This window comes from Haladaptatus cibarius D43, assembly GCF_000710615.1.
Taxonomy (GTDB): Archaea; Halobacteriota; Halobacteria; order Halobacteriales; family Haladaptataceae; genus Haladaptatus; species Haladaptatus cibarius.
This window is the reverse complement of sequence record NZ_JDTH01000002.1, coordinates 223762-440902: the sequence shown is the minus strand read 5'-3', so window position 1 is coordinate 440902 and position 217141 is coordinate 223762. Positions and strand designations below refer to the sequence as shown.

At 58.6% G+C, this 217141-nt stretch carries 247 protein-coding genes, 3 tRNA genes and 2 pseudogenes (2 of these 252 running past the window's edge); 104 read left to right on the top strand and 148 right to left on the bottom strand.

Annotated features, from left to right (window positions below; all coding sequences use genetic code 11):
- Together HL45_RS07540 and HL45_RS07535 are read left to right on the top strand one after the other, a co-directional pair.
- Window positions 1-103 carry the 3' end of a prephenate dehydrogenase/arogenate dehydrogenase family protein gene (locus tag HL45_RS07540; RefSeq protein WP_049970511.1) on the top strand. Its footprint begins 662 nt before the window's first position, so the window shows 103 of its 765 coding nt (coding positions 663-765); the start codon falls outside the window, past its left edge; it ends in the stop codon at window positions 101-103.
- On the top strand, window positions 100-1527 hold the full coding sequence (locus tag HL45_RS07535; protein ID WP_049970510.1) for a small ribosomal subunit Rsm22 family protein: 1428 nt from the start codon (window positions 100-102) through the stop codon (window positions 1525-1527). The genes HL45_RS07540 and HL45_RS07535 overlap by 4 nt, the downstream gene beginning before the upstream one ends.
- Before the next feature lies 1 nt (window position 1528).
- On the opposite strand, the gene HL45_RS07530 is transcribed toward HL45_RS07535, so the two are convergent.
- Window positions 1529-1741, bottom strand: coding sequence for a hypothetical protein (locus tag HL45_RS07530; protein ID WP_049970509.1), 213 nt, complete (start codon window positions 1739-1741; stop codon window positions 1529-1531).
- Window positions 1742-1869: 128 nt separating this feature from the next.
- Here HL45_RS07530 and HL45_RS07525 point away from each other — a divergent pair, with 128 nt between their 5' ends.
- The 7 genes from HL45_RS07525 to HL45_RS21175 all read left to right on the top strand — a co-directional run bounded on the left by HL45_RS07525 (window position 1870) and on the right by HL45_RS21175 (window position 6365).
- A complete protein-coding gene (locus HL45_RS07525) occupies window positions 1870-2151 on the top strand; it encodes a hypothetical protein (protein WP_144240033.1) in 282 nt (93 codons plus the stop codon).
- Window positions 2152-2153: 2 nt separating this feature from the next.
- On the top strand, window positions 2154-2381 hold the full coding sequence (locus HL45_RS07520) for a hypothetical protein (RefSeq protein ID WP_049970507.1): 228 nt from the start codon (window positions 2154-2156) through the stop codon (window positions 2379-2381).
- A gap of 49 nt (window positions 2382-2430) precedes the next feature.
- Window positions 2431-3207, top strand: a complete 777-nt coding sequence (surE, locus tag HL45_RS07515; protein ID WP_049970506.1) for a 5'/3'-nucleotidase SurE — start codon at window positions 2431-2433, stop codon at window positions 3205-3207.
- 89 nt (window positions 3208-3296) lie between these two features.
- Window positions 3297-5672, top strand: coding sequence for a bacterio-opsin activator domain-containing protein (locus HL45_RS07510; RefSeq protein WP_049970505.1), 2376 nt, complete (start codon window positions 3297-3299; stop codon window positions 5670-5672).
- 77 nt (window positions 5673-5749) lie between these two features.
- A complete protein-coding gene (locus tag HL45_RS07505) occupies window positions 5750-6007 on the top strand; it encodes a HalOD1 output domain-containing protein (RefSeq protein WP_049970504.1) in 258 nt (85 codons plus the stop codon).
- Window positions 6008-6009: 2 nt separating this feature from the next.
- Complete coding sequence (locus HL45_RS07500) at window positions 6010-6219, top strand: DUF7576 family protein (RefSeq protein WP_049970503.1); 210 nt, start codon at window positions 6010-6012, stop codon at window positions 6217-6219.
- On the top strand, window positions 6216-6365 hold the full coding sequence (locus HL45_RS21175; RefSeq protein WP_162833861.1) for a DUF7331 family protein: 150 nt from the start codon (window positions 6216-6218) through the stop codon (window positions 6363-6365). Before HL45_RS07500 ends, HL45_RS21175 begins: the two co-directional genes overlap by 4 nt.
- 5 nt (window positions 6366-6370) lie before the next feature.
- On the opposite strand, the gene HL45_RS07495 is transcribed toward HL45_RS21175, so the two are convergent.
- The 3 genes and pseudogenes from HL45_RS07495 to HL45_RS07485 form a co-directional block, all read right to left on the bottom strand.
- Window positions 6371-7639 carry a cation:proton antiporter gene (locus HL45_RS07495; protein ID WP_049970502.1) on the bottom strand — a complete coding sequence of 423 codons (1269 nt, stop codon included), beginning with the start codon at window positions 7637-7639 and terminating at the stop codon, window positions 6371-6373.
- 118 nt (window positions 7640-7757) lie between these two features.
- Window positions 7758-7943 (bottom strand): hypothetical protein, encoded by a 186-nt coding sequence (locus HL45_RS07490; RefSeq protein WP_049970501.1) that lies wholly within the window; start codon window positions 7941-7943, stop codon window positions 7758-7760.
- A 79-nt stretch (window positions 7944-8022) separates the two neighbouring features.
- Window positions 8023-8656, bottom strand: a pseudogene (locus tag HL45_RS07485) (nucleoside phosphorylase).
- Between the two features lie 287 nt (window positions 8657-8943).
- Here HL45_RS07485 and HL45_RS07480 point away from each other — a divergent pair.
- The 3 genes from HL45_RS07480 to HL45_RS07470 all read left to right on the top strand — a co-directional run bounded on the left by HL45_RS07480 (window position 8944) and on the right by HL45_RS07470 (window position 10513).
- Window positions 8944-9624 (top strand): carbonic anhydrase, encoded by a 681-nt coding sequence (locus tag HL45_RS07480; protein WP_049970500.1) that lies wholly within the window; start codon window positions 8944-8946, stop codon window positions 9622-9624.
- 78 nt (window positions 9625-9702) lie between these two features.
- Entirely contained in the window at window positions 9703-10233 is a 531-nt protein-coding gene (locus HL45_RS07475) for a DUF2243 domain-containing protein (RefSeq protein WP_049970499.1), read from the top strand.
- Window positions 10234-10303: 70 nt separating this feature from the next.
- On the top strand, window positions 10304-10513 hold the full coding sequence (locus HL45_RS07470) for a hypothetical protein (RefSeq protein WP_049970498.1): 210 nt from the start codon (window positions 10304-10306) through the stop codon (window positions 10511-10513).
- A gap of 278 nt (window positions 10514-10791) precedes the next feature.
- Here HL45_RS07470 and HL45_RS07465 read toward each other — a convergent pair whose 3' ends face one another.
- The 3 genes from HL45_RS07465 to HL45_RS07455 are packed head-to-tail and all read right to left on the bottom strand — an operon-like array spanning window position 10792 to window position 13103.
- Window positions 10792-11058, bottom strand: a complete 267-nt coding sequence (locus tag HL45_RS07465; RefSeq protein ID WP_049970497.1) for a chorismate mutase — start codon at window positions 11056-11058, stop codon at window positions 10792-10794.
- Window positions 11055-11966 (bottom strand): shikimate kinase, encoded by a 912-nt coding sequence (locus tag HL45_RS07460; RefSeq protein WP_049970496.1) that lies wholly within the window; start codon window positions 11964-11966, stop codon window positions 11055-11057. Before HL45_RS07460 ends, HL45_RS07465 begins: the two co-directional genes overlap by 4 nt.
- 57 nt (window positions 11967-12023) lie before the next feature.
- Window positions 12024-13103, bottom strand: coding sequence for a CNNM domain-containing protein (locus tag HL45_RS07455; protein ID WP_049970495.1), 1080 nt, complete (start codon window positions 13101-13103; stop codon window positions 12024-12026).
- Between the two features lie 134 nt (window positions 13104-13237).
- Here HL45_RS07455 and HL45_RS07450 point away from each other — a divergent pair, with 134 nt between their 5' ends.
- Together HL45_RS07450 and HL45_RS07445 are read left to right on the top strand one after the other, a co-directional pair.
- The gene (locus tag HL45_RS07450) at window positions 13238-13666 is read left to right on the top strand and encodes a DUF5796 family protein (protein ID WP_049970494.1); all 429 of its coding nucleotides are present in this window, start codon (window positions 13238-13240) and stop codon (window positions 13664-13666) included.
- Window position 13667: 1 nt separating this feature from the next.
- Window positions 13668-13916 (top strand): DUF7508 domain-containing protein, encoded by a 249-nt coding sequence (locus HL45_RS07445; RefSeq protein WP_049970493.1) that lies wholly within the window; start codon window positions 13668-13670, stop codon window positions 13914-13916.
- On the opposite strand, the gene HL45_RS20785 is transcribed toward HL45_RS07445, so the two are convergent.
- On the bottom strand, window positions 13908-14084 hold the full coding sequence (locus HL45_RS20785) for a hypothetical protein (protein WP_158413676.1): 177 nt from the start codon (window positions 14082-14084) through the stop codon (window positions 13908-13910). The two genes, HL45_RS07445 and HL45_RS20785, sit on opposite strands and share 9 nt — an antisense overlap.
- Window positions 14085-14178: 94 nt before the next feature.
- Between HL45_RS20785 and HL45_RS07440 the strand changes: the two genes are divergently transcribed.
- Window positions 14179-14409: a hypothetical protein gene (locus HL45_RS07440; RefSeq protein WP_049970492.1), complete on the top strand. Its 231-nt coding sequence runs from the start codon at window positions 14179-14181 to the stop codon at window positions 14407-14409.
- Between the two features lie 80 nt (window positions 14410-14489).
- Window positions 14490-14831, top strand: a complete 342-nt coding sequence (locus HL45_RS07435) for a hypothetical protein (protein WP_049970491.1) — start codon at window positions 14490-14492, stop codon at window positions 14829-14831.
- Window positions 14832-14854: 23 nt separating this feature from the next.
- On the opposite strand, the gene HL45_RS07430 is transcribed toward HL45_RS07435, so the two are convergent.
- From HL45_RS07430 to HL45_RS21795, 3 genes are all read right to left on the bottom strand, one after another.
- Window positions 14855-15769, bottom strand: a complete 915-nt coding sequence (locus HL45_RS07430; RefSeq protein ID WP_049970490.1) for a cation diffusion facilitator family transporter — start codon at window positions 15767-15769, stop codon at window positions 14855-14857.
- Window positions 15770-15908: 139 nt separating this feature from the next.
- Window positions 15909-16055, bottom strand: a complete 147-nt coding sequence (locus HL45_RS21170) for a hypothetical protein (RefSeq protein ID WP_162833860.1) — start codon at window positions 16053-16055, stop codon at window positions 15909-15911.
- 73 nt (window positions 16056-16128) lie between these two features.
- The gene (locus HL45_RS21795) at window positions 16129-16263 is read right to left on the bottom strand and encodes a DUF7128 family protein (protein ID WP_049970489.1); all 135 of its coding nucleotides are present in this window, start codon (window positions 16261-16263) and stop codon (window positions 16129-16131) included.
- Window positions 16264-16340: 77 nt separating this feature from the next.
- Here HL45_RS21795 and HL45_RS07420 point away from each other — a divergent pair, with 77 nt between their 5' ends.
- Entirely contained in the window at window positions 16341-18497 is a 2157-nt protein-coding gene (locus HL45_RS07420; protein WP_049971946.1) for a CDC48 family AAA ATPase, read from the top strand.
- Between the two features lie 10 nt (window positions 18498-18507).
- On the opposite strand, the gene HL45_RS07415 is transcribed toward HL45_RS07420, so the two are convergent.
- Together HL45_RS07415 and HL45_RS07410 are read right to left on the bottom strand one after the other, a co-directional pair.
- Entirely contained in the window at window positions 18508-19995 is a 1488-nt protein-coding gene (locus HL45_RS07415) for an HTTM domain-containing protein (protein WP_084156824.1), read from the bottom strand.
- A gap of 74 nt (window positions 19996-20069) precedes the next feature.
- Complete coding sequence (locus HL45_RS07410; RefSeq protein ID WP_049970488.1) at window positions 20070-21098, bottom strand: hypothetical protein; 1029 nt, start codon at window positions 21096-21098, stop codon at window positions 20070-20072.
- Between the two features lie 108 nt (window positions 21099-21206).
- On the opposite strand from HL45_RS07410, the gene HL45_RS07405 reads away from it, so the two are divergent.
- The gene (locus HL45_RS07405) at window positions 21207-21443 is read left to right on the top strand and encodes an Lrp/AsnC family transcriptional regulator (RefSeq protein WP_049970487.1); all 237 of its coding nucleotides are present in this window, start codon (window positions 21207-21209) and stop codon (window positions 21441-21443) included.
- Here the strand turns inward: HL45_RS07405 and HL45_RS07400 are convergent, their stop codons facing one another.
- The 6 genes from HL45_RS07400 to HL45_RS07375 form a co-directional block, all read right to left on the bottom strand.
- Window positions 21444-22085 (bottom strand): pyroglutamyl-peptidase I family protein, encoded by a 642-nt coding sequence (locus HL45_RS07400; RefSeq protein WP_049970486.1) that lies wholly within the window; start codon window positions 22083-22085, stop codon window positions 21444-21446.
- A 57-nt stretch (window positions 22086-22142) separates the two neighbouring features.
- Window positions 22143-24980, bottom strand: coding sequence for a DEAD/DEAH box helicase (locus HL45_RS07395; protein ID WP_049970485.1), 2838 nt, complete (start codon window positions 24978-24980; stop codon window positions 22143-22145).
- Between the two features lie 373 nt (window positions 24981-25353).
- Window positions 25354-26088, bottom strand: coding sequence for a metallophosphoesterase (locus HL45_RS07390; protein ID WP_049970484.1), 735 nt, complete (start codon window positions 26086-26088; stop codon window positions 25354-25356).
- Entirely contained in the window at window positions 26088-27908 is a 1821-nt protein-coding gene (locus HL45_RS07385; protein ID WP_049970483.1) for a hypothetical protein, read from the bottom strand. The genes HL45_RS07390 and HL45_RS07385 overlap by 1 nt, the downstream gene beginning before the upstream one ends.
- On the bottom strand, window positions 27905-29176 hold the full coding sequence (locus tag HL45_RS07380) for a Single-stranded DNA binding protein (protein WP_049970482.1): 1272 nt from the start codon (window positions 29174-29176) through the stop codon (window positions 27905-27907). Before HL45_RS07380 ends, HL45_RS07385 begins: the two co-directional genes overlap by 4 nt.
- 24 nt (window positions 29177-29200) lie before the next feature.
- Window positions 29201-30589, bottom strand: a complete 1389-nt coding sequence (locus HL45_RS07375) for an arylsulfotransferase family protein (RefSeq protein ID WP_049970481.1) — start codon at window positions 30587-30589, stop codon at window positions 29201-29203.
- An 82-nt stretch (window positions 30590-30671) separates the two neighbouring features.
- On the opposite strand from HL45_RS07375, the gene HL45_RS07370 reads away from it, so the two are divergent.
- Window positions 30672-31319, top strand: a complete 648-nt coding sequence (locus tag HL45_RS07370) for a 2,5-diamino-6-(ribosylamino)-4(3H)-pyrimidinone 5'-phosphate reductase (RefSeq protein ID WP_049970480.1) — start codon at window positions 30672-30674, stop codon at window positions 31317-31319.
- Window positions 31320-31599: 280 nt separating this feature from the next.
- Here the strand turns inward: HL45_RS07370 and asd are convergent, their stop codons facing one another.
- The 6 genes from asd to HL45_RS07345 form a co-directional block, all read right to left on the bottom strand.
- Complete coding sequence (asd, locus tag HL45_RS07365; RefSeq protein WP_049970479.1) at window positions 31600-32634, bottom strand: aspartate-semialdehyde dehydrogenase; 1035 nt, start codon at window positions 32632-32634, stop codon at window positions 31600-31602.
- Between the two features lie 67 nt (window positions 32635-32701).
- A complete protein-coding gene (locus tag HL45_RS07360) occupies window positions 32702-32878 on the bottom strand; it encodes a 30S ribosomal protein S17e (protein WP_049970478.1) in 177 nt (58 codons plus the stop codon).
- Window positions 32879-32961: 83 nt separating this feature from the next.
- Entirely contained in the window at window positions 32962-33240 is a 279-nt protein-coding gene (locus HL45_RS07355; protein WP_049971944.1) for an acylphosphatase, read from the bottom strand.
- Window positions 33241-33304: 64 nt separating this feature from the next.
- Complete coding sequence (locus HL45_RS20780) at window positions 33305-33478, bottom strand: hypothetical protein (protein ID WP_158413675.1); 174 nt, start codon at window positions 33476-33478, stop codon at window positions 33305-33307.
- A 104-nt stretch (window positions 33479-33582) separates the two neighbouring features.
- Window positions 33583-34464, bottom strand: coding sequence for a DNA-3-methyladenine glycosylase family protein (locus HL45_RS07350; protein ID WP_049970477.1), 882 nt, complete (start codon window positions 34462-34464; stop codon window positions 33583-33585).
- A gap of 75 nt (window positions 34465-34539) precedes the next feature.
- A complete protein-coding gene (locus HL45_RS07345; protein ID WP_049971943.1) occupies window positions 34540-35574 on the bottom strand; it encodes a dipeptidase in 1035 nt (344 codons plus the stop codon).
- 105 nt (window positions 35575-35679) lie between these two features.
- On the opposite strand from HL45_RS07345, the gene HL45_RS07340 reads away from it, so the two are divergent.
- Together HL45_RS07340 and HL45_RS07335 are read left to right on the top strand one after the other, a co-directional pair.
- Window positions 35680-36132: a DUF555 domain-containing protein gene (locus tag HL45_RS07340; RefSeq protein WP_049970476.1), complete on the top strand. Its 453-nt coding sequence runs from the start codon at window positions 35680-35682 to the stop codon at window positions 36130-36132.
- A 227-nt stretch (window positions 36133-36359) separates the two neighbouring features.
- On the top strand, window positions 36360-36569 hold the full coding sequence (locus tag HL45_RS07335) for a ribbon-helix-helix domain-containing protein (protein ID WP_049970475.1): 210 nt from the start codon (window positions 36360-36362) through the stop codon (window positions 36567-36569).
- 1 nt (window position 36570) lies between these two features.
- Here HL45_RS07335 and HL45_RS07330 read toward each other — a convergent pair whose 3' ends face one another.
- Window positions 36571-36981 (bottom strand): hypothetical protein, encoded by a 411-nt coding sequence (locus tag HL45_RS07330; RefSeq protein WP_049970474.1) that lies wholly within the window; start codon window positions 36979-36981, stop codon window positions 36571-36573.
- Window positions 36982-37153: 172 nt separating this feature from the next.
- Between HL45_RS07330 and HL45_RS21790 the strand changes: the two genes are divergently transcribed.
- Window positions 37154-37288 carry a DUF7503 family protein gene (locus HL45_RS21790; protein ID WP_267879587.1) on the top strand — a complete coding sequence of 45 codons (135 nt, stop codon included), beginning with the start codon at window positions 37154-37156 and terminating at the stop codon, window positions 37286-37288.
- Between the two features lie 3 nt (window positions 37289-37291).
- On the opposite strand, the gene HL45_RS07325 is transcribed toward HL45_RS21790, so the two are convergent.
- Both HL45_RS07325 and HL45_RS07320 read right to left on the bottom strand, forming a co-directional pair.
- Window positions 37292-39349 carry a hypothetical protein gene (locus HL45_RS07325; RefSeq protein ID WP_049971942.1) on the bottom strand — a complete coding sequence of 686 codons (2058 nt, stop codon included), beginning with the start codon at window positions 39347-39349 and terminating at the stop codon, window positions 37292-37294.
- A 109-nt stretch (window positions 39350-39458) separates the two neighbouring features.
- Window positions 39459-40133, bottom strand: a complete 675-nt coding sequence (locus HL45_RS07320; RefSeq protein WP_049970473.1) for a hypothetical protein — start codon at window positions 40131-40133, stop codon at window positions 39459-39461.
- Window positions 40134-40240: 107 nt separating this feature from the next.
- Between HL45_RS07320 and HL45_RS07315 the strand changes: the two genes are divergently transcribed.
- Window positions 40241-40933 carry a VOC family protein gene (locus HL45_RS07315; protein WP_049970472.1) on the top strand — a complete coding sequence of 231 codons (693 nt, stop codon included), beginning with the start codon at window positions 40241-40243 and terminating at the stop codon, window positions 40931-40933.
- On the opposite strand, the gene HL45_RS07310 is transcribed toward HL45_RS07315, so the two are convergent.
- The 3 genes from HL45_RS07310 to HL45_RS07300 form a co-directional block, all read right to left on the bottom strand.
- A complete protein-coding gene (locus HL45_RS07310) occupies window positions 40900-41697 on the bottom strand; it encodes a helix-turn-helix transcriptional regulator (protein ID WP_049970471.1) in 798 nt (265 codons plus the stop codon). The two genes, HL45_RS07315 and HL45_RS07310, sit on opposite strands and share 34 nt — an antisense overlap.
- Before the next feature lie 265 nt (window positions 41698-41962).
- Entirely contained in the window at window positions 41963-42253 is a 291-nt protein-coding gene (locus HL45_RS07305) for a DUF5779 family protein (protein WP_049970470.1), read from the bottom strand.
- 38 nt (window positions 42254-42291) lie between these two features.
- Window positions 42292-42744: a ferritin-like domain-containing protein gene (locus tag HL45_RS07300; protein ID WP_049970469.1), complete on the bottom strand. Its 453-nt coding sequence runs from the start codon at window positions 42742-42744 to the stop codon at window positions 42292-42294.
- Window positions 42745-43072: 328 nt separating this feature from the next.
- Between HL45_RS07300 and HL45_RS21165 the strand changes: the two genes are divergently transcribed.
- Window positions 43073-43210 (top strand): hypothetical protein, encoded by a 138-nt coding sequence (locus tag HL45_RS21165; RefSeq protein WP_162833859.1) that lies wholly within the window; start codon window positions 43073-43075, stop codon window positions 43208-43210.
- A 69-nt stretch (window positions 43211-43279) separates the two neighbouring features.
- On the opposite strand, the gene HL45_RS21160 is transcribed toward HL45_RS21165, so the two are convergent.
- Complete coding sequence (locus HL45_RS21160) at window positions 43280-43513, bottom strand: DUF7563 family protein (RefSeq protein WP_049970468.1); 234 nt, start codon at window positions 43511-43513, stop codon at window positions 43280-43282.
- Window positions 43514-43736: 223 nt separating this feature from the next.
- On the opposite strand from HL45_RS21160, the gene HL45_RS21155 reads away from it, so the two are divergent.
- Window positions 43737-43892: a DUF7557 family protein gene (locus HL45_RS21155; RefSeq protein WP_162833857.1), complete on the top strand. Its 156-nt coding sequence runs from the start codon at window positions 43737-43739 to the stop codon at window positions 43890-43892.
- A gap of 24 nt (window positions 43893-43916) precedes the next feature.
- Here HL45_RS21155 and HL45_RS07290 read toward each other — a convergent pair whose 3' ends face one another.
- From HL45_RS07290 to HL45_RS07280, 3 genes are all read right to left on the bottom strand, one after another.
- Entirely contained in the window at window positions 43917-44531 is a 615-nt protein-coding gene (locus HL45_RS07290; protein ID WP_049970467.1) for a protein sorting system archaetidylserine decarboxylase, read from the bottom strand.
- Window positions 44531-44980 (bottom strand): DUF5799 family protein, encoded by a 450-nt coding sequence (locus tag HL45_RS07285; RefSeq protein ID WP_049970466.1) that lies wholly within the window; start codon window positions 44978-44980, stop codon window positions 44531-44533. Before HL45_RS07285 ends, HL45_RS07290 begins: the two co-directional genes overlap by 1 nt.
- 399 nt (window positions 44981-45379) lie before the next feature.
- Window positions 45380-45655 carry a ribonuclease P protein component 4 gene (locus HL45_RS07280; protein WP_049970465.1) on the bottom strand — a complete coding sequence of 92 codons (276 nt, stop codon included), beginning with the start codon at window positions 45653-45655 and terminating at the stop codon, window positions 45380-45382.
- Between the two features lie 163 nt (window positions 45656-45818).
- Between HL45_RS07280 and HL45_RS07275 the strand changes: the two genes are divergently transcribed.
- Window positions 45819-46865 carry a glycosyltransferase family 4 protein gene (locus HL45_RS07275; RefSeq protein WP_049971941.1) on the top strand — a complete coding sequence of 349 codons (1047 nt, stop codon included), beginning with the start codon at window positions 45819-45821 and terminating at the stop codon, window positions 46863-46865.
- A gap of 41 nt (window positions 46866-46906) precedes the next feature.
- Window positions 46907-48013, top strand: coding sequence for a glycosyltransferase (locus HL45_RS07270; RefSeq protein ID WP_049970464.1), 1107 nt, complete (start codon window positions 46907-46909; stop codon window positions 48011-48013).
- 6 nt (window positions 48014-48019) lie between these two features.
- On the opposite strand, the gene HL45_RS07265 is transcribed toward HL45_RS07270, so the two are convergent.
- Entirely contained in the window at window positions 48020-48841 is an 822-nt protein-coding gene (locus HL45_RS07265) for an HD domain-containing protein (protein WP_049970463.1), read from the bottom strand.
- A gap of 157 nt (window positions 48842-48998) precedes the next feature.
- On the opposite strand from HL45_RS07265, the gene HL45_RS07260 reads away from it, so the two are divergent.
- Window positions 48999-49298 carry a Sec-independent protein translocase subunit TatA/TatB gene (locus tag HL45_RS07260; RefSeq protein ID WP_394324785.1) on the top strand — a complete coding sequence of 100 codons (300 nt, stop codon included), beginning with the start codon at window positions 48999-49001 and terminating at the stop codon, window positions 49296-49298.
- Window positions 49299-49331: 33 nt separating this feature from the next.
- Window positions 49332-49404 (top strand) — tRNA-Arg (locus tag HL45_RS07255).
- A gap of 138 nt (window positions 49405-49542) precedes the next feature.
- Here HL45_RS07255 and HL45_RS07250 read toward each other — a convergent pair.
- From HL45_RS07250 to HL45_RS07230, 6 genes are all read right to left on the bottom strand, one after another.
- On the bottom strand, window positions 49543-49881 hold the full coding sequence (locus HL45_RS07250) for a DsrE family protein (protein WP_049970462.1): 339 nt from the start codon (window positions 49879-49881) through the stop codon (window positions 49543-49545).
- 67 nt (window positions 49882-49948) lie between these two features.
- Window positions 49949-50311 carry a hypothetical protein gene (locus HL45_RS07245; protein WP_049970461.1) on the bottom strand — a complete coding sequence of 121 codons (363 nt, stop codon included), beginning with the start codon at window positions 50309-50311 and terminating at the stop codon, window positions 49949-49951.
- Window positions 50312-50394: 83 nt separating this feature from the next.
- A complete protein-coding gene (locus HL45_RS07240) occupies window positions 50395-51204 on the bottom strand; it encodes an ion transporter (RefSeq protein ID WP_049970460.1) in 810 nt (269 codons plus the stop codon).
- A gap of 99 nt (window positions 51205-51303) precedes the next feature.
- Window positions 51304-51675, bottom strand: coding sequence for a hypothetical protein (locus HL45_RS07235; RefSeq protein WP_144240031.1), 372 nt, complete (start codon window positions 51673-51675; stop codon window positions 51304-51306).
- Window positions 51676-51782: 107 nt separating this feature from the next.
- Window positions 51783-51935: a hypothetical protein gene (locus tag HL45_RS20775; RefSeq protein WP_158413674.1), complete on the bottom strand. Its 153-nt coding sequence runs from the start codon at window positions 51933-51935 to the stop codon at window positions 51783-51785.
- A gap of 39 nt (window positions 51936-51974) precedes the next feature.
- The gene (locus HL45_RS07230) at window positions 51975-52106 is read right to left on the bottom strand and encodes a hypothetical protein (RefSeq protein WP_049970458.1); all 132 of its coding nucleotides are present in this window, start codon (window positions 52104-52106) and stop codon (window positions 51975-51977) included.
- Window positions 52107-52224: 118 nt separating this feature from the next.
- Here HL45_RS07230 and HL45_RS07225 point away from each other — a divergent pair, with 118 nt between their 5' ends.
- Entirely contained in the window at window positions 52225-53805 is a 1581-nt protein-coding gene (locus HL45_RS07225) for a DUF7289 family protein (protein ID WP_049970457.1), read from the top strand.
- Here the strand turns inward: HL45_RS07225 and HL45_RS07220 are convergent.
- From HL45_RS07220 to dcm, 8 genes are all read right to left on the bottom strand, one after another.
- Complete coding sequence (locus tag HL45_RS07220) at window positions 53802-54569, bottom strand: DUF7289 family protein (RefSeq protein ID WP_049970456.1); 768 nt, start codon at window positions 54567-54569, stop codon at window positions 53802-53804. The genes HL45_RS07225 and HL45_RS07220 overlap by 4 nt on opposite strands.
- The gene (locus tag HL45_RS07215; protein WP_049970455.1) at window positions 54566-55045 is read right to left on the bottom strand and encodes a DUF7266 family protein; all 480 of its coding nucleotides are present in this window, start codon (window positions 55043-55045) and stop codon (window positions 54566-54568) included. The genes HL45_RS07220 and HL45_RS07215 overlap by 4 nt, the downstream gene beginning before the upstream one ends.
- Window positions 55042-55983 carry a DUF7261 family protein gene (locus HL45_RS07210; protein ID WP_049970454.1) on the bottom strand — a complete coding sequence of 314 codons (942 nt, stop codon included), beginning with the start codon at window positions 55981-55983 and terminating at the stop codon, window positions 55042-55044. Before HL45_RS07210 ends, HL45_RS07215 begins: the two co-directional genes overlap by 4 nt.
- Entirely contained in the window at window positions 55977-56651 is a 675-nt protein-coding gene (locus HL45_RS07205) for a DUF7288 family protein (protein WP_233274716.1), read from the bottom strand. The genes HL45_RS07210 and HL45_RS07205 overlap by 7 nt, the downstream gene beginning before the upstream one ends.
- Window positions 56645-57103: a DUF7287 family protein gene (locus HL45_RS07200; protein WP_049970453.1), complete on the bottom strand. Its 459-nt coding sequence runs from the start codon at window positions 57101-57103 to the stop codon at window positions 56645-56647. The genes HL45_RS07205 and HL45_RS07200 overlap by 7 nt, the downstream gene beginning before the upstream one ends.
- A 1-nt stretch (window position 57104) precedes the next feature.
- Window positions 57105-59135, bottom strand: coding sequence for a type II secretion system F family protein (locus tag HL45_RS07195; protein WP_049970452.1), 2031 nt, complete (start codon window positions 59133-59135; stop codon window positions 57105-57107).
- The gene (locus tag HL45_RS21575; protein ID WP_233274715.1) at window positions 59132-62596 is read right to left on the bottom strand and encodes a type II/IV secretion system ATPase subunit; all 3465 of its coding nucleotides are present in this window, start codon (window positions 62594-62596) and stop codon (window positions 59132-59134) included. Before HL45_RS21575 ends, HL45_RS07195 begins: the two co-directional genes overlap by 4 nt.
- 760 nt (window positions 62597-63356) lie before the next feature.
- Window positions 63357-64727 (bottom strand): DNA cytosine methyltransferase, encoded by a 1371-nt coding sequence (gene dcm / locus HL45_RS07185; protein WP_049970451.1) that lies wholly within the window; start codon window positions 64725-64727, stop codon window positions 63357-63359.
- 443 nt (window positions 64728-65170) lie between these two features.
- Here dcm and HL45_RS07175 point away from each other — a divergent pair, with 443 nt between their 5' ends.
- Window positions 65171-66169 (top strand): tyrosine-type recombinase/integrase, encoded by a 999-nt coding sequence (locus tag HL45_RS07175; RefSeq protein WP_049971938.1) that lies wholly within the window; start codon window positions 65171-65173, stop codon window positions 66167-66169.
- Window positions 66170-66191: 22 nt separating this feature from the next.
- Here the strand turns inward: HL45_RS07175 and HL45_RS07170 are convergent, their stop codons facing one another.
- The 3 genes from HL45_RS07170 to HL45_RS07160 all read right to left on the bottom strand — a co-directional run bounded on the left by HL45_RS07170 (window position 66192) and on the right by HL45_RS07160 (window position 67976).
- A complete protein-coding gene (locus HL45_RS07170) occupies window positions 66192-66779 on the bottom strand; it encodes a hypothetical protein (protein WP_144240030.1) in 588 nt (195 codons plus the stop codon).
- Entirely contained in the window at window positions 66772-67635 is an 864-nt protein-coding gene (locus HL45_RS07165) for a DUF4747 family protein (protein WP_158413673.1), read from the bottom strand. Before HL45_RS07165 ends, HL45_RS07170 begins: the two co-directional genes overlap by 8 nt.
- Before the next feature lie 104 nt (window positions 67636-67739).
- Window positions 67740-67976 (bottom strand): HTH domain-containing protein, encoded by a 237-nt coding sequence (locus HL45_RS07160; RefSeq protein ID WP_049970448.1) that lies wholly within the window; start codon window positions 67974-67976, stop codon window positions 67740-67742.
- Between the two features lie 177 nt (window positions 67977-68153).
- Between HL45_RS07160 and HL45_RS20770 the strand changes: the two genes are divergently transcribed.
- Window positions 68154-68306, top strand: a complete 153-nt coding sequence (locus tag HL45_RS20770) for a hypothetical protein (protein ID WP_158413671.1) — start codon at window positions 68154-68156, stop codon at window positions 68304-68306.
- A 717-nt stretch (window positions 68307-69023) separates the two neighbouring features.
- Here HL45_RS20770 and HL45_RS20310 read toward each other — a convergent pair.
- The gene (locus HL45_RS20310) at window positions 69024-69560 is read right to left on the bottom strand and encodes a hypothetical protein (RefSeq protein WP_144240028.1); all 537 of its coding nucleotides are present in this window, start codon (window positions 69558-69560) and stop codon (window positions 69024-69026) included.
- Window positions 69561-69984: 424 nt separating this feature from the next.
- On the opposite strand from HL45_RS20310, the gene HL45_RS20305 reads away from it, so the two are divergent.
- Window positions 69985-70191 (top strand): hypothetical protein, encoded by a 207-nt coding sequence (locus HL45_RS20305; RefSeq protein ID WP_144240027.1) that lies wholly within the window; start codon window positions 69985-69987, stop codon window positions 70189-70191.
- A gap of 214 nt (window positions 70192-70405) precedes the next feature.
- Here HL45_RS20305 and HL45_RS07145 read toward each other — a convergent pair whose 3' ends face one another.
- A complete protein-coding gene (locus HL45_RS07145; RefSeq protein ID WP_049970445.1) occupies window positions 70406-70819 on the bottom strand; it encodes a hypothetical protein in 414 nt (137 codons plus the stop codon).
- Between the two features lie 262 nt (window positions 70820-71081).
- A tRNA-Ala gene (locus HL45_RS07140) sits at window positions 71082-71153 on the bottom strand.
- 311 nt (window positions 71154-71464) lie between these two features.
- On the opposite strand from HL45_RS07140, the gene HL45_RS07135 reads away from it, so the two are divergent.
- Genes HL45_RS07135 through HL45_RS07120 form a run of 4 tightly spaced genes read left to right on the top strand, consistent with a single transcriptional unit; the run spans window position 71465 to window position 73960 of the window.
- Window positions 71465-71926: a 30S ribosomal protein S15 gene (locus HL45_RS07135; protein WP_049970444.1), complete on the top strand. Its 462-nt coding sequence runs from the start codon at window positions 71465-71467 to the stop codon at window positions 71924-71926.
- Complete coding sequence (locus tag HL45_RS07130) at window positions 71927-73096, top strand: hypothetical protein (RefSeq protein ID WP_049970443.1); 1170 nt, start codon at window positions 71927-71929, stop codon at window positions 73094-73096.
- Window positions 73093-73332 carry a KEOPS complex subunit Pcc1 gene (locus HL45_RS07125; RefSeq protein WP_049970442.1) on the top strand — a complete coding sequence of 80 codons (240 nt, stop codon included), beginning with the start codon at window positions 73093-73095 and terminating at the stop codon, window positions 73330-73332. The genes HL45_RS07130 and HL45_RS07125 overlap by 4 nt, the downstream gene beginning before the upstream one ends.
- Window positions 73325-73960, top strand: coding sequence for a 30S ribosomal protein S3ae (locus HL45_RS07120; protein WP_049970441.1), 636 nt, complete (start codon window positions 73325-73327; stop codon window positions 73958-73960). Before HL45_RS07125 ends, HL45_RS07120 begins: the two co-directional genes overlap by 8 nt.
- Before the next feature lie 105 nt (window positions 73961-74065).
- Here HL45_RS07120 and HL45_RS07115 read toward each other — a convergent pair whose 3' ends face one another.
- The 3 genes from HL45_RS07115 to HL45_RS07105 all read right to left on the bottom strand — a co-directional run bounded on the left by HL45_RS07115 (window position 74066) and on the right by HL45_RS07105 (window position 77327).
- Window positions 74066-74488: a plastocyanin/azurin family copper-binding protein gene (locus HL45_RS07115; protein ID WP_049970440.1), complete on the bottom strand. Its 423-nt coding sequence runs from the start codon at window positions 74486-74488 to the stop codon at window positions 74066-74068.
- A 634-nt stretch (window positions 74489-75122) separates the two neighbouring features.
- Window positions 75123-76379 carry a Glu/Leu/Phe/Val family dehydrogenase gene (locus HL45_RS07110; protein WP_049970439.1) on the bottom strand — a complete coding sequence of 419 codons (1257 nt, stop codon included), beginning with the start codon at window positions 76377-76379 and terminating at the stop codon, window positions 75123-75125.
- Between the two features lie 93 nt (window positions 76380-76472).
- Window positions 76473-77327, bottom strand: coding sequence for an HpcH/HpaI aldolase/citrate lyase family protein (locus tag HL45_RS07105; RefSeq protein WP_049970438.1), 855 nt, complete (start codon window positions 77325-77327; stop codon window positions 76473-76475).
- Between the two features lie 72 nt (window positions 77328-77399).
- Here HL45_RS07105 and HL45_RS07100 point away from each other — a divergent pair, with 72 nt between their 5' ends.
- The 3 genes from HL45_RS07100 to HL45_RS07090 all read left to right on the top strand — a co-directional run bounded on the left by HL45_RS07100 (window position 77400) and on the right by HL45_RS07090 (window position 78228).
- Window positions 77400-77597 carry a hypothetical protein gene (locus HL45_RS07100; RefSeq protein WP_049970437.1) on the top strand — a complete coding sequence of 66 codons (198 nt, stop codon included), beginning with the start codon at window positions 77400-77402 and terminating at the stop codon, window positions 77595-77597.
- 63 nt (window positions 77598-77660) lie between these two features.
- On the top strand, window positions 77661-77861 hold the full coding sequence (locus HL45_RS07095; protein WP_049970436.1) for a hypothetical protein: 201 nt from the start codon (window positions 77661-77663) through the stop codon (window positions 77859-77861).
- A gap of 127 nt (window positions 77862-77988) precedes the next feature.
- Window positions 77989-78228 (top strand): hypothetical protein, encoded by a 240-nt coding sequence (locus HL45_RS07090; RefSeq protein WP_049970435.1) that lies wholly within the window; start codon window positions 77989-77991, stop codon window positions 78226-78228.
- A 60-nt stretch (window positions 78229-78288) separates the two neighbouring features.
- Here HL45_RS07090 and gdhB read toward each other — a convergent pair whose 3' ends face one another.
- Entirely contained in the window at window positions 78289-79563 is a 1275-nt protein-coding gene (gene gdhB / locus HL45_RS07085) for a glutamate dehydrogenase GdhB (RefSeq protein WP_049970434.1), read from the bottom strand.
- Window positions 79564-79785: 222 nt separating this feature from the next.
- Complete coding sequence (locus tag HL45_RS07080; protein ID WP_049970433.1) at window positions 79786-81267, bottom strand: outer membrane protein assembly factor BamB family protein; 1482 nt, start codon at window positions 81265-81267, stop codon at window positions 79786-79788.
- A 166-nt stretch (window positions 81268-81433) separates the two neighbouring features.
- On the opposite strand from HL45_RS07080, the gene HL45_RS07075 reads away from it, so the two are divergent.
- Window positions 81434-81898: a MaoC family dehydratase gene (locus HL45_RS07075; RefSeq protein WP_049970432.1), complete on the top strand. Its 465-nt coding sequence runs from the start codon at window positions 81434-81436 to the stop codon at window positions 81896-81898.
- A gap of 7 nt (window positions 81899-81905) precedes the next feature.
- On the opposite strand, the gene HL45_RS07070 is transcribed toward HL45_RS07075, so the two are convergent.
- From HL45_RS07070 to HL45_RS07060, 3 genes are all read right to left on the bottom strand, one after another.
- The gene (locus HL45_RS07070; RefSeq protein WP_233274714.1) at window positions 81906-82280 is read right to left on the bottom strand and encodes a DUF5658 family protein; all 375 of its coding nucleotides are present in this window, start codon (window positions 82278-82280) and stop codon (window positions 81906-81908) included.
- 145 nt (window positions 82281-82425) lie between these two features.
- Window positions 82426-84129, bottom strand: coding sequence for an acyl-CoA carboxylase subunit beta (locus HL45_RS07065; RefSeq protein WP_049970431.1), 1704 nt, complete (start codon window positions 84127-84129; stop codon window positions 82426-82428).
- A gap of 159 nt (window positions 84130-84288) precedes the next feature.
- Window positions 84289-84711, bottom strand: coding sequence for a DUF7344 domain-containing protein (locus tag HL45_RS07060; protein ID WP_233274713.1), 423 nt, complete (start codon window positions 84709-84711; stop codon window positions 84289-84291).
- A gap of 315 nt (window positions 84712-85026) precedes the next feature.
- Between HL45_RS07060 and HL45_RS07055 the strand changes: the two genes are divergently transcribed.
- Window positions 85027-87495, top strand: coding sequence for a coiled-coil domain-containing protein (locus tag HL45_RS07055; protein WP_049970429.1), 2469 nt, complete (start codon window positions 85027-85029; stop codon window positions 87493-87495).
- Window positions 87496-87536: 41 nt separating this feature from the next.
- On the opposite strand, the gene HL45_RS07050 is transcribed toward HL45_RS07055, so the two are convergent.
- From HL45_RS07050 to HL45_RS07040, 3 genes are all read right to left on the bottom strand, one after another.
- A complete protein-coding gene (locus HL45_RS07050) occupies window positions 87537-88373 on the bottom strand; it encodes a class 1 fructose-bisphosphatase (protein WP_049970428.1) in 837 nt (278 codons plus the stop codon).
- On the bottom strand, window positions 88373-89164 hold the full coding sequence (locus HL45_RS07045; RefSeq protein ID WP_049971936.1) for a class I fructose-bisphosphate aldolase: 792 nt from the start codon (window positions 89162-89164) through the stop codon (window positions 88373-88375). Before HL45_RS07045 ends, HL45_RS07050 begins: the two co-directional genes overlap by 1 nt.
- Before the next feature lie 140 nt (window positions 89165-89304).
- Window positions 89305-89889 carry a DUF7409 domain-containing protein gene (locus tag HL45_RS07040; protein WP_233274712.1) on the bottom strand — a complete coding sequence of 195 codons (585 nt, stop codon included), beginning with the start codon at window positions 89887-89889 and terminating at the stop codon, window positions 89305-89307.
- Window positions 89890-90048: 159 nt separating this feature from the next.
- Between HL45_RS07040 and HL45_RS07035 the strand changes: the two genes are divergently transcribed.
- From HL45_RS07035 to HL45_RS07025, 3 genes are all read left to right on the top strand, one after another.
- Complete coding sequence (locus HL45_RS07035) at window positions 90049-90906, top strand: 3-hydroxyacyl-CoA dehydrogenase family protein (protein WP_049970427.1); 858 nt, start codon at window positions 90049-90051, stop codon at window positions 90904-90906.
- Between the two features lie 107 nt (window positions 90907-91013).
- On the top strand, window positions 91014-91622 hold the full coding sequence (locus tag HL45_RS07030; protein WP_049970426.1) for a hypothetical protein: 609 nt from the start codon (window positions 91014-91016) through the stop codon (window positions 91620-91622).
- A gap of 48 nt (window positions 91623-91670) precedes the next feature.
- Complete coding sequence (locus tag HL45_RS07025) at window positions 91671-92255, top strand: hypothetical protein (protein ID WP_049970425.1); 585 nt, start codon at window positions 91671-91673, stop codon at window positions 92253-92255.
- Window positions 92256-92266: 11 nt separating this feature from the next.
- Here HL45_RS07025 and HL45_RS07020 read toward each other — a convergent pair whose 3' ends face one another.
- On the bottom strand, window positions 92267-93331 hold the full coding sequence (locus tag HL45_RS07020; protein WP_049970424.1) for a phytoene/squalene synthase family protein: 1065 nt from the start codon (window positions 93329-93331) through the stop codon (window positions 92267-92269).
- A gap of 171 nt (window positions 93332-93502) precedes the next feature.
- On the opposite strand from HL45_RS07020, the gene HL45_RS07015 reads away from it, so the two are divergent.
- From HL45_RS07015 to HL45_RS06995, 5 genes are all read left to right on the top strand, one after another.
- Window positions 93503-94207: an RNase P subunit p30 family protein gene (locus HL45_RS07015; RefSeq protein WP_049970423.1), complete on the top strand. Its 705-nt coding sequence runs from the start codon at window positions 93503-93505 to the stop codon at window positions 94205-94207.
- Window positions 94191-94805, top strand: a complete 615-nt coding sequence (locus HL45_RS07010; protein WP_049970422.1) for a class I SAM-dependent methyltransferase — start codon at window positions 94191-94193, stop codon at window positions 94803-94805. Before HL45_RS07015 ends, HL45_RS07010 begins: the two co-directional genes overlap by 17 nt.
- 667 nt (window positions 94806-95472) lie before the next feature.
- Window positions 95473-95952, top strand: coding sequence for an Rpp14/Pop5 family protein (locus HL45_RS07005; RefSeq protein ID WP_049970421.1), 480 nt, complete (start codon window positions 95473-95475; stop codon window positions 95950-95952).
- A 4-nt stretch (window positions 95953-95956) separates the two neighbouring features.
- Window positions 95957-96715, top strand: coding sequence for an archaeal proteasome endopeptidase complex subunit alpha (psmA, locus tag HL45_RS07000; RefSeq protein ID WP_049970420.1), 759 nt, complete (start codon window positions 95957-95959; stop codon window positions 96713-96715).
- Between the two features lie 54 nt (window positions 96716-96769).
- Entirely contained in the window at window positions 96770-97495 is a 726-nt protein-coding gene (locus tag HL45_RS06995; RefSeq protein WP_049970419.1) for a ribosome assembly factor SBDS, read from the top strand.
- Between the two features lie 29 nt (window positions 97496-97524).
- Here HL45_RS06995 and HL45_RS06990 read toward each other — a convergent pair whose 3' ends face one another.
- Window positions 97525-98487 carry a hypothetical protein gene (locus HL45_RS06990; protein ID WP_049970418.1) on the bottom strand — a complete coding sequence of 321 codons (963 nt, stop codon included), beginning with the start codon at window positions 98485-98487 and terminating at the stop codon, window positions 97525-97527.
- A 110-nt stretch (window positions 98488-98597) separates the two neighbouring features.
- On the opposite strand from HL45_RS06990, the gene HL45_RS06985 reads away from it, so the two are divergent.
- Window positions 98598-99695, top strand: a complete 1098-nt coding sequence (locus HL45_RS06985; protein ID WP_049970417.1) for an AI-2E family transporter — start codon at window positions 98598-98600, stop codon at window positions 99693-99695.
- A gap of 77 nt (window positions 99696-99772) precedes the next feature.
- Here the strand turns inward: HL45_RS06985 and HL45_RS06980 are convergent, their stop codons facing one another.
- From HL45_RS06980 to HL45_RS06940, 9 genes are read right to left on the bottom strand one after another with little or no spacing between them, the layout of a single operon-like run.
- Complete coding sequence (locus HL45_RS06980) at window positions 99773-100051, bottom strand: PRC-barrel domain containing protein (protein ID WP_233274711.1); 279 nt, start codon at window positions 100049-100051, stop codon at window positions 99773-99775.
- Between the two features lie 52 nt (window positions 100052-100103).
- A complete protein-coding gene (gene gvpM / locus HL45_RS06975) occupies window positions 100104-100352 on the bottom strand; it encodes a gas vesicle protein GvpM (RefSeq protein WP_049970416.1) in 249 nt (82 codons plus the stop codon).
- On the bottom strand, window positions 100349-101149 hold the full coding sequence (gene gvpL, locus HL45_RS06970) for a gas vesicle protein GvpL (protein WP_233274710.1): 801 nt from the start codon (window positions 101147-101149) through the stop codon (window positions 100349-100351). The genes gvpM and gvpL overlap by 4 nt, the downstream gene beginning before the upstream one ends.
- Window positions 101142-101459, bottom strand: a complete 318-nt coding sequence (locus tag HL45_RS06965) for a gas vesicle protein K (protein WP_049970414.1) — start codon at window positions 101457-101459, stop codon at window positions 101142-101144. The genes gvpL and HL45_RS06965 overlap by 8 nt, the downstream gene beginning before the upstream one ends.
- Window positions 101446-101826 (bottom strand): gas vesicle protein GvpJ, encoded by a 381-nt coding sequence (gvpJ, locus tag HL45_RS06960; RefSeq protein ID WP_049970413.1) that lies wholly within the window; start codon window positions 101824-101826, stop codon window positions 101446-101448. The genes HL45_RS06965 and gvpJ overlap by 14 nt, the downstream gene beginning before the upstream one ends.
- A complete protein-coding gene (locus HL45_RS06955; protein ID WP_049970412.1) occupies window positions 101819-102607 on the bottom strand; it encodes a hypothetical protein in 789 nt (262 codons plus the stop codon). The genes gvpJ and HL45_RS06955 overlap by 8 nt, the downstream gene beginning before the upstream one ends.
- Complete coding sequence (gvpH, locus tag HL45_RS06950; protein ID WP_049970411.1) at window positions 102600-103007, bottom strand: gas vesicle protein GvpH; 408 nt, start codon at window positions 103005-103007, stop codon at window positions 102600-102602. The genes HL45_RS06955 and gvpH overlap by 8 nt, the downstream gene beginning before the upstream one ends.
- Window positions 103007-103261, bottom strand: coding sequence for a gas vesicle protein GvpG (gene gvpG, locus HL45_RS06945; protein ID WP_049970410.1), 255 nt, complete (start codon window positions 103259-103261; stop codon window positions 103007-103009). The genes gvpH and gvpG overlap by 1 nt, the downstream gene beginning before the upstream one ends.
- On the bottom strand, window positions 103258-103884 hold the full coding sequence (locus HL45_RS06940) for a GvpL/GvpF family gas vesicle protein (protein WP_049970409.1): 627 nt from the start codon (window positions 103882-103884) through the stop codon (window positions 103258-103260). The genes gvpG and HL45_RS06940 overlap by 4 nt, the downstream gene beginning before the upstream one ends.
- A gap of 195 nt (window positions 103885-104079) precedes the next feature.
- Between HL45_RS06940 and gvpA (HL45_RS06935) the strand changes: the two genes are divergently transcribed.
- Window positions 104080-104337, top strand: a complete 258-nt coding sequence (gvpA, locus tag HL45_RS06935) for a gas vesicle protein GvpA (protein WP_049970408.1) — start codon at window positions 104080-104082, stop codon at window positions 104335-104337.
- A gap of 12 nt (window positions 104338-104349) precedes the next feature.
- Here the strand turns inward: gvpA (HL45_RS06935) and HL45_RS06930 are convergent, their stop codons facing one another.
- Both HL45_RS06930 and gvpO (HL45_RS06925) read right to left on the bottom strand, forming a co-directional pair.
- Complete coding sequence (locus HL45_RS06930; RefSeq protein WP_144240026.1) at window positions 104350-104847, bottom strand: hypothetical protein; 498 nt, start codon at window positions 104845-104847, stop codon at window positions 104350-104352.
- Window positions 104848-104859: 12 nt separating this feature from the next.
- Window positions 104860-105291, bottom strand: coding sequence for a gas vesicle protein GvpO (gene gvpO / locus HL45_RS06925; RefSeq protein ID WP_049970406.1), 432 nt, complete (start codon window positions 105289-105291; stop codon window positions 104860-104862).
- Between the two features lie 236 nt (window positions 105292-105527).
- On the opposite strand from gvpO (HL45_RS06925), the gene gvpA (HL45_RS06920) reads away from it, so the two are divergent.
- Entirely contained in the window at window positions 105528-105776 is a 249-nt protein-coding gene (gvpA, locus tag HL45_RS06920) for a gas vesicle protein GvpA (protein ID WP_049970405.1), read from the top strand.
- 13 nt (window positions 105777-105789) lie between these two features.
- Window positions 105790-106317: a gas vesicle protein GvpO, halophile-type gene (gene gvpO, locus HL45_RS06915; RefSeq protein WP_049970404.1), complete on the top strand. Its 528-nt coding sequence runs from the start codon at window positions 105790-105792 to the stop codon at window positions 106315-106317.
- Window positions 106318-106319: 2 nt separating this feature from the next.
- Here the strand turns inward: gvpO (HL45_RS06915) and HL45_RS06910 are convergent, their stop codons facing one another.
- Window positions 106320-106640: an FUN14 domain-containing protein gene (locus HL45_RS06910; protein WP_049970403.1), complete on the bottom strand. Its 321-nt coding sequence runs from the start codon at window positions 106638-106640 to the stop codon at window positions 106320-106322.
- 280 nt (window positions 106641-106920) lie between these two features.
- Here HL45_RS06910 and HL45_RS06905 point away from each other — a divergent pair, with 280 nt between their 5' ends.
- Both HL45_RS06905 and hflX read left to right on the top strand, forming a co-directional pair.
- Window positions 106921-107277, top strand: a complete 357-nt coding sequence (locus HL45_RS06905) for a DUF2209 family protein (RefSeq protein WP_084156975.1) — start codon at window positions 106921-106923, stop codon at window positions 107275-107277.
- Window positions 107274-108569, top strand: a complete 1296-nt coding sequence (hflX, locus tag HL45_RS06900; RefSeq protein WP_049970402.1) for a GTPase HflX — start codon at window positions 107274-107276, stop codon at window positions 108567-108569. The genes HL45_RS06905 and hflX overlap by 4 nt, the downstream gene beginning before the upstream one ends.
- Here hflX and HL45_RS21150 read toward each other — a convergent pair.
- Window positions 108566-108730, bottom strand: coding sequence for a DUF7331 family protein (locus tag HL45_RS21150; protein WP_162833856.1), 165 nt, complete (start codon window positions 108728-108730; stop codon window positions 108566-108568). The genes hflX and HL45_RS21150 overlap by 4 nt on opposite strands.
- A 248-nt stretch (window positions 108731-108978) precedes the next feature.
- Here HL45_RS21150 and HL45_RS06895 point away from each other — a divergent pair, with 248 nt between their 5' ends.
- The gene (locus HL45_RS06895) at window positions 108979-109353 is read left to right on the top strand and encodes a winged helix-turn-helix transcriptional regulator (protein WP_049970401.1); all 375 of its coding nucleotides are present in this window, start codon (window positions 108979-108981) and stop codon (window positions 109351-109353) included.
- Window positions 109354-109378: 25 nt separating this feature from the next.
- On the opposite strand, the gene moaC is transcribed toward HL45_RS06895, so the two are convergent.
- On the bottom strand, window positions 109379-109891 hold the full coding sequence (moaC, locus tag HL45_RS06890; protein ID WP_049971932.1) for a cyclic pyranopterin monophosphate synthase MoaC: 513 nt from the start codon (window positions 109889-109891) through the stop codon (window positions 109379-109381).
- Complete coding sequence (locus tag HL45_RS06885) at window positions 109884-111308, bottom strand: bifunctional ADP-dependent NAD(P)H-hydrate dehydratase/NAD(P)H-hydrate epimerase (RefSeq protein WP_049970400.1); 1425 nt, start codon at window positions 111306-111308, stop codon at window positions 109884-109886. Before HL45_RS06885 ends, moaC begins: the two co-directional genes overlap by 8 nt.
- A 138-nt stretch (window positions 111309-111446) precedes the next feature.
- On the opposite strand from HL45_RS06885, the gene HL45_RS06880 reads away from it, so the two are divergent.
- The 6 genes from HL45_RS06880 to HL45_RS06855 all read left to right on the top strand — a co-directional run bounded on the left by HL45_RS06880 (window position 111447) and on the right by HL45_RS06855 (window position 116628).
- Complete coding sequence (locus HL45_RS06880) at window positions 111447-112376, top strand: complex I NDUFA9 subunit family protein (RefSeq protein ID WP_049970399.1); 930 nt, start codon at window positions 111447-111449, stop codon at window positions 112374-112376.
- A gap of 259 nt (window positions 112377-112635) precedes the next feature.
- A complete protein-coding gene (locus tag HL45_RS06875; protein WP_144240025.1) occupies window positions 112636-113055 on the top strand; it encodes a hypothetical protein in 420 nt (139 codons plus the stop codon).
- A 40-nt stretch (window positions 113056-113095) separates the two neighbouring features.
- Window positions 113096-113641, top strand: coding sequence for a class IV adenylate cyclase (cyaB, locus tag HL45_RS06870; RefSeq protein ID WP_049970397.1), 546 nt, complete (start codon window positions 113096-113098; stop codon window positions 113639-113641).
- Window positions 113642-113700: 59 nt separating this feature from the next.
- On the top strand, window positions 113701-114900 hold the full coding sequence (locus tag HL45_RS06865; RefSeq protein WP_049970396.1) for a methionine adenosyltransferase: 1200 nt from the start codon (window positions 113701-113703) through the stop codon (window positions 114898-114900).
- A gap of 99 nt (window positions 114901-114999) precedes the next feature.
- Window positions 115000-116169, top strand: a complete 1170-nt coding sequence (gene thiI / locus HL45_RS06860; protein ID WP_049970395.1) for a tRNA uracil 4-sulfurtransferase ThiI — start codon at window positions 115000-115002, stop codon at window positions 116167-116169.
- 84 nt (window positions 116170-116253) lie between these two features.
- On the top strand, window positions 116254-116628 hold the full coding sequence (locus HL45_RS06855) for a CBS domain-containing protein (protein ID WP_233274709.1): 375 nt from the start codon (window positions 116254-116256) through the stop codon (window positions 116626-116628).
- A gap of 331 nt (window positions 116629-116959) precedes the next feature.
- Here the strand turns inward: HL45_RS06855 and HL45_RS06850 are convergent, their stop codons facing one another.
- Window positions 116960-117466, bottom strand: a complete 507-nt coding sequence (locus HL45_RS06850; protein WP_049970394.1) for a protein-tyrosine phosphatase family protein — start codon at window positions 117464-117466, stop codon at window positions 116960-116962.
- 123 nt (window positions 117467-117589) lie between these two features.
- Here HL45_RS06850 and HL45_RS06845 point away from each other — a divergent pair, with 123 nt between their 5' ends.
- Entirely contained in the window at window positions 117590-118054 is a 465-nt protein-coding gene (locus HL45_RS06845) for a DUF5804 family protein (protein ID WP_049970393.1), read from the top strand.
- 609 nt (window positions 118055-118663) lie between these two features.
- Here HL45_RS06845 and HL45_RS06840 read toward each other — a convergent pair.
- Complete coding sequence (locus HL45_RS06840) at window positions 118664-119671, bottom strand: PLP-dependent cysteine synthase family protein (RefSeq protein WP_049970392.1); 1008 nt, start codon at window positions 119669-119671, stop codon at window positions 118664-118666.
- Window positions 119672-119723: 52 nt separating this feature from the next.
- On the opposite strand from HL45_RS06840, the gene HL45_RS06835 reads away from it, so the two are divergent.
- Window positions 119724-120143: a thioredoxin family protein gene (locus HL45_RS06835; protein ID WP_233274708.1), complete on the top strand. Its 420-nt coding sequence runs from the start codon at window positions 119724-119726 to the stop codon at window positions 120141-120143.
- A 9-nt stretch (window positions 120144-120152) separates the two neighbouring features.
- Here HL45_RS06835 and HL45_RS06830 read toward each other — a convergent pair whose 3' ends face one another.
- Complete coding sequence (locus tag HL45_RS06830; protein WP_049970391.1) at window positions 120153-122276, bottom strand: thioredoxin domain-containing protein; 2124 nt, start codon at window positions 122274-122276, stop codon at window positions 120153-120155.
- An 80-nt stretch (window positions 122277-122356) separates the two neighbouring features.
- On the opposite strand from HL45_RS06830, the gene HL45_RS06825 reads away from it, so the two are divergent.
- From HL45_RS06825 to HL45_RS06810, 4 genes are all read left to right on the top strand, one after another.
- Window positions 122357-122791, top strand: a complete 435-nt coding sequence (locus HL45_RS06825; RefSeq protein WP_049970390.1) for a DUF7522 family protein — start codon at window positions 122357-122359, stop codon at window positions 122789-122791.
- A gap of 69 nt (window positions 122792-122860) precedes the next feature.
- Window positions 122861-124150 (top strand): phosphoribosylamine--glycine ligase, encoded by a 1290-nt coding sequence (gene purD, locus HL45_RS06820; protein ID WP_049970389.1) that lies wholly within the window; start codon window positions 122861-122863, stop codon window positions 124148-124150.
- Between the two features lie 68 nt (window positions 124151-124218).
- Complete coding sequence (locus HL45_RS06815; protein ID WP_049970388.1) at window positions 124219-124515, top strand: DUF7344 domain-containing protein; 297 nt, start codon at window positions 124219-124221, stop codon at window positions 124513-124515.
- Window positions 124516-124546: 31 nt separating this feature from the next.
- Window positions 124547-125068: an acyltransferase gene (locus HL45_RS06810; RefSeq protein WP_049970387.1), complete on the top strand. Its 522-nt coding sequence runs from the start codon at window positions 124547-124549 to the stop codon at window positions 125066-125068.
- A 152-nt stretch (window positions 125069-125220) separates the two neighbouring features.
- Here HL45_RS06810 and HL45_RS06805 read toward each other — a convergent pair whose 3' ends face one another.
- The 4 genes from HL45_RS06805 to HL45_RS06790 form a co-directional block, all read right to left on the bottom strand.
- Entirely contained in the window at window positions 125221-125976 is a 756-nt protein-coding gene (locus HL45_RS06805) for a class I SAM-dependent methyltransferase (RefSeq protein ID WP_049970386.1), read from the bottom strand.
- Window positions 125977-126063: 87 nt separating this feature from the next.
- Entirely contained in the window at window positions 126064-126840 is a 777-nt protein-coding gene (locus tag HL45_RS06800; RefSeq protein ID WP_049970385.1) for a mechanosensitive ion channel domain-containing protein, read from the bottom strand.
- 1 nt (window position 126841) lies between these two features.
- Complete coding sequence (gene dacZ / locus HL45_RS06795; RefSeq protein ID WP_049970384.1) at window positions 126842-127654, bottom strand: diadenylate cyclase DacZ; 813 nt, start codon at window positions 127652-127654, stop codon at window positions 126842-126844.
- 134 nt (window positions 127655-127788) lie between these two features.
- Entirely contained in the window at window positions 127789-128058 is a 270-nt protein-coding gene (locus tag HL45_RS06790; RefSeq protein WP_049970383.1) for a DUF7111 family protein, read from the bottom strand.
- A gap of 86 nt (window positions 128059-128144) precedes the next feature.
- Between HL45_RS06790 and HL45_RS06785 the strand changes: the two genes are divergently transcribed.
- The 4 genes from HL45_RS06785 to HL45_RS21785 all read left to right on the top strand — a co-directional run bounded on the left by HL45_RS06785 (window position 128145) and on the right by HL45_RS21785 (window position 129988).
- The gene (locus HL45_RS06785) at window positions 128145-128435 is read left to right on the top strand and encodes a helix-turn-helix transcriptional regulator (RefSeq protein ID WP_049970382.1); all 291 of its coding nucleotides are present in this window, start codon (window positions 128145-128147) and stop codon (window positions 128433-128435) included.
- Between the two features lie 258 nt (window positions 128436-128693).
- Complete coding sequence (locus HL45_RS20765; RefSeq protein ID WP_158413670.1) at window positions 128694-128843, top strand: hypothetical protein; 150 nt, start codon at window positions 128694-128696, stop codon at window positions 128841-128843.
- Between the two features lie 312 nt (window positions 128844-129155).
- Window positions 129156-129863 carry a methyltransferase domain-containing protein gene (locus tag HL45_RS06780; protein ID WP_233274707.1) on the top strand — a complete coding sequence of 236 codons (708 nt, stop codon included), beginning with the start codon at window positions 129156-129158 and terminating at the stop codon, window positions 129861-129863.
- On the top strand, window positions 129860-129988 hold the full coding sequence (locus tag HL45_RS21785; protein WP_267879586.1) for a hypothetical protein: 129 nt from the start codon (window positions 129860-129862) through the stop codon (window positions 129986-129988). Before HL45_RS06780 ends, HL45_RS21785 begins: the two co-directional genes overlap by 4 nt.
- Window positions 129989-130010: 22 nt before the next feature.
- Here HL45_RS21785 and HL45_RS06775 read toward each other — a convergent pair whose 3' ends face one another.
- From HL45_RS06775 to HL45_RS06750, 6 genes are all read right to left on the bottom strand, one after another.
- A complete protein-coding gene (locus HL45_RS06775; RefSeq protein WP_049970381.1) occupies window positions 130011-130274 on the bottom strand; it encodes a hypothetical protein in 264 nt (87 codons plus the stop codon).
- A complete protein-coding gene (locus tag HL45_RS06770; protein ID WP_049970380.1) occupies window positions 130255-131799 on the bottom strand; it encodes an acyl-CoA carboxylase subunit beta in 1545 nt (514 codons plus the stop codon). The genes HL45_RS06775 and HL45_RS06770 overlap by 20 nt, the downstream gene beginning before the upstream one ends.
- A 133-nt stretch (window positions 131800-131932) precedes the next feature.
- Window positions 131933-133255: a sodium-dependent transporter gene (locus tag HL45_RS06765; RefSeq protein WP_049970379.1), complete on the bottom strand. Its 1323-nt coding sequence runs from the start codon at window positions 133253-133255 to the stop codon at window positions 131933-131935.
- A 305-nt stretch (window positions 133256-133560) separates the two neighbouring features.
- Window positions 133561-134871, bottom strand: coding sequence for a sodium-dependent transporter (locus HL45_RS06760; protein WP_049970378.1), 1311 nt, complete (start codon window positions 134869-134871; stop codon window positions 133561-133563).
- A 212-nt stretch (window positions 134872-135083) separates the two neighbouring features.
- Entirely contained in the window at window positions 135084-135788 is a 705-nt protein-coding gene (locus HL45_RS06755) for an SDR family oxidoreductase (RefSeq protein WP_049971929.1), read from the bottom strand.
- Window positions 135789-136465: 677 nt separating this feature from the next.
- Complete coding sequence (locus HL45_RS06750) at window positions 136466-137422, bottom strand: NADPH:quinone reductase (protein WP_049970377.1); 957 nt, start codon at window positions 137420-137422, stop codon at window positions 136466-136468.
- A 54-nt stretch (window positions 137423-137476) separates the two neighbouring features.
- On the opposite strand from HL45_RS06750, the gene HL45_RS20300 reads away from it, so the two are divergent.
- The gene (locus tag HL45_RS20300; RefSeq protein ID WP_144240024.1) at window positions 137477-137656 is read left to right on the top strand and encodes a hypothetical protein; all 180 of its coding nucleotides are present in this window, start codon (window positions 137477-137479) and stop codon (window positions 137654-137656) included.
- On the opposite strand, the gene HL45_RS06745 is transcribed toward HL45_RS20300, so the two are convergent.
- The 4 genes from HL45_RS06745 to HL45_RS06730 all read right to left on the bottom strand — a co-directional run bounded on the left by HL45_RS06745 (window position 137644) and on the right by HL45_RS06730 (window position 142655).
- Window positions 137644-138540: a sugar phosphate isomerase/epimerase family protein gene (locus HL45_RS06745; protein ID WP_084156820.1), complete on the bottom strand. Its 897-nt coding sequence runs from the start codon at window positions 138538-138540 to the stop codon at window positions 137644-137646. The genes HL45_RS20300 and HL45_RS06745 overlap by 13 nt on opposite strands.
- Window positions 138537-140096 carry an HAD-IIA family hydrolase gene (locus HL45_RS06740; protein ID WP_049970375.1) on the bottom strand — a complete coding sequence of 520 codons (1560 nt, stop codon included), beginning with the start codon at window positions 140094-140096 and terminating at the stop codon, window positions 138537-138539. Before HL45_RS06740 ends, HL45_RS06745 begins: the two co-directional genes overlap by 4 nt.
- A gap of 96 nt (window positions 140097-140192) precedes the next feature.
- Window positions 140193-141221, bottom strand: coding sequence for a glycerophosphodiester phosphodiesterase (locus tag HL45_RS06735; protein ID WP_084156819.1), 1029 nt, complete (start codon window positions 141219-141221; stop codon window positions 140193-140195).
- Between the two features lie 138 nt (window positions 141222-141359).
- On the bottom strand, window positions 141360-142655 hold the full coding sequence (locus HL45_RS06730) for a CDP-glycerol glycerophosphotransferase family protein (protein WP_049970374.1): 1296 nt from the start codon (window positions 142653-142655) through the stop codon (window positions 141360-141362).
- Between the two features lie 109 nt (window positions 142656-142764).
- Here HL45_RS06730 and sucC point away from each other — a divergent pair, with 109 nt between their 5' ends.
- Complete coding sequence (sucC, locus tag HL45_RS06725) at window positions 142765-143907, top strand: ADP-forming succinate--CoA ligase subunit beta (RefSeq protein ID WP_049970373.1); 1143 nt, start codon at window positions 142765-142767, stop codon at window positions 143905-143907.
- A complete protein-coding gene (gene sucD / locus HL45_RS06720) occupies window positions 143904-144773 on the top strand; it encodes a succinate--CoA ligase subunit alpha (protein WP_049970372.1) in 870 nt (289 codons plus the stop codon). Before sucC ends, sucD begins: the two co-directional genes overlap by 4 nt.
- Before the next feature lie 103 nt (window positions 144774-144876).
- Here sucD and HL45_RS21895 read toward each other — a convergent pair whose 3' ends face one another.
- Window positions 144877-145080 carry a winged helix-turn-helix transcriptional regulator gene (locus HL45_RS21895; protein WP_084156817.1) on the bottom strand — a complete coding sequence of 68 codons (204 nt, stop codon included), beginning with the start codon at window positions 145078-145080 and terminating at the stop codon, window positions 144877-144879.
- A 267-nt stretch (window positions 145081-145347) separates the two neighbouring features.
- Here HL45_RS21895 and HL45_RS06715 point away from each other — a divergent pair, with 267 nt between their 5' ends.
- On the top strand, window positions 145348-146304 hold the full coding sequence (locus HL45_RS06715; RefSeq protein WP_211250838.1) for a DNA-methyltransferase: 957 nt from the start codon (window positions 145348-145350) through the stop codon (window positions 146302-146304).
- On the opposite strand, the gene HL45_RS06710 is transcribed toward HL45_RS06715, so the two are convergent.
- Both HL45_RS06710 and HL45_RS06700 read right to left on the bottom strand, forming a co-directional pair.
- A complete protein-coding gene (locus HL45_RS06710) occupies window positions 146301-147128 on the bottom strand; it encodes a NotI family restriction endonuclease (RefSeq protein WP_049970370.1) in 828 nt (275 codons plus the stop codon). The two genes, HL45_RS06715 and HL45_RS06710, sit on opposite strands and share 4 nt — an antisense overlap.
- A gap of 555 nt (window positions 147129-147683) precedes the next feature.
- A tRNA-Val gene (locus HL45_RS06700) sits at window positions 147684-147758 on the bottom strand.
- Window positions 147759-147794: 36 nt separating this feature from the next.
- Here HL45_RS06700 and HL45_RS06695 point away from each other — a divergent pair.
- Complete coding sequence (locus HL45_RS06695; RefSeq protein WP_233274706.1) at window positions 147795-149156, top strand: hypothetical protein; 1362 nt, start codon at window positions 147795-147797, stop codon at window positions 149154-149156.
- Window positions 149157-149181: 25 nt separating this feature from the next.
- Here HL45_RS06695 and HL45_RS06690 read toward each other — a convergent pair whose 3' ends face one another.
- The gene (locus HL45_RS06690; protein ID WP_049970368.1) at window positions 149182-149496 is read right to left on the bottom strand and encodes a DUF7553 family protein; all 315 of its coding nucleotides are present in this window, start codon (window positions 149494-149496) and stop codon (window positions 149182-149184) included.
- A gap of 113 nt (window positions 149497-149609) precedes the next feature.
- Here HL45_RS06690 and HL45_RS06685 point away from each other — a divergent pair, with 113 nt between their 5' ends.
- Together HL45_RS06685 and HL45_RS06680 are read left to right on the top strand one after the other, a co-directional pair.
- Entirely contained in the window at window positions 149610-150563 is a 954-nt protein-coding gene (locus HL45_RS06685) for an MBL fold metallo-hydrolase (protein ID WP_049971927.1), read from the top strand.
- Window positions 150560-152269 (top strand): adenine deaminase C-terminal domain-containing protein, encoded by a 1710-nt coding sequence (locus HL45_RS06680; RefSeq protein WP_049970367.1) that lies wholly within the window; start codon window positions 150560-150562, stop codon window positions 152267-152269. The genes HL45_RS06685 and HL45_RS06680 overlap by 4 nt, the downstream gene beginning before the upstream one ends.
- On the opposite strand, the gene HL45_RS06675 is transcribed toward HL45_RS06680, so the two are convergent.
- The 3 genes from HL45_RS06675 to HL45_RS06665 all read right to left on the bottom strand — a co-directional run bounded on the left by HL45_RS06675 (window position 152270) and on the right by HL45_RS06665 (window position 153589).
- Entirely contained in the window at window positions 152270-152467 is a 198-nt protein-coding gene (locus HL45_RS06675) for a hypothetical protein (protein ID WP_049970366.1), read from the bottom strand.
- Window positions 152468-152508: 41 nt separating this feature from the next.
- Window positions 152509-152814 (bottom strand): HalOD1 output domain-containing protein, encoded by a 306-nt coding sequence (locus HL45_RS06670; RefSeq protein WP_049970365.1) that lies wholly within the window; start codon window positions 152812-152814, stop codon window positions 152509-152511.
- A 112-nt stretch (window positions 152815-152926) separates the two neighbouring features.
- Window positions 152927-153589, bottom strand: a complete 663-nt coding sequence (locus tag HL45_RS06665) for a helix-turn-helix domain-containing protein (protein WP_049970364.1) — start codon at window positions 153587-153589, stop codon at window positions 152927-152929.
- 311 nt (window positions 153590-153900) lie between these two features.
- On the opposite strand from HL45_RS06665, the gene HL45_RS06660 reads away from it, so the two are divergent.
- Window positions 153901-154080: a hypothetical protein gene (locus tag HL45_RS06660; protein ID WP_049970363.1), complete on the top strand. Its 180-nt coding sequence runs from the start codon at window positions 153901-153903 to the stop codon at window positions 154078-154080.
- Between the two features lie 90 nt (window positions 154081-154170).
- Window positions 154171-154905 (top strand): archaeal proteasome endopeptidase complex subunit beta, encoded by a 735-nt coding sequence (gene psmB, locus HL45_RS06655; protein WP_049970362.1) that lies wholly within the window; start codon window positions 154171-154173, stop codon window positions 154903-154905.
- A 103-nt stretch (window positions 154906-155008) separates the two neighbouring features.
- On the opposite strand, the gene HL45_RS06650 is transcribed toward psmB, so the two are convergent.
- Window positions 155009-156532, bottom strand: a complete 1524-nt coding sequence (locus HL45_RS06650) for a hypothetical protein (RefSeq protein WP_049970361.1) — start codon at window positions 156530-156532, stop codon at window positions 155009-155011.
- A 26-nt stretch (window positions 156533-156558) separates the two neighbouring features.
- Window positions 156559-157026: a hypothetical protein gene (locus HL45_RS06645; RefSeq protein WP_049970360.1), complete on the bottom strand. Its 468-nt coding sequence runs from the start codon at window positions 157024-157026 to the stop codon at window positions 156559-156561.
- Between the two features lie 120 nt (window positions 157027-157146).
- On the opposite strand from HL45_RS06645, the gene ligA reads away from it, so the two are divergent.
- The 3 genes from ligA to HL45_RS06630 all read left to right on the top strand — a co-directional run bounded on the left by ligA (window position 157147) and on the right by HL45_RS06630 (window position 160819).
- Complete coding sequence (ligA, locus tag HL45_RS06640; RefSeq protein WP_049970359.1) at window positions 157147-158793, top strand: ATP-dependent DNA ligase LigA; 1647 nt, start codon at window positions 157147-157149, stop codon at window positions 158791-158793.
- Between the two features lie 290 nt (window positions 158794-159083).
- Window positions 159084-159833: an MBL fold metallo-hydrolase gene (locus tag HL45_RS06635; RefSeq protein ID WP_049970358.1), complete on the top strand. Its 750-nt coding sequence runs from the start codon at window positions 159084-159086 to the stop codon at window positions 159831-159833.
- Window positions 159834-159943: 110 nt separating this feature from the next.
- Window positions 159944-160819 carry a zinc ribbon domain-containing protein gene (locus tag HL45_RS06630; RefSeq protein ID WP_084156816.1) on the top strand — a complete coding sequence of 292 codons (876 nt, stop codon included), beginning with the start codon at window positions 159944-159946 and terminating at the stop codon, window positions 160817-160819.
- A 32-nt stretch (window positions 160820-160851) separates the two neighbouring features.
- On the opposite strand, the gene HL45_RS06625 is transcribed toward HL45_RS06630, so the two are convergent.
- The 3 genes from HL45_RS06625 to HL45_RS06615 form a co-directional block, all read right to left on the bottom strand.
- Entirely contained in the window at window positions 160852-161064 is a 213-nt protein-coding gene (locus HL45_RS06625) for a hypothetical protein (protein ID WP_233274705.1), read from the bottom strand.
- Between the two features lie 66 nt (window positions 161065-161130).
- A complete protein-coding gene (locus HL45_RS06620; protein ID WP_049970357.1) occupies window positions 161131-162222 on the bottom strand; it encodes a DNA topoisomerase IV subunit A in 1092 nt (363 codons plus the stop codon).
- Window positions 162219-164630 carry a DNA topoisomerase VI subunit B gene (locus HL45_RS06615; RefSeq protein ID WP_049970356.1) on the bottom strand — a complete coding sequence of 804 codons (2412 nt, stop codon included), beginning with the start codon at window positions 164628-164630 and terminating at the stop codon, window positions 162219-162221. Before HL45_RS06615 ends, HL45_RS06620 begins: the two co-directional genes overlap by 4 nt.
- Before the next feature lie 379 nt (window positions 164631-165009).
- Here HL45_RS06615 and gyrB point away from each other — a divergent pair, with 379 nt between their 5' ends.
- Window positions 165010-166926 (top strand): DNA topoisomerase (ATP-hydrolyzing) subunit B, encoded by a 1917-nt coding sequence (gene gyrB / locus HL45_RS06610; protein WP_049970355.1) that lies wholly within the window; start codon window positions 165010-165012, stop codon window positions 166924-166926.
- The gene (gyrA, locus tag HL45_RS06605; RefSeq protein WP_049970354.1) at window positions 166923-169463 is read left to right on the top strand and encodes a DNA gyrase subunit A; all 2541 of its coding nucleotides are present in this window, start codon (window positions 166923-166925) and stop codon (window positions 169461-169463) included. The genes gyrB and gyrA overlap by 4 nt, the downstream gene beginning before the upstream one ends.
- A 345-nt stretch (window positions 169464-169808) precedes the next feature.
- Here the strand turns inward: gyrA and rocF are convergent, their stop codons facing one another.
- Window positions 169809-170729 carry an arginase gene (rocF, locus tag HL45_RS06600; RefSeq protein WP_049970353.1) on the bottom strand — a complete coding sequence of 307 codons (921 nt, stop codon included), beginning with the start codon at window positions 170727-170729 and terminating at the stop codon, window positions 169809-169811.
- Window positions 170730-170879: 150 nt separating this feature from the next.
- On the opposite strand from rocF, the gene HL45_RS06595 reads away from it, so the two are divergent.
- The 6 genes and pseudogenes from HL45_RS06595 (at window position 170880) to HL45_RS06565 (ending at window position 174357) form a co-directional block, all read left to right on the top strand.
- Entirely contained in the window at window positions 170880-171413 is a 534-nt protein-coding gene (locus HL45_RS06595; protein ID WP_049970352.1) for an Rrf2 family transcriptional regulator, read from the top strand.
- A 132-nt stretch (window positions 171414-171545) separates the two neighbouring features.
- On the top strand, window positions 171546-171806 hold the full coding sequence (locus HL45_RS06590; protein ID WP_049971924.1) for a hypothetical protein: 261 nt from the start codon (window positions 171546-171548) through the stop codon (window positions 171804-171806).
- Between the two features lie 135 nt (window positions 171807-171941).
- On the top strand, window positions 171942-172439 hold the full coding sequence (locus HL45_RS06585) for a GNAT family N-acetyltransferase (RefSeq protein ID WP_233274704.1): 498 nt from the start codon (window positions 171942-171944) through the stop codon (window positions 172437-172439).
- Between the two features lie 77 nt (window positions 172440-172516).
- Entirely contained in the window at window positions 172517-172894 is a 378-nt protein-coding gene (locus tag HL45_RS06580) for a DUF555 domain-containing protein (RefSeq protein ID WP_049970350.1), read from the top strand.
- A 38-nt stretch (window positions 172895-172932) separates the two neighbouring features.
- The gene (locus HL45_RS06575) at window positions 172933-173472 is read left to right on the top strand and encodes a CBS domain-containing protein (protein WP_049970349.1); all 540 of its coding nucleotides are present in this window, start codon (window positions 172933-172935) and stop codon (window positions 173470-173472) included.
- Between the two features lie 102 nt (window positions 173473-173574).
- Window positions 173575-174357, top strand: a pseudogene (locus tag HL45_RS06565) (low temperature requirement protein A).
- Here HL45_RS06565 and HL45_RS06560 read toward each other — a convergent pair.
- The 9 genes from HL45_RS06560 to HL45_RS06520 form a co-directional block, all read right to left on the bottom strand.
- Window positions 174354-174956, bottom strand: a complete 603-nt coding sequence (locus HL45_RS06560; protein ID WP_049970346.1) for a hypothetical protein — start codon at window positions 174954-174956, stop codon at window positions 174354-174356. The pseudogene HL45_RS06565 and the gene HL45_RS06560 sit on opposite strands and share 4 nt — an antisense overlap.
- A 41-nt stretch (window positions 174957-174997) precedes the next feature.
- On the bottom strand, window positions 174998-175198 hold the full coding sequence (locus HL45_RS06555) for a hypothetical protein (RefSeq protein ID WP_049970345.1): 201 nt from the start codon (window positions 175196-175198) through the stop codon (window positions 174998-175000).
- A 130-nt stretch (window positions 175199-175328) separates the two neighbouring features.
- Window positions 175329-176336 carry a phosphoribosylformylglycinamidine cyclo-ligase gene (gene purM / locus HL45_RS06550; protein WP_049970344.1) on the bottom strand — a complete coding sequence of 336 codons (1008 nt, stop codon included), beginning with the start codon at window positions 176334-176336 and terminating at the stop codon, window positions 175329-175331.
- Window positions 176337-176398: 62 nt separating this feature from the next.
- Complete coding sequence (locus tag HL45_RS06545) at window positions 176399-177040, bottom strand: zinc metalloprotease (protein ID WP_049970343.1); 642 nt, start codon at window positions 177038-177040, stop codon at window positions 176399-176401.
- Window positions 177037-178770, bottom strand: a complete 1734-nt coding sequence (locus HL45_RS06540) for a TraB/GumN family protein (protein ID WP_049970342.1) — start codon at window positions 178768-178770, stop codon at window positions 177037-177039. Before HL45_RS06540 ends, HL45_RS06545 begins: the two co-directional genes overlap by 4 nt.
- Window positions 178771-179555: 785 nt before the next feature.
- Window positions 179556-179843 (bottom strand): DUF6498-containing protein, encoded by a 288-nt coding sequence (locus HL45_RS21890; RefSeq protein WP_368085937.1) that lies wholly within the window; start codon window positions 179841-179843, stop codon window positions 179556-179558.
- 82 nt (window positions 179844-179925) lie between these two features.
- Window positions 179926-180231 carry a HalOD1 output domain-containing protein gene (locus tag HL45_RS06530; protein ID WP_049970340.1) on the bottom strand — a complete coding sequence of 102 codons (306 nt, stop codon included), beginning with the start codon at window positions 180229-180231 and terminating at the stop codon, window positions 179926-179928.
- Window positions 180232-180317: 86 nt separating this feature from the next.
- Window positions 180318-180671, bottom strand: coding sequence for a DUF7344 domain-containing protein (locus HL45_RS06525; protein ID WP_049970339.1), 354 nt, complete (start codon window positions 180669-180671; stop codon window positions 180318-180320).
- Window positions 180672-180705: 34 nt separating this feature from the next.
- Window positions 180706-182307, bottom strand: a complete 1602-nt coding sequence (locus HL45_RS06520; RefSeq protein ID WP_049970338.1) for a bacterio-opsin activator domain-containing protein — start codon at window positions 182305-182307, stop codon at window positions 180706-180708.
- Between the two features lie 86 nt (window positions 182308-182393).
- Between HL45_RS06520 and HL45_RS06515 the strand changes: the two genes are divergently transcribed.
- Window positions 182394-182873 (top strand): acyl-CoA thioesterase, encoded by a 480-nt coding sequence (locus HL45_RS06515; protein ID WP_049970337.1) that lies wholly within the window; start codon window positions 182394-182396, stop codon window positions 182871-182873.
- Window positions 182874-182888: 15 nt separating this feature from the next.
- On the opposite strand, the gene HL45_RS06510 is transcribed toward HL45_RS06515, so the two are convergent.
- Window positions 182889-183389, bottom strand: a complete 501-nt coding sequence (locus HL45_RS06510) for an NUDIX domain-containing protein (protein ID WP_049970336.1) — start codon at window positions 183387-183389, stop codon at window positions 182889-182891.
- A 38-nt stretch (window positions 183390-183427) separates the two neighbouring features.
- Window positions 183428-184969, bottom strand: a complete 1542-nt coding sequence (locus HL45_RS19840) for a DUF4397 domain-containing protein (RefSeq protein ID WP_233274703.1) — start codon at window positions 184967-184969, stop codon at window positions 183428-183430.
- Between the two features lie 231 nt (window positions 184970-185200).
- On the opposite strand from HL45_RS19840, the gene HL45_RS06500 reads away from it, so the two are divergent.
- The gene (locus HL45_RS06500; RefSeq protein ID WP_049970335.1) at window positions 185201-185665 is read left to right on the top strand and encodes a hypothetical protein; all 465 of its coding nucleotides are present in this window, start codon (window positions 185201-185203) and stop codon (window positions 185663-185665) included.
- On the opposite strand, the gene HL45_RS06495 is transcribed toward HL45_RS06500, so the two are convergent.
- Window positions 185666-186040, bottom strand: coding sequence for an FAS1-like dehydratase domain-containing protein (locus HL45_RS06495; protein ID WP_049970334.1), 375 nt, complete (start codon window positions 186038-186040; stop codon window positions 185666-185668).
- A gap of 140 nt (window positions 186041-186180) precedes the next feature.
- Here HL45_RS06495 and HL45_RS06490 point away from each other — a divergent pair, with 140 nt between their 5' ends.
- Window positions 186181-187815, top strand: coding sequence for a rhomboid family intramembrane serine protease (locus HL45_RS06490; RefSeq protein WP_049970333.1), 1635 nt, complete (start codon window positions 186181-186183; stop codon window positions 187813-187815).
- Between the two features lie 67 nt (window positions 187816-187882).
- Here HL45_RS06490 and HL45_RS06485 read toward each other — a convergent pair whose 3' ends face one another.
- Together HL45_RS06485 and HL45_RS06480 are read right to left on the bottom strand one after the other, a co-directional pair.
- Window positions 187883-188518: an METTL5 family protein gene (locus tag HL45_RS06485; RefSeq protein WP_049970332.1), complete on the bottom strand. Its 636-nt coding sequence runs from the start codon at window positions 188516-188518 to the stop codon at window positions 187883-187885.
- Window positions 188519-188562: 44 nt separating this feature from the next.
- Complete coding sequence (locus HL45_RS06480; protein ID WP_049970331.1) at window positions 188563-188961, bottom strand: apurinic/apyrimidinic endonuclease family protein; 399 nt, start codon at window positions 188959-188961, stop codon at window positions 188563-188565.
- 121 nt (window positions 188962-189082) lie between these two features.
- Between HL45_RS06480 and HL45_RS06475 the strand changes: the two genes are divergently transcribed.
- Together HL45_RS06475 and HL45_RS06470 are read left to right on the top strand one after the other, a co-directional pair.
- Window positions 189083-190045, top strand: a complete 963-nt coding sequence (locus tag HL45_RS06475; RefSeq protein ID WP_049970330.1) for a hypothetical protein — start codon at window positions 189083-189085, stop codon at window positions 190043-190045.
- Window positions 190046-190095: 50 nt separating this feature from the next.
- Window positions 190096-191004 carry an esterase/lipase family protein gene (locus tag HL45_RS06470; RefSeq protein ID WP_049970329.1) on the top strand — a complete coding sequence of 303 codons (909 nt, stop codon included), beginning with the start codon at window positions 190096-190098 and terminating at the stop codon, window positions 191002-191004.
- A 184-nt stretch (window positions 191005-191188) separates the two neighbouring features.
- Here the strand turns inward: HL45_RS06470 and dph2 are convergent, their stop codons facing one another.
- Together dph2 and HL45_RS06460 are read right to left on the bottom strand one after the other, a co-directional pair.
- Window positions 191189-192226 (bottom strand): diphthamide biosynthesis enzyme Dph2, encoded by a 1038-nt coding sequence (dph2, locus tag HL45_RS06465; RefSeq protein ID WP_049970328.1) that lies wholly within the window; start codon window positions 192224-192226, stop codon window positions 191189-191191.
- A gap of 155 nt (window positions 192227-192381) precedes the next feature.
- The gene (locus tag HL45_RS06460; RefSeq protein WP_049970327.1) at window positions 192382-192795 is read right to left on the bottom strand and encodes an HIT family protein; all 414 of its coding nucleotides are present in this window, start codon (window positions 192793-192795) and stop codon (window positions 192382-192384) included.
- A gap of 259 nt (window positions 192796-193054) precedes the next feature.
- Here HL45_RS06460 and HL45_RS06455 point away from each other — a divergent pair, with 259 nt between their 5' ends.
- Entirely contained in the window at window positions 193055-193432 is a 378-nt protein-coding gene (locus HL45_RS06455; protein ID WP_049971923.1) for a YlbF family regulator, read from the top strand.
- A gap of 10 nt (window positions 193433-193442) precedes the next feature.
- Here HL45_RS06455 and HL45_RS06450 read toward each other — a convergent pair whose 3' ends face one another.
- The 5 genes from HL45_RS06450 to HL45_RS06435 all read right to left on the bottom strand — a co-directional run bounded on the left by HL45_RS06450 (window position 193443) and on the right by HL45_RS06435 (window position 196341).
- Window positions 193443-194432 (bottom strand): Gfo/Idh/MocA family protein, encoded by a 990-nt coding sequence (locus tag HL45_RS06450; protein ID WP_049970326.1) that lies wholly within the window; start codon window positions 194430-194432, stop codon window positions 193443-193445.
- A 73-nt stretch (window positions 194433-194505) separates the two neighbouring features.
- A complete protein-coding gene (locus HL45_RS06445) occupies window positions 194506-194991 on the bottom strand; it encodes a TspO/MBR family protein (RefSeq protein WP_049970325.1) in 486 nt (161 codons plus the stop codon).
- 136 nt (window positions 194992-195127) lie between these two features.
- Window positions 195128-195451: an EthD family reductase gene (locus HL45_RS06440; protein WP_049970324.1), complete on the bottom strand. Its 324-nt coding sequence runs from the start codon at window positions 195449-195451 to the stop codon at window positions 195128-195130.
- 88 nt (window positions 195452-195539) lie between these two features.
- Window positions 195540-195707 (bottom strand): hypothetical protein, encoded by a 168-nt coding sequence (locus tag HL45_RS20760; protein WP_158413668.1) that lies wholly within the window; start codon window positions 195705-195707, stop codon window positions 195540-195542.
- Between the two features lie 55 nt (window positions 195708-195762).
- Window positions 195763-196341: a YbhB/YbcL family Raf kinase inhibitor-like protein gene (locus HL45_RS06435; protein ID WP_049970323.1), complete on the bottom strand. Its 579-nt coding sequence runs from the start codon at window positions 196339-196341 to the stop codon at window positions 195763-195765.
- A gap of 78 nt (window positions 196342-196419) precedes the next feature.
- Between HL45_RS06435 and HL45_RS21145 the strand changes: the two genes are divergently transcribed.
- Window positions 196420-196593 carry an HEWD family protein gene (locus tag HL45_RS21145; RefSeq protein WP_162833855.1) on the top strand — a complete coding sequence of 58 codons (174 nt, stop codon included), beginning with the start codon at window positions 196420-196422 and terminating at the stop codon, window positions 196591-196593.
- A gap of 521 nt (window positions 196594-197114) precedes the next feature.
- Here HL45_RS21145 and HL45_RS06430 read toward each other — a convergent pair.
- The 4 genes from HL45_RS06430 to glpK all read right to left on the bottom strand — a co-directional run bounded on the left by HL45_RS06430 (window position 197115) and on the right by glpK (window position 201021).
- On the bottom strand, window positions 197115-197795 hold the full coding sequence (locus HL45_RS06430; RefSeq protein WP_049970322.1) for an HAD-IIB family hydrolase: 681 nt from the start codon (window positions 197793-197795) through the stop codon (window positions 197115-197117).
- 24 nt (window positions 197796-197819) lie between these two features.
- Complete coding sequence (locus HL45_RS06425; protein ID WP_049970321.1) at window positions 197820-198260, bottom strand: arsenate-mycothiol transferase ArsC; 441 nt, start codon at window positions 198258-198260, stop codon at window positions 197820-197822.
- 63 nt (window positions 198261-198323) lie between these two features.
- Window positions 198324-199469: a hypothetical protein gene (locus tag HL45_RS06420; RefSeq protein ID WP_049970320.1), complete on the bottom strand. Its 1146-nt coding sequence runs from the start codon at window positions 199467-199469 to the stop codon at window positions 198324-198326.
- A 1-nt stretch (window position 199470) separates the two neighbouring features.
- Window positions 199471-201021 carry a glycerol kinase GlpK gene (glpK, locus tag HL45_RS06415; RefSeq protein WP_049970319.1) on the bottom strand — a complete coding sequence of 517 codons (1551 nt, stop codon included), beginning with the start codon at window positions 201019-201021 and terminating at the stop codon, window positions 199471-199473.
- A 690-nt stretch (window positions 201022-201711) separates the two neighbouring features.
- Between glpK and glpA the strand changes: the two genes are divergently transcribed.
- The 3 genes from glpA to HL45_RS06395 are packed head-to-tail and all read left to right on the top strand — an operon-like array spanning window position 201712 to window position 206055.
- Entirely contained in the window at window positions 201712-203442 is a 1731-nt protein-coding gene (gene glpA / locus HL45_RS06405) for an anaerobic glycerol-3-phosphate dehydrogenase subunit GlpA (protein WP_049970317.1), read from the top strand.
- The gene (gene glpB, locus HL45_RS06400; RefSeq protein ID WP_049970316.1) at window positions 203432-204718 is read left to right on the top strand and encodes a glycerol-3-phosphate dehydrogenase subunit GlpB; all 1287 of its coding nucleotides are present in this window, start codon (window positions 203432-203434) and stop codon (window positions 204716-204718) included. The genes glpA and glpB overlap by 11 nt, the downstream gene beginning before the upstream one ends.
- Window positions 204715-206055, top strand: a complete 1341-nt coding sequence (locus HL45_RS06395) for an anaerobic glycerol-3-phosphate dehydrogenase subunit C (RefSeq protein WP_049970315.1) — start codon at window positions 204715-204717, stop codon at window positions 206053-206055. Before glpB ends, HL45_RS06395 begins: the two co-directional genes overlap by 4 nt.
- Here the strand turns inward: HL45_RS06395 and HL45_RS06390 are convergent.
- Window positions 206052-206696, bottom strand: coding sequence for a hypothetical protein (locus HL45_RS06390; RefSeq protein WP_144240022.1), 645 nt, complete (start codon window positions 206694-206696; stop codon window positions 206052-206054). The two genes, HL45_RS06395 and HL45_RS06390, sit on opposite strands and share 4 nt — an antisense overlap.
- 170 nt (window positions 206697-206866) lie before the next feature.
- Here HL45_RS06390 and HL45_RS06385 point away from each other — a divergent pair, with 170 nt between their 5' ends.
- On the top strand, window positions 206867-207202 hold the full coding sequence (locus HL45_RS06385; RefSeq protein WP_049970313.1) for a hypothetical protein: 336 nt from the start codon (window positions 206867-206869) through the stop codon (window positions 207200-207202).
- On the opposite strand, the gene HL45_RS20295 is transcribed toward HL45_RS06385, so the two are convergent.
- From HL45_RS20295 to HL45_RS06350, 8 genes are all read right to left on the bottom strand, one after another.
- On the bottom strand, window positions 207183-207299 hold the full coding sequence (locus HL45_RS20295) for a rubrerythrin-like domain-containing protein (protein WP_139328840.1): 117 nt from the start codon (window positions 207297-207299) through the stop codon (window positions 207183-207185). The genes HL45_RS06385 and HL45_RS20295 overlap by 20 nt on opposite strands.
- Window positions 207300-207391: 92 nt before the next feature.
- Window positions 207392-208324, bottom strand: coding sequence for a DUF368 domain-containing protein (locus tag HL45_RS06380; protein ID WP_049970312.1), 933 nt, complete (start codon window positions 208322-208324; stop codon window positions 207392-207394).
- Between the two features lie 149 nt (window positions 208325-208473).
- Entirely contained in the window at window positions 208474-211539 is a 3066-nt protein-coding gene (locus HL45_RS06375; RefSeq protein ID WP_049970311.1) for an oligosaccharyl transferase, archaeosortase A system-associated, read from the bottom strand.
- Between the two features lie 53 nt (window positions 211540-211592).
- Complete coding sequence (locus tag HL45_RS06370) at window positions 211593-213068, bottom strand: oligosaccharide flippase family protein (RefSeq protein WP_084156814.1); 1476 nt, start codon at window positions 213066-213068, stop codon at window positions 211593-211595.
- A gap of 149 nt (window positions 213069-213217) precedes the next feature.
- Window positions 213218-214513 carry a sulfatase-like hydrolase/transferase gene (locus HL45_RS06365; protein ID WP_049970309.1) on the bottom strand — a complete coding sequence of 432 codons (1296 nt, stop codon included), beginning with the start codon at window positions 214511-214513 and terminating at the stop codon, window positions 213218-213220.
- Between the two features lie 155 nt (window positions 214514-214668).
- A complete protein-coding gene (locus HL45_RS06360) occupies window positions 214669-215985 on the bottom strand; it encodes a sulfatase-like hydrolase/transferase (protein WP_049970308.1) in 1317 nt (438 codons plus the stop codon).
- Complete coding sequence (locus HL45_RS06355; RefSeq protein ID WP_049970307.1) at window positions 215982-216665, bottom strand: glycosyltransferase family 2 protein; 684 nt, start codon at window positions 216663-216665, stop codon at window positions 215982-215984. The genes HL45_RS06360 and HL45_RS06355 overlap by 4 nt, the downstream gene beginning before the upstream one ends.
- Window position 216666: 1 nt before the next feature.
- Window positions 216667-217141, bottom strand: the 3' portion of a protein-coding gene (locus HL45_RS06350; RefSeq protein ID WP_049970306.1) for a glycosyltransferase. 680 nt of this gene lie beyond the right edge of the window; 475 of the gene's 1155 nt are visible here — the last part of the coding sequence; the start codon falls outside the window, past its right edge; it ends in the stop codon at window positions 216667-216669.

Here is a 217141-nt window from a genome sequence, read left to right as displayed (position 1 = left end):
CCACGACCTCGCGGATGCAGACCCGACGGAGTTCGAGAGACTGTATCGAACGGCGAAAATGAAGACAAATCGAGCGGAAGACGAATCGGAGGACGAACTATGAAACCCGAACAGCGCGAGCAGGTGCGCTCGAACGCGCTCTACCTCCGCGACGTGCGCCCAATCGACCCGGAGGAAATTTCGGAGTACATCGAAGGACAACCGCATCCGGCGGTTGTCCGGCAGGTGCTCCGCGAACAGTCGCTCGACCTCGGACTCGTGGAACGCGACGATGGAACCTTCGAACCGGCCTCCGAAGAGCCGATTTCACCGACCTTCCGCGGCGTCGAATCGTTCCCCGAAACATACGGAAGAAAACTCGAAGACCTGCTCGTCGGGGAGTTTGGCGTCGGATGGCCGGACGGCGAATCGGGAGTGAAACTGCGCGAGACGATTCGCCGACTCAAGGAGGATTACTTCGCCCAGAATCCCGTGGAGTACGACTATCGAGTCGCGCTCGCCTACGCCATCTACCACCTGCCGGACTACTACGCCGTGGTTCAGTACGTCCTCTCGGAACTCGCGGAGCGCGGTCTACTTTCCCGAAAAATTCGGGTGTTAGATGTGGGTGCTGGTGTCGGCGGCCCGGCACTGGGTTTCCACGATTTCTATCCCGACGATAGCTTGGTCGAATATCACGCCGTCGAACCGAGCGACGCCGTGGACGTGTTTGCCGCGATGATGGAGGAAACGCGGGAGAACTTCCACGCGACGACGCACCGGGAAACCGCGGAGGCGTTCGAACCGGAAGGCGAGTACGACATCGTTCTGTTCGCCAACGTGTTGAGCGAGGTGGACGACCCCGAGGCTGTCACGGAAAAATATCTTGACTATCTCGCCGACGATGGTTCGATGGTCGCCATCGCCCCGGCGGACAAAAACGCCAGCATCGGTCTTCGAGAGGTCGAACGAAACGTTTCCGACCGAACCACGGTGTACTCGCCGACGCTCCGCCTCTGGCCGGGCGAGGAACCGAGCGACCGAGGGTGGTCGTTCGACGTGAAATCGGAGTTAGACATTCCGGCGTTCCAGCGTCGATTGGACGAGAGTGAGGGGAGGGACGAAACCGAAAATGGCGGCGAGGACGCCCGAGGCGACGGCGAGTTCGTCAACGTGGACGTGCAGTATTCTCACGTCGTCCTTCGAACTGACGGAATCCGTCGGTTCGAATTTACCGCCGACAAATCTCGGTCGGCGAAGATGACCGAGATGGAGCGACACGTTACGGAGCGCGTGAATCTCATCGCGGTAAAACTCAGTCATTCGCTGTCGGAGGAGGGAAGAAACGACCTGTTCAAAACCGGTGACGGGAGCGAGAACGTCAGTCACTTCGCAGTGCTGACGAAGGAGACGGCGCTCAATCGTGCGCTTCAAGAGGCAGAGTACGGAAATCTGCTTTCCTTCGAGGAGGTGCTGGTACTGTGGAACGAGGACGAAGGCGCGTACAATCTCGTGGTCGATGAACAGACGGTCGTTGACCGTCTGTAACTCAATTCGCTTCGACGACCTCTCTGACGTAGTTGTAGTAGGAACCGAACTTCCCCTCGTCGTTCGGTGATAGCGGGATGTTGTTCTCTGCGAGCAGTTCAACCGTCTTTCGCGGTTTACACTCGAACCAGATGGACAGTACGTCTACGTTCCGCTGGGCGTATTCGTAGTTGAGTTCCAGTGTCCGCGCGTCTGTGACCGTTCCCTCCGCCATAGCCACCTAGACAGAGCAAATCACACAGCATAAATCCATGTGGTTCATTAATTATCATTCTCGGATTATAACACTGATATGAAACTCTGCCACTAACCTGATATTCTAGTGGAATGAAAGCGGAAACGATGTCCACAGAGCCGCTCCTTGGCTTGGTGTTGCTTGTCCTCGCCACTATCGGCTTCACGATACTCGTCGCCGCGTTTCTGGGACTGCTTTTCCTCGTCGCAATCGTTCTCAACGTCATCATGACAGTATTGACGATTCCCGTACTACTGCTCACGCCCGCACCGCGAACGTTCTGGTTGGCGGTGACCGGCCGACTCTGGCGGTATTCGGCGGACGTCACGGAGTCGCGGTTCTGGTCCCGTACTCTGTACTCCTGTTCCTCATCGGTGTCGGGTCGTTAGTGATGATACCCATCAGCCGAGATATTTTCATCACGGTCGGTATCGATCGCTTTTGGACAATCGGATATCTTTCGTGCTGCGCCCTCGGCATCGTTGCAAGTGCCTTCTTCGTCTCGCGGACATCGTCGGTTCCGGGCGGGCCGACGACCCCTCGCGCGGTGCTGGACTGGATTGTGTTCGCCGTAGCGTACGTTTGCCTCCTTGCCGGGATTCCACTCCTGTTGTCGTAACTGTCGGCCGAACGGAGCACTTTTGCGTTCCCGTTTCGACCCCCTTCTCATGGGCGACTCTCCGGAAATTCTTCTGACGAACGACGACGGTATCGACAGTCCCGGCATCCACGCGCTGTACGAGGCGCTCCAAGAAGTCGGCAACGTGACGACCGTCGCACCCGCAACCGACCAGAGCGCAGTCGGCAGAGCGATGTCCTACGAGGTGGAGGTCGAAGAACACGACATCGGCTACGCCATCACTGGAACCCCAACCGACTGCGTCGTCGCGGGACTGACCGAACTCGGCCCGTACCCGGACATCGTCGTCTCGGGGTGTAACAACGGTGCGAACCTCGGGGCCTACGTTCTCGGGCGCTCGGGAACCGTCAGCGCCGCCGTCGAAGCCGCCTTCTTCGACGTTCCCGCTATCGCAGTTTCGCTCCACGTGCCGAACCACATGTGGCCACACGACACGACGAAGGAGGAGTACGAGGAAGCGGCACGGGCCGCGACGTATCTCACCGAACACTCGCTCGACGCGGGCGTGTTCGAGCAGGCCGAGTACCTGAACGTCAACGCGCCCATGCCGGGCGACGAACCCGCGGCGATGGAAGTGACGCGACCCTCTCACGTTTACGACATGAACGCGACGAACGACGGCGGCGTCGTCACGCTTCACGATTTGACGTGGGAACAGATGGACGACGAGACGCTTCCCGACCCGGACGGAACCGACCGCAGAGCCGTGTTCGAAGGTCGAGTGAGCGTCTCGCCGCTGACTGCGCCGCACACCACGGAACATCACGAATCGCTTGACGAACTGGTGACGGCGTACCACGGGTAGTCGCACCAAGTGGTGTCTGCGACAGCGGGCACCTGCGTACCTCGGCACTATCGTTTTATCCATTGGCGACTAACCGCTCTCCGACGACTATGGGGAAGGGGGAAGACACCGCGAGTCACACCGACATCGACCGTCTTGCACTCGATACGCTTCCGGTGAACGTCGCCGTTCTCGACGAACACGGCGTCATAGTGGCGACGAACCGAACGTGGGAGGTGTTCGGTCAGGAAAACGGTCTTTCGATGACGACGCTCGGCAGTAGCTACCTCGACGTGTGCGACGCCGCCGACGAACCGACGGCCGACGAAACCGCGAAGGGGATTCGTGGGATTATCGCTGGGGAACGAACGGAGTTTTCGCTCGAATATCCGTGCCATTCGCCGACGGAACAACGCTGGTTTTTGCTGTCCGCGGCAAGGACGAAAACCGGCGACAAACCCTACGTCGTGGTTGCACACTTGAACATCACGAACCGCAAGGAACGCGAGTTCCAAGTCGAACGCTACCAGACCATCATCCAGAACGCGCCACTCGTCCTCTTCGTTTTCGACAAGGACGGAACGGTGATACTTTCCGAAGGTCGCGGCTTGGACGCCCTCGGAATCTCTGACGGCGAAATAGTCGGCGAATCTATGTTCGACCGCCACGACGAACTATCCGACATCGGAAGCGACTTTACACGCGCTCTCTCCGGCGAGCGCGTCCACTCGACACGGGAGTACGAAGGGTTGGTCTTCGAAACTGCCTATCAACCAGTCATGGACGAATTCGAGAGTATAGAGCGCGTCGTCGGTGTGGCGATAGACGTAACGAAACGAGAACAACACGAGCAGGTTCTCGCCGCGCTGTCCGACCTCACCCGCGTCCTACTGGAGACGGAAACGACGGAAGAAGTGTGCGAAATCGCTGTTGATGGAGCAAAAGACGTTCTTGACCTCCCCGAGACGTCCATCGCGCTGTACGACGAAAACGAACAAACGCTTCGGATTCGTGCGGGTGAACTACGAGATGGAGCGATAGCTGACCTCCTCGACATCGAAAGCCACGACGGCCTCGCGTGGCTGTCGTTCATCGAAAACGAACCGAAGTCCGAGGACGGCGTCGCCGTCCTCCCGCTCGGAAATCACGGGGTTTTCGTCACGAAAACCGAAGACGAATCCGCCTTCGACGTCGCGGAACTCTGTTCCGCGGCGGTCGAATCCGCGCTCGGCAGGGCAGACCGAGAGCGAACGCTCCGGGAACACGAAGCGACGCTCCGCCGCCAGAACGCCGCACTCGAACGACTGAACGAGTTGAACGAAGGGATTCGACGTATCGACCGAGCGCTTGTGGAGGCGCGAAGTCGGGACGAAATCGAACAAGCGGTCTGTACCCGACTGGCCAGCGGCGGCCCGTATCGGTTTGCGTGGGTCGGCGAAAACGACCCCGGAACGAAAACGGTGGTTCCCCGCAAATCCGCGGGTATCGGTCGCGGTTTCCTGGACGCGGTCACTGTTTCGCCGGACGACGTGGCCGCTACCGACCCGACAGGAATCGCGGTACGGACTGGGCGAGCACAGGTCGTCCAAGACGTTCTCCGCGACCCGCCGTCGGAACCGTGGCGACGTGAGGCGCTCAAGCGCGGCTATCGCTCTGCCTGTGCGCTCCCGCTTCGCTACGAGGACGCCGTGTACGGCGTCCTCACCGTCTACTCCGACCGACAAGGAACGTTCGACGAACTCGAACGGGCGGTTCTCGACGACGTGAGTCAGACGGTCGCCTACGCAATCAACGCCGTCGAGAGCAAGAAGGCGCTCGTGGGGGGCGAAGTAGTCGAACTCAGGTTCGACGTGGTCGATTCTTCCATCGTGTTCGTCGCCATCGAACGCGAAACCGGCGGCCATGTCGAGTTCATGGGTGTCGTCTCCGAACCCGACGGAACGTTGAAAACCTTCTTTACGGTTCGTGATGCCACAGTCGAAGACGTGAAAGCGGTTGCCGCCCACTCGCTCGAAATCACCGATATACAACACGTTAGCGACCGGAACAGTGCTGCACTGTTTTCCGCGGCGCTCACGGATTCGAGTTTCATCGGAACGCTACTCGACCACGGCGCGGTTCCGGAAACGTTCGTCGTGGATGACCTCCCCGCGCAGGTCGTCGTCCGCCTTCCGGCGAACGCCGACATTCGAACCTTCGTCGAAGTGCTTCAACGACGGTTCCCCGACATCGAACTCCGAAGTCGCCGTCAGTGCGAAGGCGGGTTGACTACCGGTGATTTCGACGTTGCGCTCACCGAAACGCTAACCGACCGACAGCGGGAAACGCTGGAAACGGCCTACTACAGCGGCTTTTTCGACTCGCCGCGAAAAAGCACGGGAGAGGAGGTCGGACGGTCGCTCGGAATTTCACAGCCGACGTTTCAACACCACCTGCGTGCGGCAGAGCGCAAGTTGCTCTCTCGGCTGCTCGAAAGCGGCGTCTAGATAGATAGACCGCCGATTTTTCGACGGCGTTCAATCTAGCTGGAAGGGTCTTTGCCGAAGCGTCCATCGTGGTAACCATGAGAACAGACGTTCGACAACGGCCTGACGACCGAGGCGGTGAACGACCGAGTTTGGCCGTTCTCTCCGCCGTGATGGAGAGAGCAGGCTACAACGACGCGACCGAGTTCGAAACCTGTCTATACGACGTTATCGACCCGGACGCGCTCGATGGACTCTTTCATCACGGGACGAGAGACGGACGCGTCGAGTTCTCGCTCGACGGATACAACGTCCACGTCCATAGTGACGGAACGGTCGAACTCACTGACAAGTGACGATGAACGACCAGCGTATAGCGGGAAACGGCCCGGAAATCCCCGGCGACGAATCCGTCTGTACGAACTGCGGTGACACCATCGAAATCGAATCGTGGCATCCGGTGCTCGCCGAGACGGACGCCACAGGTTCGTTCCACCTGTATCCGTTTTGTAGTCCTCACTGTCGAGATCTGTGGAATCGTACCCGACCAACAGACACCCGAGAATGAGCGACCGACAACCAAACACCATCGAACCGAACACCATCGAGTATAGCGAATACGAAGACGAGTACGGAATCGTCGCGATGTTCTACGACCCCGATAACCAACGGGCGTGGATTCGCGCCAGTACGACCGTGCCAGTAAAACGGTGAAACCTTCAGGCCCGTCCTCGGCGAGATAGCTCCTCCATCACCGGCGTTGCGAGCGTGCCGTGGACGATAACCGAAACGAGTACCACGAATCCGACGAGCGACCACGCCAGTCGAGCGCCGGGAAAGGTCGCCTCGTTGATAGCGTAGGCGAGATAGAAAAACGACCCGACGCCGCGGATGCCGAAAAAGGAAATGACGCTCCGGTCTGCGAACTCCATGTTCGAACCCGCCGTTCCGAGCAGTCCGGCGACGGGTCGTAGGACGAAGACGAACCCGAGTCCGAGGGCGATAGCGGGAAAGGAGAGATTTTCGAGAAGACCGGTCGCAACCGCCCCGCCGAACAGGGCCAACAGGACTGCCATCGTCAGTCGCTCGATTACTTCCGCGAAGTCGTGAAGCGCCTGATTGTACTCGTGAGTTCGCTCCCGGTGTCGGATGACCAGCGCGGCGGCGAACACCGCGATAAATCCGTACCCTTGAATCAGTTCCGTGATACCGTACACGAGGAGCGTTCCGGCCAACGCTTCCGTGCCTTCTACCGTGCTGGCGAGTTTCGTGGACGGTGAAAACCGAAACAGCAGTCCGGCCAGCAGCCGCCCGAGAATCAATCCCGCAACCGTTCCGACAACGATTTTGTAAGCTACGTCCACGACCAACCAGTCTACGAACCACCCGGACGGCGCGAGTCCGGCGGTTGCGATGGCGATAGCTACATACGTGAACGGAAATGCGAGTCCGTCGTTCAGTCCGGCCTCAGACGTGAGGGTGAATCGGACTTCGTGTTCGTGTTTTTGCTCGACCGGTTGGTCGCTCATCGCATTTTCGCCCTCTCCGGGTGGCCCAACCTGCACGTCCGACGCGAGAACCGGGTCAGTCGGAGCGATGACCGCACCGAGCAACATCGCTGTGGCGGGAACGAATCCGAGTGCCCACCACCCTGCTATCGCCGCACCAGCAATCGTCAGCGGCATCGTTATCACGAGCAAGCGCCACGTCGAACTCCACTTGCCGAGCGAAAACGGGCGATCAATTTTCAGTCCGGCGCTCATCAGCGAGACGATGACCACGAACTCGGCGAGACGCTCCGCGAGGTCGCTGTGAACCAACGGGTCGGGATTTGGCAGTCCGACCGGGAGCGAAAACGCGACCGCTCCGATGGTTAGATAGGCGATAGGAACGGAAACGGCGTACTCGCCGAGTAACTCCGGCAGTACGGTGGCCGCGAGAATGAGGAGTCCGAGAAACGTGAGCGCGACCACATAAGTTTCGACCATACGCCGGTTTCATCGTGCACAGTCAAAATTTGTCTGGCAGGTTCGTCGCTTGATGTCTTTTTCCAGCAGAACCAAAACGGTTCGAATCGCTCCGATTCGAATCCCTCGAACAGTCGATTTATCGGCTGTTCTGCAGTACCATCCAGAGCGAAACCGGAACGTTCGCCGCGATGAGTCCGTAAACGGCCCCCATTATCGGGTCGGTGCCCAGCGGTGAGTGCAGGAGATAGCCGGCAGTGAGTCCAACGATGTCGGCGAGGAGGAACGCAACGACGAGTTTTTTACCGGAAATAGCCGATGACATACTGTCAAAATACAGATGAAATTTCGTACATGTTGCAAAAATTCCATCATCATCTACAATCACGCAAGATATTGGTTCGTTACTTCCTGTTTACGGAGGCCAACAGCACGTTCTTGGCTGTGTCTCCGAGTCGATGCATATCTTCTCTCGTCATGTGAAACTTCGGTTCCCACTCCGATAGGCCGAGATAGTCGCTGATGACGAACATCGACGCCGCTTTCACGTCACGGTGGTTCGCAACCGCGAACACCGCGGCCGCTTCCATCTCCACGGTGAGAACCCCCCTCCTCGGCGTATCGTTCGACCTTCGTTTCTCGATACATCGCATCTGTGGTCCACGAGGAACCGACGTGAAACGATTCGCCGCGGTCACGCAGCAGTTCCGTGGTTTGCGCAGTGAGCGATTCGCTGGCGTGTGCGTACTTTTTCGATTCGACGTAGTGGTGTGACGTTCCTTCGTCGCGGATAGCTTTGTCGCAGACGACGAACTCGCCCATCTCGATTTCGGCGTCCAAACTGCCCGCGATGCCTATCGAGAGAAACGCTTCGACGCCGTCGGCGATCAGTTCGTCCATCAACATCGCAGTCGTCGGCGCGCCGATTCCGAACTGTCCGAGGACGCCAACGGAGCGCTCGGTGTCGTCGAAAACGTAGAGGGTTCCGTAGTAGTGGCCTATCTCCTCGCCTTCGTAGGTTTCCACGAAGTAATCCATCAGTCCGCGACTGTAACAGAGGATAACCGCTTCCGGCGGTGTTTCCACCTCCGAATCGGTTTTCGATTGTCTGTAATCAGAGTGCTCCTGCGGCGTCACGAGCGCTTTTGCGTCAAATTTTTCGGGGAGATTCGGAAACGCCATTTTCCGGTGACAACTGACAGTACAGCAAAATATCTTTCGTTGCTAACCCTTTCTGTCGTTACAAGTGGTTTTCCATTCCGCTGTCTCCCCGCGTCATCACGAAACACCAAGTAACATATTTGATGGCGCGATTCTATTCAACTATGCACGAGACGGTCATCGAACTGTTGAAGCACAATTCTGAACACGCAGACGAGTTTCAGTCCCGATTCGACGACGTACAGGACTCCCAACGACCGAGCGTGGTCACCGTCTGCTGTTCGGACTCCCGCGTCCTCCAAGATCATATGTGGGGGAACGACCAACCGGGGCACATCTTCACCTGCGGCAACATCGGAAACCGGGTCGTCCAACGAACCGATTCCGGCGAAGCCGTTTCCGGTGACGTTCTGTATCCAGTCGAGCACACGGGGACGGATACCATCGTCGTCGTGGGGCATACGGGCTGTGGAGCTGTGACGGCGACCTACGACGATTTGACCGAGGGTCTCTCCGAATCCGCTGGTATCGAGCACTGTCTGTCACTGCTGAAACCGCGTCTCGAATCGGGCGTCGAATCGCTTCCCTCTGATGTGAGCCGAACTGAAGCCATCAATCGACTCGTGGAGTACAACGTCGATAGACAAATCGAGTTCCTCATCGAGAGCGACGAAATCCCCTCGGGAGTCGATATTGTCGGCGTCGTCTACGACTTCCAAGACGTGTACGGGGAGCGCCGCGGGGAAGTCCACGTCGTCAACGTCAACGGCGAAATTGCCGTAGAGAAGCTTCGAGAAGAACATTCGGAAATCGACTCGCGGATTCGGCGGCTCTGGGAGTACTGACTGCCCCGACAGCTTTCCCGAACGTTTCGTGGCACTAGCAGGCACGACGCTTTTGCATTTTTCGCGTGGAATCCAACTATGAGTGACCACGACGGGACGTGGCTGGGTCTTCGAGAACGCGCAAAGCCTCTCGTTCAGGCTGGCGTTTTTCTCGGACTGGGACTGGGTGGCTTTTTCGACGGTATCGTCATCCACCAAATCCTCCAATGGCACCACATGCTTAGCTCCCATCACGACCCCGGCATTGCGAACGATTTGCGGTTGAACATGATGGCCGACGGCTTCTTTCACGTCGGAACGTACACCTTCACTGTTCTCGGTGTCGTCCTCCTTTGGCGTGCGTGGCGACGACCCGCAGTTCCGCGGTCTGGCCGGACACTGCTCGGGTCGGTGATTTCCGGGTGGGGACTGTTCAATCTCGGCGAAGGACTCGTCAACCACCATCTGCTCGGGATTCACCACGTGTGGCCAGCAGGCCCCGGTTCCGTCCTCCTGTGGGATGTCGCATTTTTGCTGTGGGGCATTCTGTTCGTTCTCGGCGGCTACGCCATCGTTCGGGGTGACGAAGCGGGGTCGGTCGAATCGCAGGTAGAGACGGAGACAGTGTGAGCAGTACGAAACTGGTAAACAATAGTCCTGCGACCGAACCGTTATTCTGGTAGAAATCCAACTGTTTCCTATGCCCATTCGACTGCTGTTGCTGGCGTTCGGCGTCTTCGAGTTCCTTTTTCCACGAAAAGTCGTGGATTGGGGAATGAAACATTCGATTCAAAACGGTTCGGACGTCGAAGTGAAACCGTGGGTGTACACGGTTGCAAGAATCGAAGGCCTCGTCATCACGCTGTGGGCGCTTCGTCGCGGCAAAAAGAAGCGCGATGCATCGAGGTAAATGCTGACCTCTCCATTCAATTACGCACTCAAGAAGGGGAGCGACACGTCGCGCGTTCGTAGCCAGTACTCACCTCCGGCGAGCAGTCCGTATCCGGCGATGTAGAACGGTGCAAAGACGAACACGAACAGGAATGCGGGTAAATCACTCTCTCCGTTTCCAATCGGGGGAACGTAGTAATGCAGTGGTAATTATCGGATGGAAATCCGAACGAGACTCCTACTATCGGTTTTTCAGGTAGTTGTGAGCACAGGACAGAGACGAATTGCTGAGAGTAGTTATCGACTTTCTCGCTGCTCTACCTTGTTCAACTCGATGAGAAGCCTGAAAACCGCTTTCACCAAATTCGAATCAACGTCGAACCGTTGGGCGTTTTCGCCCGCTCTGTCCATCACTTTCTGTTCTTGTCCTTCGTCCGTCGTTGGGATGTCCTCGATGGATTTCACTTGCGCCACCGTCTCCGCGACGTAGGTCCGTCTGGCGATGAGTTCCACGATTTCGCGGTCGATGGACTCTATCTCGTCGCGGAGTTCCGCGAGGCTCATATCGTTCGGGTCCCGTCTGTTTGCGTCGTCGTTAGCCACGTAGTGCCCTCCAGTGAGTCCCACCTTTCTTGTACTCCCTCTAAAACCTCCCGTCCCCCGACGGCGACGTAACTCGGGCCAGTACCGGACAGCGAAACGCCATCGACATCCGGCAGAGCAGAAAGCAGTGGGCCGGTCGAAAAACCGAGCGCGCCGCAGAACGCGAATCCGTTGACGGTCATCGCCCGTCCGTAGTCGCCGTCGAGCGCGAGGTCAGCCACCAGTTCGGCCATCGGTGCGATTCGCTGACAGCGTTCGACATCTGCATCCGCCGAAAACGCTTTTTCCGGCGGAGTGTAGACCAGCACGTCCCACGACACTTCCTCCCGAGAAAGCAGTTCGTCGCGGTTGTTGTCGGTGACCGTCACACCCCCGAGCATGCTCGCGCTGGCGTCGTCGAACGCCCCAGTGGCAGTCACACCGACATCGCGGGCGGCCTGCATACCGAGTCGGCAGGCGTCTTCGCGGGTCATTTCTGCGTCTTCCTGTCCTCCCTCCGCGCCCTCTCGCTCAATCTCCACATCCAGCGCGGACAGGGTCGCCATCACGGTGGCGTTCGCGGCGGCGCTCGAACTCTTCAGGCCGGAGGCCATCGGAACGTCGCTTTCGGTGCGAACCGTCGCGCCCAATGACGAATCTCCGTCCTTGGACGAATCCTTGTCGGCGGATTCGAGAACCAGTTCGACACAGCGTTCGATGAGTCGCGTATCGGCGTCCGGTGCGTCCGCGATTTCGCCGCGGATTTCTCCCGAGTCGTCCAGCGAAACCTCGGCGGTCGTGTCGGCGTCGATGGCGAACGCCGACCCGACGCCCGTGGCGAGTGCGTTGAGCACGGTTCCGGCGGCGGGTGCTGTGGCGCGTCCGTTCATGGCCGCGCTTCGCAGGGTGTCCGCTTCAGGGTGGCGGTAGGCGCAATTCGTGACGGCCTAGGTCGCCGTCGGTTCGGCCTGTTCGTCGGTTTGTTCGTCAATGGGGTCGCTCAACTCGCCGATGACTTCCTCCAGCGCGTCGGTTGCGGTCACGAGGCCGACGACTTCGCCGTCTTCCATCACCAGCGCGAGTTCCTGATTTTGCACCTGAAACAGGTCGAGTGCGTCGCTGATGGTCGTGTCGGCGGCAATCGTCATCTGCGGATGCGCGACTTCTTCGAGCGTGGTTTCGCCCGATTTGAGTTCCTCGTCGGCACGATACAGCGCTGGCATGTAGATGTTTCCGTGGTAGTCGGAGAGCGATTCCCCGACGAGCGGGAATCGCGTAAGTTTGCTGTCTTTCACGCGTTCGAGGTTTTCTTCGAGGGAGTCTTCCGTCGAGAGCGAAACGATGTTCTCGCTCGGAATCATGATGTCTCGAATCGGTATTTCACCGATCTTGAGGGTGTTCATCACTTCCTGGTATCGTTCGTCCGCGAGGTCGCCCTGTTCTAGCACGTCGCCGAGTTTGTTCCGAAGGTCAGCGCGTGATTCGATGGCGTCGGTTTCGGCGTCTTTCCACGCGCCGGTGATTTCGACGCCGAACAGTCGCAGAGTCCATTTCGCCACCCCGTCACCGAGCGTGATTATCGGTGCGATGGCGCGGTAGAACCAGTACAGCGGGGTCGCTCCGTACCGGCAGACGAACTTCGTGCGTTCCACGCCGAGATATGTCGGCGTCTGTTCTCCGTGTGTCAGGTGGAGGAGATTGATAATTAGAAACGCGATAAGTGCCCCTGCGCCGACTGACGCGAGAGCCGTATTTCCGAATAGTGGTTCGAATATGGCTGCCAGTGCCGGTTCGGCGACGATACCGACCGCGATACTGGACGCGGTGATTCCGACCTGACAACTGGTGAGATACAGTTCGAGGTTGTCTGTCATCTCCCACGCTCGCCGCAGTCCGGGAGTGTCGAACTCCGATTCCGGATACTGGCGAACACGGGTAAGGGCAAACTCGATGGCGACGAAAAATCCGTTCGCCAGAATCAACAACAGTCCGGCGACCAGTCGCATGGCTATTACGGCAGTTTCCATTAGTCGGCAGTACCCGTTCCAATTATTTGATTCCCGTGGCCGGTTTCGAACTGGATGATGGTGTCGAGGCGTATCGGTGACGAGATGTATCGCGGAACGCGGGTCTTTTCCCCGTCCCTACCCAAATGCGGAGTATGAGCGTCCGGAGCGACATTTCCCCCGACACACTCGGCGTCGAACTCACGAAGGACGGTATCGTCGTCGAATACACTGACGGCCGAGAAGCGTTCTACAACGGCGTTCCGAAGAAGGTGCAGGACACCCTTAGAACCCAACCCGGCAAACTCATCCAAGTGCTCGTCACCGACCCGACCGAGACGGAAGGCGTCATGACCTACGTCAACGACCGGGATACGCACGACGAAATCCTCGAATCGACCGGCGTCGGCCGAATCATCATCGAACCCGGCGAGGAAGAGGAACTGTTCCCCGGCGTGACGGTTCGCTCGGACGGCCACGCCGTCGAAATCGAGGCAGACCCGGAAATCGCTCGTGGGCGCGTCTTCGTCTTCGAAGAGGACGAACTGGGAGAACGCTCGTTCGAGTTCGTGAACGAGGAGTGAAATGCCCCTGAAAAAGCGCTGGCAGTCCCTCGACAGGGCGACGGTTGGACAAGCCCCGGAGCGCTGGGGGATGTACGAACTCGGTTCCGGCGGCGAGATAAAAACAATCGGCAGCGGCGTCCTCCGCGACGAACTGAAAACCGAGTTGACCTACAGCAGGGCCGAACAGGTTCGCTGGGAAGCCTGCCAGTCGCGCGAACACGCGGAGCGGTTGGCGGACGAACACCGCGAGCGGGCGGAGTTAGGCTGAATTTCGTTCTGCGTGAATCGTCATGAAGATGATTCCAAGCAGAACCAGCACTAAAGAGGAACTCACCATCGCGCCTGCACCGAGGCTGACGACGACACCGACTAACAGCGCGGCGATGAGCGTGAGGAGGACGACGATTGCAGTCAGATAGGTTTCGATTGGCGGCATTCGTGGGAAAATTGTGCCACCGCCGCCTAAATTTGTCGAACTGAACCAGTAACGATACGGAATCTATTTTTGGTATTTATCGAAACTGTTCCGAATGAAGAACACTCTGACTCAATTAGCACTCGGAAACGGAGCGATACTGCTCGGTTTGTTGGGTATCACGTCGGCGAATTTGAGCGTGCTTCGCTACATTTTCACGACGCCATTGAACTACCTGAATTGGGGCTTTTTACTCCTCGTCTTGCTGTTCCTCTCCGGCGTCGTCTCCGTTCTTCTCGGAATCGCGGTTATCGGCCGTGTTGCCTACCGAACGGTCGCACAATAATTCCCCCTGTGAAAAATAGGTGAATGTACTTATTTTCAGTTTTGGAGAAAACATTTAACGATTGATGCGCAATAGAATGTATGGATTGGAATTTCCTCGCTCGAAACGTCGGACGATACACGATTCTGCTCGGTGGCGGGACTGTCGCAGTCGGGTACGTGCTTCCGCCCTCCATCCGCGGCTACGTGCTTTTAGCTGCCGTCGCCACGGGTATGCTCCTCCTCGGTCGCGCGGCGAGTGGAGGAGACGGTGCAGGCGTCATACGCAGTGGTACTCCTGCCGGGGCGGCAACCGCCCTCGGTTCGGCGGGGTCAAACGACGTGTTCGACCCGCCGAACCGCGACCACGCCGGCGCGTGGTCGGTGTTCTACGGGATTGGACTCCTGCTGTTCGGGATGTCTACCCTGCTCGTAATCGCGTAAAATCCCCGTTGCCCCGTTAAAAGTCAGTTCGCGGACGACGACACTCTCTTTTCCTCGGCATCCTTCCACTCACCCATTCCTGCCGGGTCTAAGTGGATGTGAACGTCGCCGACGTCGTCCCGTGACAGGAGCGTGTTTCTCAAATCCGTCTCGATGTCGTGCGCTTCGACGAAACTGTGGTCTGCGGACACTTCGGCGTGAAACTCGACTTCGTAGACGGTTCCGGCGTGGTACACCGTAAAATCGTGCACCCCGTGAACGTCGTCGTGAGTTCGAATCTCGTCCCGTAGTTCCTCGCGGACGTGTTCCGGGGCGGCTGAGTCGATGAGGTAATCGACGTTCTCGCGCGCGACTTCGATACCTTGGTGGATGACAAGCAGGCTAACCAATCCGCCCGCAATCGGGTCGAGGATGGGAAACCCACCCGCCATTCCCGCCACGCCCACGACCGCCGCGCCGGTCGTGTAGAGGTCGTTTCTGCTGTCGGCGACCAGTGCCGACAGGCCGGGCGACTGAACTTCCCGATTGACGTGCTTCGTGTACCAGTAACAGAAGTAGCGGTCGGCGAAAGCGAACGCGAGCGCCGCCACGAGGTAGATGCTGTAGTGTGATTCGGGCGAAGATTGAATCGTTTGCCACGCGTCAGCGAGCAGTTGCAGACCGAGGAGCACGAGCATTCCGCCGACGAACAGGGCGGTGAGAGGTTCGACGCGCTCGTGTCCGTGTGGGTGATTTTCGTCCGGGCCTTCGAACGAGAGGCGGCCCCAAATCAGCACCACCGCACTGGCCAGCAGGTCGGCGACGGAATGGGCGGCGTCGGCCACGAGCGCGAGGCTTCCGAACGCCAGTCCGAGTCCGCCCTCTACCACGATTTTGAGGACGTTCGTGATGACGTTGACCCACGACGCCTTGAGAAATTGGGTGCGGTGGTCGGCCATTCGTGTTTTACTTTCCGAGCAGGAGTATGAATATGTTCATTAGATTTAACAAAATTAGATTTAGAGTGAATCTAAAAATACGATTTGTACCGGTGAAACGGCGTGAAACGAGTGTTCATCAGTTGCTCAATTCTCTTCGTTAGAAGAGTCGCCGTGTCATTATCAGGAATCCCACCAGGAGGAGGCCGATACCCCAGTAGAGCGAATCGTAGGGGAGCCATTTCAGGAGGAGCGTGACGACGCCTGACGTGAACAGCGACCAGCCGATAGTCGTGTCGTATCCCATAGAACGTAAACGACGGCAACCCCTTTCAATACTCTGCCTGCGCGAATCGAAAATAATCGGTTAGTCGAACCACCTACTGAATGTAGGATGGGTCTTCCGCGTCGCAGTTCGTTTCGTGCTGTTTGGCATCTCCTCGGTCGTCGAACAACAACCCGCACTCCTCACATCGGTACCATGTCAGGTCGTCGCGCTGGGTTTGGGACACCATAATTGAAGCCAGGTCACCATCGGACAAATGCGTTTCTGCGGGAAACCCTGAAGATGGTCGGGCGACGAGTAAGCGATATGACTGAAAAACCGACGGTTTCTCTCACCGTCAGGGGCGCGGAAAAGCGAGACGGCGGGCGGGGTATCGCCCGAATTACGGATGGCGCACGAAAACAACTCGGCGTCCTGAGCGGCGACACTATCGCCCTCGAAGGCGGTCAAACGACAGTTGTCAAGGTGTGGCCCGCCGCGAGTACGGTTCCCAAAAACACGGTGCAGATCGACGCCGAAACCCGCGCCAATGCGGGCGTCAAAATTGGCGACAAGGTATCAGTTCGGCCCATCACCATCTCCGACGCCGAGTCGATAACCGTCGTTCCGAAGGCGAACTTCTCGCTCGACGACGTGGACACCTTAGAATCCGCGACGAAACGCGAACTACTGGATAGACCGGTCAGCGCCGGGGAACGCGCACGAATCGAACGATTGGGCGATGCGGGCCTGTTCGTCGTCTCGAAAACCGACCCCGGCGGAACCGTCCGCGTGACGACCGACACCGAGGTAAACGTCTCCCTGTCGAAACTCGCGGACTCCGTGATTCCGACCACCTCCGACGAATCGAGCGAAGTGACTGACACGACGGAGGTCACAGGGGCGACCTACGAGGACATCGGCGGCATGGACGAGGAACTCCGCCGCGTTCGGGAGATGGTCGAGCTGCCGCTGTCGAACCCAGCGCTGTTCCGCCGACTGGGTATCGACCCGCCGAAAGGCGTCCTGCTCTACGGCCCGCCCGGAACCGGGAAAACCCTCATTGCAAAGGCGGTGGCGAACGAGGTCAACGCGCATTTCGTCTCCGTCTCCGGCCCGGAAGTGATGAGCAAGTACAAGGGCGAGAGCGAAGAACGCCTCCGCGAAATCTTCAACGAGGCGAGCGAAAACGCCCCAGCCATCATCTTCTTCGACGAAGTGGACAGCCTCGGCGGGAAGCGCGACGACGAAAGCGACATGGAGAATCGGTTGGTCGCACAGATGCTCTCGCTGATGGACGGCCTCGAATCGCGCGGCGAAATCGTCGTCATCGGCGCGACGAACCGCGTTGACGCAATCGACCCCGCGCTCCGTCGCGGTGGTCGATTCGACCGCGAAATCGAAATCGGTGCCCCGGACGAAGCGGGCCGCCGCGAAATCCTCGAAGTCCACACTCGCGGCATGCCGCTCACGGGCGACGTATCCGTCGAACGACTCGCGGCCACTACTCACGGTTTCGTCGGGGCCGACCTCCACGCGCTCGTCACGGAGGCGGCGATGGCCGCGCTCCGCCGAGCGAGAGACGAGGGTTCGGACGACGAAGAACTTCTTTCGGTCGAAGTCACCCGCGAGGATTTCAACACCGCGATGGCCAGCGTCGAACCGTCCGCCATGCGGGAGTTCGTCGCGGAAGCCCCGGAAATCTCGTTCGAGGACGTTGGCGGCCTTGACGAAGCAAAGCAGACGCTCATCGAAGCGGTGGAGTGGCCGCTCTCGTACGCCAATCTGTTCGAAGCGACAAAGACGGAACCACCGAGTGGCGTTCTCCTCTACGGCCCGCCCGGAACCGGGAAAACGCTCCTCGCGCGAGCTTTGGCGGGCGAAAGCGACGTGAACTTCGTGCAGGTTGCCGGGCCGGAACTCCTCGACAGGTACGTCGGCGAGAGTGAGAAATCCGTCCGGGAGGTGTTCGACAGAGCTAGACAGGCCTCCCCGGCAATCGTGTTCTTCGACGAAATCGACGCGCTCGCAAGCCAACGCGGCGAATCACACGAAGTCACGGAGCGCGTCGTCTCCCAACTGCTGACCGAAATCGACGGTCTGACCGAAAACCCGAATCTCGTCGTCCTCGCGGCGACCAACCGCCGGGACGCCATCGACCCGGCCCTGCTGCGTCCCGGTCGAATCGAATCCCACATCGAGGTACCAGCGCCGGACGAGAAAGGACGGCGCAAGATTCTCTCGGTTCACGCTGGCGACAAACCGCTTTCCGACGACGTGGATTTGGATGCCCTTGCGGAAGAACTGCAGGGCTACACGGGTGCGGATTTGGAGGCTCTCGTCAGAAACGCTTCAATGCGGGCGATTCGGGAGGCCGCCGACGAGTGGAGTCCGGAAGAAGCGAACGAGCGCGCGGACGAAATCGTCATCGAAGCACGTCACTTCGACGTGGCACGTGAGTTCGTGCAACCGACGATGACGTAAGTCGTGAGAATTACGGACACGGCCCGGTCGTCAGTTTTACTCGCTCCGTCGGTTCCGGCCCATCGAGGGTCGTCGGTTGGCGCACGTAGTAGACGGAGACGTTGGTGAGATCGTCCTCGTGGTTGCTGTTCCAGCGGTTACAGACGTAGTCGGTAAAGTGCGGTCGAAGCCGTTCGTTCTGTGGGCTTTGAACGTCGAGGAGATATTTGTACCATCGGTGGGTCGGATAGCCCAAACTCGCATCCGTGGGCCGACTCCAGCGAACGTCGGAGTCGTGAAACGCATCGACCTGTCGCCCCGATTCGAGCGTCCCGGGGACGACGTACCAGCTATCGACGCCCCACGGTTCGGGAGCGAACATGCTCCATCGGTGTTCCGCCGGGTCGGCAACGTCGTTCACCTGCTCCGGCGTTTGGACGTAGCCGAGCGTCGCGGCGTTCCAGACGAGAACAGTCACGAGGAGACACGCCGCAACGAGCGTGGCGATTCGCCTCGCCCCTCGGGAAACGGTTGCTGGAATCGTCGGCGAAATTCGAGCGGGCGACACTGCCCGCTCGAATTTCGCTCGCCAGCGATTGCCGTCGAGCGCTTCCGCGAACGGGTCGGTTACCCGCTCCGCGGCGTCCCAGACGACGCTCGGGAAGAACGGAATCAGGGCGACGATGGAAACCAACGGGAAGATGCTGAGGTGGAGGGTCAGCAACATCCCGAAATGCATCGCCACGAACAGTGATACGAACGCGGCCCGCGCCCACCCGGTCAGGAGGAGCAACAGCACCGACGAGATGATCAGTGCGAGCCAAAGCGCATCGAATAGCCGGAGGAGGGCAGGGAACTGAGCGAGGAAATCCCCGAACGAAGTGGTGTAACTGTGAAGGCTCAACACGTACTGCACCGCGACGCCATCCGTCCACATGTCGCCGCGGAGTTTGAACAGGGCGTTTGCAGTGTAGACGATCACCACTTGCACCAGCAACCCGGCGGACGCGAAGCTCACGACGCGCCGCTCGTGCCCGTCGTCGTGGCGGGAATCGAGCGACCAGCGTTCGCCCAGCGGTAAGAAGATACTCCACAAGAGCAGTCGCCAAAGGAGAGAGTCGCCCGAGTTCAGGAGGGTCGGATTTCGGAACTGGAGCGACACGAGAAGGACGAACGAAACGACCGTCGAAAGCCGCGTCCAGTAGCCGAAGAGCAGTGACACCGCGAACATGCCAGCAGCGACGAACAGGAGAACCTGAAACCACGTTGCTCCCGAGAAAGTGTGAATCGAAAGCTGTGACATACTGGGGTACTGCACTCCGAGAACCGACCGAGGATACACCCCGGCGTTGGTGTAGAACGCGACGAGATTACGCGACCGGAGCAGCAAGTCGATGAGTAAGAGGAGCCCGAGACTGATTCGAAAGGCGGCGAGCGCCCGCGCGTCGATTCCGATTCGACGCGCGAGCGCGGTGCGACCCCGAGCGCGGAGGCTCGCCACGGTCGCAGCTGTGTCCATGGACGCGAATTTGTTCCGGCTAATATAAGTCTTCTATTTTAGTATTATTTCGGGCCGAAACGCCGGTACAACGGTTAAGGTTGCCAGTAGATGTCGGTCGCGCGATGCCGTTTGTCGTATCCTTCCATTCCTTCGCCGAGCAACCATCTGAGTCGTAAATCGTCGTACAGCGTGCTGTGCGTGTAGTCCACGAACGTCATCGGGATGACCAACTCTCCAGCCTCTTCGAATGCACTGGCGACGCCCGTGTAGACGTGTTTGTGGCGTTCGTCGAACACTTTCGTGCCCGCAATTGGAACGTCCTGTTGGTGTGCGGGAACCGAGTGGAGTGCTTCGACTGACCGCCACGTAAATTCGTAGCAGAACATCCCTGCGGTTTCTCCGGCCTTCATCGCGTCGTACTCCGTCGGGGTTCGGAAATGTTTCCGCAGGTCAACCGACCCGAAGAGGATGTTATCTTCGACTGACCCCGCGAGATAGCGCGGAATGTCGTAGTACGTCTCGTCTCGGAATCCGTCGACGAGTCCCTCCAAGACCGCTTTTGGCTGTTCCGGCGACGCCCCGGAGAACGATACGATTACCGACGGCTCGACGTGCTGGTATCGGTCGCCACGGAGTGCTTCGACGGTGAACGGTCGAGTCTCCGTACCGCGAACTCGTCGGAAGAAATCCTCGTAACCGAGAAATTCGAACCGATACTCGTCGGCTTCGATTGCCGAGAGGTCGCTGACCAACTGCCGGAGTGGTTGCCCGGCGAGTTCAAATTCGATGTCCAACTGGTCGGCATCCGCCGCGGCGGATGCCGACAGCGGAATTTCCTGCCAACTATCTCCGTCTTGTACCCTGATTTTATTCTCTTTGAGCTGAATTTCGTGACCTGATACGGTCGTTTCGAATGGAGACGGTTCGAGTCGCTCGCCTGCAACCGCAGAAAGGTCTTGGTCGTGCAGATTCGTGCCGACGAGAACGCCGTAGCCAATCAACACGTTGTCCGCCGCTTTCGCCCCGCCGAGTACGACGCCACCCCCACCGAACGCGGAAAGTACCTGTCGTCGGGACAGGTCTTTCTCGGAAATTGCAGAGAGCGTACTCGCCCAGTCCATACCCCTGCGTCGGGACGAACCGGAATAAGTCTTCTATCTCTGATTAACTGCGGAGAAACATTCTGCCGCAAAAACTACCACTCTCGCCATTGTATGTCGCATGTTAGCATGACTGATGCATTCGTTCACATCAGCGCCGAATCGACATCCGTCCTGCACGCCGCGCGCGAAGTCGCCGAAATCGAGGAGGTGACCTCGGCGCACGTCGTCACGGGCGAATACGACGTTATCGCGCAAATCGAACTCAACGACCTTGACGACCTACCCCACGTCGTCGCCGAGAAGATTCAGAACGCACCGCCAGTCGAAGGAACGGTGACGAGCGTGGCCTACGAAGCAGAGTAGTCAGCCATTCACAGTTACTTTGAACGTCCGTCGAATCGCCTCGGCTTGCATCGAAAGCGACAAACTCGGTTGTACGGAAGCACCACTGGTTCCGTTCCCGTCGTGGACTTGCTGTGCGGCCATGCCGGGCGTGCAGGGGAGGTGGACGAATCCCATCGGAATATTCAATTTTTTGGCTTCCAGATACGCCCGCGTCGAGTAGAGAATATTGTTGCAGAGGTGGGTTCCGGCGGTGTTCGAGACGTGTGCTGGAATCCCGCGCTCGAGCAATTCCTCGACAACCGAAACGATGGGAAGCGTGGCGAAGTAGCCCGCCTGATTGTCCGGTCGAATGCGTTCATTTCGCGGTTCCGCGTCGGCGTTGTCGGGCGTGCTTCCGCAGTCGTTGACGTTGATACCGATGCGTTCGACGCTGATTCCCGCACGTCCTGCCGCGAGGCCGGTTGCGACGATTGCAGTCGGGTCGTGAGTTTTGATGAGGCTCTGCATCTCGCCTGCGGTTCTGTCGAACTCGACGGGGAGGACGTGACTCGAAATTTCGTGCCCCGCAACTTGCTCGCCGTCGAGTTCTCGGGCGACCATCGCGCTCGGGTTTTCGTCGTGGTCGCCGAACGGTTCGTAGCCGGTTAGGAGGTGTGTCATGGAAGAGATTTTTCGGGAAGTGGGCTTAGTTGGTTGGCTTCCGGCGAATCGGGAAAATCAGTCCCAAAACGCCTGCGTCCGGGCGTACTGGCGCTCCTTCGAGAGAATATCTCGATAGAAGTCGTCCTCGTTTTCGCGCAGTTTGGCGATGATTCGCGCGGCGTTCTGCGGGCCGACGCCGCGGGCCGCGAGCGCGATAATCGCCTGCTTTCCGTGGCTCTGGACGAGGTTGGCGGATTTGTAGGCACGTTTGGTCATCTTCTCCTGTTCGTCGTCTTTCTCCTCGGCCCGAACCGCTTTGAGCACCTCGTCGGCCCACGGATTGAGCGCGGCGATTCGCGTCGAACCGCAGTGGATGCATTTAGGTTGGTCGTCGATTTTCTTCACCGTCGTCTTCCGCCGCCAGTCCTGACAGTGCAAGCAAAAGAGGAGCATCTCGTCGTTGCGGATTCGCTCCCGAACGGTTTCGATGACGCTGGCGTCGGCGTTTTCCGGTGCGAGGAGTTCCCGCCCGGAGGAGCGTCCGCCGCTTCCGACAGGGGTTCTGCCGCCGACGGTGACGACTTCGATGTCGCCCGACCGAATCCGCTCCAGAATCTCCTCTGCTTTCCCGACTTCGAGGTCGTCGTGGAACACCTCTCTCACTGCTTCGTCGTACATGGGGGTAGCTTCCAGCGCGCCGAGCAGACGACCCATCGAGAACTGTCCCTGTCCCTCCCAGCGATTCAGGGAGCCGAATTTCGCGGCGACCTGCGCAAGGGTGAATTTGAGGGTGTCCGACCGCTTGAGCGAAAGTTCGATGAGCGGGCCGACGTGTTCCGGGTCTGTTTCTTCGAACACCGAAATAACCTCTCGACCGTCCACGTTCGCCGGAACGTCTAACTCGATTCGGTAGGGGTCAATTTCCATCCCGACCGACGACCCGGTTCGCTGGCCGACGAGGGACGAGAGGACGCGCCCGAGCGTTTCGTTCACTTTGTGGCCGAAGCAGGCATTGACGACGATTTTTCCGGCGGCGTACTCCACGACGAGTCGGTCGCCCGTCGGAATCGGTGTCTCGGCTTCTGCCTGTCGGTCGATTCCGTCCAGTGCGGATTCCGCAGTGTGTTGGTCGGTCGGATAGCGGTTCGTGAACTCCGCCGCTACCCCTTCTCGGGGCGCTCCGCGCTCGAACTGTGGCCCCGCCACCGCTCGCATTTCGCCAACTTCTTGGGCTACGTCGAAGGGAACCGGAATTTCCTCGCCGACCCACGACGGCACTTCCCCGCCGGGGTCTTCGATTGGCGAGACGTTGACGCGACTCTCTTCCTCGTCGATTTCCGCGATGCGCCACATCTCGCCGCGCTGGATGAACACCTCCCCCGGTTCCGCGAAGTTGAGGACGAATCGCTCGTCCAAAGTGCCGACCTGCGACCCGCTGGCCATGTCGTACACTTCGAAGGTTTCCTCGTCGGGAATCATCGAGAGGTTGGCGTAGAAGTACTGCCACGTTTTGCCGGACTTCTCGATTTGGTCTTTCTCTTCGTCCAGCCACACCAACCGATTCCCCTTCAGTTCCCGAACCACGTCCTTGAACTCGTTTTCAGACAGATTGCGGAACGGATACGCCCGGGTGACGATTTCGTAGGCTCGGCGGGCGTCGATTTCGCCGAAGTCCATCACCAATCCGACGATTTGGTTCGCAACCGTGTCGAGACTCGCATGATGGATGTGCGCCGGTTCCACATCGCCTTCGATTGCTCGCCGAGCGATTGCCATCGACTCCAGCGCGTCGTCGGGGTGTGACGTGATGATGGTTCCTTCCGACACCTCGTCCATTCGGTGTCCTGCCCGTCCGACGCGCTGAAGCAGGCGGGCGACCTCCCGCGGACTCTGGTACTGCACGACGTGGTCGATTCGCCCTACGTCGATGCCGAGTTCCATCGAGGACGTACAGAGCAATGCATCAATCTCGCCCGCTTTGAAACGGTCTTCCACGTCGATTCTGGCTTCCTTCGAAAGACTTCCGTGGTGGACTTCGATGTTCGCGCCGAGTTCCTTGAACCGCGACCCCAACGCTTCTGCCGTCTGGCGCGTGTTGACGAACACCAGCGTCGAATCGTGGTTTTCCACGATGTTCCGAATCGCCCGGACGTGGCTGGCGATGTCCGGGTTGGTCATCAACTCGCCAGCCAACTCTTCGTCCGCCTCCCGAATTTCGGGTTCGTGAACCCGAAATTCGACTTTGCTCCCAACGTCCACTTCGATTATCTCACACCCTCGATTTCCGGTGAGGAATTTGCCTACTTCCGCCGGGTCGCCGACTGTCGCAGAGAGGCCGATTCGCTGGAAATCCCCCGCCAGTTCGTGCAGGCGCTCCAACCCGGTGGTCAACTGCGCCCCCCGTTTCGCGCTGGCGAGTTCGTGAACCTCGTCCACGACGACGTGGTGAACGTCTTCGAGCGCGACTCGCAGTTTCGACCCGGTCAACATCGCCTGTAGGGTTTCCGGCGTCGTCACCAGCACGTCCGGCGGGTTGTTTGCCTGTTTCTGACGTTGATAATCCGTGGTGTCGCCGTGGCGCACGTCGATGTCGATGTCGAGCGTCTGGCCCCACCATTCCAGTCGCTCGCGCATGTCGCGGTTCAGCGCCCGAAGCGGCGTGATGTAGAGCGCCGAGATGCCGAATCGGGGCTTCGCCTGTGCGATGGAATCCAGCACGGGCAACATCGCCGTCTCGGTCTTCCCAGTCCCGGTGGGTGCGATAACCAATCCGTGATTTCCATCGGCGAGGGGCGGAATCGCGCGTTTTTGTGGTTCGGTCGGCGTCGAAAAACCGCGTTCCGAGAGCGCCGACCGAACCTCGTCCCCGAGTCGCGCGAAGGCCGCAGAACCCACGGCCTGCTGGTCGCTCATTCGTGATTACGGGGTAGGGACTCAGACGAATTAAGCACGTTGCCCGTTTCGTGTGGTTGCGAGTTTTTGTGAGTTGGCTGGTAGAAGATGGGATTTGGAGGATGCATATGACATGATTTCGTGACTATGTTGCTAGCTACTTCTGACTCCAATGAAATCGCAACCGCCCACAACCTCCCCACCCGACTCCCTCACTCGCTATCGCTCCCTCAGTCGTCCACCGTCAGAGCAAGCTCTGACGAGCCGTTCGCTCGCTCCTTCGTCGCTCACGAAGACCTCGCACGGGCGAACCTCCGGTGGAGGTTCGCCTTCGCGCGTCACAGCATCATGGGGCTTTCCGAGGTGCAGATTTCAACCGACTATCTCTGTCTCCTCAAATCGTGTCGTACCGCCCTAATCGCGCGCCATCCAGCAGATAGGCCTCACCATTTGCCAACCCCTCCGGAAGAAACGGCGCGAGAAATCCCTGTCCCTCGATGTTCACCCACGTTCCGCCGGTCAGGTCGTTGAACGCAGGGAAGACGATTAGCTCGCCATCGAACTCCCCACCGACTTTCTCTTCGAACGCTTCCGAATCTAATCCCCCTCGCAACCAAATGCGCTCTACTCGACTTCCTCCCACCGAATCCTCTAATCGAACGCAGGGATGTTCGTGCCCCACGCAAACCACATCCGCCGAAAGCACGTCCCGCGATGGCCACGTGTGCCCATGGGCGAATCCGACGTTCCCCAACCGCACACCATCGCCCGGCGTCACCTCACAATCTATCCACGATTCGATATCTCCGTCGTGGTTGCCCTTCACGAGCGTCACCGGCACGTCGATGGATTCGAGCAGAACCTCTATTTCGCCGCGTTCGGCACCCCCCGGCCCGGCAATGGACTGCATCAAATCGCCGAGAAAGACGACTCTATCTGGGTCGGTGCGGTCGATGAGGGCATACATCTGCTCGCGTCGCTTTCCCGCCCGACTGTCGAGGTTGATACCCTGCTCGTGCCGCAGATGGTCTTCGATTCCGGCGTGGAAGTCCGCCACGACGAGCGCCGTCTCGTCGCCGAGGTCGGCAATCGCGGCGGGGTCGTCCGGAATCGGTTCGACCAGCGCCATCAGATTGGCTTCAGGGTGTCGTCGCCGGATTCGTAACATCGCCCGGCCATCAGCGCGTCCTTCAGCGCATCTTCGACTTCTGCGGGCGTTACGTCGTAGGCGTTTACGACCGCGGCGAGCAGGTGTTCGCGTTCGACGCCGTCACCTTCGTTTAACTCCTTCATCTGCTCCATGACTGTGTTTTCGAGATTTCCGGGCACTTCCTTGCTGGAATCAGTCTCTCCCGCCGAATCCGACGCGTCGGATTCGGCCTCCGAGTCTGCCTCGGACGCACCCTCGGGTTCGGATTCTTCGATTTCGTCCGGCCCTGCTTCGGGTTCCGTCGCTTCGGTCTGTGCCGGTTGCCCTGCGCCAGCGTCCGGCCCGGTTGCCTCCGCGGGTTCGGCGGCGGTGTCGATTTCGGTGTCCGATTCGGACTCCGATTCAGCGTCCGGCGTTGGCGTCTCGATGTCCGCCTCTCCCGGCGAATCGATTTCTGACCCAGTAGAGAAGTCGGTACCGAACTCTTCCTCGATTCGTTCGCGTTCGCCCTCCTCGAACTCGTACATCTCGCCGCTCACGTCCTCACCCATGGGTTGCTCGTCGAAATCGTCGAGTTCGTCGGAGTCACTCGATTCGTCGGGGCTGTCCGAACTGTCTGCCGATTCGGACGCGCCCGAATCGAAATCCCCGAGTCCGTCATCCGATTCGGATTCCGACTCGTCCGTATCGATTTCGCCGTCCGTATCGAACGATTCGGGTTCCGGTTCGCTTTCGAGCGCATCCGGTTCCGGTTCTGGTTCTGATTCCGCCGTCTCGGAACTGGACGGTTCGAAACTGGTCGGCTCGGAATCGGTCGGTTCGCCACCCAGTTCCGGTTCGCGGGCCTCCGCCGGGGGCGTGGTCGTTTCCGGGCCGGAGTCCGGCCCTGCTTCTGTTTCTGAGTCGGCTGTCGAAGCATCCTGCGTCTCGGAGTCGCTGACGGTTCCCGAGTCGGACGTGACCGTAACGCTCGGTTCGGTGTCCGTTGATTTCGTTCCGGAGTCAATCTCTGAGTCCGACTCCGAATCCGAAACGGGCGCTTCTGCGCTCGTTTCGGGTTCCAATCCAGATACGTCGAGCGATGCGCCGAGGTCGATGACGGCCTCGCCCGGTTCGTCCGGTTCCGCGTCGAGCGCGCGCACCTCGTCTTTCTCGTCCGCGACGACTCTAGCCGCGTCGAGCGCCACGTCCTGCAATCCCGCGAGGTACGGCGTCGTCGTGTGGTAGTGGTCGAGCGCCAGCGGAACACCTGTTGCGAGTCCGTCATCCACGCCGTTCGCTTCGAGTGCCTGCTGGAGGGCATCTCCTCGCTCGCCCGAGTCCAACGCTTGCGCGAAGGTTCGAACACGAGCGAGGGTCTGCTCCGCGGTCTGTACCGACCAGCGGTCGCGGGTTTCCGCGTCAACCGTGTTGATGCTCTCCGGTCGGATGGAGGTGTACACCAAATCGGAGTCGTCCGGTTGGAACGTCCGCGCCTTGCCCGTCACGGCGACGAACATGGGCGGGGACGCGCGTTCGAGGAACGCCAGCGCGTCCGGTTGGTACTGTCCGGCGTAGACGACGAATCCGCCGGTCGGGTCAACGATTCGGGCGCGAAGGACTTCGTCGCCGACTTGCTCGATTTCGGTCAGCACGCCGACGACGAACAGTCGGTTGATTCGCGCGCCGGTCGGCGTGACGACGTAGTTCGGCGCGCGCTCTTCGTCGCTGTCGGAGTGTTCGAGCGACGAATCGTTGTACTCCGCCGCGAAAACGCGCCACGCGACTTCCCGTCGGCCCGCACCGCCTTGGGAACTCATGCGTCCACCTCCGAGAGGAGGGTTTTTGCACGGACTGCCGGGTCGTCGTCGGTTTCGGCGAACTCGCTGGCTTCGAGGTTCGCACCGTAATCGTCTACCGAGAGGTTGCCCCGAACGCGGTACTCGTGGCCGACGATTTTCTCGCGGATGGTGTCCGCGACGACCTCTTGGTCCATCGCGTCACGGGCCTGTTCGCGGGCCTGTTCGAGGCCGCCGCCGTACACCTCGGCGGTGAGTTCGTCATCCAAAATCGCGGTGACGGTTCCGGTTCCGTCGTCCACGATTGCTTTCACGCGCAGGTCGTCCTCGCCATCAACTTGGCCGTGGCTTCGGCATTGGCCCTTCTGCACGACGCGGCCGCATTCCGGACAGCGTTGGATGAGTCCCGACCCGTCACGAACCGCCACGATGTTGCCGATGACTTCCACGTCGAACGCGCCGCCGGTTTCGACCGCCTCGCGGACGGGCAGTTTCGTCGCGGAGTCGTTTACGTCCACGTCGCGGGCGAGCGGTTCGACCGTCGTGAACTCCGAGAAGTTGATGGACGGAACGCCCCGGAACTCGCGGACGTAGATGTTGTCGGCGCGAACCGTTGCACCCTCCGTGAGTTCCGCGCGCGCCTCCCAGTCGGTGAAGGGGAGGCGGGCCGTCTCGTCCGCCACGACGCCACTTTTGATTTCGGTTTCGCCGTCGCGTCCGTCGATGACTTTGTCCTCAACTTCGAGCACCGTCAGTCCGAGCGAGACGCCGCGGTCGCCGGGGCGCACGTCGGCGAGCGACGAGTCGCCGCCGACGTCGTAGGAAACGTCGATGTCTGTTTCCTCGCGCGCGACGTTCGTGCTTTCGCCAAGGTTGAGTTCGGGATTTCCTTCCCATTCGCGCACGCCAGCGTTGCCTGCGGTGATGACCTCGCCGGGCGAGAGGTCGAAATCCGTCCACGCGGTGTAGGAGATTTTCCCGCTCTCGTCGGCGAGTTCGCCCTCGAAAATGGCCTGTTCGTTGCCTTGGTACCGAATCGAGCGTTTACCGACGGTGAGCACCTTCGCGGTCACTGTAACACTGCCCATGTCGGTCGTCACCTCCGCGATGTCCGCAGAGGACGGTTCGGAACTTCCCGAACTCCCGTCGCCGTACTTCCGGCGAAGGCTCTGCTTCGCTTCGTCTACCGGCACGCTGTACTCGATGAGGTTCTGCAGGTCTGCTTTGACCTCCTCTTTATCGACGCCGAGGTCGGAGGCAAGCGCCTCGGCATGTTCGTCCACGTTCATCACCCGAAGTTCGGTCGGGATGGATTAAAAGTGTTCGTCGTCGTTCGTTTCCCGCGACACCCGAATCGGGATTTTCGTTTCGATTTTTAGGTTCAGTTGTCGGAGTTCGAAGACACCCCAGACGAGTAGTGCGAGTGCTGCAATAGCCACTGCGACCAGTTCTCCCAGTCCGGCCCACATCGGCAGGACGAACCACATGCCGCTCACGGTCTTTTTCGAGAAGAGTGTGTGGGCCAGTCGCTCGTAGATGCCGCGGTCGGAGACGGGGTCGGTTGCCGTGCGAAGTTCGGCCTGCGTCGCACTCGGCCCGCCCGCGCTCTCGTCCCCGGTTCCCAGTCGTTCAACGTCGTAGGGCGAGTAGAACGGCAGTTCCCAGATAATCTGGCCCTGCCGGTTCACTTCCACCACGCGGTTCGCGTTGGTGTCCGCGACGAGCGTGTGGCCGTTCGGCAGTCGGTCTGCGTCGCGCGTCCAGACGGTGTCCGAATCGTTCCACTCCCACGACTGTACCCATTCGCCGTCTTCGCGCTGGAACTCCACCACGCGGTCGTTCACCGAGTCGGCGACGATTACTGCCGGGCCGCCGCGCGATTCGGGGATGTAATCCGGATTGTGCTGTTCGTTGAGGATGTCGTAATTGTTCTCCTCACCGAGCGTCCACGACGCCATCAGGCCGCTCTCGTTCAGGAAGACGACTTGGTCTTGGTTCCGGAGGCTGGCCATGTAGCGCCCGTCCGGAAGTCGTTCTACGTCGTTCAGGTGCGCCCAATCGACCGGATACGGCCCGCCCTCAGTAATCGGGAAGTCGTCCTGCGCGTCCCAGCGCCACGACGTGATGTTCGTGGTCGTGTTCACGACGTACACCTGGTCTTGGTGGATATCGCCGATGAGGACGTTCTCATCGTCGATTCTATCCACGTCGTGCCAGTTTGCGCCCCTGTCCTGCGGGATGACCCGCGAGAAAACGTGCGTTCTCTCGCCCGTCGTGAGATTGACTCGTTCCACGAACGAGACGGTACATTTCGCATCGCAGGCCGTCGCCTGCGGGCCGGACAGCGGCTTTTCCGCGGTGTACTCCACGGTCATCGACTCGTTCGGAACCGGGTCAACGTCGAAGTATCCGGTGTAGCTATCGTCGTGGTACAACACGCTTCCGTTCCGCGCAAAGGCGACGAGGGCGGATTCATCGCCGTCCATGCCGTGTCCTGCGACCACAGTGATGCCCGACGTTTGCGGCGAATCCGAGGTTAGCGGTGCGACCTGTTCGCGTTGGTCTAACGGGACGTTCGATTGGTCGTGATACTCGCCGACCGAATCTCGAACCGGGGAGGTGGCGTAGGCGTAGCCCACCGTCGCCGAAGAGAGGAGAATAAGCGCGACGAAAAACGCTCGATACATTTTCGGGGAAGCCATCGTCCGATTCGTTCGGGGGGAAGCGCATAAAGTTCCTGATAGCATCGAAAGTCGTTTTCGCGCCGAACGCCAATTCGGGAGCATGCACGTGGTCGTCAACGCCGCGATGAGCGCCGACGGAAAACTCTCCTCGCGGCGACGCGAACAGGTCACAATCAGCGGCCCGGACGACTTCGACCGGATGGACGACCTGCGGGTCGAAAGCGACGCAATCGTCGTCGGCGTCGGAACCGTCCTCGCGGACGACCCATCACTTACTGCCGACGGCGGCGCGAATCCGCTCCGCGTCGTCGCGGATTCGCGCGCCCGGACGCCGACCGATGCCCGAGTGCTGGACGACCGCGCGGACACCCTCATCTTCGTTTCCGAACAGGCACCGAACGGGAAGATTCACAATCTCCGGACTGCGGGCGCAGACGTGGTCGTCGCAGGTGACGGCCGCGTTTCGCTCCCAGATGCCTTTTCGGAACTCGAAACCCGCGGAACCCAACAGGTGATGGTCGAAGGTGGTGGCGAACTTATCTTCTCCCTGTTCGCCGACGAACTGGTTGACGAACTGCGACTGTACGTCGGGTCGCTAATACTCGGCGGACGCGAGGCCCCCACGCTCGCGGATGGCGATGGATTCGCCATCCGCGAGCGATTCCCGAACCTCGAACTGCAATCCGTCGAGCGAATCGACGATGGGGTTTTGCTCCGCTACTCGGTGTCGTCGCGCGAAAAAAGGTGAAATCGCGGGAGGCGACTTCCAACCACGAATACAGAAATCCGGTATCGTGGCGGAAGTCGGTCGTTTTCGTCGTCGGTCGATGCCGAGTTGAAATACTGTTCAGTAGTCGGTATCGACCGGCGTTTTGTTGCCGCCGCGAACGCGATATGCGATTGCCAATACCGAAGCGAGGACGAGAACTGTAAGTATTCGTTTCATGGGTTTATCCGGTGAATCCCGGTACGAAACCCTATTCGCTGGTAATATATAAATCTTCTACTGTGTTGTCACTATCGCGTCTTCAGACCCATCCTTCACGTACCAGCAGTTCGCCGTTCAGGAGGCTCGCTCCGGCGGCCCCGCGAATCGTATTGTGCGCGAGGCAGTTGTACTGAAGCCCACCCGACGTTTCCTGAAGTCCGCCAACTGCGATTTGCATGCCGCCGCCGAGCGTTCGGTCGAGTCGCGGTTGCGGCCGGTCGGGGTTCTCGAACAGTTCGATGAGCGGGTCGGGCGCGCTCGGAAGGTCGAGCGTCGGTGCGTCCGCGAACGCATCGCGTGCGTCGTCCGTGTCGATGTCCTCCGCCGTTTCGGCCCAGACGTTCTCCAAGTGGCCGTCGAGCGTCGGGACACGGTTGCAAGAGGCCGAAACGTCCACGTCGTGCTGGTCGATTTCGGCACCGTCGAACGACCCGAGAAGTTTCTGCGACTCGGTTTCCATCTTCGACTCCTCGCCGCCGATGTGCGGAATGACGTTGTCGATGATTTCCATCGAGGTGACGCCGTCGTAGCCCGCGCCGGAGACGGCCTGCAAAGTCGAAACGTGAACCGTCTCCAGTCCGAATCGGTCGAGCGCCGCGAGGGTTGGCACCATCGTGATGGTCGAACAGTTCGGGTTCTTTACGAGCGCGCCGTCCCAGCCTCGCTCGTCCTGCTGGACTTCGAGGAGGTCTAAATGCTCGCCGTTGACCTCCGGAATGACGAGCGGAACGTCGTCCGCCATTCGGGAGTTAGAGGAGTTAGAGGAGATGACGTAGCCAGCCTCGGTGAACTGCGGTTCGACGACCTCCGCGACGCCCGAGGGGAGCGAGGAAAACAACAAATCCACGTCGTCCGGCACCGCTTGCGGGTCGGTTTCGCGCACTTCGATGTCGCCGACCCAGTCCGGAATCGGGGAATCGACGCGCCACTTCGCGGCCTCGCGGTAGGATTTCCCCGCGCTCTCGTCGCTCGCCGTAACCGCTACCAGTTCGAAATCGGGATGACCGTCCAAGAGTTGAATGAATCGCTGTCCGACCGCTCCGGTGCCGCCGAGGATTCCAACGTTGACACTCATTATGGAGTGGGTTACAAGAGGATTCGCAAGTAGCTTTCGACGGCGTCGGTGCTTGCCGCGGAACGGATTATTCTTTCTTTCGGGTGACGTAGCCAGCGATTCGGTTCCGGACGCCTTTCGAGTCGATGTTGGTCAGTTTTTCGACGCTGTCTTTGTTCTGGTCGAAATCCTTCGTGAATGCGGTCGGGTATCGCTCCAACAGGATGGTGCCCGTCTTCTTGACGTAGTCGGGTTTGATTGCCATGCCGAACTGTTGCCGACAGCGGGTCTTAAAAGCATTCGTTCGCGCTCGCCGAACGTGAATCTCTGCCGGGGGCGCAGTCCAGCCTATCGACGGATTCGGAAGCTGTCTTCACCCTCCGGGTCACCGTACTCGACTTCCACGTCGTCCACGTCCGCCGCAGGGCTTCCCGTATGACACCATTCAACCATCTCCTCAACCGCCGATTCCGGCCCTTCGAAGACGGCCTCGACGCGCCCGTCCGAGAGATTCTGCACCCAGCCATCGATGTCCTTTTCCTGTGCCGTGTCGCGGGTGTTCGCCCGATAGTAGACGCCCTGTACTTTGCCTGAAACGAAAACGTGTGCGCGAGTTCGGTCGGTCATGAGGATGTTTTGGGGTTCTTCCTCGCGCGACAAAAATCGGTTGGGCCGGTTTTCGGAAAATCAGTCAGTCCCCATCACTGCGTTCGTAGGTCAGATGCTTGACCGCGGTTCGAACCTCGTTTTTCGACAGGTCGAGCTCTCGGTAGACGAAGGTTCGAAGCGCCAAGGTCGTGCCAATACTGGATCCGAGGATGAGGACGAGGAATCCCAAACCAAGCGCGAAAAATCCCATTGCCATACGCTTCATCCAAACATCAGTGAGAAGTACATTTCGATGGGAACATGACTCGCAGGAGGAGGTAGTTTTGGGGGAAGTATAAATTAGATCCTCATACGCTGAACTTAGTTTCGCAGATAGTGAAACACGTAGGTCTGTGCATACCCCGCGTACTCGCCGCCGAACTGCTCCCGAATCGCCCGCGAGGTTTTCGCGTAGGTGCCTCGCTCGCAGTGGGGATACTGCTCTTCGATGGCGCGCTGAATCCACGTATCGAGCGGAACCGCCTCCAAATAGTCCAGCGAAAAGAGCAAGACGCAATCCGCTACCTTGTCGCCGACGCCGACGAACACCTGTACTGCATCGCGGGCGTCCTCGTACTCCTTGCCCCGAACGTCGTCAGCAGAAGCCTCTCCGGATGCGACGAGTTCCGCGGTTTTTCGGACGTAGGGTGCGCGATAGCCGAGATTCAACTCTCGCAGATCGTCCTCCGTCGCCCTCGCCAACTGTTCCGGCGTCGGGAACTGATGATAGGTTTTCCCGTCGAATCGGATTTCGTCACCGAAATCGCGGGCGAGCGCGGTCTGCATCCCGTAAATTCGACTGACCCGCATCTGCGCCGAGCAGATAAACGAGATGAGACAGGGGAAAAATGGGTCGCGGACGATTCGCATTCCGCGATACTTCTCGTACGCCGATTCGAGAAGCGAGTCGTCCGGGGTCGCATCCACGATGGCGTCCAAATCGTCGTTGAGTCGGAGCAGGTCGAACAGCAGTGGTTCGGCGTCGGTCGTCGCCTCCCACTCGATTGTCCCGTCCTGCTGGCGGGCACGGACGACTTCACCCCCGACGACGGTGTAGTACCACGCAGACCCGCCGTAGGCGTGCGTCGTCTCGTACATGTTCCCGTCTTCGCGCCGCCAGAGGTAGCTCTGGCCGCTTTCGACGGTCGATTGCAGGTCGAACCCACCCGGCAGGTCTGCGACGGGTATCGAACCGGTTTCCATTGGCGGGAGATTGGAGCGAGAAGGAGCAAGTCTTTCGATTCGCGGCGGTCGGTTTCGGGGTTCGATTCTGTCGCCTCACCACGTTTCGGCGAGGACGCGCCGCCAGTTCTCGCGCGCCACGTTTTCGACCTCCTCGTCGCTGAAGCCACGTTCCCGAAGTCGGGCCAAAATCTTTGGAAGACCGGTTACGTCGCCCACTTCGTCCGGAATCCGCGCACCGTCGAAATCCGACCCAAAGACGACGTGTTCTGCGCCGATGAACTCCGCGACGTATTCGATGTGATCGATGACGGTTTCCAACGGAATTTCGGCGTCCGGGTCGGGACTGTCCGCCAAACCGGGTTCGTGAAGCGAGATTCCGACGACGCCGCCGGAGTCGGCGATTGCTGTGAGTTGCTCGTCGGTGAGGTTGCGCGAGTGCGAACTGAGTTCGTGAACGCCCGAGTGGGAAACGACCAGCGGCGCGTCGGTTAGTTCCGCAACGTCCCAGAATCCCTGTTCAGTCATGTGCGCGCAATCGACTGCGATTCCGCGGTCTTCGCAGGCGCGGACGAGGTCGCGCCCCGCGTCCGTGAGTCCGGAACCGGTGTCCGGACTGCCGGGATAGCGAGACTGAACGCCTTCGCCGAACGCGTTCGGACGACTCCACACCGGGCCGATTGAGCGAACGCCCGCTTCGTAGAGAAAGTCCAGATTGGCGAGGTCGCGCGCGACTCCCGCAGCTCCTTCGAGGTGCGGAATCGCGCCGAGGGTTCCCGATTCGAGACAGGTTTCGAGGTCGGAGAGCGTGCGAACCAGGCGAAAATCGTCCACGTCGTGGGCGAGTCGTGAGAGCAGTTCGAGGGTTCGGTACGTGACTCCTCGTGCATCGTCGTGGGAAACGGCGTCCGGAAGGGGATGTTCGTAGCCCTCTTCCGTGGAAATCGAATCGTGTTCTTCGTTGCTCAGGACGAAGACGGCGAAAAATCCCGCGCCGAGTCCCGCTTCGATGGCGGACGGCAGGTCGATGTGCGTGTCCTCGATTCCGCTCTCGAACGTCGATATGGGGGTATCAGTTTCGAGCAGTCGGAGAAGCGTGTCGTTGTGGCCGTCGATAATCGGCACGGTCATTGCCGAAACTGTGTCCGAACGCGACATAAGTGGTAGTGTGTTATATCAATCTTTCTCAATAGGGCGAAAATTCATACTACTGGCTGTGTAACTGTCTTTGGGATCATGAATTGCAGAGTTGTCGTCGAAGCCGCGATCCCGGTGTACGACGTTTCGACGCCGGACGAGGCGGTGCGAATCGCCATCTCGAAAACTGGCGAGCTGTTGAATCCGGATTTGAACTACGTCGAAATAAACATGGGTGAGCGAACCTCGCCATCCGGGGAGGAACTCCCACCAGCCTTCATCGCCGCGGACGAGGCGCTCGTCGCGTTGGAACTCGAGATGACGGTCTTCAACGTCGAACGCGAAGAACACGCCTCGCGCATCGCGCGCAAGGAGATCGGTCAACGACTGGAGAACATTCCGCTGACCGTCCTCGACGTCAAAGTTCTGGAAGACGAAGACGACGAGGACGAAGCGGAGGCCGAAACCACCGATTCGGACGAGGAGGGCAAAAGCGACGACGAGACCGATGAGGACGATGTCCTGCCGGAGTTCGAAGACCTCATCGAATAGTCGCGTTGGTTCGCACAGATACACCGGGTTGAAGTCGGATTCAGGATGCCCGCGTTCCCCGAGAGATTTGTAGGTCGTTATTTTGTTCGCAGACGTGCTCGTTTCCGATCTGTACACAATAACAAGTCAAAAAACTGTTACAAAAGATCGGGACATTCCCCACATCTCTCATGTCCTCTGTTGCAGGGGTCACAAATGATAACCCGGCGGACGACAAACTACCGGGTATGACGGATTACACGACGGTTTCCATTCCGAAAGACCTCGCCGACCGAATCGAGGTGACCATCGAAGGAACGAGTTTTTCCAGCACGAGCGATCTCGTTCGATTCCTCTTGCGTAGCATCGTCATTCAGCACCAACAACAGGGGAAGCTAACGGAGTCGGAGTTTACGGAAATCACCGACCAACTGCGCGAATTGGGCTACTTAGAATAAATTACAGCAGTTCTGCGGGTGGTTCGGCATCGACGACGACTAACTCCTGTTTTCGACCGGCCCTGTCGAACGCGGCTATCGTGTCAGTCGTCCACGGCGGCACCGCGACCAGCATGATTTCGTGTAAGTCGTCCGTCCGAGCAACTTCGAGGCGACCCTGTGGGTGTGAAGTAAACCGGCCTTGTGTCTGTCTGGCGGGAATAGAGAGGTTCATTCCGAAGACGGCCGTCACCGACCCGCCCGTGTCGGGAGGATAAAAATGCGTAAAAACGGGTGTCTTCGGCCGAAGGTCGTCTCCACCGAGCAGTTCGTTCGCGGACGTTACCGATAACGGGACTGTTACCGTCTCCGGTTCGGCCTTCGCTGCCAGTTCGAGGAGTGCGTCTCTCAATCCGCGGGTAACGAACACCACGTTCGCCTTTTGTGTCGGGATGAAATAACGCCATCGCTAGATACTATCTCACAAATGAACTATATGTCATGATTTCTAAAAAAGAGATAATAAAACAATACCAACAAATGCGACATATATTTCTCAATTTGAAATAGAAAATTTAATATATTTGCAGATGAAATGGTTTTGTATGGCAGAACACGACATCACCTCGTACCTCGAAGAGAATCCCCAAATGATTGGCGTGCTGTTCACCATCATGGTCTTGCTCTCGCAGGCCGGAAGCGTGGCGGGCGCTTACGCAGTCGGAACCAGCGGCCCGTAAATTTCACAGTTCAGAAACAGTAATTTCCTCACTCCACAGCAGTTGACCATCGACGCTGACGGGAACGTTTTCCAAAGTGAGATGTTTCTCAAGTTCGTCTGCCGAGAGTGTTACCGTCGGGAGCGACCCGGACGTGAGAAACATGCTATCCGAGGTTTGTGGTTTGACTATCCCACCGAGTCCGTCCGCACCGCCGATATACGTTTTTCGTTCTAGTTCGAACAGCTCTCTTTTTTTCTTTATTTCGAATAGGAGTGCAACTGCGCTTTCCGTCTGAACCATATCCACGCTCCCGTCGCCGACGACGATGTACTGCCCGCCGATGATGCTTCGGTTGCGGGCGATGTCCAGTGCCGCCCAGAGTGGAAATCCGCGGTTCAGCAGTCGTACCATCGCTTTTCCGACTCGGACTGCACCGCTATTTACCACGTCGCTCAACGTGACGACGCCACCGATTGCCCCCCCGTCAATGAGCGCCATTCCCTGTTCGTATGACTGGCAGGCGTTGAGCAAGAAGGCTTCTACGCCGACCGTATCGAGCGTTCTAGCGTCTAGCATCTCGTCTGCGCATTCGAACCCTTTCTCGTCGATGTGACCGATGTAATGGAGAAACTGCGTCTCGGATTCGATGACGCCCCGGAGTTCCGAAACGGTGAGTTCGTGATGAACCGTCACGTCGAACGGCATATCCTCGCGTGAACCGTACACCGAATCCGCGAGATTTCGCTCTTCGTGCATCTGCTCGTCGTTACAGACGACCGTGATGTCGATTTCCCCTGTCGGCCTCCGTTCCAAACGGTTGCGAAACGCTGTCGTCGTCGCTTTGCTTGCACCGACCGGGGCGTCCTCTCCGACCCACACCTGCTCCAGCGAATCCGTCGTTTCCGGTTCGACCAGCGACCGGGGGCTCGACGGCAACTCAGCCGTGCTTCGCGTGGAATCCGTGCTTCGGACGAACTCCTCGACTGCTGGAACTTGTATCGCGGATGCGGACACCTCTCTCGCCTCCGGCGTTCGAATCACTGCAAGGTCGTCCACGAGGAAGGGCACCATCTCGATGTTTTCGGCGGTTGGCGCGACGTGGGTGGTCAACTGCCAATCCGGAAGGTGTTCTTCGATACATTCGTATGGTATCGAAAGATACGCTTTCAACTGCTCCGCCAGCGAAGCGTTGTAGAGGCGTTCGAAGTCGAAACTCACCACCGATTCGACCTGTTGGCGCTCGTGTAACTCGATAGGATACAGCCCTTCCGTGCGAGTCACGCAGTCGAGGAAAAACGTCTGTTTCAGGACGCGCTCTACTTCTTCTTCGAATCCGCGCGTCGTCTGAAGCGGCTGTTCGAACCCGTCTGCGATGATTCGCGGAACGTTCCCCGGAACCAACTCTGCACCGAAATAATAGACCAGTGGCGCAACCGGGAAGATGTACTCGTACTCGGGCGGTACTTCGATTTGAATGCCGGTTCTTGCCGGGCGCAAATCGTCCGGCACGTGGAGTTCGTCGCCGAGTTCGACCGTGGGAGGGTGTCCTCGCAGGGTTGGAAACGAGCGCTCCGGACTCGTCGTTTTCAGCGCCGAACCGAACGCCGAAATCGCAGCCATCATATCGACCGGGTCGGTCGTCGTCGTCACGGTTCCCGCCGGGTTGCGATGGGGCGACCGGCCGCCGACGAACACCTCGGTTTCCGACCCGAACTCCAAGACGACGTGGTCGAACGATGCGGTAACGCTCAGTTCCGCCTCGGCGATGACGTACAGCTTAATGGAGGCACAAAGTTCGATGCTGTACGCCCCCTCCGGCAGTTCCTCGTAGTCGATTCCCTCCACACTGGACAGCATTTCCCCGTTTTCGTCGCGAACGTACACCGCTGCGGGTGTCGGAAGCGTTAGACGAGTGGTCGAGACGACGACCGCGTCATCGACCGGAAAACAGCACGAACGAGTGTCGGTAGAAACCGGTCGGACGACATCGGGCGTCCGAAGCGTACACGTCCGACGCTCTATCGGGTCGCGTATCACGATTCCCGTGTCGTCCTCACAAGAATCGAACGAGATAGTCACCGGGTCACCTCCGTATTTCGAGAGGTCAGACTCCGGCATTCAGCAAACATATGTGGGGAATATCAAGCAAATAGTAAAAAGCTATCGGCAATTCGGAATACTCAGGCAGCTATATTGGCGCAAATCGGCGAACGGTCGAAGCCAATAGCGATGGATAACGACGACGGGAGCCGTCGAGGGCGTCCGCGAGCGTTACCGCAGTGCTGTCGAACACACCTTCGCCGTGGCCGACGAGGATTCGTTCGGGAGTTAGTCCCCGCAGTTCGTCCGGCGGAAACAGCCGAATCATCGGATGAACGCCGAGACGCTCGCGGTCGGTTCGGAAGTAATCGACAGTGCCGACCGTCTCCGGGACGACGAGGGTGCCAGTGGTTTCGTCGTACAGTGCCGCCTCCTGCCACGCGGGATTGGCGAACAGTTTCAGGACGCGGAATCCCGTATCGGCCAACGACGTTTCGAATCGCCGAACCGGAATCCCGGTGACGCTCCGCCGAATCCACGTCGGGAGATAGAGCGGTACGTCGTGTCGGCGGGCGATTTCTTCCGCATCGCGCATGTGTCTGTCGAGAAGCACGACAACGCCCGCAACCTCGCCATATTCGGCGAGCAGGTCGTCGAGTTCGGGCGCATCGACCGGGTCGATGACCCACACGTCGCCATCGACCGAGATGGCGTGACTCGCTCGCTGCATTTCCTCGTCGGGATGTGCAATCCACCCGACGCCACCGTCCCATCTGTCGATTTCTCGAAATCCGTTCGAGGACTGGGTTTCTTTGAGCGGCATACACCGAAATAGTCCTGCGTGCAGCATAAATCGACGGGGCGGTAGGTTTGGGTGGGGAAATCGAGTCGGTGCGACGTTTTAAGCGCCGTCGCTGTGTATTCCGGTGTATGCTCTCGGGTCTTCGCTGGCTTGCGCTGGAAGTAAAACATCTCGACCGTGCGCGGGAGTTCTACGAAACGTCGCTCGACCTCTCGGTTCGGGCGGCGAACGAACGTGAAGTCGTCTTCGACGCCGGAGAACACGCGCTCGTCCTCCGCAGACCGGACGGCGTTCCTCGGGGCGGCGTGCACACCCACTACGCGTTCTCGACGCCGAAACCTCGATACGACGACTGGTACGACCGACTCTCCCGGGATTTCGACCTCGTGGAACACGATTTCGGGTCGGCACGCTCGCTTTACTTTTACGACCCGGACGGGAACTGCGTCGAAATCGGGAGCACGGACGAGGATGGCGACCCGATAACCGGCATCTTCGAAATCGTTCTCGAAGTCGAAGATCTCCCGGCGGCAGAGCAGTTCTACACCGACCTCGGATTCGAAACGTACAATCGCGGCACCGACCGAAAACGGGTTCGGATGGGCGGCCCCTTCGACCTCGAACTGTGGGAACCGCATCTCGGTATCGCGGACGCGAGGGGCGGCGTCCACGTCGATATTGGATTCGAGGTTGACGACCCGGTGGCGGTAACGACCGAAGTCGAAGACCGTTCCTGCGGGGTCGAAACGGTCGAATCCGGCGTTCGACTCCGTGACCCCGACGGCCACTACCTGACGTTCGTCTCCAGCGATTCCGCGTAGGCGTCGGCCGATTCGGCGTCCTCCCACACGTACTCGAACAGTTCCGTCCCCCAGCGACGCGCACGCTCCGATTCCGCGATAAATTCCGTTCGCGCGTCATACGCCCCGTCCAGCAGTGGCAGAGAAAACAGGAGACAGTCGTCCGTCACAGTTAGCGCGAACGCTGTGTCTGCAACGCGGGTTTGGAGATTCTCTTCGTCGTTTTCGTCAACGTTTGTATCCGAGAGCAGATCTGCGAGAACGTCCTTCCCCAACACGAGTCGAGGGTTGTCACAGTCGTTGAGAAACGCCGTCGAGTATCGTTCGTTGAAAATTGGGGCGATAACCGACGCGTCAGTCGCCGATTCGAGTCGTTTTTCGACTTCCCGTATCGCCCGCGAGGGCTGTGTGTCGGTCGCACGGACGATTTCACCGTCAGCGAGGTCGGCGAGACAGGAGCGAAACGGGCGAGGGAGGACTGAGACATCGTGGTTCCGCCAGTATTCGACATCGGCATGGAGAATGCGCTCGGTTTCCCGTTGTTGGTCGATGAGGTCGGCGACGACCGACCCGGTGCCGGTCACCGACCAGCGTTTTCGTTTCGGAACGTAAATCAAACCGCGATTTTCCAACTCGGTCAGGGCATTGTACACTGCTGACTCGCTGGCCAGATTTCGATTCAACAGTGATTGCGTCGAATCACTGCCGTCGGCGATGGCCAGCAGTACGTCGGTACGCGCTCCTGAACGAAGCACATACTCGATGAAGGGCTGTGGTTTTTCCATACCTGCACGGATCGATTGTATCGTCTGATTCTTTTCAGTATCGTTCCTCGCCAGTTTTTAATCACATTCCAAACTAATCGGACAGTTCCCCGACCTACATAACTTTCTAGACAGTAAAATGGAATTTTTATATACGACGATGCCGCTCACAATAGTTGGGTCACTCCGTGACCCCGCTGACGCCGTTCGGGTGCAGTTGACTCACCGTGGTATTTTGGATGCTGTACCCGCCCTCCAACGCGTCCGTACCCACTCAACGCGTTTTTCAGAGTTCGCTCGTATCTATCTCGACGTCCGATGGCGAAATAATGAGGAACTTTCTGAAGTGCATCAAATTCCCGTTGCATTGTTTCACTGCCGGTGCGAGATCTGCGGCGAGTTCGTTCAAGTCGCCGTCAATTGCGAGAACCAGCACGTTCCCGTGTTCGATGGCCGCTATTCGCTCCGCAACGGGAGTGGTTCCGTCGAGGACGCCCAGCATAACCCGTTCCCCCTCGGCGAAATCGATCTCCTTCTCGGCCGTTCTCAGGTCGAGGTCGAAACCCGAATTGCTCATGCAAGCCACCTCTCACCCCCCCGAGAAAAATCCTTGCCTTATTTGTCGTACTCGCGTTTGAATCCACGGAACTCCGTCCTGTGGGCTTCCTCGTCGGCGAGAATGGTCACACCGAGGTCTTCGGTCACTGGGTCATCTTCATCCTCTGCAGCTGATATGATGGACCGATACGTGTCGATAGCGTCCTCTTCGGCCTCCAGTACACCTTCGATAACCGACAGTACGTCCGTGCTGTCTTCGGGCGGTTGCAGGCTCTCCTGACGCGCCTCGAAGTCGTAAGATGCGGGTGGCCGTTCGTCCAACTGTTTGAGTCGCTGGCCAATCATCTCTGCGTGGCCGAGTTCCTCCTGAATGTCTTCTTCGAGGCTCTCTCTGACCTCTTCCGCGCTGACTCCCTCGAGAACGACCGAGTTGGTCAGATAGTTCATCACGGTTTCGATTTCGTCGCTGTACGCTTTCCGCAGAAGTTCGGTAACGTCGTCGCTTGTCATGCTTTCTGCAGTACGATGCCGAACTACCTTACCGTTGTGGCGAACTCGTGCGGCGGTCGATCGATGCAGGTTGCCATACCATTTCGTGCGGCAAACGTTGCGTTCCTCGTAAGCATTATAACGGCCGAGTCACAGAGTAACACAGTACGATGAGACAGTTAGACACTGACTCGCATACGGCCCCAGCGAGCGGTGGTGCTGTCGGCGCACGTCTTATTGTAGGGGTCTGACACCCCTACCCACTCACATCCCCGACTTGCTGAAACACACATCAACCGACAGTCGATAGCGTACCACTCAAACCGACATCACCGACGATAGAACATCTATGACAGAGAACCGACGAACCACGAACGACAACCGAGACGACGACCAGCAGACGATGGCGGACGTTGACCATACGCCGCCGCACGAAGCGCCCGGCGCGAATCGCGTGTTCGAGCGAGGCAACGAAGGCCGACGCTAGCGAGCGTCGAAACAGGAAAAGGAGTCCACTGCGTTTTTGTTTTTTCACCCGTCCCCACACCCTCCGGAGTTAGCGGAGCGGTTCTCGGCCACCGATAAGCTTGGTCGTGTCCACGTGTTCCGCCCGTGCCCCACCTTTTTTCACCTCCGTGGCAGTCATGCATTCGAGGCATCCGAACACGTCGTTCTCGTTGTTCCCGAACACGCGTGCGAAATCTCGGGTCACGAACGAACCACAACTTCGGCACCGATTTTCGGTGACGGTGTCATTTCGACTGGTAAGCCTGCTGTCTGTCGTTGTCATAGTGAACCTCAGCGATACGTGTAACACGAGTGCGGGTACTTTGTTATCCGGTCACTGCCGGGGCGAAAGCAACCCCTTCCGTCCGGAACGACAGCTCTTCGAAAGTAGTAACGAGCGGTTACTCGACCGAATGCTCGAAATCCATGGATAGTCGGGAATCGAAACGAAACTGAATCTCGTTCCGGCCAACCCTTTAATGCCTTCGCGGGCGTCGTGATAACCGATGCCCAAAATAGAACTCGACGAGGAAACCGTCTCGCGCCTCGACAACCTTCGCGTTGAAGACGAATCCTACGACGAACTCGTCACCGAACTCATCAACATCTACGAAGCCGAAGAGTTGACGCTGTTCCACGGCGGCGACTATTCGAGCGACTGAATGACAAAGCGATCTAAAATCCGGCTACTCGGAGGTTTCAGCACTGTGGGCGGCAGATGCGGCTAAAACGGTTTCTCCCGCGCGGACGCGTTCTCCCTCGGCTACGCCAACGTCCTTCACGTCGAACGATTCGGGAAGGAGCACGTCCGCGCGACTGCCGAACGCGATGTGGCCGAGTCGTTGTCCTCGTTCCAGCGTCTCGCCACCCTCGACGTAGGGATGAATCCGGCGCGCGAAGGCACCCGCGATGAGCGTCAAATCGTACTCCGAAAACCGGATGTGAACCTTCTCGTTGTTGTCTGACTCCTTGCTGAACGCGGGGCGATGTTTTCCGGGTTCGTGTTCGACCGACTCGACCTGCCCGGACAGCGGCGCGCGATTGATGTGAACGTCGGTGACGTTCATGAACACGCCGACGCGGACGCGGTTTCCTTCCTCTCGAATCACGGAGACGCGGCCATCCGCTGGCGAGAGGACGCCGTACTTCGGCGATTCGCGCGCCGGGTCGCGGAAGAACAGGAGCGTTGCGCCGCCGAAACCGAGTGCCAGCAGAGTGGCAATCGGTGACAGTAATCCGACCGGCCCGGCGAGCAAAAACGCCGGGAGCGCGTACCGCCACGCGCCGGGTGCGAGCTGCATCACTCCTGTACCGCCGTTCTGACGCGGTTCCACTTGTCGTTCGATTCGAGGTGGTCTTGGAGTTCGTCGGCGTACTCCTGTGCCAACTCTTCCGCGGCGGCGAGGCGTTCTTCGTCGATTCCGTTGCCACCGCCGCCACCCATTCCGAGGGCGTCTTTGACCGAACTAAAAATTCCCTTGCTCTCTTTTTTCTGCGGTTTGCCACCCATCGCGCTCATCTGCGATTGGATGTTCTCCATCTCGGGCATCACCTGTCGAACCTTGCTCGTGTCGGCGACGAGTTTGGCCCGGTCGTCGTCCTCCGGATTTTCGATGTCGAACTCGACGGCGGTCATAATCAGCCCCCACTCCTGCCGGGAGAAACGCGAGTCCGTGACTCGTTGGGAAAAGTCCCTATCCACGGCCATTCTGTCCCCCACAATCATATCCGTCCACTGTTGTCTGGCCATGGCAGAAAGTGATGGGGCGTGAGACTTGTCGTTTTCGTCTGCGATGGCGGGTTTGTGAGTTCCGTGGCAATGGTGCTGAAGTCGGAGGTTCGACTGCTCTGACTACAAATCGCGTCTACAATGGACGCCCTCGCTCGGTCACTCGCACCTTCCAGTCGCTCACTCCTCGCTTCGCCCGTTCCCGCCAGGACGGCAGAGACCGGGCGCGCCCAGCGCACCCGGCCAATCCAAACTCGTCTAGCTGTTTTCCCCAGAAATGTCAAAGGCCGTCAGAGCCGACGATACAGCCCCATGGACGTGCTGGTAGGCAGTGCCTACGGTGGTAACACCCGGTCGTAATCGCTGGTTTCTGAGGAACGTATTGCCGGAATCAAACGACCACGCCAGTAGTTTCTGACATTATTCGTAGGGATACCGCGCCTGCGTGCCGCAGTCGCAGGTAATGACGACGTGGTCGTCCTGTAATCTGACGCGTGCGTTTTTTCCGGGGCGGAGGTAAGAGTCACAGGAGTCGCAGGTAAATCGCTTGAACTGGTGGGGGAGCAAAAGACGATTTCGCTCGGCGATTCGTTTAGCAAGCCGGACGTACTCCCGTGCGCGCTCGTCGTTACAGTCGGCGGCGGCGTCGCTCGCAAGCCCTGCGAGTCGCTCTATTCTCTCTTGAGCTACAGTCATTCGGAATGGGGGGTGGGGGGGTTTCCGGGGCGAGACAGGACAAGGATAGAAGGTTCCTGTATTGCCCCATTGGGCTCATGTTCCCATAACAAGAAATACTTTGTGGTCGCTTAACGACCCCTTTCCGAAAGCGGTAATGGCCGGCTATTCCATCACTTCGCCAGTGCGCGCACTCAACTACCTCGAACTGGAATCCCAACTCGACCGGAGCGGTATCGGAACCGCCACGAAGCATCAGCGAAAGGCGCTCACGGGGACTGACGTGGATGTCGTCATCTCGCCGTGGCGAGGCGGAACGCCGGTTCATGGTCTCGCTTCCCGGGCGGTAGGACGCGATTTCTTCGCGGATTTCGACGTGGCCCACTGCAACGTTATCGGGCCGGGTTCGGTCGCAGTCGCGCGCCACGCAAAGCGCGAAGGGATTCCCCTCGTGCTTCACGCGCACGTCACCAGCGAGGACTTCGCAGAGAGTTTTCGCGGTTCGACGCTCGCCGCACGGCCACTCCGACGCTATCTGAAATGGTTTTACTCGCAGGCCGATATGGTGCTCTGTCCAAGTCAGTACACGAAGTCCGTCCTCGAAGCGTATCCAATCGACGCCCCGATTCGTCCGATTTCGAACGGCGTGGACGCGGAGTCGCTTTCGGGATTCGAATCCCTGCGTGATGAGTACCGCGACAGATACGACCTGTCCGGGATGGTCGCGTTCACCATGGGCAACGTCTTCGAGCGAAAAGGTCTGACGACGTTCTGCCAACTCGCACAGAAAACCAACTTCGACTTCGCGTGGTTCGGCCCGTACGACACCGGCCCGCAGGCCAGTTCGACGGTGAAAAAGTGGGTGCAGAATCCGCCGGAGAACGTGACGTTTTCGGGGTGGATCGACGACAAACGCGGCGCGTTCGCGGCGGGCGACGTACTCTGTTTCCCGGCGAAAGACGAAAACCAAGGCATCGCCGTCCTCGAAGCGATGGCCTGCGGTAAAGCTGTCGTCCTCCGTGACATCCCGGTGTTCAACGAATTTTACACCCACGGCGAGGACTGTCTCATGTGCGAGACGGAAGCGGAGTTCCAGCGCGCGCTGGAACTCCTCGACCGAAACCCGGAACTGCGCGAGCGACTGGGCGAAAACGCGCGAAAAACTGCACGGGAACATAGTTTGGAACGACTCGGTGACAGACTTACACGAACGTACCGCGAACTCGCGTAAAGTCACAAGTCCTTAAGACCCTGTCTACGAATGGCGAGTCAATGAGCCGATGGGTCGCCGCGTTCACGGATACGTATCTGCCGACGATAAACGGCGTCACCTACACGATTCGGTCGTGGCGCGACTGCTGGGAGAGAAACGGCGGCCGGATGGACGTGGCGTATCCACGATCCAACGAGTACGTTCCCGAGAAAGGCGAACACCCCATCGGCAGTCTTCCGTTTCCGTTCTACGACGGCTATCGACTCGGAACCCCCCGGATTCCGAAAGCCGTCACCGACGCCGAAATCGTCCACGCACACACCCCCTTTGCCATCGGACTCGGCGGCCTTCGACTCGCGTGGAAACAGGACACGCCGTTCGTCACTTCGTATCACACTCCGACAGGCGAATACGCGGACTACCTCGTTTCCAACGAGTCCGCGGCCGAATACGTCGAACGCGCGTCGGTCGCCTACGAACGCTGGTTTTTCGGTCGCTCCGACGCGGTTCTCACGCCGAGCGAAGCGACCCGCGAGCACGTCGTAGAAACGGTGGGCGTGGACGCTCCGGTTCATGTCGTTCCGAACGGTATCGACATCGGGCGATTCCATCCCGTCGAAATCGCCGACTTCGTGGACAAATACGACCTCGACGGTGATCGACCGCTCGTCGGCTACACCGGCAGGCACGGTTACGAAAAGCGACTCTCGGAACTCATTGCCGCCGCCGAGGGAACCGATTTCACCGTCCTTTTCGGTGGCGACGGCCCTGCACGGAAATCGCTCGAAAAACAGGCCAGCGAATCCGACATCGACGTTCGATTCCTCGGCTTTTTAGAACGGGACGAGATGCCAGCCTTCTACTCCGCGCTGGACGTGTTCGCCTTCCCGAGTCCGGTCGAAACCCAAGGGCTCGTTGCCCTCGAAGCGAACGCCTGCGGGACGCCCGTGGTCGGCGCAAATGCGGGCGCACTGGAAAATACGATCACCGAAGGAGAGACGGGCTATCACTTCGAAAGCGGCAACACCGAGGAATTTCAGGATGCGATTCGACGCACACTATCGGAGTACGACCGACTCAGGGAATCCTGTCTCGCCCGACGTTCGGAAATCAGCGTCGAGCGGGCGGTGGACAAACTCGAACGAGTGTACGAGAATCTGCTTTAGAGTCGCTTAGAGTTCCATTCGTTCGACGATGTTGTCGCTTCCTTCGCAGACGTTCAGGGCGACGATTCGGATGTCGTCCTCCAAGCCAGATTTGTGGAGTTTCGCCTTGAGCAGGTTGTCAACCTGATAGACGCCCGCCGCGTTCATCATCTCGATTTCCACGAGAACCGGGATGGTGTCGCCCTCTCTCAGACTGACTTTCTTGATGGCCTGACTGGAGACCGTGTTAATGCCGCGTCCACCTTTTTCGTATGGAATGCGCGACCGACCGTGTTCCATGTCGAGTGCGTCGGAAACACGAATGACTCCTGCTTCGGTCGTGAGCGGGTCTTCTTCCGTGTGGTGGCAGAGAATCGCGTGCAGAATCTCGCCTTTCATTCGAACTGTATCCGCCGTGTCGTAGAAATTCGGGAGAACGCGGTCGAGAACGCCCGCAGCCAGCGGAATCGAATAGTACGAGTGGTCGTCGCGGTGGACGATGTGGCCAATGTCGTGGAGCGTCGCGGCAAAGGCGACGATGACGCTTTCGTCTTCTTCGTCCAGTCCTTCGTCCGCGGCACCGTTGAACTCGACGCCGCCGCGCTTCAGCAGATCGTAGAGGAGGAGCGCACGATTGAGGACGATTTCGATGTGTTTCGAGCCGTGGTCGTTGTATCCTTTTCGCGCCACGGCGTTGATATTTTGGGCGTCCAGATACGTCTGAATCTCGACGTCGTTGTCGATGAACTCCAGTACCTCGTTCAGCTTTTCGTCCGGAAAGGCGTGGTCGGCGTCGGGGTCGTAGGAGCGTCGTCCGTTTTCGGTCGGCTCCATTTCGGGGTCGTCCATGGCCGTATCTCTTCGTCCGGCACAAAAAAGTTCTCGGGCGCACTGCTCGGGGGAGAACGAGTTAGATGGCTGACTCGAACTGCGGTTACTGTGAACCTGAGTAGAGCAAAAAGCCTATAATTGCCAATGGGTAAGCAACTGGTAGAGGATGTACGAAATGATACCACTATTCGGGCCGGTTCCCGGTGGGATGGAGCTTGCGGTGATTCTGCTCATCGCAGTGCTTCTGTTCGGTGCAAACAAGATTCCAAAACTCGCGCGCTCGACGGGTGAGGCGATGGGCGAGTTCAAGAAAGGCCGTCAAGAAGTCGAGGATGAACTCCGCGAGATGCAGGATTCCGGTTCGTCCAGCTCGCCGTCCGGCGACGCGAGCGAATTTGACGACGAACCACGCCGCACCGACACCAGTACTGAAACCAGCACCAACACCGAAACCGAAACCGAATCCGGACAGTAAGCGTTTTTCTGCGTCAGTTTGTGCGTTTATCTAGGGCGTGTGGCCTAGCGGATAGGGCGAGAGGTTCCTAACCTCTCGACCGCGGGTTCGAATCCCGCCACGCCCGTTTCCTTCGCTATGCTCAGTCAACGAGCGTGGCTTACCCCCACTCGCTTCACTTCGTTCGCTCGCGGGAGTCCCGCCACGCCCGCTACTTCGTTGTGAGCGAACGCGAACAAGAAGTAGCGGCGCGTAAGGGTTCGAACTACGGCCGCATGTACGCGTAGCCCTCGTTTTGCAGTCGCGTGACTTCGACGGCACCTTCCGGAACGGTTTCGATGCCGTCGATGAGGTCGGATTCGTCTAAGTCCATCACGTCGAGGGTGTTGCTACAGGCCTTGAACGGGACGCCGTCGTCCATCAGCGACCGTACCTGTTCTTGCCCGTTCCCCCCAGCAGTGACGGCTTCGATACCGCCCGCCTGCGCAACGATGGCAACGTCGTCAATCGTGCCACTTTCGTCGTCAAGGAGATTTTTGGCGATTGCGAGTGCAGTCTGCTGTTCGCTTTCGTCGCCGGAAACCAGGTGAATTACGGATTGCATGCGTGGACAGGAAAAGAGGGCAATTGGCTAATAACTGCTGGCCTTCGCGCAGGCGACTGACGGAAACCTACTCGTCGGATTCGTCCGTCGAGTTCGAATCGTCGTCTTGCAGTTCGTCCGTCTCGTTCTCGGTTTCGGACTGCACGTCCTCGATGTCGATTTCCGAATCCAACTGCTCTTCGTCGATTGCGGATTCGAGCGTATCTCTGTCGGTTACTGCGTCGATTCCGTCCTCTTCGACCGCAGACCGAATCGTCTTCACGTCGATGGCAGTTCCGGCGTCCTCGCTCTTTGCGACCGATTTGACGGCACGCTTCACCGCGAGATAGCCAACCGTTCCGGCACCGCCCGCCACCACTGCACCCGGAATCCCGTATCGTTTGTAGCCGAACTTTGCCGCCTTCTTCCCCACCGTGAATGGGCCAATCATCGTATTCAGTACAGGCTTCGAAGCGGCCTAAGCGTTGGGCCTGCATTCGAAAACGAACCTACTCCTGTCGTCCGAAAACGCGCTTACTCCAACTCGTGTAGGTCGTGTTCCGAAACGTGTTCTCCGCAGTGCGGGCAGGCGTATTTCGTCTCGTGCTGTGACTCCTCCACGAATCCCGAGGCTAAAATCGATGCGGGAAGCGCGAACAGTCCGATTCCAATGACCGCGACGACTGCACCCAGCAGCTTTCCGAGGGGCGTCACCGGATGCACGTCGCCGTAGCCCACAGTCGTCAGCGTCACCACGCCCCACCACATCGCGGCGAGAATCGAACTGAACACCTCCGGTTGCGCTTCGTGTTCGACGAAGTACATCAGCGACGAGGAAAACAGCAAAAGAATGCCACCGACCGAGGAAGCGACGAGGAAATCCTCCTTTTTGTCCGTAATGACGGTGACGAACAGCCGCATCGACCGGGAGTATCGCGCGAGTTTGAACAACCGAAGAAATCGAAGCAGGCGGAACATCCGCAGGAACCGCAGGTCGAAGAAAACCCCGAGGAAGAACGGCAGGATGGCTAGCAGGTCGATTATCATGAACGACGAGGTCGCATATCGCAGTCGTCCCCAGATTGGGTGCTGGTATTCGGGATGCTCCGTCGCGGCCCACAGTCGCCCGAAGTATTCGATGGAGAAGATGACCACGCTCGCCAGTTCGAACAGATAGAACTCGGTCTGATACGCCGCGTAGAGCGGTTCGACCGTTTCGAGGATGACGCTTGCGACGTTCGCAACGATGAGAGCGAGAATGAACGAGTCGATGTACTGCCCGATTCGCCCACCTGCTCCGACCTGAAAGAGTTGATTCACCCGACGACGAGTCCGCCGATACATTAGCGGGAGTTTAGAGGATGCTGTAATAAATCTACGCGACTTCGGAAGTTGGTGACCGAGTCGTGGTTCGCCGAGTCGAACCCGATGCAGGCGCAGGCCTCACGCCTGCGTCTGTATCCATTCGGTGCACACCTCGACGATGGGGAGAAGCGGCACGTCGTCGTTGTCGAACGCGACGAACAGTGCCCCGGACTCGCCGGGGAACTGCAAGACGACGGCCGTATCGAAGGTGTAGAGTGCGAAGTTGAGTGCCCCGGCGCGAAACACGTTTTCGGCGTCTTCCCGCGGTTCGTCCGCGAGCAGGGATTCTCCGTGAATCCGGTTGAAATCGGCGGGCGTGAAGCGCCCGGTCACGTCTTCTCGGGTGTACAGCATCTCGTACCCGCCGTCTTCTCTGCTGGCCACCGTCTGCAGTGCGGAGCCGAGGTGGGATTGCAGGGCGGCCACGAACGCCTCGTCAGAGTCGAACACGATTTTACGTTTGGCAAGCGGAACCATCAACGTTTGTGATGGTTCGAAACTGGTCGCCGTCGAAGCGGCCGATTTCTCCCGTTTTGACGCGATTCCTATTCGATTGCTCACTCGATTCGCTTGATGTCAGTGGAATCGCAGTATGGGCAGTTTAAATCCGGGAGTTCGACGGCGTACCGAAACGTCCGTCCGCAGTAGTGACACCGATATTCGTCCCCCTCTATCGTGAAAATCCGTCGCACCGAATCGAACAACCCCATTCGAGAATATTCTCCGCACAGTCACTTAACGTTCGTCGGCTACACGCTAGTCAGCAGTCGCATCGCCGCTCCGATGAGGAGGACGAGCAGACCGAGTCCGGACGTTATCGGTTCCGGAATGAAGAACATGACGACACCAGCCAACATTACGATTGTCGAGATTCGAGCCATACAGTGATTTCGTCGATGCAGGCTACTACCTGTTGTGGCTGTATTTGCATCCATTTTTAAACCATTTCAGTTGACTTTTCAACGTAGCTTTATGCAGGTTGGATTATGAGTGCATACTATGACTGGTCGGGAAATAAATACGATTTCGGAAAATCAACGGGGGCAGTCGCCACTTATCGGTGTCGTCCTAATGATGGGTTTGGTCGCCATCTCTCTGGCTGGCGTCCTCCTCATCGGTTCGGGGGCCGTCTCGGAAATTCGCGGTTCGGTAGAGGTACAGAACGCGGAACACACGATGCGCGAGGTGGATGCTCGCCTGAGCCAAGTCGCGTTCAGCGCGAACGACGCTCACACGCTCGATTTCAGCGGACAGAACGGCGACACGGAAGTGACCCGGGACGGGCGCATGACCATAACCGTCGTCAACGGGACGAACCAGCCGTGTCGGGAGGAAATCGAGTTCGGCGCAATCGAGTACCAAGGTGCGAACGACGAAGTTGTCGCCTATCAAGCGGGCGGCGTCTGGAAGCGCACCGACGGGGGAAGCGTGATGCTCTCGCCGCCGGACATGCAGTACCGAAACGGAACGTTCAGCTTCCAGATGGTGAACGTCACCGGTTCGGTCAGCGGGTCGATCACGCAACTCCACGCGAGCAAGAACGCGACTGCATCGCGGGCAGACAGCCAATCGTTCCGAGAGACGTTCAACAAAGCGCGGTGCAATCCGCCGGACAACGCGACGCTCACGGTTCACAGCGACTACTATCGGGCGTGGGGCGATTTCTTCGAAACCCACGTCGATGACGGCGTGGTGACCATCGACGACGGAAACGAAACGGCCTCGCTCACCGTCATCTTGAGCGGTTCGACGGCGGAGAGCGACGAAAACAGTCTCAGTGCTCGGCAGAACGCCTCGGTTACCGTGAAAGTTCTCGGAACGGAGATTTCGTCCGGAAGCGGCACGTCGTGGGAGCAAAACTATACGACAGGGGAACGGGAGCGACACGGCAGTAAATACAACGCGCCCATCAACATGCGAATCAACATCGGCGACGACACCTACGAACCGTGGGGCGACGGCGTCGGTTCGTCTTCGGTCATCAGACACGACATCAACGACCCGACGAACGGCGAATATTATCGATTCACCGAAAACGTCACCGCGGGCGACGCCATCAGTGTGGAAGGAACCGCATACGACATCGGCTCCGTCGATAGCTACTCGTCCGCCGAAAAGCGTTTCAACCAGTTCGAGTACAACGGCGACACCTACGACTACGTCTGGGATTCCTATCGCACCAATCGGGAAGGTTCGATGATGGCGAATATCGTCGTGGACACCGACGGACGGGGCGAGAGCGAAGGAAACGTCGTTCTCCTCGCGGACGGGATGGCGGTTCCGAACTACGGCTCGGCCAACGAAGAACAGAGAAGCATGTCCCAAATCCTCGGCAGTCGAATGACCGAAACCGGATTCCTCGACCTCGACCCGAACGAGTTCGTCCTCGTGTACGAACTTTCCTGTGCCGACGCGACCACGGACGACATCGACAACCCCGACAAATGCGGCAGCGGCGACCCGGACTACAACGACGCCGTCGTCCTCATCTCCATCCACGAGCACGGAAGCGTGGCCGCACCCGAAGACTTCAGAATCCACGTCACGATGAATCAGGTCGAAATCGAGAAAAGCGACTAGTTTCGCACGTCGAACCCGACCACAGTCTCACGGACGAATGCCCGACGCGTCGGGCATTCGTACCACGAGCCGTCTTTTTGCCAGCCGTTCGATTCGAAGTAGCGATTCCACGCCTCGCTGTTCGGCGACGATTCGGCTCGTATCCGAACCGTCGTCGCGGCAGTGTCGTCCTGTCGTGCCACACTACCCCCCAGCGGAAACAGCAGTTCAGTGTCCATGGTTCGCCCGACGACGAGCACCGACCCCTGTTTGCTCACGGAGGAAATGTCCCCGGTTTCGTTTATCGTCACTGCCGAGACGATGGCCCTGTCGGGCGTGCAGTCGAAGGCCGGACGACGAACTAACCAGCTTCCGGCCTCGCCGCCGCTGAACACGGCCCCGGATTCGTACCGAACCACTCGGTCGTTGACGGTGTAAACGAGCGCGCCTTGTCCGAGCGTTCGGTTGATTTCGACCGCCGTTGGACTCGTCTGCTCGACGCCGACTCTGAGTCGTGTCGTTTCGTTCACCGCAATCGTCCCGCCGACGAGTCTGACTTCTCCGGCGCGCGCCGGTGCGCGATTTCGCTGGAGGTCGTCGAACGTCGTTGCGAGCGCGGTGAACGCTCGCTCCGCGTTCTTCGACTGTTCCATATCACGGGCGTCTTCCAGCGACCCGACGCCGCTGACGTACAGCAGGCCGACGGACGCCACTATCATCGAGAAGATGAAGACGAAGCCGAGCAGTTCGGTCGCGGCGCGGTCGTCGAACAGTTTCCTCGTCATGGCTCCCCCAGAACGAGCGTTTCGTTGCTTCGGTCGTACTCGATGACGACATCACCGCCGACGACCCGGCCGGGGCTGACGGCCGTCGCGTTGTCGAACGGAACCGTGACGGTCACGTCGGCCGTGCTCAGTACGAGACACTGCGGATGAGAGCACGGGTCTGCCCCGCCGGTTTTCAGTTCGACGGCGTACGGCGCGCCGACGATTCTGCGAGGATGACTCGTCCGCAGGCGAACGTCCGGTTCCGTTCCGGCCTGCACGAGATGGTCAACGCTCGTGAGTTCCCCGGCGATTCGTTCGCCGACGACGCCGAGTTCGTTTCGAGTCGCCTGCTCCTGCTGACTGCCGACGAGTCCACCAGCGGCGGTGATGAGGCCGCTCAGCAGAATCGTGGTGATGGCTATCGTCAGAACGTAGGTGACCGTGGTCGAAACCGCGCGCTCGTCTCTCGTGAGGTGAGTGATAAAACGTCTCATGGCTGGTACAGCGTGGCGTTGAACGTCGTTCGGTAGGTCAGTTCTGGGGTCGTGTAGGTCAGTCTGGCATCGAGTTCGTAGACGGCGTGTGTCAGATACGGCGACTCCGACGACCCGGAGTTGACGGAAGAAGGCGGAATCTCGGCGTCGGTTCCGTTGAACAGCATCGAGTAGGTTCCGCTGGCGTTAGCCCCGTTCTCGTAGGTAATGTCGTAGTCGTCGCCAACACCGTCTGTGAACGGGAACGAACATCCCGCCGCACTGCCGTTTTTGATGTCGATACGAACCCGCTCGCTCGTCACGGTGCACGTCGAGGAAGCAGCGACAGTAGAACCGTCCGTTCGCAGGACGACATCGTCGTCCTGCCGGAGCACGGAGAGGTTCCAGTTTTCGGTTCCGTCCTCGATATCGATTCTAAAGGCGTCCGAATCGGTCGTCGCCAGCGACGACCGATTCACCGAAAGCAGGTATCGTCGCGCGTCGGCGCTCCGGGCGAGCGTCCAGTTGCTCTCGTTTTCTGCATCTACGAACGTGCCGGAATCGTGTTCGACGCCGGTTCCGACCGTCCGGTTGCTGACTTCGACGTGGAGCGAGGCCGGGGTTCGCCTCGTTACCGTTACGCCGAGAAGCGTTTCGTACTCCGCGATGCTCTCTGCGACGGCAGTTCGGCTTTCTGCAACGGAGTCGTGGCGCTCGGCGTAGTTCGTGCGATGAACCACTGGTTCGATGTCACCGCCCACGACGAGGGCGATATCTCGCGCGTCGCCCGTCGTCGCAATCGGTTCGCTGTTGGTGACGTTCTCGGTGTAGAGGACGGTGTTGAGAACCACGACGACGGCGACCAGCGAAATGGCGATGACGACCGCTCCGACGAGCAGGAGTTGCCCCCTGTCGTCGCGCGCGAATCGTCCGAAGAACTCCGTTTTTCCGCTCACCATGCGACGATGCGCACCTCCACGACGTTGTAGACGACGCCATCGCTCGCGTCGTTCGCGTAGAACTCCTCCGGCCCGAGTTCGGCGAGCGTTCGATTGTCCGCGTTCTCGGGCGCGGTGAGCGTCATGTCGTCGTACAGGACGACGGTGTGGGTCGCCACGACTGCGTTCGAGGAGGGAACGCCGCGGTAGACGACGCGCTCGGTGGCGGTTTCGGTCGGGTCGCTCGGCAGTCGGTAGGTGACGTAGAGGTTGTAGACGTATCCCTGTCGAGTCAGCGTTGATTCGAGCGTTTCCCCGAGCGAATCGCAGGTCGTGTCCGGCGATTTCGCTGGCGCACAGGGCGGTGCGTTGCCGTAACCGACTTCGGTTGTGTTCGCGTAGGCGAAGCCGCCGGTTTCGTTTCCATTGCTCGTGTTCCAGTAGCGGGTGAGGTTTTCGACCGCCCCGTCCGCCGCACCGATTCGCAGGGCGTCGTTCGTCTGAATCCACAGTTGGGATTTCACGTCTTGGTCAACCGTCCCCGCCGTCGTGGGCGTCAGGACGACCGACTGCAACGCGAACAGCAGTGCAGTCAACACGATGAGCGCGCCGACGAATCCTTCGAGGGTGTACGCCTGTGCTCTGTTGTCCATCTGCCGTCCAGTTCGATTCGTTTTTTCGCCTACCATACTCTCACCGTCAGTCTGTAGGCGTCGTCGCCGATGACCACGGTTCGGCTCGATGCCGCAGTCGGTTGCCCGTCGAGCGGGTCGCCCGCGGTCGTGACGACCGCGGGCGACCCGACCGCAACGACGCGGTTCGTGTCCGGGTCTACGATGCTAACGTTGGCTCGTGCGGTGGCGGGGAAGCCGAGATTGACACGGAGGTCGTCGCTTTCCGGATTGTTCTGGAAAAACGCCGCCGTTCGAGATTCGTTCAGCACGTTCGGCGTCTCCGGCGACGAAAGCGTTTCCACGAGGTGTCCGGCACCGCGGTCGGCGCGGGCCGTCGTCGCGTCGTCGATGGGCGCGGTGAACGGCGCGAAAACGGTCGGCAGAAACGCGACGACGAACGTCACGGTCAACAGGAAGATGCTGATGCCGACGACGTAATCGTTCAGAGTTTGGCCTCTGTCGTCCATCTTAGCCCACCAACATCCAGACGGCCAGCGCGATGGTTGCGAGCGTTACCGAGAACTTGACTCCGGAAAGGAGGTCTGCGTCCCGGATGTAGCCGCTGATGAACCCCGAGAGGATTGCTTGGATGGTCACGGCGTGGAAAAACAGCATCGAGAGGGCGTCGGTATCGACGCCCTCTCCGAGATTCATCCCGGACGAGGGAGCGTCCGAACCGCCGCTCGCTTGCTCCGACAGTCCTGCCATCACGTCCAAAAACTGCGTCTTCAGGATGGCCATCACCGCGAGCAGCGTGAGGTAAGTCATGATGATGATGACGACCTGCATTCGGGCGCGGGAACGTCGCTCTCTGGCGATGTCGTCCTGATTCTCGCTGGTTTGGGCCGCAGTGGTCAGCACCGCAGTAATCTGGCTCGACGCCTCCTGTGCCTTGCTGATGAGTTTGACCGTTCGTGCGAGACGGGGCAGGTGATAGCGATTGTTGAACTCGATGAACGCCGTCTTCATGCTCATCCCGTAGTTCACTTTCGCGTGGATTTGGTCGAACTCGTCCGCGAGTTTGCCAGTCGAGGTGTTGGCCACGGTTTTGACGGATTCGAGTAAAGTGAGTCCCGTGTCGTTCGCGCTCGACAGTTTTCGCAGGTCGTCCGAAAGCTTCCGCAGTATCGACCGCCGCGAATGGATGTTCCACTCGCGGAACACCGCCAGCGGCACCCCGTTCACGTACAGCGGAACGTAGACCAAGACGAACGTCGTCCAGACGGGATTCGCAATGAATCCGTCCGGAGAGGCCGGAACCGCGCCCGTCCACACCGCGCTGGCGACGAGCACCAACGAGGCCGGAAGCGTGATTCCGAGGACGAAGAGCGGATTGTCGCGGAAGAAATAATGCGGGCGCTTCAGTAGTTCGACGGTCGTGTGGGTTCCCTCCCGACTTTTGATTCGGTCGAAGACGGAGAAATTACCGGTGAACTCCTCGACCAGACCGAGATGGAGCAGACCTGCCCCGGAGACGGTTTCCAATCTGTCGTCGTCGCCTGGGTCGAGGTAGCCACTGCCGGGTTCGTCCTGTTTCACGGTCGAAACGAGAACGAGAAAGCCGACACCGATGAGCGGAATCAACCCGTACACAGTGGCGTAGAGCAGGGCTTCTTTCGCCTCTCCCATGATGCCCATGATGACGAGGATAATGATGAGCAGGAGTGGAAAGAGCGAGAGGGTCATGTACATCTCGCCGAACAGTTCGAGCGTTTCGAGGGTCAACTCCTGTTCCTGCTTCGCGGTTCGCATGTGTTTGTCCTTCTTGTCGTCCAGAAACCCGGTCATATCCCCGCCGCTGTTGACGATGGAGAGCATGTCCGTGAAGAACTGGCCCAACTCGTCGCTGGGCGTTTCGAGCGACCGTTTCCGGATGGCGGTTCGGTAGTCGGTATCGAAATAATCCGTCTCCTGCACGATGCTCTGAAACTCGCGGGAGACTTCGCCGTAGGTGTCGTCGGCTTTCGCCATCGCCTCCAGAATCTCCAGTTGGTTCAGTCCGCCAATCGAGAGGGCGTACATGAACGAAATCGCATCCGGCAGGAGCATGTTGATTTCACGCTTTCGCGCGCTTGCTCTGCTGTATGGAATTGCGATGATGGTTCCAAATCCGCCAGCGAATCCGAGCGTTCCGAGAACGACGCCGGTTCCGAGAATCAGTGCGGGAATTTTCAGCGCATTCAGCACGTCCGCAGTCGCACCCGTGACGGGCACGCCGAGCCAGACGCCGCCACCACCGATGAGTCCGAGCGAAACCAGCAGATAGCCGAGTAGAAGACCGACGAGCCACAGCACGAGTCCCGCGAGAGTGCCAACTGCAAGACCGCGGGAGAGATACAGCTCCGCGGTTTCCGACATTCGAGCCTCCGCGAGCTTGTCGTCCAAACTGCCGACGAAATCGTTGTTCTCCGAGAACAGTCGGTCGTACACCGGATAGAACGTGTCCGCAAGCCTGTCGGCACTCGTTCCATTTCGAGACGTGGCAGAGCCGTGACTCATTCCTCGCCCTCCCCGGTAGACTCGGGTTCTTCGTCGTCCGCGACAGTTGCTTCCTCGAACTCACCGAACGGATTGTCGTTCAGCACTGACGAGGGATGGTCGTCGTGGGAGTTATCATCGCGGTGGTCGCGGAGGTCGTCGTCGCGGCGACCGTCGCTGCGCAGGCGGTCGTCGTCTCCGGACAGACTATTTGAATCAGCGCGAACCGATTCGTTCTGAATCGGTTCGTCCGCGGATTTCGCAGCGTCGGCCAATGCGACGGCAAGGCTGTCGTCTCCGACCTGCATCTCTCGATACTGGTCGAACAGTTCGTCTTCCGCCTCCGCGAGGATGTCTTTCGACAGTTGCGCGACTTCCTCGGTTGGGTCGGGTCGCGGCACCATCTCCTCTTTTTTCGGCTCGATGTCGATGAGAACGCTCTCCATCTCGCGGAGGTCGGTGAGACTGCCTTCCAGTTCGTCGTTCGCCACCAGCGCGAGGATGGTGTCCGGGTCGTTGATAAACGCCTGAATCGTCGCTGCAACTTGCGTGTAGCCGTTCAGGCCGTTGTCGAGGAGGTAGGCGAGGATGGTTCGGCGCATGTGCAGTTCGGATTCGAGTCGCTCCTGCGTCCACCCGCGGTCGAATTTTATTTCCTCCAAGGTGTTCGAACCTGTGAGGCGTTCGTGTTCGTCCGTCTCGGCGCGCCACTGGAACACGTCCTTGACGTTGATTTCGTCGTTTTCGGTGTCGTAGTGGTTGATTTCGGTGAGCGATTTCGTCCGCCTGACTTTGCTTCCATTGACCCGGGTTTGAGTCTGCACCGAAACCAAATCGAGCGCCGTAAACAGCGTCTTCGAGACGTTGATTGGCTCCGTGGTGAACCGCTTCAACACCTCACCCACGGTGTCGGCGTGGAACGTCGTGTAGGTTGTGTGCCCCGTGGACATAACCTGAAAGAGGGTTCGCCCTTCCTCGCCCCGAATCTCGCCCATCACGATGTAGTCGGGTCGCTGGCGGAGTGCGGCCTCCAGCAGGTCGAACTCGTCCACGTCGCCCCTGTCGTCGTCGGAGAAGGAGGGGCGGGTGACGCTTGCAATCCAGTTTCGCTGTGGCAGTTCGACTTCACGGGTGTCCTCGATGGAGACGATTTTCGTGCTGCTCGGAATGAACAGCGACACCGCGTTCAGACTGGTCGTCTTTCCGGATGCGGTACCCCCGGCGAAGATGAGCGACCGGTGGTTTTCGATGGCCAACCAGAGGAAGGCCATCTCGTCCAGCGAAAACGTGTTCCAGTTGATGAGGTCGAGCGGCGTGAACGGCACGTCCTTGAACTGGCGAATCGTGTAGTTCGTCCCGTGGTCGGAGACTTCCCGCCCGAGGGTCAACTGCGCACGAGAGCCATCCGGAAGCGTGGCGTCCACCTGCGGTTGACGCTTGCTGATGCCCTTCCCCGACCGCTGTGCGAGTTTGACGACGAAGTCGTCCAACTCGCTCTCGCCGTGATGGACGTTGGTGATTATCTGTTCGTAGTCGGAGTGGTAGACGAACACCGGGGAGTTGTAGCCGTCACAGGAGATGTCTTCCACGTTGATGTCGTGTTTGACGCCGTCGATTCGCTCGTAGCCGATGAAATCCCGCTTCAGCAGGTAGAGCAGTTTTTCGACTTGGTATTCCGTGAGCGTATCGGCATCCTCGGCCAACAGCGCCGGTTCCGGCCGGGCCATGATGCCGCCGAGTTCGCCCTCCTCGTCGTCCACCTCGTGTTCCTCGATGAGTTCCTCGATTCGAGTTCTGACTCCTCGGCGCAGGTTTTCGTCGCCGACGTGTTCCGCGAGCAGGTCGTTCCAGCGGCCTTTGAGTCCGCCGAGACGCCCCGCGGAGTCGGCGTTTTCGAGCGATTCCTCGTCGGTTTTCGCCGGAAGTTCGGTTTCGGTGGTCGCGGGGAGCGTCGTTTCCGCGTCCGTCTGCGATACTTTCCCTTCACTCTCCTCGACGCTGTGTTCGTCAGACTCCGCGGAAATCGAATCCGATTCACCGGATTCGATTTCCGTTTCGGACGCTTCGTTTTCGTCGGAATCCGTCGCTTCCTTCGTCTGTTCTGTCTTCTCTTTTCGTTCCGTATGCTCTCCCTGTTCTCCCTGTTTTTCCTCTTCCTCCGGTTTCCGGAATCGTTCGAGATATGGTTCCGCCTCCTCGCGGAGACTGCGAATCGCCTCGCCGGTCTGTGCCCGCGTTTCAGCACTGTACCGATTCCACGTGTCGCGGGCGCTGTCGTACTGGGTGAGCAGTTCGGTCAGCAGTTCGGCGATTTCGTCGTCGTCGAGTTGGTACAGGTCGTAGCGCGAGAGCAGGCGGAGAGTTTCGCGCTCGATAACCGCCTCTCGGTCTTTCTCTTCTGCCTCCACGACGACGTCGTCGCTCGCGTATTTGATGGAACTGCGGAGTTTGCCGGTGAGGAACTCCCGCAGGTCGTCTTCGATTCGGGTTCGGTAGGGTTCGATGAGGTAGTATTTCGTCTCGTTTTCCTTCTCGGAGTGGAAGATGATGACGAAGGAGTTGGGTTTGTTCACCCAGTAGCGGTCTACCTCGCGGAAATGGGACTTTTTGGGGAGCGGAACCGCTTTCTCCAAATCGTACCGGTTGACCACCGTGGTGTAGCCCTCACGGGTCGAGAAGAAGGCATCCTCGTCCAACGCCTCGGGAACGTCCAGCGTTCGTTCGTCCTCGACGTCGAGGAGTTCGTTCGCCTTGGCCGCGCCCTCGGTGAGCAAATCCGTGAGGTCGTCCTCCTCGAAGCCGAGCCATTCCGATTTGTCGAACTCGATTACGTTACCGTCTTCGTCGCACGGTTTTTCGTGCGGTTTCTCCCGGTCGGGTTCGTAGTAGTATTCGTAGCGAAAATGCTCCCAGAGATATTCGCCGACCGTAACGGGCGTCGTTTCCGGGTCGAGAAACGCTTCGAAGCACTCACTTCCGCGGTTTCCGGCGAACGCGCCCCGAAAGAGTCGTTCTGGTAGTTCGGCTTCCTCGAAGCCGAGCCATTCCGATTTGTCGAACTCGATTACGTTGCCATCTTCGTCCCGCGGTTTTTCGTGCGGTTTCTCGCGGTCTGGGTCGTAGTAGTGTTCGTAGCGGAAATGCTCCCAGAGGTAGTTTCCGAGCGACACCTCTGTTTCCTCGGGGTCGAGGTACGCTTCGAAATGCGAAGCGAGCGCGTTCGCTCGCTTCGCGCCCTTCTCGATGCGCGATTCGGTTTCTTTGGGGTCAAAGCCCAGAAACTCCTCGGCGGGGAACGGACGCGCCTTTCCGCGCCAGTTCGTCGGAGGGCGGCCGTCTTCGTAGAAAAACTCCTCTTTGAAATCCTCCCACGTGTACGTACCAAGGGCGGCGCGGGGTGGTGAACCGTCAGTAAGACGGATTCCGTCAGGGCCAGCATCGGGTACCCCATTCCCGAGTGCTTCGGACTCGTCACTAGCCATTGAATATCGCCAATCACTAATCCATTAAAAACCCTTGTTAAAATTAATATACATGTGTTGAATGTCAGATTTGTAATTATCGGTTTGCAGTACAGTGGTTTTTACCCACTAGAACGGATATATATCCGATTATTGAACATTCTTTCGAGAGGGGGGAGAACCGGAATCCGACGCGGTAGTTTCTCGAAATGAGTCTTCCCGCGTGGATTCCGTGATGACTGATTTGGCTCTATGGCGATAGCTTCGAATCGAAGCCACCGCAGTTCTGGCTGTATCCCGATGAGTAATAAATCTTTCATTGGTGATCGTGATTCGAAATCGATGAAACAGCGTGGAGGAATTCGTTTCCGAAAGTTCACCTCGGGTGTTTGTGGTTCGTTTGGCGGGAGTATCGAATGCTCTCCGATTTCGATTTTTTCTCATCAACCAACAGAATGAACTCACCAGCGAAGCATCTGTCAGACGAAGTAAACGGGATTTCGCTGTAAAAGGCAGGTGGAACCAGCACCTACCTCGTTTGCTTTGGGCTTTCCCGAAGCATGTCGCCAAATAATTCCTCTCAAGAAAAGAGTATCGTTAGTGAAAACACCCGTTTCCTCTTCGAAGGAACTCCTCGAAGTGAGATTCACGACGAGTTCATTCTTGAGTTGACGGAGTCTGCAGATGAACACGGGATTGAAAGATTGGGAATTTCGGTGAGGAGGGCGTCGGATTTCGGCTCGGGATTTTTCTTTTGTCGGCAGTATTCCAGTGTTCCAATTCACTTCTGAACAGCGCGTTGATTGATTTCTTCATCGACTGTTTGTATATGCTCTGCCAGTGCTTTCGCCATCAGTGGCGGCACCGCATTTCCGATTTGATTTGCAATATCGCCGAACGAGCCGACGAACTCGAACTCATCGGGAAAACTTTGAATCCGGGCACCCTCCCGCAGTGATAGTCCACGGTTTTCGGTCGGATGCAGTTTGTCGCGTGGTTTGAAATCGGTCGTCAGTATCGTATTCGATTGGCCATCCGGGTTCAAGCGCATGTATCGCGGTCGGATTCCGGACTTCGTATTGAGGTCGTAGCCGAGGGTATCCCCATCTTCGTCCGTTCGCACCCATCCATCGGCCAACAGGTCTTGAAGCGCAGTGTACACCGTGTCGTCGTCGTGTTCCAATCCATGCGCGATTTTGGAGTCGGGAACTGCCCCAACGCCTTTATCACCCATTTTGAACGCAGAGCGGGTACGGTGTCGGGCGATGAAATGGAGACAGTCCTGTTCGGTTTCCGTGAATCTATCCGAAAGCAAATCCCAGACTTGCCGGTAGCGGTCGCCAAACCGACTCGAACGGTACATTTCGCCGGGACGAAGATTTTCGATGATTGCCCGAGTATCTGCATTATCCGCAGGTGTTTCGGCGATATGGTTGTACGTTCTTCGACCACCGTTTCTAATGTCTCGGAGGTAATCGTTATCCGGATACTCGGATAGGGGCGGCAGTTCGATGGTTCCCTCGTCGGTCGGTTCCGGTAGGTCTTCGAAGGCCTGTTCGACGGTTCTCCATCCGTTCATTTCCCTTCCGGAGAGAGAAAGTTGCCCGTCTCCGTTTTCGGTGTAGTCTCCATTCGGCAGTGTCGGCGTAATCGGCGAATCTTCTCTGACGCCAAAGTAGATGACCCGTTCTCGCGTCTGTGGCACGCCGAAGTTTGCGGCGTTCAATTTCGCCCATTCGACTTCGTACCCCACATCGCGGTATTCCCTCTCGACGGCGTCCAGAAACTCTTCCCCAATGGTCGTCATTCCAGCGACGTTCTCCATCATCACGTATTCTGGCTGGAGTTCCCCGACCCACTGAATGAACGAGAACACCAGTTGATTGCGCTCGTCGTCGAGTCGACGGCTCCCTCGGGCGTCACTGAATCCTTGGCACGGCGGACTCCCGAAGACGACATTGACATCTATCCCGCGGAGTTTCTCCGGAACTCCCTCGCTAATGTCGTGCTGTATCGATTCCCCCTCATGATTCCGGTCGAACGTTTCGAGCGCCATTTCGTTGACGTCGATACCATAGAGAACATCCATTCCGAATTGTTCGAATCCACTTCCGAAACCGCCAGCGCCACAGAACAAATCGATTCCTTTCATCTGATTACTGGCGATTAGTTCTCTCGATTAGTAATTATCCGGTTCGATTCTGTAGGCAGAAATGCCTACACAGAATATAAATTAATAATATAGAATGTACAGAAAACTGACGGGAATTCCCGCTTCCCCGGAAAAACACGTTCTTCTCTGTTCTCGTTTCTCCTACGTCAGTCACGAGAACTTTGCTCCGCGGGCGTGCGTCTTGTCTAATTAAAATCCCGCTCGTCCATTCCTCACTGCGTTCGCCATGGACTCGCCGGGACTGAGCAAACGGCGGCCTGTTTGCGAAGGTCGGCGAGTCCACTGACTGAGCGAGTGAAACGAGCGAAGGAAGTGGACTCGCCGGGATTTGAACCCGGGGCACCGCGCTCGCTCCGCTTCACGCGGTTTTAGGCCCGTGCCCAGAGGTGCCCGACCACAGGTGGTTCCTGCGTCAAGGAACCATGTTGGAACCACTCACCCCCCGACAAGCAGTACAGGACTATCTCAATGGACGAACCGACCTTACGCAGTCCTCGAAAGAGAATCACGATTACCGACTCCGTCGCTTCGTAGAATGGTGCGACGAGAACGGGATAGACAATCTGAATGAAATCAATGGTCGTCACCTACACCGATACAAGGTTTGGCGTGCCGAGGACGTGAACAACGTAACGCTGAAGAACCAGTTAGGGACAGTCAGAGTCTTTCTTCGGTTCTGCGAGAAGATGGACGCTGTCGAGGACGGAACCAGCGAAAAGCTGGAACTCCCCGAACTTGGGATGGACGAGGACGTTGACGACACGACAATCAGCTCAGAGGAAGCAGAGGCAATCCTGAGCTACTTGCAGACCTACGAATACGCTACCCTTCGACACGTCATTTTCCAGCTTTTGTGGCATACTGGAATCCGTACCAGCACGTTGTTCGCCTTCGATGTTGACGACTTCTATCCGAGAGAGGGCTACATCAAAGCGGTACACAGACCTCAGGCGGAAACTCCCCTGAAGAACAAAGAACGCGGCGAACGGGAAATCAATCTCTCCGAGGAGGTCGTCCAAGTCGTGCAGGACTACCTTGATAAACACCACCCGAAGGCAGAGGACGACCATGGACGAATCCCGCTTATCGGAACGTCAGCGGGCAGAGCGCACAAGACGACCATCAGAGAGAACATCTACAGGATTACCCGACCGTGTCACTACACCAATGAATGTCCTCACAACCGAACTCAGGACGACTGCAAGGCGGCGAGAAGCAAGCACGCCAGCAAATGCCCGTCCTCGGTCAGTCCTCACGCAATACGAAAAGGGTCAATCACGCACCACCGGAACAATGGGTGGCCTGCCAAGGCAGTCAGTGACCGGGCAAACGTGAGTCAAGAGGTGCTGGATAAGCACTACGATAAAGGAACGCCGGGGCAAAAGCGGAAACGGAGGAAAGAGTTTTTGAACAAATTATAATTTGACCTGATAAGAAACAATGCTATTGAGTATTATTTTCTGGCTCTGATTCCTTTTCTTTGTTTACTTGAGTTTCGTCTATTTGGTTGTCAAAGTCGGACTGTTGGAGTTTCTCTGTTTCCTTCCTCAGTTTGTTTATAAGTGCTACGTCTCCTTTTTTCTCCCCAAATGAAACTATTTTGGATACCAAGCTTGAAACAGCAAATATTAGGTATATAAAGGAAAATATGAAAAGATATACCTCGGCATACGAGTATTCGTACGCTTGTAGGACAATTCCAAATACAGATACAAATATGGAAAGTATAGTTGTGTACTCAAAAGTAGACATAAGATTGCTATAGATATCCTCTCTTTTTAGGAGTACTAAAAAATCAGAATCTGTAAGGGAGACTAAGATAGCAGTCCCAGTAATAATAACCGCAGTCAACGAACCTGAGAGAGACGTTGCATTTTTAATAAAAATGTCTAATTTATAAGTGGTTATACTTCTTCCAACAGTAGAAAAGAGGAGCACCGTCATTAATAGGGATACATACAAATCATATCCAGTTACCACTCGAAAAGTTCCACCATCACGAAGTCGGTGGAAAAAACCTTCATTAGCCATCTTGGTTCAGATATGAGGTAGCGTAAGTAATAAATTCTGAGGCATAAGTACGAAGACCACCAAGAGTATCTGGTTCTTCTTCTGTCCTACTCACAGGGTCTCTCTCTTTGTTGATTGTTTTAATCTGTTCGTCGCCATTTCCGTTGTCAACATAGACTATTTCATAATCGATGCCATATTCTGTTTGTGCCATCTCAACCGCTTGCTCCAGAAGGTCTTCGTCCATATTCAGACTCTTGCCTTCTTTACTCTCTGCAATAATATCTAACTCCTTTGCCAGCATTTTTTGAATGCTTTCATCTAAGTTCTCCCATTCTGGCTCTGAGGATGGGTTAGACGGCTTGAGTTCTAAATCTGCTTTCAAGACAGGTTTTTCATTCACTACATTCTCTACCGCTTCTTTGTTTCTCACATACTCTGTCTCTAATGAAACAACCCCGTTATTTTCCTTCTCAAAACCGTCTGCGAAATATTTCCGGAACTGTTGATGTCCAATTCGATTTTTTGTATTGTAAATCAGGAGATTGTTTGAGTAGTCAATAATAAACATCGAATAGTCAGCATCTTTGTTAGGTTGGACATCATCAATAAAATCGCCTTCTTCTTCGTCGTAAGTGGTCGGCTCTTCTGTGTAGACCTTCCCAAACTTTCCAAGTTCATAATCCCCGTCATCTTCTATACGACCAAAATACCACGTCCCCGATTCTCCCTCAATAATTGGCCCATCTTTCCGGATATAATCTTTCAACACTTCTCTTTCTCGCTCTTCACGGGTTTTTTGCGAGTCAAAATCAAACAAAGTAGTGAGTATTCCGTTTACTTCATATTCCGTAAAATAGAACTTGGTGTCTGACATGATTCTCTTACGTTGTGTAAGGATATCTGGTATAAAAAGCCAAGGATTGGGACTCGTTATCTCATACATTGACAATGGACTTTCTCCCCTCTTCAAAACCATAGCTACAAATTCGGAGAGATGTAAACCACTGCTCGTGCCCCCACCTTTTTCTTATGCAATTCTCCTTGCTCTCCGAGCGTTTCCAGCTTGTTGTACGCCGAAGGTCGGGAACAACCCAGCTCCTCGGCAATTTCCGTAGCAGTCAAAACCGGAATCTCTGCGTCCTCGAAGACGGATAGCACACTCTCAAGCGTCACTTGCTCAGTGTACTTCCCACCTTCGTCCCGTTCTCTTTCCATAGGATAACTGAGACAGACGACAGTATAATTCCTGTGACTACGAGGTTAGTGGCACAAGATTTAACACTAATAACTACGTAGTTACTGGTAAGAAGGTTGTCGTCCCTTGGGGCATTGTTCACTTAAAAGCCCGAGTGCTGGAACACTCGGACGGGGCCTTCTGTGGAGCAGAAAGCCATGTCAAGCAAGACCACTACGACGGAAAAACGTATCGCTGGACAACTGACGCTGTCGGTAAGCACCTCAGGTTGTGTGAACGGAGAGAAGTGGTGTCCCGGTACAGACACCGACAAACTCCCGTGCTTCGACTGCTACACGGAGGACGCCTAAATGCGAAGCACACATCTCCTTTTCGAGGGTATTCCGCAAGACGAAATTACAGGCGAGTTCTTGGGAGACCTCATGAACGTAGCTGATGACCACAACCTCTCGCTTGAAGGTATCTCTGTTCGAGGTGAGAAAGAATACTAAGGCAATACAAAGGGCTTTCCAGTAAAACGGCGGAAAGTGACACTCGGCAAATTTCCCTAATTGAAGCGAAAATAGTATATCGTTGCGAGGCGACTTACCTTATTATGACCCCCCCACTGGGGGTAGCCAATGTTCTAACCTCTGCTATCCGGGTTCTCAGCTCCTGTAAGTGGGTAACATGGCTTCTGGTTCTGGATAATATCTATAGTTATTGGGCAGGGTGCAAAGCAGGACAATAGCCAAATCCAAAGTTCACTCTATCTGGAATATGCTACTTTGAAGTCGAAAAGAGGCTTCGGTGGAGTATTACAGTGACAGCTACACGGAGTTTTCCTGCCTTGGAAAGTGTGGTGTCTCTGTACTGGCGGAAAGTGACTTCCTCCCCATGTGCTACAACTGGTTCCTGTTTTGTAGTGTCCTGGTTAATCGCTGGAAGGGGTACTCTTTTTCCTCCACCCACTTTCCGCCTTCCTTCTGGCTCTTCATTTGGCTTCCTCCCTTCTGACTCCCTCTACTAATAGTAGTATACAACGGTTTATATAGGGGGAGGGGGGTTTAAATAGGTGTATCGCCCCGTTACTGAAACAGTCGGTCGTCAAGGTCGTGTCGAAGTCGGGACATCATCGACTGAATATCGTCTTCTTCAAGTCCGATACTCTCCGCTACATTTACGAAGAGAGGGTCATTGTTCTCGTCATTCTGTTGGGGATGATAGCGTTTCCAGCCGTTACCGTGACGACGATACGGGTCGCTAAATATTCGGTCATCATTGTTGCAGACGTGTACGCAGACACAGAAGGCAACCAGTTCAACTCGTCGTCCCAATCCTCGGAAATCGAGTGAGGAATAATGTTTGCGGGCACGTTTTTTCTGAGACCTATCCATCTTTAGCTGGCCTGCAATTGCATCGAACCGGTGCAAATTCTCCATATGGCGTAGTAATTCTTGGTTGCTCCAATCTCCATGACCAATTCCGGTATTGTACCGTGCAAGTCTCCTGTATTTCTTGCGCTTCTGGTATTCATGGCGTGGAAGTTCATGATAGTGAAAATCCGTCCAATTATTCGTATCTGGCGATACTATCGGCTCTGAGTGGTTTTCATCGAACGGCATAGTAATCAGCGAGGAGCGTTACCACTAATGGGTGTTAACTCCTCGCTATAGAGAGTGGGTGGAATAAAATAAATGTTTGCATTTGATGGGTATTTGTCTGGTTCTCATAGGCTTGTCTGCTGGTTCTGAAAGTCCCGAGGTCGCTTTCCGCCAGCTTACTGGTTTCCCTTCTACTTGTCACTGTCACAGAGAGTAAGAAAATGATATGTAGTAGCTACATCAATTTTACTTTGATGATGGCAGTACCAGTGAAACAGAGGTGTCGGTGATGGGAGTTCTTGGGTTTGTCTTTCTTATCGTTGGTTTGTTCTGGATAGGGGCGACAATCGGTGTTACGTGGGACGCTCTCAACAATGACAAAGACCCCGTCCTCTGGTTCTTTGCCGTGGGATTATTCGGGATATTCGGAGTGATAGCATACAGTATGTCCTACTCGGAAGAGGCACAGCCGAGTAGCGACACCGTCATTCGAGTAAGTGCCGACGCAAAGAACACCGACACAGGCGAAGACACCAGACTGTCTATCGGAATCCGTACTGATAGCGTCGATGGGGCAATTAAGGAGTTTGAGAGTCAGTGCGACCGAGAGGGCTATCTGATTCAGGAAAAGCCGACTATCGAGCGGGAGTAGGTAATTTGTATCAGTCTCTTTCCGCCATCTTTCTGTCTTACTCTTTCTACTTGTGCATCTCTGTTAGAACAATCAGAGTCTGACAAGAAATACGAACTTGTCCAATGGTCGGGAGTTACGGTTTGTTTCGGACATTGCCGGGTGATTCATCTTTGCCTACTTTCTGATAGCTCGGAAAGGATTAGTTTCAAATTTAAAATACATTCACCCGGGTTCAGTAATTACCTTGGAAAACCTCGCGTAGAGTAACTTTCTTCCAGTAGTCTTCATCCCAAACTACTTCAGCAAACTTGTCGGCAAGATACTCCGCGTCACCCTTTGCAAGACCGTGGAGTTCTCCCCGAATATCAGAGCAGTTTGCAGTCCAAGAATCATGTTCTAAATGATTTTCAGAGCTACTTCGATGCTTCTCAACCATCTCAACGCCTTCGTCAGTAAGATAGTACCAATTCTCGCGCCCCTCGCCTGTAGTATCCATCACATAGATTGCTTGCCATCCGGGAAGGTCGTCATCATCAACGACGGCAAGGAACGGCCTTTGTTCATTTTGTGCCTCTTGGTATTCTTCGTTCTTCTCGTCGATGCTACTACACACTGGAACCGAAGACGGAATGTTCTTAGCAGACATGAATTACACGATGCATTACAATCCATAATACTATATTCTTTGTGCTATCTAAGATACAATAATTGACGACCAGTACAATTAACTCTGTAGAACCACTATCCAATATTAGGAACCACCGGACGGCTCGCACTGGTGTCACGGTCTCACTCGAAATCAAGAGTCACGGGGTTGCCGGAACCTCGCTCGAAATCTCGGCTATACGGTTGCGGATTACGGTAAAATGCGGTGCTGTATGCCGAATACCAGCCGAACGAAGTGAGGATGGACTCGCCGGGATTTGAACCCGGGGCCTCTCCCATGCCAAGGGAGTGATCTACCACTGATCTACGAGCCCGCGTCTGCACTCACTTCTTCCGGGTGGCCATTGATAAATCTCTCGAAAGTATCGTGGGCGAGGTGGACTGTAGCACGGCGGCCTGAATACCAATCTTTTAACTGCGTCCACGAATTGCTACTCACTAGGGAACGGCACAGCCGCAAATCCGACTCGTTGCGTGTGTTCGCGGGCACCTGCCCGCTCTCTTTCGGGGCATTTGCCCTCTTTGCGCAACTTGGGATTGCGGACGTGCACCGTGGCAATCGCCACGCAGGCGGAATTTCCGCCGACAACACTCTAGCGGCTCGTGCAGTTCCTATCCTCGAACAATGGCACGAATGCACACCCGACGCCGTGGGTCATCCGGTTCGGACCGACCCGTGGCAGACGAACCACCGGAGTGGAGCGACGTAGAAGCAGACGACGTGGAAGACCGCGTCGTGGAACTCGCGGAAGACGGCTACAGCCCGAGCGAAATCGGTCTGAAGCTCCGCGACGAGGGCGTGACCGGCACGCCTGTCCCGAACGTCAAGCTCGTCACTGGCAAGAAAGTGACCGAAATTCTGGAGGAAAACGACGCAGAACCCGACCTGCCCGAAGACCTCTACAACCTGATGGAGCGCGCCGTGCGCCTGCGCGAACACGTTGACGAGAATCCACAGGACAAGCACAACAAGCGCGCACTCCAGAACACCGAGTCCAAAGTTCGTCGCCTCGTGAACTACTACCGCGGCGACGAAGTAGACCAGGACTTCACCTACTCCTACGACGTGGCGAAAGAACTCCTATAAATGGCAACGTCCGGTCGAACCGCTTCCGAGGATGCCCCCACCGCGAGCGACATCGCAGCGACGCTCCGCGACGCCGACTTCGTTCGAATCGTCGCGTATCCGAGCGGCGATGCACTCGCGGCCAGTGGTATCCTCGCCCGCAGTTGCGCAACCACGGGAATCCCGTTCCAAGTGAGTGCGACGCGATTCCCCGCCCAACGCGCCGAATCCCATGACGACGAAGTCGTCATGACGGTTGGCGCGCCGGGTGGCGACGTGGCACTTCCGGAGCATCCGGAGCACCCCGCGAGTCTCTCGGCCTTCGAGGCCGGTGAGGAACTCGGCGGTGCTCCAGACCCCGTTCTCGCTCTCGCTGGCGTCGTCGCTGGCGGCACCACGCCGGGCGCGTCCGACGTGTCGGACGCGCCCGGCTGTGCCCGACTGTTGGAGGTCGCCTCCGACCGACTGACGCGCAGACCCGGCGCTTCGACGCCCACGGAAGACCTCGCGGACGGATTGGCACATTCGACGCTGATTCACGCGGGCTTCTCGGGCAATCCGGGTGCGGTGCAGGCCGAACTCGCGGAAATCGGTCTGCCCGTCGAACTCGACGATGACGCACATCGTCGAGTCGCCTCGCTCGTCGCGCTCTCGGTCACGGGGCCGGAGAGTGCGACGCCGCGAGCGGGCGAAACCGTGGAAAACGCGCTTCGACCTTACGAACTCGAAAACGGGCCGTTTGCGACCCTCGGCGGGTACGCCGACGTGCTCGACGCGGTCGCACGCGAGCAGTCCGGAATGGGCATCGCGCTGGCGCTCGGATACGACGCCCGAGCGCCCGCGCTGGATGCGTGGCGCGAGCACGCGAAGAAAGCGCACACGGTGCTCCACGAGGCGACGACGGGCCGATACGACGGTCTGTTCGTTGCGCGCACGGACGACGCACCCGTCGAAACGGCGGTTCGGTTGCTCGGCAATTTCCGCTCGCCGGAGCCGATTGCCTTGGTCGTCACGGACGACGAGGCCGCCGCAGTCGCCGTGTCCGACACCGAAGTAACCGGGTTGGATATGGCGATGGAAACCGCCGCGACCGAACTCGGTGGCGACGGGACGGGAAGCGCAAGACGCGGCTATGCACGGTTCGACGCGGACGCAAAGGAGTTCCTTTCGGCATTTCGGGAGGCACTATGAGACGAGCGACGATTCGCACGGAACTGGACGACGCCGACGTCGTCTCTGCGTCACTCAACCCAGACAACACGCCCGAAATGAAGACGAGCGTGGAAGACGGGACGATTGTAACGCATATTGAACGCAAGACGACCGGCGGACTCCAATCGACCGTGGACGATTACGTCGTCAACCTCTCGGTGGCAGTACAGGCAGTACAGATAGCGAACGATTACAACGACACGAACCATGAGTGAACGATCAGTCTCTAAGCAGTCACAGGAAAAGCGGTGGTACACCGTCCTCGCTCCCGAGCAGTTCGACCGAGAGGAGCTTGGAACGACCCCCGCAGATGAACCGGACAAGGTGCTCGGTCGCACCATCGAAACCACGCTGGGCGAACTGACGAACAACGCCAGCGAGAACAACACGAAGCTGACCTTCAAAATCAACGACGTCGGCAGCGATTCGGCGTACACCGAGTTCGTTCGACACGAACTCACCCGCGACTACCTCCGTAGTCTCGGCCGCCGCGGTGCCTCGAAAATCGAGGCCTACATCACGGTGCTGACCTCGGACGACTACCGAATCCAGATTCAGCCCGTCGCCTTCACGACGAAGAAGGCAGACCACAGCCAAGAGAAGGCTATCCGCCGAACGATGATCGACCTCGTGCAGGACGCCGCGAGCGACCGCACGTTTAAAGAGGTCATCGACAGCATCGTCGAGGGTCGCATCTCCAGTGCGATTTACGGCGAGGCGAAAACCATCTATCCACTCCGCCGGGTCGAAATCCAGAAGGCAACGCTGGAAGCCCACCCCGACGAGGTCGCCGAAGAAGAAGAAACCTCCGTGGACGTGGACGAAGAAGACGTCGAAGTCTAATCGACGTAGCTTTCGATCAATCAGCTTTCGGTCAATCAGTTCCGTTTTTTGTGCGGGCGAACGCAGCAATGCAGTGTTTCGATGAGTCGCTACTGCGCCAAAAGATTACTCCGTGACGACGATCGTGCCTGACATCCCGCCCGTTTCGTGCGGAATGCAGAAGTAGGCGTACTCGCCGGGCACTTCGAAGGTGTGTTCGAACGTCGTGTTCGGATTGATGGTTCCGTTTCCGTTCCGCCACGCATCGCGGGCCGCCTCTTCGGTGTCGAAGCCGCCGGAGGCGAAATACTCCGCGTCCTCCGGGATTCCGGCTTCGTATGCCGTCACGCTGTGGTTGCGCATGTCGGTGTTCACCCAGACGACGGTTTCCCCGACCTCGACTTCGTGTTCCTGCGGGTTGAACGAGACAGACCCCATCCCGATGTCGCCATCTGGAGTGTTCGACCCGGTGTTCAGGATGCCCGTACAGCCCGCCAGAGTGGCCGATGCAGACCCGACGACCCCGGCTAAAAACGCTCGGCGGTTCATAGTTCAGACTCAGGTCGCTCTCCGTATATGTCTCTCGAAGTTTCTACGATACTGGGAATAGGACGGAGAGGCGTTTCTTATTGGTTGTGTGGAATCAGCTGTCGGCGTAGTTGGTTCAAAAGTGTCTGCTGGAATGATTGATTCAGAGGTGGCTGCTGACGTGGTTGGATTTGAGGAGACTGCAAATCACGACTCCAATGAAACCGCCAGCGCACCGCGACAGCCACATGCCTCCCCAACCGATTCCTTCGCTCACTTCGTTCGCTCAGTCATCCCTCGCGCGGCTTTTCCTCGACGTCTCGGACGACCGTGCCCGAGACGTCTCGCCAGCGCGCGCCACATCGCTTGATTGACTAACTGCAAGGGTGCGCCAGCGCGATTCGCGCGAGGGGTACGAGGCGACACAGTCGCCTCGATTGCGAACGGCGAAGCCGTGAGCACGAACGAAGTGAGGCGCGAGCGCATTTCCGCGCTGGCGGGGAGGAGTGGGGACACTGGCGGTGGCGGTATGTGTTGTCGGGTCTATCTAGCGGCACGCTGGATGCAGTTCGAATCCCCGAAATAGCCTCTCGTCTGGTTTCTCGAAACTACACGAGCCAAAAGCAAAGAAAATCCACTTTACGCCAGTTCGTATCTAGGGCCAGTTTCCGCCTTCTTCGAACGCGTCGATGACGCGCTGGAGGGAGACGACGTAGGCCGCGGTGCGGAAGTTCGGCAGGTCGTGTTCCTCGTAGGCGTCCGTCAGGTCGTCGAACGAGGAGACGATGATGCTTTCCAGTTCGTCGTTGACGCGTTCTTCGTCCCAGTAGAATCGCTGGCGGTTCTGCACCCATTCGAAGTACGACACCGTCACGCCGCCCGCGTTGGCGAGGATGTCGGGGAAGACGTGGACATCGCGCTCGGTGAGCACGTCGTCGGCGTCCGGCGTCAGTGGGCCGTTCGCGGCCTCTACGACGATATCTGCCTGCACGTCCTGTGCGAGGTCGCCGTCGATTGCGTTCTCCAGCGCGGCGGGAACGAGCAGGTCAACGTCCAACGTGAGCAGATCTTCGTTGCTCATCTCTTCGCTCGCGCCAGCGTAGTCCGAAACACTGCCTGTCTCGTTCTTGTGGTCTTTCACGTCGATGGCGTGGAGACCGTCGTCGTTGTAGACCGCGCCGCTCGAATCCGAAACGGCGACGATTTTCGCACCGAGATTTTCGAGGAGTTTCGCAGCAATCCAGCCAGCGTTGCCGTAGCCCTGCACTGCCACAGTTGTGCCTTCCATCTCCTTGCCGAGGTAGTCGAAGGCCTCGCGGGCGGTGAGCATGGTCGAGCGACCGGTCGCTTCGACACGACCCTCACTGCCGCCGGAGTCGAGCGCCTTGCCGGTGATGACGCCCGGTGCCGTCGTGTTTTCGAGCGTCTCGTACGTGTCCTTTATCCAGTTCATCTCGCGCTGGCCGGTGTTCACGTCCGGTGCGGGGATGTCCCGGTCTTCGCCGATAATCGGTCGGAGTTCCTTCGCAAATGACCGCGTGACTCGCTCCAGTTCCGCCTCGCTGTACTCGGCGGGGTCGATGACAATGCCACCCTTGCCGCCACCGTAGGGGATGTCTACGACGGCGGTTTTGTACACCATCCACCCGGAGAGCGCTTTCACTTCGTCGCGGCTGACGTTGGGGTGGTAGCGGATACCACCTTTGTACGGGCCGCGGTCGCCGTTAAACTGCGAGCGGAACGCTTTGAACACCTCGATAGAACCGTCGTCCATCTCGACGGAGAGGTTCGTTTCGAGCACGCGCTCGGGGTGCTTGAGCCGTTCGAGAACGTCGGGAGACGCGTCGATGTATTCGGCCGCATCATCGATTTGCTCCTGCAGACTCTCGAATGGATTCGCTTGTTCGGACATGGTTTGTGACTCCCACCCACCCCCTGTTAAGCGTGGCGAAATTGGGATAAACTATTATTCTTAATATTATTTAAGGTGTTACCGAGGCAGATGCTACTCGGCAGATCCGTCAGCGTGCGCGTATTCCAGAATGCGCTCGGCCTGCGCGATGAGCGGCGCATCAATCATCTCCCCATCGACCTGAAAGACGCCGCGTCCTTCGGCGTCAGCCTCGGCCTTCGCCGACAGCACTGTTTCCGCCCACTCGACCTGTTTCGAATCGGGCGTGAACGCATCGTTGATAGGCGACACCTGCGCCGGATGAATCGCCATCTTCCCGTCGTAGCCGAGTTGGATGGCGAACTCGGTTTCCTCGGATAGGCCTTCGCTGTCCCCGAAATCGGTGTAAACTGTGTCGATGGCGTCCACACCGGTTGCGCTCGCGGCCAACACGACGTGTTCGCGGGCGTAGAGCACCTCGGTTCCCTCGTCGGTTCGGGTCGCGCCGATGTCAGCAGAAAGGTCTTCGGCACCGAACACGAGCGCGTCGGTTGCCGGTTCAGCGCCAATTTCGCCCGCGTTGAGCACACCGCGGGCGGTTTCGACCAGCGCGAGAACCGGAACGTCACAATCGTGTTCGGAGAGCAGACGGGAGAGCGTTTCCACGTCGTCCGCAGATCCCGTTTTCGGGAGCATGACCGAATCGAGCGCGTCGGCCCCTACCGCGATTCCTCGCAGGTCGTCGTCCGCGGTGACACCTGCCGGATTAACGCGGACACAGACCTCACAATCGGGATCGAAATCAGGGTCGGTAAGTACGTCACAAATCGCCTCTCGGGCCTCGTCCTTTCGCTCTGGTGCGACCGCATCTTCCAAATCGAATACGATTACGTCTGCCCCCGCGTCGGGCGCTTTGCGCATCATCTCGGGACGGTCACCCGGCGTGAACATGACGCTTCGTCGTAGCATATGCGAGGTGACGTGGAGGCGCGATTTCAACCCACCGGGAACAGTTATGTTCGGTTCCGTCAATGAGTGAGTATGGTTCGAACTGCTGATACTAACGGGAACGGCAACGACGACTCGGATAGCGAAGACGGACAAATGATGGGTGTCGGTATCGCGCTCGGTGCTGGCATCGGCACCGCACTCGGCGTTGCGATGGACAACCTTGCCCTTGGAATAGCAATTGGAATGGGAGTCGGTGTCGCAATCGGTGCCGGGTTGTCGAACCGATGACAAACGATGGACTATTCTAATTCATCGGAAACAGCTATCGTTGCCCATCGCAAGTAATGAAGTATGGTTCGAACTGCAAATACGAACAACCCCGGAACCGATGGCGAAGAGGGCGAGGACGGGACACAATCGGGTGCCGGTATGGGCCTCGGTATCGGTCTGGGCGTCGCAATCGGCGTGGCGATGGATAATCTCGCGGTCGGAGTGGCACTCGGAGTCGTGTTCGGCGTCGCATTCGAAAGCAACTTTTCGAAACGCGATTGAATCTGATTGCAAGAAGTAAACCACAATACCGTCGTTACTCTTCAGCTACACACGTTAGCCACGTGTTTTTATTCTAGACACTTCTAGAAAATTTTTATGCCATCGGTGTATAAATACGTCGGTGCATATGAACCGACGCAACCTACTCAAGAACGCGGCATCGGCGAGCGCACTGGCATTCGGAATGACAGCAACCGCCAGCGCGACTGAACGACCATCACTCGACGACGTGTCGAACGTCTCGGTACTGAACGAACAGGGCGAACGAGTCACGATGTCCGTCGAAGAAGCGGACGTGAATCCCGAAGACTGCTGTTTCGAACCGGACGGCTGTAACCGCTGTACCTGTCAGTGTTGTTACTGCTAACGCCGAGAAAATCAATTTTTTATTCGCCGACTCACCAAAAGTGATACTGCGAACGCCGCTCTATGGCCAGAGTCCGCGGACCTGATGCGCTTCCGCGATACGCGACAAGCCGACGATGTAGGCAGCGTCACGCCACGTCACGTCGCGCTCTTCGACTTCGGCACGAACGTCGTTCCACGCGTCTAGCATCTCGGATTCGAGTTCCTCGTTCACTCTTTCGAGCGACCACTGGCGTCGGTTGATGTCTTGCAACCATTCGAAGTACGACACCGTCACGCCGCCCGCGTTGGCGAGGATGTCCGGAATGACGTTGATGCCGCGCTTCTTCATGATTTCGTCTGCCGTCGTCGTCGTCGGGCCGTTCGCCCCTTCGACGACGATGTCGGCTTTGACCTCGTGGGCGTTCGACTCGGTGAGAACGTTGCCGATTGCGGCCGGAATGAGCACGTCAACGTCCAGTTCGAGGAGTTCGTCGTTCGAAACGTGTTGTGGCGCGTCGAACGTCGTGACTGCTTCCGGTTCTTCCTCGTGGGTCGGAATTTCGTCAATGTTCAATCCGTCGGGGTCGTAAATTGCGCCGTTCACGTCGGAGACGGCGACGACGTTTGCGCCCCATTCGTGGAGGGCGAGGGCGGCGTTTGCACCGACGCTCCCGAATCCTTGGATGGCGACCGACGTATCTTCGAGCGGGTAGTCGTAGTAGTCACACGCCTCGCGGGTGATGATGGCCACGGAGCGTCCGGGCGACTCTTCACGGCCGTAGGAACCGCCGACGACCGGTGGCTTGCCTGTGACGACGCCGGGTTGGGTTTCCCCCTCCTGCATCGAGTAGGCGTCCATGAACCACGCCATCGTCTGCGCGTCGGTTCCCATGTCCGGGGCAGGAATGTCGTGCATCGGGCCGATGAAGTCGCGAAGTTCCTCGGCGAACCGTCGCGTGAGGCGTTCTTTTTCTTCGCTGCTCAGTTCTTTCGGATTCACGACGATACCGCCTTTCGCGCCGCCGAACGGGAGATTCATGACGGCGCATTTCCACGTCATCCACATCGACAGACCGGTACACTCCTCCTCGGTCACGCCGGGATGGTAGCGCATGCCGCCTTTGAACGGGCCGCGCACGCTATCGTGCTGGGCGCGGTAGCCGGTGAAAACGTCCGTTTCGCCGTCGTCTCGCTCGAGCGGGACCGACACACGATGAACTTGGTCGGGGTGTTTCAATCGCTCGATGATTCCACGGTCCACATCGAGGTGTGCCGCGGCACGTTCAAGCTGTCGCCGTGCTGTCTCTGCCGCCGTCTCCGGTTCCTCTTCTTTCTGTTTCCCAGTTGATGACATGATGTTGGGACCTCTGCGGGTTCTGACCGGCAATTCTTACCCGACCGGGCAAAGACCTTGCCATCCGAGCCGGGAACGATATGCGATACCACGACATAGACCGCAGAAAAACAGAATCGGACGAACGTTCTTTTGGAATATTGACGACGCTTATTCCGGTGAATCAGAAGAAAACGAGGGTGAAATGTGGTCGGGAGTACCGATGAGAGAATCAGTCCGGGCTTACTGCGGCAGGGCGTACACCGTTCCCGCCACGTCGCCGACGTAGACGCCATCGCGTCCGATTGCTGGCGGGGCGACGAGGGCGTCCTGTGCGCTAAACTGCCAGCGAACGTGGCCGTCGGCGCGGTCGAGCGCGAACACCATCCCGTCGTCGTTTGCGACGTACACCAGTTCGTTGGTGAGAACGGGCGACCCCCAGACGCGCGCACCAGTCTGCACACGCCACCTGACGGTTCCCTCGCGGGCGTCCAGCGCGTAGACGTTTCCGTCGGCACAGCCGACGTAGACGATGCCGCTCACGGCGACTGGTGACGACCAGATTCCTGCGTTCGTTCGGAAGCGCCACTTCGTTTCGCCGGTTTCGGCGTCGAGAGCGTACACGCGGTCACCATCGACGGTTCCGACGTAGGCCGTGTCGTCCACGACTTCCGGCGCGCCAGCGACTGCGAGCGAGGGAGCAAAGCGGAACTGCTCGCTTCCGTCGGTCACGTCGTGGGCGAAGAGGCCGCCGTCGAGGCCGGTCGCGTACAGGGTATCGCGCGCGATTCGGAGCGACGTGAGCGCCCGCGCGGGGCTGCGGAACGAAAGTCGTTCTTCGCCGGTTCCGGCGTCGAGTTTGAACACCTGTCCGTCTCGGGCCGCGACGTAGAGGTCGTCGCCGAGGAGTTGCGGGGAGACTTCGAGCCCGGCGTCGGTTTCAAATCGCCATTCGCGCGCCCCGCTAGCGGAATCGAGCGCGAATAGGTTCCCACTGCGGTCGCCGACGTAGGTGAGGCCGTTTTCGACGCCGGGGGTTCCGACCGCGTTGGACGCTTGAAACAGCCAGTTGCTCACGCCGTCGCGGTGGTCGATATTGCAGACGAATCCGTTTTCGGTGCCGACGTACACCGACCCATCTCGGACGATGGGCGCGGTTTCGACCGGACCGCCGACCTGCGCGTACCAGCGGGCGCGGACGGTGTCCGCGTCGGCGTCCAATGCAGTTCGTCCCGAGAAGCTCGACGAATCTCTCGTCGGCGACTCGTTCGCGGACGAGTCGTCTGCGAGTTCCGCTCTCGTTTTCGGCTCTTCTCCGCTCTTCGGCGTCGCCGGCGCACGTCCAGTTTCGAACGAACTATCGCGGTCTTCCACACCGCCGTCGGGTGCCATCCGCCCCGCTTTCGAATTTGGTTTGGAATCCGGCCCCGAATCGAAGCCACCGTCGGAGACGAATCGCTTTACGTCCTCACGAGCGGCGGCGCGCTCGTCGTCCGTCGATTCGGATTCTGCGTCCGATTCGGAGACGTCGCCGCTCGTTTCGGAACATTCGAACGACCATTCGACGCTCCGCGAAACCGTGGTGTCCCCCCGCGTGACCACTTGGTCGAACTGGAACTCGCCGGTCGCACTCACGTCGATACCGTCCGATTCGCCCCCGTTGTTGGGGAGTGTCGCATCGAACTTGCGTCGATTCATCGGATGTCGCGTGTTTTCGTCTTTCATATATTTCTCCCGACCTGAATTTGGTCTGACTGTCTCACCATTCGGATACTATCTACTTTGTTATGGACTGCATACACTCCCTCCGCGCCGTTGCAACAGTTGAAACGGTTCGAACAATCACCGCCAGACCGATAGCATTTTTCCGGCACGCGATGCAGATTCACCCATGACTGGGCTTTACTACGAAGAGTTCGAGGTCGGAGAAACTATCACGCACGAGAAACGGCGCACCGTCAGCGAGAGTGACAACCAGCAGTTCTGTGATATGACGATGAACCAGCAACCGCTCCACTTGGACGAGGAGTTTGCGAGCGACACGCAGTTCGGCGAGCGGCTGGTCAACGGTCTGTACACGATGAGCCTCGCAGTCGGCGTCTCGATTCCGGACACCACGGAGGGAACCATCGTCGCCAACCTCTCCTACGACAACGTTTCGCACCCGAACCCGGTGTTTCACGGCGATACGATTCGCGCCCAATCCACTGTAACCGACAAACGCGAGACAAGCGACGGCGAGCGCGGCGTCGTCACCATGCACGTCGAAGTGTTTACAGTGAACGGCGAGGACGAGACGCTCGTCTGTGAATTCGACAGAACCGCGCTGTCGCTGAAGAAAGAAAACGTCGAGTAGGAGAAAATCACATCAACAACGAGAGGTTGATGAACACCGCAATCGTCCACGGGAGCGCGAGTCCCGCAGGGATGAGCGCGACGTACTCCTGCGGGACGAGGGGGCGACAGGCGAACCCGACCGCGAGCGAGAACGCCTTCAGTCCGAGAAGCGCCGCGAATCCGAACTGGGAGAGCGCGCTTCGTGCAATCGGGTTCGATTCGGTCATTCCCGCTCGTAACCCGACGTAGGTCGTCAGCAAGTCGCCGACGAGGGCGAGGAGGACGACGAACCAGAGGAGGCGCTCCGTGGTTCCGAAGTTGGGCCGTGCCACGCCGATTCGGGCGGATAACCGCTGGTGGTTCATGATGGTGTCGCGGAGTTCCCGCGTTGTACTGACCAACGACGGAAAACGGCTTTATTATACAGCGCCTTAACTGGCGAATTGACGATAATGAACCCCTTAAACGTGATTCTTCGTTGAAAAATTGGGTCGAAGATAGTCGAAAGACAGGGCCGATTCCAGTTTGCAGAATTGCTCCGTTTCCTTACAGAATCGTTCCGTGCTTTTTGTCCGGCAGACTCTTTTCCATGTCCGCGTAGAACTCGAAGCGATTGACCAGTTCCTTGCGCAGAGTGCTCGGCGGGACGATGTCGTCGATGACCATCTCGCTCGCCATCCGGTGTGCGTCGATGTCCTCTCGGTACTCCTCGCGGAGTTCCTGTTCGCGCTGGGCGCGCTCTTCTTCGTCCTCGATGGCGTTCAGCTTGTTCGCGTAGACCGCGTTGATTGCGGCTTCCGGCCCCATGATGCCGATTTCACCCGACGGGAGCGCGATGACGCTCTGTGGATCGTAGGCCGGGCCGGACATGGCGTAGATGCCCGCACCGTAGGCCTTCCGGACGACGACCGACTGCTTCGGAACCGTCGCGGAAGACGTGGCGTAAATCATCTTCTTCCCTTTCTCCAAAATCGCGTCCTTCTCGACCTGCGACCCGGCCATGAACCCCGGCGTGTCACAGAGGTAAAGCAGTGGCACCTCGAAGGCGTCACATTTCCAGATGAACTCCGCGGCCTTTTCGGCGGCGTCCGGGAAAATCGCGCCCGAGCGCTGTGCTGGTTGATTGGCCACGATGCCGACCGGCCGACCGTCGATTTTGGCGAAGGCAGTGATGATTTCCTTGCCGAAGTCGGGCCGGAGTTCGAAGTACGAATCCGCGTCCACGACGCGCTCTATCAGGTCGGTCATGTCGTAAGCCCGGTTCGGACTCTGCGGAATGACCTCGTCGATACCGTTCGGCGACAGTTTCGGGGCCTTCGGTTCGCTCCGTGGCGGTTTCTCGTGTGCCTTGTTCGGAAGGTACGTGATGAGGTCGGAGACGAGTTCGCGGGCGTGTTCCTCGTCGCGGGCGACGAGGTCGGCACTGCCCGAGTGTTCGGCGTGCATCTGCGCCCCACCGAGGTCTTGCATGCTGATGTCCTCGCCGGTTACCATCTTCACCATTCGCGGCGAGGCGATGGCCATCGCGGACATCTCTTCGACCATGATGGTGAAATCGGCGAACATCGGCGTGTACGCCGCGCCTGCGATACATGGCCCGTACAGGACACAAATCTGTGGGACGCGCCCCGAAAGCATCGAGTGGTTGTAGTAGTATTTTCCGATGCCTTCGCGGTTGGCGAAAAATCCGGTTTGTTGGTCGATTCGGCCGCCCGAAGAGTCCATCAGGTAGAGGACGGGATTGCCGCTCTGGAGTGCGCGCTGTTGCATCCGGAGGAACTTCTCGACGCCTTTCGCGGCCATGCTCCCGGCTTTGACCGTGAAGTCGTTCGCCATGAAGTGAACGTCTCGGCCTTCGAACTCCGCCGCGCCTGTGAGGAGTCCGTCCGCTGGAAGTTTGTCTTCCGCGTCGAACTCGGCAAATCGGCCGTCCTCGAACTTCAGGCCGTCGTCGCCGAACCAGAGGTCGAGTCGGTCGCGGACGAACAGTTTCCCTTTTTCGGCGAGGCGTTCTTTGTACTTCTCGGGGCCACCTGCCTCGATTTCCTCGATTTCCTTCCACAGTTCCTTCTCGCGCTCCGTCGGGCCCAAATCGTCTTCAATTGGTTCCTCGGTGTCGCTCCACGTAACGGTCGGTTCGTCTGCGTCCCCGACGTACACGTTCACCTCGCTCCCGACGTGCTGGGCGAGTGCGCTGGCGATAGCTGAGGCTTCCTCCTCGGTTGCCCCCGCGCCGATGCGGACTTTCATGGTTGCGTGTCCGTGGGGTGATTTCAAACCATTTTCCCTTTCGCACGCGGCAAAAATTTCGACGGGCGGAAAAACGGTCGCAAAGAGCGAGGGAAAGGCGGAAAGGGAGGTCTTGAGAAGCGTCTTTGGGGTCGATGCGGGACGGAACGCGATAAACGATTACCGCTCTGGTAGTTCCATTGCGGCGACGTGTTCCGCGTACTCTTCGAGGACGGGTTGTCCCCAGTAGCGGACGGATTCGCTCCGCGCATCGTAGTCGATGATGTTTGCGTCATCGAGTTTCGGCAGATGTGTGTGATGAAGCGATGCTTCGACGCGTTTTCGGTAATCGTCCGGAACGTCGCCGACCGACGTTTCGGTTTCCCACGCGGCGACCTGTTCGACGAGGTCGGAAAGCGTTGCCACGCCCTCCGGTGTCGTCGAAAGGTGGTGAATGGCGTATCGCCGTCGCTTCTCCGACAACAGTTTGAAGATGTCGTCGAACGACGGCCTGCTCACTGCCGGTTCAGCACGAAGTACGTGGGGTGGGTCTGTAGACGGTCGTTTCCCCGAGTCGTCCCGGTATGGTGACTCATTGCTCATGCGACGCTCATCTCCAGTTGATGACCCTGCATAAAGAATGGTGAATCTAGACACCTAGAAAGCTGGCAGTCGAACTGAAATCATCGTCGCGTCTACTTTTGTTTCTAATAACTGTATCACCGAATATATTTGGGTGGAGGAAATCTCGTCCGAACGTAACCATCGAAACGACGATTACCTCACGGTTCGGTTCGGTTGCCAATGATGTCCGAAGAAAACCGCCACGTGTACTGTCGGCAACGGGCCGATGGGTTCCGAGAACGGAATTAACGGTGTCGAAGATTAAAATTGGAATCTACCGTCAGTCACGTGATTATGAGGCGATTTACGCAAACGACACTCGTGTTCGTTTTCGTCCTGACGCTCTCGACTACTGGTTTCGTTTCCGTGGTTCCCTCGGCACAGTCGCCAACTGGAGCGACTGAATCGGTCAACGAGCGGCCGACGGTGAACGGGCCGACCGTGTTACCGCTGGAAACACGGACAACTAGCCGAGCGGACAGTTCCGTTCCCGAGAACGCCGTTCAGCGAGCAGACGTCCAGCAACGACAGCTCTCAGACCGCGAGCAGGCCGCCGCTCGCGGCGCGTTGCAGGGTGCCTCGGTAGCACAGAGACAAGGGGTTTCGGTTAATCAGCAACAGCGACAGGCAGTCGCACAGGGTGCCGTGCAAGCTGTTTCCCAGCGCCAGCAAGCAAGCGTTTCGCAGGTGCAGGCCGCCGCCCGCGGTGCGGCGCACGGAACCCTGCTTCAGAGCCAAACCACCTCTATTAGGCAAATTCAGGTTGCGACCACCGGAGCAACCGCTGGGACGATAACACAGGCACAGCAAGCGGACGCGACGCAAATACAAGCCGCCGCGTTCGGTGCCGGACACGGTGCGGTGGCGCAGAGTCAGCGAGCGACCGTCGAACAGCTACAAATCGCAGCGCGAGGGGCCGGAACAGGTGCCGTGAGGGGTGCAGTACAAAATCAGCAGGTGAGCATTTCACAGATTCAGGAGGCCGCACAGGGCGCGGCCTTCGGCGCGCTCGACCAGCGCCAGCGAATCGAAATCAGACAGATGCAGTTCGCCGCGCAAGGTGCCGCGACGGGCGCATTACAGACCCAACGCGCGAACGTGAAACAAGTGCAAGTCGCCGCGCTGGGTGCGGCCAAAGGCGGGGTGACGCAGATTCAGCGCGTCGATATTCGACAGATACAGGCCGCGACGCGCGGTGCCGCGGCGGGGGCGATTTCCCAATTCCAGCAAGCTAGCATTCTCCAGATTCAGACCGCAGCACATGGCGCGGCGAAAGGCGGAATCACGCAGATTCAGCAGGCAACCGTGAGACAGGTGCAGTCGGCCTGTCGAGGCGCGGCGGCGGGCGCGCTGAGTATCGTCCAGATTCAAACCGTAAACATCGTCCAAATTCAGGTCGTCGCGCAGGGGTCGGCACAGGGGGCCGTTCAGGGTGCCGTCCAGAAGCAGATTGTCGAGGGACGACAGATTCAGGCCGCCGCGAGGGGTGCCGCGAGCGGTGGTATCACGCAAGTTCAAACAGTGCGAATCCGTCAGATTCAGTTCGCGTGCGTCGGTGCGGCGGCGGGAGCGGTAACCCAGAGCCAACAGGCGAGCATTACGCAAGTCCAAGCTGCCGCACGAGGCTCCGCGACGGGCGGCGTTTCGGCGAGCCAGCGCCAGCAAGCCGACGTTCGGCAGGTACAAGCTGCAACGCGGGGCGGTGCGAACGGCGCGATTTCTCAAAGCCAGCGGGCGAATCTCGTGCAAATTCGATCCGCCGCGCTGGGTTCGGCAAGCGGCGGAATCACGCAAATTCAGGACGCAACCGTCGAACAGGTGCAGGCCGCTTCCGCGGGTGCCGCATCCGGGGCGGCACGGGCCGCCGCCCAGCAGAACGTGAACGACACGAGCCAGATTCGACAGGCCGCAATCGAGGGAACCGAACGGGCGAGCGAGCGAATCGCCACAGGAGAGAACGTGCAACCGCAGACGGTTCGCTCGCTCGCACAGAACAAAGCGAGTCGGATTTCGGCAGTTACGACGACACCGGAATCGGAAACGACAACACTGCCGCCAATTGCGACGACCACGCAGAACACCACGACCACGCAATCGCCGCAGACGACACCGAACGCGACGACGCCGGGGACGACTCCGGTGACTCCGCCGACTACCACTCCCGCGACACGGACACCTAACGCCACAGCGACTGACACCGTGACCACCACACCGAACGTTACAACTACCACGGATATCACGACGACACCCGCAGTCACGACGACTACGACACCAACCCCGCCCGCCGAACCGCTCGAAGCGAATTTGAACTGCACCGAAGTCACGGTAAACACGACGCAACCGCGGGACTTGCAACTGGTCGCGCTGTTAATCGATAGTTCGAATCCAGAAGTGGGTGCACAGGTCACACAAAACGTCTCGGCGAACGACTTCGAACAAACGCCGGACGGGAACTACACCTGGACGAACACGACCACAGATTTCGGCGCGGAGGGTTTCGTCTTCCTCAACGCGACACTGTTCGACGCGAACGGACAGGTTGTCGCGTCGGTCGAACAGGACGACGTGCAAGCGTGTATCGAACAGGAGCGTGGTGTGCAAACGACCGTTCCGAGAACGCCCGGTGCGACGACTGCGGGGACGACGCAACCGGGAACAGAACAGACGGCACAGACCATAACGGCGCAGCAAACAGCCAATCAGACGATTGTACGACAACCAGGTACGACAGTACAGCAACCGACGACGACCACGGCGGCATAGTCGAGTCGGAAAAAGAATCGTTCGGTCGAAGCCGAAGCTGGTTACAGCGTCGATTCGAGTCGCTCGATGAGTTCCTCGTTACCGAGGTGCACCGGCACTCGTTGGTGAAGTTCGTCCGGTTCGATGTCCAACAGCGACCGGTCGCCGTCGGACGACCGCCCGCCTGCGGATTCGATGATGTATCCGATTGGATTCCCTTCGAACTGCAGTCGGAGTTTCCCTTCGGGGCGCGATTGCAGGCCGGGATAAGCGAACACGCCGCCGTAGGTCATCACCTGATTCATATCGCCTATCATCGACCCGCCGTAGCGAAGTTTGAGTTCGCTCTCGATTTCGCGCGCGTAGTCGGCGAACTCATCGAACCAGTCCGGGACGCGCCCGCCGAAACCGTAGACGACCGGTTCTGCGGGAAGCGTCAGGTCTTCTTTGACCGATCTGCGGTCGCCGTCCTCGATGACGTACTCCGTCACGGTTCCCTCGCGGGCGACCATCATCGTCGTAATCGGCCCGAACAGGACGTAGGCCGCCATGACGAGGTTTCGGCCCGACGCTGGTAGGGGGGCGTCGTAAACGCCAACGATGGTTCCCATCGAGTTGTTCGATTTGATGTTCGACGAACCATCGAGCGGGTCGATTGCGACCGAGAGGCCGTCACCGCAGTCGATGACGCCCTCGCGCTCCTCGCTGGCGAATTCGCCGACGCCGTCGATAGCCGTCAGTTCGGCTTCGAGGTACTCGTCGGCCCACACGTCCGCCGCCATCTGAGTTTCGCCGCTGGGGTTTTCCTCGTCGGCTTTCCGGCGACGTCCAGCGAGTCCACCACGGATGACGGGCGCAGAGGTCGAAACGGCCTCGATGATTGTGTCGAGTGTCTCCATTAGTCGAGTGCTTCGTCAGCAGTCGCGTCCTCGAAGATGACCTTTTCGAGCGCGTCGAGAATGCCCTCTGGGTCGTCGCGCTGCCAGACGTTGCGACCGACTGCGAGTCCCGAACCGCCCGCGTCCATTACGGCTTCGACGCTGGAGAGGAAATCGTAGTCGCTGGTTTTCGAGCCACCGCTCATGACGACGGGCATGTCGGCGGCGGATTTAACGGCCCATTCCATGGCCTCGCGGGAACCGGGGTACTTGACCTTCGCCATGTCTGCACCGATTTCGAGCGCGATTCGAGTCGCGTAGGCGATAGTACTTTCCTTGGTGTCGTTTTTGAGTCCCTGTCCGCGCGGGTACGACCACATGACGACGGGCATGTCGTATTCGCGGTGTGCTCGCTCCTGCACGTCGCGGAAGTCCTCGTACATCTTCGTCTCGTGGTTCGAACCGGAGTAGACGGTGTAGCCGACCGCGTCCGCGCCGAGTTCGGCAGCGTAATCGACCGTCCAGTTTTTCGGCGAGTACGGTTCGCCCATCCAGAGGTTGCTCGTGCCGTTGAGTTTGGCGAGCAGATTCACGTCGTCGTCGTAGGAGGGGTAGTACGTCTCTGCAACACCTTTCTGCACTGCGAGGCAGGTAACAGCGTCGTGGGTCGCAGTTTCGAAGATTTTCTCGGGGTGGAGCGTGTCCGGAACGGAGCTAAAGTCGGCCGAAGGGCCGTGTTCCAGACCGTGATCCATCGCCAGAATAAGTGCTTTGCCGTCTCGCGTGACTTGCGAGTCAGTCAGCGGAATCATCGTTCCGAACTGCACCGACGAACCATATGAGTCTACTGGTCGCGCGCGCGCCGAAACCCGCGTTTTCATAGCGCTCGATATGTCTATAGTCCGTTCTGAGAACTACGATTGTAGTAAATTTATAGCGAATGTCGTGGAGGTCACAGCAAGGTGCGAGCAGCGTCGCGCCACCGATTCACTCGTTCGAAATCGAACGAAAGCGAGTCGGCAACCCGTTCCGGGTCGGCGATGGCCATACTTCGAACCGACGTAATGCCTGCTTCCGCGAGTTCGTTTGCGAGGCGATTGTCTATTTCCGGCACGTCGGTCACCGGGTCGGGACTGCTCCGGTCGCGCCACGCCGCTTCCTCCGCTTCGGCATTGCCACTCCCGTCGGTCGTGGCGGTTTCGGTCGATTGCTGTTCCCAATCGCCGGAACTGGCGGCAATCCACGCGCGTTCGTCGTCCTTCAGGCCGCGAATCTTGTTCGACCTGTCCGTGAGGTCGTTGCCGGATTCGAACGACCACGAGAGGGAATGTTCCTTGCGCAGACGGCCAGCAACTCCCGGATTGACGCCTGCCTCGCGTAACATCTCGTACGAGACGGTTCGGTTCTGAATCGCTCCAACTTCGAAGTCGGCATCCTCGATGACCGTCGCCGTCGCTGGCCCGACGAACGCTATGTCCGTCGGATGAACGGTTTCGGCCTCTCTCCCAGTAATGTCGTTTTCGGTCACAACCCTCACCGATTCGTTTTGCCCTCCCACTCACCCAACTTGAATGTTTCGCCACAAGACCTATTTATTCAATTACTATCCTCGAAAATCGGTAATTTATCAATATCTACAAATACTGCGGATGCGCATTTCGCTATCCTTACAACCGTTCCCAAAGCATTCTCGGTCATGCGTTCGCTTTCCGACATCGACAGTATCGGCGTCATCGGCGCAGGCACCATGGGTAGCGGCATCGCGCAAGTGGCCGCCACGAGCGGCTACGACGTGGTCATGCGCGACATCAAAGAGGAATTCGTAGAGAACGGCTTCGACACCATCGAAAACAGCCTCGACCGCTTCGTCAGCAAGGACAAAATAAGCGACGGCGAGGCCGACGAAGCAGTCAGCCGAATCACGGGTACGACCGACTTAGAAGACCTCGCGGACTGCGATTTGGTCGTCGAGGCCGCCGTCGAAAACATGGACATCAAGCAGGATATCTTCGCGGAACTGGACGAAGTTCTCCCCGAAGATGTCGTGCTCGCCACGAACACCAGCACGCTCTCGATTACGACCATCGCCAGCGTGACCGACCGCGAGGAACTCGTGGTCGGTCTGCACTTCATGAACCCGGTTCCAATCATGAAGGGCGTCGAACTCGTCGTCGGCGAGAAAACCGACGACGAAGTCGTGACGCTCGCTCACAACCTTGCGGAAGACCTCGACAAGGAGACGTGGGAGTCCGACGACAAACCCGGTTTCGTCACCAATCGCATCCTCATGCCGTGGATTAACGAGGGTATTCGGGCCTACGACGAAGGTGTCGCCAGCAAGGAAGACATTGACAAAGGCATGACCCTCGGAACGAACGTCCCGATGGGGCCGCTCACGCTCGCCGACCACATCGGACTGGACATCTGTCTCGACGCCAGCGAAACCCTGTTCACCGAATTGGGCGACCGATACAAACCGGCCTACCTGCTGAAGCGCAAGGTTGACGCGGGCGATTTGGGCAAGAAGACCGGCAAAGGCTTCTACGAGTACTGAAACCCGACTTCTGTCCGTTTACCGTTTTGCGACCATTTCGTCGATGCCGATAGCTCCGACACAAAATTGTATAAATATTGAAACCATACGAGAACGAATATTAACCAATGGCCCTCCCCAAACTCCGCGCACTTCGTCCCAGTCGAAGTCTCGCGTTCCCGTTCGCCGCGACCCTCTATCCACAGCTCTGGTTCGTGTTTCGGGATACCGGTTTCAGCGCCGTGAGCCATCCGACAACTGCCGAACTGCTGACGATGCTTCCGCGAATCCTCGCGCTAACTGCCGGAGCAATCGCGGTAAGCTATCTCGTCGCGTTCCTCGTGGTTCGTGTTTTAAATCCGGATTCTAGGGACGATTCCTTGTCGGGATGGAAGCGCCTCCTGTTTCGGCCGTCGAACACGGCGCTTGTCGCGTTCGCGCTCATCTCGATTGCGCTCGGAACGTACCTCGTGACTGCGTCAACACTCGTATTTCCGCAAGAAGTCGAAACGCTCGTTCGACTCCTCGGCGTCGTCATCGGGTGGCCGCTCCTCGTTGTCTATGGTGGAATGGTCATCCTCAGCAACGCATTCGTCGGCGAACCGACGTTCCTCGTCCAAGCAGTCGTCGTCGGAATCGGTGTCGCTCTCTCTACGACGTGGCTGTTCTTCCTGTCGGGGTGGTTTGCGAACTTTGTTGATTCTGCACCCGGGAGTTCAACACCGCCGACCCAATAACTACTGACAAATCGGGGTTCTTATCAGCTCTCCATCTAATCCCGACGTATGGTTTCCGACCCGAAACGAGTCCTCCTCCTCGTCGCCATCGTCGGCATCGTCATCGTCGGGGGCAGTCCGAACGGGGTCAACGCGCTCCCGCTGTTTTCAGACCACACCGGCCCGACGGAGATGACGGTCACGGAGTTCGAGCGATTGGACTCCGGTTGTGTTGACGAGATGCGCAAGTATGCGAGTTCCTCGACGGGTGGCGGCAAAATGTCTAAAACGACGACAATACGGACGAACAGCGCCGACGCCAACATCTCGATTTGGACGGAGCGAACGTCTCCCCCCGGGGCCGACATGAGCACGTTCCGGGTTCACCTCGATTCGGAGTCCGACGGGTCGTCGGACGACGCCTGCCAGACGGCCGTCCGGTACCGGCTAACGCTCGAACTTTCGGGAGGGTCACCGGAGGGAATCCTGCCTGATGCACACGGATATCGTGTTCTCTGGCTGGAAAACGGGAACTACTCCGGCTGTTCCGCTTCGGTTACGAGTCCACTCAGGTCGGAGTGTGACCGTTTTACACCGAATGCTCAGCCGGAACGAACGTGGGCGAACGCGACGGTGTCCAGTCCTTCGACGTAAAACCAGTTCAGTTAGGCCCGATGGAAGGGCCGCTCCGCAATCGTCCGGCGCAGTTCGCCGAGCATGTCGCGGTCAACGCCGCCCGAGAGCGAACCGATGAGCGCGTGCACTTCCTCCCGCGACACCTTGATTCCGGCGCGCCGAAGGGCGTCTTCGGGACGTTTTTTCACCTCGCGGAGGGTACCGACCGCGAGGAGGTACGGAATCGTCCACGCGACGAGGCGATTGCCCTGCGTCTGTGGCATGCTCTCCAAGTAGGTTTGGGCGTCGTCGGCGAAGCCATCTGCGTGCTCCGCGGTGCGGGCGACGACACCCGCGACGTCGTCGTGATGTTCCGGGTCGCAGAGGGCGTCCTGCGGGACGCCCTCGTCGTCCAGCCACGTCGCCGGGAGGTAGACGTTGTTCTCGTCGTGGTAATCCACGTACACGTCCTTCGAGACGTTCACCAGTTGGAGGAGGAGGGCGAACGACTCCGAATTTTCCCGCAGTCGGTCGGCTTGGTCGTCGTCCGCGCCGCGACAGACGAGGTTCGTGATGAGTTCGCCGACCGTTCCCGCGACGTAGTAACAGTACTCTTCGAGTTCCGGAAGCGTGCGGATGCGGAGGCCACCGGTGTCGTCGTAGCGCTCCACGAACATCGCCATCCCGCCGACGAGTTCCCGAACCGGCGGTCTGACTGCTTGCCGGACTGATTCCGGGCAGGTTGCGAACGTATCCACCACTCGGGGGGCGTGTTCGACGACAGCCCAGTCGTCGCCCCCGTCGTCCGGAATCCACTGCTCCGCGCTGGCGTGAAACTCGTCTACCGTTGTCGGTTCGTCGGGGTCGAGTACGTCGTTGTACTGCTGGAGGAGACGCGTCTGTTCGTCCGGTGGGATGTGTCCTGCGTCCTCAATCGTATCCGCGACGCGACAGAGTAGATAACCGACGCAGATGGCATCCGCCATCGGCTCTTCGAGTAAGTCGATTGTGATGGCGAACGTGCGGGAAACCCCTTGCACCGCCTCGTGACACCAATCGAGGTCGGCGCGGGTTGACTGGTCGGAACTCGCGGGAGTCGGTGGGTGGCTGTCCATTCTGTTACTGAACCTTTTCGGCCCTTAGTTTCGAAGCGGCAAAACCCCTTGGGCTTACGTGTCCTGTTCGGTCCGAAAGGCAAATCCCTTCCGAATCGAGCGAGCAGGCAGAGAAAAAATAATCGCGGAGAGTCGCAAGCACCAAGTCTCACGCTGTCCGACAGTCGAACGATGTACGAAAGCGTCCACGCCGTTCCGGACGGGGACAGCACCGTCGCGCGCTTTGCGGCCACGGCCGCAGAGTACGGATTCGACGGTATCGTCGTCCGGAACCACGGCGATTCGCGGGGGGAGTTCGACGCCGAGAAGGTAAGCGACGAATACGACGTGGACGTAGTTGACGGCCTCGAAATCCGCGCGGACAACCCCTCACAGGCCAGCGGGCACGTCGGAAACTTCCGACCGAAATCGACGATTCTCCTGTTTCACGGCGGCACGTCGAAACTCAACCGCTTCGCCGTTGAGGAAGAGCGAATCGACGTGCTCGCCCATCCCATGGAGAATCGCGGCGATTTCAATCACGTGCTGGCAAAAGCCGCGAAAGAACACGGCGTCAGGGTCGAGTTCAACTTCTCGCGCGTCCTCCGCGCCGACGGCGGAAGGCGGGTGCAGGCCATCAAAGACCTACGGAAACTACGCGAAATCGTCACGAAATACGACACGCCGTTCGTCGTCAGCGCGGACGCACACTCCCATCTGCAACTGCGCGCCCCCCGCGAACTGGTGGCCGTCGGCGAGACGATTGGATTTTCCGCCGAGCAGGTCGAGACGGGGCTTCGGGAGTGGAAGAAACTGGCCGAGCGAAACCGAACGATTCGCTCCGACGATTTCATAGCCCCCGGCGTGAAACGTGGGCGGTATGAAGAAGACGATTGAAGAACACGCAAACCGCTTTTCAAAAATCGCTGGCGACTACGACGACTCACAGGACAGCGACGAGTACCGCGCCTGCGTTAGCCTCGTGGTCGAACACGCCAACCCGAGCGGAGAAGACACCGTCCTCGATTTGGGAACCGGAACCGGTGCCATCGCACTCGCGCTGGCACCCGACGCGAAGCGAGTCGTCGCCCGCGACATCAGCGAGGGGATGATGGACGAAGGCCGGAAGAAGGCCGAGGTAAACGCACTCGAAAACGTCGAGTTCGGAGCGGGTCGATTTCGGGAGCCGAATGTCGAAGGGGAGGACATCGACGTCGTCGTCTCCAACTTCGCCATGCACCACCTCTCGGAGGAGGAAAAGCGCGAAGCAATCGAAGTGATTGCTGGACTCGCACCGGAGAAATTCGTGTTGGGCGACGTGATGTTCTTCGGCACGCCAGACCCCGAAGAGCCGTTTTACAGCCCCGAAGTCGATGACCCTTCGACGGTCGGCCATCTCGCAGACGTGCTGACGGACAACGGATTTTCGCTGACTGCCGTCGAGCGCGTTCACGAGCAAGTCGGCGTGCTGGTTGCAGAGCGATACGGGGAATAATCGCAGTTAGGGGGTATGGTGTCGATTGTTCCCGCTTTAGGGTTGTTCTGTATAGTTGGCGATTTGTGACTCCACTAAAACTCTCATGAGAACCAGTGGCGCGCGATGTGAACTCGGTTCCGTCTTTGGGAAGCAAGTCACGACAACACATGATCGCCACGACAACGAAATCTGCGAGATGACACCGAGAGTGGTGGAGTTTTATCGGCAACAAGTCCCGACTCCAAACGACCGCCTCCACGCCGCAAAGGCCACACGCCCCCCCAACCAATTCCCTCGTTTCACTCGGTCATCCCTCGCACGCTGGCAGCAAGACTTCTCGGAGGTAACTCCTCGAAGCCTCGCCAGCGCGCGCCACATCGCTTGCTTACTCAGCCACATGGTTGCGCCAGCGCGTTCGCATGAGTGACGAACGACAGTGAGGCACGAATGCACCTCTGCGCTGGCGGGGAGGAGTGGAGACACTGGCGGTGCGGTGGCAGTTTCATTGTTGCCTGCAATACCTAGCGACCCATCCGTCCCGTTTTCTTTTGTTGCTTACTTCGGTTCCACTTTGCATACTTCTCCAATTCCAATTGCCTAAAACTCGCCAAACTCACCACATCATCGCCGCGAGAACACACGATTGAAACCCACCGACGACCAACCCACAAACCAGAACCCCGAAATGAAACACTTGCCCAAACACCTTCGCCCGCACTGGCGCTACCTCGCGGTCGGCCTCGAAGGCTGGCCCGACGCGGACATCGACCGCAGAGCGTTCCAGCGAAACCTCTGGTTCGCCGCGCAGAACCTGCTCGGTGACGCCGGAAGCGCGGACGCAGACCTCACGGTGTACAACTTCGAGTTCGAAGACGGCGAAGGCGAGGCGCTCGTCCGAGTTCGCCGCGGGCACACTGACCAAGCACGGGCGGCGCTGGCCTGCATCGACGAGGTGCATGGCAACCCCGTCGGCGTTTTCGTCCGCGGTATAAGCGGGACGGTGCGGGGTTGTGAAGAAAAGTATTTAGGTTGCCGCAGGGAAGTTTCGGGGGAGAGAAGCGTCGTGTTTGCGGACGCGAAACGGCCGGCCGTCGTTCGGGGCGGAATGTTGGACGTACAGGTCGATAGCGCGTTCGTCGGCGCGACGGAACTCGATTTCGAGTGATACTATGCAAGGACAAGCCCAACAGCAGGCGTACGACCGCGGGATTACCATTTTCTCCCCGGACGGCCGCCTCTACCAAGTCGAATACGCACGCGAGGCCGTCAAACGAGGAAGCGCAAGCATCGGCGTTCGAACCGAGGGCGGCGTCGTCCTCGCCGTCGATAAACGCACGCGGTCGCCGCTCATGGAGCGCACGAGCGTCGAAAAACTTCACAAGTCCGACGACCACATCGGCATCGCCAGCGCGGGCCACGTCGCGGACGCTCGCCAACTCATCGACTTCGCGCGACGACAGACGCAAATCAACCGCCTCCGCTACGGCGAACCAATCGGCGTCGAGACGTTGACCAAGGAAGTCACCGACCACATCCAGCAGTACACGCAGGTCGGCGGCGCGCGCCCGTTCGGTGTCGCGCTCATTATCGGCGGCATCGAGAACGGCGAACCACGCCTGTACGAGACTGACCCCTCGGGCACGCCATACGAGTGGAAAGCGCTCGCAGTCGGCGCAGACCGCGGCGAGATTCAGGACTACCTCGAAACGAACTACAGTGAGGGCATGGACTTGGATGGCGGCATCGACCTCGCACTTTCGGCCCTCGGTACAGTCAACGACGACCAACTCTCGCCGACGAGCGTCGGCCTCGCCACGGTTGACGTGGAGAGCGAACAGTTCCGAATGCTGGACGACGACGAAGTCGAGGGCTACCTCGACGAACTCGACATCCTCGAAGACGAGGACGAAGACGAGTCGGAAGAGTAAATTCGACGTTTTCTTCGGGAAACATCTTTTAGGTACGCGCGTTTACCTCCGGGTATGATATCACTCGAAGAGGCAGTGACGGCGCGTCTGGAATCACACGGCGCGCGGTTCGAAGTGTTGGTAGACCCCGACGCGGCACTCGCCATCAAACGCGGCGAGTTCGACGGCGACATCGAGGACGTCATCGCCGCAGAAGACGTGTTCGAGAACGCGAGTCGGGGCGACCGACCCGCCGAGGAGGATTTAGAGGAAGTCTTCGAGACGACCGACCCGCTGGAAATCATTCCCGAGGTAATCGAACGCGGGGAAATTCAGATTACGGCGGAACAGCGCAAAGAGATGCAAGAACAGAAGCACAAGCAGTTGGTCAACCGCATCACGCGCAACGCGGTCAACCCGCAGATGGACAACGCGCCGCATCCGCCGGAACGCATCGAGAACGCGCTGGACGAAGCAGGATTTACCATCGACCCGATGGAACCGGTTGGCCAGCAGGTTGACGACGCGCTAGAGGCGCTTCGTCCGGTGATTCCGATTCGATTCGACGAGGTGACCATCGCGGTACAAGTGCCCGCGGACTACGCCGGAAGCGCGCAGGCACGGATTCGGCAGTTTGGCGATTTGGAACGCGAAGAGTGGCAAAACGACGGCTCGTGGGTCGGCGTCATGACGTTCCCGGCAGGAATGCAAAACGAGTTCTACGACCTCGTGAACGAGCACACGAGCGGCGAGGCCGAGACGCAAATCATCAAGGACGAAGACGACCTGAAAACCCGGTAGTCGAAATCGAACGAACCGATTCGCCCGACTTATTCGGCTTCTTCTTTCGGCGGGACGAACGGCCCGACCGAAACCGTGTAGCGCGCAATCGTCGCAACGCGGAGGATGTAGGAGATGAGCACCGCGAGCGGGCTAACGATAATTCCGAACCCGAGGATAACGACGATTGAGAGGTCGGGTTGACCGATGTACGCGCCCGAACTCGATTTGTACAGGAGGGTGAGACAGATGGTGGTGACGAACGCCGCAAGACCGGAGTATGCCACGAACCGCGAGAGTCGGGCGAGGTCTTGTTGAATGGCCAGCGTTTTGAAATACTGCCGGGCGATGGCGATGGATTTGAGCAGTTCGAAGATGTCTTCCAGTCCCGACTGTTCAGATTCCGAAAGTTCGTCGTCGAACTCGTTTCGAACGTACCGAGTCGCGGCCATGAACTCGGCGTACTCCGTGCCGACGATTTCCGAGAGGACGCCCACCATGTTGTCTTGGTTCTGCACTCGCTCGCCGATGGTCTCTGCGTAGGAGGCGAATGTAGACTGATACTCGCCCGCTTCGTCGTCTATCGAGGAGAGGTCGAGGTTCGCCGTTCGGTCGTGAATCGTCTCGAAGACGAGGGCGAGAAAATCCGTCGGGTCGGTCGGACTGGACGACCGCCCGGCGATTTTCTCGACGGTTCGACGAAATTCGAGCGTCCCATCGAGTCTGTCCGTGAGTTCGTTGGGCGACCCGAACACCCGCGAGAGGATGAGTTGGTTGATAGATAGCGCAACTGTGATGAGCGTGAGCAAGCCGGAGGCGATGCCGCTCGACAGGAGACTTCGAACGGAACTTTTGAACCCCACCGAGATGGCCCCGACTGCGGTCAACACTGAGAGAATTGCGACGACCGCGATACAAATTGCGGCAGTGAGAACGAACCGATTTCCCGAGAGCAACACCCACTCCCCGACTCCCCCATCGTCGTCCGGATTAGCGACGGATTCGTCTAACATCTTTCCCTACTACTGTTCACCCGGTAAAAAAGCGAATGGCCGGGGAAATGGTACTATCATCAGACCACGCAAGCAGAAATTTTTGTTGGAAGGTCGTTGGCACACCTACAATGCAACTTCCCGAAACTCGGTCACGAGTCGGTTGGTGGGTTCTCGCACTCGTTCTTCTAGCGAGTCTCCTTTTCGTCGCCTACTCGATTGTTGGCACGCTCGTCCTCGGCCTGTTCATCTACTACGGGTCACGCCCCGTGTATCGACGCGTGTCGGAGTACGCGCCATCTCGAAGCATTTCAGCGGGAGCGACGCTTCTGTTGGTGTCACTGCCTGCGCTGCTGTTAGTCGCGTACACCGTCGCAGTCGGAATACGGGAACTCAGCGCGTTCACCGGTACGGGCATCGAAACCTACTACGCACAACTCGTTCCGGGTTCCAACAACGTCCCCGACGTGCTCTCCAATCCTCGCCAACTGCTCGGGTCGAACCTCGGCCAGTTCCGCGGCGAACTCACGACCGCGATTCAGTCGCTCGGAGCGGTCGCTCGCGGCCTCCTCCATTTCTTCTTGGCCATCACGCTCGCGTTCTTCGCACTTCGAGACGACGACCGCCTTGCGGACTGGTTCCGCGACGAAGTAGGCGAAGATAGCGCACTCGTCGCGTACCTCTCTGCGGTCGATAGCGACCTCGCCACGGTGTATTTCGGTAACGTTCTCACCGTTCTACTCGTGGGCGTTGTAGCGACGGTCGTGTACAACGGATTCGCGTCGGTAGCCCCCTCGGGAATATCGTTCCCCATTCCGACCCTTCTGGCGCTGTTGACGGGGCTCGCAACCTTCGTCCCCATCGTCGTCGGCAAACTGGTCTACGTTCCCGTGACGGCGTATCTGGGCTGGCAGGTGTTCCAGACCACCCCGCGACTGTTCTGGTTTCCGCTGGCCTTCTTCCTCGTCTCGCTCGTCGTCCTCGATTTGCTCCCCCAGATGGTCGTCCGACCCTACATCTCGGGTCGGACGACGCACACCGGACTGGTGATGTTCGCCTACGTTCTCGGCGGTATCCTCTTCGGCTGGTACGGTATCTTCCTCGGGCCGTTGGTGCTCGTTCTCGTCACGCAGTTCGCCGGACTCGCGTTCGGAGATTTGGTTCGCGGGGAGCAAGTGACGGCACAGTCGTCACTTGCGATAGGTTCCGATCCGTCGAAAAAACAGTAGTGCAGTTGCGTCTTCCGCGTAATCGCGCCAGACGGTGTGACAACCGAGTTACGTGAATTGGAGCCTCGGGTGAGAGCCTACTGGCTCAAGCGAACTTCGTCGTCCGTAATGGAGTCCACCATCTCTTCTTGCAGTGGGTAGGTGTCTTCGCCCGTGTCTCCCCACCCGAGTTTCGATTTCACTTTGTCAGTGATGCCCGGACTTGGATTGATGTGTGCCGTTCCGTGCCGGACTTCCTCGACGATGCCAACGTCGTCGCCAGTTTGGTCTACTACCTTCTTCCCCTCGTCGTCGTCCGTGATTTGGGTTGTTGCCATCGCAGTCGTGATTGCGCTATCGCTATCAGTAGTCGCCATGGTTGCCAGTGCAGGTTGCTTATACGGCGAAAAATCGCAACCGGAATCCGTGTTAGTCCTTCCCGGGAAGTAGTGGATGGTCGTCGGGTGCCTCGGCGAGTTTGCGCTGTACCGCATCCCACTCCTCGAAGTAGCCGTAGTCGGTCATCGTGGACATCCCAGCGATTGCGGCGCGGAGGCTCAGGCCGACTAACGGAATATCCGCAACCGTGATGACCACGTCCGCTTGGATGATGGCCCCATCCCGAAGGAGCACATCAAGCAAATCCACGACGGCGTGGTCGTCTTTCGTCGGGTTCATGCCTCTAACTCCGGCGCGAACGAGTAGGGCGGCCACGGCCCGGTAAACCGCACTTCGACACCCGGGTCTGCCGCGATGTCGTCCAGCATCTCCCCGATGTCGGTTTCGCGTTCCTCGTGCGCGAGGAACGCGACCTGTACCACTTCGTCGGACGCGCCATCGCCGAGAACGCCACTGTTCGAATCCAACACGTCGAACTCCCGAACCAGCGGTTCGAGGCTCTCACGAAGGCGGTTCGTTAGCGACTCCTTGCGCGCCTGTCGAAGGTCACGGATTCGGGTGTCGTACTGCTTTTCGAGCAGGAAGGCGGTTCCTTCCTCCGAATCGTCGATTCGTTCGCGCAGGTCGGCCAGTTCCTCGTCCTCGGATTCGAGTTCGTCCCGAACCCGTTCTTCGTCCCACGCCACGCCGACGCGATACTCCCAGTGGCCTTCGAACTCGGCAAGATGACTTTCGAGCGTGTCCTGCTGGTCGGCTATCCACGTCCGAACGCGCTCGTCGTCGCCTTTGAGAATCGTGTCGAAACGGAACGGAAGCGGCGTTCCGAAAGTCTGTCCCGCGGTGTCCACGACCTCCTGATGGGTCAGCAACCAGTCGCGTACCGTCTCCAAGTCGTCCGTGTCGTAGGGCGACTCGCACTCCTGCACGACTGCCCCGACGCCGTTTTCGGTGAGGACGGTTACGGGTTCGCCGTCAATTCCCGACATGGAAAACGAATCGTCCGAGCCGTTTTCGCCTACCGCGACCACGCAGTAGAGGTAGCGCCCGACTTCGAACTCTTCAACTTGCTCAGTCACCGAATCCCTCCAGTCCGGGTTCGCGGTTGGCGACATCGACCAGCGCGTCCGTCAGCAGGTCGTCCAAATCGCCCCGAAGGTTTTCGACGTCGCGCTCGATTCCTTCGGACTCTTTGAGGCGTTCGAGTTCGTCCTCCAACGCCATCAACTGCGACCCGAGACGTTCGATTTCTTCCGGAGAAAGGTCGTCGTACTCCATTCGCCGAACCGCCTCACGCTCCAACGCATCGACCAGCAGTTCGACTACCGTGATGACGAGCGAGATGAGTCCTTTTCCCGCGTCGTCCTCGTCGATCTCAATCGCCGTCATTCTCCGCCTCCGCGGTCTGCGTGGCTTCTTCCTCGGCTTCTGTCTCGTCAGCGTCTTCCTCGCTGTCTGTCGATTCTTCCTCGGAGTCGTCACTGCTCGCTTCGACGGGGACGGTTTCCGTCTCGGCGAGTTCTTCCACGCCTGCGGCCTCGTTGACGCGTTCCATGTCGGTTCCCTCCGGGAATTCGAGTCCGTACTGCGCGGCCGTCTCGAACGACGCGATGGCGGCCCGGAGTTTCACGCCGAGCAGTTCGGTTTCCCCGACCGTCACGACGATGTCGGCGTTGATGACGACCCCCTTGTCCAGCAGTAGTTCGAGCATTTCCGCGAGGTCGGACTGACTACGCGTCGGCCCGGTTTCACGCATCGTCTTCCTCCTCGAATCGCCTGCCGTAGATTCGTTTCGAGTTCGGGGCCGAGGAGTATCGCGTCTCCGTCGGAACGGTCGAGAAGTGCGTCGATTTCCCCATGTCCGGGCGCGACCCTGCCATCGTGGAGTACGCAGTCGGGTTGCGCGAGTTTGGCTGGCCGATGTTCCCCTTCGACTCGTTTTCCTTCTTGATTTGCGCGAGTTTGTTGCGGGTTTCGAGCAGTTTTCCGCGGAAGGATTCGACGCTGTCGTGCAGTTCCGACTGTATCTTCGACTGGTACAGTTCCGAATCCATCTCGGTGTCGATGCCGGGGCCGTCCATCCCGACATCCATGTCGGTGCCCATCCCCGACAGCATTCCGTCACTGCCGTCGCTGTCTCCCTCCGAATCGCCTGTGAAATCGGTGACGGCGTCCTCGAACTCGCGGGCCTCCCGCCAGAGTTCCCGCATATCCGTCGAATTCCACAGTTCGCGGAGTTCGATTGCTCTCACGAGTCCTATCGTGTCGATGGCCTCTTTCGGGTCACCCTCCGAAATCGCATCTGGTAGGTCTTCTACGTCGATAGCCTCCGGCACGTCCCCCGCATCGACGATGTCCGGTAGGTCGGTCAGGTCGAGTTCGTCCAGTACGTCCTCGCCTTCGTCCAGTAGTTCCCATAGTTTCGTCGCTTCGGCCGACACGTCTTCGAACGAATCCGACGAATCGAAGGCCGCTTCGAGACGGCTGATTCCGGACTGGACGTTCTTCGTAAATGATTCGAGTCGGTCGCTATCCATCCTGCGTGTCCCCCCCGATTCGTAGTTCGAGTATCTGGTTGTTGTACGTCGCTTTCTCGATGACGACGTCCTCCCACCGAAGTCCGAGCCGTTTTATCGGCCGTTCTTCCTCCCGGATTTCTACTATGTTCGTCTCGTCGTCGAACGTGACCGAAAGGTCGTCCTCCGACACTCCCGGAAGGTCGATTGCAACGACGAGGTCGTCTTTTTCTTTCCGAACGTCGGTCAGATATTTCGGGCGGTACGTTCGCTGGCGGGGGCGCTCCGACTCGGCGGGGCCGAGCGACACAGCATAGCTGATTCGCCCGCCGGTACCACCGATTTCGCCGGTGTGTGTTCTGGTCGTGCTGTCTTCTGCCAGCGCGTTCGCCAATCGAGCCAGTCGGTTGATGAGTCCCATTATCGTTTTACCTCGACTTTCCCGCTCCGCAATCGTTCGTGAGCGTCTTCCGCGATTTCGAGCCGCTCTTCGAGCGTCGCCTTCTTCCGTTCGTACTCCTCGTGCGACAACTCGCCGATTTCGTACAACAGGTGCGTCTCCTTGAGTTCGTCCTGTACTCCTTCGACGTCGTACATTTCGTCCACTGCCAGCGAGTGGAGCACGTCCGCGATGGACACGAGCGGCCTGAACAGCAAATCGTCCACGAGAATCATCGCTGTGCCCCGATGTGGATGTCCACGAAGTTGTACGGTGCCCACGGGCCAGTGTACTGGACGGTGAGGTCGTCGTACTCCTCGCGCACGTCGGCGACTACGTCATCGAACGCTTCTCGGTCGTCCATCGCGACGAGATACGAGCGATTCAGGACGAGGCGATCGCTGAAGAGGTCGTCTTCCGTTTCGCTCTCTGCGAGCGCCGAGAGGCGTTCTCCTACGTCCTCACGGATGCTGTCCCGCGAGTAATCCGCGTCTTCGTCGGCGACGAGTTTGACGCCGAGTTCGACGTGGCCGTCCACTTCGCGGAGGGCTTTTCTGAACGCTCGCATCGCGCTTCGGAGGACACTTTTCAGCGTGCGGTTGTCCTTGAACGCCATGCCGAACTGCATCGGGACGACAGCGCCGACGTCGTCGTGTTCGAGCACTTGCCGAAGCACCTCGTCGTGGGCTTTGCTGTCCTCGTCGGTTCGTTCGGGGTCGGTGGTGTCGATGTCGGAGACGACCGCGGAAAGCGACCGGTAGTCCACGGTATACACTCGGTCTGCGCCAGCAACCGCATCGGCATCAAACTCGAAGTCGGCCTTTTCGACAACTCCGTAGACGTATCGGTTCGAACTCATCGTTAGTAGTAGGGCGTCCGCTTTCCCTTGCTGTGACGTGACGCCGCGTGCGTTAATAAGTCGTGTGGCGGAAACTGCAAGCACGCGCCTCATTCGACGTAAATCATTGGACTCCGGAAGGCGATACATCGCCCGCAGATAGGCCTCAAAGTACACGTCAACTCGTCTCGTAGGGCGTGTGCAGGGTGGTGAACAATGACACGAGAGGAACCGAACACTTCGAACTTCGCAGAGGTACTGGACAGAATCCTCGACAAGGGAATCGTCATTGACCTGTGGGCGCGCATCGCCATCGTCGGACTCGAACTGATTACCGTCGAAGCGCGCATCGTTGTCGCGTCGATAGATACGTTTCTGCACTACTGTGCGGAAATCGGTACAATCGAGAGCGGCGAAATCGCCGCCGAAGATGTGCCGAGCGATGTCCCACGGCGAGAGGCAGTTCCCGCCTAGCGTCCGACCGCATCACTGCGCCGCTTTTCTTCGTTCGAGTTCGTCGAACAAGTCATTCGCCAACGACCGGAGGTCGTCGTCGGAGAGGTCGTTCAAATCGGGTCGTCCGCCGGACTCGTCTTCCGGCTCAGTTTCGGAGTTCTCGTTCTCGGTTTCTGGTTCGGCGTCTTCGACCGCTTCGTCGCCGCGGATGTCCGCAGCGGCGATGATTTGCTTTGCCTCCCGCTTACTCACGTCCAACGCATTTTGGACGCGCTTTCGAAGTCGTTCCTCCTGCGACGCCTCCAATTTTATCCTCTCGGGGTGGCCTTCGACCCGCATTTCAAGCGACTCCCCGAGCTTTCGTCCGACGACCAGTCCGACTCCACATCCGACAATCCCTCCGAGATGTCGCCCGAGCGAACCCCTCTTCGTTCGGTCGTCCGACGACTGGTCGTCCGACTCGACCTGCATGGCCGCTTCGAGCAGTTCCGGTATCGACTGTGTGTTTTCACCTTCGTTTTCACTCATGGTCGCCCCCATTCAGCGTTCATCGGCGGCAATCGCGTCGCGCTGGTGGTCGAAGCTCGACCGCCGGTAGCGTCCGGCGCGCCCGTATCCTTCGACGTTCCCCGTCGCGTCGAGACTGATGACGTATCTCCCGAGAATGTCCTGCGTGTCCGGAATCGAATTTCGCTCGACGACTTCGGCGACGACGCGCCAGCCTTCTTCACCGAGGTGTTCGACTTCCACGACGCCGTCAAGCGGCGAATCAGTCAACGACCCCGCGACGGTTCGCCCTACGTCCCTCGCACCACGAATGTCTAATTCGCCGCTCGGTGTGAGCCGTTCCGACTTCTCATCTCTTTTCGCGCGTTTCGAGGACTCGTCCCCCCGGGACTCCTCGACAGCGTTTTCGAGGCGAGAAAGCACGTCGTCGAACTCGTCGTTTCCTTCGTTTGCTTGTTCGCTCATCGTTTGCCCCCGCAAACGAGTCGAGACGAAGAATGATAACTCGTGTGCCTCCCGAGGAGTTCACTCGATATTTCATTCGTGAACGCTCGATATTGGATGTTTTCAGCGTTCTCCATCCACTTTCCAATTTTTACCGTCTCGCTTTCTTTAAAAAGCCCTTGCAACGGCGGCCCCAACCGTGATATATGGTTCTGCACGACTACGTATCATCGGGAGTAGACTCCCGTCGATTACCAATGGTACAAGCAGGACCTGACACCTCCAGTCTCGCGGACGTTCTAGACCGAATCCTCGACAAAGGCGTCGTCATCGACGTGTGGGCACGCATCTCCGTCGTCGGCATCGAAGTGCTGACGGTCGAAGCGCGTGTCGTCGTCGCATCTGTGGACACGTTCCTCCACTATGCGAAGGAAATGTCGAGGATAGAGCAAGCAACGGCATCCGACGATGTCAGCCTCGAAGAAGTCGAGGTCGCACCGTCATAATCACGTCGTAGCCATGTCGGAAGTAGAGCAGTGCCGGGCACTCACCGAGGACGGCGAGCGGTGCTCTCGTCCGGCACAAGACGACGGTTTTTGTCACCAGCACGATTCAAGCGACGAGACGATAGACTCTGCTGATGAAAGCGCGGAGAGCGACGATGGCCAAAACGACGATACCCAAGACGATGGTGATGCACACGAGGAAAACGACGTGAGCCAAGAAACTGAACAGAGCGACGAAGAGACGGAGTCCGACAGCACGACGGAAAACGCGGAGCAGAATGGCGAGTTCGACGTGATGGCCGTCAGGGGAACGATAGAGGACGTTGCCAGCGACCTCGTCGGCCATCCACTTGACGGAATCATCGAAATAAGCGAGGACGACGACGGTTGGCAAGTTGTGGTCGAGATGGTCGAACGAAGTTCGATTCCGGACACGCAGGACATCCTCGGTCAGTATGCGGTGTCGCTGGACGAATCTGGAAACGTAACCGGCTATCGACTGCGAGAACGATATCGGCGAGGAGACGACCGAGAACAGTAAAACTACCCTTTTCTAAAACCGAGCATGAAACCGCCGACGAATCCGGCGCTCACGGAGAGCGTCGAGAGGAGGGTCGTAACCCACGACGGCGGCGCGCCGCTCTGTGCGGCCTCGGTCGATTTGAGCATTCCAGCCGAGAGCTTGTCCCAATCGACAGACATGATTCCGCGCGATTCGAGAAACTTGAACAGGGCGAGCTCGAGGCCGACGATGACGGCGATGAGTTTGGCGACCTTCTTCGCGGCGAAACCGATGATGCCGCCGATGAAGGCACCGCCCCCGAACTCCAGTCCGAGTTGTTGTGGCTCTATCCCGAGTTGCATGTCCGATTCAGGATAGCGACACATTAAGAATTTTGTGGTTTATATATCCAGACAAGTCGGTAGTCTGGTACAGCAGTTTCAAAGTGGTACGATGAGTCGGAGCAACAAAAACACAATGATATGAAATATGTATTTATCAACGGGTAGAACAGCAACAGTTCTATTCGACCCTCGTTCCGAGTCGGCGGGAGATTGAAGAACCAGCGTGGCTTACGGGCGACTGTGTACGGAAACGTGGCACGAATCGTGGTGAAGGCCCGGCACGGCTGACGTGGTCGGCATCGACATCAGCGGCCGTCACGAGGAAGACGGCGAGTACCTGATGGTAGCCGCCGCCGTCCACGCAACCGTCGGAACGACGCGCGTTCAGAGCATTCGGGGGGTGGGGTTTTCGGTCAGTCACGAGCGACCGACGCTTTCGGCCATTACGGAACTCGTTGCAGATGCAGTCAGTGACCTCCCGGAACCGGCAGACGGCCCGGTCGTCGCCGAGCGCGGCGAGTTTTACGAAGAACCCGACTGGATGGTCGAACAGCATTTCGAACCTGAATTTAAGTACGTAGAGAGCATAGCTGAACGTGAAACCGTGCAGGCCGCACACCACGCCGCGTACGCCGCCCGCAAACTACTCCTATGAAAGCGATACTGACAAAACGAGTAGACTCAGGAACTGCCCACACGGACGAACTACGGGACTTGACCCACGCCGCTGGCTACGAAGTCGCTGGTGAACTCACACAGTCGCGTGAGGAGGACGCCGCGTTCCAGTTCGGCGAGGGAAAAGTCGCGGAACTCGTCCAGACCGTGACTGCAACGGACGCCGAGTTGGTCGTCTTCGACAACCAACTCGGCCCGTATCAGACCTACAACCTCGGGCAACGGTTACCGGATGGAACCAAAGTAATCGACCGGTTCCGACTCATCCTCGAAATCTTCGGCCAGCGCGCGCAGACGCGCAAAGCCCAGTTGCAGGTCGAGTTGGCCGAACTGCGGTACGAACTCCCGCGCGTCGAGGCGAAAACGAGTCTCGCAAAGCGCGACGAGCGACCGGGTTTCATGGGCCTCGGTGAGTACGACGAGAGTCACGAACAGGACATCAAAGACCAGATTAGCCGAATCAAAAACGAACTCGACGCCATCGCGAACAAGGAAGCAGACCGCAGGCAGAAACGGCGGGAGTCCGGGTTCGACCTCGTGGCACTCGCGGGCTACACCAACGCTGGAAAATCCACCCTTCTTCGACAGCTCTCGGAGGAGTTGGAAATCGGCGCGAACGACGACCTGCACCCAGATTTAGACCCGACCGCGGAGTCCGAAGATCGCCTGTTCACCACCCTCGGGACGACCACGCGAAAGGCGGCAATCGACCCTCGGGACGTGCTCGTCACGGACACGGTCGGGTTCATCAGCGACTTACCCCACTGGCTGGTCGAATCGTTCAAATCCACGCTGGATGCGGTGTACTACGCCGACCTCGTCCTGCTCGTCGTGGACGTGAGCGAACCGATAGACGAAATCCGCGAGAAACTCGTCACCTGTCACGACACATTATACGAGCGAAATCAGGCACCCATCGTCACGGTGCTGAACAAAATCGACGCCGTGAGCGACGAGGAACTCGAAGAAAAGCGCAAGGCGCTGTCCGCACTCGCGCCGAGTCCGGTGGCCATCAGCGGACAGGCGGGAACGAACATCGACGAACTGAAACGCCGCATCGACATCGAACTTCCCGATTGGCAGTTCGAACGGTTGGTCATGCCGATGACCGACGAAACGATGAGCGTCGTTTCGTGGGTTCACGACCACGGGCGCGTCGAAGATGTCACGTACACCGACGACGAGGTGGTCGTCGAGTTCGAGGCTCGACCATCAATTGTCCAACAATCGCGGGCAAAAGCGAGCGATTTGACGGCAGTTCCGTCGGCTTAAATCATCGAAGAAAGCGCTACAGCCCCGTTCGAGCGAATCCACGCGGTGTTTTTCTTTCGGTCGTAGATCAAGACCGCGTCGTCTTGGACTTCCAGTTCGGCGTATCGGTCGTCGTCCCGGCCGTCTCGGGAATCGTCTGCTTCGTGCTTGCTCGGGGTCATACCAGTGAGTAGCGTGTCGTTATCGACTTACCCTACGGTAGTAGGTAGCAACCAGATAGTGATAAGTGTTACCTATTGTCAAACTACGGCGGTATTCGATAGGGGGCGGTCGGATTAGAAGGTTTCGGTGGGAATCACCTTCCACATCTCCCTGCTGTCCCATTTCCGATACCCTGACGAAGTAGATTACTAGTGGTAAGTCAATTTCGAAACGTAACTTTTTGTTGCTCGGATTCCTCGATCAGTTCATGAACGACGATTCCGGGCAGTTGGAGATGTGGTGTGCGGGCGAAGACTGGTGTCCGATCACCACGACGGCGAATCTCGTCGGAAAGAAGTGGCATCCCGTTATCGTCCACCGACTGCTCGAAAACGGCCCACTCGGATTCAACGCACTCAAAGAAGAGGTGGACGGCATTTCGAGCAAAGTTCTTTCCGACAGTTTGGGCGATTTAGAACAAAAACGGCTGGTCAACCGCGACATCGTGAGCGAGAAACCGGTTCGCGTCGAATACTCGCTGACACAGATTGGAAAATCTCTGCAACCCGTCATCTTCGCTATGCGCGACTGGGGAGCAGAGTACCTCGCACCCACGGAGGACAAAAATTCCTCCGTCGCGTAACTGCCGCTTCCCGCGCTCTCTCCCCCTATCCTGAGACGGCCTTCTTTACCTTCTCTACCACTCGAACGTTCCGAATCGCGGTGTCGGGATAGTTTCCATCCGCGTTCTTTTCCGCGGCTTTTACCATATCCCAGACGACGTTCAGTCCGGTCGTGACGCCCTCCAACGCTTCCATCTCACAGCCGGTTTTTCCGGTCGTCTCGACAGCAACGGTCAGCACGACGTGGTCGTCATGGACGGCGAAATCGGTGTCCACGTTCGTAATCGGTATCTGGTGACACATCGGAATCGTCTCCCACGTGTGTTTGACCGCCTGCACAGCGCCGATTCGCGCGGTCGCCAGCACGTCGCCCTTTTTCACGTCGTTGTCCCGAATGGCTTCGATGGTCGATGGCTGAAGGTGAATCTCTCCCTCCGCGACCGCTCGGCGCGAAGTGTCCGGTTTCTCGCCCACGTTCACCATCTGCACCTCGCCAGAATCGTCGGTGTGCGTCAGGGTTTCGTCGGTCGTTTCGTCGTCTGGTGAATCCTCATTCATCGTCGTCACCCCAGATTGCGCGGGGAACCGTCTCCAACATATCGGATGCGAGCAAGCCCTCGCCGTATTCGTCGTACAGCAAATCGCCCGCCCGTCCGTTGACATAGGAACCGACGCAGGCGGAATCGAAGGCGTCGGTGGTTCCGAACAGTCCCGCGACGACTCCGGCGAGTACGTCGCCCGTTCCGCCGACTTTCATTCCCGTATTTCCAGTTCGGACGACTCGCGTCCGCCCGCCGTCCGAAATCACGTCGGTCGCACCTTTCGCCAGCACGACGTGGCCGAGGTCGTCCGCGAGCGTTTCGATTTCGTCGGTAACATCGCGCAGATTTTCGGCCTCCGGGCCGCCCAACTCCGCGAGTTCCTTGCTGTTCGGCGTGCAGACCAGCGTGGCTTCCGTATCGAGATCGGGAATCGCGGGAAGCGCGTCGGCATCGACGACCGCTCGACCCGAAAACGATTCGAGGAACTGAACCGTGGCTTCGATGGTTTCCCCCGCGTTCCCCAGTCCCGGCCCGAGGACGACCGTGTCGTCGTAGGATTCCGCCGTTTCAACCAGTCCATCGACCTGCTCGGGCGTGAGTCGGTCGCCCTCGTAGGGTTGGACGATGAGGTCTTCTGCGTACCCCTGAATTTCGCCCGCCACGGTGTCGGGTGCGGCGACGAACGAGAGGTCTGCTCCCGCCCGCAATGCAGACTGCCCCGCGAGTGCTGGTGCGCCCGTGTACGGGCCCCCGCCGATGACGAACACGCGGCCACCCACGTTGCCCCGAACGCCGTGAAGGTCACCCGGGCCGACGAACGTCTCCGCGGCGGATGGGATTCCGATGTCGGCAACTGTCACGTCGCAGTCCAAACCCGAGAGTCCGGGTTTCGTTTCGTGGAAGGTGACGACGCGGTCTGCTTTGACCGCGGTTCCCTCCGCATCTCCGGTATCCGCGTTGATTCCGGACGGCACGTCAACCGCGAGAACGGCCGCGTCGGAGTCGTTGATTTGCTCGGCGGCGGTCGCTTCCGATTCGCGGAGCGCCCCGGTAACGCCGGTTCCGAGCATGGCATCCAGGACGAGATCACAGTCGGGCAAGTCGAGGTTTTTGGAGTCGGTCACCTCCGTCGTGTCGTACTCCGACCGTTGGAGGGCTTCCCAGTTTTCGCGGGCGATGTCCGTGCCGATGGTTTCGGCGCGCCCGAGCAGGCGGACTGTCACATCGTACTCCTGCAAAAATCGAACCGCGACGAAGGCGTCTCCGCCGTTGTTGCCCCGACCTGCGACGACGACGATTTTCTCGCCGCGGTCGGCGATTTCCCGCACTTCGCGGGCGATGGCGTTGCCGCTCGACTCCATCAACTGCTTGCGCGGCACACCGAGCGCCTCGGCGTTTCGGTCAACCGCGGTCATCCTGTCTGCGGTAATCATACGCGGTTGTTCGCCCGGATTCGGGGTTAACGTTGTGGGTGTGTGGCGGATTGAACAGTCCGTTTTCGACACCGATGACAGGCCATGGCCAACACGTCAGGGGGTGACGTAAAGCCCCCACGCGTCGAAGTGAGACGTATGCGAGTACTCATCGTCGGCGGCAGTGGTTTCGTCGGAACGGCTCTCACAAAGGAACTCGACGCGCGCGGCCACGACGTGACCGTACTCGCGCGGTCGCCCGAGGAAGCCGACCTCCCCGCTGGCGTCGAGACGGTTTCGGGCGACGTAACCGACTACGACTCAATCGACGGCGTGTTCGCCGAACAGGACGCCGTGGTCAATCTCGTCGCACTCTCCCCGCTGTTTCAGCCCTCCGGGCCGGGCCACGAGGAAATCCACCTCGGTGGGACGAAACACGTCGTCCGCGCCTGCGAGGAACACGGCGTTCCGAAACTCGTCCAGATGAGCGCCCTCGGCGCAGACCCGGACGGGCAAACCGCCTACATCCGGACGAAGGGGCAAGCCGAGGAAGTCGTTCGGGATTCGTCGCTCGACTGGGTTTTCGTCCGGCCCTCCGTCGTGTTCGGCGACGGCGGCGAGTTCGTTTCGTTCACGAAAGTCCTGACCACGCCCTACGTGACCGGACTTCCCGGCGGCGGAAAAACGCGCTTCCAACCCATCTGGGTCGGCGACCTCGCGCCCATATTGGCCGACTGCGTGGAGGATGATTCACACGTCGGGCAGACGGTCGAACTCGGTGGCCCCGAAGTTCTTACCCTCGCCGACGTGACGAAACTCGCCTATCGAGCAGAGGGGAAATCGGTTACCATCCTGCCGATTCCCATGCCACTCGCCGGAATCGGGTTGCGCCTCGCTGGCCCACTCTCGTTCATTCCGATGGGGCCTGACCAGTATCGCTCCCTGAAGTTCGACAATACGGTCGCGCAGAACGACGTTTCGTCGTTCGACCGCGACCCGAACGACCTGCGAACCCTCGCGGAGTATCTCGGCGTCGAAGACCGCTCCGGCGCGAGTGCGGCAGGCGGAACGACGCCGGGAACGGCGTAACTGCCGTCTCGATTCTCGTTTCGGTCGGTTTTACCTCCGAACCCGAACTTAACAGCTGAATAATAAGATACTGAAACGGTGTATCGGCCACTGAATGAATCGAAGGATGCAAATCGGTCTTCTCAGTGGAGCACTCCCGTCGATTGCTGGCCTTTTTCGATACTTCATCATCCCTGCTCTGTCCGGTAGCTATTATTGGCATGAGTTGGGGTATCTTCCCTTCCGGACGCTCACTTCGAAGCCCTACTCGTAGCACGTTGTGGTGTTGGTGGTTCCCTCGTTCATCGGGATGTTTAGCGGAAGCCTGCTGGTACGCAAAATCGGGGAAGGATCAAAAACGACCGACGCGATTCTGTTCACCGCACACCACTCCGCTCCGGTCGTAACCGTACTCGGACTGTTCGTCATCGACATTCTACTTCCGTGGTTAGGGCTATTTCAGAACCCATCGGAGGCAGGAGGGATGGCTTTATTTCTCGTATTCTACACGCTGATGGGTTTCGTCATCGGCCTCCTCCTCGCCGCAACCGCAGTCGCCTACGTGCTGGTCGCGGTGCTCATCGGGAGCGTAAGCGGCTACGTTCTCGCGTGGGCGTTCACCCGAGGATGGGAGACGATTGAACGACGTGGGGCTAATCTGACGAATCTCTCATCACCTCCTTCGAACTGTTTTCCGTGATTCCACACACCTTTTGCCTTTCCCGGCCATCCCCTCGCACATGTACGAGGTCGAAGTGAAGGTTCGCGCCGACCACGAGGCGGTTCGCAATCGACTGAACGAACTCGGTGCGAATCTGCTCGGCAAAGTCACGCAGGAGGATTTCTACTACAATGCGCCTCACCGGGATTTCGCGGAAACCGACGAAGCCCTCAGGGTTCGTCGGGAATCGGGAGACGAAGAACCCGTGGAGGTCGTGACCTACAAAGGCCCACTGGTCGAAGAGGAGTCGAAAACGCGCAAGGAACACGAAACCGTCGTCGGCGACGGCGACACTGTGGATGCACTGCTTTCCGCGCTGGGGTTCGACGCAACCGAAACCGTCCACAAAGAGCGCGAGCGATTCGAACTGGACGGCTACGTCGTCACGCTCGATTCAGTGACGGGTCTGGGCGAGTTCGTGGAAGTCGAAGCCAAGGCGGCGGAAACGGATGTCGAATCTGTGCGGGAGGGGGCGTACGATGTCCTCACTGATTTGAATCTCGACCCGAACGACCAAGTCCGAACGTCGTACCTCGGTTTGTTGCTTGCTGATACGGGAGAGTAATACTGGCACGGCAAACCGTTTCCGCAAGTTATAGAATCCGTGACTGAGAACCTGAGATAATGACAGAGCGGAACATTCAGGTGGAGCCGATTGACCGTCGGGCAGTCGAAGACCAGGACATCGAAATCGTCGAGCGAAAGGGAATCGGCCACCCCGACTCTATCTGTGACGGTATCGCGGAGGCAGTTTCTAGCGCACTCTCGCAGGCGTATCTCGACCGCGTCGGGAAGGTACTCCACTACAACACGGACGAAACGCAACTCGTCGCGGGCAGTTCGAACCCGCAGTTCGGCGGCGGCGAAATGGTCGAACCCATCTACATCCTCCTCACCGGTCGTGCGACCAAAGAGTACGAGGGAACCAAAATCCCAACCGACACAATCGCACTGGAAGCGGCCCGCAACTATCTGAACGAGAACATTCCGGAACTCGACGTCGGCACGGACGTCATCCTCGACGTGAAACTCGGCGAAGGCAGTGGCGACCTCCAGAGCGTCTTCTCGGAGGACGGCGCGACGGTTCCGATGGCCAACGATACGAGTTTCGGCGTCGGCCACGCCCCGCTTAGCGAAACCGAGCAAATCGTCCTGAACGCGGAAGACCGACTCAACAACGAGTTCGTCGCGGAGTACCCCGCGCTCGGCCCGGACGTGAAAATCATGGGTAAGCGCGAGCGCGACACGATTGACGTGACCGTCGCCGCCGCGATGGTGGATTCCTACATCGACAACCGCGACGGGTACGACGAGATGGTCGAAAACGTTCGGGACTACGTTCACGGCGTCGCCGAGGAGTACACCGACCGCGAGGTGAACATCCACGTCAACACCGCCGACGCGGAGGACAGCATCTACCTCACCACGACTGGCACGAGCGCCGAGATGGGTGACGACGGGTCTGTCGGCCGCGGCAACCGCGCAAACGGCCTCATCACGCCAAATCGTTCCATGAGCATGGAAGCGACGAGCGGGAAGAACCCGGTCAACCACATCGGAAAGATTTACAACCTGCTAAGCACCAGCATCGCCGAAACCGTCGTTTCCGAAGTCGATGGTATCCGCGACATGCGGGTTCGCCTGCTGTCCCAAATCGGCCGCCCAATCGACGAACCGCACGTCGCGGACGCGCAGGTCGTCACGGAAGACGGCGTCACCCTCGCCGACATCGAAGACGACATCGTCGCAATCGTGGACGAGGAATTGGCGAACGTGACGACCATCACGGAACGCGCCGTCAACGGCGACGTTCGAACGTTCTAACCGGCATCGAAATCGTAACTCTCCTTCGAACCGGTACCTTCCTTCGAACCGTTACCCGTCTTCGACACTCGTTTATTATGGCCTCTGCTATGCCCGTCTATGCACCCGTCGGGAGCCGACACCGTCCTCGTTCGGCACGGGGACGTGGGCGTGAAAAGCAGGAAAGTGCAGACCGAGATGGAGCGACGGCTCCGCGACAACATGGCCGCGATTCTCGAAGACAGGAACATCGATGCGGAAGTCGAACGCCGCTGGTCGCGCCTCCTCGTTCACACGGACGAGCAATCGGTCGAGGACGCGACGACTGCCGCCGCGGACACCTTCGGCGTTCAGTCCGCCAGTCCGACAGTCGTCGTCTCGCCCGAAAAAGAACTCATTGAAGAGACGCTGGCCGACGCCGCACGAGAGCATTACGACGAAGGAACGTTCGCCGTGCGTGCCCGGCGCGCCTCGAAAGACCATCCGTTCACCAGTTCGGAACTCGAACGTGAGGGCGGCACTGCCGTCTGGGAGGCGGTCGAAAATCCGGAAGTCGATTTGGACAATCCGGACATCACGTTCTCCGTCGAAGTCCGCGAGACGGAGGCGTTCGTCTTCATCGAGAAACGCGACGGGCCGGGCGGACTGCCGCTCGGAACCCAGACGAAACTCGTCTCGCTGGTCAGCGGCGGCATCGACTCGCCCGTCTCGACGTGGGAAGTGATGAAACGCGGCAGTCCCGTGATTCCTGTCTATCTCGAACTCGGCGATTACGGTGGCGCAGACCACGAAGCCCGCGCAATCGAGACGGTTCGAAAGCTCAAACGGTACGCCCCGAATCACGACATGCGAGTTCGAAAAGTCCCCGCGGGCGAGGCGATGAATCGCCTCGCGGACGAAGTCGGCCCGGCCCGAATGCTGTCGTTCCGGCGGTTCATGTACCGTGTCGCGGAACACATTGCCCACGAGGAATCCGCCCACGGCATCGTCACGGGGGAAGCCATCGGGCAGAAGTCAAGCCAGACTGCGCGCAATCTCGGCGTGGTGAGCGCCGCGACGACCATGCCGATTCACCGGCCCCTGCTCACGATGGACAAAAGCGACATCGTCGCCCGTGCCCGGAAAATCGACACGTACACCGATTCCACGATTCCGGCGGGTTGTAACCGCATCGCGCCGGATTATCCCGAAACCAATGCGACCCTCGAAATCGCTCAAAACGCCGACCCTGACGATATTTTTGAGTTGGCCAAAGAGGCGGCCAGGAACGTCGAAATCGTCGAGTTTTGAGAGTCTACTGTTCGATGAATCCGAATAACGAGGACTCGCCACTATAGGAAAACAACAATAGTCCTTGGTATCGTTCGTAGTCGTATGAGTACCGACGACCGAACCCGAGTCAAAGAGATGATGTCGACACCGTTGAAGACGATTTCGCCGGAGGCAACGGTCACGGAGGCCGCCGAAGTGATGCGTGAAAACGAGATTAGTGCGTTGGTCGTGACAACCTCTCCGCGGGCAATAATCAGCAGTTCCGATGTACTCGAAGCCGCTGCCAACGGTTTAGACCCCACCGAGTTACAGGTTTCGGACGTGATGACGACGGACGTCGAGACCGTTACTCCCGACCTCTACATGGAGGAAGTCGCAGCGATGATGACTACCTTCGGTATCAAACATCTTCCCGTCGTTGACGGCGATTACGTCGGGATGGTTTCTTCGACTGACGTTACCGCCCTCCTCTCCTAACAACTCAAAATCCTCGCGGGTTCGGCAGTGAGTCAGATTATTCCGGGATGAACGCGACAGAGGATTTGCGAAAATTCACGCGATACTCGACTAGTCCATATGGCGCGCGCTGGCACGAACCGGAGGGCACGTCGCCCGGAGGTTTGTGCTGAAGTCGCGCGAGGGATGAGTATCGCAGAGAGCGACGAAGGAGCGAGCGAGAAACGCAGTCGGTTGGGGAGGATGTGGTCTGTGCGGTGTGGAGGCGGTTTGATTGGAGTCGGAAGTTGCTACCGACATTTCTATCTGTGCTTAGTTAACTCATCAATGACTTCGAGGGGTTCTGTCAATACTAACCAACGACATAATCAGATCTAGCGGCGAGGTATACCACCGCTAATTTGTGAAGTGGCGGGTTCGGAATTGCGTGCGGTCGTGCATGTTGAACGGTGGCAAGCGCATCATGGAGTGCTCGATTCTCTTCGATAGCGAGCGCGGTCGCGATGAGTGTGCTACTCCGCGAAATTCCCGCCTTGCAGTGAACGAGCAGGGAACCATTTTTCCGATAAAGCGTTCGAACCGTATCGACAGCCGATTCGAAGGCTGACCACTCGTTGCCGGAACCATCAATGAGTGGATGGTGATGTGTGGTTAGTGGGTATTTCCCACTAGTAGCCGACACGACGTACTCAAACCGCTGATTGTGATACTTGGAATGTGCTGCAAACTTGTTTCCGAGATATAGATTTCGCTCACCGATACGCCGAATGACTGGTTCCGGTTCGACGTAACCGAACGGTCGAACGAAAATCCCCGAATCATTCACCTTACTGCTCTCTGCTAGCCCATCTGCATTCATCGTGATAGACTACCGCCAACAAGTGATAAAACCACTGAATTATAGCGTGGCATCACAGCTGATCCACCGCCCACGCATCTCGAAGACGAAATCGCTTTAGCCCGCCATGCTAACCCAAAAACAGTGACCCGCGTCCTGCTCGTCGGTTCGGAGGAAGTCGATCTGCGCGCCGAACTGTTCTCCCGGGAGACGGCGCGCGATGCCCTCGCCACTTACCAACTCCGCGAACCGTATCAAAACTGCCTCGAACTGGAAACCATCAGCGTCGGCTCCGCCACCTCGCTGTTGAACGACCTGAACTGGTATCTTGTTCGCTTCGTGGACGAGGCGTTGGTTCTCGAACCGAGTATCAGCGACGACGAATGGCTCTCCCGAAATCTCGCGGCACAAGTTCGGGACGGCGACCGTAATCCGGCCGAAACCGACCCACTGCTGAAGATGTACGGAGTTGAAAAAGACGAGTTCGGCAAGGAACTCGTAGAACCAATGTACGTCGCCCGAACAGTAGACGGAGTTCCGGAATACGACCTACGCGATGTGGACGAGACGCTGGTGGTGCGAGTGACAGACGAGGAGTTTCGGTCGTAGTAAAGCACGTTGTTTGTTAGCATTATTGCAAGGAACAGGAGCCGGTTCTGGCGGAATCGGTTGACGGCCAGTTCTGCGCCACTATCTCGAGTAACGCGGACTGCGAGCGGAAGAAGAAAAAGAAAATTTGCTGGTTCCGCGTCTACTGCCCGGAGGAAAACGGCGAATAGACCTGCAATGATGGCGACGGGTGCGAAGGCCAACACCGATCTCCCCTGTCGCCCCTGAAACGAACGACATGGAACGTATTTCGACGTGAAATTGGGACCATTCTTTTTCTTTCGTCGAAAATTTCTCTCCGGCGGGGGGTATCTGGTTTCGTTCGCCTTCTACAACGCTGACGCCACCGAAGAAATCGGTACAGTGGCCGGAATCGCTTCCTCGTCGGTCTGTTCGTCGATACCGCGCTACAGGCGTTCAAGGGTCTGACGGAACGAATCCTCGGCGAACCGAACGACAAGGAGATATTCACCGAGCGTGCGACCGGGTACAAAAAAGCAGAGCACGAACTACAAGAGAAATACGAAACAGCACAAACCGACGAAGCGTTGCGGAAACTCGACGAAATCCGCAGGAACATGCCCTCCTGAAAAATTGTGCAGTCGTTTTTTAGTCGAACATCCCAGTCGAGAGGTACCGTTCCCCGCTATCGGGGAAAACGGTGACAACGAGCGGGCAGTCGTCGTAGCCCTGTTCGACCCCGCCGTCGGATGTCACCGCCGACTGGTTCCCCTCTGCATCTGCCATCATCTCGCTCCACTCCTCGGGCATCTCCGGGCAGTTGAGTTCTGGTTGCGCCAGTCGCTCCGCAACGCGGTAGGCCGCGATACTCGCCGCACCGCTCGACTGCCCGACGAGGACTCCTTCGTCCTGAGCAAGCCTTCGGCACTCTTCTTCTGCATCTTCTAGCGAGACGGTTTCGACCGAATCGAGGAGGTCAGTGTCGAGCAGGTCGCTGATAAATCCCGGCCCCATTCCTTGATACTCGTCTTCGCCGGGTTCGCCGGTCGAAAGCACCGCGTTTCGCTCGGGTTCGACGGCGATAACGTCCATGTCCGGGTACTCCTCCAGCAGTCGCGTTGCAGTTCCGGTAATCGTCCCGCCCGTGCCGACGCTCGCGACGAGGGCGTCGATTTCCCGGCCTTCCACCTGTTCGATGATTTCCGCTGCGGTCGTTCGGTAATGTGCTTCCGCGTTGGCCCGGTTTTCGAACTGACCGAGTTGAATCGTCTGTTCGGATTCGGTCAGTTCGTCGGCGCGGGCGCGGGCGGATTCCATGTTACCCTCCACGAGTTCGAGATTCGCGCCATATGCTTTGAGAAGTCGCCTGCGCTCCGGCGACTTCGACGCGGGCATGACGATGGTCAAATCGTAGCCTCTGGCGGCACAGACGACAGCCAACCCGATACCCGTGTTTCCGCTGGTCGGTTCGACGATTCGGTCGCCCGGTCGCAGTTCGCCCGCGCGTTCCGCGGCCTCGACCATCGCCAGCGCCGGGCGGTCTTTGGCCGACCCACCGGGATTGAACGACTCTATTTTCGCGGCGACGGTCGCACCCTCGGGCGAACGGACGTGGACGAGCGGCGACCCCACGGTGTCGAGGATGGACGATTTCATACCCGACGTGTACGGTTTCCACACCTAAACCCCTACTGGACACCGGCAGGAGATGCCGGAAAAAACGGTTGTTTATCACGTTCCGGCCCAAGTCACGACTATGGAATCGACCGAACCAACCCCGACGTGGGACGCGAGCGCGCACAGCGAAACAGTCAGCGCAATCGAAGCGGGCGTCGGCGAAGTCACCTACCGAGTGTGGGGCGCGGACTGGTGTGGCGACTGCCGGAGCGCGCTTCCGGACTTCTTCGCCGCATTGGACGCCGCGGGCGTCCCCGACGGCGAGATGAAAGTATACGAAGTAGACCGCGACAAGAACGGCGAACTCACCGACGAGTACGACGTGACGCTCATCCCGACCATCGTCGCGGAGCGCGACGGCGAAGAAGTTGCACGATTCGAGGAGAGCGAGTCGCTCCCTGCCGCGGAGTTCGTCGCGCAAAAACTGCTCGAAAGCGACGTGTCGGCCTGATTTTCCGACCTATTCCGGTGCGAGGTCGTCGGCCCACTCCAACCCGGCGTCGATGTCCGTCACCGGTGGCGAGCAGGTGAACGACCGACAGACGTACAGGGTGGGTTTACCCTCCGCGTCCGCCTCTCGGTTGGCCCAAATTGGCGGCACCTCGTCCAAATTCAATTTCTCGCACCACGCCGCCAGACCCTCCTCAGTCGGCGGCCGATGTGCCAGAATCCGCGTTGGAAGGTAGGTTTCTGCAAGCCTATCGCGCCATTTTCCGGGAAGTTCGTCCGCCGAAACCGTCAGTTCCAGCGATCCCGTTGCGTGGCGGTCTGCGGCGAGCGCGAGCGTCGCGTACTGGAACGGATTCGATTCGATGGTTTTGGAGTGGGTTTCGAGCACCGATTCGGCGATGTCGCCGAATCGGTCGTGGGGTGCGAACTCGGAGAGGACGAGTAGCATGTCGGTGGCAACCCCGAGACTTGACGGCGTGGATTGGTCGGCCAACTCCTGCGGACGAGCGACCAGTCGCTCGCCGCTTTCGGGGGTAAAGTACAGCGTTCTGTGCTCGTCGTCCCAGAACTCACGTTCGATTGCCCGCGAGAGGTCAAGCGCGAACCCGAGGTGGTCAGGGTCGCCCGTCCCCTGAAACAGGTCGAACGCGCCGCGCGCGAGGAAGGCGTAATCTTCGAGGTAGCCGTCGATTGCGACATCTCTGTCTTTGAACCGCCGCGAAAGGGTCTGTTCGTCCTCGTCCCAGAAGTTTTCGCGGACGAAATCGAGCGCCGATTCCGCGAGATTGGTGTATTCCGACTCCAGCACCAGACCACCTTCTGCGAGCGTGGAAATCAGCAGACCGTTCCATCCGGCGAGAATCTTCTCGTCTCGCAGTGGGCGCTCGCGCTTCTCACGCGCTTCGAACACCTGCCTTCGAGCGTCGTCCAACAGTTCCCGGACTTCGCTTTCGTGGAGGTCGTACTCCGCCGCGAGATTCGGAACGCTTCCGTTCAGTGTGAGGACGTTCTCCCCCTCGAAATTCCCCGATTTCGTAACTCCGTAGCGGTCACAGAACAGGTTTGCGGCGGTTTCTCTTTTCACCACGTCGTGAATCTCCTCGGGCGTCCAGACGTAGAACGTCCCTTCCTCGCTTTCACCCTCTTCGTTCTCGCTTCGGGCGTCCAAGGTGCTGTAGAAGCCGCCCTCCGGATGGCGCATCTCCCGGTCGAGAAACGCGAACGTCTCGCGGACGAGATTCGCGTAGCGTTCGTTGCCGGTGAGTTGGTAGCCAGCGAGATACGCACGCGGCAGTTCCGCGTTGTCGTACAGCATCTTCTCGAAGTGCGGCACCGTCCATTTTCGGTCAGTTGCGTAGCGGTGGAAGCCGCCACCGAGGTGGTCGTACAAGCCGCCGTTCGCCATCGCGTCGAGCGTTTCGACGGCAACGTCTGCGAACTGGTTCGCGCCGGTTCTGTCGAACGCCCGAAAGAGAACGTCGATTCGTGCGGGTTGCGGGAATTTCGGTCCTTGCTGCCCGAATCCACCGAAATCGCGGTCTGCACTACGGACGATTTGCGAGGCCGCGTTTCGGAGCAGTTCCGCGTTCGGCGCGTCACCCGCTTCCGGCGTCGATTCCAGTTCTCCCTCGATGGCGCTCGTCCACTGTTCGGCCCGATTTTCCATCTCCTTGCGATCGGTCTGCCACGAGTTGCTGATGTTTTCGAGTAGGTCGGTAAAGCCGGGTCGTCCCTGTCTAGAGTGTTTCGGGAAGTAGGTGCCGACGTAGAACGGCTTTCCCTCGGGCGTCAGCCATGCCGAGAGGGGCCACCCGCCGCCACCCGTGACCTGCTGGCAGATGCTCATGTAGATGGAGTCGATGTCGGGGCGCTCCTCGCGGTCAACTTTTATCGGAACGAAGTTTTCGTTCAGCAGTTTCGCCACGTCTTCGTCCTCGAAGCTCTCCTCTTCCATGACGTGACACCAGTGGCAGGCAGAGTAGCCGATGGAGAGGAAAATTGGAACGTCGCGTTCGCGCGCCGCTTCGAGGGCGTCCTCGTCCCACGGTTGCCAGTGTACCGGATTGTCGGCGTGCTGGCGAAGATACGGACTCTCCTCTTCGTCCAGTCGGTTGTGCCGCGTCGGGTCGCTCATGGTTGTCGATTAACCGTCGAATCACGTAAAGACCCTGACTACCGCACGACTGATGGTACCGTGTGACGTACTACAGTATCATGTCTGAAACAGACATCACCGAGAGGTTTGCAGAGGAAATCGTCTCGACCTGTCGGACGGGGATTGGGGATACCCTTGGGAGCATCATTCACTTCACACCGAGCGATTCGGAGTTGCTCTACCTCAGAAACGACCTCTACGGGGGCGACAAGGAGCGGGCAATGGAGCTGGAAACGGTATTCGTCAACAACGAACGACTCGGGTTTGGAACGCACGAAACGTACAACAGGCTCAGAGAGGAGGGTGCAGAGCCGGACATCGGCGACTACGAACTCACCATTCGGGCGTTTTCGGATGGGTTCGTCAGCCGTGTCATCGTCGGCGAACAGGGGATTTTGCTGACAAGCGACAGCCTCCACATCGCTGACTTCGAAGAGGTCGCAGTGTCGCTCCGGAAACTGCTCGCCGAGCAGTCGGAAAATAGTGAGGTATAATCACGGACGTGAATACTTCCGGAATGGGTAACGACAACCTTTACACCACTGTGCCTATATTTTCCCACCATGAGCGAAACCGTACTGCTGGTCGGTGGCGGCGGTCGTGAACACGCTATCGCCCGGTCACTGGCCGACAGTGATGCTTCCCTGTACGCCTGCGCGGGCAACCGAAACCCCGGAATCGTGAGCATTTCGGATGGCTTCGAAACGCTCGACACGACGAACACGACGGCAGTGGTTTCCTACGCAGAGGATGTGGACGCAACCCTCGCCGTCGTCGGGCCGGAAGGGCCGCTTGCCGCAGGAGTCGCAGACGCACTGGATGACGCCGGGATCTACGCTTTCGGGCCGATGAAGGCAGAGGCCCGAATCGAGACGGACAAGGCGTTCCAGCGGCGGTTCATGCAGGAGCACGACATTCCGGGCTGTCCAGAGTTCGAGACGTTCGAGAACTTGGAGGAAGCCTGCGAATACATCGACGAGTACGACGGCGACCTCGCAGTGAAACCCGCCGGACTGACGGGCGGAAAGGGGGTCAAAGTCATCGGCGACCAAGTGACGCCCGAGGAAGCGAAAGAATACCTCCAAGACAGCGACTACGATCGAGTCGTTCTGGAGGAACGACTCGTCGGCGAGGAGTTCACGGTACAGGCGCTCGTCGCCAACGGACAACTTCGCGTCACGCCAGCCGTTCAAGACCACAAACGCGCCTACGAGGGCGACGAAGGGCCGAACACGGGCGGGATGGGCAGTTACAGCGATTCGGGTCTCGAACTGCCGTTCATGGCCGAGGACGACTACCACGAAGCGGTTGACGTGCTGAAAGCCACCGTCGGTGCCTTGGACGACTATCGCGGCGTCCTCTACGGACAGTTCATGCTCACCGCAAACGGCGTGAAAGTCATCGAGTTCAACGCTCGGTTTGGCGACCCGGAGGCGATGAACTCCCTGCCGATTCTCAGTACGGATTTCTTAGACGTGCTGGTCGCGGCGCGGGAAGGCGACGACCTGCCGAAACTCACCTTCGCGCCGAAAGCGACGGTCTGTAAGTACGGTGTGCCTGCGGGCTATCCGACCGACCCAGAATCCGGTGCGAAGATACAGGTTGACGAGGAAAGCGCGGGTGACGCGCTCTTCTTTTACGCCAGCGTGGACGAGCGCGACGACGGCATCTACACGACGACGTCACGTTCCTTCGCGGTCGTCGGGTTCGGCGACACTATCGCGGAGGCGGAGGAACTCGCGGAAGATGCACTGTCGGTTGCCGGTGAGGAAGGACTGCACATGCGCCACGACATCGGAACCGAGGCCCTCATTCAGCGTCGAATCGACCACGTCGAGGAACTGCGTAACTAATCGTAGCGACCGCCTACCGCAATCGACAATCGAACTATAACCAAGGTATTCCGCGTGATGGTTTCACCATGGACGACAAACTCACTACGGACGAAATATTCGACGTACTCGGACACAGTCATCGACGGCACGCACTCACTGCTTTGATGGACTGCGACGGAAAAGCGACGATGACGGAACTGGTCGAGAAAACGAGCAACCGAATCGAAACCGCTCCCAAACGAATCGAAGTCGGACTTCATCACTCGCATCTTCCCCGACTCGAAGGGATGGGCGTGGTCGAGTACGACACGGACACCAACGTCGTGCAACTGACCGACGCCGCGAGCGAATTGAAACCGTTCGTGGAACTAACAGACGAGTAAGTTCAAGCTATCCGGGCACAAACCCCGGCCCGTGAGCGACGATACGACCCGCCGCCATGAGCGAATTACCCATCACTCCACCCCCGGCGGCTTGAACTCCTTGCAGTACTGGACGACGGCGCGGAGTCCACTCCGGGTTGCGATTCAGTATCTCGTCATCTGGCTCGTGCGAATCAACCCGAGCCTGCGCCTCAAAAGCTGGCTTCTCCGCCGAATCGGGGTTTCGGTCGGCAAGGGTGTTTCGTGGGGCCTCGAATCGACGCCGGACGTGTTTTGGCCCGACCTCATTACCGTCGAAGACCACGCCATCATCGGCTACGACGCGACGATTCTCTGCCACGAATTTCTCCAAGACGAGTACCGAACCGGCGAAGTAAAAATCGGCGAGCGTGCGATGATTGGTGCGGGTGCAGTGATTTTGCCCGGCGTCGAAATCGGTGCGGGCGCGCAGGTGGCCGCGAACTCGCTGGTGACGCGGGACGTTCCGGCAGGAGAAACGGTTGCAGGTGTTCCGGCGAAAGCGATGTCGAACGAGGGGTTGGATTCGGAGTAGATTTGGGTTCATTTGTATCGCGGATCACACGTCTACCTCGTTCTGTTTTCGATTCAAAGACAAATCGTAATCGTCGTCGGATACGTAGTGCATGACCTCCTTGGACAACCAGCTTGCTAACCGCGATGTATGTTTTTCTAATATTTTCCAGTCTATTTCACCAATTCCCAGACCTGTACGCTGTCCCCATCCGTGAGTGGCTCTCGGTTGAATCCACCCCACACCGACCACTCATCGAACGGAGAGAGACGTGCCAGTAAATCGACTTGTTGTGGCGGGAGATGCGAAAGGACGAACTCATCTCGGGCTACAACGTCGCCATCTGTCTCTAATAGCTCTTGTTCCGCACGGTAGGTCTGTTCCACCTGATTCGCAATCGTCGCCTTGGAACGTCCTCTAAGCAGGTTCCCTTTGTATTCGACCTCTTGAATCTCCTGCCACTCCCCAAAGGCCTCGGCGATGACATCATACCGAGGTACGTACACGTCGAACAGCAGTCGGCCACCGGGCGCAAGAACGTCGTGAAAGGCCTTTAGTGTTGCAAGTTGGTCATCGACTTCCCGGAGGTTGCAAAACGAATTGTAGGGAACCAGCGCCAGCGAGTAGGTACGAGAAGCGCCGATAGACCGGAGATCTGCTTGCCAAACCGTGGGTGAAATACCCTCGATAGTTGCTTTCTCTCGGAGAATTTCTAGCATTCCGGGAGAAACATCGAATCCGTCAGCATCGACGCCTTGGCGTAGAAGTTCGAGGTAAAGTCGCCCAGTTCCACAGGCACCTTCCAGTACTGGCCCGTCCGCGCTGGTTGCCGCGTCGAGATAGAACGACTCGTCGCCGATGTCACCGTAACCGTGGGTTGCCTCATAATAAGCCGCTAACTCCTCCGAAAATTGATTTTTATTGCTCATAGTAACTATCGTATTTTTTGCATGAAAAGTTCACCGGCCCTATTCCGTTCCTCCCTCGAATCTGCTCGAATCAACGGCTGCTCCGCCTCAGTTCCGCAGACGAACCGCACCCTTCCGCATGACGAGGTGGTTCGGCAATATGAACTCCTCGCCGTCGTTTTCGATGTGGGTGACGAACATATCGACCTCTTGGACGATGCCCTGATTGCCAGCGACGCGAATCTCGTCGCCGATGCCGTAGGGTTGGTTGAGCAGGAGGTAGATGCCCGCCGCGGACGAGCGGAGCAGATCCCAGAACGCCACCGCCCCGAAGACGATGACGGCGAGGACGTAGGCCGCGAAGAGGACGATGAGGGTGAGCGTGGCGACGTTTACTTGACTGAGTGCGATGAGCGAGGAGACGTAGACGATGCTGTATTTGACGATTCGCGGGAGGACGTTTACCTCGGGGAGTTTGACGCTCCGCAGTCGCTCGCTGACCATCAACTCCGCCTTGTCGGCCACGACGAATCCGATGATGAACACTAGCGCCGCGACGAACAGTTGCGGGGTAAAGAGGATGATTTGCCAGAACAACTGCGTGCTCAGCGGTAGTTCGGCGGTGTTGAGCGCGAGCAAAATCGCAACGCCGTAGATGAACCACGAGGTGAGGCGGGCGATGAGCGACACCGTCGTCGTCCCGAGACTCCGAGCGGTGCGCTCGAACGGCGTTCCCTCGACGACTTCGTGGACGCCCGCGGCCCGGAGAATGCGCCGATTCAACCGACCGAGGAGATAGCCCGCGACACCGCCAGCAATGAGAATGAGAATGGCGAGAACGATTCGGTACTCCTCGTAGAGAAGTACCTGCCAGTCAGGTTGCATCCTAATACCCCTCCGGGTCGAGTTCGAGAATCAGTTCACCGCCTTTGAACGACCGGACGAGACCGTCGCTCTCGGAGAGGACGATTGCCGTAGCGTTGGTGTCGCGCGTAATCGCCCCCGCTGCCATGTGGCGAGCACCGAGTCCTTTCGGGATGTCTACTCCCTCGGCGGACGGTTCGAGGTAGCGATAGGCGGAGACGATTTTCCCCGAATCCGAGATGACGAACGCGCCGTCCAGTCGGGAGAACTCCTTCAGCATGACGTTCACGATGGGGTCGCCGACGTGGACGTGCGATTTCTCGAAGGGATTGTAGGAGAGCGGACGAGACTTGTTCATCACTTTGCCCGCGTCACCGACGACGAACAGCGCGCCGACGGGTTTTCCTTTCTGTCCTTTCTTCCCCAGTTCGATGGCGACTTCGAACACGTCGCGGATGACGCCGGGGTCGGCCCGCGAGTTGGCGAACAGGTCGTAGATGCCGGAGTGAGATTCCTCGTTCGCTCGGGTGCGGGTGACGGTGTCAATGCTGTCACCGAACATGCTGGCGATACAGGTGAGTTCGTCGCCGTCCTCCGCGAGTCCGTGGTCGATGGCTCCCTCGATACCGAATCGGATGCGGTCTTTTACGTTGTCGAACTCTAACGGCAGTTCGACGTAGTTGTTCGCGCCGACGTTGTTGTCGGGGGCGACGACCACCACGTCGGGACCGTTCAGGTCGGCGAACCGCTCGTAGTACGACCCGCTCGGAGAGAAGAGGAACACCGCGTCAACACCACTGACGAGGTTCTCCAGAAGTTCGCTCAGGTCAGTCATTACAGAAGGTCACTCAATCACCGGAGAAAAGGTTTGCGGGGGTATATGTCACCCATTATTTCCTTTTATGAATACGACCCTCCTCGTGGATTCGAGAGGTTTTCGTACTCTCCGAAGTTCACCACTCGAAAACCTTACATACCCATATCATCGGCGGGGTCGGGAATCGGCAGGTCGGACGGTTTCACGCCGAGCAGTTCCGCCGCGTGGTCGAGCGCCATGTCGAAGCCGTAGTATCGCTCGATTTCGGGACTATCTGGTGTGTCACGCACCTTGAGCATGCCGTACCCTTCGATATTCTGTGCAACTGCCGCGGTTCGCCCATCGCGGGAAAATTCGAGGACGCGCTCGTGGTCGGTTTCGAAATAGGACGCCGAGATTCCGTTTTCCGAAATAGTGGTCATAGAGTGGGATTCGAAGGCAAGGAAGTCGAAGGTATCGGTTCCAGCGAAACAAAAAGTAGGTGTCCGGGGACTGTGTCGATTGAGCCATGACGCGATGGCACCAGAGCGGTACTCGGCGCGACATGTGTATCCTGCTCGCCGAGGCCGGAGAACTCCGCGGCCAGCGACTCAAATCCCGTCTCGAATCGCACTACGACAAACAGCTCGATCCGAAGCGGTTTTACAGCACGTTGACCAGTCTCGTGGAGGCAGGCCACGTCGAAAAGCGAGTCGAAGGGCTGTACGACGTGTATTCGCTGACTGACGTGGGGGAACGGCGTTTGTACGAGCAATTTCAGTGGATGCGAGAGAAGGTCGAAAACGACGTTTCGGAGTGATATTCACAAGTTCTATGGCGCGTGCATCGGCAGGCCCGAGGACAACGAGATTTCGCAGAACTCTCGACAGCGAGCGGTGTAACCGCGAGCAACCGTCCGAGGGTCTGCCAATCATCACGCGAGGGGCGACTGAGCGACTGTAAAGAGCGACGGAGTCGGTTGGGGAGGTGGTGGTGCGGTGGCGGTTTGCGGTTTTCAGTGGAGTCGTGATTCGTCTCCCGTTTGCGGAGACTGTGTTGGAGCAAATCACGACAATACATGACCGCAACCGCCCCCGCATCAATCACACTCTCCGCAACCGACTGCGCGCTTCACTTCGTTCCAGTGCCTCGCGGGCCACGGTCGCAGGTCAGCAAGACGCTTTGCGTCTTGCAAGCGTCATTCCTCGTGCCAGCGTATGCCAGATGATTCGGTCAGTCGTGTAGTCACTGTGACGTTCCAACTGTCCGAAATTATACGTCCCCCCAAATAGTTATATGCTGTCACGAAAATAGTTGGATAGTGACGCATACCGTTCCACCCCGCGCTGGCACAAATACTGGGCCAGCAACTGCTTTTTGTCGGGTGGAGCCTCGAAACTAGGCCGGTCTTCCGGCGACGGACGGGGTGAAACTCGGCACACCGTGAATCGCCTCCGAGCAATTTCGACACGACACACATGTATCAATTCACATCCACGCGATGCACAGCGATTCGAACGAAACCAGAGGAAATCTAACCATGGCCGATATGAACCCCCAATCCTACTACGACGAGTTCGCGGAGGGCGAATGGGAGCGCTTAGACCGCGACCCAGTTACTCGACTGGAGTTCGAAAACACGACCGACTACCTCGAAACCCACCTCCCCGAAACGGGACACATCCTCGACGTTGGGGGTGCTGCGGGCAGATACGCCTGCTGGCTCGGAGAGCGCGGCCACGACGTGACCCTCGTTGACCTCAGCGAGCGGCAGGTCGAGCTCGCGCGCGAAAACGCGAAATCCGGCGGCTTCGAAGACCGAATCTCGGCAGAGCAGGGCGACGTGCGCGACTTGCGATTCGAAGCCGACAGTTTCGACGCTGTCTGTTGTCTCGGTGGCCCGATTTCGCACGTCGTGGACGACGACGAACGAGCAGTCGCGATGGCCGAACTCCGGCGGGTTGCCTGTCCCGACAGCCCCGTCTTCGTCTCGGTCATCGGCCGATTCGCCGCGATTCGGGACATTTTGAAGTTCAATCTCGATGCCTCCTACCCCCTGCTCGCGCCCATCACTGAGGACGGCAAGTACACCGCGGAGCGCGTGGAGAAGTTCAGCGACGGCGACAGTGACGGAGAGGGCTTTGCAGAATGTCACTTCTTCCGCGCCGACGAGTTCGAATCCGAGTTGGAGAAAGCAGCTTCGAAGTCGAGCAGTTGGTCGGACTGGAGGGTGTTGCAAACCGTATGAAAACCGAACTGGAAGACGCCGACGAGGAGGCAGTCGAGAGCGTTCGAGAAGTGGTGACGATGCTCCGCGAAGATAGAACCGTCGTGGATTTCTCGGAGCACATACTGGCGGTGTGTCGAGCCTAATCGAAAGTAAAAACGAATTGATTCAGAACCGCGTCGTCCGCCCCGCCGCAGACCACGCGTCGGTCGGCGCATCGCGTGGCACGCGAACGTTCCGATTCTGCAACTGCGACACTTTTCCGGCGAACTGCCACCGCTTGCCGTTCCAATCCGGTTCCTCGTCTGATTCCGCCGCGGCGCGCTGGTCTTGGAGGTGGGCGTTGATTGCCGCGGCTATCGCGGCGGCCTCCTCCTCGGAGGCGTTCGGGGGAATCGAGAGTTCTACGTCCTCAGAGCGGGATGTTGCCATGTTTCTTTTCGGGTTGGGCCGTTCGTTTGCTCATCAGCATTTCGAGGTCGGAGATGAGTCGCGGGCGGGTTTCTTTCGGTTCGATAACGTCGTCCACGAAACCGCGGTCGGCGGCGGTGTACGGGTTGGCGAACTGTTCGCGGTACTCGTCGATGAGTTCCTCGCGGCGCGCCTCTGGGTCGTCGGCCTCCGCGAGTTCCGAACTGTAGAGGACGTTGACCGCGCCCTGTGGCCCCATCACCGCGATTTCGGCGGTCGGCCACGCGTAGTTCACGTCCGCGCCGATGTGCTTCGAGGACATCACGTCGTAGGCCCCGCCGTAGGCTTTCCGCGTGATGACGGTCATGAGCGGAACCGACGCCTCCGAGAAGGCGTACAGCAGTTTCGCCCCGTGGCGGATGATGCCGCCGTGTTCTTGGTCAGTGCCGGGCATGAACCCGGGCACGTCCACGAACGTCAGAATCGGGATGTTAAACGAATCACAGAAGCGGACGAACCGCGACCCCTTTTCGGACGATTCGATGTCGAGGGTGCCCGCGTTGACGCGCGGCTGATTCGCCACGATTCCCACCGACCGCCCGTCAAGGCGGCCGAACCCGACGACGATGTTCTTCGCGTAGCCTTCCTGCACCTCGAAGAACGAATCCTCATCCACGACGCCGTCTACGACCTTCGTGATGTCGTACGGTTTCCGCGGTTGGTCGGGTACGACCGATTCGAGCGACTCGTCGCGCCGTTCGGGGTCGTCCCACGGTTCGACGCGCGGCGGGTCTTCGACGTTGTTCTGCGGGAGGTACGAAAGCAGTCGCCGGATGTCGTCCAGCGCCTCTTCCTCGCTGTTCTCGGCGAAGTGTGCGACTCCACTTTCCGCGGTGTGGGCCTTCGCGCCGCCGAGTTCTTCGAAGGTGACTTCCTCGCCCGTGACCGTCTCGATGACGTCCGGGCCGGTGATGAACATGTGGCTCGTGTCCTTCACCATGAAGATGAAGTCCGTGATGGCGGGGGAGTACACTGCACCACCAGCACACGGCCCCATGATTGCGGAAATCTGTGGAATGACGCCGCTTGCCTGTTGATTGCGGTGGAAGATGTCCGCGTAGCCTGCGAGCGAGGCGACACCTTCCTGAATCCGCGCTCCGGCGGAGTCGTTCAGGCCGATGACGGGCGCGCCGACTTCCATCGCCTTGTCCATCACCTTGGTCACCTTCTCGGCGAACACTTCGCCCAGACTCCCGCCGAAGACGGTGAAGTCGTGCGCGAAGACGAACACCTTTCTGCCGTTGACTTCGCCGTAGCCGGTCACGACGCCGTCGCCCGCGATTTGCTTTTCTTCCATCCCGAAGTTGTGGCTTCGGTGAGTTCGCAGTTGGTCGAACTCGTTGAAGGTGTCGTCGTCTAAGAAGTAGTCGATGCGCTCGCGCGCCGTCATCTTTCCCTTCTCGTGCTGTTTTTCGATTCGTTCCTCTCCGCCGCCTTTTTCGGCCTCACTACGCTTTTCGCGCAGTTCGTCGATTCGCTCGTCCATCGTCATTGCCGAACACCCGGACGCATTGTCATTGCGCGTTTGCAGTACGACTGGGCGCAAAAGGTTTCCGTACTACGACGGGAAACCGGAGCAATTTTCTCCGGTTTCGCTCGGCCAACGATGACGCGAAGACCTACAACATCGCGTAGAGATTCACTGCGAGCGTTGCGAGCAGAAACAGCGGGAGAATCGTCCGAACGCTCCACAGCCACGGCGTGCCGAGGGCGCGGGCGATACCGCCCGCGCCCGAATCGAACTCGGTGAGCGCGTCTTTTCCGAGAATCCACCCGGTAAACACGAGGAATCCAGCGAGTCCCGCGGTCAGCATCAGGTCAACGAGCGTGCTTGCGACGAAATCGAAGATACCGGGGTTGAACGCACAGATTGCACCCGTGACGAGCACCAGTCCGGTCAGGCCGGTTGTCGCGTTCCGCCGCGAAACGTCCTGTTCGTCCACGAGGTACGCGACGGGGATTTCGAGCATGCTGATGGAACTCGACAGCGCGGCGAACAAAATTGCGCCGAAGAAGCCGACTGCGACGACTTCGCCGTAGGGCATCTCGCGGAACGCGCCCGCAACGCCCATGAAAATCGCGCCCGATTCGCCGCCTTCCGTGACTTCCGTCAGACCGCCCTGAAACGCGAACAGGAGCGGGAAGACGACCAGTCCGGCCAGCACGCCGACGCCCGTGTTGAGGACGGAAATGACGCTTCCGTCGAATGCGAGGCTGTTGTCCTCGCCGAGGTACGAGGCGTAGGTTATCATCGTTCCCACGCCGAGCGAGAGGGTGAACAGGGCTTGTCCGGCGGCGGCCCGAAGCATTCCGACTGGGTCGTTCTGAATCAGCGTCGGGTCGAAATCGAGATAAAAGGATAGGCCCATACCTGCGCCGGGTTGCGTAACTGCCCACCCCGCCAGCACCCCGAGCAGGACGACGATAATCGGCATCATCACTTTTGTCGCCTTCTCGATACCGCCGCGAACGCCGCCGAGGACGATGAGTGCGGTCAGTGCGAGGAACGCGACTTGGAACGCCGCGGCTTCCGCGCCGAAGCTAATTCGGCCGAAGTACACGCTCGGTTCGGCGAAGTACGACCCGGTGAAACTCGCGGCGAAGTAGCGGAGAATCCACCCGCCGACGACGCTGTAGAACGAGAGGAGGATGAGAGCCGTGATAACTCCGAACAGGCCGACGTAGCCCCACGATTTGGTGCCGGGTGCGAGGCGGGCGAGCGCGCCCGCCGGATTTCGTTTCGAGCGGCGCCCGATAACGAACTCCGCGAGGAGGCCGGGAACGCCGACCAGCAGAACGATACACAGATAGACGACGAGAAAGGCGCTCCCGCCGTATTCGGCGGTCATCCACGGGAAGCGCCAGACGTTTCCGAGTCCGACGGCGCTTCCGACTGCCGCGAGGATGAAGCCCACTCGACTTGCCCACGATTCACGTGTCATTGCTATGCACTCGTTTTCTACGGACTTATGAGGGTTTCGAGATAAAGAACCGTCAAAATGCTGTAATCACAGTCAATGAGCCGTAAAGGGCGATTTTCTACAACGAATTCAGGACAAAATCGGCGAGATAGGTTACGAATCGTTATCGAACCGTGCCATCTCTTAAGTATCCTGGTGATGATTCGAAGACGGCGAGCGCCACGCTGTGACAGGTGAGAAAAACACAATGATTCGTGTCTATTTTCGACGTTCGATATTGCCGTCGTCGCGCATTCACGAGCGTGAAATTGCGCTCGTGAATGCCATCAGGCGCTCATGAACGTCATGATGCTCAGCCCGAGCGTGCCGAGGACGGCGACGAAAACGACGATTCGAATGTGCCAGAGCCACACCGGGCCGAAACTGCTGTTCTTGCCGAGGCCACGGCGGAGTTCGGCGACTGCGCCGCCACCGTATATCCATCCGACGAAGATGACGGTCAGCGCGACGCCGAGCGGAAGCAGGATGTTGTTCGCAATCCTGTCGAACATGGTGAACGTGTCGATGCTCAGCGCCGACGGAACGCCGAGGAGGAACACGACGATACCGATTCCGACCGTGAGAATCGGACGGCTCACGTCGAAGTTGTCCACGAAGTAGGACACGACGACTTCGAGGAGGCTGATAGCCGACGAGAGTGCGGCGATGAGCAGCACGAGGAAGAAGACGAAGCCGATGATGCCACCTGCTGGTAGTTCCGCGAACGCCTGCGCGAGGGTGACGAACACTGCACCCGCACCGGCGCTACCGGGGTCGATGTTCTGCGCGAACAGGAGCGGGAACACGACGAATCCGGCCAGCACGCCGATAAAGGTGTTCAGCACGGTGATGCTGATACCGTCGCTGAGGAGGTTGTCGTCGCCGTCGAGATAGGAGGCGTAGGTTACCATCGCACCCATACCGAGCGAGAGCGAGAACAACGCCTGCCCGACCGCGTCCGGAATTATCGACTGGTAGTTCTCCGCGATGACGCTGAAGTCGGGGGAAAGGAAGTATTCGTATCCGGCACCGGCACCGTCGAGCGTGAACGCCCACGCGGCCATTCCGATCATCAGGATGGCGATGGACGGCACCATGATTTTGGTGCCGACTTCGATGCCTTTCTCGACGCCAGCGGCCACGATACCGATTGTGACGGCCATAAAGATGGCGTGGTACAGAATCGTTCCGGTACCTTCCGAAATCTGCCCGAAGTACGTGCCAGGGTCGCCGAAGTACGCGCCACTCAGACTGCCGGTCATGTACTGAATGACCCAGCCGCCGACGACGCTGTAGTACGACAACAGCCAAAATCCGGTGAATAGGCCGACGACGCCGATAAGTGCGGCCGCAGGGCCGCCGAGATTGCGGAACGCGTCCACGACGTTTTTCTTCGTTTCACGGCCGACGACGAACTCTGCGAGGATTGCAGGCAGTCCGATGAGGGCCGCGGCAATCAGATAGACGACGAGGAACGCCGCCCCGCCGTTTTCGGCTGACATATACGGAAATCGCCAAATGTTACCCAGTCCAACTGCGCTACCGACAGCGGCCAGTATGAACCCTACTCGGGATGTCCACGTTTCTCTTTGTGACATGCTTGTACGTGGCATTCTTAATTATCAGTTATAAGCAGTCCGGTGTGTATTAATCAGAAATATTATTCAATATAGAATACTGCTACTAATCTGTAAAAAATAGTTTCAGGCAATCTCTGCCGGGAACCGTAATTCGTGGTATCCGATACCAAATCCCGAAACGGTGAATCTATCGACGGTTCTCCTTGGAAATTTGTCGTCTCTCCGCGAGATTATGCTTCTCCGTAGACCGGCACCGCGGCCCCGCTCGTCACGCTCGTGGCATCACTACAGAGGACGCAGATGACTTCGGCGATGTCCGCCGGGGCAACCCACTCGTCGTGATTTGCGTCGGGCATCATCTCCCGATTCGCGGGCGTGTCGATGACACTCGGCATGACGGCGTTGGCGCGGACGATACCCGTGTTTTCCTCGGCTATCGACTCCGTGAGCAGGCGAACGCCCGCCTTTGACGCGCGGTAGAGCGCGTCGCCTTCTCCGCCTTCGAGCGACGAGCGCGCGCTGACGCTGACGATTGCGCCCTCACGGTCTTGAAGATGCGGTAGGGCGTGTTTCGACGCGAGAAACGCCGTCTTCAGGTTCACGTCGAACATCAAATCGAACGTGTCGGCATCGGTTTCCTCGACCGGCGACCCACCCTTCCACGTCCCCGCGATGTTGGCCAAGTAGTCGATTCCGCCGTGGTCGTCTGTGATTTTCGAGATTGTGGATTCGACGTCCGATTCGTCCGTGAAATCAGCCTGATGGAAGTGGATTTTATCATTCTCCGGGAGTGTGTCCTCGTCCGGTTCGACCACGTCAGTTGCGCAGACCGTCGCACCCGCGTCGGCGAATGCTGTGCAAACTGCACTTCCGAGCGCGCCGCTTGCACCCGTGACGAGCGCTACGTCGTCCGCGAAATCGAATTTCACGTTCATGGAGTGGGTGACTATCCGAAGCGACATAAAGTTCGACTGCATGAGGAGTTCGTTTTCGAATCGGTTAGTTGGTGTTGCTGGCTTCGAAGTTCCCGCTAACACGGCGAACTCACTCTCCACAAGAAGGCTATTCTTGCATGAGTCGATTGTATTCTGAAGATTATTCTCGAATGAGTCGATTGTATTCTTGAATGAGCCGATTGCAAGTCACGACTCCAATGAGAACCGCACCCGCCCACGTACCTCCCCAACCGACTCCCTCAACTCGCTACCGCTCGTTTCGGTCATCCCTCGCGTGACAATCAACAGGCCTGCGGGCGATTTGCCCGCAGGCCTGCCGACGCACGCGCCACAGCGTTTGTCGAGATTCACGAAATTTGACTTCCCACATGGCGCGCGCTGGCAGGAGTCGGAGGGCACACCGCCCGGAGGCTCCTGCTGTAATCGTGCGAGGGATGACCGAACGAGCGACAGCGAGTGAGCGAATCGGCTGGGGAGGCACATGGGTGCGGTGCGGAGGCGGATTCACTGGAGTCGTGACTTGTAACCGACTTCTGCAAAATCAGATTCTTCATCACCAGCTTACTCAAAATCAGACTTTTGCCACCACCTCACTCGAAATCACCAAAAAGAGCACCATACCGCTCGTCAGCAACCGCAAACACTCACAATCCCTGCTACAACTCGACAACCAACTTTCCGAGAAAACTGTCGCCAACCACATCGCGTTGCGCGGAATCGACCTCGTCCAACCCATACACACCAGCAATCTCCGGAACGATTTCACCGTCTGCAACCAACCGGCCCAATCGTTCCAAAACGGCGGAAATATCCGGCGTGTTGAACATGCTCATCAACGTAATCGAAAGCTCCTTCGAGCGCGCACCGGAAATATCCTCGAACCCTGCCGCCGACCCTTCGTTGCCGATTCCGACTACGCGCGTTCCGACTTTTGCCACGTCGGCATCGAACTGAAGGTAGTCGTCCAATCGGTGGTCGAGAATCACGTCCGGTTCGCCCGCCTCGCGCACGGCATCCGCGAGGTCGTCCCGAGTGTAGTCGAGGACGGTGTCCGCGCCGAGGGCTTCGAGGCGGTTGTGGTACTCCTCGCTCGCGGTGGTCGTCACCCGCACACCGGTTGCGCTGGCCAACTGCACGGCGACGTGGCCGACGCCGCCACTTCCGCCGTGGATGAGACAGGTTTCGCCGGGTTCCAGTCCAGCGTGGTCGATGAGCGCGCGCCACGCCGTCACGCCGACGAGGGCAACCGCCGCGCCTTCGTCGAATCCGACGCCGTCTGGCAGGTGCGCCACGGTATCGGTCGCGGTCGTCAGGAACTCCGCACAGGTTCCCTGTCGGTTGTTGCCGAGGCCGGTGCCGAACACCCTGTCGCCCGCCGAAAAGTCATCGACTTCCGACCCAACTGCTTCGACCACGCCAGCGAAGTCAGACCCCGGAATCCACGGGAGGTCGCCCGGCGGGTACGATCCTTCGCGGAAGTAGGTGTCAACCGGATTGATTCCGGCGGCGCGAACGGCCACCAGCAGTTCGTCGTCGTCGGGTTCCGGTCGGTCGATGTCGTCCACTCGAAGTACCTCCGGCCCGCCGTGTTCGTGGTATCGGACTGTGCGCATGGGCGAATCGACGGAGGGCGGGAAAATAAGTCCGTGGGACGTGGAGTCGATAGTATGCCAACGTGTCCTGACTGTGACGTTTCGATGGAAGCCGTAGAACATCAGACGTTCGGCGAGGAGCGGATTCAAATCAAGCCGTCGGGCGGCGTTTTGAGTTCGCTCGGCCTCAGCGTCGCGTACCTGAACAGCTATCGCTGTCCCGAGTGCCGACTGGTTCGGTTTTACGACGACTGATTCGACTCGCTTCCATTCTCTCGGATGGCTTCGTCCAACTTTCGCTTGCTCAGTTCGAGGTAGTCGAAGTCGAAGGAGTACACCTCGACGGAGACGGTTCCCGACCAACCATCACGAACCGGTGCGAGCGCCGTCGCCAAATCCAGCGTCCCGGAACCTGTCGGGACGTGTTCGTCAGCAGGCCCCCGGGCGTCGTTGACGTGGATGTGGGAAATCCGGTCGCCGTGCGCCGTCAGAAACGATTCCATATCCTCCGCGTCCATCCCGTCCACGCGCGCGTGGCCCGTGTCGAACGTCATCGCGGCGTCCGTCTCCGCGAAAATCCGGTCGAAATCGTGTACCGTAAACAGGATTCCGGGCAGGTTCTCGACACAGATTTCCACGCCGTGTTCTTCGCCGAACGTATCCAGTTCGCGTATCGCGGACAGGAGGTACGGTTCCACGTCCTCCCGCGTCCACTCGGGCGGAGTTGCGTGGGAACTCGCGTGCAGAACCGCTTTTTCCGCGCCCATCGCTTCCGCGGTTTCGACACAGGCTTTCTGCTCTTCGCGCGAAGCTTCGCGGATACCTTCCCGGGGCGACCCGATTTCTACGTCCACGAACGGGAGGTGGACGAGCAGGTCGATACCCTGCTCGTCCGCCAGCGACCGGACTGCCGCTGGGTCGAGTTTCGTCCGCTCCGTCGCGCCGTCCAGATACAGTTCGGCGAAATCGAATCCAAGGTTCGCACCTTCTTCGATTGCTTTCTGCCACGTCACCTCGCCGGTGTGGGTCTGAGTTACGAACCCCGTCCGAACACCCCGACCACCGACATCACCGCCGCTACTATCACCGACATCACCGCCGCTACTATCACCGACATCACCACTACCAACACCGCTCACGACGCACCCTCGTCGAGGACTCGCTGTGCGCTCGCTTCGGACGAGACGGAGACGAACTGGTCGAGCACCTCGACGCTCGGCGCGACGAGCGTCGGATTGATGTCGCTTGCTTCGACATCTGCACGAGTGGCATCCCCGGTCAGCACGCAGACGGATTCACAGCCGACGTTTTCGGCCAACTGCACGTCGGTTTCCAGTCGGTCGCCGACGACGACAACGTCCTCGGGCGCGTAGCCGTTCGAATCGAGGACGTGCCGAATCATCTCGGCGTTAGGCTTGCCGAAGATTTGGTCGGGGTTTCTGTCCGTCGCGCGTTCGACCAACGCGCCGATGGAACCGCAGTCGGGAACCATTCCCTCCGCAGTCGGGCACACTGTATCGGGATGTGCGAGGAGGAACGTCGCCCCGTTTCGGATTCCGAGGGTCGCTTCGCGGGCTTTCTCGTAGGTGAGTTCCGTATCGAAGCCGACGACGACGTGGTTGGGGTCGTCGGAATCGACAGCGATTCCGTGGTCGGAAAGGGCGTCTCGCATCGCCGTCGTGCCCAGCACGAACACCTCGTCGTCCGTGTCTTGAAGGTGTTGAATGACCCCGTCAGTCGAAAGAAGCAAATTCTCCGTATCGCACTCTACGCCGAGCGAGTTCAGCTTTTGCACGTAGTCGTCTTTCCACCGTGAGGAGTTGTTGGTGAGAAAGTACACGTCAACGCCGGATTCGCGCAGCGTTTCGATTCGCGCCTTCGCGTCGTCCACGAGTTCGTCGTCCAGATAGACCGTTCCGTCGAGGTCGAAAAACACCGCCTCCTTCGATTCGAGCGAAGAGAGCGAACTAAAGAGCAAGTCCGCGGATTCCAAATCGGTGAAGTCGTCTATCTCGACCCACCGATACTGGCTCACGTCCGCGACCGACAAGTCGTGAGTTCGATTGCGGACGATTTCGTCGATTGCCAGCTCAGTCCACTCACAGTACTCGTTTTCGCGCTCGATTGTTCTCGTGATTTCCTCGAACAGCATCGCCGAGAAGTCGGCCGAAAATCGGTACACGTCGGTCGAACAGCCGTGTGCGGCCTCCTCGGGAATTCCTTTGTCGATGTGTGTGAGTCGATCGGTTTCGTCAATCGAGACTTTCATCGCCTCCTCGCTGAACTGTCCCGTATCGCAGGCCACCGCGCTGTCGGCGTCGGATTCGACCACCGTTTCGAGTAAGCCGGGGTCGAAAACGACATCGCCGTTGCTGAGAACGAACTCCTCTCCGGCAACGTCCTCCGCCGCGAGCGATAAGGAAAACATGTTGTCCGTGTTGGCAAACACCTCGCTCGTTCTGACGGTCACGTCGAGATTCGGTCGTTGACGAGCGACTCGCTCGCAGACCGTTTTTACGTCGTCCGCGAGATAACCCGCGATGACCGTAACGTTCGTTACCCCTGCATCGTCGTACGCTCGTAACTGTCGGGCGAGGATCGGTTCGCCATCCACGGTCACGCAACATTTCGGCTTGTGAAGCGTGAGCGGTCGAAGTCGAGACCCAATCCCCGCTGACAGAATTACCCCCCTCATGAAAGTCACCGACCCAATACCGCGACGTAGTTTGTGATAAGGTTACGGGCTAGCGGTCAGGATGTCGATGGTTCCGTCGTTGATTTTTCGGAGGTGTCAGCGGCCGGAAAAGCGCAGAACGTTCGGATAGTCCGCGATGATGCCGTCCACGCCCGCCTCGTGTAGTTGGCTCGCCTGATACCAACTCTCGACAGTCCAGACGTTCACGTCGTAGCCTTCCTCGTGTGCGAGGTCGACGATGTCGATTTCGTCGTAAGGGCCGAGCGAACCGTACTCGTCGTTGAACAGTTCGGTTCCGGCAATCATGTTCCATGGGGGATGAATCGCATCGCAGTCGTATCGGCGTGCGATTTCGAACCCGTCCACGATTGATCTGGCGAACACCGCGGCGATTGGGATGTTCGAATCGAGTTCACGAACCGCCGCGAGCGCACCTTCGCCGAACGAGGAGATGAGAAATTCGTGGTCGTAGTCGGCGAGCGTCGAAAGGACGCGCTCTGCGAACGGACGCCACAACTCCGTCTGTTTTTCTCGGTCTTCAGGCGGGAGGTTTTCGCGTGGCCGAATGTCGAGCGTCCCGGGATTTTTGAACTCGATGTTGACGCCGATTTCAGACGGAACTGCGTCGAGGAAGGCTTCCAGCCGCGGAATCGTTTCGTCAGTTCCGAGAATCGATACGTCGCGCAGGTCGCCGTATGGTAAATTCCAGACGCGCTGACTTGCGAGGGTTTCCGGCGCGTTCGTCAACCGGTCAAGACGAGTGTCGTGAAAGACGATGATTTCGCCGTCCGCGGTCGGGTGCACGTCTATTTCTATCATCTCCGGTGCGCCCGTCGGCGCGGCCGTGGCCTGTTTTACCGCTCCAATCGTGTTTTCAGGATACACGCCCGCGAAACCGCGGTGGGCGATAATCGAGAGGTCGTTCGTGGATGCAGACTGTCCGTCTGCATCCACGGTCTGTTCGAACTCCGTCGTCGCCAGTTCGGCGTTTACAGGCGATTCGAGAGTCGCAGATTGCTGTTCGATGTTCGATGGTTGTTGTTTGGGATTCGCAGGTTGTTGTCCGGCGTTCGAGTGCTGTTCGACGTCCGACTGTCGTTCCGTCGTTCCGCTCGTGCGTGCCATAGGCAAATTCGGGCAGACCCGCACATTTTGGGTGTTGTGCGTGTTCTGCCACCCTTGGATTCGAATACGGCTAGTCAGACTTGAAGGTTTCTCTTTTAATATATTGACTCGTCTTGAACTCTAGTGTGACAAACCATTTCACAGTATTCTATATAGTCCGTCGGTACGAACCCCGAACAGTTCCCGACGAATCGCACTGTATACGAGGGCAGACTGCTCGCCAGTTCGATTCACGTCGGTCAACAGCTTTCGGGAGAGTTCGCGTCGTGCAGCTTTCTCCAAGTCGGTTTCGAGCGTCCACGAAAGGGCAGTGAGCAGTTCGTCGAAGTTCGAAGCGACCGGCCCCGCCGTGATTTCGTCGTAGTCGAAGTAGAACCCTCGTGAGTTCTCGTACTCGGTGCGGTCGTATGGGAAGAAAACCACCGGTCGGTCAAGGGCGAGATAATCGAAATAGATGGACGAATAATCCGTCACGAGCGTATCGGCGTGTCGGAGCAGCGGGTACACGTCGCATTTTTCCGGCAATTTCACGATTCGTTCGCAGTTCGACGGCAGGTCGAACTGCTCTCTCGGATGCGTTTTGACGACGAAGTAGGTGTCCGTTCGTCCCAGAAAATCGTCGAGTTCGTTGAAATCGAACTGTTCCGAAAACCGTCGTTCCGGGCCGTTTCGGAACGTCGGCAGGTAGAAGAAAACGTGGTGGTTCCGCGAGAGATGCCGAATGCGTTTCTGCAATTTCTCGTCCCCTCCGATTTCGCTCCCCCGAACGTCCGAAAAGAGCGCATCGAGACGCGGATAATCCGCGAACATCATCCGGTTGCGGTCGATGTGCAGTCCGGATACGAACACGTCGGCGAGGTTCTCGCTCGGAACGAGGAGTCGGTCGAACTCGTCGGCCATGTATTCATGAACTGCCTGCATTGGTGCCGGGCGGGTCGGGAATTCGGCGTCCCACGAAATCGTTTTCAGCGGGATTCCGTGCCACAGCAGCACCGTCTTCGCGCCCGCACAGCAAGGCATGGCGACATCGCGGTGCCCCTGCGTGAGGAGGACGATACCTGCGCGAAGGTTCGCCAGCAGTCCACGGAACGAGTAGGTGTAGTACGCCTCGTAACCGGACTCTTGGAGTTCGCGCACAACGTTCCGGTTTTTCGAGAGCCAAACGGGTCGAATCTCGGGCTGCTCGTTTGCGACGTGTAGATACAGATACTTTGCGTTGTCCACGAACGCCCCACCGCCGCGCGCGCCAAACACCCAGCGGGTGTCGTCGCGCGTCCACAGTCCGGTTGCAGTTCCGAATCTCCACAACCGTTTCAGCAGAACGTACAGCACCCACTGAAAGAGGAGTGCGAGCGACCATTTTTCGATTCGTTCGGCGAATGGCCGAACCAGTGACCGCTTCAGCGAGACGGGAACCCATTGGCCGATTTTCACGAATGAACTGAACGACCGCCGATGGCAAAAATTACCTGCCCGCGAGGGGGCGTCCCGCCGGAAGTGAACCGGCGGGATTTAAGCGGCGCGACGACCCCCTTTCGAGTGCATGAGGCTACACGAGTACCAGGCGAAGGAGGTGTTCTCCGACGCGGGGATTCCGACGCCCGATTCGGCACTTGCAGAGAGTGTTGACGAGGTCGTCGAAGCGGCGGAGGGCATCGGCTACCCCGTCGCGGTGAAAGCGCAGGTACATGTCGGCGGCCGCGGAAAGGCCGGGGGCATTAAACTCGCAGAAGACCGCGACGAGGCGGAAGAGGCCGCAGAATCCATCATCGGGATGGATTTGAAAGGCTACACTGTCGAGAAGGTGTTGGTCGAAGGGGCCGTCGATTTTGTCAACGAACTGTACGTTGGCGTGACGATGGATCGCGGCGAGGGCAAACCCGTCGCCATGGTGTCCACGAAAGGTGGCGTTGACATCGAAGCAGTCGCCGAGGAAACGCCCGACGCAATCGCTCGGGAACACATCGACCCGGCGTTCGGAATGCACCCGTATCAGGCCCGAAAGGCCGTGTACGACGCGGGCGTTGACAGCGACATTGCAATGGACGTTGCGAGCGTCCTCACGACGCTGTATGACCTATGGGAGAACAAGGACGCGAGCGACGCGGAGATCAACCCGCTGATGGTCACGAGCGACGACGAAATCGTCGCCGCGGACGCAGTGCTCAACATCGACGGTGACGCGCTGTTCCGCCACCCCGACCTCGCCGAGATGGAAGAGGACTCCTACGAGGACGACCTCGAACAGATGGCAGGCGAATACGGCTTCGACTACGTCCGACTCGACGGCAACGTCGGCATCATCGGCAACGGTGCCGGACTGGTCATGACGACGCTCGACCTCGTGGATTACTACGGCGGCACACCCGCCAACTTCCTCGACATCGGTGGCGGCGCGAAAGCAGAGCGCGTGACGAACGCGCTGGACATGGTGTTCTCGGACGAGAACGTCGATTCGGTCGTCTTCAACATCTTCGGCGGCATCACCCGCGGTGACGAGGTTGCCAAAGGTATCAACGAGGCACTCGAATCGTTGGACGAGATTCCGAAACCGGTCGTCGTCCGACTCGCCGGAACGAACGCCGAAGAAGGGATGGAAATCCTGAACACCGACCTCGTTCAGGTCGAAGCAACGCTCGAAGACGCGGTTCAGCGTGCCGTCGAAAACGCGGAGGAAGAACAATGAGCATTCTCGTAGACGACGACACCCGAGTAGTCGTCCAAGGTATCACTGGCGGTGAGGGCAGTTTCCACACCGAACAGATGATGGAGTACGGAACGAACGTCGTGGCCGGTGCGGTGCCCGGCAAAGGCGGGCAGGAAGTCAAAGGCGTGCCCGTCTACGACACCGTTCACGAAGCAGTCGATGAAGAAGACGCCGACGCATCGGTCGTCTTCGTTCCACCGGCGTTCGCTGGTGACGCTGTCTTCGAAGCACTCGACACCGACCTCGACTTCGTGGTCGCCATCACCGAGGGCGTCCCGACGCAGGACATGTCGAAAGTGTACAAACGACTCTCGGAAACTGACACGCGACTCCTTGGCCCGAACTGCCCCGGCATCATCACGCCCGGCGAGGCCAAACTCGGTATCCTCCCCGGCAACATCTTCGAGGCCGGAAACGTCGGCCTCGTCTCCCGTTCGGGGACGCTGACCTACCAAGTGGTCGATAACCTCACCCAGCGCGGCATCGGCCAGACCACCGCCATCGGCATCGGCGGCGACCCGATTATCGGCACGGACTTCATCGACGCTCTCTCGCTGTTCGAGGACGACCCGGACACCGACGCAGTCGTCATGTGTGGCGAAATCGGCGGCGAGGACGAAGAAGACGCCGCGGCGTTCATCGCGGAGAACATGGACACCCCCGTGGCTGGCTTCATCGCGGGTCGAACCGCCCCGCCAGGAAAGCGCATGGGTCACGCCGGTGCGATCGTCTCTGGTAGCGGAACGGGAACTGCGGAGAGCAAAATCAACGCTCTGAACGACGCGGGCGTCCCGGTCGGCGACACGCCCGAGGAAGTCGCGGACAACATCGAAGACTTCCTGTAAGATTACGGTTTAATTTTTCGCTAGTTCGAACAGAATACGATTTTCGCCTTGTAGCAAGCATTTGGAAACTTTGATAGAAGAAACCCTGCCACCGCACTCTCCGTTATTTAATTGGATTCGTTTCAATTTCGTACAATCCCTTGTGAATGCGTGCGACATATCCCAGTTCCACTAGTCGGTGGAGTCTATTACGAACGTGTGCCCGACTATAATCATTTTTAGAAGCGATATAGGCAGGAGTACACCGCCCTTCTTGTAGCATTTCTACAATCGCGCGATCGGTTGGACTGAGATGGATTTCGGGCATGCTTGCAGTTTGATTTCCCGACCACAAATAGTTTTAAATGGATGGTAGCATACGTATGCATACGATCATAAGAAATAAGATGGTTGTGTCCTCATATCTGAACAAGAGCCATGATGAGACTTATTACTGAGAGGGAACCACTTTTCACCAATGATTGAGCCGGGCGAAGCACAGCACTGGATAGAATCCGATTCAGCAAATGGACTGATTCATGGCGATAGTTGCGATGTGTTGCAGAACTTTCCCGACTCATCAGTTGACTGTATCATGACCTCCCCACCGTACTGGGGCGTGCGAGAGTACAGCGGGGAGAGTACGCTTGGAAACGAGGTATCTCCGAAGCAGTTCGTTGAAAGGCTACTGGAAATTACTGATGAACTCAAGCGAGTGCTGAAGCCCAAAGGTTCGTTTTGGCTGAATATCGGAGACACATACGAAAATAAAAATTTGGTGGGCGTCCCGTGGCGAACCGCACTTGCCCTCCAAGACCAACAGGATTGGATTCTGCGTAACGACATCGTTTGGAACAAGGTGAAAGGAAATCCAAGTGCGGCCAACGACCGACTCCGGGTGATGCACGAGTACGTGTTCCATTTCGTTCAGCAGAAGGAGTATGTTTACGACGACGCCGCGATTCGAGGAACAGAGGATTTTGAACTTACTTACAAGGACAATGGTGATGTCGTCTCCCCGACTGGTGTCTCCGGCACGCGCTATCGTCGCCAGATTGCTGGCAACGATGCACTGACCGAGGAAGAAAAACAAGATGCCCACAATGCTCTCGAAGAGCATTTAGAGCGAATGAAAAACCGCGAAATCAAGGATTTCCGGATGGTCATCCGCGATGAACAGCGGACGACACACGGCAACTCTGAAAACCTCTCCGGACGCGCCCGAGAACTTGCTGAAAACGGATTTTACTTTCTTCGATACAACGCTGACGGCCCAATGCCGGAGAACATCTGGGACATCGTTCCAGAGGACGACCACCGCGATGATTCACACTGCGCTGTGTATCCAGTTGATTTGTGTGACCTGCCGATTAAAGCCACATGTCCCGAGGATGGAATCGTACTTGACCCGTTTGTCGGGACAGGAACGACGGTTGTCGCGGCCAACAAACACCAGCGACGTGGCATCGGAATCGACGCCAGCGAAGAATATCTCGAAACTGCCGAATCACGCATCGATAGCGGCGTCCAAATGACGTTCGAGACTATTTAAAATCGTTTTTCGACCGCTTCACAGAACTCCCCTCTGGTCGGCGGAGCCTCGTCATCCGGCGGAACCATCATATCCGTAACGCCGTCGATGTCGGCAGACAGTTTCTCGTCAATCGTCCACTCGTAGTCGTCAGTTTCAGTATTGTAATCCAGTCGGTACGAATAGAAATGAACAGGGTCGTCTTTTCGAATGCTTCGGAGTCCAGATGCGTCGTAGTTGTTCCGGATGTAGTCGATAGACACGTCTTGAACGAGGAAAATGAGGTTCTCACCCCACTCACCGAACGTTTGGCCCTTCTTGTACGCCTGTTGCATCATCGTTTTCGTGAGCGACATCGCCCAATTGATACCGTAGTTTTTGCTGACTGCTTCCATATCGAGGTCGTCATCGAAGTAGGCTTCGCGGTGGTTCCAAACCGAACCGGTGGTATCGAGTGCCTGTATTTCGACGCCTGCAAAGTCAATAACTGATCCGTCGTCCGCTCGTTTGCCCGCCACATAGTCGATTGAGGTTCCCTGTAGCGGAACCTCCGGCGTTACAAAATATTCACCGTCATCAACGAACAGCGATTCGATTTCGTTCAGCACTTCCGGCGTCTCGAATCGGTGGGGACAGATACAGTGGGGTTTAAACTCCGTTTGTCCTTGTCCTCGATAGCCAACCGAACACGTTCCGATACTCTCGCCCTCACTTTTTCGTCGTTTCTTGCATGTCGTCTCGATAAATGGACAGTGATCTGTTTCTTTCCCGTTCTCCACAGCAGATTTATTCTGATGAAAATGACCGTAGAACTCAACAGGATGCTTTCCGATTTCCGGTTGCATGACTCAAAGCAACTATCCTCAGCACATGAATGTGTCCTTTTAATTAACAATCCGAATCTACCCATCCGCACACACCCTCAAACCCTTCAAATCAATAGAATCAACTCCCTATAGTCTAAATTCCCAAGCGAAGCAAACCGGGGTTTCGCTGAAAGGCCAGTGTTAGAGCACTGACCCCGATTGCTTCAGGACCTACCTAAAGCATGTCACCAAACGATTCTTCGGAAGAAAAGAGTACCGTTCAGTAAACGCGCCTGATTCTCGAAAGAATATCCCGAAACGACGTAACTGAGGAGTTCCTCACCGCCATTCACAACCTCGCGGACGAGCAGGGCTTGCCGGTGCAGAGCATCTCCGTCGGCGAGCCATAGCGGTCGAAACTCGGCTTTTGACGGTGCTTTCGGAGAAAGATCGAGGTGGATTCGAACTTTGTGGAGACGTTCCGGGATGCTCACTGCGTTGCGCTTCCGGGCATGCGGCTTGTCTACTTCGAACTGCCCGCCATTTCGACGGTGTAGGCTCCTCGCTCCACTCGTCACGTAACACCGTCAGAAATGGGTCGGGGCAGATTCGAACTGCCGATCTGCTCCGTGTGAAGGAGCTGTCATAACCGGACTAGACTACCGACCCGCGCAGTTTGACGTTTTCCTGCCCAAGACTTAAGACTTGCTTTCGGCAACGGGCGGCCACCATGACCAAGACCTGTCGATGCCGACAGCGACCATGACCGGCTGGAACGTGGTGAACGTGGCAGAGGTTGCCCCCGAAGCTCAAACCGGCGAGAAATCCCTTCATCGTGTCCTCGAAGAACATGCCGAAACCCGAACCAAATTCGTCCTCGCCGAAGGTCGCTACCACCTCCACGGCCGCTTCGAACACAACAACTGCGAGGCGATTGCCGTCGTTGGCGACCCCCACGCCACGCTGGTCGTGACCGACCCAGAACAGCAGTACGGGTTGGATGTTGGCGGGGGATGGGGCGCAACGCCAGAAAATTCCGCCGAATCGGTCGAAATTCGAAATCTGACCTTCGACATGACTGCTGATGGCGTCGGGTCGCAAGCAGTTTCGGCGCGGGCGAGCCACGATCTGCAAATCCGAAGCGTCGAAATCGAGGGCGAATGCGCTTCTGCGGGCAAAGGTGCCCTCGGGGCGATTTACGCCGCGGTGACACACCCGGATGGGTCGGGAACTGTTTCCGTCTCGCTCCCCGACGGCTGTGACTTTCGCCCCGACACGTATCCCGACCAGTCCGCGGTCGAATCCCAAACCAGCCATCCAATCGGCATCAGCGTCACGGACGACCACCGCGGCGAGTTGACGTTTCGGGACTGCCACGTCGAGGGGTGGGTCAACAACGGCGGCTATCTCGCGGGCGGAGACGGCCCTTGTATCGTGGAGGGCGGCGTCTGGAAAAACAATGGCAACGCGAACTTGCGGTTGGGAACGGGCGACGTGGCCCACGATGTTCGAATCGAGGTGGACGAAATCGAGTACACCGGATGCGGCCTCTGGCTACAGGAAGGCGATGTGGCGGTTTCGGGTGGCGAGATATCCCTCCCGAACTGCGACAACGACGGTCTGCGCGTGTCGAGCGAGTCTGCCCAAATACGCGACCTGCAAATCGACTGCGAGTCGTCGGCGCGAGCCATCAAAGTTAACGACGAGGAGGGGCCGGTTCTGCTGGAGAGTGTCGAACTGGACGACTGGGGCGACGGTTCGAAACACGGCTACTGCGCTGAAATCTGGCGCGAGGAAACGACGCTTCGACACTGCAAACTCGCGTTTCACTCCGGCGAGAAGAATCGAAACGGAATCAACCTGATTGCACCCCGAATCGTCCTCGACGATGTGACCGCGACCCACGACGCGGACGACAGAACGACGGTGCTCGTCAAAGGCGACCACGTCGAATTGCTGAACTCCACGTTTCGCGGACGCGTAGATGTAGACCGGAAGAATGCAAAATCGCCGCAGTTCGAGAACGACGATTTCACTGACTGCGAGTGCGTCGGATTCGACTACTGATTCGGTTACGACCGATTGTCCGCGACTAACTCATTCCGATGCGTTTTCGCGCGTCTTTGACCGCATCGCGCGACCGCCGTTTTGCTTCTCGTGACCGGCGTTTGACTTTCCGCGACCGCTCTTTGACCGTCCGCGAGCGTCGTTTGACCGTTTGCTCCGCGTCTCGGAAATTCCTGCGCACCTTCTCCCGGCGCGTCGGTTCCGGTTCGGATTCCCACTCTCTCCCCGTCCACGTTCTGAGTTTTTGTTCCCCGGTGTCTAACTCCGCCCGGACACCGCGACGGAGGTGATTTCCCGACCGTCGGAGATAGTACCACGCATCTTTGAAATGTTTGTTCATCGTGCCACCTAATCATGTCCTTAGGTGAGCAACAGATAAAATCGTTCCGTCGAAGTTCAGACCGAACGGTCGTTCAAAAACGGTATTATGCCGGCCGAGAAAAACACGAGTGTATGTTTACGCGGCTTTCGATTCCGACGCCGTTTCAAATCGGTCCGGTGAACGCCTATCTTTCCGGACGGACGCTGGTTGACCCGGGGCCGGGAAGTGAGGAGGCATGGACCGCACTGCTTGAGGGGTTAGAAGGGAACGGGATGGGACCGACCGACATCGAACAGGTTCTCGTCACGCACCCACATCCCGACCATTTCGGGTTGGCCAAACGACTCCGAGAGGCCGGTGCGCGCGTCGTTGCAAGTCACGACACCGCGTCGATTATTCACGATTTTGCATCTCGACTGGAGTACGAACAGTCGTATTTCGCCGATTTCTTCGACAAAAACGGGATGGCGAGGACGACTGCTGAAACCGTCACCAATCTTCCGGAGGCGTATCTGTCGGTTTCTCCCGGCGTCGAGACCGACCTCGAACTCGCAGACGGCGAGTCCATCGCAGTGGACGGCGTCGATTTGACCGCGGAATCGGTGCAAGGCCACGCACCCGGCGAGACGATTTTCACGTTCGAAGAAAACGGCGAATCGAAAGCCGTCGTCGGTGACCACATCCTCGCCGACATCACGCCGAACCCGCTTCTCCAACCACCGATGGAAAACGGTGGCAATCGCCCCCGCGTCCTTCCGGCGTTCAACCGCTCGCTCTCGCGTCTTCGAGAGCGTGAACTGGATTACGTGTTCCCCGGTCACCGCGAGGAAATCGAGAACCCCACGGAGCGAATCGAAGAGATTCTAGAGGCACACGAAACGCGAACCGAAAACGTCCGCGAACTGGTCGATGGGCCGACGACGGCGCTCGACGTGATGGAAGGATTGTTCGACGACTTGCCCGCGACGGAGTATTTCCCAGGCATGAGCGAGGCAGTCGGTCACTTGGACGTGCTCGAAGAGCGTGGCGACGTAAGCCGACAAGAACAAGGTGGTGTCGTGGTGTACGAAGAGGTATCTGCATGAACGACTTGCAACCAGTCGCGCTCGGAGAGGAACCAGCAGACCTCGTGATTCGAAACGGGCGCGTACTGCTTCCCGAACCCGGCGAGTTCCAAGCCAGAGACGTGGTCGTGACGAACAATCGTGTCGCCGCGCTTCCGAAGGACGCAACGGACGCAATCGGCGACGACACGAAAGTCATCAACGCCAACGACCGCGTCGTTTCGCCGGGATTCATCGACGCCCACACGCATATCGACCTTCACCAAACGTTCGAGAATGCCTACCACTACGCCCTCGAAGGCGGAACGACGACAGTCGTGACCGAAGTGACGGGATTCGGCCCGGCATTCGGCCCGGAAGGCGTAGAGCAGATGCTCGCCGCAACGTCTTATCTCCCGATTCGCGTGTACGCGACAATTCCGCCACAACCGCTCCTCGACACGTTCGGCCCGGCGCGCGGAAACGCTGATGCGCTCGCAAATCTACTCGAAGACGCAAGAATCGTCGGCGTCGGCGAAACCGATTGGATTCACGCCGTGGGGCGCGACACGCCCGCAGAAGCCCTGTACGACCGCGCAGAACAGGTCGGGAAAACCGTCTCGGGCCACGCTGCGGGCTGTTCCGGAGAGAAATTACAGGCGTTTTCGACCATCATCGACGACGACCACGAGGCGATTACCGGCGAGGGAATCATAGAACGCGTCGAAAACGGGATTCATGCAGTCGGTCGGTGCGGGTCGATTCGGGACGACATGAAAGCAGTCGGCGAGGCCTACGAGGAAATCGGTGCCGACGAAATCTCGCTCTCGACGGACGGCATGTGGCCCCGCGAACTCATCCGTGAAGGCTACATGGACGTGGTCGTTCGGCGGGCAATCGAGGAAGGAGTTCCGCCTGCCGACGCCATTCGGATGGCGACGCTCAATCCGGCCCGACATTTCGGACTCCAGAATCTCGGGTCGCTCGCGCCCGGCAACATCGCCGACATCGTCCTCATCGACGACTTGGAAACCGTCAACGTCACGACCGTCATCAGCGGCGGCGAAGTCGTCTACAACAAGCACGAGACGACCGTCGCCCCGCGCTCCTACGAGTATCCGGAACATTTCTACGACAGCGTCAACGTCAGCACCGACCCCGACCAGTTCCGCGTTTCGGCGACGGACAAGCCGGTTCGCGCAATCGAGTACCGGGAAGGACTGCTGTCGGGTCAGACGACGGTTTCCCCGCCAGTCGAAGGCGACGAACTCGTCGCAGCACCGGACGACGACCTGCTGAAAGTCACCCTGCTCGACCGCCATCCGGAAGGCGACGGAACCGGGTTCACCGGTTTCCTGACCGGTTACGGGTCGTTCGAGGGTGCAGTCGCAACCAGCGTGGTCTGGGAGACGCCCGGTGTGATAGCGGTCGGGAGCGGCGACGACATGCGACGTGCCGTCACGCACGTCAACGAAATGGGCGGCGGCTGGGCCGTCGTCAGGGACGGCGAAGTCGTTACTGAACTCCCCATGCGAGTCGCAGGCGTCTGTTCCGACCTCGAAGTGGAGGAAACGGCGAAACTCTACGACGCCGTAGAGAGCGCCCTTCGAACGCTTGGTGCGAGCGTCGAACGGCCGATGCTCGCCATTCAGACGCTCACGTTCCCGGGCGTTCCGTCGCTGAAAATGGCTCCGTCGGGTTACGCCGACATCTTCTCCCGTGAAATCGTCGGCTTACAGGTCGAGTAGCTACGGTCGCTCGCCTTCGTGTTCCCGAATCGTTCGAATCTGTTCGTAGGGGAAGAAGTTGCGCCCGCCTTTTCGTCGTAGCCACACTCCCGTCTCGTAGAACTCCAGTTTGTCCCCTTCGACTGGCGAAACGATATTCTGCTCTCCCCCGCGCGTGCCGGACGGGACGAGGTACACGTCGTACAGTGTGTCTGGCATAAACGCGTGCTACGTCGGAAAAGCGCAAAAGCGTGCTGGCCTTACTCGGTATCACAGATGGTGACCTGACCGTCGTCCTCGATAACGACTGCGTATCCGTGATGACGGAACTCGACGCGCGCGGGAACATCTACATGAGACGGGCGGTCGAACAAATCCATCAATGCGTCAGGGCTAACGCTTTCGTAGAGCGGTTCCATCTCCGTCGGCGGGTCGTTCGACACTTCCGAAATAGCCTCGATGACTGTCTCTGTAATCGGGTCGTCGACGTCATATCTCGTTTCGTGGAGGACGGATTTATCTGTCCCGTGAGTAGTTCGGCGCTCGTCGTGTGACTCTCTACACATTCCAAACACCTCAGGGAACCTGAATTTGTTGAAGGGCAGTTCGTGATTTCATGCCTTCGGAAATGAGGGAACGAGATAGTGAATCCTTGGGGTTTACTGGTTCACGTCTTTATTACCCCTCGGATTGATTCGTCGATTTATTTGGAGGAAACAGGGCCGAGTCGAGCATTCGGTCTAATCCCCGTCGTAGCCGACCTGATGTGGCTTGCGGCGAAATGTCCAGCGTCTCCGCCAGTTCCGAGAGGGAAATGTCCCGAGGGACGCGAAAGTAGCCCGATTCGAACGCCGTAACGAGGGCTTCTCGCTGTTCTTCGGTGAGGTCGTATCGCTTCATCGGAAGTTCTGAAACCGGGTAGATTCGCCGCACTTCGTAGGAAATCGACGCCTCGTCACACGACTCTCTAAACTGGCTGGTCGCTTCGTGGTCGGGAAATCGGACGCGGAACAGCCATCCGTCACGGTTACCCTCGGCGTGGAGAACCGTCGCCTCCTGTGCGGTGAGTATTTCGTCAATTCCACCGTCGGCAGACCAGACTCCCCGACAGAGCGCGCCGTGTTCGGTTTCGCTTAACACGTCGATGGAATCGACCGACAATCCTTCGACAGACACGTCGGCAACGAACGTTGCGTCGCCGATGACCCAAAAGTACGGCATCGCTTTTTCTCCCGTCGGAACGATGCGTTCCAGCTCGATGCGCACGTCCGGCCGGTGGGAGAACAGTTCACCCAAGGCGAATCCGTCCGCCGGAAGCCGAAATTCGACGACGACGTTCATAGCTGTGGTTGGGGGCGACGCGCGTCAACCCTTGCGGCCACGTCGCTGGTTTCTTGGTTCGTTCGATTCTCCGGTGGCCCTTCGAATGCGCACGAGAGGCAGATAATCCTCATAACTTACGCATACCGGTAGCGTTGGAAACCCAGTTCTGACGCGAAATCCCCCGCAAATTCGCATTGATTTGTTTGAAAAACAACCGTAGTTGAATCGCAAGACTGCGTCGAGGTAGTTGCTAGAATCAAATCATTATGAATTAATCTCGGCATAAACGCTTTTATACTGATGTGGCTCAGCGTCGGTCGAGGTTTCAGATGTTCGCACCGCTACGACGCGTTACACTGTTCGCCCTGTACCAGATGAGCGTCCTGACCGGAATCCTGTTGCTCCCGGTTGCCATCATGGCCCGACGAGTCGGAGTACCGTTCCCGATGCACCGACTCATGGAGTCTATCGGAAACGCATACGAGGAGTCCGCAAAACCACGTCCGTAACCGCGTCCTGCGCTTTTGTCCGACCCTTTGGCACGGAATCGCACACCGAAAGGGTTGGTTTTATCAGTACTGGCGGACTACGTTCGCCTAATGCGTAGCCCAATGCACGACTCCGAATTTTCACGGAATATGGAGCGCTTCGGCAGCGGCCAGACGAATCCCTACGAGCCGGAAATCGGCTCGCTCCCCGAGAACAACTTCTCGAAGGAGGACATGAAAAACGTCAACAAAACCGGCACGACCACCATCGGTTTGACCACCGCTGACGGTGTCGTTATGGCGACCGACATGCGTGCCAGCCTCGGCGGTCGCTTCGTCTCCAACAAGAACGTCCAGAAGGTTGAACAGATTCACCCGACCGCCGCGCTCACCATGGCGGGTTCGGTCGGCGGTGCCCAGTCGTTCATTCGAACGATGCGCATCGAATCGAACCTTTACGAATCCCGACGCGGCGAGCAGATGAGCATGCAGGCGCTCTCCACGCTCGCGGGCAACATGCTCCGCGGCGGCCCGTTCTTCATGGTGTCGCCGATTCTTGGCGGCCTTGACGAAGAGGGCGCACACATCTACAGCCTCGACCCCGCAGGTGGCGTCATGTCCGACGATTACACCGTCACGGGAAGCGGCATGCAACTCGCCTACGGTGTCTTAGAACAGGATTACGAGGAAGGCCTCTCGAACGAAGAAGCGAAAACCATCGCGGCCCGCGGTATCAAAAGCGCCGTCGAGCGCGACACGGGCAGCGGAAACGGCGTCTTCCTCGCGGAAATCACCGACGAGGGCGTCACCATCAACGGGCACAAAAACTTCGACGACGTTCTGTAGCGTAGTCTCCTTTCTTCTTTCGTCGCTTCGCCGTCGAGACAGCGAAGCAACCGACTCTCACTTGCTCGGAAGAATCTCGCTCGTCTAGAATACTCTCGCTCGTTCAGAACTCCGTTTTCCCGCGACCGACCCAGTTCGCAAAGCTTCCGTCGATGAGTGTGTGGGTCTGCTTTTCGATGTATCTGCTCTGCATTTCGGTGATTGCTTTTTCCAGACTCACACCGTCTTCGATTCGTTCACGAACCTCGTTTTTCTTCCACTTGGCGGGCGTGATGTCGTGACGGGCGCGCTGGCGGAGCGGCCAGAGATATTTCGCGGCCTGCTCGTCCGACAGGCCGCGAGCTTGTAATCCATCCTTCGCGTGTGCAAACAGGTCGGAAAACAGTTCCTCCGTATCCGTCGTCTCCTTGCCGTCGTTCGTAATCCAGTAGAGGTCGGCGTCCAGTCCGTCGCGCATCGCGGCGTAGAAGTTGTCCTTGGCGACGACCCAGTCGAGATGAGTAACCGGGTGTTCCCTGCGGAACGTGCTTTCGAGCAGTCCCGCGAAGGCCGCCTGAAACGCGATGGAGTCCCGAACCGTCGGCTGTGCGGCAATCGGTCTGAACTCGATTCGGGCGTTCGCGGCGGAGCGCGTCGCCCCCCCGAACACCGGGCGAACCCACCGCCAGTAGGTGCCGTGTTTGAGTCTGAAATGGGCGAATCCGTCGTCGAATCTGTCCGAACGAGACACCGGCATCGGGACGATTGTGCGGTCGTTGACGATGTTGTCGATGGCTTCTTCCGCGGATTCGAAATCTTTTGGAAAACAAACTTTTCCGGGGTCTTCTGCGTTCAGTACGGATTCGAAGACGCCGATTCGGTTCTCCATCCACGCCTTATCCACGATGTCTTCCGGTGGCGCGTCGTCGTAGAGGTCGGGCGGGAAGAAAGGCGAGTTGACGCCGAGCGCGAGCAGTGGAGCCGCGATTCGAGCGGCGTAGCGGAAATACGCCGGGAGGTCGCGGGCGTGTGGCACCTGATAATGTGGTTGGATGGAGGTGATAAGACTCTCGGGCATCACCGTGTCCGCTTCGAGCGAAACGTGCGGTGCGTCGAGTTTCATTCCGACTTCCGCGTCGGTGTTCGCCATCGCGTGATAGCGAACGGAATCGCTCATGTTCGACGCGATACGGGTGCCATCGTCCTCGATGCTGTTGGTCAAATACTCCCGCGCCGTCTCGCCCTCTGGCGGAATCGTCCAGAGGCCGTCGCTCACGAGCAGCATTTTTTCGGCGGTCGTTCGGTCTTCCGCCGCGGAGAGACGGGCTTTCACTTCCGCCTCCTGTGCGGCCAGTCCGTGTGCGTTCAGCGGTTGCGGACTGGTGGACATCTCGGCGTTGTGCAGGCCGAGTTCTTTCTCGAAGCCGATGAGTTCCAGCAGTCGGCGTGGAACTCGGGAGAGCGCTTTCGTCCCCCTATCCACGGCGTAGAACTCGTATTCGAAGCCGACGATTGCCTGCGGGTTGTCGAACGTCCCGTTCGCGAGTTCTTCCTTGATGACCTCTGCGTCCTCTTCGACGCGAGTTTGGAACTCCTCGCGGTCAACCGTGAGCACGTCTGTTACCTGCGACGCAAGGTCGTCTGTCATGCGCGGGGATGAGCGTGCCAGTGGCTTCAATCCACGGGCTTCGTCCTTGTTGTCGTAGTCATCCGTGATTCGGAAACCGCATCGCGTTCTTCCGCGACGACGGTTTCCGGGACGAAATCGCGGAACGTGACGACGAGTTCGTATTCGTCCGCCGTCATGGCACCTGTACAGCCCAGTGGGGGGATGATTCCTCCTGCCTCTCCATACGTGACGACGGTATGAAGCGTCCCCTCCTCGAAGCGAATCGACTCGATTTTTGCCTCGTCACACGATTCGGAGCCGACCAAGAGCGCACCAGAGACGACGACCTGTTTCGATTCCGGTCGAAACGCGACACTCGGTGGTTCATTTACCGGCGACGAACCGCCTGCATCACGGACGCTGAGCGCCGTCGTTTTGATGTGTTCGCCAGCCCACTTACCACCGACGAGAGCCTCGACACAGCCAGCACTCACGACCGCTCCGGCAGTAACCAACAGTTCACGGCGGCGCATACACACTGTTTTGTCCTCTTTACTGATAAATTATCTGAAAATTGTGACGATACGTAGCTCCTTCATGCCCAAGAAACCGAAAGCCGTGGCTTTAACTCCGGCTACCGGCAAGCGTCGGTAATGGAGTTCGCGGAGTTCGCGGAACGGGCCGGAGACATCGAGGAGTTGAGCGCCGACACCGACATCATCGAGGCGGTCACCGCCCTCCTCGAATCGGCGAACGACGACCTCGAAGTCCTCGCCCGATTCGTACAAGGGCGGGTGTTTCCGGCGTGGGATTCCACGACGCTCGATATCGGCCCGAACCTCTGTTACACCGCGATTGCGCGCGCCGCCGGGCAGAACGTATCGGCGGACGACGTAGAGAACAAACTGGCCGAGATGGGCGACATCGGCGCAGTTGCAGGCAGTTACGAGTTCGGCGGTCAACAGGGATTGGCCGCCTTCGGAGCAGGTCAAGACGAACTGACCGTCGCGGAAGTCGCCGACGAACTTGAAACGCTGGCCAGCGTCGAGGGGTCGGGCAGTCAGGACACGAAAATAGATATCTTGTTCGGGCTGTTCAACCGCACGAATTCACAGGAAGCGCGGTATCTCGCCCGCCTCGTTCTCTCGGAGATGCGAATCGGCGTCGGCGAGGGGGCGGTTCGGGACGCCATCGCGGGAGCCTTCGACGTACCCGTCGAGGCGACCGAGCGCGCGCTTCAGGTGTCCAACGACTACGGCAGAGTCGGCCGAGTCGCCCGCGACGAGGGCGAATCCGGACTGGACGAACTACAACTCGAAGTCGGCAGGCCGGTACAGGCCATGCTTGCACAGGCGGGCATCGTCACCGACGCGCTGGAAGATTGGGAGAAGGCAGGAATCGAGTGGAAGTTCGACGGCGCGCGGGTGCAAATTCATTACGACGGCGAGGAGGTCGGCGTCTTCTCGCGGAACATGGAGGACGTGACGGACGCACTCCCCGAAATCGTGGAGTACATTCACGAAAACCTCGACGTTCCGGCCATCGTGGACGGCGAAGTCGTCGCCGTGGCGGACGGCGAACCGCTCCCGTTTCAGGAGATTCTGCGTCGGTTTCGCCGGAAACACGACGTGGCCCGCGCCCGCGAACAAGTCGCTGTCGAACTCCGGGCCTTCGACTGCCTGCACGCAGACGGCGAGGACTTGCTCACCGCACCACTTACTGAGCGCCACGATCGATTGCAGTCGATTCTTTCGGGTGGTGTCTCCGCACTCACCGTCACCGGCGACGCGGACGAGATTGTCGAAATCGAGGCAAATGCCCTCGATGCAGGTCACGAAGGTATCATGCTCAAAAATCCGACTTCGACCTACTCGCCGGGTCGTCGCGGGAAAAATTGGCTCAAACGAAAGCCCGACGTGGAAACTTTAGACCTCGTCGTAACCGGCGCGGAGTGGGGCGAAGGACGCCGGGCGAGTTTCCTCGGCACCTTCCTGCTGTCCGCCCGAACCGAGGGCAGCGGGTTCGAACCCCTCGGCAAGGTCGCCACCGGAATCACGGACGAGGAACTGGCCGACCTGACCGAACTGCTCGAACCCCACATCGCGGCGCAGGACGGGCAAATAGTGAATATCTCGCCACAGGTCGTTTTCGAGGTCGGCTACGAGGAGATTCAGGCGTCGCCGACTTATTCGGCGGGCTACGCCCTTCGATTCCCGCGATTTTTGGGAGTGAGGGACGATAAATCGCCAAGGGATGCTGATTCGCTAACGCGTGTAGAGCGACTCGCAGAATCGCAGTAAGAGGTATCGTGGATTGGGTCGCTTTCCGAAGCCACACAAACCCTACGGCGCGTGCGTCGGCAGGCCAGAGGGCGTTCCAAAGGCCTGCCGACTATCACGCGAAGGACGACCGAAGGGAGTCGGTTGGGGAGGTGTGTGGGCGGTTGCGGGTACGGTTTCATTGGAGTCGTGATTCGTAGTCAACTCGACGAAAGTGATTTGTTTAGAACCGATTCACACGAACCAACGAGAACCCTTCTCTCACCTTCGTGCCCGAACTCTTTTGTCGGAAAACGCCCCTATCGACTGGTATGACTGTCCAGCACGACGAGTTGACGGTGGAGTGGTTCGGCTACGCGACGGTACGATTGGAAACGGAAGACGGCTTCGTCGCCTACATCGACCCCGGACGATACGGCGTGCTGACGGGCGACTGGGAACCCGACACCCCGGGCGTGGGACACCCGAAACCGGTCGATTACCGGGCGGAAGACGGGGATGTCGTCTTCGTCACGCACAACCACCATTACGATTCTGACGGCGTAGAGCGAGTCGCCGGCGACGATACCACCGTGGTCGTGTACGACGGTGTGGACACCGAGGAAATCGACCGGGACGTGAAACCGGTGGACGACCTACCATACGAAACTCGGCGAATCGGTGAGGAAGACCACCTGACGGTCGGTGGCTGCGAAGCGTGGTCGCTTCCGGCCTACAACGAATCCGACGGCCCGCACACGCGAGCGAACGGGGAACCCTACCATCCGAAAGGGTTCGGCGTCGGATTCCTGCTTTCGCTGGGCGGAACGACCGTATTCTGGCCCGGCGACTCCGACGCGCTTTCGGGACACCGAGAACTCGAAGTCTCTCTGTTCCTCCCGCCAATCGGGGGCAGTTTCACGATGGACAGACGCGAATCGGCGGAACTGGCAGCGGCACTTTCCCCCGACCTCGTGGTGCCGATTCATTACAACACGCTTTCTGCGCTCGAAGCCGATTCCGAGGCGTTCAGAGAGGATGCCGAAAGCCGGGGCATTGCCGTCGTGCTGGACGAAGAGTGAGGTCAAACGAAGAGTGAAGCCACGAGCGACGAGGGTTCGGGATTGATTCAGTCGCTCGAATCGGTCATCCCAACGCAATTTATTTGGTAGCTGGTGAACACGTTTTTCGTATGAGTCCCCGACGTTCCTCCAACTTCTGTGCGCACTGCGGTGCGGCGCTCACCCCCGGGGCATCCTTCTGCTCGCAGTGCGGAACCGCAGTCGAAACGGGTTCCACTGGGTTCGATTTCCAATCCACGCTCGATGGCATCTCTCGACGCGACCGCGGGTCGGACGTGAAGAGTCGTCGCCCCGAATTTCGCCGCCGTATCCAAGACCTCACGGTCGAAGGATGGGAGGTGAAACACGATTACGGCGACCGCGTCGTGATGATACGCCGAAAGTTCGGTTCGATTCCCGTCCACATTCTCCTCCTCCTGTTTACCACGCCAGTCGGCAATCTCCTCTATGCGTGGTACAACTACTCACCGGGTGCCGACCGCATCGAACTCCGAGAAGATGGAGGAGAGCAGTTCATGGACGAATCCGGCTTTTCGACCGACTGGACGCTGCAAACGGCCGCCGCATTCGTCGTGAGTTCAGTGCTCGGCTTTTTCGCTACGGTTCTGGGACTTATTATCATGTTGACTAATTTCGGGGCGGGAGCCCTGCTCTTCGGGGCCGTCTTCTTCATCCTCGGGTTGATTTTGCTCTTGCTCGCGCCACAGCACGTTCCGGGGTTCAAATCGCTTACTACGTTCGGCACCGTCCGCTCCACGGACGAGAAAGTCGTCTCGAAACCGACCGCTCCGTGTACCGTCTGTTCCGGGCCGGTCGGAACCGGCGTCGAACGAACGTTCAGCGAGAAGGAATACTTCGCCGGAATGCCCGTTACAACGGTGAACAAAGGTGAAAACAAATACTGTCGGTCGTGTGCCAGCGGCGATGTCAAGCCCGCCGAAACCGAATTTGATTCCGAGTTCGATTTCGAATCCGAGTTCGCATAGCGAACTCGGTCGTCCGATGACTGTTCGACATCTCAGTCCGAAATACCGCCGTTCAGCGCGTCAGCAACCGCGAGTATCGCCAAACCGATTGCAGCGAACCCCGCGAGTTCGGACAACAGCGGATTCGAGACGTTTATCGAGTAGTTGGTGAGCACCCAAATCACCGCGAACACCATCGCCCCGATGCCGGTCAGCTTCAGGTTCAGCCATTTACTCATTGAGGAGAGTACGTTCGCTATGGACATGATAAATTCTGATAGTCCAGTGCAATAAAATATTGTGGTGTGAGTAGAAATCAACTAGTGGTACGCTTAGATGATTCCCATCTCGCTTAGTCGCTCGGGAAGATAGGTTTCGGTCACGAAATCGAGTCCGTGCGAGGCGAGCGCCTGCTGTTCGGACTTTTTCTCGATTTCGAGCTGAAGCTCTATCTGTTCTTTCCAGTAGTCGGTCTGGTAGCGTGGGTCGTCGAGTTCGCTTTCGAGCGCGTTTTTGTCCGAATCGCTCAGAGGGTCTGTTGGCAGGTCGTACTCCACGATGTCCGCCGGTTGGACGCCGATGAACTTCGCGTCGGGCGTGGCGAGATAGTCGCTTAAGTGCGCGCTTTTGATGGAACCGTAGGCGACGGAACCGTAAATGCGGTAACTCCACGGGTCACCGTCAGTGAAGACGGTGACCGGCAGGTCGAGTTCCTGATGCAATCGGCGCGTAATGCGACGAGTCGCCCGCGCTGGCTGTCCTTTCAGGTGGACGATAAGGGCGTTATGTTCGTCGTCGAAGCCGTTTTCCACCAACCGGTCGCGCATACCACCGGTTTCCACGCAGAGGATGAAATCCGCGTCGTGGTCGAGAAACTCGATAGTGTCCGGATTGTTCGGAATCTGGTAGCCACCTTCGCCCACGTCCTCCTGACAGTGGATGTCGCGCTCGCCCCTGCGAGTTTGCTCGCGGAGGAAAAGCGGCCCCATGAGGGTCGCACCCGACTCCTCCGGGCGCATGTGGAAATCCTCGCGGGTTACGTCCGAGACGATTTCTAAGTCCTCGATGAGTTGGTTCGACTCGTCTTGGTCTGAAAACTGCGCCTCTTTCGCGTCCCACGATTCGGAGAGGTAGTACAACTCACGAAGGGTCGAAGAACGGTCTTCTTCCAACTGGTTCGAGAGGAAGTCGATGGTGTAGACCGCCTTCAGCAGTTTCCGCGCCCCGCGGACGCTGTTCGCGCTCCGAGTACTTTTGCGGTCGCCATAGACCCACACGCGTTCGTCTTCGTCGTATTCGATGTTGCTTTTCGTCCGGGTCGGGATGGACATCTCCGGAATCTGTCCCCCCGCGAACTGGTCGTAAAACTCCGCGGCGAGGTCGATGAGTTTCCGTTGGGCTTCGGTGTTGTCGTCTGCGCTCATGTGTTGTTGGTCAGTCGTTCGTCTTCGATTCCCTCGACCGTCACTCGGTCGAACGATACGTCACCGTCGATTTGGTATTCCAAGACGGCTTCCTCACCGCTCTTAACGGTCGGCTCCCACGTCACGAACCACTCGTCGTCCATCGCGACGGCAGTTGCACCGTCCGAGAGGTTTTCGGGCTTTGTCGCCACGATTTCGGTCATCTTCGGCGACTCGTTCGTCCCGGAGTGGTTCTCCACAATGAGCGAGACAGTTCCGTCCTCGACTTCCCGCTCGACCAGCACGTTGTTCATGATACGCGCCAGCGAGTCACCGATGTCGAGTTCGTCGTTGCCAGTTACGTCCGAGAGCTTTTGGGCCATCTCGGGCAGGATGGTTGCGATGACGCTTTGTTTCTTCTGGCGCTTTTTGAGCGACTGGCGCTTGTTGAGGTAGGATTTGAGTTCGCGGGCGGCCTCCCGAATCGCCAACTCGATTTCGTCCTCGATTGCCGGAACGTTGGCAACCGCGTCCTTCGATTCGCTCGTGAACGGAACGTTCGTGGACGCGACGTGAACCATGATGACGACTGGCCCGTTCGGGACGCCGCGTCCGCCGGGTTGGTCGAGATTGTAGTTCCGCCAGCCGATGGATTTTACCACGTCGGTCGTCGCACACGCACCGCGCTGATAGACGAGCGGAACGCGGTTTGCGAAGCGAAGCAGTTCTGCGGAGCCTTCGGCTTTGAGTTCGCCGCCGTAGGCGATTCCGGCCTCCACGATGAACGGGTCGCCGCCGTGAACGTCGGCGTCACGGGTCGCCGCGGCGTAGAAGTCTGCGTCGTACTCCTTGCGCAATCCGGCTTCCACGAGGTTCGCCGTAATGGGCGACAGACAGTTGGTCGGCGGCGAGATGATGTCCGTCTGCTTCATCGCGTCTAAGAGTTCGCTCGCGGTGTCGCGACTATCGGCGATTGCTTTTATTTTCGGCGCTTCGTCGGGAACCGTCACCATCGAATCCCAAATCGCGTCGAAGACGTTTTCGCGGGCGGTTTCGCCGATTGTCACTTCCTCGCGCTCCTCGGTCATGTCCCCCGCGCGGGCGACGTATTCGCGGAGCTTCTTCGCGGTTGCGCGGTCGTAGCCGTCCTCGCTCTCGAACTTCGCGGCGATTCGCTCGGCGAGGGCGCGAACCGTCTCGTCGTCCTTCCGGGTGCTCGTCGCTCCGTCCACGAGTTCGTACAGGTCGGTCACGCGGTCGTTCGTGATGGCTTTCCACCCAGCATCGAGCGCGTTTTCCTGCACCGTTTTGCCGAACGACGTGCCGAACTCCGATTCGGTTTCATCGCTTGCAAGTTGGACGACTGCGCGGAGTTGGTGGTGCGAGATTCGGTCGGCGTCCGCGACTTTCTCCGCAATCGTCTCGGCAAACGCGGCGGTGGCATCGGCACCTTTGTTCGCCACCGCATCCTCGACGGCGGTTTTCACGTCGGCGTCCTCGTGTGTCTGCGGCGCTCGCCACGCGGCCTCGCGTCCGAAGTGGTTGTCGCGGAAGTTCTCGATGACGTTCTCCGCGGTTTTCTTCCCGACGCGGGTGAACTCGGTTTGGAGGAATCCAGAGACGCTGTGGGAGTCCGTCTGGGCCAGCATCTTCAGGAGCGTTCCGAGTTCGACGCCGTGTGGGTGCGGGCGGATTTCCTCGGTTTCGGCGGGGAGGTCTGCCTCCACGTCGCGTTCGAACTCCATCCATTCGTCGTCTCCCGGTTCCTTGAACCGGATTTCCGCGTGCGGATTGACGACGGCAGTGTGTTTGATGTAGCGAAGGAGTTGCGAGCGCGCCCGCATGTTCGCTTCCATCTCCAGTTCGATATGTGTGCCGTGCGTCGGTCGCAGGCTACTTCTGGCGAGGTTTTGTTCCTCCTCGTGCCTAATTTCCGGTTCGTTCTGGTCGGTGTCGATGACGAGTTCGAAGTACTGCGCGGAGTCGCTTCCCGGCGTACTGCTCGTGATTTTCGCGGGTTTTCCGCTGGTCAACTGCGAGTAGAGAACGGCGGCAGAAATCCCGATTCCCTGCTGTCCGCGGGACTGTTCGCGTTTGTGAAAACGCGACCCGTACAGCAGTTTCCCGAACACTTTTGGAATTTGTTCTCTCGTGATTCCGGGGCCGTTGTCCTCGATGACGAGGCGGTAGTAATCCCCGCTCTCTTTGATTTCGACCGAGATGCTGGGTTTGAACCCGGCCTCTTCGGTCGCGTCGAGTGCGTTGTCAACGGCCTCTTTGACAGCGGTGACTAACCCCCGGGCACCGCTGTCGAACCCGAGCATGTGCTTGTTCTTTTCGAAGAACTCGGCAATGGAGATCTGTCGCTGGCTTTCGGCCAACTCTTCGGCGATCCCCTCGTCGCCGAGCGTAGACTGCATCGAAGGCATTCTTCGCCAGTATTTATCGGCGGGAACGTTAAAACTGCCCCGATGGCTCAGTGAAAGTGAAAGTGGTCGGGAGAAGGCGCGAGAGTGGGTTATCGGCCAGTTAACTGTTGGATACGTCAATTGTAACCACAATTAAACCGCGCTACCGAGCGAACCGTTCGCCGGATTACCGGCGAACATACGGTAAAAACAGAACGAAAACGAAGGTACCGTGCAGGCAAAAACGGTTCATCTCTGTTTCTTCCTGATTTCGATGAAACGTAGTCGGTTCCGTTCATCAATCGCTTCGCACCGCTTAGCGGCGCATTATATTTAGTCGCTCACACGCGCGCGTGCGTGACCTTTATCAGTGGGGGGCGTCTACGATAAATCAGAATTTATGAGCGACGGAAATGAGTATAGTGCCGGGCAGATTCAGGTTCTCGAAGGGCTTCAGGCCGTTCGAAAACGCCCGGCGATGTATATCGGTTCTACCGACACTCGCGGGTTACACCACCTCGTCTTCGAAGTGGTAGACAACTCGATCGACGAGGCGTTGGCCGGGTACTGTGACACCATCGACGTGACGATTCACGAGGACAACTCCGTCAGCATCGCTGACGACGGACGCGGGATTCCTGTGGACCACCACGAGGAGTACGACATGCCCGCCCTCGAAGTCATTCTGACCGTCCTCCACGCTGGCGGGAAGTTCGACAACAAATCCTATCAGGTGTCGGGCGGCCTCCACGGCGTCGGTATCTCCGTGGTGAATGCTCTCTCCGGCAGACTCGAAGTCGAAGTGAAACGCGACGGCGGCGTCTGGCAACAGGAGTTCGAACGCGGCGAACCCGACGGCGAGATGGAACGCGTTCGTGACCTCGAAGGAGACGAGGAGACGGGCACCGAAATCCGATTCTGGCCCGACACGGACATCTTCGAGACGACCGATTTCAAATACTCGACGCTCGAAAACCGCCTTCGAGAACTCGCCTTCCTCAACTCCGGCGTCGAAATCAATCTCGGCGACGAACGCGACGAGGAAAAAGGCGACACGTTCCACTACGACGGCGGTATCCGAGAGTTCGTCGAGTACCTGAACGAGACGAAAACGTCGCTCCACAACGAAGTCATCTACTTCGAGGACGAGGCCGACAACATTCAGGTTGAGGTGGCGATGCAGGCCACGGACGAACTCCAAGGCTCGATTCACGCCTTCGCCAACAATATCAACACCCGCGAAGGTGGGTCGCACCTGACTGGGTTCAAAACCGCCCTCACGCGAGTAGTCAATGACTATGCTAATGAGAACGACTTGCTCTCCGATATCGACGAGAACCTTCGCGGTGAGGACATCCGCGAAGGGTTGACCGCGGTCATCTCCGTCAAGCACCCAGACCCGCAGTTCGAGGGGCAGACCAAGACGAAACTCGGCAACAGCGAAGTTCGCGGAATCGTAGAAAGCGCGGTTCACGAGGGACTGTCGGTGTACTTCGAGGAACATCCGGACACGGCACAGGCCATCATCCGGAAGGCCGTCGAGGCCGCAAAAGCCCGAAAAGCCGCGAAGAAGGCCGAAGAACTCACGCGCCGGAAGAGCGCGCTCGAATCAAGCGCGCTCCCCGGCAAACTCGCGGACTGTCAGTCGCGCGACCCGACCAAATCCGAGTTGTTCATCGTCGAGGGCGACTCCGCAGGTGGGTCGGCAAAACAGGCCCGCGACCGAAAATTCCAAGCGATCCTTCCGCTGTTCGGCAAAGTGCTGAACGTCGAGAAACACCGCCTCGACCGGGTGCTCGAAAACGAGAAGATTCGGGATTTCATCACCGCAATCGGTTCCGGCGTCGGCGAGGAGTTCGACTTAGAGGAGACGCGCTACCACAAAATCATCATCATGACAGACGCTGACGTGGACGGCGCGCACATTCGAACGCTGTACCTCACGCTCCTCTACCGGTATATGCGACCGCTGTTGGAAGCGGGCTACGTCTACGCCGCCCAACCGCCGCTTTACCGCGTTCGCTACCGCGGCGAAACCTACGACGCGATGACCGAAGAAGAACGCGACCGAATCGTGGCGGAAAAATGCGACGGCAATCCCTCGCAGGTTCAGCGATTCAAGGGCCTCGGCGAGATGAATCCCGAGCAGTTGTGGGAGACGACCATGAACCCCGAAAATCGTATCCTGAAACGGATTACCATCGAAGACGCCGCCGCCGCGGACAAGATGTTCTCGGTGCTGATGGGCGATGCCGTCGGACCGCGAAAACAGTTCATCCAAGACCACGCCAACGAGGCGGAGTGGGTTGACATATGAGTTCGGACATACCAGACGTACCTGACGACGTTGCAGAGCGCGTCCAGACCGTCCGCGTCGAGGACGAGATGGAACAGAGCTACATCGACTACGCGATGTCGGTCATCGCGGGTCGCGCCCTTCCAGACGTGCGTGACGGTCTGAAACCCGTCCATCGCCGCATCCTCTACGCGATGCACCGGTCGGGCGTAACGAGCGGTTCGGGTCACCGCAAATCCTCGAACATCGTTGGGGATACGATGGGCGACTTCCACCCGCACGGCGACCAGTCCATCTACGACGCCCTCGCACGCATGGCCCAAGAGTTCTCGATGCGCAATCCGCTCATCGATGGACAAGGGAACTTCGGGAGCGTGGACGGCGACCCACCGGCCGCGATGCGTTATACGGAGGCGCGGATGGCCTCCATCGCCGAGGAACTGTTGGACGACATCGAGATGGATACGGTGGAGTTCAAATCCAACTACGACGACCGCTTGCAGGAACCGGAAGTCCTGCCGTCGGCGATTCCGAATCTGCTCGTCAACGGGTCGTCCGGGATTGCGGTCGGGATGTCCACCAACATTCCGCCGCACAACCTCGGCGAGGTCATCGACGCCACCGTCGAACTCATCGACAACCCCGAGGCGACCGTCGAAGACCTGATGGAGTACGTCAAAGGGCCGGACTTCCCGACGGGCGCGAATATCGTCGGCCGGAACGACATCCATCAGGCGTACAAAACCGGCCGAGGCCGACTTCGGGTGCGGGCTGAATACGAGGTGCAGGACGACCGAATCGTCATCACGGAGCTCCCGTTCCAGACGAACAAGGCGCGACTCATCGAGCGAATCGCCAACCTCGTCAACGACGGTACTATCGAGGGTATCCGCGACCTGCGCGACGAATCCGACCGCGACGGGATTCGCGTCGTCGTGGAACTCAAACAGAACGCGATTCCGGAAGTGGTCGAGAATCAACTGCTCGACCACCGCCTCGAACGCACGTTCAGCATCATCTCGCTCGCGCTGGTCGATGGCCAGCCGAAGGTGCTGACGCTCAAAGAACTGCTCCAGCATTACGTTGACCACCGCAAAGACGTGGTTCGGCGTCGGAGCGAGTACGAGTTGGACGAAGCCGAAGAGCGCGCACACATCCTCGAAGGGCGACTGCGTGCGCTCGACCACATCGACGACGTGGTCGAACTCATCCGGGGGTCGGACGACCGAGACGGCGCACGGTCGGGACTTCAAGAGACGTTCGACTTCTCGGAAAAGCAGGCTGAACACATCGTTCGGATGCAACTCGGGAGTCTCACCTCGCTCGAATCCGAGGAAATCGAATCGGAGTACGAGGGCGTTACGGCACGAATCGAGCGCCTCGAAACCATCCTCGGCGACGAGTCGGAACTGCTCTCCGTCGTCAAAGAGGAACTGGTGGAGATGCGCGACGACTACGCCGACGACCGGCGCACGAAAATCGTGGAGGACACTTCGGAAGTCACCCGCGAAGACCTCATCGCCGAGGAGGACGTGTTCGTCGTCGTCACGGAACAGGATTACGTAAAGCGCATGCCCGTCGCCAACTTCGACGCGCAGGGTCGCGGCGGCAAAGGAATCATCGGCGCTGACGTGAAAGAGGGCGACCGGATTTCGAAGGTGTTCCGTGCGAACACCCACGACTATCTGCTCTGTTTCACGAATCACGGGCAGGTCTACCGCCTGAAAACCTACGAGATTCCGGAAATGTCGCGCACTGCGCGCGGGAAATCCGCCATCAACCTCATCGACTTGGACAAGGGCGAGGACATCACGGCAGTCGTCACCACCGACGAATTCGAGGAGGATGAATGTCTGAGCATGATTACCCGACAGGGCTACGTCAAGCGCACTGATGCAAGCGACTTCGAGAACATCCTCTCGACGGGAATCATCGCGGCCCGACTCGAAGACGGCGACGAACTCGTGGACGTGGCGGTCACGAACGGGTCGAAAGACCTCCTCGTCGGCACGAAACACGGCATGACCATCCGATTCGACGAAACTGAAGCGCGCGCGATGGGCCGCAACACCCGGGGTGTCCGCGGTATCAACCTCGAAGGTGACGACGAAGTCGTCGGCATGGTCGCCTCCGATGGCGAAGTCCACGATCTACTCACCGTCACCTGCCGAGGGTACGGCAAACAAACAAAACTCACGGAGTACCGTCGGCAATCCCGCAACGGAAAGGGACTCATCGATATCAAAACGGGCGACCGAAACGGCTCGGTAACCTCCGTAAAAAGCGTCGCCGAGGACGACGAACTCGTGCTGATGAGCGAGGCCGGACAAATCATGCGAATCCGCGCCGAGGACATCTCGGAAGTCGGCCGGAACACGATGGGCGTCACCGTGATGGACGTGGATGTAGACGACCGCGTGGCCAGTGTAGACGTGATTCCGAGTCGAGTTGCCGAGGAAGAAGCCGCAAAAGTGGAAAGTGTGGACGAAAGCGACGATGCAGTTGACGAAGACGAAGAGACTGCCGAAGCAGTAAAAGCGGAAGTTAGCGAAGAGTAGCGGCAACACGCACACCGATTTTTTGCGGAACGAGAAACTGAGTCGCCTGCCGATTCTCGGCAGGCGACTCATCTGTCGTTTTACGGAATCTACACAACTGCCGAACAACGCGAATAGTCACAACCACAAAAATCGGCAGTTTACACAACCGCCAGCGGTTAGCATACTCTCCGCGAGCGAGGAGCAACGCGACGAGCGAGCGGGCCGACGAATCCCTCGAAGGAGCGTCGAAGACGCGACTGAGGGGAAGAGGAGTGCTTTTGGTCGAGCTTTCACAGGGAACCGTCAGGCGGGCAGATGACGGTTATTTGCCCGCCCGACCGCGACCGTCGTAAAAGGTCGTGGCTAGAGAATACGCTTCCCCAACGCACTCGCCGCGAGTTCGGTCGCCAATTCGGCGGTTTCGTTGTGTTCGTCCAGAATCGGGTTCACTTCCACGAGTTCGAGCGAGCGCAGGACGCCCTCGTTTTCGTCGCGCTCGGCGACGATTTCGAGGGCCGAGTGGGCTTCACGGTAGCTTGCGCCGCCGCGAACCGGCGTTCCGACGCCGGGTGCTTCCTTGGGGTCGAGCCAGTCCAGATCGAAACTGACGTGGATGCCGTCAACGCCGTCCGTGGCGATGTCGAGGGCTTCGTCCACGATGTCGGTGATACCGCGCTCGTCGATGTCGGACATCGTGTAGGTGGTCACGTCGCTGTTGTGAATTGCCTTGGTTTCGGATTCATCGACGCTTCGGAGGCCGACGAGGACGACGTTTTCCTCGGAGAGGCCGGGTGCGTTGGCCCATTCGGTGTCGGCGAAATCCTCGACACCGAGTGCGCCAGCGAGCGGCATTCCGTGAACGTTTCCGCTCGGGGAGGTTTTCGGCGTGTTGAAGTCGCTGTGGGCGTCGAACCAGATGGCACCGATTTCGGCGTCGCGGGCCGACCCGCGGAGGGAACCCATGGCGATGGAGTGGTCGCCACCGAGGACGAGTGGGAACGAATCGTCGTCGATTGCGTCCGCGACTTCGTCCGCGAGGCGGGTACACACGTCGGCGGTTTCGCGGAGGAATTTCGCTTTGCCCTCCGCCGGTTCTTCGGTTTCCGGGTCGCGTTCTTCGGCACGGGGGACGGGCAAATCACCGGAGTCGATAGCGGTCACGTCAGCGCCTGCGAGTTGGTCTGCGAGTCCGGCGTAGCGAATCGCGGATGGACCCATGTCCACGCCACGTCGGTTCGCGCCATAGTCCACAGGTGCGCCGATAATCTGGACGGGGTTCGTCATAGAGGAGACGACGTTTCGAGGGGGTTTCAAAACCCGCCATTTCGTTCGACAGACGGTGCGTTTACAACTATCCAGACAGAGGTACCGTGTACCACGATTCTCCCAGCATATTCGTCGGGTTTAAGGAAATCTATTACCAAGATTCATCTAATGTCGAGTATAGAGTTGACGCCAAGTCAGGAGACGATACTGACGGCACTCGTAAACCTCCACAGAGAAGCCGAAGATGCGGTCAAAGGCGAGGACATCGCCGAAGAAGTAGACCGCAACCCTGGTACGATTCGAAATCAGATGCAGAGCCTCAAGGCCCTCCAACTTGTCGAAGGTGTCCCCGGGCCGAAAGGTGGCTACAAACCGACGGCAACCGCCTTCGAAGCGCTCGACATCCAGCAGTTGGACAGCGCCGCCGAGGTTCCGCTCCGGCAGAACGGCGAGGTAGTAGAAGAGGGTAACGTCGAAGAGATCGACTTAAACAGCGTTCACCACCCCGAACTCTGTCGCGCCGAGATTCACCTTCGTGGGTCGGTTCGTGATTTCCACGAGGGCGACGAAGTGACGGTCGGGCCGACGCCCCTCTCGAAACTCGTCGTGAAAGGCATCGTTGACGGAAAAGACGACACCCGAAACATCCTCATCCTGAAACTGTCGGGAATGGAAGCGCCCGCCGAACAGTCGGACCACTAACTCCCCGCACGGTTCGTCTTCGAATTTCGACGCTCGCGCGCTTGCCGCCCGATGTCAAAAGCTATTATCGGAAGACGGTCGTATGAACAGTACAGGCATAGCCTCGCAATCGAACGACAGCAGTTAGAACCGATGACAACTCAAACCTCCGTTCCACCGGGAGCATCGACCCACGAGTGTTCGTACTGTGGCCAACCGTTTAGCCACGAGGAGTACCTCATCCTCCACCGCGGACTGGAACACGGCAACGAACTGACCGACGACGAAGTGAGTGCCTTCCACGAGGCCTACGAGGAGGAAACCGAAGAGATGCGACTGTTCCGTCTCAAGGTGCTCGCAGTGCTCGTTCTGGTGTATTTCGGATTTCTGTTCACCTACTCCATCGTAGCGTAGTCGAATGCGGCGTGGCTGAATCGACGGTAGCCGAATCGACTGGCGAGCGACGGGCCGCGAGCAGTCGGTCGCAAACCGGTTGTCACCCGCCGAAAACCGATGGCCTCCAACTAGTTCCCCGATGGGGTTACGGTCATGGCCGCCGTTTCTGTTGCTATGCCGTCGATTCGTCCCGCCACCGAAGCCGACGCGAAATCGATTCTCGACCTTCACGTCGCCTCGATTCGAGAATTCGGCTCCGAACGCTATCGTAACGAACAGGTCGAAGCGTGGGCGACCAAACCGCTCGGGAGTGCGCCGTACCGGGAATCGGTACGGAACGAGTTCGAACACATCGTCGTCGCGGAGGTAGACGGCCAAATCGCCGGATTTGGCCGTCTCGACTACGGAAACGCCGTCGTCGATGCCGTGTACGTTCACCCCGACTTCGGCCGCGACGGGGTCGGCTCTGCACTGCTCTCCCACCTCGAATCGAAGGCGGTGGCGAAAAACATCGACTCGCTCTCGCTCCGCGCTTCGCTGAACGCCGTTCCCTTCTACGAACAGGCTGGATACGAGCGGGTCGAGACGATTTCTCACGAGACGACGGGTGGCGTCGAACTCGCCTGTGTCGAGATGACGAAAGATCTGTAACTTCGAAAACCAGCAGTGACGCCGATTTCGACCGGGAAACCAAAAGACACGAAACCCTCCGGCGTCTCGGATGACGTATGAGCAATTATCTCGTTGCGATGGAAGCGGCATGGTTGGTACGCGACGTCGGCGACATCGACGACGCAATCGGCGTTGCGGTCAGCGAAGCGGGCAAACGACTGAACCAGAAGAACATGGACTACGTCGAAGTCGAAGTCGGCGCGACGGGATGTCCGGCCTGTGGCGAACCGTTCGATTCGGCGTTCATCGCGGCCCACACCGCACTCGTCGGCCTCGTCCTCGAAATGAAAGTGTTCAACGCCGACAGCGAGGAACACGCCCAACGAATCGCCAAAAGCGAAATCGGCGGCGCGCTCCGCGACGTCCCGCTTTCGGTGGTCGAAACCATCGAGTTCGAGGACGAAGACGACATCGACTTCGGTGCCGCCGAATAGTCGAACGATTTATCGCATAACCGGTAGTAATTCGGCGTATGGAACTCCCGACACCCCAAGACCTCCGGGAACGCAGAACCGACCTCGGTCTGACTCAAAGCGAATTGGCGAACCGGGCAGGCGTCTCACAGCCGCTCATCGCCCGAATCGAAGGCGGCGATGTTGACCCTCGACTCTCGACGCTCCGGCGAATCGTCAACGCGTTGGAGGAGTCCGAGGGCGACATCGTCCGGGCGAGCGACCTGATGCACGAAGACGTGGTTCACGTTGCGCCGACCGACCCGGTCAGCGCGGCGGTAAAGAAGATGCAGGACGCGGGCTACTCCCAACTCGCGGTCATCAAAGACGGTGTCCCCGTCGGCTCCATCAGTGAAAGCGACCTCGTTCACGTCGATGAAGACGCGCGGGACGAAGATGTCCGCGAGTTCATGAGCGAGAGTTTCCCGACCGTTTCGAAGTCGGCAACGTTGAACGAACTCAGCAATCTGCTCGACCACTACAAGGCAGTGATGGTAACCCAAGAAGGCGAAACCGTCGGTATCGTCACCGAGGCCGACATTACGGCGCGACTGTCGTAATTCGAAGCACGGGTGTCGCGGTTTCGGTTACAGTTTCTTTTTTTTGATTGTGTTTTGATAGCATGACAGCAGCGACGCATCACGAGTGACCTATCCATTGATATGCTCTACGGTCTTATCACGCCACCGGAAACGCGAGACGCAGTGCTTCGACTTGCAGCCGGATTTTTGGGTGCGCCTCTGCTTCTCGTCCTGGCTGGATTCGTTGGAAATCCACTGGAAAGCGTTCTGTGGATTCTCGCCATCGTCGTGGATTACGGTGTCGCGCGCTTCCGCGGCGTCGAGGGGTTTTACGTCCGAGCCAGCCACTTCGTGGAGCGCCACTGACTCATCATCATCATCGCATTGGGCGAGTCAATCGTGGCGATTGGCGTCGGCGCGACCAATCTCACTCTCGACGCGGACGGCGTCCTCGCCGTCTTTTCTGGATTCGTCCTCATCGCAACGCTGTGGTGGCTGTATTTCGACTACATCACGCTCGCCGCCGAACGGCGACTCGCCTCGACGCACGGCCACGAGCGCGCGGTGTTGGCGCGGGATTCGTACAGCTACATCCACTTGCTGATGATTGGCGGCATCGTTTTCATCGCCCTCGGCATCGAGCAGACGCTCGCACACGTGAGCGACCCGCTTCGCCTTATCCCCGCCGTCGCGCTCTGTGGCGGCGGAACGCTCTATCTCACCGGACACAACGCCTATCGATACCGTGACCACGGCAGTATCAGCGTCCCGCGCACGATTGCGGCGGTCGCTTCGAGTCTGCTGATTCCGCTGGCTGTGGTTGTTCCTGCTCTCTACGCACTGGCCAGTTTGACGGTGCTGTTCGTCGCGCTCGCGGTATTCGAAACGGCGTATTCGGAGTATCGCCGCGAATTTCGAATTTAACAGATAGCGTAGGTCGCGTCGATGGAACCCTCCTCGGTGATAATGAGATCCACGTCGCCATAGCATTCGTTCGTACTAATCGAAACGCAACCCCGCGACTGTGATTCGGTCGCGTCCGAGTCGCTGGCTGTCGTCTGTTTCGTTTCCGACTGATTCCCGGTCGTCGTTCGCGTTCCTGCCGATTCGACGAACTCGGCACAGATACTGAAACCTTCGACACCCTCCGGATTCGCGTCTTTTAGATTGTACAGCGTCCGGCGAACGCCACCGCACCCGATGTCATAACGCTCGTCGAAAACCGTTTCGTCGGTCGCTCTCCTGACGACACGGACACGGACGGTCTGCTGTTCGTCACCGCGATTCCACAGAGAAATGGAGTGATCCGGATTCGGTTCCTTCGACGCTTTGACCCACCAGTCGCCCAGCGTCGTTTCTTCAGTTGTTGTTTCGCTCGTCGCTTTCGTGGTGGTTGCGGTTTGGGTCGGTTCAGTCTGGGGTGGTGTCGTAGTTGTCTTTCCACCGAGGTCACTCACACACCCGGCAGTCGAAACAACAGCGCCAACCACCGCGAGAATCGAACGACGATTCCAATCAGTCATACTGCCGAATGTCCTCTCACCGAGAATAAGTTTTCTGCGTCTCAGTCGTTCAGATACTCGACCGACTCCGTCTGCACGCGCCGAATGTCACACCAGCCACACTCGCATTTTGCCCAGATTATCTGCCGTGCTTCCTCCCCTTCGACTCGCACCGCAGAACCAGTCCGGAGCGTGTGGTTTTTCGCCGTTCCGTCGGCCTTCGGACACCGACCTCTCGAAATGTGCACTTCTTGGAGGGCCATGTGAGACGGAACAAGTTGGAATAGTATAATGTTATTGTAGATTTAAAACAATAATAAAATTTCTATATACTCGGCGACGATGGAGTCGGAATCGTTCGGCCACATCAAAGTCGGTAAAAACCGGTATCAGCTATTCCAGACTCAGGCCACGGATTTCGACGGTTTCGCCCTGCGAAACCGTCCCGATAATTTCCCCGTCAGTTTCTTCGGCCAACGATTCGGCTTCCGACTCGGGCAGGGCGACGACGAACCCGGTTCCCATGTTGAAGGTTCGGTGCATCTCCTCGTCCGAGACGTTGCCCTCCGATTGGATGAACTCGAAAACGGACTGTGCCGGGAAGGGGTCGGTGATTTCGTAGCGATAGTCGCCCATTCGAAGGAGGTTCGTCCATCCGCCGCCGGTAACGTGGGCCGCAGCGTGAACGTCACGTGCGCGGAGTTCGGGAAGGAGATAGGTGTAGAGGCGCGTCGGTTCGAGGAGCCGTTCGCCAACAGTCCCCTCGCCAAGCGGGAAGTCGTCCGTGTAGTCGTGATTTTTCGTCGCCGCCTTTCGGGCCAGCGTCAGGCCATTGGAGTGGACGCCGCTGGATTCGAAGCCGACCAGCACGTCGCCGACTTCCGCCTCCCCGGGGAAGATGGCGTCTTTCGGTGCGAGTCCGGCGCAGGCACCCGCGAGGTCGAGGCCGGAAATCACGTCGGGCATGACCGCGGTTTCTCCGCCGACGAGAGCCATGTTCGCTTCGTTTGCTCCTGCGGACAGTCCTTCGCCGACCTGTTTCGAGAACTCCTCGCTCGGTTCGTCTACTGCCAAATAGTCCACGAAGGCGACGGGTTCGACGCCGCTCGCCACGAGGTCGTTCGCGTTCATGGCGATGCAGTCGATGCCGACGGTCGAGTAGTCTCCCAACGCTTCCGCGACGAGCAGTTTCGTCCCGACGCCGTCGGTCGCCAGCGCGAGATACTGGTCGCCGATGTCGAGCAAGCCTGCGTAGTCGGTCGTGTTGTCGATGTCCGAGACTGCGCCGACGAGGGCCGCCGTCGCCGCTTCGCTGGCATCGATGTCGACACCCGCATCCGCGTAGGTCAGTTCCGCTTCCTCCTCGCGTTTCTCCTCATCGCGTTCCGCCTCCTCGCTCATGGTGGAATCCGCGCACTGGGTGAGTAAAGGTGTGCCGTTCTGAAATCCCGATCTGCGAAAAGTCAGAACCGCGGGAATCCCATGCCGAACAGCGCGAACACCGCGAGAACGGCAAACGGAACGAACGTTCCGACGAAGACGATTGTACTCCAACTCTGGACTTTCTTTCCGTCGAGCGGCCCCCACGGAAGCATGTTGAATCCCGCGAGCAGGAAGTTAATCTGCACGCCGAGGTGGCCGACGAGGGCGATGAACGTGCTACTATCCTGTGTCAAAAAGTAAATCGGGAAGAACACGGCACCGAGCACGACGTTCGTCACCGGGCCAGCCAGCGCGATGAGTCCGTTCTCCCGCTCCGTCGCCATCCCGCGGTGGTACACCGCGCCGGGCGCGGCGAACAGGAACCCAGCGAGCGCGCTGGCGATGGCGAGAAACAGCATGCCGTAATCGGCGCGGAACTCCGCGACTTGGCCGAACCGAATTGCTACCACCTTGTGCGCGAGTTCGTGCAGAAGGAATCCGACACCCGCCGTGAGAAGCGAAATACCGAGCGCCCTGACGAACGTTCCGGGCGAAGCGCCGCCGCCGGGTTGCAGCAACGATTGCACCAGACTCGGCTGGAGAAACAGGGCGAATGCGATACCAAGTGCGACCCACGCGATGAGCAGGTCACGAATTTCGTGTGTGCTAAATCGAACGTTCATGTTAGTGTCTCCCAGATGATGTCCGCGCTATTTTGTGCGCCCTGTACCATGAGTCGGGTGATTTCCTCCACGCCGCCGATTTCGGGACCGAGAATCGGGAGGACGACGAACGGAAAGAGGAAGGTCGCAATCATGCTCCCGATGTTCGTCATGGCGACGACGGCGATAAGCCGGAACAGGGGCACGTCCAGCATCCGGGACATGATGTCCGCGAGCGGGCTTTCCTCGTCGCTCATGATTTCGTTCAGTTGGGCGATGTCCGCGACGTTCACGGTGGTGTATTTGAGTTCCATGTAACCCGCGAACCACCCCGGTGCGAGAAGCGGGTTGATGCTCGTCAGCCACGCGATTGCCCCGCCGACGAGGGCGCTTACCCAGTGAGCGCCCGCGAGTTTCGCCAGCGAGAACGAGAAGATGCCGTTGAACAGGAACCACGCGGCGAACACCTTGATGAGGAACTCGTTACGAACGCCTGCCATCGCCAACAAGATGAAGAAGGCGAGGAAGACGACGGTGACGAGGTAGCCGAATATTTTGAAGAAAGAAAACCGGCGTCCCGATTCGGTGCCCACCAACGACTCCATCGGCGGCAGGCTGCTCGGATTTCGGAGATAGCCCTCGATTCCGGCTTGGTGGCCCGCGCCAACGACAGCGACGACGTGGTGGCCTGCCTCTCGAAGCGCAACGAGTCGGTGTGCGATGAAGGCGTCACGCTCGTCGATGAGGGCTTCCGCCCCGCCGGGCGAGAAACGACGGAACTCCTCCATCATCGCGGTTACGACGTCCCCATCGGTGAGGTCTTCGATGTCGAACTCCTCGTCCAACTCGTCTTCCGCGACCGTACCGCTACCGACGACGACACCGCCGGCGAGTCCGAGGATGAGTCCTGCTCCGACGCCGACGACGAGGGACGAGAACAGGCGAATCGAAACCGAACCGATGGTTTCGAGGATTCCCACGTCGAGGACGGGAACCGAGCTCGCTGCGATGAGTCCTGTCCCGAGCGCAATTCCGCCGGTAATCCCGAGCAGAAGTCCGCCGCCGAGGGCGATTTCGTACCGTCTCGTCAGGCCGAACGAGAGGACGAGGGAACCGAGGACGAGTCCCGCAACCGTTCCGCTCGCAAGCGAACCGACGAGTTGGAACGCGCCCGCTCCCGCGCCGAGTGTTAGCGCCTCACTGAGGCCGAGAATCGGCGCGACGAACAGACCGAAAATCATGGCGAAGAAGACGCCAGCCATCGCTCCGCCGACTATCCCGAGGGTAATCGGGTCTGTGACACCGAGGGCGAGACTGCCGACCATCCGCATCTTCTCGCGGAAGGTCATCCGCGCCCAGAACCGCTGGATGGTCATCTGAATGTCGCGGTCTACCAGCGCAACGTCGCTCCCGGTTCGTTCGGCCACCTCGATGGCGGCTTTCATGTCCGCGCCGGGTTGAATGTCGAACTCTTCCCCCATTCGGGCCTGCACATACGAGAGCATCCAGTACGCGAGAAACTGAAAGACGGTGTTGCCGTGGAGCAAATCAGACGGGTCTAAGTCGTCGGCCATCTCGCCCTGCATCTGCCGGTAGCGCCCCTCATCGAGTTCGACAGCGACCGTGTCCGGTTGTTCCTCTTCGACGGCCTCTTCGACTCGTTCGACGCTTTTCGCAGAAACGTGGGCAGTCCCGACGACTCGCACGCTCCCCTCGCCATCAAGCGACGGCGGTGGGTCCTGTTCGGTCATCAGTGACGCTACTCACCCTCCGTTTTTACCGTTATCGGTGACGCGGCAATTTTTTCACGAGAGCAATTGGACATGATATTTCATAGAAACGTGTGGATTTGGCTTTTGGGATACTCGTGTTGATTCGTGAATGCGGTTGTGACACAGGCGACAGTCGCCACGCTATTGAGAGTTGTGACAAAGGAGTGGAGAGAGGAGGTCACAACGAAGACTAATTTGCGCTGTTTCGATAGGGAGGGTCGAGTCACGATTAGGTCTGAGCATCATCGGGTTTTTGCGGGCCAGACCAAAAGAGTGTGAACCAGTAAACAATTTTGCTCGGGTTCTCTCCCCTTTGAATCGTAATGAGTTCCCATTCGAGCAGAACTTTCATCGTTAAAAATAACGCGACGACTCTGAATCCACTGTACATTGGTACGTCGAAAAAGGCGATAAAAGGGTGCTGTGAGAATGATCACGACGTGTGTGAAAATTATTGTAACAAACCAATACAATCCAATCCGAATTGGAATCTCTGTCAGTTCGGGTGCTGAAAAGCGTTCGTACTGTTCTTGTCCAAAGAAATCACGGCAAATAAGCGCACATAACAGTCCGAAAATCAACACTGCAATTATAATTGCCTCAAAAGAGGCAGCAGCAGTGACAACATCTACGTAGCTTTCGACGGGTGTATTGGGACCTCCCTCAATCAGAGGGTCAAGGTCGGACAAATCAGTAAATAGTGTTCCAACAACTTGCCAAAATGCCAGTCCGAACAAGAGAGGCCACGCTATAAACTGAATGTTTCAGTAATTGATTGGCGGGAGCCAGTTGACTATCTGTGTCCAGCCAGAACGCGTAGAAACGAATGGAATGAGCACTGCTCGTGGACTGTACTCATTTAGTCTGGGTTCTTTCGTTGCAAACGCGATAAATCCGCTGTAGAGCACAATAACCAGTATGTTTTGAATCAGGTAGACGAACAGTAACTCACCGTTCTCCCAGTCAAAGATAGTCGCAAAAGGAATTAGCAGTAGATTGACCAGAACGATACACAGGACAGACGGGAGATTGCCCGGATTTCTTCCATTCATCATAGACGACACTTCCAGATTCCGTATCCACAATCACGGCTAAACACGTACCCAACACTCCCCGACAATCAAAATTTCCAAGTTACTCAGCAGAGCGGACGAGGACGCGACCGTGGCTTTTCACGACGACTTCGTGTTCCTCGATGAGGAACGATATTTCGCCCGTAACGGCGCGATGCTGGCCGTTTCCGCGGGGGCCGAAAATCGATTCGAGGGCATCGACATCGACGGCGTTGTGGAGTGGCGGGAGGTCTTCGGGGGATTGTCCGGTCGCCGACGCGAGTGTTTCGACGATGGTATGGACGAGTGTCATTTCGCCGCCCCACGAATATTGGGCCGAGGCGACTGGTTCTGGTTCTTCTCGTAGCACGGTTTGGTTCACGCTCATCGGGAGTACCACAGGAGTTCCTATCCAACTATGCGTTCAATAGTTGAGTCTTTAAGTAGGAGTGGGGTTCTGTGTGAAAAATATCACTATCGCTCGCGTTCGATAGTAGCGAGCAGGCCACGAAACTCTCGCGGAACGGTAGCGAATTCCACGGATTCGCGTTCTCGATTCCAGTGAACAAGTCCGAGTGCATCCAACATCGGCAGATGAACGTGGACGAGCGACATGCGTGCCTGCTCGGTGTCTTCGTCTATCGTGCGTGCGAGTTCGGACAGCGAGATTGGGCCGTTTTTCGTCCGCAGGACGACCAGCGTTTCTCGGCGCATCTGGTCGGAACAAGCTCTAAAAAGCCCGTTCAGGGAGGACGAAGCGGTCGTTTTGAGCCGATTCGCGTCAGCGTCGGTTTCAGGGAGTGTGTCGGATGGCACGGTAGAAACCATCCACCGGACGGCATTGAGCGATAGGGCTAAACGATTAGCCCCGGTTGTCGGCGTCGAAAATCGTCGAGAGCAGTTTTTGCTCCGCGAGGCGGAGATGCTTGTGCAGAGTCGGCGGAGCGATGTCGAGCGATTCGGCCAGTTCCTCGCCGGTACTCTCGCGGGGCCAGTCGAAGTAGCCGCTGCGATAGGCCGCAACGAGAACCGTTCGTTGGCGGTCGGTCAATCCCTCGTCCAAGGTATCCCGAAACTCCGCGCGCGTTTCGACCGGTCGTTCGACGGTTCGTCGGGAAACGAGTTCCGCGGTGTCGAAAACCTCGCCGAGCAAATCGACGATTTGGCGAACGTCCCCCGTTTCCGGCAGGTCGATCTGAACGTGGGAAACGCCATCCTCCGCGACGGCGGATTTGATGACGCCGCCGTGGTGTGAGAGCGACCGAAGAACCATCGGTTCGCCGTACCGGATTTCGAGCGAGCATTCATCCTCTCGCGTGCTCAGCACGCGGAGATGCGACACGTCGTCGAACTCCCGACAGAACTCGACTACCTGTTTTGGGTCACTACCCTGTACCGAGACGTACAACAACAGCGAATCGTCCGGGCGCAGTACCGCATCTTCCAACTGGACGGTACACTCCTCTTTCGCCGAGAGGGTGGTAAAGACGTACTCCTCGTCCGCGAGCCGAAATTCCAGTTCGATGACTCGCTCTCCAACGAGTGCCTGCTGCGTTTTCACCGCGAACAGCGCGTAGCCGACCAGTTCTGCGAGTTCCGAGAGCAGTTCGCGCTCCGGTTCATCGAATGCGTACGGTCTGTCCGAGTAGACCGCGAGTACCCCGTAAACGGTTTGTTCGTGGGCAAGCGGAACCGCCGCAAGCGATTTGAAGCCACACTTCGACGCCGGGTCACTCCAATCGTATTCGCCCCCGTCGATGTCCTGTACCGCCTGTATGTTTCGGGTTTTGACTGCCTTCGCACCCGGCCCTTCGGAAACGTCGAGGTTCGCCTCTCGGAGATATCCGACGTACTCCTCGCGTTCTCCTGCCCACGTCTGCGGCGTTAGCTCCTCGAACTGCGGGTCGAAACGGACGATGAGGGCGAATAGATACGGTTCCGCATCGGCGAGTCGGTCACACACCGACTGCTCGATTTCGTCGGCGGTTTCGGCCCGAACGACCGCGCGGTCGATGCTTCGGATGACGGCATTGATACGGCGTAGTCGTTCCAATTCGACGTGTTGTGCTTTTAGCTCCGCGTTCTGCGACACGTCACGAGCGACGCCGACGATACCAGCGGTTTTGGCGACTGAACCATCCTCCGACTGCACGACCGAAAATCGGAGTTCACAGGGAACGGACTCTCCATCTGCGGTGTGAACGGAGACAGCTACGGTTCGAATTTCGTCGCCCTTCGACAGTGGGGCTTCGATTTCGGCGTCGAATCGCGCTGTATCCTCGTCGCCGAACAGCAGCGAAAACGGCGAACCGATGAGTTCGTCGCGGGCGTATCCCGTCAACCCAACCATGGCGTCGTTGGTTGACAAAAAATTGCCATCCACATCGAGTTGATACACTCCGTCTCCGACGACCGAGATGACGGCGTCGTCGGAGAGTAATCTGTTTCCCACCTCCCGACTCATGCTGATAAATCGGTAGCGAAGATGATAACGCTGACGCGCCGACCGAACCGTGACCAACTAAATAGGCCTGCCGACAATCACCGGACATGGCAGACACCGCGACGCTGATGGACTCGTACACCGAGATGACCGAACTGCTCCTGCCGAACGACACCAACAACCTCGGGCGGGCACTCGGTGGTGCAGTGCTCCACTGGATGGACATCTGCGGTGCGATTGCGGCGATGCGATTCTGCGGCAATCAGTGCGTGACGGCGTCGATGGACCACGTCGATTTCATCTCGCCAATCGACCTCGGCGAAGTCGCCGTCGTGGAGGCGTTCGTCTTCGACACGGGGCGAACTAGCATCGACGTGAAGGTGAACGTCCGCGCCGAAGACCCGAAAAAAGGCGAAGAGCGCGAAACGACCACCTCGTTTTTCACCTTCGTCGCGCTGGATGAGTCGGGCACGCCAACGCCAGTCCCCGAACTGAATTGCCCCGACGACACGCAGGAGGCGCTCCGCGATTCGGCCCGAACCGAGCGAATCGAGCAACTGCGCGCCGTCGCCGAGCGAATCGACTAATCGGAGTCGCCCTCGTCAATCCTCTCGAAACGACTCGATTTCCGCGCTGTAGTCGATTTTCATCGCCGGAACGTCGGTGAACCACCGCGCCTCGTAAATCGTTTCGTCTTCCACTCCGAGGTCGTCGCCGATTTCCGTGTCGCTCGCAGTCGCGCCGAACAGGACGAAGTTACCCGCGATTTCCTCGTCAGCATGGCTGAATCGCTGACGTTCGACTAAAAGCGGCCGGTCGAGTTCGACCGATACCCCGGTTTCCTCCTCGATTTCCCTGACGACCGCCTCGGCGGGCGTCTCGTTCGTTTCGACCGTCCCACCCGGAATTATCCAGCCGCCGCTCCATCCGTTTTCGACCAACAGCACGCGACCGTCGTCGTCGGTTACAACCGCGCCAACCCACTGGTCGTATCCCGATTCGATGGTTTCGACCACTGTGGCGAAGTTCTCCGCGGGAAGAGAAAACGAACGTTTTCCCTCCCGAACGTCGTCTCGGCGTCGAATGTCGGCGAGTCGGCTCACGCCCGCAGTTCGTGTCGGAAAGCAAAAATATGTGCGGTTTAGCTGTCGTTCGAAACGGTGCGCTCGTCGGAATCATCCTTCGGCACCGTCTCATCCGGAGTTGGTTCCGCCGGACTCGTCACGTCCGGTTTTTCCGGCTCTGCTGGGCTGGTAATTTCAGGTTTTTCCGGTTCTGCTGGACTCGTTATTTTCGGTTCCTCCGGCTCCTTCGGAGTGGTCTTTTTCGCCGTCGTTTCCTTCGGAGTCGTTTCCTTGGTTGTCGTCTTTTTTACGGTCGTTTCCTTGACCGTGGTTTTCTTCACCGTCGTCTCTTTGGGGGTCGTTTTCTTCACCGTCGTCTCTTTGGGGGTCGTTTTCTTCGGAGTCGTCTCCTTTGGAGTTGTTTTTGCCACCGTCGTCTCCTTGGCCGTGGTTTCTTTCGGTGTCGTTTGCTTCGCCGTCGTTTCAGCCGGAGTTGTCTCTTTGACTGTCGTCGGTTTCGGCGTGGTCGTTTTCGTCACTTTCGCCGTGGTTTCTTTGGCGGTCGTTTCCTGCGGCGTGGTCTGCTTTGCAGTGGTCTTCTTCGCAGTCGTCTGCTTTTCGGTTGGTGTTGCCTTGGTAGTCGTCGTTTCAGTCGCTTTCGCCGTGGTTTCTGTCTCCTTTGCAGTCGTCTTTTTGACTGTCGTTTCGGTTTCCTTGACTGTCGTTTCGGTTGCCTTCGCAGTCGTCTCCTTTGTCGTTTTCGTCGGTTTAGCTGTAGTCTGCGTCTCCGTGGCCGTCGGTTCCGCAGCGGCCGTCGTTTTGGCCGTGGTCGTCGCCGTTTCGGTTTCTGTTGCTGTCGCGGTTTCGGTCGCTGTCACGGTTTCCGTCGTCTCTCCCGCAAACTCGAAATCCGTGACGAGGATGAGTTCGAACGGGTTGTCCTGCCCGGCCTCGGGTGCCTCCGCGGGGTTGATGTAACCCGCCGCGAACGCGGAGTTGGCCGTGTTCTCGTCCAACGTCACGTTGAACGTAGCCACGACTTCGCCCGAATCGTCGGCGGTGGCTGGCCGAACTTCGAGCGCGTACTCACCCGCCGGAACTTCCGCGTATTCCGTGGCGTTACCGAACGAAACGTCGTCGAAGAGCGTCGTGTTTGTCTCCGCGACCGTCACGTCAACCGGCGGTGCATCGGGCGACGCGTGGACGAGTCGCACCGAGGCGTTACCCGGTTCGGGCGCGGTGAAGTCATCTTCGAGAACCGTAACGTCGAACGGATTTTCGGAATGTTCCGAAATTTCACCGAGTGCAACGGCGGTGTAGTTAGTGTCGGCGTCGAACGTCACGTTCTCCGAGAAGACGACCGTGCTCGGGTCGCCCGCGGCGGTCACCGTAACGTTGTGTTCGCCAGCAGGAAGGCTGGCGTAGTCGGTGACATTGCCATACGAAAGGTTCGAAATCGCCGTTTCACCGTCGATGAGTACGTCAACCGGTGGTGCATCCGGCGACATGTGGGCGACGCGAACCTGTGCGTCGCCGTCCGATTCATCGTCGGTCGTATCCTGTCCCGCCATCGCCCCCATTCCGGCGACGGCGACACTGACTGCGAGTATCAGCGTCATCAGTACAACTGTAACCGTTCGCGTTGTCTGTGTACCTCTCATTCCTCGCGTATCGTCGGCTACCGTCGCTATAAATGGCTCAGACGGTTCAGCGCGTAACGACCGCCGTCACCCCCGGTAACGCCCGTTTCGGTCGGATTGTCACCTCGCTTTCCCGTCGAAATCGGCGGGTAACGCGCCGACCTGTCGTCCGTGAGAACCCTTATCCGAACCCCTCCCGTAGCCCGGTTCATGGGACTCGACGTGCAAGCCCCGGACGCGCCGACATTGCGCTCCGAGGCGGACGTGCAGGAGTACGACGACGTGTCGGTGCAGGGTGAGACGAACTACCGACGGGAGGAACTGGAGACGTTTCTCCACGAAGGCGCGTGGGAGGAGTCGTTCAACCAGTGGGCAGAACACACCGAGTTAGAAGAGCGCGAGTTCGAAACCGCACTCGATTTGAATCTCTTCAACGAGTTCGATTTCTTCTGGGACGACTTCGCCGACCGTGTCGGCTATCACGCACCCGGGATTCCGGAGGATTGGAAAGAACGCGAAATCCACCCCGACATCGATTCGTGGAACGCAGTGTCGTCCATCAACGCTTCGCTGACCGAACTCGGACAGGTCATCTGTGACGTGCTGGAAGCGGACTACGTCGATTGGGAGGCCGAGTTCGAAGCGCCCGACGATTTGCCGGACTTCGGCGACTAACTACCGGAAAATAACGCCTTCCGTTTTCCCATCGAGAACGACTTCTCCATCCTCGTTTCGGCAGACAAACGAGGCGACCATCTCGTGACGATTTTCGCGCGATTCGAACGATTCCGCCGTCGATTCGCAGGTGATTTCCTCGCCGACGTACACCGGCCTGTGAAATTCGAACGACATTGACCGGGCGATGTAATCCATGTCGCCGCCGATTTTCGTCGGTAGCGTCGCGGTCAGCAGTCCGTGAACCATCGGATTGTCGCCCTCCTCGTGGTGGCTGCCGCGGTCACCCGAGAGGTCTGCAAACTGCGCAACGTCTTCGTTCGTGAACGTCCGAGAATACGACTTCGTCTCACCTTCCGTCGGTAGCTCTGCCATGTGCGGTGGTTCATGCCGATGGGATTAATCTGTTACCCGAATCGTCGTCATCCAACTCGTTTTCGTTCGCCTCGCGTCGCTCGTCTCACTCACGGAACAGGACGGATTGCTTTATATCGTATTGGTCACACACTTCGCGTATGGTGTCGCCGTTCGGCGGGTGGCCGATTCGGGTCGCAATCCCGCTCGGCCTCCTGCTTTCGATTCTCATCGTCTGGCGCTTAGACCGTCCTCGGGGGGCGTGGGGGAGCGCGCTTCGGAAACGGTTCCTCTTCGGCGTTCCGTGGGGGACGCTGATTTCGGTCGTCGGTGTAACTGCTGTCTATCTGTTCGTACAGGGCGGGTGGAACCACTGGCGAAATCCCGTAACCGTCGCGTTCGCGTCGTGGTCGTACCTCTACCCGAAAGGAATGTTCCTCGGCTCCTTTTCCCACGCTGGGCCGGGCCACCTCATCGGTAACATGACCAGCACGCTCGCCGTCGCACCGCTGGCGGAGTACTTTTTCAGCCACTATCCGACAAAGCAGGGAGAAGAATCCGGCTCGTCGTGGCGGACGAACCCGTGGATTCGGGCGTTCGTGCTGTTTCCGCTCGGCGTTATCATCATCGCGCTCGGAACGAGTATCTTCGCGTGGGGGCCGGTCATCGGCTTTTCCGGCGTCTTCTATGCGTTCATCGGGTTTGCGCTGGTTCGGTATCCACTGGGAACCATCGTGGCGCTGTCCGCGCAGGGACTCATCAACACGCTGTATCTGGCGCTTCGTGAACCGCAAGTAGTCGGCGAGGCGACGAGCACGTTTTCGCGCCCGTGGTGGTTCGGCATCGCCGTACAGGGACACACGCTCGGATTTTTCTTCGGTGCGGTCGCGGGCGTCTACTTGCTCCGACGACGAAACGTACAGTTGAGCGCCCTGCGCGTCTGGGCCGGGAGTTTCGTCCTCCTCATGTCGCTGTCGCTGTGGGCGCTCTGGTGGTATCGCGGCTTGGAAACCTACGTCCTCTTTCGCGGCCTCGGCGTGCTGTTCGTCCTCGCACTTTCGATACTCGTCGTTGTCGCGGTTCGCACGACCGACCGGGAGTCGTTCGGCCCGAACGTCAGACAGGCCGGAACCGTCCTCCTGCTGATTCCGCTCCTCGTCATGGCGGGAGTGGCAATCCCGGTCAACCTCACGTCCGTGGGTGCGGATGCCGTCAGCGACGATTCCGGCGTCGAAGTCGACGGCTACACCGTGATGTACGCGGAAAACGTGCCGAATCAGAAGGTGTCCGTCATCGACGTTTCGCTCGGTGGTGAGACGACGCAGGTGAACACGAGCGGTGTCATCGTCGTCAACGAACACCGGGAAATCTGGTCGCGTGAGGTGTCACAGGGGCAACTCGCGCATTCGGGACAGACGACGGTCAGGGTCGGCGGAATCGGGTGGCAAAAAGCGGTTCACGTGAACCGCGAGGGGTGGAGCGCGACTGGCGGCGAGACCGCCTATCAGGTTTGGTTGCGTCCCACAACTGGCCGCTGGCAACACGAGTTCGCTTCGGACTCCGTGACCGCAACGCCCGTCATCGACGGAAAAGAGGTGTCGATAGTTCCGCAGAACGGCCGGTTCAGTCTCGAACTGGCGGAGAACAATTCGACGGTGGCGAGTGGGTCGCTTCCAGTTCCGAACTCCTCCGTCACGCTTTCCGGTGTGACTTTCGAGCGAACAGACGACAAAATCGTCGCCGTCGCGGACGACACTCGCGTTCAAGTGGCGAAAAAAGAACAGTACGGCGGTTAGAACCGTTCGATTCGTCTCGCCGGTCGATTTCTCTCACCATTCGATTCATATCGTTTCTCGGTTCCTCTCACCACTCGATTCTGAACACTTCGGCGTCGAGAACTTTTTTCTGCTCACGCTGAAACTCGAACTGCCGCGAAAGCGGCAGTTCGGCCCGAAACGCGTGTGTCACCTCGCCACCGGAATCCTCGGCGAAGGCTTCCACGAACGCCATACTTCCCTCGTTGTGAATCGAGTAAGAGACGTCTGCGATGTCCGCCGTCGTCTCCAGAAACGCGCGGTCTGCGTGTTCGTTGCCCGTCTGCGCACCGAATGGTGGGTTCATCAGCACCGTCACGAACGGTGCTGATGAAATTCTTGTAGAGGTGCAGAATGGTGCACGCGTTACGTCCCCCTCAATCCACTCGACGGGCGTTTCCGGCCCGACGCGATGTTCGTTTTCTCGGGCTTGCGCGATTGCACTGGCGTCTCTGTCGATGCCGAGAACGCGCTCGGGGCCGCGGGTCGCAGCCCCGAGCGCGAGCATGCCGGTTCCGGTGCCGAGGTCGAACACCGTCTTCCCGGCGATGTCGTGGTGCACGTCCGCGAGATGAACGAGATGGGCCGCGAGGTCTGCGGGCGTCGGGTACTGTTCCAGTTCGACCTGCGGGTCGGCGAAGTCGGAGACTGCGGAAAGCCGACGTTCCAGCGCGCGTTTCCCCATGCGTGGGTAGACGAAATGGGATGACGTAAGAACGAGGGTTTCGCTTAGGAGTCGAGCGACAGCGGGCCGTCGAGTTCGAGCGTGACGCCTTCACGGCGCGCACGCTCTTTGAGGGCGGCGAGGGAGGGCTTAACTTTCGATTCGTCTTCGACAGCGTCGAACTCGACGGTGACGGTGCCCGCGCCGAGGAAGGCGGCGCTTCGGACGCATTCGCGAATTCTGTCCGCTTCGTCCTGCGTGGCAAACGAGCAGTCCGCGTCGAAGCAGGCGTCAACCGTCACGCCAGCGGGGACGAGATCGTTCGCGTCAAGTTCGCGCTGGAGTTCGCGCAGGTCGGTTCGGGCGCTCGGAAGTGCCGACGCATCGAGCGTCACGGGCGTTTTGTCGGTCGGTCGGCAGCATTCAATCGCGGTTTCGACGGTCGTGGGACGAGTCGCGCTCATACAAACACCATACCCATTAGGAATACAAAAAGGTTTGTGTATGCTTGGTAGTAATCTGGTTGGTGAAACAGGTGTTTCAGTCATCTGAAAGCATTTACCGGGCAGTTACGATGACCACGGTATGAACCGCCGCACAGTCCTCGCCTCGGTTAGTTCAGTTCTGTTTGCTGGCTGTCTCACTGAATCGTCGCCGGGAGGTTCCAGTACGAACGAACCGAACACCTTGACGGCAGGAACGACGCAAACGACGCAGATGGGGGAGACGACGACACACGGAACAACCACCACGCGGTCACCTAACCTCCAAATTCCGGACGAAAATCACTGTCCGCCGTTTGGCGACGACGAAAAACAGGTCATCTGCTACGAGAATGCCGATTCGGAAACGAACCTGCTGATGACGCCATCGAAAGCGCAGGCCGAACTGCCGGAAGATACCGTCTCGTTCACCCTCTCGAACGAGACGGGTACGACATTCACGACCAACAACTACGACTGGGATGTTTGGAAACAGGTCGATTCAGAGTGGTTCTACATCGCGCCGCGAGCGGTTCCGGAACCAGCTATGATGCTCAAATCCGGCGGTTCGCACACGTGGACTCTCACCATCGACAACACGAATCTCGAAGACGCAATCGGCACTACGGGAGGAACTGAAGAGGTTACCCTCGCCGGACTCGGCGGCGGCATCTACGCCTTCGGAATCTCCGGCTGGTTCCAGGGACAGAATTACGACGCGTCAGTCGGTGTCGCCACCCGGTTCGAACTGGTCGGCGATTCGCTGTCGCTCACGCCGACGAACGACCTTACGGAGGTCAATCGGGATGGCGACGAAAAACACGTTCGCGCTAGCGAGACGGATGTGACCTACCGCGCCACGCGCGTCGAAAATCCGGACGAGGAGCCGATGAGAAAGCTTCCCGAACAGGTGATTCGAATCACGCCGATTCGGAATCTGCTCGCGTCGTTCGAAGACGGCGTTTCGCGCGTTCGACTCGACGGGCGCAACACGTACCTCGGCGAGACGCCACAGCATATCGAGTACGAAGGAGTGACCTACAGAATCGAAACCGTCGAAGAGTGACCCTATTTTTCTCCGATACAATTATATCTGTATAATTGTTCATCATAACCATGGTAGACGATACCACCAGTGATGCAGCTTCGACCTATCGAGTAAACCGCCGAACCGTCCTGCGCGGCACGGCAACCGCCGCGGTCGGCCTCACTGGCGTGGCCGGAACCGCCGCCGGATTCGAGGGTGACGACGGGAATATCGTCGGCCCGGCGGACTTCCCCCGCGCGACGACGCGTGGCCACTTCGACATTCACTGGTGGCACGGCGACCAGTTGACCAACGGCCACACCGCGACGGATTACAGCACCGTCGGCGACATCCCCGGCTACGGGAGCGCGAGTCCGGAAGAAGTGATGATTTCCGTTCACGGCTGGCTGGTCGAGCAGGACGCCGCACCCGACCACTTTCAGACGGTGAAAACCTCGCTCCGGAACAACGGCTACGACCATCCCGTCATCGGATTCAGCTACGATTCAGACACGAGCGTCGATAACTGGTGGCCCGCAACCGACATCGCGGAGCGAAACGGCGCGAAACTCGCCAACTTCATCACCGACTACCGCGCCCGAACCGGCGCACGCGTGCGCCTCATCGGTCACTCGCTCGGTGGTCGAGTCGTCCCCGCGACAATCAAAGCACTCAACTCGTGGGACTACCGCGATTACATCGAATCCGCGACCCTCCTCGGCGCGGCGACGGACAACGACGACGTTGCAGTAGATGGCGAGTACGGCGACGATTTCGCAAACGTCGTCGGGTCGGTGGACAACTTCTGGAAGAGCGACGACAACGTGCTGAACTGGGCTTACTCGCTCGGCGAGTTCGATTCCGCCGTCGGCGAGGAAGGCTGTGAGGGTACTCCACCAGCGAACTACACCGACCGCAACGCGGACTACGTCCCTGACCACTTCTCCTACCACGAACCCGGCGATGGCTGTATGCCGGAAGTGGTCTCGCAGTTCTAAGCAGAGCCGACAAAACCAGGGATTCCGTTATCGAGTTATCGCCGAGCGAGTTTGTCGGTGGCGAACGCGGCTGCTCCGAGGCCAGAAACCCCGAGGAGCTGCCTGCGGGAGAGGAGACTGTCGCGTTGGCTGTTCGGAGGGCGATACATGATAGAAAGAAAATAAGACGACTACAAAAATTTTCCTACCACGTGCCGTGGAAGGTGTCGAACTGGAGCGAATCGAGCGGTTCGTTGCCGACCGCGATTTCGTACTCGCCGGGCGTGAGCATTGGTTTGTGGAACTGCGGGCCGTCGTCGGTCGTGATTCGCGGGCATCCCGTGTTGACGAAGGCGTCCATGTTGAAGTTCCGCAGACGGTCGGGTGTCACCTCGTCCATCGTGATGAGGTAGGCGTTGTCGTTCTCGTCGATGATGTCCTGTGCGATTTCCCAGCGACCCTGTCCGATTTTGGTGCAGAAGATGACGCCCCACTTCTCGGCGTCCATCGCGCGATGAACCGCGCCGTAGCGCTGTTTCAGGAACTTTTCGGTGTTCGCGACCGTGACGACGTTGTTTACGGGGTCGGCGATGACGACATTTTTATCGGGGTGTTCCATCGCCAGTCCGAGCGGGTGGAACTTTCCGCCGCCGACGTAGAGCACTTGGTCTGCGTCGATGTCGGCGGAGGCGTAGTTACAGCCGAGTACCTGCCCTTCGTGGGTCAGTCGGTCGTCGCCCTTGCGGGTGTGAACCGTGAAACCGCGGTCTTCCAGCCACTCTTTCATTTCCTCGAAGCGGTTCATGTGCTGGGCGGTCGTGACCAGCCCCACGTCGCCGACTTCGAGTTCGTCCAACGATTCCTCCATGATCGGGAAGACATCGACGTTGGAAAACAGCGGGACGTAGATGACCTTGTCCGTGTTCTTCATCGGCGAGTGGCCGAAGTGGACGAACACGTCGGTTCGCTTCATCAGATAGGTGTCCAAATCGCAGGCTCCGTAGCAGGGCTGCCCCGACAGCAGAATCGTCACGTCGTCGGGGAGCAGTTCTCGCAGGTCGTCGGCCACGCTCGGGCCTCTGCGTTTGAGTCCCTCGGGGAACTGCAAGCCGACTTTTTCGGCGTCGCGCTCTTCGACCGCTTCGATGATTCGGTCGAGTTCGTAATCCCACTCCCGGTCGTGTTTGAGGGACATTCCGGTCTTCCGCAAATCCCCCTCGCTGTACTCACTCTCTTGGCTCATTGGAGATGCTTTGTTGGTGAGTACGTTTAAGCACGGTGTTCCCGGTTTTCGGTGGATGGGGGTTGTTGAACTCTGCAGAATTTGCCAGGACGCGCTAAATGTAGAGGGAGAGTTCAGCAGGTTGCCAAACACAATGCGTGTAATTATTGAAGTGACTACTCTGAATCTTCGTCGCTGAGCTTTTTCCGGATATGTTCGTAAGTCAGGGTGAAATTTGATTCCTCATATCCACTCTCAGGCCAGAGGTCTAACCCATCATCGCTGCGGCGTGGGGCGATATGCAGGTGAAAGTGCGGAACCGATTGATGCTGACTGCTGTCGTGTAGAAGATTTGCACCATCAAAACCGTTCGCCTGGAGCCGTTCTGCGATGATTTTCGTGTGTTTCACTACCGTACAGAGGGTTGACTCTGGAATATCGAAAATAGTCTCGTAGTGGTCTTTGGGAATCACTAAAATGTGTCCCTCTGAAATGGGATTCAGTGGGGCGAACGCCAGTGTCTCATCAGTTTCATTAACAATCTCGGCCTCTTCCTCACCAGCACAGATTGAACAAAATGTACAGGTCATGGTGAGACAAACCCAATTTGTTACTGTAAATGCTATGGATGAGATGTTTCTGCAATTCTGTTGTAACGCTACGTTCGATGGTCACCTACGCCGATTTTTATAACAGATGGGTTGTAAGATACGCACCCTATTTATCACGGACATCAGAGTCGGTGGACACCTGTAGCGTTCAACAGAACCACCAACGGCTACCACATTCGGCAAGCCTAAACCGTTCCAGTTCGAATCAGTAGCCATGAGCGTAGACACGAAAGCCGACGTGAGCAACGAGGAAACCAGTGTCGAGGAGATGGCGACCGAACTCGGCGAGGCAATCGCGGACACGCCCGAATACCGGCAGTTCGAGGAGACGAAAGCCGAAGTCGAAGCGAACGAGGAGGCACAGGAGAAAATCAAGAAGTTCGAACGTCTCCGGCAGGAGTTCATGCTCGCGCGCCAGACCGGCGAGGCGACCCAAGAGGACGTGGAGAAGGTGCAGGACGCCCAAGAAGACCTCCACTCGCTTCCCGTGATGTCGGACTACCTCGCGGCACAGGACGAACTCTCGGCCCGACTCGAAGACCTGAACCGTGCCATTTCCGCCCCGATTGCGGTCGATTTCGGCCAGCAGGCTGGCGGTTGCTGTCAGGACGAGTAACCCGGAATCTCTATTCCGAACTCGCTACCCACCGCGGAATATCTACCCACTCGCCGATTTCCTCACTTTTTCGAAGGCTGTCCACTACGGCGAGCGTCCGCGCCGCCTCGCGGGCGTCGGTTCGCGGACGCTCGCCGGTTTCCACGTACTCCGCGAATCGCTCCAGTTCGAGGGCGTAGGGGTCTGCCGAGTCGAAGGACTCCAAAGCCTGTCGTCCCGGTAGATAGAGTTCGAACTCGCTCGGGTCGGTGCCGACCGAAAATGCCCGGTTTGCGTGCAGTCGTCCATCGGTTCCTTCGACCCGACAGTACTGGGCATCTTGCAGTCGGAACGAACAATCAATCTGTGCGGTTCGACCGCCGGGGAACGCGAGGATACCCGACACCTGCGTTTCGACGCCCGTTTCCTCGGGGTCTGCAACGCGGGCGACGACGCGATCTGGTTCGCCCAAAAACAGTCGCGCGACTTCGATGGCGTAGACGCCCACGTCGAGCAGGCATCCCCCGCCGAGGTCGGGGTCGAATCGCGTTCCGGCGGGCCAGCGACGGAGCGACGAGTGAAATCCGGCATCGACGGAGCGAACGACGCCGAGTTCGTTCGCGGCCTCCACCATTCGCTCGGTTCTGGGGTAGTACCGGAACATCATCGCCTCCATCAGCGTGACGCCTTGCTGGTCGCAGTAATCCCCCATCTCGCGCGCTTCCTCGGCGTTCACCGCCAGCGGTTTTTCACAGAGGACGTGCAGGCCGTGGTCTGTGGCCCGTTTCGTCCACTCGGCGTGGAGCGCGTTCGGAAGCGGAAGATAAACGGCGTCAACGTCGGATTCGAGCAGTTCCTCGTATGACCCGAACGCCTGCGCTATTCCATGGTCTGTGGCGAACTGTTCGGCGCGTTCATCGCTTCGGGACGCGATTGCCGTCACCTCGTGGTCGGTCTTTGTGACTGCGGGAACAAACGAATGATGTGCGATTCCTGCCGTTCCCAGCACCCCCAGATTCATGAATCAGGTAACACCGGGGTCGTGCAAAAGTGTGGGTGTGCGTGAGGTGGGCTCTACCGAATCTGTGCTCGGCTCAGTTCAATCGCCACAGTTCGTAGTTCAGCACCATTGCGAACCCGACCCAGAGCGCGTAGGGAACGAGCAGGAGGGAGGCTCGTCGGTCTACACGCCAAAAGATCACCATCGTCGCACCGATGGCGACCATCAGGGCGACGATAACCGCGAGTCCACCTGCAGGCCAACGCATGCCGAAAAAGACCAGCGTCCACGCCGCGTTGAGGGCGAGTTGGACGGCGAAGATAGCGAGTGCGATTTTGTTCCCCTGCCGCCAGACGAGATACAGCGCGATGCCCATCAGCAGGTAGAGCGTCGTCCAAACCGGCCCGAAAACCCAACTCGGCGGCGTGAAGGCGGGTTTCTGAAGCGTCGTGTACCACGTTGCGACGTCGTTTGCCGTGAGAATCGACGGGATGATCCCCGCGAGTTGGCACACGACGATACAGACGAGGAGGGCGGGGAGATTGCGCCACGAGAACGAAGACCGGCGAACTGTTTCCATAGACCAGTTACGGCGCGAAAACCCGTCTTCCTTTCGGCTGTTCTGTTGGGTGACTCGAATCGGCAACTGGAGTCCCCGATTCGAGCCAGCGGGTCAAATCAACGATTCGAGTTTGGAATCTAAATTGAGTAACTGATTATTCGAGGTCGTCAACCTGCACCGTCTCGTCGAGGATGAGTGTCGGCCCCGCATCCGTATCGATGAACTCCGCGGCGTCAGCCATCACTTTCTCGCCCTGCTCGGAACCGAAGGCGGCTTTCATGTCGTCGGTGGAGTCGAAGTACAGTTCGAGAACGCCGTCGTAGCCCGCTTTTTCCGGGTCTTTCGAGACGGAGGTAACGTATTTACGCAGGCCGGGGAGTTCCTTTGCGATTTCTGAGTGTTCGTTGAGCCAGTAGTCTTCGAACTCCTCGTGGGTCATACCCTCTTTGCGAACCAGCAAATCGACCATCTTTATCATAGCACCTGAATCCGCGTTCCGGGCCGACTTTGTTGTATCGACTGTGGGCGACAAGTTCAGTCGTCCACGGCATCACGGTTTTCCGGAGTTATCCCCGGAGTAGAGCGAGGAAACAAATCACCAAGCCGAAAAGAATCCCCCACGTACCGGCGGATTCGTACAGCCAGAGAAATCCGCCAATCGTCTCGGTGAGCAAAACAAAACCACCAGCGAGGATGAGCGCGATACCGAACAGTTGGACGTTCGTTTTGTCCATACTACTTTTGAGCAGGCAGTAAAACTGAACGTTCTGATTTCGGAACCGTTCCAAGCTATTCTCGCGCGAACTCCCCCGTGAACCGAGTTTGCCCCAGTCGAATCCCGCCCATGGCGTCCAACAGGGCTTCCTTCGTCGCGCCCGCCCCGAGTCGCGGTTCCCGTTCGAGTAGATACAGCGTAAATCGGTAGGTGTGCGGCCCGTCGCCAATCGGTGGACACGGCCCGAGGTAGCCGAGTTCTCCGGCGTCGTTTTCGCCCTGTTTCGCTCCGTCGAGGTCGGCGACGATTTCCATCCCCGGAACGGCCCGCGGAATCCGCGTCGTGTCCGGCGGAATGTCCCAGATGACCCAGTGAGTGAACGTCCCGCTCGGCGCGTCCGGGTCGTCCACGATAATCGCGAGCGAGTTCGCCCCGTCCGGCACCGAATCGATTTCGAGCGGCGGCGAGACGTTCTGCCCCTCGCAGGTGAACTCCCGTGGAATCCGATTCCCCGCTTCGAACGCTGGTGTGCTGAAATGTGTCATCGTGTCTTCTCTCCGTGTTTGCGCTCTTGCTCTCTGTAGTTCCCGAATTCCCAACACAACAGCACCAGCCCCACCCATCGCCCGGAGAAGCGCGCGTCTCCTGAGCATCCCGATACAGTTCGACGCGCGCGGTAAAATGCCCTGTTGCCGTTCGCTTAAGTCCCCTCGCGTCCTCATTTCGTTTCGATGGCGGAACTCAATCGACCCGACCGACGCCGATGCACGCGGTGCGGGCGCAAAGACGAGTGGAACGAGTCGAACCACAACTGGACGATTGCCGGGGACGAGGGGCGTCCCTTCTGTCTTCACGAGTGGAACATCAACGGAACGCACAACCCCATCGTGAAACCGGAAGGATGACTCTGAACCGTGTCGATTCAGTGAGTAGCCGACAGACCGGCCCGTGGGTGCTTGCGCTCGGTGTTTTGGCGATAGGTGGGGTTGCGCTGGCGCGGGAACTGCGCCGGAATCGGGATAAAACGTAATTGCCGGATGGACGGTTGAAAAGGTGTTCGTAGAAATTTTGCGTGATGGTGACGAGTTCGAACTCGTCCAGCAGAATCAGGTTAGAATACAGTTGACTGTTTGACACCGTTGTTAGCAAATCACGTCTCCATCAAACCGCCACAGTAGGAGAACCGTTAACGAGTTTTTGAAATTTGTTCCGGGAAGGTGTTTACAGTTCCCGACTCCAATCATACCGCTACCGCGCCGCAACCGACCACAGGCCTCCCCAACCGATTCTTTCGCTCACTTCGTTCACTCAGTCATCCCTCGCGCGCTATCAGCGAGACGGTGCGACCGACCACTGTTCGCACCGTCTCGCCAGCGCACGCCACACGGAAAATCTGGCTTCGTGAATCCGCATCTGTTTCCCCGACTCACTCATCAAACCCGCGCTGAAGCTCCTCCAGAACAGAAATCGTGCCGTCCGAATACGACTCATTGACCACGGTTCCGGCGGCCCGTTTCGCCTTTTCGTCGGCGTTCGCCACCGCATAGCTCTCGCGGACGACGCCGAAAGTGGATACGTCGTTTTCCGAATCGCCGATGGCGACGAACTCCTCCGGGTCGCGGTCGAGGAGTTGGGCGACTGCTTTCAACCCCTGTCCCTTGCTCACGCCGGAGGGTTTGACGTGGTAGGCGAACCCGGTGTCCACGACCTCCAAGCCGTGTTCGCTGGCGAGTTCGGACAATGGGCCGAGTGGTTGGTCGCGTTGTACCGCGATTTCTGTTTCACGCCACCGATTCGTCAGGTCGCTTTCGCCCCAACCGAGTTCGTAGCCGTCGGCGACGTACTCCTCGGCGACGTGGAAGGCGGCCTCGCCGTCACCGTTTCGTGTAATTTCGTCGTCCACGAGGACGATACCGCCGTTTTCGGCGATAACGTTCTGTGGAATCTGAAGGAAGTGACAGAGCGCGACGGGGTAAGGGAATGCTTTGCCGGTGGCGACCACGATGGGGGCCTCCCAGTCGGGAAGCAGGTCGAAAAATCGCGGGTCGATGGAGTCGTCTGGCCGGGTCATCGTGCCGTCGATGTCGAGAACGAGCGGCGGAACCATACCGGAACTTCGCTCGTCTCGCACTTAGACCCGCCGTTCTGATTCGATTTCGTCGAACAGGTCGCTGACGCGCTCATGGATTTCGTCCCGAATCTCGCGGACTCCCTCAATACTCTCTCCGTGCGGGTCGTCTAAATCCCAGTCGCGCACTTCTACCTTGCTCTCGGCTTCGCTCACGTCCAGCGTCGAACAGCCCATGGTTGCCACGTAATCGCACGAAATCAGTTCGTCTGTCGTGATTTTGCGCGGGTTTCGTCCTGAAATGTCGATGCCGAGTTCGGCCATCGCGGAGACGACGACATCGTGAACCTCGTCTTCGGGGTGGGTGCCGCCCGTCAGAATTTCCACGTCGAGCGTTCGTTCGTCGGTTTCTTCCTCGGCGAAGGCAGTTGCCATCTGGCTTCGCCCGGCGTTCTGCACGCAGACGAAGGCGATACGGGGTGTAGAGAGCGTGTCGTCGTCCATCGAGCGACGATTCTCTCCGAGCGTGATGTACGTTCCGAAAATTGGGAAAATAGAAGTCGGTCGTTACAAGCCGAACGTCGGCACCCAGACGGCTTGTGGGAAGACGCCGAGGATGGCGAGTATCGCGACGAGGAGGGTACCGACCACGATAGCCGCCGCGGGCGGGTCGAGGTGCGTGTCGGCGTGCGCGTAGAACACTCGCTGGATAACCTCTCCGGCGAGTGCACAGACGACGCCGAAGACTCCTCCGACGACTAACGCGGGGAGAAACGGCACCACCGACGCGACTTCGGAGGGTGCCATTTGCGTCACCGACGCGCTCGCGGGGGCGAGTGCGAGCGCCGCCGTACTCGCTGGCAGGCTCATGTGGTGCGTGACCGGAATTTTCTCGACACCGCAGTTCAGGAAGACGAGGCTCGCCGCGCTGATACCGAACGCGAGGAATGGACTGCCAGTCATGTAGGCGATGTAAGCCGCGAGGATACCGACCACGAGGCCGATAGTCGCCACGTTCGCCCACTTGTACTGGTGGGGAAGCCACGGCTCAACGACGAATCGCCCCTCCACGGTTGCCCCGCCGTCGGCAACTGGTTCGTCGGGCGTCGTCTCTTCGCCCTCAGTCGCGGCCTCGCCGATGATACGCCGGTTGCCGTCCTCGAACGGTTTCATGTTGAGGATTCCTTTGCCAGTGTCGCCGATGATGTCGTAGCCGAAGACGAGCCTGTGGATGATTGCTGAGAGCACGACGCCCATCGCAATCGGGTCGTAGGGCATGGCGAAGGCGGCTGATAACTCGACGAGCCAGTAGCCGATAATCCCGAACAAGCCACCGACCGCGAGCACGTCGGGTTTGGTACCCTGTGCGAAGGCGATGTCCTTCGCGTTGTGGTAGTCGAACCCGGACTCCATGTAGCCGCGTTTCGCGGCGTAGGCGGCCGCCGCTGCACCGCCCGCAAAACTGATGGCGGGCGAGAACGGCGCGCCGAACGCGATAGAGCCAGTGATGCCGACCGCTGCGAGTTCGGCCACAGGTCCCGACTGGGACGCTCCGGCAACGGCTTTTCCGATGATGTTCGCAGACTCTCCTGCGATGACCATGAAGCCAGTAAAGATGAACGCCGGGAGCGCACCGAGTGCCGCGCCGAAGGCGCCGCCTGCGAACGCCGCGATGAGCATCTCTACTGCCCAGAGTGCTGATAAATCCGCCATCTTAGTCACTTCCTTCCTGCGCCCAGTCGAGCGAGCGCGAAACCGCGTCCTGCCAGCGGCCGTACTTTTCGTCGGCTTCGGTGCCGTTCAGTTCCATTTCCGTCTCGAACTCGCGGTCAACCTGCCAGTTGTTCCGAAGTTCGTCTACGGTTTCCCAGTAGCCAACCGCGAGTCCGGCGGCGTAGGCCGACCCGAGTGCTGTCGTTTCGTCCACGACAGGACGAACGATGTCGGTTCCGAGGATGTCGGATTGGAGTTGACAGAGGAAGTTGTTCTTCACCGCGCCGCCGTCCACGCGCAGGGATTCGACTTCGATGCCGCTGTCGGCCTCCATCGCTTCGGCTACGTCGCGGGTTTGGAACGCGATGGATTCGAGGGTTGCCCGCACGACGTGTTCTTTTCTGGTGCCGCGGGTCATCCCCACGAGCGTCCCGCGAGCACGCTGGTTCCAGTGGGGTGCGCCCAGTCCGGTGAACGCTGGCACCATGAAAACGCCGTCAGTGGAATCGACGCTTCGCGCGAGGGTTTCCGTCTCGATTGCGTCCTCGATTAAATCCATATCGACCAGCCACTCGATTGCCGCGCCCGTGACGAAAATCGACCCTTCCAGCGCGTACTGCACCGGTTCGCCCGACCGCTGGAAGCCGACCGTCGTGAGCAGGCCGTGTTCGCTCGTCACTGCCTCTTCGCCCGTGTTGAGTAGGAAGAAACTTCCCGTCCCATAGGTGTTTTTCGCGTCTCCGGCGTCGAAGCAGGTCTGCCCGAACAGGGCGGCCTGCTGGTCGCCGAGCGCGCCGGCGACGGGCACTTCCGCACCGAGGAATCCTTCGGCGTCGGTCGAACCGTAGGTGTCGTCGTCGCTGGAGGGTCGAACCTCCGGAAGCATCTCTTTGGGAACGTCGAACTCGGTACACAATTCCTCGTCCCAATCCATCTCGTGGATGTCGAACAGCATCGTCCGCGAGGCGTTCGTTACGTCCGTGATGTGGTTGCCCGTCAAATTGTGAATGAGCCACGAGTCGATTGTACCGAACAGAATTTCGCCGGTTTCGGCTCGGTCGCGCAAGTCCGCGGGTCGCGCGCGCTGGGTTTTGATGGGGTCGGCGTTGTCGAGCAACCATTCGGCTTTCGTCGCCGAGAAATAGGCGTCCGGTTCGAGGCCCGTCTTGGCGCGAACGTCGTCCGTTTTGCCGTCCGCTTCCAACCGCTCGATTCGGTCGGTGGTTCGCCGGTCTTGCCAGACGATTGCGTTGTGAACCGGTTTGCCGGTGTCTGCATCCCAGAGAAGGGTCGTCTCGCGCTGATTGGTGACGCCGATGGCCGCGAGTTGCTCGGCCTCGATGCCCGCCTCCGCGAGCGCGGACTGGGTGACCGACTTCGTGTTCTCCCAGATTTCGAGCGGGTCGTGTTCGACCCACCCTGGTTCGGGATAAATCTGTTCGTGTTTTTCGTAGGCGTTGGCCACGACCGCCCCGCTGTGGTCGAACACCATGAATCGAGTCCCGGTTGTCCCTTGGTCGATTGAACCGACGTAGGTTTCACTCGGTGCCATGCTCACAATGTGACGTACTCCCAAATAAAATATGGTTATAAATAACTTATGTTAAAATTGTTTCGAATTTCTTGGTTTTTGTTTCTGTCTCTGTGTAATTCGAATCCGTTTGTCCGTTAGTGTTCGAAATAACGACGAATCGAGAAATTATTGGATATTTGTCTGCTGGAATGAAGGATGCAGTTTCGGTGGAGGGGACGACAGCGCAGTCCAGTGAACTGCGAACAGAAGGGAACGGACACCGAGTTTCAGAGTTTGTTTCCAAGAGTTGTTTCACCATGATGTTTCGCGGTGTCGTTTACAAGTCACGACTCCAATGAAACCGCCCGCACGTCTCTCCAACCGATTCGTTCGCTCGCTCCGGAAGAGACACGCTCTTCCGTGCTCTCGTTCGCTTCGCTCACGAGAACTCCGTCGTCGCTCACGAAGACCTCGCGCGGACGACTATCGTCGCCTTCGCGCGCCGTGTTGGAAATCGAATGTCGCGTGAATCTTCACAAACCTCGTGGCGCATGCGGTGGCGGTCGTGTAGTAGAGTCCGTAGCTGTAACCAACCTGTTTGAAGACAGTCCACCACTAACATCGCCGATTGGCTGTCCTTTCGAGCTGGCAATATTATCCGGAAGCCGTCTTCCGATTCCCACGGAAAACGGGCGGTATCGTAAAGTGGACTCCAACTAACTACCAAACATGGCAAACGACGCCGAAGTGCTCGTCGTGGGGGGTGGCTCGACGGGCACGGGCATCGCCCGCGACCTCGCATTGCGGGGAGTTGACGTGACGCTGGTGGAAAAAGGCAATCTAACCCACGGAACGACGGGCCGGATGCACGGCCTGCTCCACAGCGGCGGCCGGTACGCCGTCTCCGACCAAGCGAGCGCCACGGAATGTATCGAAGAAAATCGCGTCCTCCGGGACATCGCCAGCCACTGCGTCGAGATGACGGGCGGCCAGTTCGTCCAGTTGGAAGGTGACTCCGACGACTATTTCGAGGAAAAACTCCGAGGCTGTCGGGAGTGTGGCATCCCGGCGGAAGTCCTCACCGCGAAGGAAGCGCGCGATCAAGAACCCTACCTGACGAAGGACGTAAAACGCGCAATCTCGGTTCCCGACGGTGCAATCGACCCGTTCCGTCTCTGCGTCGCCAACGCCGCCGACGCGGAGATGCACGGCGCGCGAATCGAAACGCACGCGGAAGTGACTGACGTACTCGTGGACGAAAACGACGTGGTCGGCGTCGAAGTCCGCCACGAAAGCGGGCCGGGCAAGCGAAACCACGCGAGGCCCGGCACGAAAGAAGAAATCCGGGCCGACTACGTGGTCAACGCGACTGGGGCGTGGGCCGGGCAACTCGGCGAGATGGCGGGCGTGGATATCGAAGTTCGTCCCTCGAAAGGCGTGATGGTCGTGATGAACTGCCGACAAGTAGATACGGTCATCAACCACTGCCGACCGAAAGGCGACGCAGACATCATCGTCCCGCACGAGGTGACCGCGATTCTCGGAACGACCGACGAGGAAGTTTCTGACCCTGAAAACTACCCCGAAGAAGGCTGGGAAGTTGATATGATGATAGACCAGTTGTCGAAACTGGTTCCCATCCTTCGTGACTCCCGAACGGTTCGGTCGTTTTGGGGTGTTCGCCCGCTGTACGAACCGCCGGGGACGGGAACCACAGACCCGACGGACATCACGCGGGATTTCTTCCTCTTAGACCACGAGGAACGCGACGGCCTAACCGGCCTGACCAGCATCGTCGGCGGGAAGTTCACCACGTATCGGGCGATGGCGGAACAGATTTCCGACCACGTCTGCGACCAACTCGGGGTTCGCGGCAGATGTAGAACCGCCGACGAACCGCTCCCCGGAAGCGACGATTTTTCGATCCTCCGCGATTACATGGACGAGTTCGGAATTCGCTCGCCAATCGGACGGCGGAGCGTCCAGCGACTCGGCAGTCGGGCCGACGACGTCCTGAAAACGGACGGGCCGAACCCGGTTCTCTGTGAATGTGAAGCCGTCACGCAGTCCGAAATTCAAGACGCAATCGACGGGTCGGGCACCGACCTGAATGCGGTTCGAATTCGAACCCGTGCCTCGATGGGCAACTGTCAGGGCGGCATCTGTTGTCATCGGATGGCGAACGAACTCCATCCGGAACACGACGAACCGACCGCCCGCGAAGCACTGGACGAACTGTTTCAGGAACGCTGGAAGGGCGAGCGCCACGCCCTCTGGGGCGAACAGCTCTCGCAGGCCGCGCTGAACTATGCGCTCCACGCGACGACGATGAACCGGGATGCCCCGGAGGCGAACGGAGGGCAGGACGCCGAAACCGACACCATCGACTTCTCGGCGTTCGACGCAGGTCGAAACGGAAAGGGAGTCGTCGATGGCGACGGAGGAATTAATGGCGATTGAGGACGATGTCGTCGTCATCGGAGGCGGGTTGGCCGGAATGACAACCGCGCTGTCCGCGGCTCGCGAGGGGTCGCGGGTCAGACTGCTTTCGCACAAAGAGAGCACCCTGCGGTTCGCCAGCGGGCTTATCGACGTGCTGGGCTACGTTGAAGGCGAAATCGTCTCGAATCCCTTCGAGACGATTTCTGCACTGCCGGACGAACACCCGTATCAAAAGGTCGGCGAGGACGGCGTCCGCGCCGGACTCGCCCTGTTCGATTCGGTGGCCGACTACGCGGGCGACCACACCGACAGAAACGCGCTCGTCCCGACGTTCGGGGGGCGAATCAAGCCGACAGCGCGATACCCGAAACACACCGCACCCGGATTGGCAAGCGACGAGCGCGACACCCTGCTCGTCGGGTTCGAGACGGTTGTGGACTTCGATGCCCCGGTGGCCGCGGAGCATCTCCGGGAAACGGTTCCGTTCGACGTTCGCGGCGTCACGCTGTCGTTCCCCGGCGAGTTTCGAACCGACGCCAAAATAACCAGACTGGCCCACGCGCTGGACAAAAACGAGCGCGTCGAAATCGGGAGTAGCGAGAACGTCTCCCAGTCGGAACCGGTTCGAATCGCGCTTGCGGAGAAAATCAAACCCCATCTCGGCGATGCGGAACGAATCGGCTTTCCCGCGATGTTGGGCGAAGACCACCCGGAGGACGTTCGGGCGACCCTCGAACGAAAACTGGACGTCGAGGTGTTCGAAATCCCGATGGGACCGCCAAGTCTGCCCGGAATGCGCCTCGAAGCGCAGTTCGAAAGCGCACTGAAGGAGGCGGGCGTTCGAATCACGACCGGAAACCCGGTCGTTGATTTCGAGAGCGGGGACAATGGCGAGATTTCCGCGGTCGTCGTGGAGCGAAACGGCGCGGCGATTCCGTTCCACGGCGAGCAGTTCGTGCTGGCAACCGGCGGACTGGTCGGGAAGGGAATCGACTCCGACCGGGAGGGCGTCCGCGAACCGATTTTCGACTGTCGCGTTCCCGCGCCGGAAGACCGATACGAGTGGTCGGAAGACGGGGCGTTCGACAACCATGCATTCGCTCGATTTGGGGTGCAGGTGGACGACGAACTGCGCCCGCTCGATTCGGCGGGCGAACCGGAGTTCGAGAACCTCCGCGCTGTCGGCGGCGTTCTCGGTAACTGCGACGTTTCGGCGGAGAAATCAGCAAGCGGCGTCTCGCTTTCGACCGGCACTGTCGCGGGACGAAAGGCAAGCGACGAGGTGAATCCATGAGTGAGAAGGAAGCAGAATCACGAAATCCATCCGAACTACAGGACGTATTCAGTGGCGAACCGATGGACCTCAGACCGGGGTCGGACGACTGTTACAAATGCTCCACCTGCGACACGGAGTGTCCGGTCGCGGAGGTTGACGACGACTTCCCCGGGCCGAAGTTCCAAGGGCCGGAGCAGTGGCGACTCAAGCGCAAGGGCGACCACGACATCGACGATTCGGTGATGTCCTGTTCGAACTGCATGCGCTGTGATAACGCTTGCCCATCCGAAGTGCCGCTTTCCCAGATGCACAACACGGCCCGCGGCAAGTACGTGGACGAACAGATGTCAAAATTGTCGCGGGAGTACATCCGAAACCGGATTCTGTCGAACTACGGCAGACTCGCGCCACTCGCCTCCAAATTCCCGCGACTCACGAACTTCGTCATGGGACTGTCCGTGACGAAGTTCGTGAACGAGAAAGTGATGGGAATTACGAGCCAGCGCGAGTTTCCCGACTTTGCGACAGAGACGTTTACGGACTGGTGGGAAAAGCGAGGTGGCAAAGCCACATCGAAAGAGCGAGCGCAGGAGGCGCGGACAAAACGCGGCGATGCGGCGGAGAACGACGACAAGCGAGTCGCCTACTTCCACGGTGACTACTCGAATTACAACACGCCCGAGGTGGCGAAAGCCATGGTTCGCGTGTTTGAGCAGTTCGGCTACGAAGTCGCCGTGCCCGACCAGCGCTGTTCCGGCACGCCGATGTTCGCCAACGGCATGATGGACGATGCGCGCCGCGCCGCGAAGTTCAACATCGAAACCTTCGCCGCGTTAGTCGAGCAAGGCTACGACGTAATTTGCTCGTGTACGTCCTGTTCGATGGCGCTCCGGCAGGAGTACCCGGAACTCTACTCGTTCGACGGAACCGCGAAGGTCGCCGCGAACACATTCGAAGCCCTCGAATATCTCCGGGTTCACGAGGATTTGGAGGGCGAACTCGCCGATTCGTCGGTTCCGGAATCCGAGTTCGGCGAACTGGCCTACCACGCGCCGTGCCACGCCAAAAATCAGGGACTCGACGGACAGGCCGTCGAACTGCTGTCCGCACTCGACGGCACCGACCCGGTGGACGTGGGCGACTCCTGTTCCGGTATCAGCGGCACCTACGGGTGGAAATCGGAGAAGTACGACACGTCGATGAAAATCGGCGACGAGATGTTCGAACACATGGAAGACGTTGAAAGCGAAACGGGCATGACCGAATGTCCGACCTGCGCGATGCAGATGAATCACGGGACGGGCTACGACATTCGACATCCGCTCGAAGTGCTGGATTCGGCGCTCGTGAATTAGGCTCGCGCGCCGGGAGCACTCGCTTTGGGTTCCTGTCGAATGTTTCTCTTGTAACTCCGGAGTCGGTTCTGTAAGTCTGTCAGGGCGTCATCCGGTTGGCGACTGGATTGATACCGAAGTGTATCTCCATCAGATGTTTTGATTTCTAGATATGGGTTGTCGTAGCTCACCGACGAAATCTGGTCGTAGTACAGTTCTCTCGTGCTGTCATCGAGATATGGGACTCGATTTACCATGTCGAGTCCAACGCCTTCGTGGATGGAAACGGAGGTATCTCCGACGAGTAAACTGGTCGAATAGTATTGTTTGCTCGGGTTGACGGACAACGACAGTCCCGAACCGTAGGTCAGTGTGTACGATGATGTCTCGTCCGGCGAAAGTTGGAGCATTCGCTTTCCTGCCTTCGTCGTGTAGTCGGCATACGTTTTGAGAACTGACCGATATCGATTATTGATTTCTCTCGTCCCAATATACCAGAATGCGACGATGGTAGAGAACCCGATGACGAATCCCGCGGCGCTTTGTGTGAGATATGCGATGACCAATCCAAAGCCAATTCCAAGGGCTGCCGTCGCTCTCGGCCGCCACCCAAACCACCAGAGGGACTTGTTTACCTCACCAAGTTGATTATTTGTATCCATTACTGCCAGACTGTCTCACCACTACACTTGAATTTTTTCGTATGTTTTATAGCACAACATAATGATAGATATACAACTGATACAGGCTCCATTTAGAATACCGTGACCTCAATATCACTAAATATCACTTCGAAATAACGTTTTAGCCGGTTCGGTGACTGCATACTCCCGTGTTCGATAGCCTTCACCGCGAACTCGCGCTGTTCGAGCGTGCAGTGCAGATACTCACCCGGGAAAACGAACCCGCCGGTATTCGTCGTCTGTCGCGCCAATTAAGACACGAACACCACGAAACCCGTGCTGCGCTCGGGATGCTCGAAGACGAGACACTCATCGAAGCGACGCCCGAGGGAGCAGTTCCGACGAAAGAAGCGGAGACGTTTCTACCCGAGTTGGACGAGTCGCTCGACGACGTTTCAGCACGAATCGGAGCACTCCCCTCCCGTCACTTCTCACGGTTTGCCGAACTCACCCAACCACCCGAACTCACTCGCGCGAAACGCTGACGTTTCGCATCTCCCCGCCACAGTCCGGGCACTCTCCGGGATGTTTAAGCGCGCTCACGCGGTTGCCACACTGTTCGCACTCGTAGGTCGCAGTCATCTCGGTAGAGATACGTCGGGAAGTTAGTTAACTCTGATTCAGCCGAAAATCCGGTTCGCGTCGAAAATAACCTCGCCAACAGCCGAATCGAGTCAGTAGTCGAGGTCGTCGGTGTAGCGGTCGAGGAGGAGGACTGCCCCACCGCCGACGAGTGCGGCGAAGACTGCACCACCGAGAACGCTCGGCGTCCACGCGAACGTATCCGCTATAAGTAGTCTCTCGATAGGGAACCGAAGCGCGCCGACCATCAGACTGACGAGGAAGGTGAGTGTTGCCGCGCGATAGTGGTCGAGCGCCCACGAAACGGCCTTCGAAACGGTGAGGATACCAATTCCTGCACCAACTACGAACGTGATGACGACCGCGCCCGGCGCAACGAGAGCATCAACGGAACCGCCGTTGAGAAGGCCGACGACCGCGTCTTTGAACCCGTGCAGATTGTTCGAGAGGTACTTGTACTGTCCGAGGAGCATGAGGATGAGCGCACCCGAAATCCCCGGAAGCACCATCGCACTGATAGCAATCACACCGGTGAAGAACACGATTGGAAGCGGTTGGGAACCGCCACCCTGCTCCACCGCGCCGGCCACGAGAAACGCGAGGGTAAATCCGGCGATGGCCGCGCCGATTTGGCCCGGCGTCTCGACTGAAACCTCGTCGTAAAGAACGATGGCCGACGCCGCAATGAGCCCGAAGAAGAAGGCAAAAAGGAGCACCGGAACCCGTTCGCTTGCGAGCGTTACCAATCCGGTGACGGTCAGGATTGCGGTTGCGATTCCGGCACCGAGGGCAAGCAAGAACGGCAAGTCCATCTCTTCGAGCATCGCCAGAACCTTTGCCCGTTCGTCCGGGTCGTGTATCTGGAACACGCTCGTTACAATTTTGGGATTGAACGACGCGACTGCCGAAATGAGTCGCTCGTAGATTCCCGTGATGAGGGCAATCGTCCCGCCGGAGACGCCGGGCACCGCGTCGGCGGCACCCATGCAGATCCCCTTCAGGTAAATCGTCAAGAGGGCGCGCATTGCTCCGGGATTTCCGGGCCAATCAAAAAACGATTCCCATCCACGCTCGACGGTACTCGATTCTCGCTCGTCTCTCGTCACTGCTGCTTGCTACGAGAAGCATGAATATGAGGATAGGGGCCGGAGAGACGAATTAAAAGAACTGCTGTTCAGTCGCGTCGAGCGATGACCAACGTCGCCGCATACGCACCGACGAGACTGCCTCGCGTCAGCGGCGACGCGGGGCCTGGAAGCGAGTTCGACTCGTTTCCGGTCGAGTTGTTGCCGACCGACCCGTTTCCGGCGGACGAGTTGTCTCCCGTCTGATTGCCGGGGTTACTCGGGCCTGCGGAGTTGTTGCCGGTCGAATTGTTCGCGCCTTCCACCGGAATCGTCTGCTGTTGGTCAACCGACACCGTGACGGGGCTGTCGTCCTCGCCGAGCACTTTTGCTTCCGAAACCTGTGCCGTGCCGTTCGTGAACTCGAAACCGTCCTCACCAGCGGTTTGCGGCGTTCGGAACTCATATGGCCCGGCCGCACGGACGCTGACGTTCGTGTAGCCTTCGTCAGTTCCCCACTGGTCGTAGCCAGTCGTGGAGTACGGCAGGGTCATCGTGAACTCGCCGTTCTCGTCCGTTTGTGCCTTCTGCGTGTAGGTGAACGCGCTTCCGGTGTCCGTCTGCATCCGAACCGAGGCGGTGATGTTGGTGTTCGCAGGCCCGGTTCCTTCCACCGTCGCACCGTCAACTCGCTCGAAGGTCTTCACCCACGATGGCGACGTGCGGAAGTAGTCCTGTGTGGAGATCCCCGCTTGTTGAAGCAGTCCCACTCGCTGGCTAAGCACCTGATAGTGCGACGGAACCTGCGTCGATTGTGACTGGCTTTCTTTCACGACGCGGTAGTGTTCCATCGCGGAGATGCGCTCGCTCGGGTACGGCCCGATGCCGCCGATTTGCGACGTCGGGTCGTTCTGGACGTACTCGCGGGCTTTCTGCATCGTGTCGAATCGCTTTACGACCGTGTCGTTCGCGTTCTGCGAGAGGGCACTTGGAGCAACCTTGACGGGTTGTCCGTTCTGTCCTTGCGTCGTCTCCCAGTCCAGCACGATTGGTCTCGGTTCGACCGCGCTTCCGTGATAGCGGTACAGTCGAACCATCTGGCTGTCGTAGTACGGTTGTTTGTGTTGAGCGATTCGGCTCCGCTGCGTGTAGACGTACTCATAATAGTCACCCGATGAGACGCCGTCTTTGAACACCGTCGGCGCGAAGAACTTCACGTTCCCTTGCTGGCCGTTCGTTTCGACCATCTTCCAATCGACCATCACGTACTTGGTCTGCTCGTTTTCGTCACCGAGTTCGTTCAGCACTTCGTTCGCCTCGGATTCGTTCTGGGCGAGCAGGTAGTTTGCGGCCGTGGTTGCACCTTCTTGGAACGGGTTAGCGTTCGGGATTCGCTCACCTTCGACCGTAATCCAGTGACCGTAGTCCCACCACGACATGACGCCGTAGCTCCCCTCCGGATAGTCGTAATCGCCGTCGCCTTCCGTGTAGGTGCCGTAATACTCCATTTCGTTTCCGGCACCGCCGTAGTTGCCTTCTTCTGGCGTGTTCGTCTGCATCCACTCTAACGTGCCATCCCACTGGGTAACAGCACCGGGCGCGGTGCTGTTACCGGTCTGGGCCGCGGTGGCCGTCTGGCCGTTGCCGACCTGCACCGGCATGACCAATCCGGGGACGACGAGCATGATAACGAAGATAACTGCCAACACCTGATACATCTCGACGTTTCGAATCGTATCGCGCGTCGTACTGTCGAATCCGACCGCCCCGAGAATCCATCCGAGGAGGTAGGCGTTCAGCACCGCGACCGGAACCGCGAGATAGTAGTTGAATCGAACCTGCGTGAACGCGGCGGCGGTGATGAAGGCCGCCCAGACGAGGATGAGCAGTTTTTCGGCCTCGTGTTCGTCGGCCGACACCGCACGCCAGACCATCACCAGCGCGCCGAGAATGGCGGTGAAGAACATCAGGCCGTACTGCGGGATGACCGCCGACGAAAGCGACTGTGACCCTTGCAGGAACGGTTGTGCTTCACCGATGGTTCGCTGTGCCGCGCCCGCGTTGAACCCGACGAATCGAACCAGATTATTCTGAATCAGGTTGAATAGGTTCGGGAGCGCGACGTAGACGAGCAGGGTTCCGATGGCGAGAATGCCGAAGATGGCGACCGGATACAGCATCGGCGAAACGTCTCGGTCGTCCCACTCGCGCGCCAACCACGTCATGAATCCTGCGCCAATCGAGACGGCGAACGCCATGAGCGGTTGGAGGATGGAGAACTTCGTCGCGCTGAACGAAATCGTCCCGAGCGGAACGAGCAAAAGGAGACCCGTCACGCCCATGCTGACCGACGCGACGAAGGCGAGATGGTCTGGACTAATGCCGCGGACGTAATCCGCGGTCAGTTTCAGCATGAAGAAGACGCCGAAGATGCCGATGAGGAGAATTCCCGGCGGCCACGTCCAGAGGTAGAGCGCGGTCGCAACACCTGCGAGGACGCTATAGCCGAGTGGGCGGCGAACCGCCGCGAAATCACGGTCGGCCAGCAGCTCGAAGACGGGACGTTCCCGTTCGGCAACCGAGACGGCGACCATCATTGCCAGCACGGCGAGCGTCTGGAAGAACGGTTCCACGACGTTGTGGTCGGCGAATCCGACCAATCCACGGCGGAGGAACTCACCCGGAATCAATGCGAGGATGAGGACGCCGAATACGCCGCCGAGACGACCACCGAGTCGTTTTCCGACATAGTAGGTCGGAACTGCGACGAGCGTGCCGAACACCGCTGGGGCGACCAGTAGCGTCAGCGCAACCGTCTGCTGCGATGGGACACCGAGGCCGACGATTAGCGCGGCAGTTGCGACGAGTTGGTCGTAAAGCGTGCCGAACTGCCCGACGCTCGTCCCTTGGGGGTAGTACGTCCACGGGTCGAACGGCATCGTCGCGGGCCAGTTGTTGACTGTGTACTGTACTTGTCGGAGGTGGTACCACGCGTCGTTACCGGCGAGAAACACCTCGCCGTTACGGGTGAACCTGTCGTAGGACTGCAGGCGAACCCACAACATGAATCCCAGCAAAAGCGCGAGCGCAGGGATGTGGTACCAGTCTTCTATCTGGTCGAGGACGGAGTCAGCGAGATTGGAGGACTCCTCGACCTGTTCTGTGCCTTGGCTCATCGAGTGAAAGGTCTGGCAAAGTGGGGATAAGCCTTATGATGGCGCTCTGGTGGTTACCAATTTAAGAAGCGTCTCGGGATGTATGTTTCGAGTCGAGAGCCATCCAAAACACTGCCAACAGTAGTCCGAATCGCTGGACTCACGACTAGCAATACACCTACGTACGTTGTCGCACCGACTGTGAGCAGTATTCCGAGGTCGAACCACGACTGAACGACTACGACACGACTAACTGCAGAGACGACGAGAAACATTATCACACCGGTACTCACCTGTACGCACAGTGGACGCGGAACCAGTTCCACTGATGGAACCTGTCGCTTCACGACGTACGCGGTGAACACGTAGATGAGGCTCTCCGCGACGAGCGAGGAAATAACGACCCCAATCGGGCCGAACTGGAGCGTAAGAATCACTCCGAGAACGATGTTGACCGAGAGTGCGATACCGGACGCGCGCATGTTCACGTCCGGTCTATCGATACCGTTGAGCGTTTGAATCAACGGCGTCGTCTGCGTCGCGAGAAACTGGTACGCCGCTATGCTAGCGATGAGTGATGCTCCGAGGGCGTACTCCGATCCGTACACCGTCACAACGAGCGCGTTCGGAATCGCCAAGGCACCGAACAGGATAGGAACCGCGAACACGCTCGAAAACGCAATCGCGTTCGTCACCTCCTGACCGACCGCCTTCCCCTCGGTCCAAAGCCGACTCACCCGGGGCATCAGACCACTTCCAGCCAGCGATGCAACGAACGTCGCCGGAACCGTCAACTGGGCCGCGACCTGATAGTTCGCCGCCGTCGCCGGTACCAACAGTATGCCGAGCAAAATCATGTCGAGACGACTGTACAGATTCATGAAGAGGTCAGTTGGGATGCTATACCGGGCGTACTGAGCGACACTAGCGAGCGTATCGAGCGACGGTATCGCTGGTTTCGTCTTGATGAAGTAGAAAACGATGGGAAACGTCAGTACTGTCGCACCTGCAAGACCGTAGACCATCCCGTCCGCGCCGTAGCCCGCGAGAGCGAACACGAAAAGTGCCTGTAACGGAAGTGTCAGATACGACCGGAGTGCATCAGCCCACGTTGCGAGTCCGACCTGCCCCCTCGCCGTGAGGATGCGATCGAACGCTTCGTAGTTCGACTCGGATACGAGCAAGATTACGAACAGTAGCGGTCCGATAGCGAGGCCGCTATACGACCGAATGTTGCTGGCCAACAACAACGCTGTGACTGCGGCGAGGAGAATCCAGGCTGCGTTGAAGAGGAATTGCAAACCGACGATTTCTCGTCGCTTGGTCTCGTCATCAGCAAATCGTTTTTTGCTCGCTGTCGCCCACCCCATCAGCGGCCGGTCTGCGAATTTCACCAAACCGAACAGCAGGTAGTATCCACCGAACGCTCCCGGACCGAGTTCCCGAGCAAAAAAGATACTAGCGACGAACCCGACCGCGGCCATTGCAAACTTGGCAATTGCCGCCTTCCCCGTCTCGCCACCAAGGCTCACATCAGTCGCTTCGGTCATACGTCGTCTCCACGATGGGCGGCACGTTCGAGTGTCTTGGCCGTCATCGTGTGCTCGAACCGCGCTTTGGTTGCCGGAGCATCTTGACCACTCGTTCGACTAACCGAGGCCAATCGAGTGCCGGAATGGTAGCACTGGCAAGTAAGTGATTAGGCATAACCGAGGTCTTCTAAATGTTCGACCACCGAATCCGAGACGCCGTCCGACGAGGCCGCTTCGAAGTCGAACGACTCGACCAGTTCCGAGAGTTTTTGTTGCCACTCCTTGTCGCCGACGAACCCATCGAGCGTCTCGTAATGGTACTTTTTTTCAGCAATTCCATAGCAATCTCGGTCGTATTCGTCCGGGTCGCCACCGACCTTCTCGACGACCTCTCGCCGACGCTGTGCCAGCCCTCGATATTCGACTAGCCTCGCGTCGCGGTTCGTAGACCGGAGCAAAGAGGCTCCTCGCGGACTCGACACGTCGAGGTTTGCGATGTCCGCGACTGTCGCGTGAACATCCACGAGGCTGGCAACGCTCTCGGGGTCCGGAATGTCAACGTCACCGGAGATGCAAAGTGGGACGTGGCTCACTTCCGGACGAATCCCAAGCCAGTGCAGCCACGCGCCGTCCTCGCCGAGCATCTCGCCGTGGTCCGCGACGGTGATGACCACGTCGAAGTCTTCCCGAACCGCTCGGAATATCTTTTCGTACATGTCCGACTGGTATCGGACGGCGTCATCGTATGCGGTGCGCGGCCACTCCGGGTCGTCGTAGCCGCCGGTCAGCGACGGCCGCCGTTTGTTTATTTCGGGTCGCTCGACTGTTTTGTACTCCTCCGGAGGGTCGTAGGGGGCGTGCGCTTCCATGAGATTCAAGAAGAGAAACTCCCCGTCCGCGTCGAAGTTCGACTTCCGGACGTACTCCAACGCCCGTTTGCTCCCTTCGTCTTCGTGCGAAATGACGCCGAGGTCGTTCAGTTTCATCTTGGCCCCGTACTTCAACGACGGAACCGTGTCGGAATCGTCAGTGAGACACTGATAGAGTGCTTTGACGTACCGTGACGGCCCGTCGTCCTGATGTTTCGAGATGAACGCCCCCCAATTGAACGTGTCTTCGTTCGGGATTTGTTTGACGCGCCACGACACTTCGAGTTCGTCGAACCCTTTGTCGAAGTTGAAGTTTGAGGACATGTAGATGTTCGACGTGAACCCTCGCGTCCGATAGCCGTTCTTGGCCAACTGTTCGATGAGGGACGGTTCAGTCGCCGGGAAAAACTCGTTCTTCTTGTTTACGGGCAGTTCGCTTGGGTACTTCCCGGTGAACATCGAAGCGTGCGCCGACGCCGTCCAGTGACTTGTACTCCATGCGTTCTCGAACCGGGTACCGGAGAGCCAATCGAAGTGTTTGTCGAAGTAATCCTTGCGAAGGGTATCGAGTACAATGAGTGCAACGTTCGTCATTAGTTATCCTTTACTTCAAATAGCATCCACGAAGTCCCAGACTCGGTTTCGCTACAGCTATGATTTATTCCTCCTATTGTCTCATCTGGTACAATAACGTTTCCGTATCGGTCGGCAGATGCGACTCCGATTGGCCGGAGAAGCGCGAAGTCCCGCTAAACGTATCCGAGGTCTTCCAGTCGGGACACGATGTCATCGTCCAAGTCGTACTCTTCGTCTTCGACCTGCCGATGGTCGCAGTCCGCGACGAGTTCGGCGAGACGCTGTTTCGGATTCGCAAAGGGTTTCGGCCCGCATTCGCTCCAGCCATCCACCGTCTCGTATCCGTAGTAGTCGCCGGAAACAAGCCCGTTTCGGTTCTCGTTCACTCTATCTGCGTCCTCTAATCCTTCGTTTCGCAGTCCGCGATAGTTTGCTTTGCGTAGTCCGTGGAACTCAGTCAAGAACTCCTCACCATCGAGTTCCCCGAGCAGGTTCCGTCCGCGTCTGTTCGACTCGACATCGATACATTCCACCAACGTTCGATGAACATCGCAGAGATTCACGGCTACATTGCTCTCGCCGCTCGCCCCGTCTGCAGTATATATCGACAGCGGAACGTTCGTGAGCTCGGGATACAGGCCGAACATATGCCCCCAATTGCCGTGTTCACCGAGCAGTTCACCGTGGTCGCTGACGGTGACGATGACGTCGAAATCCGCTCGAAGTTCTTCGAATAGTTGCTCGTACACGTGCGAGAGATACCGCGCGCTGTCATCGTACGCTTGCTGGATGTCAGACGGCTCAGCGTCCGGACTCCCTACCGTTGCGGGGATAGTATCCACGTCTACCTCGACCGTTTTGAACGGTTCTGGTGGATGGTAGGGTGCGTGTGCTTCCATGAGGTTCGCAAAGAAGAACTCTCGATTACCGAAATCAGTTTTTTGAACAAGGGAAATCGCGCGTTCGCCACCGTCGGAGACGTCCGTCTTCCCGAAACCCATATCGCGGAGCTTCAATTTCGCGCCGTGCTTCAACGACGGAATCGTCTCGTAATCGCCGAAAAGACACCGTTTCAGCGCGATAGCGAACCGTTCCGATCCCATGTCTTTGGACCCTGCGATGAACGTTTCCCAGTCGAACATCTCTTCACCCAACTCTTCGAGACGGAACTCCCCGTCGAACTGCTGGAATCCCCGGTGAGCGTCGAACGCGGGCGAGATGTTCGGGTTTGCGCTGAACGCTCGCGTGGTGTATCCCGCGTCTGCGAACTGTTCGGCAAGCAAGGATTCCTCACAGTCGAATCGCTGTGAGTTGGTGTAAATGCCGACTTCGCTCGCGTACTTGCCGGTGAACAGCGAGGCGTGAGCTGGTGCCGTCCAGTGGCTCGTACTCCACGCGTTCTCATACCGGCGTCCCGGAAGCCAGTCGAAATGCTTGTCGAACGCATCTTTCCGGAGCGTGTCTAGCACGACGAGTGCGACGTTGGTCATTGGTGTCTCCCGTAGCGAATAGTGTCTACGAAGTCCCAGACACCGTTCCGCCACAGCCAGTCGTTCAATCGGCCTATCGTCGTATCCGGTACGATAACGCGTTCGTATCGGTTCGGATACGCGGCTTTTAGTCGCGCCTCCAGTGTCTTGTCGATGGTCGCCCGCGGCTGTTCGGGATGCGTCATCCGGACGTCATCGCTGTACCGACACTCGCCGTCGGCGTCCCGTTCCATCCGCCAACCAAATTCGGTGTCGTCGCGCCAGCCGGCGTACTCACTGTCGAACCCTCCAACAGCTAGCGCCGCGTCTCGGTCGAAAGAGAGGTTACAGCCGACGTACTTACGTTTTCCATTATAGGTTCGGCCGCCGTCTACTCTGCCTTCTAGACAGGCGAGGTCGGGTTGCGTATCGAACTCGTGTGCGACGGCGGAGAGCCACCCCAAATCCGGGCGGCAGTCGTCGTCCGTGAGGGCGACAACTGTCGCGTTCGCGGCCTCGATTCCGGCGTTTCTCGCTTCACAGATATCGAGGGTTGCATCGTTCACGACCAGTACTTCGAACGAATCGAAGGTCTGGGATTCGAGACACTTGACGACTTCGGCGTGGCTGTTGTCGGGAATCGTCGGAACGACCACCGAAACCCGCGGGTCGGTCGCAGTGATCGGACGCTCTATCGCCATTTTAGTCCTCCTCGTCCGTTTGACAGACGGCGTTCCACAGTCCGCTCTGGAACGATTCGTAGCTGTATCGTTCAGCCCGTTCCTGAATCGTGTCGCTATCGTAGTTCGACGGGTCGAACGCTTGAACGGTTTCTTGAATCGACTCCACCGTCGATTCGAACAGTTCGCCAGTGACGCCTTCTTCGACCTGATATTTCGTGAAACCCTCGTTCACACCAAGGAGCGGCTTTCCGGCCATCAGTGCCTCCGCACCAACGAGTCCGAAATCTTCCTGTACTGGTGCGTAAACCACACCGGTCGAACGAGCGACGAGCGATTCGATGTCCTCGACGAATCCTCGGACTTCGATATTGTCGTGACCGCGTGCGATGCGTTCCAGTTTCTCCCTCTCCGCCCCGTCACCCGCAATGACGAGTCGCTCGTCCAGTTCGGTAAACGCCTCTGCAAGGAGCGGCATTCTTTTTTCGGGCGCGAGT

Excerpts from the sequence above, each read along its gene's own strand:
- HL45_RS07535 (WP_049970510.1), top strand. The coding sequence starts at position 100 with ATGAAACCCGAACAGCGCGAGCAGGTGCGCTCGAACGCGCTCTACCTC.
- HL45_RS07530 (WP_049970509.1), bottom strand. The coding sequence starts at position 1,741 with ATGGCGGAGGGAACGGTCACAGACGCGCGGACACTGGAACTCAACTAC.
- HL45_RS07525 (WP_144240033.1), top strand. The coding sequence starts at position 1,870 with ATGTCCACAGAGCCGCTCCTTGGCTTGGTGTTGCTTGTCCTCGCCACT.
- HL45_RS07520 (WP_049970507.1), top strand. The coding sequence starts at position 2,154 with ATGATACCCATCAGCCGAGATATTTTCATCACGGTCGGTATCGATCGC.
- surE (WP_049970506.1), top strand. The coding sequence starts at position 2,431 with ATGGGCGACTCTCCGGAAATTCTTCTGACGAACGACGACGGTATCGAC.
- HL45_RS07510 (WP_049970505.1), top strand. The coding sequence starts at position 3,297 with ATGGGGAAGGGGGAAGACACCGCGAGTCACACCGACATCGACCGTCTT.
- HL45_RS07505 (WP_049970504.1), top strand. The coding sequence starts at position 5,750 with ATGAGAACAGACGTTCGACAACGGCCTGACGACCGAGGCGGTGAACGA.
- HL45_RS07500 (WP_049970503.1), top strand. The coding sequence starts at position 6,010 with ATGAACGACCAGCGTATAGCGGGAAACGGCCCGGAAATCCCCGGCGAC.
- HL45_RS21175 (WP_162833861.1), top strand. The coding sequence starts at position 6,216 with ATGAGCGACCGACAACCAAACACCATCGAACCGAACACCATCGAGTAT.
- HL45_RS07495 (WP_049970502.1), bottom strand. The coding sequence starts at position 7,639 with ATGGTCGAAACTTATGTGGTCGCGCTCACGTTTCTCGGACTCCTCATT.
- HL45_RS07490 (WP_049970501.1), bottom strand. The coding sequence starts at position 7,943 with ATGTCATCGGCTATTTCCGGTAAAAAACTCGTCGTTGCGTTCCTCCTC.
- HL45_RS07480 (WP_049970500.1), top strand. The coding sequence starts at position 8,944 with ATGCACGAGACGGTCATCGAACTGTTGAAGCACAATTCTGAACACGCA.
- HL45_RS07475 (WP_049970499.1), top strand. The coding sequence starts at position 9,703 with ATGAGTGACCACGACGGGACGTGGCTGGGTCTTCGAGAACGCGCAAAG.
- HL45_RS07470 (WP_049970498.1), top strand. The coding sequence starts at position 10,304 with ATGCCCATTCGACTGCTGTTGCTGGCGTTCGGCGTCTTCGAGTTCCTT.
- HL45_RS07465 (WP_049970497.1), bottom strand. The coding sequence starts at position 11,058 with ATGAGCCTCGCGGAACTCCGCGACGAGATAGAGTCCATCGACCGCGAA.
- HL45_RS07460 (WP_049970496.1), bottom strand. The coding sequence starts at position 11,966 with ATGAACGGACGCGCCACAGCACCCGCCGCCGGAACCGTGCTCAACGCA.
- HL45_RS07455 (WP_049970495.1), bottom strand. The coding sequence starts at position 13,103 with ATGGAAACTGCCGTAATAGCCATGCGACTGGTCGCCGGACTGTTGTTG.
- HL45_RS07450 (WP_049970494.1), top strand. The coding sequence starts at position 13,238 with ATGAGCGTCCGGAGCGACATTTCCCCCGACACACTCGGCGTCGAACTC.
- HL45_RS07445 (WP_049970493.1), top strand. The coding sequence starts at position 13,668 with ATGCCCCTGAAAAAGCGCTGGCAGTCCCTCGACAGGGCGACGGTTGGA.
- HL45_RS20785 (WP_158413676.1), bottom strand. The coding sequence starts at position 14,084 with ATGCCGCCAATCGAAACCTATCTGACTGCAATCGTCGTCCTCCTCACG.
- HL45_RS07440 (WP_049970492.1), top strand. The coding sequence starts at position 14,179 with ATGAAGAACACTCTGACTCAATTAGCACTCGGAAACGGAGCGATACTG.
- HL45_RS07435 (WP_049970491.1), top strand. The coding sequence starts at position 14,490 with ATGGATTGGAATTTCCTCGCTCGAAACGTCGGACGATACACGATTCTG.
- HL45_RS07430 (WP_049970490.1), bottom strand. The coding sequence starts at position 15,769 with ATGGCCGACCACCGCACCCAATTTCTCAAGGCGTCGTGGGTCAACGTC.
- HL45_RS21170 (WP_162833860.1), bottom strand. The coding sequence starts at position 16,055 with ATGGGATACGACACGACTATCGGCTGGTCGCTGTTCACGTCAGGCGTC.
- HL45_RS21795 (WP_049970489.1), bottom strand. The coding sequence starts at position 16,263 with ATGGTGTCCCAAACCCAGCGCGACGACCTGACATGGTACCGATGTGAG.
- HL45_RS07420 (WP_049971946.1), top strand. The coding sequence starts at position 16,341 with ATGACTGAAAAACCGACGGTTTCTCTCACCGTCAGGGGCGCGGAAAAG.
- HL45_RS07415 (WP_084156824.1), bottom strand. The coding sequence starts at position 19,995 with ATGGACACAGCTGCGACCGTGGCGAGCCTCCGCGCTCGGGGTCGCACC.
- HL45_RS07410 (WP_049970488.1), bottom strand. The coding sequence starts at position 21,098 with ATGGACTGGGCGAGTACGCTCTCTGCAATTTCCGAGAAAGACCTGTCC.
- HL45_RS07405 (WP_049970487.1), top strand. The coding sequence starts at position 21,207 with ATGACTGATGCATTCGTTCACATCAGCGCCGAATCGACATCCGTCCTG.
- HL45_RS07400 (WP_049970486.1), bottom strand. The coding sequence starts at position 22,085 with ATGACACACCTCCTAACCGGCTACGAACCGTTCGGCGACCACGACGAA.
- HL45_RS07395 (WP_049970485.1), bottom strand. The coding sequence starts at position 24,980 with ATGAGCGACCAGCAGGCCGTGGGTTCTGCGGCCTTCGCGCGACTCGGG.
- HL45_RS07390 (WP_049970484.1), bottom strand. The coding sequence starts at position 26,088 with ATGGCGCTGGTCGAACCGATTCCGGACGACCCCGCCGCGATTGCCGAC.
- HL45_RS07385 (WP_049970483.1), bottom strand. The coding sequence starts at position 27,908 with ATGAGTTCCCAAGGCGGTGCGGGCCGACGGGAAGTCGCGTGGCGCGTT.
- HL45_RS07380 (WP_049970482.1), bottom strand. The coding sequence starts at position 29,176 with ATGAACGTGGACGAACATGCCGAGGCGCTTGCCTCCGACCTCGGCGTC.
- HL45_RS07375 (WP_049970481.1), bottom strand. The coding sequence starts at position 30,589 with ATGGCTTCCCCGAAAATGTATCGAGCGTTTTTCGTCGCGCTTATTCTC.
- HL45_RS07370 (WP_049970480.1), top strand. The coding sequence starts at position 30,672 with ATGCACGTGGTCGTCAACGCCGCGATGAGCGCCGACGGAAAACTCTCC.
- asd (WP_049970479.1), bottom strand. The coding sequence starts at position 32,634 with ATGAGTGTCAACGTTGGAATCCTCGGCGGCACCGGAGCGGTCGGACAG.
- HL45_RS07360 (WP_049970478.1), bottom strand. The coding sequence starts at position 32,878 with ATGGCAATCAAACCCGACTACGTCAAGAAGACGGGCACCATCCTGTTG.
- HL45_RS07355 (WP_049971944.1), bottom strand. The coding sequence starts at position 33,240 with ATGACCGACCGAACTCGCGCACACGTTTTCGTTTCAGGCAAAGTACAG.
- HL45_RS20780 (WP_158413675.1), bottom strand. The coding sequence starts at position 33,478 with ATGGCAATGGGATTTTTCGCGCTTGGTTTGGGATTCCTCGTCCTCATC.
- HL45_RS07350 (WP_049970477.1), bottom strand. The coding sequence starts at position 34,464 with ATGGAAACCGGTTCGATACCCGTCGCAGACCTGCCGGGTGGGTTCGAC.
- HL45_RS07345 (WP_049971943.1), bottom strand. The coding sequence starts at position 35,574 with ATGACCGTGCCGATTATCGACGGCCACAACGACACGCTTCTCCGACTG.
- HL45_RS07340 (WP_049970476.1), top strand. The coding sequence starts at position 35,680 with ATGAATTGCAGAGTTGTCGTCGAAGCCGCGATCCCGGTGTACGACGTT.
- HL45_RS07335 (WP_049970475.1), top strand. The coding sequence starts at position 36,360 with ATGACGGATTACACGACGGTTTCCATTCCGAAAGACCTCGCCGACCGA.
- HL45_RS21790 (WP_267879587.1), top strand. The coding sequence starts at position 37,154 with ATGGCAGAACACGACATCACCTCGTACCTCGAAGAGAATCCCCAAATG.
- HL45_RS07320 (WP_049970473.1), bottom strand. The coding sequence starts at position 40,133 with ATGCCGCTCAAAGAAACCCAGTCCTCGAACGGATTTCGAGAAATCGAC.
- HL45_RS07315 (WP_049970472.1), top strand. The coding sequence starts at position 40,241 with ATGCTCTCGGGTCTTCGCTGGCTTGCGCTGGAAGTAAAACATCTCGAC.
- HL45_RS07310 (WP_049970471.1), bottom strand. The coding sequence starts at position 41,697 with ATGGAAAAACCACAGCCCTTCATCGAGTATGTGCTTCGTTCAGGAGCG.
- HL45_RS07305 (WP_049970470.1), bottom strand. The coding sequence starts at position 42,253 with ATGAGCAATTCGGGTTTCGACCTCGACCTGAGAACGGCCGAGAAGGAG.
- HL45_RS07300 (WP_049970469.1), bottom strand. The coding sequence starts at position 42,744 with ATGACAAGCGACGACGTTACCGAACTTCTGCGGAAAGCGTACAGCGAC.
- HL45_RS21165 (WP_162833859.1), top strand. The coding sequence starts at position 43,073 with ATGACAGAGAACCGACGAACCACGAACGACAACCGAGACGACGACCAG.
- HL45_RS21160 (WP_049970468.1), bottom strand. The coding sequence starts at position 43,513 with ATGACAACGACAGACAGCAGGCTTACCAGTCGAAATGACACCGTCACC.
- HL45_RS21155 (WP_162833857.1), top strand. The coding sequence starts at position 43,737 with ATGCCCAAAATAGAACTCGACGAGGAAACCGTCTCGCGCCTCGACAAC.
- HL45_RS07290 (WP_049970467.1), bottom strand. The coding sequence starts at position 44,531 with ATGCAGCTCGCACCCGGCGCGTGGCGGTACGCGCTCCCGGCGTTTTTG.
- HL45_RS07285 (WP_049970466.1), bottom strand. The coding sequence starts at position 44,980 with ATGGCCAGACAACAGTGGACGGATATGATTGTGGGGGACAGAATGGCC.
- HL45_RS07280 (WP_049970465.1), bottom strand. The coding sequence starts at position 45,655 with ATGACTGTAGCTCAAGAGAGAATAGAGCGACTCGCAGGGCTTGCGAGC.
- HL45_RS07270 (WP_049970464.1), top strand. The coding sequence starts at position 46,907 with ATGAGCCGATGGGTCGCCGCGTTCACGGATACGTATCTGCCGACGATA.
- HL45_RS07265 (WP_049970463.1), bottom strand. The coding sequence starts at position 48,841 with ATGGACGACCCCGAAATGGAGCCGACCGAAAACGGACGACGCTCCTAC.
- HL45_RS07260 (WP_394324785.1), top strand. The coding sequence starts at position 48,999 with ATGATACCACTATTCGGGCCGGTTCCCGGTGGGATGGAGCTTGCGGTG.
- HL45_RS07250 (WP_049970462.1), bottom strand. The coding sequence starts at position 49,881 with ATGCAATCCGTAATTCACCTGGTTTCCGGCGACGAAAGCGAACAGCAG.
- HL45_RS07245 (WP_049970461.1), bottom strand. The coding sequence starts at position 50,311 with ATGATTGGCCCATTCACGGTGGGGAAGAAGGCGGCAAAGTTCGGCTAC.
- HL45_RS07240 (WP_049970460.1), bottom strand. The coding sequence starts at position 51,204 with ATGTATCGGCGGACTCGTCGTCGGGTGAATCAACTCTTTCAGGTCGGA.
- HL45_RS20775 (WP_158413674.1), bottom strand. The coding sequence starts at position 51,935 with ATGGGGTTGTTCGATTCGGTGCGACGGATTTTCACGATAGAGGGGGAC.
- HL45_RS07230 (WP_049970458.1), bottom strand. The coding sequence starts at position 52,106 with ATGGCTCGAATCTCGACAATCGTAATGTTGGCTGGTGTCGTCATGTTC.
- HL45_RS07225 (WP_049970457.1), top strand. The coding sequence starts at position 52,225 with ATGACTGGTCGGGAAATAAATACGATTTCGGAAAATCAACGGGGGCAG.
- HL45_RS07220 (WP_049970456.1), bottom strand. The coding sequence starts at position 54,569 with ATGACGAGGAAACTGTTCGACGACCGCGCCGCGACCGAACTGCTCGGC.
- HL45_RS07215 (WP_049970455.1), bottom strand. The coding sequence starts at position 55,045 with ATGAGACGTTTTATCACTCACCTCACGAGAGACGAGCGCGCGGTTTCG.
- HL45_RS07210 (WP_049970454.1), bottom strand. The coding sequence starts at position 55,983 with ATGGTGAGCGGAAAAACGGAGTTCTTCGGACGATTCGCGCGCGACGAC.
- HL45_RS07205 (WP_233274716.1), bottom strand. The coding sequence starts at position 56,651 with ATGGTAGGCGAAAAAACGAATCGAACTGGACGGCAGATGGACAACAGA.
- HL45_RS07200 (WP_049970453.1), bottom strand. The coding sequence starts at position 57,103 with ATGGACGACAGAGGCCAAACTCTGAACGATTACGTCGTCGGCATCAGC.
- HL45_RS07195 (WP_049970452.1), bottom strand. The coding sequence starts at position 59,135 with ATGAGTCACGGCTCTGCCACGTCTCGAAATGGAACGAGTGCCGACAGG.
- HL45_RS21575 (WP_233274715.1), bottom strand. The coding sequence starts at position 62,596 with ATGGCTAGTGACGAGTCCGAAGCACTCGGGAATGGGGTACCCGATGCT.
- dcm (WP_049970451.1), bottom strand. The coding sequence starts at position 64,727 with ATGAAAGGAATCGATTTGTTCTGTGGCGCTGGCGGTTTCGGAAGTGGA.
- HL45_RS07175 (WP_049971938.1), top strand. The coding sequence starts at position 65,171 with ATGTTGGAACCACTCACCCCCCGACAAGCAGTACAGGACTATCTCAAT.
- HL45_RS07170 (WP_144240030.1), bottom strand. The coding sequence starts at position 66,779 with ATGGCTAATGAAGGTTTTTTCCACCGACTTCGTGATGGTGGAACTTTT.
- HL45_RS07165 (WP_158413673.1), bottom strand. The coding sequence starts at position 67,635 with ATGTCAGACACCAAGTTCTATTTTACGGAATATGAAGTAAACGGAATA.
- HL45_RS07160 (WP_049970448.1), bottom strand. The coding sequence starts at position 67,976 with ATGGAAAGAGAACGGGACGAAGGTGGGAAGTACACTGAGCAAGTGACG.
- HL45_RS20770 (WP_158413671.1), top strand. The coding sequence starts at position 68,154 with ATGTCAAGCAAGACCACTACGACGGAAAAACGTATCGCTGGACAACTG.
- HL45_RS20310 (WP_144240028.1), bottom strand. The coding sequence starts at position 69,560 with ATGCCGTTCGATGAAAACCACTCAGAGCCGATAGTATCGCCAGATACG.
- HL45_RS20305 (WP_144240027.1), top strand. The coding sequence starts at position 69,985 with ATGTCCTACTCGGAAGAGGCACAGCCGAGTAGCGACACCGTCATTCGA.
- HL45_RS07145 (WP_049970445.1), bottom strand. The coding sequence starts at position 70,819 with ATGTCTGCTAAGAACATTCCGTCTTCGGTTCCAGTGTGTAGTAGCATC.
- HL45_RS07135 (WP_049970444.1), top strand. The coding sequence starts at position 71,465 with ATGGCACGAATGCACACCCGACGCCGTGGGTCATCCGGTTCGGACCGA.
- HL45_RS07130 (WP_049970443.1), top strand. The coding sequence starts at position 71,927 with ATGGCAACGTCCGGTCGAACCGCTTCCGAGGATGCCCCCACCGCGAGC.
- HL45_RS07125 (WP_049970442.1), top strand. The coding sequence starts at position 73,093 with ATGAGACGAGCGACGATTCGCACGGAACTGGACGACGCCGACGTCGTC.
- HL45_RS07120 (WP_049970441.1), top strand. The coding sequence starts at position 73,325 with ATGAGTGAACGATCAGTCTCTAAGCAGTCACAGGAAAAGCGGTGGTAC.
- HL45_RS07115 (WP_049970440.1), bottom strand. The coding sequence starts at position 74,488 with ATGAACCGCCGAGCGTTTTTAGCCGGGGTCGTCGGGTCTGCATCGGCC.
- HL45_RS07110 (WP_049970439.1), bottom strand. The coding sequence starts at position 76,379 with ATGTCCGAACAAGCGAATCCATTCGAGAGTCTGCAGGAGCAAATCGAT.
- HL45_RS07105 (WP_049970438.1), bottom strand. The coding sequence starts at position 77,327 with ATGCTACGACGAAGCGTCATGTTCACGCCGGGTGACCGTCCCGAGATG.
- HL45_RS07100 (WP_049970437.1), top strand. The coding sequence starts at position 77,400 with ATGGTTCGAACTGCTGATACTAACGGGAACGGCAACGACGACTCGGAT.
- HL45_RS07095 (WP_049970436.1), top strand. The coding sequence starts at position 77,661 with ATGGTTCGAACTGCAAATACGAACAACCCCGGAACCGATGGCGAAGAG.
- HL45_RS07090 (WP_049970435.1), top strand. The coding sequence starts at position 77,989 with ATGAACCGACGCAACCTACTCAAGAACGCGGCATCGGCGAGCGCACTG.
- gdhB (WP_049970434.1), bottom strand. The coding sequence starts at position 79,563 with ATGTCATCAACTGGGAAACAGAAAGAAGAGGAACCGGAGACGGCGGCA.
- HL45_RS07080 (WP_049970433.1), bottom strand. The coding sequence starts at position 81,267 with ATGAAAGACGAAAACACGCGACATCCGATGAATCGACGCAAGTTCGAT.
- HL45_RS07075 (WP_049970432.1), top strand. The coding sequence starts at position 81,434 with ATGACTGGGCTTTACTACGAAGAGTTCGAGGTCGGAGAAACTATCACG.
- HL45_RS07065 (WP_049970431.1), bottom strand. The coding sequence starts at position 84,129 with ATGAAAGTCCGCATCGGCGCGGGGGCAACCGAGGAGGAAGCCTCAGCT.
- HL45_RS07060 (WP_233274713.1), bottom strand. The coding sequence starts at position 84,711 with ATGAGCAATGAGTCACCATACCGGGACGACTCGGGGAAACGACCGTCT.
- HL45_RS07055 (WP_049970429.1), top strand. The coding sequence starts at position 85,027 with ATGAGGCGATTTACGCAAACGACACTCGTGTTCGTTTTCGTCCTGACG.
- HL45_RS07050 (WP_049970428.1), bottom strand. The coding sequence starts at position 88,373 with ATGGAGACACTCGACACAATCATCGAGGCCGTTTCGACCTCTGCGCCC.
- HL45_RS07045 (WP_049971936.1), bottom strand. The coding sequence starts at position 89,164 with ATGATTCCGCTGACTGACTCGCAAGTCACGCGAGACGGCAAAGCACTT.
- HL45_RS07035 (WP_049970427.1), top strand. The coding sequence starts at position 90,049 with ATGCGTTCGCTTTCCGACATCGACAGTATCGGCGTCATCGGCGCAGGC.
- HL45_RS07030 (WP_049970426.1), top strand. The coding sequence starts at position 91,014 with ATGGCCCTCCCCAAACTCCGCGCACTTCGTCCCAGTCGAAGTCTCGCG.
- HL45_RS07025 (WP_049970425.1), top strand. The coding sequence starts at position 91,671 with ATGGTTTCCGACCCGAAACGAGTCCTCCTCCTCGTCGCCATCGTCGGC.
- HL45_RS07020 (WP_049970424.1), bottom strand. The coding sequence starts at position 93,331 with ATGGACAGCCACCCACCGACTCCCGCGAGTTCCGACCAGTCAACCCGC.
- HL45_RS07015 (WP_049970423.1), top strand. The coding sequence starts at position 93,503 with ATGTACGAAAGCGTCCACGCCGTTCCGGACGGGGACAGCACCGTCGCG.
- HL45_RS07010 (WP_049970422.1), top strand. The coding sequence starts at position 94,191 with ATGAAGAAGACGATTGAAGAACACGCAAACCGCTTTTCAAAAATCGCT.
- HL45_RS07005 (WP_049970421.1), top strand. The coding sequence starts at position 95,473 with ATGAAACACTTGCCCAAACACCTTCGCCCGCACTGGCGCTACCTCGCG.
- psmA (WP_049970420.1), top strand. The coding sequence starts at position 95,957 with ATGCAAGGACAAGCCCAACAGCAGGCGTACGACCGCGGGATTACCATT.
- HL45_RS06995 (WP_049970419.1), top strand. The coding sequence starts at position 96,770 with ATGATATCACTCGAAGAGGCAGTGACGGCGCGTCTGGAATCACACGGC.
- HL45_RS06990 (WP_049970418.1), bottom strand. The coding sequence starts at position 98,487 with ATGTTAGACGAATCCGTCGCTAATCCGGACGACGATGGGGGAGTCGGG.
- HL45_RS06985 (WP_049970417.1), top strand. The coding sequence starts at position 98,598 with ATGCAACTTCCCGAAACTCGGTCACGAGTCGGTTGGTGGGTTCTCGCA.
- HL45_RS06980 (WP_233274711.1), bottom strand. The coding sequence starts at position 100,051 with ATGGCGACTACTGATAGCGATAGCGCAATCACGACTGCGATGGCAACA.
- gvpM (WP_049970416.1), bottom strand. The coding sequence starts at position 100,352 with ATGAACCCGACGAAAGACGACCACGCCGTCGTGGATTTGCTTGATGTG.
- HL45_RS06965 (WP_049970414.1), bottom strand. The coding sequence starts at position 101,459 with ATGACGGCGATTGAGATCGACGAGGACGACGCGGGAAAAGGACTCATC.
- gvpJ (WP_049970413.1), bottom strand. The coding sequence starts at position 101,826 with ATGCGTGAAACCGGGCCGACGCGTAGTCAGTCCGACCTCGCGGAAATG.
- HL45_RS06955 (WP_049970412.1), bottom strand. The coding sequence starts at position 102,607 with ATGGATAGCGACCGACTCGAATCATTTACGAAGAACGTCCAGTCCGGA.
- gvpH (WP_049970411.1), bottom strand. The coding sequence starts at position 103,007 with ATGGGACTCATCAACCGACTGGCTCGATTGGCGAACGCGCTGGCAGAA.
- gvpG (WP_049970410.1), bottom strand. The coding sequence starts at position 103,261 with ATGATTCTCGTGGACGATTTGCTGTTCAGGCCGCTCGTGTCCATCGCG.
- HL45_RS06940 (WP_049970409.1), bottom strand. The coding sequence starts at position 103,884 with ATGAGTTCGAACCGATACGTCTACGGAGTTGTCGAAAAGGCCGACTTC.
- gvpA (WP_049970408.1), top strand. The coding sequence starts at position 104,080 with ATGACACGAGAGGAACCGAACACTTCGAACTTCGCAGAGGTACTGGAC.
- HL45_RS06930 (WP_144240026.1), bottom strand. The coding sequence starts at position 104,847 with ATGAGTGAAAACGAAGGTGAAAACACACAGTCGATACCGGAACTGCTC.
- gvpO (WP_049970406.1), bottom strand. The coding sequence starts at position 105,291 with ATGAGCGAACAAGCAAACGAAGGAAACGACGAGTTCGACGACGTGCTT.
- gvpA (WP_049970405.1), top strand. The coding sequence starts at position 105,528 with ATGGTACAAGCAGGACCTGACACCTCCAGTCTCGCGGACGTTCTAGAC.
- gvpO (WP_049970404.1), top strand. The coding sequence starts at position 105,790 with ATGTCGGAAGTAGAGCAGTGCCGGGCACTCACCGAGGACGGCGAGCGG.
- HL45_RS06910 (WP_049970403.1), bottom strand. The coding sequence starts at position 106,640 with ATGCAACTCGGGATAGAGCCACAACAACTCGGACTGGAGTTCGGGGGC.
- hflX (WP_049970402.1), top strand. The coding sequence starts at position 107,274 with ATGAAAGCGATACTGACAAAACGAGTAGACTCAGGAACTGCCCACACG.
- HL45_RS21150 (WP_162833856.1), bottom strand. The coding sequence starts at position 108,730 with ATGACCCCGAGCAAGCACGAAGCAGACGATTCCCGAGACGGCCGGGAC.
- HL45_RS06895 (WP_049970401.1), top strand. The coding sequence starts at position 108,979 with ATGAACGACGATTCCGGGCAGTTGGAGATGTGGTGTGCGGGCGAAGAC.
- moaC (WP_049971932.1), bottom strand. The coding sequence starts at position 109,891 with ATGAATGAGGATTCACCAGACGACGAAACGACCGACGAAACCCTGACG.
- HL45_RS06885 (WP_049970400.1), bottom strand. The coding sequence starts at position 111,308 with ATGATTACCGCAGACAGGATGACCGCGGTTGACCGAAACGCCGAGGCG.
- HL45_RS06880 (WP_049970399.1), top strand. The coding sequence starts at position 111,447 with ATGCGAGTACTCATCGTCGGCGGCAGTGGTTTCGTCGGAACGGCTCTC.
- cyaB (WP_049970397.1), top strand. The coding sequence starts at position 113,096 with ATGTACGAGGTCGAAGTGAAGGTTCGCGCCGACCACGAGGCGGTTCGC.
- HL45_RS06865 (WP_049970396.1), top strand. The coding sequence starts at position 113,701 with ATGACAGAGCGGAACATTCAGGTGGAGCCGATTGACCGTCGGGCAGTC.
- thiI (WP_049970395.1), top strand. The coding sequence starts at position 115,000 with ATGCACCCGTCGGGAGCCGACACCGTCCTCGTTCGGCACGGGGACGTG.
- HL45_RS06855 (WP_233274709.1), top strand. The coding sequence starts at position 116,254 with ATGAGTACCGACGACCGAACCCGAGTCAAAGAGATGATGTCGACACCG.
- HL45_RS06850 (WP_049970394.1), bottom strand. The coding sequence starts at position 117,466 with ATGAATGCAGATGGGCTAGCAGAGAGCAGTAAGGTGAATGATTCGGGG.
- HL45_RS06840 (WP_049970392.1), bottom strand. The coding sequence starts at position 119,671 with ATGAAATCGTCCATCCTCGACACCGTGGGGTCGCCGCTCGTCCACGTC.
- HL45_RS06835 (WP_233274708.1), top strand. The coding sequence starts at position 119,724 with ATGCCGGAAAAAACGGTTGTTTATCACGTTCCGGCCCAAGTCACGACT.
- HL45_RS06830 (WP_049970391.1), bottom strand. The coding sequence starts at position 122,276 with ATGAGCGACCCGACGCGGCACAACCGACTGGACGAAGAGGAGAGTCCG.
- HL45_RS06825 (WP_049970390.1), top strand. The coding sequence starts at position 122,357 with ATGTCTGAAACAGACATCACCGAGAGGTTTGCAGAGGAAATCGTCTCG.
- purD (WP_049970389.1), top strand. The coding sequence starts at position 122,861 with ATGAGCGAAACCGTACTGCTGGTCGGTGGCGGCGGTCGTGAACACGCT.
- HL45_RS06815 (WP_049970388.1), top strand. The coding sequence starts at position 124,219 with ATGGACGACAAACTCACTACGGACGAAATATTCGACGTACTCGGACAC.
- HL45_RS06805 (WP_049970386.1), bottom strand. The coding sequence starts at position 125,976 with ATGAGCAATAAAAATCAATTTTCGGAGGAGTTAGCGGCTTATTATGAG.
- HL45_RS06800 (WP_049970385.1), bottom strand. The coding sequence starts at position 126,840 with ATGCAACCTGACTGGCAGGTACTTCTCTACGAGGAGTACCGAATCGTT.
- dacZ (WP_049970384.1), bottom strand. The coding sequence starts at position 127,654 with ATGACTGACCTGAGCGAACTTCTGGAGAACCTCGTCAGTGGTGTTGAC.
- HL45_RS06790 (WP_049970383.1), bottom strand. The coding sequence starts at position 128,058 with ATGACCACTATTTCGGAAAACGGAATCTCGGCGTCCTATTTCGAAACC.
- HL45_RS06785 (WP_049970382.1), top strand. The coding sequence starts at position 128,145 with ATGACGCGATGGCACCAGAGCGGTACTCGGCGCGACATGTGTATCCTG.
- HL45_RS20765 (WP_158413670.1), top strand. The coding sequence starts at position 128,694 with ATGACCGCAACCGCCCCCGCATCAATCACACTCTCCGCAACCGACTGC.
- HL45_RS06780 (WP_233274707.1), top strand. The coding sequence starts at position 129,156 with ATGGCCGATATGAACCCCCAATCCTACTACGACGAGTTCGCGGAGGGC.
- HL45_RS21785 (WP_267879586.1), top strand. The coding sequence starts at position 129,860 with ATGAAAACCGAACTGGAAGACGCCGACGAGGAGGCAGTCGAGAGCGTT.
- HL45_RS06775 (WP_049970381.1), bottom strand. The coding sequence starts at position 130,274 with ATGGCAACATCCCGCTCTGAGGACGTAGAACTCTCGATTCCCCCGAAC.
- HL45_RS06770 (WP_049970380.1), bottom strand. The coding sequence starts at position 131,799 with ATGGACGAGCGAATCGACGAACTGCGCGAAAAGCGTAGTGAGGCCGAA.
- HL45_RS06765 (WP_049970379.1), bottom strand. The coding sequence starts at position 133,255 with ATGACACGTGAATCGTGGGCAAGTCGAGTGGGCTTCATCCTCGCGGCA.
- HL45_RS06760 (WP_049970378.1), bottom strand. The coding sequence starts at position 134,871 with ATGTCACAAAGAGAAACGTGGACATCCCGAGTAGGGTTCATACTGGCC.
- HL45_RS06755 (WP_049971929.1), bottom strand. The coding sequence starts at position 135,788 with ATGAACGTGAAATTCGATTTCGCGGACGACGTAGCGCTCGTCACGGGT.
- HL45_RS06750 (WP_049970377.1), bottom strand. The coding sequence starts at position 137,422 with ATGCGCACAGTCCGATACCACGAACACGGCGGGCCGGAGGTACTTCGA.
- HL45_RS20300 (WP_144240024.1), top strand. The coding sequence starts at position 137,477 with ATGCCAACGTGTCCTGACTGTGACGTTTCGATGGAAGCCGTAGAACAT.
- HL45_RS06740 (WP_049970375.1), bottom strand. The coding sequence starts at position 140,096 with ATGAGGGGGGTAATTCTGTCAGCGGGGATTGGGTCTCGACTTCGACCG.
- HL45_RS06735 (WP_084156819.1), bottom strand. The coding sequence starts at position 141,221 with ATGGCACGCACGAGCGGAACGACGGAACGACAGTCGGACGTCGAACAG.
- sucC (WP_049970373.1), top strand. The coding sequence starts at position 142,765 with ATGAGGCTACACGAGTACCAGGCGAAGGAGGTGTTCTCCGACGCGGGG.
- sucD (WP_049970372.1), top strand. The coding sequence starts at position 143,904 with ATGAGCATTCTCGTAGACGACGACACCCGAGTAGTCGTCCAAGGTATC.
- HL45_RS21895 (WP_084156817.1), bottom strand. The coding sequence starts at position 145,080 with ATGCCCGAAATCCATCTCAGTCCAACCGATCGCGCGATTGTAGAAATG.
- HL45_RS06715 (WP_211250838.1), top strand. The coding sequence starts at position 145,348 with ATGACCTCCCCACCGTACTGGGGCGTGCGAGAGTACAGCGGGGAGAGT.
- HL45_RS06710 (WP_049970370.1), bottom strand. The coding sequence starts at position 147,128 with ATGCAACCGGAAATCGGAAAGCATCCTGTTGAGTTCTACGGTCATTTT.
- HL45_RS06690 (WP_049970368.1), bottom strand. The coding sequence starts at position 149,496 with ATGAACAAACATTTCAAAGATGCGTGGTACTATCTCCGACGGTCGGGA.
- HL45_RS06685 (WP_049971927.1), top strand. The coding sequence starts at position 149,610 with ATGTTTACGCGGCTTTCGATTCCGACGCCGTTTCAAATCGGTCCGGTG.
- HL45_RS06680 (WP_049970367.1), top strand. The coding sequence starts at position 150,560 with ATGAACGACTTGCAACCAGTCGCGCTCGGAGAGGAACCAGCAGACCTC.
- HL45_RS06675 (WP_049970366.1), bottom strand. The coding sequence starts at position 152,467 with ATGCCAGACACACTGTACGACGTGTACCTCGTCCCGTCCGGCACGCGC.
- HL45_RS06670 (WP_049970365.1), bottom strand. The coding sequence starts at position 152,814 with ATGTGTAGAGAGTCACACGACGAGCGCCGAACTACTCACGGGACAGAT.
- HL45_RS06665 (WP_049970364.1), bottom strand. The coding sequence starts at position 153,589 with ATGAACGTCGTCGTCGAATTTCGGCTTCCGGCGGACGGATTCGCCTTG.
- HL45_RS06660 (WP_049970363.1), top strand. The coding sequence starts at position 153,901 with ATGTTCGCACCGCTACGACGCGTTACACTGTTCGCCCTGTACCAGATG.
- psmB (WP_049970362.1), top strand. The coding sequence starts at position 154,171 with ATGCGTAGCCCAATGCACGACTCCGAATTTTCACGGAATATGGAGCGC.
- HL45_RS06650 (WP_049970361.1), bottom strand. The coding sequence starts at position 156,532 with ATGACAGACGACCTTGCGTCGCAGGTAACAGACGTGCTCACGGTTGAC.
- HL45_RS06645 (WP_049970360.1), bottom strand. The coding sequence starts at position 157,026 with ATGCGCCGCCGTGAACTGTTGGTTACTGCCGGAGCGGTCGTGAGTGCT.
- ligA (WP_049970359.1), top strand. The coding sequence starts at position 157,147 with ATGGAGTTCGCGGAGTTCGCGGAACGGGCCGGAGACATCGAGGAGTTG.
- HL45_RS06635 (WP_049970358.1), top strand. The coding sequence starts at position 159,084 with ATGACTGTCCAGCACGACGAGTTGACGGTGGAGTGGTTCGGCTACGCG.
- HL45_RS06630 (WP_084156816.1), top strand. The coding sequence starts at position 159,944 with ATGAGTCCCCGACGTTCCTCCAACTTCTGTGCGCACTGCGGTGCGGCG.
- HL45_RS06625 (WP_233274705.1), bottom strand. The coding sequence starts at position 161,064 with ATGTCCATAGCGAACGTACTCTCCTCAATGAGTAAATGGCTGAACCTG.
- HL45_RS06620 (WP_049970357.1), bottom strand. The coding sequence starts at position 162,222 with ATGAGCGCAGACGACAACACCGAAGCCCAACGGAAACTCATCGACCTC.
- HL45_RS06615 (WP_049970356.1), bottom strand. The coding sequence starts at position 164,630 with ATGCCTTCGATGCAGTCTACGCTCGGCGACGAGGGGATCGCCGAAGAG.
- gyrB (WP_049970355.1), top strand. The coding sequence starts at position 165,010 with ATGAGCGACGGAAATGAGTATAGTGCCGGGCAGATTCAGGTTCTCGAA.
- gyrA (WP_049970354.1), top strand. The coding sequence starts at position 166,923 with ATGAGTTCGGACATACCAGACGTACCTGACGACGTTGCAGAGCGCGTC.
- rocF (WP_049970353.1), bottom strand. The coding sequence starts at position 170,729 with ATGACGAACCCCGTCCAGATTATCGGCGCACCTGTGGACTATGGCGCG.
- HL45_RS06595 (WP_049970352.1), top strand. The coding sequence starts at position 170,880 with ATGTCGAGTATAGAGTTGACGCCAAGTCAGGAGACGATACTGACGGCA.
- HL45_RS06590 (WP_049971924.1), top strand. The coding sequence starts at position 171,546 with ATGACAACTCAAACCTCCGTTCCACCGGGAGCATCGACCCACGAGTGT.
- HL45_RS06585 (WP_233274704.1), top strand. The coding sequence starts at position 171,942 with ATGGCCGCCGTTTCTGTTGCTATGCCGTCGATTCGTCCCGCCACCGAA.
- HL45_RS06580 (WP_049970350.1), top strand. The coding sequence starts at position 172,517 with ATGAGCAATTATCTCGTTGCGATGGAAGCGGCATGGTTGGTACGCGAC.
- HL45_RS06575 (WP_049970349.1), top strand. The coding sequence starts at position 172,933 with ATGGAACTCCCGACACCCCAAGACCTCCGGGAACGCAGAACCGACCTC.
- HL45_RS06560 (WP_049970346.1), bottom strand. The coding sequence starts at position 174,956 with ATGACTGATTGGAATCGTCGTTCGATTCTCGCGGTGGTTGGCGCTGTT.
- HL45_RS06555 (WP_049970345.1), bottom strand. The coding sequence starts at position 175,198 with ATGGCCCTCCAAGAAGTGCACATTTCGAGAGGTCGGTGTCCGAAGGCC.
- purM (WP_049970344.1), bottom strand. The coding sequence starts at position 176,336 with ATGAGCGAGGAGGCGGAACGCGATGAGGAGAAACGCGAGGAGGAAGCG.
- HL45_RS06545 (WP_049970343.1), bottom strand. The coding sequence starts at position 177,040 with ATGAACGTTCGATTTAGCACACACGAAATTCGTGACCTGCTCATCGCG.
- HL45_RS06540 (WP_049970342.1), bottom strand. The coding sequence starts at position 178,770 with ATGACCGAACAGGACCCACCGCCGTCGCTTGATGGCGAGGGGAGCGTG.
- HL45_RS21890 (WP_368085937.1), bottom strand. The coding sequence starts at position 179,843 with ATGAATGGAAGAAATCCGGGCAATCTCCCGTCTGTCCTGTGTATCGTT.
- HL45_RS06530 (WP_049970340.1), bottom strand. The coding sequence starts at position 180,231 with ATGAGCGTGAACCAAACCGTGCTACGAGAAGAACCAGAACCAGTCGCC.
- HL45_RS06525 (WP_049970339.1), bottom strand. The coding sequence starts at position 180,671 with ATGGTTTCTACCGTGCCATCCGACACACTCCCTGAAACCGACGCTGAC.
- HL45_RS06520 (WP_049970338.1), bottom strand. The coding sequence starts at position 182,307 with ATGAGTCGGGAGGTGGGAAACAGATTACTCTCCGACGACGCCGTCATC.
- HL45_RS06515 (WP_049970337.1), top strand. The coding sequence starts at position 182,394 with ATGGCAGACACCGCGACGCTGATGGACTCGTACACCGAGATGACCGAA.
- HL45_RS19840 (WP_233274703.1), bottom strand. The coding sequence starts at position 184,969 with ATGACGCTGATACTCGCAGTCAGTGTCGCCGTCGCCGGAATGGGGGCG.
- HL45_RS06500 (WP_049970335.1), top strand. The coding sequence starts at position 185,201 with ATGGGACTCGACGTGCAAGCCCCGGACGCGCCGACATTGCGCTCCGAG.
- HL45_RS06495 (WP_049970334.1), bottom strand. The coding sequence starts at position 186,040 with ATGGCAGAGCTACCGACGGAAGGTGAGACGAAGTCGTATTCTCGGACG.
- HL45_RS06490 (WP_049970333.1), top strand. The coding sequence starts at position 186,181 with ATGGTGTCGCCGTTCGGCGGGTGGCCGATTCGGGTCGCAATCCCGCTC.
- HL45_RS06485 (WP_049970332.1), bottom strand. The coding sequence starts at position 188,518 with ATGGGGAAACGCGCGCTGGAACGTCGGCTTTCCGCAGTCTCCGACTTC.
- HL45_RS06480 (WP_049970331.1), bottom strand. The coding sequence starts at position 188,961 with ATGAGCGCGACTCGTCCCACGACCGTCGAAACCGCGATTGAATGCTGC.
- HL45_RS06475 (WP_049970330.1), top strand. The coding sequence starts at position 189,083 with ATGAACCGCCGCACAGTCCTCGCCTCGGTTAGTTCAGTTCTGTTTGCT.
- HL45_RS06470 (WP_049970329.1), top strand. The coding sequence starts at position 190,096 with ATGGTAGACGATACCACCAGTGATGCAGCTTCGACCTATCGAGTAAAC.
- dph2 (WP_049970328.1), bottom strand. The coding sequence starts at position 192,226 with ATGAGCCAAGAGAGTGAGTACAGCGAGGGGGATTTGCGGAAGACCGGA.
- HL45_RS06460 (WP_049970327.1), bottom strand. The coding sequence starts at position 192,795 with ATGACCTGTACATTTTGTTCAATCTGTGCTGGTGAGGAAGAGGCCGAG.
- HL45_RS06450 (WP_049970326.1), bottom strand. The coding sequence starts at position 194,432 with ATGAATCTGGGGGTGCTGGGAACGGCAGGAATCGCACATCATTCGTTT.
- HL45_RS06445 (WP_049970325.1), bottom strand. The coding sequence starts at position 194,991 with ATGGAAACAGTTCGCCGGTCTTCGTTCTCGTGGCGCAATCTCCCCGCC.
- HL45_RS06440 (WP_049970324.1), bottom strand. The coding sequence starts at position 195,451 with ATGATAAAGATGGTCGATTTGCTGGTTCGCAAAGAGGGTATGACCCAC.
- HL45_RS20760 (WP_158413668.1), bottom strand. The coding sequence starts at position 195,707 with ATGGACAAAACGAACGTCCAACTGTTCGGTATCGCGCTCATCCTCGCT.
- HL45_RS06435 (WP_049970323.1), bottom strand. The coding sequence starts at position 196,341 with ATGCTCAGGAGACGCGCGCTTCTCCGGGCGATGGGTGGGGCTGGTGCT.
- HL45_RS21145 (WP_162833855.1), top strand. The coding sequence starts at position 196,420 with ATGGCGGAACTCAATCGACCCGACCGACGCCGATGCACGCGGTGCGGG.
- HL45_RS06430 (WP_049970322.1), bottom strand. The coding sequence starts at position 197,795 with ATGGTTCCGCCGCTCGTTCTCGACATCGACGGCACGATGACCCGGCCA.
- HL45_RS06425 (WP_049970321.1), bottom strand. The coding sequence starts at position 198,260 with ATGGACGACGACACGCTCTCTACACCCCGTATCGCCTTCGTCTGCGTG.
- HL45_RS06420 (WP_049970320.1), bottom strand. The coding sequence starts at position 199,469 with ATGGCGGATTTATCAGCACTCTGGGCAGTAGAGATGCTCATCGCGGCG.
- glpK (WP_049970319.1), bottom strand. The coding sequence starts at position 201,021 with ATGGCACCGAGTGAAACCTACGTCGGTTCAATCGACCAAGGGACAACC.
- glpA (WP_049970317.1), top strand. The coding sequence starts at position 201,712 with ATGGCAAACGACGCCGAAGTGCTCGTCGTGGGGGGTGGCTCGACGGGC.
- glpB (WP_049970316.1), top strand. The coding sequence starts at position 203,432 with ATGGCGATTGAGGACGATGTCGTCGTCATCGGAGGCGGGTTGGCCGGA.
- HL45_RS06395 (WP_049970315.1), top strand. The coding sequence starts at position 204,715 with ATGAGTGAGAAGGAAGCAGAATCACGAAATCCATCCGAACTACAGGAC.
- HL45_RS06390 (WP_144240022.1), bottom strand. The coding sequence starts at position 206,696 with ATGGATACAAATAATCAACTTGGTGAGGTAAACAAGTCCCTCTGGTGG.
- HL45_RS20295 (WP_139328840.1), bottom strand. The coding sequence starts at position 207,299 with ATGACTGCGACCTACGAGTGCGAACAGTGTGGCAACCGCGTGAGCGCG.
- HL45_RS06380 (WP_049970312.1), bottom strand. The coding sequence starts at position 208,324 with ATGCGCGCCCTCTTGACGATTTACCTGAAGGGGATCTGCATGGGTGCC.
- HL45_RS06375 (WP_049970311.1), bottom strand. The coding sequence starts at position 211,539 with ATGAGCCAAGGCACAGAACAGGTCGAGGAGTCCTCCAATCTCGCTGAC.
- HL45_RS06370 (WP_084156814.1), bottom strand. The coding sequence starts at position 213,068 with ATGACCGAAGCGACTGATGTGAGCCTTGGTGGCGAGACGGGGAAGGCG.
- HL45_RS06365 (WP_049970309.1), bottom strand. The coding sequence starts at position 214,513 with ATGACGAACGTTGCACTCATTGTACTCGATACCCTTCGCAAGGATTAC.
- HL45_RS06360 (WP_049970308.1), bottom strand. The coding sequence starts at position 215,985 with ATGACCAACGTCGCACTCGTCGTGCTAGACACGCTCCGGAAAGATGCG.
- HL45_RS06355 (WP_049970307.1), bottom strand. The coding sequence starts at position 216,665 with ATGGCGATAGAGCGTCCGATCACTGCGACCGACCCGCGGGTTTCGGTG.